Here is a 230,686-nt window from a genome sequence, read left to right as displayed (position 1 = left end):
TGAGCGGATTGATGGGCGACCGGCCCAGAGATTGCGATACCGACGAGGAAGGCGCCAACCGCCGCCGATACGTTCACGCCCTCGGCAAGGCCGGCAACGAGCATCGTGAGCCCCACAACGCCCAACAGGAGAGCTTCTGCGTTCTTGTCTGGCAAGAGGCGCGAGAGGAAGCGACCGTGGCGCAGCGCCACGTAGAGGATCGTCACAACAACGGCCACGGCAATCGCCACTGTGATTGCGCCCTGCATCAGGCCCGCGCCGATCACCAGCGCAGAAAGTACCGGCAGATAAAACGCCATGGCGAGGTCTTCCATCACCAAAATGGAAAGGATCACGGGCGTTTCTCGGTTACCGAGCCGACCGAGGTCTCGGACAACCTTGGCGATAACACCGGAAGATGACACCCACGTCGCTCCCGCGAGAGCCACCACGGCAGCTGGTTCCCAGCCCAGCAAAATGGCGAAAAGCGCGCCGGGCAGCGCATTCATCACCGCATCCAAAATCCCGGAGATTTTCGACGTCTTAAGGTTCGAGACAAGCTCGTCAGCCGAGTACTCCAAACCGAGCATCGCCAACAGAAGAATCACGCCGATCTGTGATCCGACCTCGAAGAACTCTTCGCTGGCCTGCAGCGGGAGCAGCCCACCTTCGCCAACAGCGAGACCTGCAAGCAGATACAGCGGGATCGCCGAAAAACCGAAGCGTGCGGCAACTCTGCCAAGCACACTAAGCACGAGCAGGAGAGCGCCAACCTCGATAAGTAGCTGCGTCGTCTCGTGCATACGCGAGCCTTAGCTTGGACCGTTATTGATGAGCTTGCCGAGCGCGTCAAGACCCTTGCGGGTGCCGACAGCAACGATTACGTCACCAGCCTCATAGACAACCTCAGGGCCAGGAGAAGCAACAACATCGTTTCCCCGAACAATAGCGACGATCGAAGCACTCGTGAGAGTGCGCGCCTTCATGTCGCCCATAGGGTGACCGACAAAACCAGAGCCGCGGGGGAGGGAGATTTCTTCAGTGAAGAGGCCCTCCGCCTTTTCGCCGAGAACAGACAAACGACTGAGCGTGAGCGACGAACCGAGAACCTCAGCAATTGCTGCAGCCTCGTCATCACTCAACGAGATCGATGCCGCATTCGAGTCAGGGTCATCCGCGTTGAAGAACGCAAGATCGCGTTCTCCTGATCGCAGCGAAACCACGCTGACACGGCATCCTGAATTGGTGATTACGTCATTGCGCACACCAAAACCGGGAAGGTCAATTCGTTCGATTCTTACGCCCACGGTTCCAACTTACCAATTCTCTCGTCGCCAATAGTCCAGCGAGCAGCCTACGCCTCTTACGCGGCAACCCCATACTTTTTCATGGAGGTCTCCACAATGGTGAGGCCCTCAAGACCTGGCATGCGAGAAATGTGCTCATCGAGCTTACGAATCTCGCGCAAACCCTCTTCACCAGAGAAGAGATGACCCATCACGTGGGTGACCTCATCCGCCGGCATAATGCTCGAACCCACAGGCCCCCACGCGCCCTTGAGCGCCAGGCGAGCAAGCACCTGGGCCTTCTTGCTTTTAGCCAAACGCTCGCGCGCCTGAGTGGCATAAAAGGCAACGTGGCGCGCTTCCTGCTTCGCGATGCGGCGGAGCAATTCAGAGAGCACCGGATGCTTTTCCAAATCTGCGAGACGGTTGTACGCTGCTACAGCCGACCACTCATTCGCGGCGCCCCAAATCATGTGAACGGCGATGAAGTCCTTGCCGATCACGTTGCCGAGCACTGACTGCTTGATCGGGTCGAGACGGTCCTTCCAACCAAGCTTCAGCCGGGTCGCTTTGAGCTGATCGAAGTCGAGGGTTACCTCGTGGGCACCAAGAACCTTGGCGAGCGCTTCACCGTGCCAGAACTCTTCACGATTCCACATCGTCATGAAGGCGCTCACGTCGACCTCCTTGTGCGAGGGCGTTACGAGCAAATCACGCAGGTAACAGACCGTGTGGTACTCGACGTCGGCCATGTAGCGCAGGCTACGTAAGGTCGCGTCGGGGAGAGGATTGCGCTCAAATTCGGTGAAGTCGAGGTCGCCCCACTGAACCTTCTTCGAGGTAGACGTATAGCGATCAATATCAAATGCCATGAGGTGTGGGAACTAGCTCGACGGCGTCGAGTTCTGTTCCTCTCCTTCCAATGGCGCCGGTGCTAGTGCGGCGGCGCGAGGTCGTGGGATACGGGTGTTGGGAGAACGGCGCTTCCAGTCGAGCACATTCCAGCGCTTCTCCTGAGCATGCTTGTACAGGTTGACGTCGGGGTTCACCGCACTCGGGTTCCCCACTAGCTGCAGCCACACCAGGTCGGCATGACTGTCGCCGTAGCCGTACGACTGGGTGAGGTTGAAACCATTGAGGTCGGCATAGTGACGCAACCATGCGGCCCGAGCCTCATCCACGAGCGGAGGATCAGCCAAGAACCCCGTGAGCACGCCATGGCGCTCATGCATACGACCGGCAACAACCTCATCGAAGTAGGGGAGAAACGGCGTCACCATGAGATCGATCGTGCCCGTCACCAAAATGGTGCGGTGACCGGCGTCACGGTGCTCTTGAACCCGGCGCAGCGCATCCGGCATCACCCGACGCATCATGGCCCGCCCAAAGCTGCCGCGCACCATCCGTTCGATCTCGACGATCTTGAAACCCTCATACCGACGCATGAAGGTGCGGATGAACTCGCCACGGTCTCGACGCTCAGCACGCAAATATTTGCGCAGCGAGAACGTGAAATTAGCCAAATCGTGCACGACTTTAGCCCGGGGAACGGTGCCGCCCCAGAGCAGCAAATACTGCTTCACCAGGTTGGAATCAACCACGGTGCCCTCAAGGTCGAAGACCGCGACAACATCGCTGCGCACCGGCAACTTCTTGGCGGTGCGAGCGCGAGCAGCCGGCCGATTGGCGAACGCTCGCGTCAGCGTAGTGATCGCGGGAAAATGAACCTGCTGAAAGTAGTTCTCCCAGTTGATCTCAGTGACATCGAAGCGCGCGCTCGGTGATGTTTTTTTCGGTAGCGACGCCAAAAGCTCACGAGTATTGGCATCGTCGAAGATGATCTCCGTCTGCACATAGGCGCGGTAAAGATTAGAGAAAGCGCGCAACACTTCTAGCTGATGTTGGCCGCTCTTGACCTCATCAAGCCACCGACGCGTTCGAGGCGTCGTGGGCATTTTGGCGATCATCCGCTCAGCGCGCTCGGCTTGACGCTCGCGCTTCACGAGTGCCTTTTCTACGCGCTGACCACCAGGGAATTGCCACAGCGGAACACTGATCTCGCCATCTTCTGCCGGCAACGGATTCGCCGTAAAGTACGCATTCACGTTCTCGTACATGCGGTGGAACGGCAGCGGATTGCTCGCGCCAGAACTCACGTGGTAGTACCGGGGTGCTGCCGGGTCAACCGTACTGGCGGCCGCCGCCAACGCCGCATTCACCACGAAGTCGACCGGAATGACATCGAGAATCGAGTCAGGAAGACCCGGAAAATCGGGCAACTGTCCGCGGCCATACGCCAAAATCAGCGGGTCAGCGACCTTGAAACCATCAATCCAGCCAGGGAACGGGTGGTGCAGTGCGCTCTCAATAATCGACGGACGAACTACCGAAAGCCGATTCCCCGCCTGAGCCCACAACTCTTCAGCCACCCGCTCAGCGAATGCCTTCGTGAGGGTATAGACGTCGGTCCAGCCGAGGCTTTCTGCGCGCATCCGCCCATAGTCAACAAGGCGATCGTGTACCCACTCAGCCCGAGCAGCCTCAGCAAATTGAGCGACCGCCTGCGGACCAGCCTTTCCGTGACGCGCCTTGGCAGCATCTAGCAGGGCACGGAGCGCTTCCGGTTGACGAGACTCGAATTCAACGCGTGTGCGCGCCGTGCGCGCAGCTTCGTACTCCGCACGCCAGTCGACCTCATGAGTGAGCGAAGCCTCGGGAACAATACCCTTGCGAATACCGCCGACATAGGCGGTCGAGATGTGCACAACGTGCGGTCGAGACTCGCTCTCTAAGAGTGCGGTATAGATTCCGGTTGCGCCGCCAACATTGGTGTCGAAGGCTTCATCGATCGGCGGATCAAACGAGACCGTCGACGCGCCATGGATGACGACATCAATGTCATCCGGCAGCGTGCCGACATCCGTCAGACTGCCTTCAATTACGGTGACTCGACGCGCAACCTCAGCTAGCGCCTCATCTTTGCCCAACGATTCCATCCACTGAGCGAATACGGGCTTGCGCAGGAGATTGGTGAGGCGGCCTTCACCGCTGGTCGCCCCTTTGCCGCGCACCAGAATGGATACGCGAGTATCTGGATAGCTCGACAACAAACGCTCGAGGATTGCCTGACCGACGAAACCCGTTGCTCCCGTGAGGAAAACGTGCTCGTTGGTGAGGGCATTAATGGTCGTCATAAGGCGGCGGCCCTTTTCATGAGGTTGAGGTTGTTTTGGCCATCGAGCGTGTCGATGAGTTCATCAATTTCAGTGATTGCTGACGGCTGGCTACCAAACAGGTAGCGGAAAAAGAACTCCGTGTTCTGGCTGGGTTCGGCGCGCGCGCCAATCGGCCACGGAGTTTTTGCGAGCCGACGGCGAGTGACTTTTTGCGCCCGAGACGACTCCCCGAGACGGTGTCGAGCTTGAGCCTCGAAGAATTGCAGCTGACGAGATTTTGTCGCGAGCAAACGCGTCACGATGTCAGCCAGCTGCGGGTGTGGCTCGAGCTCAATGAGCCGGCGGTAGGCGGCCTGCATCAGCCACTCATCAACAGTGCCGAGGGCAGTATGAACAGCAACCATCGGAAGCCCCACAATGTTGGCGACAATCGATTCGCGAATGGTGCGCTCAACAGGGGTACGAAATGGCGTGCGGTCAACGGTGCCACCCTCATTGGCACGAATGATCTGGTCGAGGGCATCCGCAATCCAATACTTCTCAAATGCCCACGTAATAAGGAACGCCGTAACCCGGGCATCTTTGTGGGTCGCTGTAACGAGCACACTGCGCAAGTGCGTCATCGTGCCGCGCTCGACCACCTGCAAGTAGCGCAAAGCACGCACGGTATCTGAGCTCAACGGTTGCGAAGCGTATGCCTCAAGATCCAGAAGATCTCGGTAGCTAGCGTGGGCATCATTGGCATAGGCACGAACGTCAAAATCTGGTGCCGGAATCGACATGTCATCGAGGGCGACCTCAATACTTCTTGGCATCGTTCTCCTCCGCTCAACGCTGGATGGCGTCATCGACTCGCTCCAATTCTAGAGGCGACTCGGCCGGAGAAACATAATCGTTGAGGAAGGCTTGCCGTAGTCTTGACGACATGGCAACAGCGCTAATCACCGGTGGAACTTCAGGCATTGGTGCGGAATTTGCGCGACAACTTGCCCAGAGCGGCCTCGACCTCGTGTTGGTTGCCCGCAATGAAAGCCGTCTCGCCGAAACCGCAGAAGCATTGCATGCACAATTTGGCATCGCCGTAGAAACCATCAGTGCTGACCTAGCCCTCCGCGACGACGTAATGCGAGTTGCGACACGACTCACCAACGCTGACCGTCCCATTGACCTGTTCATCAATAACGCTGGCTTTGGAGTGCACGCCCGGTTGACCGGCGCAGATGTTGCGAGCGTCCACGAACATGCCTTCGACGTTATGTGTCGGGCAGTGCTCATTCTCGCGGGAACCGCCGGCCGAGCCATGCGAGAACGAGGCAGCGGCGCGATCATCAACGTGTCGAGCATTGCCGGCCTCGTAACGATGGGCTCATACTCAGCGATCAAAGCGTGGGTTGCGTCATACAGCCAAGGGCTTGCGGTAGAACTTCGGGGTACAGGCGTTACCGTCACGGCGCTGATGCCGGGCTGGGTCGTCACCGAATTCCACGAACGGGCGGGCATCCGCACCGGTTCCATTCCGTCCTTTATGTGGATTGACGCAGCGACCCTCGTGAAGGGTGCGCTGCGGGATGCGGCGCGAGGCAAAGTCGTTTCCATACCTACTGTTCGGTACCGAGTCGTCGGATGGTTTGCTCGACATTTGCCATTGCGCACTAATCGTTGGATTTCCGCCAAAATTTCTTCAAGCCGAAGTGACGAGGGCTCCGAACCTCATGGTGTGAAAGACGCGACCACCACATGACCCGGAACTTTGACCGATTCACCTCGCCGACCATGGCCGGGGCGAGATTCGTAGCGCAACGCGGCCTGCTCAAACCACTGGTGTGGTCGCTCGTGCGCGTCGAGATTAGAGGGCTCAAGCACCTCGAAGATCACGACGGTCCGTTCATCGCTGTTGCCAACCACTCAAGCCATCTGGATGCACCGCTCATTATTGGGGCGCTACCTCGACAGCGATCTCGCTACCTCGCCGCCGGGGCAGCCGCCGACTACTTCTTTGAAGTGTGGTGGCGCAAATGGTTGACCACTCTCTTTTTCAATGCCTTCGCGATCGAACGCAACGCTGAAGGAAAAAGGGCAGGTGCCTCGCGGGCGCTACTTGAGCGCGGCGTGCCATTGCTGATTTTTCCCGAGGGCGGTCGCACTCGAGAGGGAGTGCTCACGCGGTTCAAGCCCGGCGCCGCAGCACTGTCGATTAACACGTCAGTGCCCTGCTTGCCCATCGCCCTCGTCGGCGCCACCACAGCAATGCCGCGCGGCGTCAACTGGCCCAAACCGGGCCGCTTGCCCGTCACGATAGTCTTTGGCGAGCTACAGCACCGCCGTGAGTCAGAAACCTCCGAAGCTTTCTCGGCCCGACTTGCTGAGATCGTGCGTCAACTGCATGAAACCGTTCAACCTATGCCCAGCGCTACCCCGAAGGGAACGAAATGACCTCTGTCAAACACATGAAGTGGTGGGGTTGGGGCAACGAAGGGGTGGGTTTTCACCACGAAGATAAGCCCGGTTTTGCGCCGTTCGTGGAGTACGCTGTTGGTCTCGATCTCGGCTCAGCGACTCGCGCAGGAGAGCCATCGTTCGACGAGCTCAACGTTCCTCGGAGCAAAGCAACTGCTGCGTTTATCAAGCAATTGGCGGCCATTGTTGGCGACAGCAACGTCACTATCGATGACATGGTGCGCGTCATCCACACGTACGGCAAGAGCCTTCGCGACCTCGTGCGAATTCGCAGCAACGCCATCAAGCGCAGCCCTGACGTCGTTATCTACCCTGCCGACGAAGCTGAAGTGCAAGCGATTGTGGATGCCGCAGTCGCAGCTAATGCAGTCATTATCCCTTTCGGTGGCGGCAGCAACATTGCGGGCAGCCTCGAGCCGATGCCCGAAGAAAAGCGCGTCGTAATTTCGCTCGACCTCGGACGGCTACGCAAAGTCGTGGCAGTCGATGCTGATTCTGGTCTCGCCCGAATTCAGGCGGGCGCTCAAGGCCCTGACCTCGAAGAACAACTCAATGCTCGAGGCTGGACCATCGGGCACTTCCCCGACAGCTTCACGCACTCCACCGTTGGTGGTTGGGTAGCGACACGGTCCTCCGGCATGCAATCAGACAAGTACGGCGACATCGCTGACATCACTCGAGGGCTTCGCGTAGTTCGCCCCGGCGGCATGCTCGTTCTGCGACCATTGCCAAGCACATCGAGCGGACCAAGCGTGCGCGAAATGATCCTGGGCAGCGAAGGACGACTTGGTGTCATCACCGAAGTCACCGTCCAGGTGCACCGCATTCCCGCTAAGCGCGACGTGTTTGCTTACTTCTTCCCTAACTGGAAATCAGGAATTGCCGCGATGCAGGCAATCTCAGAATCGGATGCCGCACCATCCATCACCCGAATTTCTGATGCAAAAGAGACCGGCTTCTCGCTCGCGACCAGCAAATCGCGCAGCGGATTCAGCAAATTCACCGCAGACACCGCACTGCCCAAATTAATGACCGCGAAGGGCTGGAACCTCGACGACATTTGTCTCTCGTTTATCGGCTTTGAAGGAAGCGTCTCTCACGCCAAAGGTCAGAAGAAGCTTGTCGACAAGATTGTGAGCAAGCACGGCGGAATGGGGGTGGGCAAGGGCCCAGGCATCCTCTACGACCAGAAAAAGTTCGACACCCCCTACCTGCGCGACTTCCTGCTCGACATGGGTGCTGCCGGAGACGTATCGGAGACCGCGACGCCGTGGTCATCAGTAGTGAAGCTGCACTCGGCAGCCCACAAGGCAGCCCAAGACGCCTACGATTCGCTCGGCACCAAAGGGTGGATCATGTCGCACATGTCCCACTCCTACCATTCGGGCGCGTGTCTCTACTTCACGTTCGCGTTCACTTTTGGCGACAACCCCTTGGGAGAGTACGACACCGTGAAGCGTGCCATTCAGCAGTCATTCGTTGACAACGACGGCACCATCTCGCATCACCACGGCGTCGGCCTTGAACACTCACCGTGGCTCGAACAGGACATCTCCACCGAAGGCGTCAAAGTCATGCAGGGGTTGTTCGATTCGGCAGATCCCGCGCACAACTTCAACCCCGGAAAAGTTACGCCCGCCGGTGGTGTCACGGTCGCAGCGAAAGCAGCGCCTGCGAAGAGCGGTGTAGCGGCGAAGAAGGCCCCAGCGAAGAAGGCTACTCCGAAGAAGTAGCGCGAGGCCGAGGCGCGGGTGGTGGCGGAATCTCTTTTGCCGCAATCACCTTCGCCAGCTCGATCGTTTCGAGTCCACGCTTGGTTGCGACGACGCAGTGCGTGTCGTCCGCGAGGTGAAAGTAGCCGAGAGAGTCGGTCGCGCGCCCGTCGTCAATGAGGTGACGTACAACGACACGAGTTCCACTCGTGGTGCTCTTCAGAAACTCTGCCGGGGTCACCATGAGCTCTTGTCGTAGTCCTTGAGGAAGATGCCGTACAGGTCTTCGCCGTCTTCGCCACGCACAATGGGGTCGTAGACGCGGGCCGCACCATCGACAAGGTCGAGCGGCGCATGAAATCCTTCTTCGGCCAACCGCACCTTGGTGGGGTGGGGGCGTTCATCCGTGATCCAGCCGGTGTCGACGCTCGTCATCAGGATGCCGTCGCTCTCAAACATTTCTCGTGAACTGGTGCGGGTGAGCATGTTTACGGCGGCTTTGGCCATATTGGTGTGCGGATGCCCGGGGCCCTTGTAACCGCGGCCGAACACGCCTTCCATCGCTGACACATTCACAATGTATTTGCGGCGCCCCGAAGCTGCGGCCATTGAGGGGCGCAGCATCGAGATCAATACGAACGGGGCGGTCGTGTTGGCCAGCTGCACTTCGAGCATCTCAAGCGGGTCAACCTGATCGACGTGTTGGGTCCACGAATTGATCGAATCTAGATCGGGCACAAGCCCACCAGCGTCGATCGCGGTTCCCGCAGCGAGCCGTTCGAGCGAGCTCGAGCCTGCCGTCATCGCCTGCTCGGTGAGTTCTTCTGCTCGAGTCGCTGCAGCAGCCAGGATCGGATGCGCCGAAACCGACTGTGCCAATGCTTGAGGGTGCGGATCATTGGTGTGCCCGAAGGTGACGAGCTCGGGCCGAGGGCCATCAGGCAGCGGTGCAAGCTCGCCGTCGACGAGGGGCTGGTAAGCACCGGGGGAGCGGCGCACCGTCTGGGTGGCGTTGTTGATGAGGATGTCGAGTGGGCCCTGCGCGGCGACCGATTCTGCGAGCCCGATGACCTGAGCGGGATCGCGGAGGTCGATTCCCACAACGCGAAGGCGGTGCAGCCAGTCTGACGAATCGGGAAGACTCGAGAAGCGACGAACGGCATCGCGCGGAAAGCGGGTCGTGATTGTGGTGTGAGCGCCATCCCGCAATAGACGCAGCGCAATGTACATGCCGATCTTTGCGCGGCCACCGGTGAGGAGGGCGCGTTTGCCGGTGAGGTCAGTGCGAGCATCGCGTTTGGCATGGTTGAAGGCCGCGCAGCGTGGACAGAGCTGGTGGTAGAACGAGTCAACGGTTGTATACGACTGCTTGCAGATGTAGCAGGGGCGTGCCTTGATGAGTTCGCCGGCAGACGGCGCCGTTGTTGTCGTCGAAATCGGGATGCCCCGAGTCTCGTCGTCGATTCGATCTGCCGCCCCCGTTGCGGTTGCGGCGATCACTTGACGGTCGGCATCCGCAATCGTGGCGCGCTTTTCAAGACGGCGCTCTTTCTTGACTGCTTTGAACATTGCGGCCGTAGCGCGGCGCACGGTAACGAAGTCGGGGTGCTCGTCATCGATCTCGGCCATCTGGCGCAAAACTTTGAGGGTCGTTTCAAGTTCCAACGGATCGAGGCCGCTCGGGCCGAGTTCGGGGGAGTCGCTTGAATTGAGCACACCAGATTCTACCCGCGAGCACGGCGCGCGTTGCTCCGACCGCATCAGAGCCCTTGGGGGTGGCGAGGCGCTCTAAGCTGGCGGAATGATCGTCAGTGTCGTCCTCGCGCTTGCTGGCTCGCTCTTTTACGGAGTCTCTGATTTTTTCGGCGGGTTGAGCACTCGGCGACTGCGTGTTGTCCCCGCGACCACAATCATCCACGTTTTCGCCACGCTCGCGCTTCTGGCGGTTATGCCATTCGTTGTTGTTCGTTGGGAGACCGGCGCCCTTATTTGGGGTGCAGCAGCAGGAGTTAGCGCCATCCTTGGCCTGCTCGCTTTTTATGCGGCGCTTGCTGACGGACCGATGAGCCTAGTGGCGCCCCTCATCGCTGTGGTCGGGGCTGTGGTGCCTGTTGCGTTTGCCGTGGTCACAGGGGAACAGCTTCCCGTTCAGGCCTGGGTCGCAATTGCGCTTGCTCTCGTGAGCGCCCTGCTGGTTTCGGTGACGAGATCGGATGCGGCTGTGCGAGTGCGCCCTCGCACCGTTGTTGTTGGTGTGATTTCGGGGATTAGTTTAGGAACGGCCCTGATTTCGCTCGATCGTTCCCCAGCATCTGCGGGGTTGGCCACGGCGATCGTAGAGATTGCGGTTGGGCTGACGGTGATGCTCATTGTGCTCGCCGCCACTAGGACGAGTGCGTCAGTTCGACGCTTCTTTGCGCAATTCGATCATCAGCCCGAGGGCGGGCCAGTGGTGAGTGTCGGTCGTGCTCGCGTGCTTGCAGCGACGGGCGGCGTGCTGGTCGGCGCGTCAAACGCCTTCATTCTTTTTGCGCTCCAGAGCGGAAGTTTGGCTGTCGTCTCCGTTCTCGTCAGTCTCTACCCCCTGGCAACAATCGTTCTTGCTCGGTTTACGCTTCACGAACGCGTCACACCGTTTCAACTTGTGGGGATGGGGCTCGCCCTAGTGGCCTCGGTAATGTTGGCCCTGAGCTAGTTGGCCGCAGCCACCCCTGTCACCCAGCTACGGTTGAACAATGCCCTCACTCTTGGATGCGCTTCCGACGCCCTTTGACGCAGACGCAACCTATGACGCTTTCGTGGGGTGGGCATCCGATCGCGGTCTCAGCCTGTATCCCGCTCAGGATGAAGCGGTTATCGAGCTGGTTTCGGGGGCAAATGTCATCTTGTCGACGCCGACGGGAACAGGCAAGTCACTCGTTGCTATTGCTGCACACGCGATCGCTTTGGCGCAGGGGCAGCGCACGTTTTACACGGCACCGATCAAAGCGCTGGTGAGCGAAAAGTTCTTTGCTCTTGTCGAAATCTTCGGCGCCCAGAACGTCGGAATGGTGACGGGGGATTCTTCGGTGAACGCCGACGCTCCGATCATTTGTTGCACGGCCGAGATCCTCGCGAATCTGGCTTTGCGTGAGGGGGCAGAGGCGAGAGTCGATCAAGTAGTGATGGATGAGTTCCACTTCTATGCTGACCCGGACCGCGGGTGGGCCTGGCAGGTGCCGCTGCTGATTCTGCCGAACGTACAGTTTTTGTTGATGTCGGCGACGCTCGGTGACATGCAACCCTTGGCGGATGATCTCAGCCGTCGTACGGGTCGTGAAACCAGCCTGATCACTGGCGTCGAGCGCCCTGTTCCCTTGCACTATTCGTGGGCGATCACGCCGATCCACGAGACCGTCGAAGATTTGCTTTCGACAGGTCAAGCCCCGATCTACATTGTGCATTTCTCGCAAGCTGCCGCTCTCGAAAGGGCTCAAGCGATGACCAGCATCAAGGTCGTCACTCGCGAGCAGCGCGACAAGATCGCGGAAGCGATTGGCGACTTTAGGTTTACGACAGTGTTCGGAAAAACTCTGTCACGCCTCATCCGGTCGGGCATCGGGGTTCACCACGCCGGCATGCTGCCCAAATACCGACGACTCGTTGAGCAGCTCGCGCAACAGGGTTTGCTGCGCGTTATCTGCGGCACCGATACTCTCGGGGTTGGCATCAATGTGCCCATCCGAACGGTATTGCTGACCCAGCTCACTAAGTACGACGGAACCCGGATGCGTCAACTCACCGCACGCGAGTTTCACCAGATCGCCGGTCGTGCCGGTCGCGCCGGGTTCGACACCGCCGGAACGGTCGTCGCTCAAGCGCCTGAGCATGAGTCTGAGAACGCCAAAATGGTGGCGAAAGCGGGCGACGACCCGAAGAAGCTGCGCAAACTCGTGCGCAAAAAAGCGCCCGATGGGTTTGTCACCTGGAACGAAGCAAGTTTCGAACGAATGATTGCCGCCGAGCCTGAACTGCTCACGAGCAATATGCAATGAATCACGCCATGATCCTCAACGTGATCGCTCGCGGTGGAGATGTCTTCTCGAACGTGCGCCACTTAGTCGAAGACAACCATGAGCCGCGCCAGAGCCAACGCGAGCTCGCCCGTCAGGCACTCGCGATCTACCGAACCCTGCGCACCGCAGAAATTGTCGAAGAACACCGCGTTTCAGACACTCTGATAGTGGATGGCGAAGAGGTAGAAAGCTTCGACGAACGCGTCGAGATTCGGCTCACCGTTGATCTTCAAGCTAACTTTGCGCTCAATCAGCCGCTGTCACCTTTTGCTGTCGCGTCCTTCGACTTGCTCGACAAAGAGTCACCGACGTACGCCCTTGACATGATCTCGGTGTTGGAAGCGACGCTCGATAATCCTCGACCGATCCTCTCGCAACAGCAGTTCATGGCGCGGGGCGAAGCCGTGGCCGCGATGAAGGCGGAGGGCATCGAGTACGACCAACGTATGGAACTGCTCGAGGAGGTCACCTGGCCGAAGCCGCTCGAAGAATTGCTCGGTGCCGCATTCGAAATGTACAGCGCCAGTCAGCCCTGGATCGGGGACTTCGAGCTCAACCCCAAAACTGTCGTTCGCGATCTGTATGAGCGGGCCATGACGTTTGCCGACTTCGTGGGGTTCTACGGGCTGGCGCGCAGCGAAGGGCTGGTGCTGCGCTACTTGTCTGACGCGTATCGGGCAACCCGTCAAACGATCCCGGACGACGCTAAAACCGACGAACTCCTTGACCTCATTGAATGGCTGGGCGAACTTGTTCGCCAGGTCGACTCCAGTCTCATCGATGAGTGGGAGGCCATGACAAACGGGGCAGACAGCGCAACCAGTGGTGAGCCCGTATTGCCGCCGACCCCGGCATCCGTGGTCACTAATGCTCGGGCGTTCCGGGTGTTGGTGCGCAATGAGATGTTCCGCCGGGTTCAGCTTGCCGCTCGCGATGATGCGGTGGCGCTGGGGGAGTTGGATGCTGCAGCTGGCTTTGATGAGGAGGCGTGGGGCGAGGCGCTCGATCGCTACTTTGCAGAGCACGACAGTATGTCGACGGCGGGGGATGCTCGCGGTCCGTCGATGATTGCGATTACCGAACTGCCGGGTTCATGGCAGGTGCGGCAGATCATTGCTGACCCGGCAGAAAACCATGATTGGGCGATTACGGCGTCGGTCGATCTCGTGGAATCTGCCGCTGAAGGCATCGCTGTTGTGCGGGTGTCGGGGTTTGACCGCCTCGATTAATGGTCTTTCTGGACATAAAACGTCGCTACTGGGGTGTTGTATAGGAACGTGACTAGAGACCAACGACTCATTCTGACCATCGCGATTTTGGCGTCTTTCGTGGCCTTTCTTGATGGCTCAGTTATCAATGTTGCTTTGCCCGCGATTCGCGACGAACTCGGCGGTGGACTGAGTACCCAGCAGTGGGTCGTCGACGCCTACCTCATCACTTTGGGCTCCCTCATCTTGCTTGCCGGATCGTTGTCTGACGTTTTCGGTCGCATCGTTATCCTCAGAACCGGCCTGATCGCATTTGGGGTGGTGTCGCTGCTGATTGCGGTAGCGCCAACAGCGGAGCTCGTGATTGTGTTGCGCGGATTTCAGGGCGTCGCTGGTGCGCTGTTGGTGCCGAGCTCTCTTGCTCTCATCATGTCGACGTTTCGAGGGTCGGCTCAAGCTCGCGCCATCGGCCAGTGGACGGCGTGGACGAGCGCCGCGTTCATCATCGGTCCACTCTTGGGTGGCATTTTTGTTGACTTGATCAGCTGGCGGCTCGTCTTTGCCATCAACGTGTTGCCCATTGCGGTAACCATGTGGTTGTTGGTTGTGCTCGGACACAAAGACGAACGCAAGAAAAATACTCGCATTGACTATCTCGGAGCGGTTCTCGGAATTGTTGGTCTCGGTGGCCCCGTTTTCGCTCTCATTGAGCAGGGAAATTATGGCTGGGACAGCCCGGCCGTATTTGTGCCGTTGGTCGTTGGCGTTCTGAGCTTGGCGGCGTTCATTTGGTGGCAGAAGCGTGCTCCCCACCCGATGTTGCCGCTTGAACTATTCCGCCAACGAAACTTCAGCATGGGCAATATTGCCACTCTGTTTATCTATGGTGGGTTGGCGCTCGGTGGCTTCATCGTGGTCGTCTATCTGCAGGAGGTTGCTGGTTTTGGCGCGACTCAGGCAGCGTTGGCCTTCCTGCCTTCGTCGATCGCCATCATTGTGCTGTCGTCCTATTTCGGCGGCTTGAGCGGCAAGTTCGGTCCACGCATTTTCATGACGCTTGGTCCGGTGTTGGCGAGTATCGGCTATGTGACCTTCCTCTCGATGCAGGAGAGCGTTAATTACTTCACGCAGGTCTTGCCGGGGGTGCTGCTGTTTTCGCTCGGGATGTCGATGACGGTCGCTCCGCTGACCTCAGCAATTTTGGGCGCAATTTCGGCGCCGCAGGCCGGGATCGGGTCCGCTGTCAACAACGCTGTATCTCGAATTGCCGGTTTGATCTCGGTCGCGCTTATCGGCGTAATCGTCGTTGGCACGTTAACCGTCGATAACTTTCACCGGGTGATAATTCTCACGGCAGCGCTGCTTTTCACTGGAGGCGTTGTGTCGTTCCTAGGCATTCGCAATCCAACACCTGCGTCCGACGACTCGGCAGTGAGCACTCCGCCCTTGGCGTAGTGCTCACGCGGATAACCGTGGAGCAGAGATCAGCAGTAGGGCCACGTTGATCAATGCCGCGGCGATGGTTATCCGAAACAGGATCCGTTTCATTGTGTTGCGAATGACCAGCACCACACTGGTGAGTGCTAATACAATCCCGAGCGTGAGCCCAATGAGCCCGACGATAGTGACATCGGCTTGTGGCCCAAATACGATGGCCGTGGATGCCGCGACCAGACTGACCGCGATAATAATCCCCGACGTGAGCGCACCCAGCCGGTGGGGGAGCCCGCGCACCCCGGTAGCGCTGTCATCGTCAAGGTCAGGAAGCACATTGCTGAAGTGTGCGGCGATTCCCAGTAGAGCACCGGCAGCGAGGGCCCAGCCGTGCGCCAATCGTGGAGGATCGGCGGCCAGCGTGACGATGGCGGGAAGGGCACCAAAACCCACGATGTACGGAACTACCGAGATGACGGTGGATTTGAGGCCCAGATTGTAAAGCCAACCGCTGGCCAGAAATAGTGCCTGAGCGATCGCCGCGAGCGGCCCCAGGGTGAGCGACAGGGCGATGGCGCTGACGGCCGCGACAATTGCCACGGTAGCTACGGTCGCGGGGCTAATCTCTTCGCCGGCAATCGGCTTATCGCGGCGACCATTGCGTCGATCACGTTCGGCATCGAGCCAATCATTCGAGAGCCCAACCGACAGTTGATTGCAGAGAATCATCACCGTGACGATGGCCACTTTCAGCGGGCCGAGACCGACCCCGACTGCCAGCGCCGCAGAAATAATGGTCACCGCAATGCTCGGCCCAGGATGGGATGACCGCAGAAGGGCGTGAAGCATGCGGTAAGAATAACGCGCCACGACCCTCAAATCGCGGACTCTCAGGCGCAGTGTCCTATGTTGATCACGTGAGTGAAGTTTTTGATGCCGCGGTGCTTGCCGCCAGGCTGCCCGGCACGTGGAGTGTTGCGGCGACCAATTTTCCGATGTGGCTTGATGGTCGACGCCACAATCCGGAATTTGCCTACGAGACTATCGATGGCGACGAGTTGATGTTCGCTGACACGGTGAGTTATACGACTGCCGACGGTGAACCGAAAACGATTCTGGGAACGGACCGTTTGCGCGGGGACGAATTCGTGTGGCGGGGTCAGGGGTTGCTCAAGCTTGTCAAGAGTCGGTGGCAAGTGGTCGGTGCAGACGATGCGTTCGATATCGCCGTCATCCGCTTCTCGCGTTCTCGTTTGTCGCCAGCAGGAATTGACGTGATCGTGCGTAAAAACGCTGACGTTCCCGCCGTTCGCTCGACAGTCGCTCATGCTACCGATCAGTTCGGAATCAGTGCCGAAGATTTCGCTTCTCTCACCTGGCTTTTCTGAGCCCTCGTTCTTCAGCCCGGTACGATCGCAAGATGGCAATTTTGCGACGGGCCCTTGCCGCTGCGGTCGTCGTTGCGCTTTCGCCAGCATTGCTTGGCTGCAGCGGTGGCTCCCCGCCCCCGGTTGTTCCGGCGCCAACCTTTGTGCCGCGGTCTGAGCCGCGAACTATCGACCCGGCTGTTGATTATGCCCACGATCGCCTCGCCACCATGACGATTGCGCAAAAAGTGATGAGCATGCTCATGGTGCACGTTCCCGGTACTCAACCCGCGGCGACCGTACCGGCGTCGTATGACGGCGTCGGTGGCTTTATCTTGATGAGCGACAATATTCCCGGTTCTCTAGCGGAATTGAGCGCTCAGACTGCGGCGCTGAGCGGCGAAACAGGTTTACCGGCGCTCATCGCCACCGATCAAGAGGGTGGGATCGTAAGGCGCGTCCCTGGCGATGACTGGCCGTCTGCTTCCCAACTACGGTTGGAAACTCCGCAAGCAAGCTTCGATGCGTTTGCTCAACGCGGCGCCTTGCTCGAGTCGGTGGGGGTGTCGGTGAACTTTGGCATCGTCGCCGATATCGCCAGTGATCGCTCAAGCTTCATCTATGAACGGTCGCTCGGTGCAACGGGGGAGGATGCCGCAGCGCGTGTTACCGAGGCTGTTGCCGGAGAGTTTCCGATCCTCTCCACTCTGAAACACTTCCCGGGGCATGGAGTTGCTCCCGGCGATTCGCACTCAAGCATCCCGACGTCATCGATCTCGTTGGCGGACTGGAACGCTACCCATGCTCTGCCGTTTGAAGCAGGAATCGATGCTGGCGCGCCTTTCGTGATGTTTGGGCATCTCGCTTTAACCGCAGTCGATCCTGAGCCGGCAACATTTTCACCGCGGTGGCACGAGATTCTGCGTGACGATCTTGGTTTTGACGGCATTGCCATTACCGATGACATGGGAATGCTGGAGCGTTCCGGGGTGCCAGAGTATGCAGATCAGGTGAAGAATGCGGTGCGTGCTATTGAGGCAGGCAACACGATGCTGCTCTACGTTGGCGAGGTCGATGCGCCCGGAGTCGTAGCCGCGGTAACCCAGGCCATCACCGACGGTGAAATCGATGAGACTGCGATCGACGAGGCAACGCTCAGACTGCTGACCCTTCGCCGCACTTTGTCGGGGGAGACGGGGCGGTTTGTGCACTGTTCAGAGGAGTGTGCCGCGATCTCGCAGTAGTCGCCCCACTCTGGTGGATCATAGCGGTGTCTGCTAGCCGTTATCCGAGTCCCCGACGATCACTTCGTGCACTCGGCGCGCGTCTTCGAGTAGTGATCCGATGAGAATCCAGTGTTGCGGATGCGGCGTCAGCACGGTCAACGGAGCAGTCAGCGTGAGCAGTTCCCGCGTCGGTCGCTCAGACTCGCGTTCGTCGGGCGCGCGGCCACGCAATCGCAAATCGTGCGCGGCACGCTCAAGTTCGCGTGCAATCGAGATCACCACGGGATCATCCATGAGATTGGTGTCGTAGCGGTCGTGAATGGCGCGCGCCATACCGAGAGTGCGGGTGACGAGCACTGTCAAGATATCGAACAGTTCTGTCTCGCGGCGCAGCATCCGATGATGTTTGCTTCGTCGAGGGTTGAGAGTGAGACTGTTGGCACCTTGGCGAAGCGCTGTCGATGCGGCATCGCGCAAATCACGCAGCAGCCGAGCGTCGTCGAGCAGTTTTCGCAGTTCCGCGTCTGACTGCGGCGTTGTGAGCGCCCGGGCGAGGGACTCCAACACGGTGGCCGTTTTCTTGGTGAGGGAGGCTACCGCGACGCGTGCCGGGCTCACGAAAACGGGGGCCACAATTGCGAGGTTGACGATCAATCCGATCAGCGCACCAATGATGGTTTCGACGATTCGTTCGACCGCATAGCCGGCGTTCTGCCCGCCCAAGGCCAGGACAAGCATCGCGCTGATGGGGATTTGGTTTGCCGAACCTGCGCTCAATCGCAAAGCCCACGCCACGAGCACCGAGATGATGATGACGCTCAGGATGACCCAGCTCTGATCGCCAAAAAGCTGTCCGGCTCCGAGGGCGATGACGACTCCGGCGACGACGCCAATACTGCGTTCTATGCCCTTCTCAATCGACTGAGTGACGCTGGGCTGAACCACCAACAGCGCAGCAATCGCGGCAAAGATAGGCAACGGCTGCTGAAGTGCAAGGCTGGCGACAACCCACGCAATGACAGCGGCGACCGAAGTCTTAACTACCTGCAGTAATGGCGAACGACGCGCAATAATGAGCGTCGTTACTAGCTTCACTTACCGCTCTTTACTTTCGATATCGCATCGGCCGCGCGCACGAGAGCAAGGTGGCTGAGCGCTTGCGGTGTGTTACCCGCTTGGCGTTCATTGACGGTGTCGTATTCCTCGCTAATGAGCCCAACATCGTTGGCGAATCCAACGAGTCGGTCCATCAGCACGATTGCATCAGCTACCCGACCGGAGCCCGCGTACTGCTCGACAAGCCAGAAGGAGCAGGCGAGAAACGGGTTTTCGCCTTCGGGCAGACCATCCACGCCAGACTCCGTGCGGTATCGCAACACAAGTCCGTCGGCAAGAAGCTCTTCTTCGATGGCGGCAACGGTTCCCAACATGCGGGGGTCGTCTGCGGCAAGGTAGCCAACTTGGGGAAGCTGCAGCAGTGAGGCGTCAACGCCGGTCCCGCCGTAGTACTGCGTGTACGTTCCGCGTTCAGCATCCCAGCCGTCGCGTTCAATTTCCGCGTGAATCTCTGCCCGAATCTTGATCCAGTTTTCGACCGGACCTTCGAGGCCGAACTCTTCCACAGCGGTGATTGCGCAGTCCATGGCCGCCCACAGCATTACGCGTGAGTGGGTGAAGTGGCGTTCGGGGCCACGGATCTCCCAGATGCCATTATCTGGGCGATTCCAGTTGTCTTCCACGAAAGTCATGAGGGCGCGCTGAAGCGGCCACGAGAAGTCGTTTTCGTGCACACCGGAGCGGCGAGCGGCCTGCAGCGCGACCATGACTTCGCCGAATACGTCGCCCTGAAACTGGTTAAATGCTCCATTGCCGATTCGAACCGGACCGGCCCCTTCGTAACCGGGAAGCGAATCAAGTTCGCGCTCTTCTAGCCAACGTTCCCCCGAGAGGCCGTACATGATTTGAACGTCGGCCGGGTCGCCAGCAATAGCGCGCAAAAGCCACCGGCGCCATGCTTCGGCTTCGGCGATGTAGCCGTGATCGAGCAGCACGTGAAGCGTGAGCGCAGCGTCGCGAAGCCAGACGTAACGGTAATCCCAGTTGCGGCTGCCGCCGAACCATTCCGGCAGGCTTGTTGTTGCTGCGGCAACGATGCCGCCAGTGTCTTCGTGGGTCAGCGCGCGAAGCACCAAGAGAGAGCGCTTCACGATTTCTGGATACTGCTCCGTAGGTTCGCAATGCGAGGCCCAGTTGTTCCACCATTCGCTGGTGTGAGCGAGCACATCGTCGACGTTCACTGCGGCAGGAGGGTTGCGATGCGCCGGGTACCAGGTCATCGTCAGGTCGCGGGTCTCACCGGCGCTGATCATGAAGTTTGCGGTGTGCTTGTGGTCTGCGGAGTGGAGCTCGATGCCGCGTGCCACGATCGCGTCCGGTCCGGCTACGCCGATAACAGCGTGACCGCCGGCCTCGGGTGCTTGGCGCAACCATGGCAAGGCTGTGGCATAGCCGAAGCGAATGAGAAGCTCAGTGTGCATCGCTACGGTTCCGCGTACTCCACGGATACGGCGCACGACATCCGCGCGACGGTTTCCGTAGGGCATGAAGTCGATTACTTCGACTTCGCCTTCGTCGGTGACCCACGTTGTGACGAGAATGAACGTGTTTTCGCGATACTTGCGAGTGACAGTGACATTTGCTGAGTCATACAGGCTCGCAATCGGGGCTACAAGCCAGCGACCGTGGTCTTCATTGCCGAGCAACGCTCCGAACATCGATGCGGAGTCGAATCGCGGAAAACACAGCCAGTCGATGCTTCCATCGCGGCCAACAAGGGCTGCTGTCTGGCAGTCGCCGATAAGTGCATAGTCTTCGATTGGTAGCGCCATGACTCAATCATTGCAGCGTCGACGCTCGGCTTCCTGCACATCCGGTCGATCGTGCGTGAAATTTAACAAACGACACGCGATGTCGCGATTAATCGTTGATCAGCCCAAGTTCGCGAAGCTCGATGGCCAAGCGTGCGCCGTCGGGGGCAAAGCGCCACGGAACTGGTGACTCACGTTCGTGATACTCCATCTTGCTGCGACCACCGGCAAGAACTGCTTCTCCGGTTGATAGCTGTCGAATGGCTACCGCGGCAACATTCTTGGGGTGACTGGCAACAAATTCGCCGTAAATTTCTTCATCGTGTTGCCCGTCATCGCCAACGAGCAACCACTTGATGTTGGGGAATTCCGACGCAAGTCTCGCGAGGCTTTCCCGCTTGTGTTCGGCACCGCTGCGAAACCAGCGGTCGTGAGTTGGTCCCCAGTCGGTGAGCAGCATCGCGCCGCGCGGATACAGGTTGCGCCGCAAAAACCGTGTCAGGGTCGGGGCGACATTCCACGCGCCAGTAGAGAGGTAGATAACAGGGGCGATGGGGTTTGCCCGCGCCAATCGGTCATACAGCACAGCCATCCCGGCGACCGGGCGTCTGGCATGTTCGTCGAGAACAAAAGTGTTCCATGCTGCCAGTAGCGGGCGGGGGAGCGCGGTGACCATGACCGTGTCATCAACGTCAGACACAATCCCGAAGTGGGCCTTCGGATCGACAACGAAAATGTAGGCCAGAGTGGCCTCAGCGCCGGAAGAGTCGAGAGTGGCGGTTTGCCAGCCAGGGGCGAGAGAAACCTTGACATGCTCGTCAATAACGCCGCCACGACCGGGGGATAGTTGCACTTCGGTGCCGCCAATAGTGACGGTGACCACTTCGTCGTTCACCGGGATACTGAAGAAACTGCGCCAGCCGCGAACCTTCTCGGCTCGCTTCTTCGACGCCTCAGTTCCTCTGGTGAGAACGACGCGACACAGCACTCGAGCCCAGTCGGTTGATCCGTAGCTGCTGTACGGGATGATCGTCGTGGTGAGTCCGCGTTTGCGGCCGCGACGTTCCCTCCAGCGGTGAAAGGTGTCTTCGATGCGGGCCGCACGGTGCAGAATTTCTCCCGCAGTCTGTGCGGGGGTGTGGGCTTTGCCGAGTCGAGCCATTTGTCCAGCCTAGGGTCACACCGCGTTGCTGACAGAACCGAGTCGTTCGACGTTACCGCCGAGGCTGCGGTTCAGCGTGCAATTGTTCACTCAAAATTGCGGATGCAGCAACCGTCGCGCGCACGAAATTTTCGTCTCCCAGCGTGCGCGGGTCGAGCCAGTCGTCGATCGCATCGCTTGCGACAATGACGGGCATCCGGTCGTGGATGTCGGCGAGAGTTCCAGTGGCGGCCTGAGTGAGCATCGTGGTGGTGAGGTGCCACCGCGTTGGATCGTCCTGGGACAGCGACGGGTCCTGCCACCACGAGTACAAACCTGCGAAAAAAAGTAGACCACTTGGAGAATTTATGTAGTGAGGTACCGGAGTCGTGCTCGTCTTCTTCGTCTCGAAATAGCCGATTGCCGGAAGCACGGCGCGTTGATGCTTTACCGCCCCGCGAAAAGTTGGTTTCTGGGTGACAGTCTCACTTCGAGCGTTGAAAGTGGCGTGCTTGCCACGCAACGTTGGCGAGAATGGCGGAGTGAGCCACCACTGGGCTAAAGCCGCGCGTGGCAGCAGGGGAGAGGACGGATCAGCGCGATCCTCGAGAGTTTTCAGCATGATCGGCACTTGATCGGTTGGGCGAACGATGGGTGTCGCCAACCAGTCTGCCTGCCACTCTTCTGGTGCTCTTCCCGTGGCTGTGACGAACTCAGTAATCATCTGATTGACCGTGTCATCCATCGCAAATCGACCGCACATATAGCAACTTTACGGCTTTTGCAGAGAAAAAATTGGGTTCTACCCCGCGTAGAACAGGCGTTCTAAAGGTTAGGATTGATCAGACACCAAGAAGGGGGCCATAATGTCCGCAACAACGACAACAATTGAATTCGCGGCTGAACCAGCAGTCTCGCTTCGCAACGAGCCCGTACAAGCACGGAGCACCGCTCGCCTTACCGCTCTGCTCGATGCAGCAGCGTCGATCGTCGACGAGGTCGGCATCGAGCGGCTAACCACCGCCATGGTCGCAGAGCGCGCCGGAGCATCCATCGGCACCGTTTACCGATACTTTCCTGACCGCATCGTTTTGCTTCAGGCTCTAGGCTCGCGCAACTTCGAGCGCGTGATGGCTGGCATCACCGAAGCCATTAACGACCCAGCCCACACTGAGTGGCGAGCCGCATTGTCGACCGCCTTCGGAACGGTCATTGACACGTACCGCACTGAGCCCGGTTTCCGTGGACTTCGGGTTGGCGACCAGCTTGATCTTCGTCCGCTGCCCAATGGCCGCACCCATAAGTCGCTCGTAGCTGAACGCATCGTCGAGGCGCTTTCGACTCGCTTCGGTGTTGAAAATTCAGCTGCTTCACGCTTCACGCTCGAGGCGGGTCTCGAAATGAGCGATGCCCTCGTTGCGCGTGCGTTCCTCACAAATCCACAGGGTGACGAAGAATTCATCAAGGTGAGTACCTCGGCTGTTCGCGGATTTATCGCGGAGAACATCGGCTGGTAACAATTTCGGCTCAAAGCAATTCTGATTAGTTTTCCCCCATCGGGAATGACAGCGGCTTCGAATACTGTTTAGCTATTAATGCTGGCAAGTGTCGATCCGCGCAGAGGCGCGAGGAATGAGCCGAAATCATGATTGAATTTCGCGCAGTAACCAAACGTTTTGGCGACGGTACCGTTGCCGTTGACAATTTCGATCTCGTGATTCCCTCACGTCAGATCACCGTGTTCGTTGGATCTTCTGGCAGTGGCAAGACAACTCTGCTCAGAATGATTAATCGCATGGTCGATCTCACCGAGGGCGATATCGAAATCGACGGCGACAGCATCATGCGCAAGGAGCCGGTCGCGCTACGGCGCAGCATCGGTTACGTGATGCAGAATTCGGGGCTGCTCCCGCACTTCAAGGTCATTGACAATGTGATGACAGTGCCGACGCTCAACGGCGTCCCCAAAAAGCAGGCTCGCGATCAGGCTCTCGAGCTTCTCGACACCGTTGGTCTCAGTCGCAGCCTTGCTGACCGCTATCCGAGCCAGCTCTCGGGCGGCCAGCAACAGCGCGTGGGCGTTGCCCGGGGTTTAGCAGCTAATCCCAACATTTTGTTGATGGATGAGCCCTTTGGTGCTGTCGACCCCATCGTGAGGGCCGAGCTCCAGCAAGAGATCATTCGTTTGCAACGCGAACTCGATAAGACCATCGTGTTTGTCACTCACGACATTGACGAAGCGTTTCTTTTGGGCGACCAAGTCGTCATTCTCGAAAAGAGTGCCAAGATCGCGCAAGTGGGCAGCCCCAACGAGATCATGGCGAATCCGGCCAGTGACTTTGTCGCAAATTTCATCGGCACAGATCGCGGCAAGCGCGCGCTTTCGCTCAAGAAGACTGAGTCGGGAACCATTCTGGTCGACAGCGAGGGCCGCGGCGCTGGCGTTCTCGTAGGTGGACCGGAGTAGCAGTGAATTGGATCATCAATAATCTTGATCTGATCTGGGGCCTCACGGTTGAACATCTTCGACTGAGCATTCTCCCGATCGTTCTTGGCTTTCTCATCTCGATTCCGTTGGGGTGGTTCGCCTACCGCTTCAAGCTCACACGCGGAATCCTGCTCACCGTTGCTGGTTTGCTGTACACGATTCCTTCTTTGGCGCTCTTTGTGATCTTGCCGCCGCTGTTGGGTATCAGCTTTCTTAGTGAGCTCAACATCACCATCGCGCTCACGCTGTATGCCGTGGCGATCATGGCTAGGTCAGTGTCGGATGCTCTCGCCTCCGTCGATCCTGCGATCCGTCAATCGGCAACGGCGGTCGGGTTTGGCGGCTGGCGTCGGTTTTGGACCGTCGACTTTCCTCTTGCAGGCCCGGTCGTTCTCGCCGGGTTGAGGGTCGCGGCGGTCTCGACCGTGAGCCTGGTCACGGTCGGCATCCTGATTGGTGTCTCTAGCTTGGGCTACTTGTTCACCGACGGATTCGAGCGTCGCATCATCGAGGAGATCTTTGCCGGCGTCGTGATGACTGTCATCGTCGCTTTGTTGATCGACCGGGCCCTTGTGCTTATGGGGCGATTTCTTATGCCGTGGACAACGGTCAAGAAACCTAAGACCAGCCAACGTGATGCTATTGCTGAAGGGGCGATCGCATGAATCTCCTTCTCGAAGCAATCCAATGGCTGTTTTCGCCGGAGAGGCTTGAGGGCTCAAACCCGATCCCGCTGCGACTGGAAGAGCATCTCTTTTACACCTTCGTGTCGGTTGCGGCAGCAGCGCTCGTGGCGATCCCTCTCGGTTTCTATATTGGGCACACCGGCAAAGGTCGTGATCTTGCTGTCGGCCTTTCAGGCGCGGCTCGAGCGCTGCCATCATTCGGTCTCATCCTGTTTTTAGTTCTCCTGATCGGTGTCGTCGATGTGCAGCTCCAATTGGCGGCGATCACCGCGTTTGTACTGTTGGCGATTCCGTCGATTCTCGCCGGCGCTTATGCGGGAATCGAGGCGGTTGATCGCCGCGTCATCGATGCTGCGCGCGCCGTCGGAATGACCGAGTGGCAAATTTTGTGGAAAGTCGAGATGCCAATTGGCTTGCCTTTGCTGATTGGTGGGCTTCGGGCAGCAACGCTTCAAGTTGTGGCAACGGCGACCCTTGCCGCGTACGTGGGCCTTGGCGGTCTCGGAATATATATATTCCGTGGGCTACCGCTTCAACGCTATGACGAGATGTTAGGTAGTGCGCTCCTCATAGCCGCGCTGGCGCTAGTTCTCGATGGAATATTTGCGCTCATCCAACAATTCGCGATTCCCCGCGGAGTTTCGGCTGGGCGTGCTAAAGATGTCCGAACGTCGTCACCTCGACGACGTCCGGAGACAGCAAAAGCTGTCCAAGAAAGAAGAGGATAAAAATGTTCACAGCTAAATACAAAGGCCGGCTCGCGCTTGGCGCAGCCGCGGTCGGGGTGGCCATCGCCCTGTCAGGGTGTGCAACTAGTGATCCCCTGGACGCTGGATCGAGTAATGACGACACCAACAGCGACACCATCGTTGTTGGATCACAGGCGTATTACTCCAACGAAATCATCGCGGAGATCTATGCTCAGGCGCTCGAAAACGCCGGGTTCGATGTGGAGCGCAAGTTCCAAATCGGTCAGCGCGACGCCTACCTTACCGCGCTAGAGAGCGGCGAAGTAGATCTCTTCCCTGAATACACCGGAAATCTTCTTCAGTTCTACAAGTCCGACACCACGGCGACCGCATCAGAAGATGTCTACGCCGAGCTCGCCGATGCACTGCCTGAGGGCCTCACCGTCCTAGACCAAGCAGACGCTAGCGATCAGGACTCGTACAACGTCACTGCCGACTTCGCCTCCGCTAACTCGCTTACGAGCCTTGCAGATCTTGCCGGCGTCAGCGACCTCAAGCTCGGGGGAAACGCGGAGCTCGAAGAGCGCCCCTACGGCCCTGCCGGACTTCAGGATGTTTACGGCGCGACCGTCGGCTTCACCGCAACCGGTGACACTACCGTCGACGCTCTCGTTGCTGGCACCATCAACATCGCCAACGTTTACAGCGCTGACCCGCGCATCCAAACAGAGAACCTGGTCACGCTAGACGACCCCGAGGGACTCTTCTTGGCGTCGAACGTTGTTCCGCTCGTGAACGCCGATGTTGCAGACTCCATCGCCGACGTCATCAACGCTGTCAGCGCCAAGCTCACCGCTGAGGGCCTTGTTGGTCTCAACGTGCAGAGCACAGTCGACAAGATGTCCTCAGACGACATTGCCAGCGCATGGTTGAGTGAAAACGGCCTGAGCTAGCAAATATCACTGGCTAGTCCAGTAAAGAAGAGGGGCGGATGCGCGTGCATCCGCCCCTCTTCTCGTTAAGTTACTTCGGCCCAGCACGATGGCATTCGAGAGTTGGCGACTATTCGTCTTCGCGGTGCTCCATATGGCGCAGTTGTGAGCGATGAAGAAGTTTCTTAGCAATGAGGGCGATTACCGCAATAACCGCAATGACGGCAACGAAAACGTAGCCGGCGTAGTGGAGCTGATCCAAAAGTTCACGAAAACTGCCCGCCGTCAGAGCACCAACCGAGACATAGGCAATCGACCAAATGCTCGTGGCGGGAACGGTCCACGCCATAAACGTGCGGTAACGCATCGTGCTCATGCCGACGGTCACGGGGATAAGCGAGTGCAGCACTGGCAGGAAGCGGGAAATGAAAACCGCGATGCCACCGCGGCGCCCGAGATAGCGCTCCGCTTGAACCCAGTGCTGCTCACCAATACGTTTGCCGAGACGGGAATGGCGAATCTTCGGACCAAAATAGCGGCCCAACGCGAATCCGACGCTTTCACCTATCAGGGCGCCAACCACCACTACTGCGATCAAGATTGCTGCTTCGAAAAAACTACCGACGGCGCTACTGGCAACCAACACCACCGTGTCACCGGGAACAAGGAGCCCGACCAAGATCGACGTTTCCAACATGATGGCGATGCCAGCCAAAAGTGTTCGCAGCACCGGATCAACCGACTGCACGGTGTCGAGGACGTAGCTCAGAGAGTCATTGACCCACTGGCCGAAGTCGACACTCGCAGCGCTCGATTGAGCACTCAGCACAAAGTCGACGGGATTCACACAACGAGCCTAGCGAGGCTAACCGAAAACAGACTGGCTAAATGGTGCGAGCCAGAGCACCGAGGCGCGTGCGCCACTGCTCGAGACGGCCGGGCTTTTCTGCGACCGCAGGTCCATCGACCCACTCCGAGACAATCCGGATACCGTGCAGCGCATTTACGACCCACACCTCGGTTTCTGCCAACTCGGCTGGCGTCACCGCTTCCTCGTGAGTGTCGAGCCCCAACGCGCGGGCCACAGCGAGCACACTGCGCGCCGTAACGCTGTCAACGCGATCAAACTCTGCTGGTGGGCCGCACAGGATCTCACCGCGCCACCAGAGAATCGCACTGTATGCACCCTCGATGATGTAACCCTCGTCGGTGAGCAGAATCGCCTCATCAGCACCATGAGTGCGGGCACCCGCGTTCAGCAGGCCCAGGGCATCAATATCTGGGCCCTTCACTGTCGGCTGAGTGCGAGGATCATCGCCCGTGAAACTGATCACCTTCGCCGAACGGCGCAATTCAGGGTTGGCGCGCAGGCGCAGAAGAAAGATGTCTCCGCGAAGCTCAACCCGCGGAAACCACGAGCCAGCGCGGGGGAGCGCTGCGACGGCAGCAGTGAAAAATTTTTCGGCATCTTCGTGCAGGGCGGCGGGCACGGCATCCAGAAAGCGTTGGCGGTGCAGATTGAGTGCGAGCACGTTGCCGGAGTCAACGAGCCAAGAATCGGCAACGGTTAGCGGCGTTTTGGGGACCTCTTCGGTAGACACTTCGATTAGTTGATCGTTCTGCCACCGGTAAATCGCGTCCGCACTCATAGTCTTAGGGTATGCGCTCTCGCGTTCTTACTGCTGCCCTGCCGCGCTGGGTCGACCCCGCGGCGGTGTTCGGTGAACTCCTGAGGATTCGCGGTGGTAATGACGCTGGCGCGGTCTGGCTCGATAGTGGGGTGACAGCCTCAAGCGGGCGCAGTTATCTCGCCGTGTCCGAGCGTGCCGTGCTCAGCACCGAGCTCACCGAGCCGGTATTCGATTGGATGCGCCGCGAATTCCAAAAATTCGACGTAGACGTTTCCGACGCTCCTTCGGGTTTTCGGTTGGGCTGGGTCGGTTGGCTGGGCTACGAACTTCGGGGCGAATCGCTCGGTGTCGACATCACGACCCCGGCGTCGACTCCGGATGCGGCCTGGCTATGGGTAGACCGCGTGCTGATGTTCGATCATGATCTGCAATCGCTGAGCCTTCTGGCGCTCGGCGAGAGCTGGACGGGGGAGCTCGCCCAGTGGCGCGACGAGATGCACGCCCTCGTAACGGCCGCGGAGGCGACCGCGGCCGCACGGCGTATGCCGGTCTCAAGCTCGAGAACCACAGCCGGTGACATCGCCGCTGCGGCCGACACCCCGACGGCGGTCTGGCGTGATTCTGACGCCGACTACCTTGCGATGATTGCCGCGTGCCAGGCCGCGATTGTTGAAGGAGATGCCTATCAACTGTGTCTCACAACGAGCGTTCACGTCGATCGGGTGGTCGATCCCGTAGCGGCGTATCTCGCGTTGCGCGCAGCGAATCCGAGTCACCATGGTGGATTCCTGCGTATTGGTGAGACCTCGCTCCTGAGCTCGACTCCCGAGCAATTTCTCTCAATCGACCCCAGTGGGGTGGTTGAAACGAAGCCTATTAAGGGAACTCGTCGCCGCGATCCTGATCCGCTCGAAGATGCGCGACTGCGAGACGAGCTTCTCGCCAGTGACAAAGAGCGCGCCGAAAATCTGATGATCGTCGACCTCATGCGCAATGACCTCGGGCGGGTGTGCGAGGTGGGATCGGTCACAGTGCCGAAACTATTTGATGTCGAAAGCTATGCGACGGTGCACCAGCTTGTCAGCACCATCCGCGGTCAGTTGCGGCCCGAGGTTAGCGCTGTGGATGCCATAGCGGCGTCGTTCCCGGCCGGATCGATGACGGGGGCGCCAAAACACTCTGCGACCCTCATTCTTGACGCTCTCGAGACTGGGCCGCGCGGAATCTACTCTGGCGTGTTTGGGTACGTGGGGCTCGATGGGGCTGTTGACTTGGCCATGGTCATCCGCTCCATTGTGTTGGATGCTCAGGGCTCGACGATTGGTGCCGGCGGAGGAATCACGGCTCTTTCGGTGCCCACCGAAGAGCTTGCTGAGGTCAAGTTGAAAGCGGCAGCACTGCTGCGAGTGCTTGGTGTTCAGTCTGACTAAGCGGTCGCGCATCCGTTCCCGGCTGTAGCGAACGACCGGTCTATCGTGCGGCTGTGTACTGTGAGAGACGTCGACTCATAGACAATGGAATAACCCGACACCTTGTGGCCCCCGCGAGCGCGGCCGTGAGTTGGGTAATCTTGGATCTTCCCTGTAACGAATTGAGAGTGTTTACGTGACCGAGCAGCCCAACTTTGCTGATGCACACGATGATCGCGATGCAACCCCCGGCTATGACGTCGCGGCCATCCACGCGAAGTGGCAAGCCAAGTGGGACGAACTAAAGCCGTTCGCGACGAGTGACCCGGACGACAAGCGCCCGCGCAAATACATTCTCGATATGTTCCCGTATCCCTCGGGCGACCTGCACATGGGGCACGCTGAGGCTTATGCCTTTGGCGACATCGCAGCGCGCTACTGGCGTCAGCGTGGCTTCAACGTGCTGCACCCCATTGGATGGGACTCCTTCGGTCTTCCCGCCGAGAACGCGGCCATCGAGCGCGGAATTGACCCTCGCGGCTGGACTTACGACAACATCGAGCAGCAGAAGAAGAGCATGAAGCTCTACGGTGTCTCGTTCGACTGGGATCGTGTACTTCACACGAGCGACCCCGAGTATTACAAGTGGAACCAGTGGTTGTTCCTCAAGATGTACGAAAAGGGCCTCGCCTATCGTAAAGACTCGTGGGTCAACTGGGACCCGGTAGACCAGACTGTTCTTGCCAACGAGCAGGTTCTGGCCGATGGCACCTCGGAGCGTTCGGGCGCCGTCGTCGTCAAGAAGAAGCTCACGCAGTGGTACCTCAAGATCACCGACTATGCCGATCGCCTGCTTGATGACCTCAACCAGCTCGAAGGCGCATGGCCATCGAAAGTTCTCTCGATGCAGCGCAACTGGATCGGTCGTTCGATCGGTGCCGACGTTGACTTCGAAATCGAAGGTCGCGACGAGAAAGTCACGGTCTTCACGACTCGCCCCGACACGCTCTACGGCGTCACATTCATGGTTGTCGCTCCCGATGGCGACCTCGCTGCTGAGCTCGTCGAAAATGCAAGCGACGACGTGAAGGCATCGTTCACGAGCTACCTTGAGCAGACTCAGAAGCAGACCGAAATTGAACGAAAGGATGCTGGTCGCCCCAAGACGGGAATCCCTCTCGATCGTTTCGCCGTCAACCCGGTAACGGGGGAGCGCATCCCCATCTGGGCTGCCGACTATGTGCTGGCCGATTATGGCCACGGTGCCGTTATGGCTGTGCCCGCCCACGACCAGCGAGACCTCGAATTTGCTATCAAGTTCGACCTTCCGGTGCGTGTTGTGCTCGACACGAATGCGCCGATTACGGGAACGATCCCGATTCTTGAACTCGACGAAAACGGCATGGCCATCCTTCCGGATGATCTGCCGCCGCTGAATCCCCGCGACACCGGCAAGTCGTTGCAGGGCGACGGCCGCATGATCAACTCAGGGCCGCTCGATGGATTCAGTAAGAGCAACGCCATCAAGAAGATTGTTGAGCAGCTTGAGGCAGCCGGTACTGGCCGCGCTGCGAAGACGTACCGTTTGCGTGACTGGCTGATCAGCCGTCAGCGTTTCTGGGGAACGCCGATCCCGATCATCCACGGTTCTGATGGTGAACTGATTCCCGTTCCCTTTGACCAGCTGCCCGTAGAACTACCATCCACGGATGGCCTCGATCTGAAACCTAAGGGCAAGTCACCGCTCGCCGCAGCCGAAGACTGGATTAATGTCGCCGACCCGCGCGACGGCAGCCCAGCTCTGCGCGACGCTGACACGATGGACACCTTTGTTGACAGCTCTTGGTACTTCTTGCGGTTCCTGTCGCCTAACGACCCCGATAAGGCCTTCGACCCGGCAGAGGCTGAGAAGTGGGCTCCCGTCGACCAGTACGTGGGTGGTGTTGAGCACGCGATCCTGCACCTGCTCTACTCGCGCTTCATCACGAAGGTTCTTTTCGACCTCGGCTATGTGAGCTTCACCGAGCCGTTTAGTGCACTGCTCAACCAGGGCATGGTGCTGTCCGAGGGCAAGAAGATGTCCAAGCGCAGCCGCAAGGCCGTCACCTTCTCCGGCGAGATTGCCGAGCATGGTGCCGATGCCCTGCGTCTGACGCTCGCGTTCGCTGGTCCACCCGAGGAGAACATCAACTGGGAAGATGTTTCACCTCCCGCTTCGCACAAGTTCTTGGCCCGTGCGTTCCGTCTCGTCGGTGACGTCACGAGCGCGCCGGAGATTGAATGGAAGACGGGCGACATCGCGTTGCGTCGTGCCACTCACCGATTCTTGGCCGATGGCCCGGGCCTCGCAGAATCACTGAAGTTCAATGTGCTTGTTGCTCGCATCATGGACCTGGTGAACACGACACGCAAGGTTATCGACAGTGGTGCTGGTGGCGGAGATGCGGCCGTTCGTGAAGCCGCAGAGGTCATCACGATCGCGCTGAGCCTATTTGCTCCGCACACCGCTGAAGAGATGTGGGAGAAGCTCGGCTACGAGCCAACGGTTGCTCTCGCTGGGTGGCGCAAGGCAGAACCGACGCTTCTCGTTGAAGAATCGGTGACGGCGGTCATTCAGGTAGATGGCAAGGTTCGTGACCGTCTCGAAGTCTCGCCGAAAATTGATGCTGCAGCTCTCGAAGCGCTTGCGCTTGCCTCCGAGGTCGTCATGCGTAGCGTTGGCGACCGCGAGATCGTTAAGGTCATCGTGCGTGCACCGAAGCTCGTCAATATCGCGACTCGTCAACAGCCCGCCGAAGGCTAACGAACTCCACACTTCGAAACTACGTGCGCTGTCGGCTCGAGGGCGCGCGTAGTTTCTGTGCGTGGAAGAGTTTGAGCAGGCTAGGCGTGCCCGATTACGGTTGCGCGTTGGCGCCGTCGTTGTGCTTGTTTTGGTCGCGCTCGGCTGTGCCGTGCTGGCCGCAGCGCTCACGGCGCGACCGGAGTCGGCGCAGATCGCCCGAGATAGCCAGTCCACGTCCGCGGGGACCGCTGATGGGTTCTCGATCAGCTCACCCTCGGTTTTTGTGCACGTTACCGGGGCCGTTGCCAGACCTGGCCTATTCGAACTGGCCGATGGTTCTCGCGTCATAGACGTGATTGCTGCGGCTGGCGGCTTCACTGAATCCGCAAATCGCGACGAACTCAACCTCGCGCGGCTGCTGACCGATGGCGAACAGTTCTCGGTGCCCGAAGTGGGCGAGTTGGCGGCGGATGCTGCGGCATCCGATCCGCGCGTGAATCTGAACACGGCAGACGCCGCTGAGCTCGACACTCTGCCTCGCGTCGGCCCGGCGATGGCGGCTCGAATTCTGGCATGGCGTGAGGCCAATGGTCGGTTCGCCAGCATCGATGACCTGCGCGGTGTTTCCGGCATCGGCGACAAAACCTTCGAGGGGCTCCGCGAGTTGATCACCGTATGAATCTTGATCTGAGACTTAGCCTGCCAGTGGCGATGGCGTGGTTAGTCGCGGTCTTCCTGATCGGTGTTCCCTCGCTGGCCATCGGAGCGACCATTGTGCTGTGGCTTGCTGCTGGTGCTGCGTCCGCCACCGCGGTGCTTTCGCGCCGCCCACTGATGGCCAGCGTGGCCCTCGCCTGCGCTCTCGCGGCGCTTTGTTCAACCTCGGTCGCTGTTCAGACGGAGTCCCGCCAGCCTGCGGCGTTGAGCGAGTTGGCTGCTCGTCACGCTCCCGTGGAGGTCTGGGGCACAACTACGTCAGCGGTGACGGGCGATGCTGACTACTTTCAGGCTCAGCTGTCGTCGCTAATCGTTGACGGACAGTCAGTGGCGCTGAGTTCGCCCGCGCTGATATTTCGCGACAGCGACCGCTTCGGGGGCAATGCGTCTGGCGACTCGACGGCCAGTGATGCTACAGCCAGCGAGCAGACCGCTCACGAACCCACCACCAACGAATCTGCCGCTAGCGTGCAGTGGGGAATCGGGGTCGAGTTCTCGGTGGCGGCAACGCTCACGGCCACAGGGCCGGGAGATGGGCGAGCGGTGCTGGTTTTTGCGTCGGAGGATCCGGTCTGGCGTGCCGATCCCTCCGCGTCAATTGAGTGGGCCAATCAGTTACGGCACACCTTTGCTTCGGCCGTCCGGGTGCTCCCCGGCGGTGGTGGCGAGCTTCTTGGCGGGCTCGCGATCGGCGACACTTCGGCTGTTAGCGAGGAGTTGGATGCTGCGATGAAGACCAGCTCATTGAGCCACCTGACTGCCGTGTCTGGCGCAAACTGCGCGATCGTCGTTGGCCTCATTATGGCTCTCGGCGGCAGGCTTGGCGCTCATCGAGTGCTGAGAATCGGGCTCTCGGTGCTGGTGCTTCTCGCGTTCGTGGTTGTGGTGACTCCCGATCCCAGCGTGCTGCGCGCGGCCCTGATGGCGACGCTGGTGCTCATCGCGTTGGCAAGCGGGCGCCCGATGCGCGGAATGGCCGTGCTCTCACTGGCGGCGATTAGCTTGCTGGTATTTGATCCATGGCTATCGCGAAATTTTGCTTTTGCGTTGTCTGTCTCGCAACGGCGGGGCTGCTGCTCTTCGCCGAGCCGCTGGCTCAGCTACTCGGGCGGTGGGTGCCGCGCTGGCTGGCGCTTGTTATCGCCGTGCCGCTGGCGGCACAACTTGCCTGCCAGCCGATCTTGTTGCTGCTGCAGCCCACCCTGCCCACCTACGGGGTAGTCGCGAACGTACTCGCTGCTCCGGCAGCTCCGGTGGCCACAGTGGTCGGTTTGGCGGCCTGTGTAGCGCTCACTGTGCTTCCTTGGCTAGGCATTGGGCTGATGTGGATCGCATGGTTGCCATCCGCGTGGGTGGCTGCCGTGGCAACCTTCTTTGCTGAGGCTCCGGGAACGCGTATTCCGTGGTGGGAGGGTTGGCTCGGGGTTGCCGCCCTCAGTATCCTTACCGTGCTGTTGCTGGCGGCTCTGGTGATGAAACAGCCGTGGCGTGGTCGCGCTCTCGGCACGCTTCTGGTCGTCACCACAGTCGTGGCCTCGGCATCGGCGGGCCTGGGCCTGAGCGCGGCACTTTCGTGGCCTAAGGATTGGCAATTTGCTCAATGTGATGTGGGCCAAGGAGACGCGGTGGTGGTGCGCAGCGGGGATCGAATCGCACTGATCGACACGGGGCCAGATCCGCAACTCCTCGCGTCGTGTCTCAGCCGTTTAGGCATCGTTCGCATCGATCTTCTGGTGCTTACACACTTTGACCATGATCATGTGGGTGGGGCGGAAGCAGTAATCGGGCGGGCGGAGACTGTGCTGGTTGGGCCAACGGGCTCAGCTTCCGATATCGAGCTGCTCAGGTCGTTTGAGGTTGCCGACGCTGAGGTTCTTCCGGTGAGCACGGGAGATCGGGGCGAGCTCGGTGAGCTGCAGTGGCGAGTGCTGTGGCCGGGGGAGCGCCTTGCCGGCATTGACCCCGGCAACGACGCGAGCGTTGTTGTGGAGTTTCTGCCCCGCCCCGATTGTGAGCGGCAATGCTTAAGCTCGGTATTTCTGGGTGACCTTGGCGAGAGTGCACAAAGCAGACTTCTTGGCGAACACCGGCTGCCAGAAGTCGATGTCGTCAAAGTCAGCCACCACGGTTCTGCCGATCAGTTTCCGCCCCTCTACGTCGCGCTCAACGCGACTGTGGGTTTGGTGGGCGTTGGTGCCGAAAACGGCTACGGTCATCCCACCACCGATGCGTTGAGCATGCTCGACGATGCCGGAATCATGGCAGTGCGAAGCGATACCGATGGACTTGTATTGGTGTCGCCGGCAAGCGAGCCTGGTGCGGTTCGCGTGTGGTCGGAACGGCACGTCAGCGGGCAGGGATAGGCTGGGGTGGCAGTTCTAATTGAGGAGTCTCGTGGCCGGTAAGCCCCCAGCACGATCGTCGGCAAAGTCGAAAGTCGCTATTCCCCAGTTGACGTGGAACAACGTGCGCCCGGCGCCCATTGTGTTGGTTAGCGGCACAGAAGGCTTTCTTGCCGACCGGGCAATCCGGTTGCTTCGCGACACCCTCAAAGTAGAAGATCCCAGTCTCGAAGTGAGCGATCTCGAGGCAGATCAGTATGCGCCGGGAGAGCTCATCAGTTTGGCGAGCCCGTCGCTCTTCAGCGAGCCGCGAATGATCCGCATCACCAACGTCGAAAAGTGCACTGACGCTTTCATCACCGAGACGGTGAAGTATTTGGATGCTCCTGCTGAGGACACCTATGTGGTGTTGCGTCACGCCGGGGGAGTCCGTGGCAAAAAGCTGCTCGACGCCATCCGGGCGGGCAACGGCGGCGGTATCGAAGTGATATGTGTCGATCTCAAAAAAGATACAGAAAAGTACGAATTTGCGGCTGCAGAATTCGCCTCCAAGCGTCGACGAGTGACACCGGGCGCGCTCCGCACGCTCGTGTCTGCCTTTTCTGCCGATCTGGCGGAACTTGCTGCCGCTTGCCAGCAGCTCATTGCCGACGATGCGGATGAGATTAATGAAGCAACAGTCGCCCGGTATTACTCGGGGCGCGTCGAAACGAGCGCATTCAAGGTTGCGGACTCAGCAATCGCCGGTCGTTCTGGCGAAGCGCTTGTCTTGCTTCGTCACGCTCTGGCCTCCGGCGCAGATCCGGTTCCGATCGTTGCTGCCTTTGCGTCAAAGTTGCGCACCATGGCAAAACTTTCCGGTGGCTCGATGTCTTCTGGCCAGGCTGCGAAAACCTTTGGGATGGCGCCCTGGCAGGCAGATCGGGCAATGAAAGATCTCAGGGGCTGGAACGACGCGGGTCTTGGCACTGCCATTGAGGCGATTGCCGACACCGATGCCCAAATCAAAGGTTTGGGGCGCGACCCCGTCTTTGCTCTAGAACGAATGATCTCTATCGTTGCGGCTCGCGGTAACCACTAGTCGGCCGTTTCGTCCGACTCGGCTGACTTGGCACTTCGCGTGACCTGAACGGCTTAACGACAAACGCCCCCAGCCGCGAACGGTGGGGGCGTTTGTTGTGTTCGGCGGTGTGCCGATCAGAAATGTTTAGAGTGCTGCGACCTGCTTGGCGATGGACGACTTGCGGTTCGCTGCCTGGTTCTTGTGCAGGATGCCCTTGCCGGCTGCCTTGTCGAGCGACTTCGCGGCGACCTTCAGGTTCGCGAGTGCGGTGTCTTTGTCGCCAGCCTTGATTGCTGCGCGCGTTGCGCGGATAGCAGTCTTGACCTGGCTCTTGACCTGGCGGTTGCGGTCTTGAGCCTTCTTGTTGGTACCAATGCGCTTGATCTGCGACTTAATATTTGCCACGTGTATGTGCTTTCTTGTTTGTGGATCAGAGATAGTGGGCGGCCGTGGAAGAGAATCGATGTTCTGATTCCCGGCCGCGAAGCGCATATCGTTCGACGAAGAACCATATGCATAAGCCAACAGGCAACATTACCAGCGCGGTGGAGCTATAGCAATTGCGCAGCAATTGTGCGACCCCAGCGCCGAGCAAACTGCGTTTGTTCGGTTCCGGTGGAGCTATAGCAATTGCGCAGCAATTGTGCGACCCCAGCGCCGAGCAAACTACGTTTGTTCGGTTCCGGTGGAGCTATAGCAATTGCCGAGCATCCCCAGATTGCGGTTGTCCTGCTCCTGCAGTTTAGGGCAGCGGGGCTTTTCTGATTTCGTGCCACGCCATGCAGCGCCGCATGTCGGCGAGATCTAGTGGCACTGACGGGCCGGGCGCTAGTTTTCCGCTACTGGGTTCGGGGGTTATCCCGATTCCTCGCGTTGGTACCTTTTCCTACGCTCTAGGTATGACTTCTTCAACTGTTTCTGATTCGCTGGCCGCTTCCTCCACTGTGGTGCTCGCTCCGAGCGATGAGACCGACTCAAGCGCGGAACCAGCCCCGACCGCCGGGGCAACTCCATCCGCTGAGCCTGCTGGCTCCGCTACTCCGACTGTGGCGCCTCGCTCGTCGCGCACAATGAGCATTCTTGCGTTGAGCTTGGGGATTGCTTCGTTGGTATTTGCTCAGACCGTCGTCGTTCCCCTCGCGGCCGTTATTTTGGGTGTGTTCGGGCTGCGCGATGAACCGGCGGGGCGCAATTTTTCCATCTGGGGCATTGTTTTGGCGTGTATCGCCGCTTTCGGCTGGGTCGCGATTGTCGCTGTTGGCGCACTCATTTCGTTGCCGTTTCTTTTTCTTGGAGCGTTTTAGTAGCGCGCGAGCGCCCGCGAGCCCTGCTTTGGCCTGTCGTTTAGCTCGGGTGCGCGCAGGATCGTCGGTCTCGTGGGAGAATCGGGAGGATGTCTCCTCGCGCCTCTTACACACTTGAGCCTGCTTCGACCGATCCTGCGTTTATCCGCAACTTTTGCATCATTGCGCATATCGATCATGGCAAGTCCACCCTCGCTGACCGCATGCTGTCGGTCACGGGGGTTGTCGCGACCGCGATATGCGGGCCCAGTACCTCGACCGTATGGATATCGAGCGTGAGCGCGGCATCACTATCAAGAGCCAGGCTGTTCGAATGCCGTGGGCTCTCACTGATGAGAACGGCAAAGAGCAGTCGTATGCGCTGAACATGATTGATACGCCTGGTCACGTTGACTTCACCTATGAGGTCTCGCGATCGTTGGCTGCCTGCGAGGGCGCAATTCTTTTGGTTGATGCGGCACAGGGCATCGAGGCGCAGACTCTGGCCAACCTCTATTTGGCGATGGAAAACGATCTCACGATCATTCCGGTGCTGAACAAGATCGATTTGCCCGCTGCTGATCCTGAGAAGTATGCCGATGAAATTGCTGGCCTGATTGGCTGCGATCCGTCGACAGTTCTTCGGGTCTCTGGCAAAACGGGTGTTGGTGTTTCTGAGTTGCTTGACGAGGCGACGCGGCTAATTCCTGCTCCCGTCGGCGATCCGAATGCTCCGGCCCGCGCAATGATTTTCGACTCGGTGTATGACGCTTACCGTGGCGTTATTACGTACGTTCGCATGATTGACGGCAAGATGACGCCGCGCGAAAAGGTCATGATGATGTCGACGAAGTCGGCTCACGAATTGCTCGAGATTGGCGTGAGCGCACCGGAACCGACACCGACAAAGGGTCTCGGCGTTGGTGAGGTTGGTTATCTCATTACCGGTGTGAAGGATGTGCGCCTCAGCAAGGTTGGCGACACCGTCACCAACTTTGCCAAGCCGTCTACGGTTGCGCTCAAGGGCTATTCCGAGCCGAAGCCGATGGTCTTCTCGGGTCTGTACCCGATTGATGGTTCCGACTACCCGGTGCTGCGCGAGGCTCTCGACAAGTTGAAACTCTCGGATGCTGCGCTGGTTTACGAGCCTGAGACGTCTGTTGCTCTTGGCTTCGGTTTCCGTTGCGGATTCTTGGGGCTGCTGCACTTGGAGATTGTGCGCGAACGGCTCGAACGCGAGTTCAATCTCGACATGATCGCTACGGCGCCGTCGGTTATTTACGAAGTGATGGGCGACGACAAGAAGTTCACCACCGTGACGAACCCGAGCGAGTTCCCCGGCGGCAAGATCGCTAGTGTGAGCGAGCCGATGGTGAAAGCATCCGTTCTTACACCGAAGGATTTCGTCGGCACGGTTATGGAACTCTGCCAGTCGCGCCGCGGCACCATGCAGGGCATGGAATATGTGGGTACTGACCGTGTGGAGCTTCACTACACGATGCCGCTCGGTGAGATCGTCTTCGACTTCTTTGACCACCTGAAGAGCCGAACGCAGGGCTATGCGAGCCTCGATTATGAGCCAAGTGGACATCAGGAAGCCGACCTCGTGAAGGTCGACATTCTTCTCCAGGGTGAAGCTGTTGATGCTTTCAGCGCGATCGTGCACCGCGATAATTCGTATGCCTACGGCGTGCTGATGACCGAACGCTTGAAGAAACTGATTCCGCGTCAGCAGTTTGAGGTTCCCATTCAGGCAGCGATCGGCTCGAAGATCATCGCTCGTGAATCGATTCGGGCGATGCGCAAAGACGTGTTGGCTAAGTGTTACGGCGGCGATATCAGTCGCAAGCGCAAGCTCCTCGAGAAGCAAAAAGAGGGCAAGAAGCGCATGAAAATGGTGGGGCGCGTCGAGGTTCCGCAGGCTGCTTTCATTGCAGCGTTGTCTGGTGAAGTCGAAGCCGGCAAAGAGAAGAAGTAGACGAAAGTGGATGCTCGCACCTACCCCAATGCGCCTGTTACGTACGGCGCGGTAGGTGCCACGCGCGGCAGCACTTTTACGGTTCTTCCTCCGGTGGGCTTTCGTCGCGTTGAGCGAAGCGCTCGCATCGGTCATGGTGATGAGCGTTGGAACTTTGCGCATCAGCAAATTCTGACGTGGGGTGTGAAACGTCGTAGCGGTTTTGGGGTGACGCTTTTGCCCCGTGATCCGCTTGGCAATTTGCTCGACTTGTCACACGATGACGATGCTCATCCGGAGGTTCGGCCCGGTGACACGATCGTTCTTTCGGTGGGGCGTGGGCGCTTTACCGCTCACGAACCCGTGCGTGTGGTCTATGTCGTGACCAGCCCAAGGTTGCGGGCTTTGCCTACGGAACGCTTGAGGGGCATCCATTACGCGGCGAAGAATCGTTCATGATCGAACGCCGTGATGACAATTCGGTGTGGATTACGGTTCGCTCGTTTTCGCGACCATCGTCAACGAAGTGGATGCTGTTGTCACCGGCACTGCGGTTGATGCAGTACATCGTGGTTGGCCGTTACTTGCGTGCCCTCTCTGGCAGTATTCCTGCGGCCTAGAGCTGCAGTTTTCTAGCCGCGCGTACTGAGCTCGGCAATTGTGCCGAGCACGTCGTCGAGTCCGTTTACGAGGTCATCAACGACGAGTAGTGCATTTGTGTCGCGGAGGTCTGCCACTGTGAAGGCTCCCGTCGCCACTGCGATGAAGGGAAGCGCTGCGGAGTCAGCGGCGAGACCGTCGTTCGGGGTGTCGCCGACGATGACGTGAATCCCTTCGCCAAGGGCGGGAGCAACGAGCGCGGTGAGGTGGTGCCGGTCGGGGGACCGGTCTCCAAAGAAGGAACTTTGCCAGTCGAAATCCTGCTCGGAGTACCCAGCGGCCAGCAGTTTGATGCGGGAGTGCAACGGACCGTTGCCCGTCAGGAGGGCATTGCTCCAGCCTCGGCGCGCAACTTCGTGAAGTGCATTCGGCCCTCCGGCTACGGCTTCTCGCACGAATCCGGTGTCGTGCAGAGCCTGCGTTCGTCGATCAAGCTCGGTTAGTACGTCATCGAGCATCGTGGTCGGATGACCGTTGAGCTCGAGCATCTCGGCGAGCAGCTGCCCTTCTGTCTTTCCGTGCGGAGTCGCAATGAGTCGGTGGGGTGGCGCGCCGGTGACTCGGGTAAATGCGTCGAGGTAGACGGCCGCACCATCGCGGGAGTTTCGGATAAGGGTGCCGTCGATGTCCCACAGAATGTGCGTTTTCACCGTCACATTCTCTCACGCGTGAGGTGCGACAATTGAGGGGCGCGTGCACGCACCAGCTGCCGCGCACTTGTGTCGACAGCTGTTTAGGGGATCCGTTCGTGCCAGGTGCTTTGCCCATTGCCGATCCTGCCCCCCTCGATGGAGCGCTACCCGAGAGTGTCGCTGTAGGGTCCGAAGACCGGCCGTGGAGCGTGTATATCCATGTTCCGTTCTGCCGGGTGCGCTGCGGATACTGCGACTTCAATACCTATACGAGCGAAGAGCTGCGCGGAGCTAAGCGTTCTGACTACGCCACCGAGGCTGTTGCAGAGATGGAACTCGCATCCACCGTTCTCTCGCAGGCGGGGGTTGCACCGCGCCAAGCTTCGACGGTGTTCTTTGGCGGCGGCACCCCCACTCTTTTGCCCGTTACTGATCTGACCCGCATGCTTGCGGCTGCTCGCGACACGTGGGGATTCACTTCGGATGTCGAGGTCACGACCGAGGCGAATCCTGATTCTGTTGACCGGGATTATTTGCACGCGCTCAAAGACGCTGGCTTCACCCGGGTGTCGTTCGGGATGCAGTCGGCGGTGCCACACGTGCTGGCAACGCTGGAGCGCACGCATGATCCCGACCGCGTGCCCCACGTCGTGCGGTGGGCGCGGGAGGTTGGGTTGGATGTGAGCCTCGATCTGATCTACGGCACGCCGGGCGAAAGTCTGGCCGATTGGGAACGTTCACTCGATCACGCCATTGCGCAAAACCCTGATCATATTTCTGCGTACGCGCTCATTATCGAGACCGGCACTAAGCTGGCGGCTCAGATTCGTCGCGGCGTTGTTGCTGCGGTCGATGATGATCTTCAAGCCGATATGTATGAGTTGGCCGAACAAAAACTCAGCTCTGCGGGGTATGAATGGTACGAGGTGAGCAACTGGGGCAAAGCCAGTGACGATCCTGAGGTCAGCAATACCAGTCGGCATAACCTGGGCTACTGGTTGGGTAATGATTGGTGGGGTGTTGGCCCTGGCGCTCACAGCCATGTTGGCGGTGTGCGCTGGTGGAATGTGAAGCACCCGGCGGCGTACGCCGACCGTATTGCCGCGGGACACTCGCCGGGGGCTGGTCGGGAGACGCTTGCCGATTCGAGCAAGTATTTGGAGCACGTTTTGTTGCGCACACGGGTGCGTAACGGACTGCTTATCAATACTTTGGATGCGGATGGCCGCCAGGCCGTCGCTGGGCTGATCGCTGAAGAACTCGTGGATGCCCGCTCTGCCCTGAGTGGAACTATTGAACTCACGGTAAAAGGGCGCCTGCTCGCAGATGCCGTAGTGCGGCGATTGCTAGCGGACGCCCCTATTTAGCGCATTCGTTGTGTTGCGATTCGTTCGAGTTATTTGACGAACGAGAACGTGAGCGGGTAGTTGTAGACCTGCCCACGGTTTGCGGCGATTGCGGCGATGATGCTGAACGTAATGATGATGATGGCGATTGCGGGAATGATCAGGAATCCGATTGCGGCCGCGGTGAGAAGTGCGCCAAGGAGATAACCGATGTGCATGGTGATCTGAAAGTTCAGCGCGGTGCGCGCATGAGCGCGGACGAATGGTCCGCGATCCTTGAAGACTAGGTAGCCGATCAGAGCGGGAAGAAAGCCGAGGGCGATAAATCCGGCCACGATTCCGCCGATATGAATCAACGTCGACCAGAGCTTCTCGTCGCTCGGGCTCATGGGTTGGATCTGCGCGTACGGCGAGGTGGGTGGTGTGGAATCTGACATGCCCCCATTAAAGCCTGCATTCCTTAAAAGGAAAGCCCCGAGAGCCAAAGCTCCCGGGGCAACGCACTATCGGCCTAGCCGAAGGGCTGTGTTACTTGATGAGGCGGATTGCGAAGGGGTAACGGTAGTGGTTGCCGTCCTTGGCCTTCGTGAAGCCGATGATCGAGAAGATTAGGCCGACTGCCCAAATCGCGAAGCTCAGGAACGTTTGGACAAACGCGAAGAGACCGAGTGTCAGCGGGGTGAGGACAAGACCGACGATGAAGAGTGCAACCTGAGCAATGGTCAGAGTGATCTGAAAATTCAGGGCTTCTTTTGCTTCGGTGTTCGTGAATGCGCCGCGGTCTTTGAACACCAGCCAGATGATGAGAGAGGGAAGGATCCAGAGGATTCCGCCCAGGTGAGCGAAGGATGCCCACTGGTTGTCCTCAACCGTGGTCAATTGAGCTCCCGGCTGCGGTGCGTTGGGCTGCGGATTTGCGTCAGTCATGAGTTCGTGCCTTTCAGGTGAACGAGGGAACTTCCCGGGTTTCATCAAAGTGCTCGGTGTCACACCTGAGCATTTCCACAAAAAGGTAGCGCTCAAGTACAAAGACACGCTAGCGCGAATGAGTTGCGCGGTGCAACGGTTGTGTCACAGAGTGTCGAGTAAGATTGGCAGTCGAACGGATTGAGTGCCAATCAAGAGAGGTGGGTGGTGGAATGGTTTCCGCCCGCGGACTTGACGTGCTTCGAGTCATTGTGCAGGACTACGTTGCTACGCGCGAGCCTGTCGGATCGAAGTCGATTGTGGAACGCCACTCCTTCGGGGTGTCTGCGGCCACAATTCGTAACGACATGGTTTTGCTTGAGGATGAAGAGCTGATTGCCGCTCCTCATACCTCCTCTGGGCGTGTGCCGACCGATAAGGGCTACCGGGTGTTCGTGGATCACCTTGCTGACCTGCGCCCTCTCACGAGCGCACAGCGCCAAGCAATTGAGTCATTCCTGGGCCAGGCCGACGATCTAGATGACGTTCTTGCCCGAACCGTTCGGATGCTGTCGCAGTTGACCAACAGCGTTGCGCTGGTTCAATATCCCTCGCTCGCGACTGCTCGCGTGCGGCATATCGAGCTAGTGCCGCTAAACGCTTCCCGGGTGATGACGGTGTTTATTACTGACTCCGGCCTCGTTGAGCAGCGGCAGATCGAAATTTCAGAGGTACTAGATGACACATTCCTCGGGGAGATGCGCGCGAAGCTAAACTCAGCGCTCAACGGGCAATCCCTTCCCGAAGCAGCCGAGAGACTCGCAACTTTTGCTGATTTGTTTACTGTTGAGCGCCAGGCGGTCGTCAGTCAGGTGGCATCCAGTCTCATGGAGCAAGTTTTGGCAAACCGCCATGACAAACTTGTTTTAGCGGGCACAGCAAACCTTGCACGAACTGAGCAAGACTTCTCAGGCAGCATTTTTCCGGTGCTGGAGGCAATAGAAGAGCAAGTAACGTTGTTACGCCTCTTTGGGGAGATGCAAGTAACCAGTGGGTCTGTTTCGACTCGCATTGGGCGTGAAAACGCAGAATTTGGACTTGAAGAGACGTCCGTCGTTACGGGTGGGTATTCCTCGTCGGGCGGCGGGGTCGCGCGACTGGGTGTGCTGGGCCCGACTCGCATGGATTACTCGAACAATATGGCAGCGGTTCGCGCGGTAGCGCGTTACCTGTCACGACTTTTAGAAGAAAACTGAGCTCGTAAGGAGCAATCGGAACTTTGGCAGATCACTATGAAGCACTCGGCGTTGCCCGCGAGGCCACGCCTGAAGAAATCAAGAAGGCGTACCGCAAGCTCGCTCGCGAGTTGCACCCCGACGTAAACCCGAGTGCCGACGCGTCAGAGCGTTTCAAGTCGGTTACACACGCCTATGACGTCTTGAGCGATCCCCAGCAGCGCCAGCAGTACGACATGGGCGGCAGCGGCGGCAGTTTTGGCGGTGGTTTCGGCGGGTTCGGCGACATCTTCGAAACGTTCTTCGGCGGTGGTGGCGGCGGTCAATCTGTTGGTCCCCGCTCGCGTCGTGAGCGCGGCCAAGACGCTCTATTGCGTGTTGAGGTTAGTTTAAAAGACACCATTTTCGGCGTTTCGCGCGACCTCGAGGTCAACACCGCGGTCTTGTGTGAGACCTGCGAGGGCAACTGTTCCGCGCCAGGTAGCTCGCCGGTTCGCTGTGACATTTGTCAGGGCAGCGGCCAGATTCAGCGCCAGGTGCGCAGCCTTCTCGGCAACGTCATGACGTCGAGCCCGTGTGGCACCTGCCGCGGTTATGGCAACATCATCGTCAACCCGTGCGCCACGTGCGCCGGTCAGGGTCGCGTTCGTGCGCAGCGCACTATTTCGGTCGACATCCCCGCTGGCGTCGAAACTGGATTGCGTCTGCAAATGCCTGGCCAAGGCGAAGTTGGGCCGGCCGGTGGGCCGAATGGCGACCTCTTCCTGGAGATGAAGGTGCGTCATCACGACGTCTTTAGCCGCTCAGACGATGACTTGCTTGCCACCGTTGAGGTTCAGATGATCGACGCGATCTTGGGTACCACGGTCACTCTTGATGGGTTGGACGACAAGGTTGAGGTCAGTATCAAACCGGGTACACAAGCCGGCGAGGTGCTGACGGTCAAGGAGCGGGGCATCACGAGCCTGCGCGGTGGCGGTCGAGGCGATTTGCGCTTGGGCATTCAGGTCGTCACCCCCACCAAGTTGAGCGGTGCCGAACAGACTTTGATCAAGCAGCTCGCCGCAATTCGCAAGTCCAAGGCGCCAGAGTTTGCCGAGTTCCATCAAGGACTGTTCGCGAAGCTTCGCGACCGGTTCCTGTAGGAAAACGCTGTGGCTCATCTTTATATCGATGAAGAACTCGACGACGCTAAGGTCGGCGATACCGTCTCGCTGACCAAAGCTGAGGCGCGCCATGCGGTCACGGTGTCGCGGCTCGCGGTTGGCGAAACTATCGCGATCAGCAACGGTGCCGGGCTCACAGTTTCTGGGCCAATCACGGTTGCGGAGCATACCGAGCTCAGCATCGTTGTCGCCGAACTTAGCCGCACGGAGCGACGCACTCCGGCAGTGTTTCTTGCCCAAGCGCTCGCTAAGGCAGATCGGGATGAGTTGGCAGTGCAAGTAGCCACTGAACTCGGCATCGATGGCGTAATTCCGTGGTCAGCGTCGCGCAGCATTTCGCGTTGGCAAGGGACAAAAGTTGTTAAGGGTCGTGACCGCTGGGCCGCAATTGTGCGTGAGGCGAGCAAACAATCCCTGCGCACTTGGCTACCCGATGTGCTGGATCTCGTGACGACAAAGCAGCTTGCTGCCTTTGCTTCGAGCACCCGGATGCTCGTCCTTGAGCCCACGGCAACAGAAACTCTGGCTGACCTCGTCGTTGATGATCGCGACATTGTGCTCGTTGTCGGGCCAGAGGGCGGCGTGGCTGACCATGAGTTGGAGCTCTTGACGGCGGCAGGAGCATCCACCGTTCGCTTGGGCAGTGAAGTTCTGCGCACGTCAACTGCCGGCCCCGCCGCACTTGCGGTGTTGAATGTAAAACTTGGCCGTTGGAGCTAGAGGTTTAGGCTAGAGCCATGTCTGATTCCCCCTCGATCTTCACGAAGATCATCGCTCGCGAGATTCCCGCGGATATTGTCTTCGAGTCAGATTCCGTCATCGCCTTTCGCGACATCGCGCCCCAAGCGCCAGTACACCTGCTCGTAGTTCCTAAAACAGAGCAGTTTGCGAATGTTGCGCAACTGGCCGCTGGCAACCCTGAGCTGCTCGCCGAGCTTGTCTCGGTGGCGCAACAACTCGCTGATGAACACACGAATAGCGAGTTTCGTTTGATTTTCAATACCGGTGAAAGCGCCGGTCAAACAGTGTTCCACGTTCATGCTCATGTGCTCGGTGGACACCTCGAGGAAGGCACCCTTGGTCACTAGTGACTCTGAGTCCGCACGCACTGAAAAAGCACTATCCGACGAGCGCGAAAGCGTTGCGATTGAAGTGGATGGCGTCGCGATGGTGCGGCTGCTTGGCCCTCATGATCGATTGCTTCGCGTCGTGGAGAGCAAGTTTCCCGACGTCGAAATACATGTTCGCGGAAACGAGATCACTCTGACTGGTGACCGCGACTCGGTTGCGGCAGCGGAAGAGCTCGTCGATGAACTAATCGCGATGGTTCGCGACGGTCATGACCTCGGTACCCAGGATGTCGAGTCGTCGGCCAGCATTCTGCGCCAGAATCAGGGCAGCCCGAAGACTCTGCTCGGCCAAACAATTCTTACCGCTCGAGGCAAAGCAATTCGGCCTAAAACCTTGGGCCAGTCGCAGTACGTCGAAGCGATGGACAACAACACCATTGTGTTCGGAATCGGTCCGGCCGGAACGGGTAAAACCTATCTAGCAATGGCCAAAGCTGTTCAGGCTTTGCAGCGCAAAGAAGTTGACCGCATTATCCTCAGTCGTCCGGCAATTGAAGCGGGGGAGCGACTGGGGTTCTTGCCTGGCTCGCTGACCGACAAGATCGATCCGTACCTTCGACCGCTCTACGACGCGCTCAACGACATGATGGATCCCGAACTGGTTCCCAAACTGTTAGCGGCAGGCACCGTTGAAGTCGCGCCTCTCGCCTACATGCGTGGCCGCACTCTCAACAAGTCCTTTGTCGTTCTCGATGAAGCCCAAAACACCACGCCAGAGCAGATGAAGATGTTTCTGACCCGCTTGGGGTTCGACTCCAAGATGGTCATCACTGGCGACGTTACGCAGGTCGACCTGCCCGAAGGAGCGAGTGGGCTCAAGCTCGTCTCGAACGTGCTGCGAGATATCGACGACATCCACTTTGCCGAACTCACGAGCGCAGACGTCGTGCGTCACACGCTCGTCGGCAAGATTGTCGACGCCTACACGACCTATGACGCGGAAAAACAGCGCGATGAGTACAACAGCAAGAACCGACCGCGAGCTCGCAGCCGCAATCACGAGGGACGATAGCGTGTCAATTGAAATCAACAACGAGTCAGAGATTGACGTAGACGAGCACGCGTTCCAGCGTTTGTGCACCTTCGCTCTTGACCAGCTTCACGTTCACCCGGATGCCGAACTTGGCATAGTTTTCGTCGACGAAGCCGCCATGGAACAACTCCACGTTCAATGGATGGACGAACCGGGCCCCACCGACGTGCTGAGTTTCCCCATGGATGAACTGCGCCCCGGCACCGAAGCTCACCAGACGCCAGCCGGGCTGCTCGGCGACATCGTGGTGTGCCCTCAGGTTGCGATTGCGCAGGCCGAGACGGCCGGACATCCGCCACTGGAAGAAATGTTATTGCTGACGACCCACGGGTTGCTGCACCTACTCGGATTCGATCATGCTGAGCCAGAAGAGGAAAAAGAGATGTTCGGCCTGCAGCGCGAAATTCTGTCGGGCTTCGCCCTTGCTGAACGAAGCAGGTAGCCGCTCATGGTGAATGGCATCTTCATCACCGTGGCGATTTTGCTGGTTTCGCTCGGTGGTTTGCTCGCTGCTGCCGACTCTGCGCTCACAGTACTCAGTAGAAGCGACCTCGTTGAGCTTGCCGGTCGTAGTCGTGCCAAAAAACAAATTTTGGCGATCTCGCATGATTTGGGCGCTCACTTCAATGCGCTGAACTTCATGCGAATTGTGCTCGAAACCACCTCCGCCGTGCTCGTGACACTCGTGTTCGCTTCACTCTTCGAGCAATGGTGGCTGGCGCTACTGGTCAGCGCGCTGATCATGACCGGAGCGTCCTTCGTTCTCGTTGGATCGAGCCCCCGCAGCGTTGGGCGCGCACACTCGCGCAAGGTCGTTCAAATTGCGGCGCCACTGGTGCGAGGCATCCGAGTAATTTTGGGCCCGATCGCTGATGCGCTTGTCGCTCTCGGCAACCGTGTGACTCCGGGGCGACCGCGAACAGCAACGTTTTCCAGCGAAGAACAATTGCTGAGCATGGTGGATGAAGCGACCGAACATGAAGTTCTGGATCAAGACGATCGCGACCTCATCCACTCGATTTTCGAATTCAACAACACTGTTGTGCGTGAAGTAATGATTCCGCGCACGGACATGGTGACCGTGGATGCTGATGTGACGGCCAGCGCTGCGATGGGGTTGTTTCTCAGTCGTGGCGTTTCACGAGTGCCGGTAATCGGTGAAGATATTGACCAGGTCATGGGGGTGCTTTACCTTCGCGACGTCGCTCGTGTCGTGTATGAACAACCCATTGAGGCCGACAAGCTGACGACCCAAGAACTGGCGCGGCCCGCCCTATTCGTGCCGGAATCTCAGCGAGCCGACAGTTTGTTGCGCCAAATGCAGCTCGAATCGAACCACCTCGCGATGGTGGTGGATGAGTACGGCGGCATCGCAGGGCTAGTCTCATTGGAAGACCTCATTGAAGAACTCGTCGGAGATATCTCTGACGAGTACGATCGCGAAGTCGCCGAATTCGAAGAACTTGCCGATGGCAAGTTCCGAGTAAGTGCTCGATTGCCGATCGACGAACTGGGAGACCTGTTCGGGCTCGAGCTTGATGATGACGAGGTCGACTCTGTTGGCGGTCTGATCATGAAGACCCTAGGCCGGCTGCCCGAGAGCGGTGCGGTAGCGCACTATTCCGGCCTTGTTCTCACCGCAGAACGCACCGAAGGGCGGCGTAAACGCATCAGCACGGTGCTCGTTGCCAAAGACCCTTCCCTAGACAATCAGCACGAATCAATCTCGAATGAACGAGAGAACGGTGAATCACAGTGACCGACGCCAGTGAGTTCAGATCAGGATTTGTGACCTTTGTAGGTCGGCCCAACGTGGGAAAATCGACCCTCACCAACGCGCTGGTGGGTGAAAAGGTTGCGATCACTTCGTCGAAGCCCCAAACAACGCGGCGCGCAATTCGCGGAATTGTGCACCGCAGCGATGGCCAACTAATCATCGTCGACACCCCCGGAATGCACCGGCCGCGGACCCTTCTCGGCGAACGACTCAACTCGATCGTGCAAGACACCCTCGGTGAAGTTGACGTGATTGGCCTCTGCATTCCCGCGAACGAAAAAATTGGTCCAGGAGACCGTTACATCAACGAACAGCTTGACTCGTTTCCGCGGGCCAAGAAGGTGGCCATCGTCACCAAGATCGACGCGTCGTCGCGCCCCGGCGTTGCTGAGCAGCTGCGGGCGGTGAGTGAACTGCGCGATTGGGATGAGATCATCCCGATCTCGTCATTTGACAGCATTCAGCTCGATATTTTGTCTACTGAACTTGTGAAGCTGATGCCGGTTTCGCAGGCGCTCTATCCGGATGACGCCGTCACCGACGAGTCGACCGAATCGCGCGTGGCAGAGCTTATTCGCGAAGCCGCGCTCGAGGGAGTTATGGATGAATTGCCGCACTCCATTGCCGTCACTATCGACGACATGATCGAGCGCGAAGACAAAGATCTCCTCGAAGTATTTGCGAATATCTTTGTTGAGCGTGACAGCCAAAAGGGCATCATCATCGGCAAGGGCGGCGAACGACTGCAGGATGTCGGCGCGCGTGCGCGCAAGGAGATCGAGAAGCTTGTCGGTAAGCAGATTTTCTTGTCGTTGAGGGTGAAGGTCGCCAAAGAGTGGCAGCGAGACTCGAAGCAGTTGGGTCGTCTCGGCTTTTAACATCCGGCAGCACCTGTCATACCTCTGAAGGATGATTTCTTAGGCCGACAGGCTCACGTTGTGTCTCAGACAGTGTGGCCAGCGTAGCGTTGTGATCATGATTCGACAGCTCTCGCGTGGCGCCCTCATCGGTGATGTGAGCATCGCGCTTGTCGTGGTGGTATTGCGTTTTCTCCTTGGTGTCGAGCATGCGTCATCGTGGGTGATCGTTCTCCTCTTCGGTGTTGCTCTTGCCCTTCGTCGGTTGAGTCCAGGTTTGGCGTTGACTGTTGCGTGGGTGAGCGCTCTCCTTCAAATCGCCTGGCTGTTACCCGTCGACCCGATCAACTTTTTGATTGTGGCAGTGCTTTTTGCGGCCGCTAGGTATGGCAGTTCGCGAGTGCGACGACTGGCGCTTGCCTCAGTCTTTGCCGGAGCAGCAATCGGCGCTGTGTACCTCACGGGCACTACGGGCAGCGCACTCGGCACTGTCGATGTGCAGCCATTTGTATGGCCGCTGAGCTCAGTGATGATCTTCGACTTTGTGGTCTTTGTTATCGCCATGCTCGCGCTTCTTGGCCTTGGCTGGACGGCGGGGTTGCTGGCGCGAACCCAGGCAGTGGCGCGTGAGAATAAGCAGGCGCGCGCGGTCGCCGAGCAGGTCGCCACGGTGGAACTTGAACGCAACCAGATCGCACGCGACATGCACGACGTGGTTGCCCATTCGCTCGCGGTCGTGATTGCGCAGGCCGATGGAGCTCGTTACGCCGCCGCAGCCGACCCTGGTTCCGTCGACAACGCGCTCTCCACGATTTCTGGTACTGCACGAGAGGCATTGGCCGATGTGCGGCTCCTGTTGGGGCAGTTGCGGCACCGTCAGAGCGCTGGGCCGCAGCCCGGCCTCGCCGACATCCCCCTATTGGTCGAACAAATGCGGTCGGCTGGATTGCTTCTGGAGGTAGACCAGCAGGGAGAATCTTTGGTCATTTCGTCAGGGCAACAGATTGCGCTCTACCGAATTGCTCAAGAAGCTTTGACCAATGCGTTGCGGCACGGTGAGCACGCGGTGCCAACGGAGCTCAGCATCCAGTGGGCTCAGAACGCGGTAGTCATGTCAGTAGCGAACGACTGCACCACGAACGACACCGACGCTGGGGTCCACGTTGGCCACGGTTTGGTGGGAATGAGAGAGCGAGCTCATTTAGCTGGCGCCGAGTTCAGCGCTGGCAGTCACGGCGATCAGTTCGTTGTGCGCGTCAGAATGGCGGCGACGGCGTGAACCGTATTCGGGTGGCGCTGGTCGATGACCAGTCACTATTCAGAGCGGGCATCCGGATGCTTGTCTCCTCGCAGCCGGACCTCGAATGTGTGGGGGAGGCGAGTAATGGCGCTGAAGCGATCGGCATGGTCGAAGCCGCACAACCCGATGTTGTCTTGATGGACATTCGCATGCCGGTGATGGATGGAATCGAATCGACGAAGTCGATCCTTTCTGCCGCCATCGACAATCGGCCGCGAATAATTGTGCTCACGACGTTCGACCTCGATGAAGCCGCCGCCAGAGCGATCCGCGCCGGAGCAAGCGGTTTTGTGCTTAAAGATGCCGACCCTGAGTTCTTGCTGGCGGCCATCCGCACCGTGCACTCCGGCACTAGCGTGATCGCCGCCGCAGCCACGAGAGAGCTGTTTGAACACTTTGGTTCAGCACCACAGAAACGTCCGGCGTCGTTTGAATCACTCACCGCTAGAGAGCATGAAATCTTTCTTCTTGCCGTACGCGGTCTGAGCAACGCCGAAATTGCGCGGACCGAGTTCCTGAGTGAAGCAACAGTCAAAACGCATGTCAGCCGAATTCTTACCAAGCTGTCGCTACGTGATCGCGTTCAGCTCGTCGTCTTTGCGTATGAAAATGGACTTACGTGAGTCATCCTTGAGGATGATGTGAAGCACCCGCCCGGCCGATTCGTCATCTGGGCGCTGGCGACAGAGTTGAAGCATGAACATTTCACCAGACAACTCGGGTCTTGTCGCTCGGGTCGAGAACCTCTCTAAGTCCTACGGCTCGGCCTCCACCAGCGTTATCGCACTCAGCGAAATCTCGGTCGGCATTCGTGCCGGTGAATTTACCGCGATCATGGGGCCAAGTGGGTCGGGCAAGTCGACCCTCATGCACATAATGGCCGGTCTCGACACCGCAACCTCGGGTCGGGTGTGGCTGCGTGAGGCCGAGATCACCCATCTGGATGACACCGCACTGACGATGATTCGCCGCCGCCGCGTGGGATTCGTATTTCAATCATTCAATCTCGTGCCCACCCTCGATATCGAGCAGAACATCCTGCTTCCGTTCCAACTCGACGGGCGTGCACCTTCGACCACAGAACGGGGGTGGATCGACGAACTCATCGGATCGCTGGGACTCACTGAACGACTTCGTCATCGCCCCCACGAACTTTCTGGCGGCCAACAACAGCGCGTCGCGATAGCCCGAGCATTGGGCTCCCGGCCTGAGCTTGTATTTGCTGACGAGCCAACGGGAAACCTCGACTCACGAACCGGGCGAGAAGTTCTCTCGCTGCTGGCTGCAGCGAGCACCACGTACGGGCAGAGCATCGCCATGGTGACCCACGACCCTATTGCCGCCAGTTACGCAGACCGCATCATCTTCCTGGCTGATGGTCAAATTGTGGATGACCGTGGGCGATCAAGCGCTGCAGAGATCAGTCAGCTCATGCTCGAGATGGAGAGCGCATCATGAGGTTATTGAGTCTGCGTGAACACACGTCGAGCATTGTTGTTGCCGCCCTCAGTAGCGCATTCGGCGTCGCACTGCTCCAATTGACGAACAATATGGCGGTTGCCCTCACTCGTGATGACGAATTCGGGCAAGCCGCACTACTCGCCCTCATGCTGAACATGCTCGCGGTCGTGTTCATTGCCATTTCCGTCTACGTCGGCGCAATTGTGACAGCGAACGCATTTTCGACCATTATCGCTGGGCGAACACGCACGATTGCGCTGGTGCGTCTCATTGGTGGAAGCGCGCGTAGTCAACGCAGACAAATTGCCGGCGAAGGGCTAATGGTCGGTGTGATCGGCTCTCTTGTGGGCGCGGGAGCGGGAATAGTCGCCGCCGCGGGAATCTTCCAGTTTGCTCAAGGCGCGGATGCCTTGCCGGCCATAAACTACAGCTACTTCGATCTGATTGCTTTGGCGCCCATCGTCGGAGTGATCGTCACCACCTGGGCGGCGGCGTGGGCGGGCTCCCGCCGAGTGCTCAGCGTGACGCCAATGCAGGCGCTTGGCGCCTCCGTCGACTCAATCGATGACTCACCGACGCACAGCATCCGCCGGCTTGCACTCTCAACCGTGATGGTGGGGATCGGTCTGGGGCTCACCGTCGTGGGGATGCTCGTGGGCCTGACGTTTGCGCCCGGAGTATTGATCTCACTCGTCGGCGGCATAATTTCGTTCACTGGCTTCGTCCTCGGAGCACAATTCGTGATGCCTCAGGTGCTTCGATTCATCGGAGCACGAATCGGGCGCGGCTCAGCGGCACGCTCGCTGCAGAAAATTCGGTGCGGTACCCAGAGCGCAGCACGCGGATCACCACGGGGCTAGTCATCGGAATCACTCTGGTTACCATGCTCGCCGTGGCCACAGAAACTTTCAAGCACATGCTAATGCTGTCCCCGAGCTTTGACAGTGCAGATTCGGCGGCACTTGACGACTCGCTAGCCGCTGTCGTCGCAACCTTCTCGATCCTCATCGGTTTCAGCGCCGTGATCGCCGCGGTGGGGCTTGTCAACAGCCTGTCTTTGAGTATCGTCCAGCGCACTCGCGAGTTGGGACTCTTGCGCGCACTGGGCTTTACCGCAGCACAGGTACGGTCGATGATCCGCCTCGAGAGTGCTCAACTCACGATCGCGGCGAGCGTGGTCGGGCTAGCACTCGGTACGTTCTACGGTTGGGCGGGAGCGCAGTCGCTGCTCGGTTCACTGTCTGGTCAGCCTGGATTTGTGCTACCGATGGTTCCGTGGTGGATTCTCGTGGTGGTCGCCGCACTCGCTGCGGTCTTGGCTTTCGTCGCGTCAATTTCGCCCATCCGTCGCGTCATCAGGATCACTCCGGTAGAAGCACTCGCAATCGACTAAGGATTCCGGCTGGCGGTAACGGTTCGGGAACCACTGGTTCGCCCCGGCTCGTGCAGTGCTATTCTGAAATGGTGTTGTTCGGTCTGCTCCTCCTTAGCTGCCGCGACGAGTCCTAATTCAGGCCTCACTCGTCGCGGAGTTTGTCATTGGCTGACCAGATTCGTAACGAGTGGCTCACAAGGCCTTGAGAACAGCAGGAGCACCAAATGAAGAACAATCAGTCCGCATCCTCGATGCCGATCCACAAGTACCGTCCGTTTCACGAGATCATTTCTATCGATCTGCCGGACCGCACGTGGCCGTCGAAGCGCATCACCGAGGCACCCCGTTGGTGTGCAGTCGATTTGCGCGATGGTAACCAAGCGCTGATCGACCCCATGAGCCCTGAGCGCAAGCGGATCATGTTCGATCTGCTCGTCAAGATGGGCTACAAAGAGATCGAGGTTGGCTTCCCGTCGGCGAGTCAGACCGACTTCGATTTCGTCCGCTCGCTCATCGAGACGAATGCGATCCCGGATGACGTCACTATTCAGGTGCTCACCCAGGCTCGCGAAGAACTGATCGTGCGCACCTACGAATCGATCAAGGGCGCGAAGCAAGCGATCGTGCACCTCTACAACTCCACAAGTGTTCTGCAGCGCGATGTCGTGTTCCGCAAAGACAAGCAGGGCATCATCGATATCGCCCTCAACGGGGCTCGAATCTGCAAGGCATCCGAAGCGATGGTGCCCGAGACCGACGTCTACTACGAGTACTCGCCCGAGAGCTACACCGGAACCGAGCTCGAATTCGCGGTGGATATCTGTAATCAGGTGCTCGAAGTCTTCCAGCCCACACCAGAGCGCAAGGTCATCCTGAACCTGCCCGCTACTGTGGAAATGGCCACCCCCAACGTATATGCCGACTCCATTGAGTGGATGTCGCGCAACGTCAACCACCGCGAGAACGTCATCATCTCACTTCACCCGCACAACGACCGCGGAACGGGCATCGCTGCGGCGGAGCTCGGGTATATGGCCGGCGCCGACCGTATCGAAGGCTGCCTGTTCGGAAACGGTGAGCGCACCGGAAACGTCGACCTCATTGCTCTGGGCCTCAACCTGTTCACGCAGGGGATCGACCCGCAGATCGACTTCAGCGATCTCGACCAAATTCGCCGCACCGCCGAACACTGCAACCAGCTGAAGGTGCACGAGCGCAGCCCCTGGGCTGGTGACCTCGTCTACACCGCCTTCAGCGGATCGCACCAAGACGCCATCAAGAAAGGTTTCGAGTCGATGGCTGCTCAGGCCGAGCTCGAGGGCAAAGATGTCAACGACCTCGTATGGGCTGTTCCCTATCTGCCGATTGACCCGAAAGATGTCGGCCGCGGTTACGAAGCTGTTGTCCGCGTGAATTCTCAGTCGGGCAAAGGCGGCGTCGCCTACCTGCTCAAGGCCGATCACAGCCTCGACCTGCCGCGCAAACTGCAGATCGAATTCAGCGGTGTCGTGCAGTCCAAAACTGACTCCGAAGGTGGCGAAGTTTCGAGCGAGCAGATCTGGAGTTCATTCCAGGATGAGTACCTGCCAGCATCCGCCGATCACGCCGATCAAAAGTGGGGCCGCTACGAGCTGCTTTCTACTCGCACGACAAGCGCCAACGACGGTGAAGTCAGCCTCGAAGCGCGACTGCGAGTCGACGATACCGAGCTGGAGGCCGAGCACGTCGGAAACGGTCCGATCGACGCGTTCTTGGGCATGCTGTCCGCACAGGGTCAGGGCATCGGAGTGAAGCTCTACGACTACGTCGAGCACACCATGAGCGAGGGTAGCAATGCGCAGGCCGCGGCTTACGTCGAGCTCGACATCAACGGCCAACGCCTCTGGGGTGTTGGCATCGATGGAGACATCTCGCGGGCATCGCTCAAGGCAATCGTCTCAGCGGTGAACCGCTGGGTTCGCGCAAATCGCACCGCTGTTGAACCAGAATTGGTCGCCAGTAACTAACTTTGTAACTCAGGATCAGCCCCGCAACCCTGTGTTGCGGGGTTGACTGCGTTAACGACGCTCACGCAGTGACGTCAGACAGACCGTGCGGGTGGGACTGATTTTTCTGGCAGCACTACGGCCGCCGGAATTTAGGCATGCCGCTGATTGTGCGCTGTTCTGGCAGAGTCCAGTTGAAGAGCACAGCCAAGACGCGCACGCCTACCGTGAGTCCGACACAAATAGTGGCTGCGAGAAATACTGGGACGTCGAAACTTCGCATGATCACGAGACTGGTGGCGCCAGCGGTTGCAGCGACGGCGTAGAGCGAACCGACGTGCATGAGCGCGATCGGCATCGACAGGAGCATGTCGCGCAGGATCGATCCGCCGATCGCCGAGATTACTCCCACAAAGATTGCGGGAACCTCTGGCAGCCCCAGCGAGAGCGCTTTTGTGGTTCCGATAGCGCCGAAGAGTCCGATTGTGAGCGCATCGAGCACCGTGATAAGTGGCCCCAAGCGCGAAATGAGACGCTCAAGCAGCATCCCGAAGAGTGCAGCACCCGTTGCCACGATCAGATACCAGTTGGTGGTCAACACAGCGGGTACTTCGGAGAGCACGATGTCGCGGACCATGCCGCCGCCGAATCCCGTAGAGATGCCGATAATGGCGACTCCGAGCAGGTCTAGCCGGCGATCACGAAATTGGGACGCAAACATCGCACCCTGCATTGCGCCGACGCCGACGGCCAACAGTCCAGCCCACAGCGGGATCTCGAAAGTCTCATTCACGCACTATTCGTACCACGGCCGCCCCGCTGAACTCGGTTGTGTTGCAGGCAAGCCTGTAATGGCTGCGCTGCACAGCGCTGCACAGCGCTGCACAGCGCTGCACAGCGCTGCACAGCGCTGCACAGCGCTGCACAGCGGCGCACAGCGGCGCACAACGCTGCGCAGCTGGGCCAACAAACGTTCCCGGATCCCCCCTGCAGTGGCACGACACTGGGAAATTCAGGAGATTCGGCATTGCCAGGGCGCCGCTGCTCCTGAGTGCGGCTCGCTCCTCTCCCCACGCGCTCCGATTTCCTGAATTTCCGAGGAGGGGCGACGAGCAGCCTTCGTTTGGTGCATTGCGGTGACGGTGAATGGGGGTGCGGGACGGAGGCGCAGAACGGAGCTGCGGAACGGAGGTGCATCGCGAATAGTGGCAACTGATGAGATATCTCTATGGATTCGTCACTAAGCGTTCGTGAATTTGCCGATGCCGATGCCGAAAGTGGCACCGGCGTGCTCCACGCGGCCTATGCCGAGGTTGGCGCTCGGGGTTTGAACTACACCGCCGTCGATCAGGATTCGCACACAACACTCGTTCGAGCGCGTGGCGGTCAGTGCTGGGTTGTCGAGCGTGACGCGCGCATTGCCACGATCCAGTGGCCAGGTAAAACCTACGACAGCGTGGTGATGATCCGCCCGTTGGAGGCGCTCGCTGCCGACTAACTCGTGCCAGAACCGCGAAGCGAACCGGCAGCACCGGCAGCACCCGCAGCGCGGGCGTGGGCTTCGGCGTAGGCCGAAAACGGTATATTGCCGCCGCCGGGCAGTGACGCGAGGTGGACTCCGTGAGCAAAAGATCGGCCGACAGCGCCAAGAATGGGCAATGACCACACCGGTTTACGAAGCGAGTGGGCGGCGTTCCACTGCTGGGCGAGTTGGCGAAAGCTGAGCTGTCCGGGGCCGCCGAAGTCGTCTACCCGGCCGCTCGGCCCTGCATCCACTAGTTCGACAAGCCGGGCGGCGACTTCATCGACCGCCACCGGCTGCATCCGAAACGAGGGAACGACGGTGATGGGCAATCGGCGCTGAGCCGTAAAAAGGCGCGCTACGAAACTGTGGAACTGGGTGGCGCGAAGAATTGTGTACGGGGCTCCCGAGGCCGCTATGAATTGCTCGCTCAAGTGCTTGTCGCGATAGAAACCAAGGGAGTGTTTGTCGACTCCGACGATCGACATAAAGACCAGGTGTTCGATCGGATGTCCGGCGATTGCCCGCAGCAACTGTCGAGTCTGCTGCGAATCGTGAGTATTCGCTCCGGTCGCTAAGTGCACCACCGTCGTCACACCGGTGAGTGCAGCCGCGAGGCCGGCTCCGGTGCTGAGGTCGGCAACAACGCGGGCAGGGTCAGGGGCGGGTTGTCGGCTCAGCGCGCGCACATCATGCCCGGCCGCGGTGAGAAGCGAAACGGTCGGCCGACCGAGCGCGCCCGTTGCCCCGGTAACAAGAATCATCGTGTTCTCCCAGAAGCCGAAGACAAGTCCAGCGTAGGTACCCAGTTCTGCCTAAAACCTACTCCGACGCTGACTCATTTGCTGGAGAGGATTCCAATACGAGGGGCGTGCGGGCCGTCGCTCAGCAAACCGCAACATGCCGGGGGATACTTGAGGGGTGCCTACCTATCGTGATGAAGCCGTCGTGCTGCGCACCCACAAACTGGGTGAAGCTGACCGAATTGTCACGATGCTGTCGCGCGAGCATGGCAAGATTCGCGCGGTAGCCAAAGGAGTGCGCCGCACAGCCTCCAAGTTCGGAGCACGGCTGGAGCCTTTTATGGTTGCCGACATCCAGTGCTATATCGGGCGCAGCCTCGACATCATCCAGCAGGCAGAAACGTTGGGTTCGTACGGCTCGGAGATCACCGCTGACTATGCGAGCTATACGGCCGCTAGCGTGATGGTCGAGACGGCAGACAAAGTCACGGATGACGACGGCTCGCTTCAGCAGTACCTGCTGCTGGTGGGTGCGTTGCGGTCTCTCGCGCGGCGCGAGCACAATCCGAGTCTCACGCTTGATTCGTACCTATTACGGAGCCTGTCGATTGCGGGTTGGGCGCCGAGCTTCGTTGATTGTGCCGTCACCGGTGCTCCCGGACCGCATTCGGTCTTTGTGGCTCAGCTGGGTGGTGTGGTTGCTGATGAGGTTGCCCCGCCTGGTTCGCCCCGTCTGAGTTCTGAGACGTTAGAGCTTTTGGGTGCTTTGCTTGCGGGTTCGTGGGATGTGGCTGAAGCTTCTGATGAGCGCACGCGTTCTCAGGCCAGCGGTGTCGTTGCCGCGTATGCCCAATTTCATTTGGAGCGTAGTCTTCGTTCCATTCAGCATGTAGATCGGAGCGCATGAGCCGCGTAGCAAAAACTCATAAAGATGCTGTGGAGTTTCGTCCGTTGGATTGGACGGGTCTTCAGCCGCCAACGCTGCCTAAGGGCGCGGTTCCTGAGCACATCGCGATTGTCATGGACGGCAATGGTCGCTGGGCTAATGCTCGCGGGCTGACTCGGGTCGAAGGTCACAAGGCGGGGGAGGCGAGCCTGCTTGATGTTGTGGCTGGCGCGATCCAAATCGGTGTGAAGCATGTCAGCGTCTATGCGTTCTCGACGGAGAACTGGAGCCGTTCACCCGAAGAGGTGCGCTTTCTTATGGGCTTCAACCGTGACGTTTTGCACCGTCGCCGCGATCAACTCAACGAGTGGGGTGTGCGTGTGCGGTGGGCTGGGCGGCGCCCGCGGCTGTGGACGTCGGTTATCAAGGAGTTGCAATTCGCTGAGAAGCTCACGGAGAAGAACAGCACTTTGACGCTCACGATGTGTGTGAACTATGGCGGTCGTACCGAGATTGCGGATGCCGTGCGGTCGATTGCTGATGATGTTGCGGCGGGCAAGCTGAAGCCGTCTGCTGTCTCTGAGAAGCTCATCCAGAAACGTCTTTATCAGCCGCAGCTTCCGGATGTTGACCTGTTTGTGCGGTCGTCGGGCGAGCAGCGGATGAGCAACTTCATGCCCTGGCAGAGCGCTTATGCCGAGATGGTGTTTTTGGATACGCTGTGGCCTGATTTCACGCGTGAGCAGTTGTGGCAGGCGATCGAGATTTATGCTCGTCGCACGCGTCGTTTTGGTGGAGCTGTTGATGCTCCGGACACCCCTTCCCTCTAGCCTCGCACCGTTTTGGTCAGGCTGACTTTAAGGTGTATTCTGTGTTCGGGTCAGTATGACTCTTACTGAAGGGAGGGGTGATGCAGAAGAATGAGCAGCGAATATCGCTCGCGGTTTCGACCGTAATTTTTGCACTTCGCCCCATTCCCGAGTCGGGTCACAGCGCACTCTGGATTCCCTTGGTTCGTCGCAACCGCGAACCGTTCGCTGGCCAGTGGGCACTGCCTGGTGGGTGGGTAGGCAACGACGAAAGCCTTGCGGATGCTGCGGCTCGTAATTTGCTCGAAACTACCGCGCTAGAGCCGGCCTACCTCGAACAGCTCTACGCCTTCGGTGATGTAGAACGTTCGGTGAGCAGCAGAGTTGTCTCGATCGTCTACTGGGCACTGGTGCGGCAAGAAGAAGCTGACCGTGCCGCGGAAAGCGAGAACGTGCGCTGGTTTGCGGCCGACGACCTGCCTGAACTCGCGTTCGATCACAACGTCATCGTCGACTACGCGCTCTGGCGCTTGCGAACCAAGATGGAGTACTCCCGGATAGCGCGTGCGTTCCTCGGGGGAACCTTCACATTGAGCGAGTTGCGACTCGTGCACGAAGCGGTGTTGCAGCGACAACTCGACCCGGCTAACTTTCGCCGCCAGATCGAAAATTCGGGCTCACTGGTGCCGACAGATCATGTGGTCGTGGGCGGGCGTCACCGGCCGCCGAGGCTATACCGCTATGACGAGGGCGTTGAGCTCGTCGACAACGGCCCACTGGGTCACAACAAGACAGGGAGCACTCGTGTCATCAATTGATTCGACTATTCAGCGCATCACCAAGACCGGAGACGGCGAAACTTGTGCTCCCGAGCTGGCCGATGGGCCGTGGACTTTCGACCTCGGTGTGCCGAGCTACGGCCCCGGCGCCTCAATGGGCGACGTTATTCCGACCGGTGCCCCGAGACAGGGGCAGCTGCCTGTCGAGTATCAAAAGGCCTCCAACGAAGATTTGCACGCCCGCATCATTGCCGCCAAGGCAACTCTGGGCGATCGCGCCGTAATTCTCGGCCACTTTTACCAGCGCGATGAGGTTGTGCGGCACGCAGACTTCCTTGGCGACTCTTTTCAATTGGCAAACGCCGCTCAGACGGTGCCGAATGCGGAAGCAATCATCTTCTGTGGTGTGCACTTCATGGCAGAGACTGCCGATATCCTCGCTCAACCGAATCAGGCCGTGATTTTGCCGAACCTGGCCGCCGGATGCTCGATGGCCGACATGGCTGACATCGACTCCGTGGAAGAGTGCTGGGAGCAACTCACTGAGGTGTACGGAACCGAACCGGATGCCGATGGCCGCGTGCCGATCATACCGGTGACGTACATGAACTCGTCTGCCGCACTCAAGGGCTTCTGCGGCCGTAATGGCGGAATCGTCTGCACAAGTTCTAACGCCACCACCGTGCTGGAGTGGGCTTACGAGCGTGGCCAGCGCGTGCTGTTCTTTCCCGACCAGCACTTGGGTCGCAACACGGCAAAGAAGATGGGCATTTCGACCGATCTCATGCCGATGTGGAACCCGAATAAGCCTCTCGGCGGCAACGACGCTGAAACGCTCAATGAGGCGAAGGTCGTGCTCTGGCACGGCTTCTGCAGCGTGCACAAGCGCTTCAATGTCGGCCAGATCGAGCAGGCCCGTGCCGAGCACCCCGGTGTTCGCGTGATCGTGCACCCCGAGTGCCCGATGCCTGTTGTGGATGCCGCCGACGAAGCTGGGTCGACCGACTACATCCAGAAGGCTGTCGCTGCCGCCACCGAGCCAACAACGTTCGCCATCGGCACCGAAATCAACATGGTCAACCGTTTGGCTGCTGAGTACCCGCAGCACACGATTTTCTGCCTCGACCCGGTGGTGTGCCCGTGTTCGACGATGTACCGCATCCACCCCGGCTACTTGGCGTGGGTGCTTGAGGGGCTCGTTCGCGGTGAAGTGCTCAACCAGATCACCGTGTCTGATGATGTCGCCGAACCGGCCCGCATCGCCCTCGAGCGGATGCTCGCCGCGAAGCCGCCGGTAGCGACGAAAGAAGCGTAATTGTGGCACGGGTCATCGTTGTCGGCACGGGAATTGCCGGGCTCATCACTGCGTACCGCGCGAGCGCCCACCACGATGTGGTTCTCGTGACAAAGGCAGAGATGGCGGAGAGCAACACCAAGTACGCGCAGGGTGGTATCGCTGCGGTGTTGTTCCCGGATGACTCGGTGGCTAGTCACGTTGCTGACACAATGCGTGCCGGTGCCGGACTGTGCGAACGCGATGCCGTTGAGGTGCTCTGTAGCGAGGGTCCGTTGCGCGTGCAGGAGCTCATCTCCTTGGGAGTTGAATTCGACCGCATCAACAATGGAGAGTTGGCTCGTGGTCACGAAGCCGCACACTCTTCGCGCCGCGTAATTCATGCCGGTGGGGATGCCACTGGCCTCGCCATCGAGGTGGCATTGCTTCGCGCCGTTCGTGCGCTCGCCGTGGAGACGTACGCATACACGTTTATGCGCGATCTCATTACGGAGACGGATGCCGACGGAAAGCCGCGCGTCACCGGCATTGATGTGATTGCTCCCGATGGAAACTCTCGCGTGATCGATGGCGACATTGTGATCATCGCTAGCGGTGGTGCTGGCCAGCTGTACAAGCACACCACTAACCCGTTCGTCACGACCGGGGATGGTGTTGCTGCCGCTTACCGTGCTGGAGCGGCTCTGGCCGATGTTGAATTCTTCCAGTTTCATCCCACATCGCTCGCCGTTCCCGGCAACCCGCTCGTCTCTGAAGCGGTGCGCGGAGAAGGGGCGACCCTGCTGGATGAGCATGGCGAACGTTTCATGTTCGAAGTGCACCCGGATGGCGAACTAGCCCCGCGCGATATTGTTGCTCGCGGCATTGCTCGTGCCATGGAAAAGCAGGGCGGTCGGCCGATCATGCTCGACGCTACGGCTCTCGGGTCTGAGTTTCTCGCGAAGCGATTCCCGGGCATTACCGAAGTGTGCGAGCAGCATGGCTTCGACTGGGGCAATGAACCGATTCCGGTCACGCCGGCAGCCCACTATTGGATGGGCGGCATCCGCACCGACATCGATGGCCGCACGAGCGTGCGGGGACTCTATGCCGTCGGCGAAGCATCCTGCACCGGTGTGCACGGAGCAAACCGTCTCGCCTCAAACTCCCTGCTCGAATCGTTGGTGTTTGCCTGGAGGGCCGCGGATGCCCTCAACGAGCCCCAGCGAGCGATTGAGGTTGATGCTCTCGAGCCCCAATTCGAGATCACCGGCAAGGCGCCGTTCACTCGGGATCAGCTGCGTGAACTCATGTGGAGCCATGTTGGCCTTGAACGGGATGCGACACGCCTCAACGAAGCAGCGGCTATCTTGGCCAGCTGGCACTCCGAGGCAAACACTGTCGAGGGTGCCGAGAACGTGAACCTGCTCGACCTCGCCCGCCTCGTTGTCGTCGCGGCCCTTCGCCGCCAAGAATCCCGCGGAGCACACGAACGCACCGATTACCCGGAGACGCGCGAAGAACTAGCCTTCTCCACACGGTGGGCGGCCGTCAACGTTGCGGGAGACTTCATCCCAGCCGAAGACCGCATCCCCGCTGAAGACCAAGCAGAAACGGTGCCCCGATGAACCAGCAGCTCGTTGACAACGTCATCCTGATGGCGCTCGCGGAAGACGCACCCTGGGGAGACGTCACGAGCGAGGCTTTTGTGCCCGACGATGCTGTGGCCACGGCCGTCCTCAATGCGCGCGAGCCCGGGGTCGCGAGCGGCCTCGACGTGTTCGCCCGCACCTTCATGCTGGTGGATGCTCAGGCCGAGGTCACGCTTCAGGCTAGCGACGGCGACACCTTCACCGCCGGACAGCAACTCGCTTCCGTCTCCGGCAACGCCCGTGCCGTGCTCAGAGCGGAACGCATTGCCTTGAACCTCAGCCAACGGATGTCGGGAATCGCCACCCAGACGGCAGCGTACGTTGCGCAAGTGGCGGGCACACACGCGCGGGTAGTTGACACACGCAAGACGACCCCCGGCCTGCGCGCATTGGAACGTCATGCAGTTCGATCAGGGGGTGGCCACAATCACCGCTTCAGTCTCTCGGATGCGGTGATGGCGAAAGACAACCACCTTGCGGTGCTTGCGGCATCCGGTATCGACCTGGGGAAGGCGATCCGCCGGGCACGAGAACGCATTGGACACACAACCCACCTCGAGGTGGAGGTCGATCGTCTCGATCAAGTAGAGACAGTGGTTTCGGCTGGGGTCGACACCATCATGCTCGATAACTTCTCACTCGAAGACCTTCGGGCCGGTGTTGCACTCGTAGCCGGGCGCGCCATTGTCGAAGCCAGCGGGGGTGTGAACCTCGACACGATTGCCGCCATCGCTGCAACAGGGGTTGATGTGATCTCCGTAGGGGCACTCACTCACAGCGTGCGCTCGCTTGATCTCGGTCTCGACATTGCCGTGAGGGCCACCGCCCGATGATTTTTCTCGACTCAGCAGGAACCACCCCCGTGCGCCGTGAGGTGCTTGAGGCGATGTGGCCGTTGCTGACAGGAGACTTTGGCAACCCCTCAAGTCATCACGAGCTGGGGGAGTCCGCGAAGCGCGCCCTTAATGGTGCGCGCAAGAGTGTAGCGGCGTCGATCGGGTGTCGCGCATCCGATGTCATCTTCACCTCGGGTGGCACAGAGTCAGACAACTTAGCGATCAAAGGATTTGCGCTCGCCGAACCTCGGGGGCGCCACATCGTCACGAGTGCCGTAGAGCATGAAGCTGTGCTCGAATCAGTCGACTACCTGGCACGGATCCATGGCTTTGAAGTCACAGTGTTGCCGGTAGACAGTCGAGGCCTCGTCGATCTCGACAACGTGCGTGACGCGCTGCGCCCCAACACGACACTTTGCACGATCATGTACGCCAATAACGAGGTCGGTGTTGTACAGCCCATCGCGGCGATAGCCGAGCTGTGCCAGGTACACGGGGTGCCGCTGCACACGGATGCGGTGCAGGCAGCAGGCTGGCTTCCTCTCGACCCTGCGGTGTTGGGCGTCGACGCGCTCAGCCTCTCGGGTCACAAACTCGGGGCACCGAAAGGTATTGGTGTGCTTATTGCCAAGGGACGCCGAAGCCTCGAGCCCGTGCTGCACGGGGGAGGCCAAGAACGTGGCAAACGCTCCGGAACGGAGAACGTTGCCGGTGCGGTGGGCTTCGCTCATGCCCTCGCGCTCGCAGAAAACGACCGTGCTGAGCGCGCAGAGCGCATCAGGCGGTTGCGAGATGACTTCGTGGCCGACGTGCAGGCTCGCGTGCCGGCCGCGATCCTCACCGGACCCGAGCTCGGCGAGACAGCAAACCGCCTCCCCAACAATGCGTCGTTCTGTTTCCCCGGCACCAGTGGCGAGTCACTGCTGCTCGAACTCGGTCGCGCCGGCATCATCTGCTCAGCAGGCTCAGCCTGCGCCGTAGGCAGCGACGACGCCTCCCACGTGCTCACCGCCATGGGAATTGACGAAGAAATCGCACAAACCGCGGTGCGGTTCAGCCTCAGTGGGGAAACCACAGCCGAAGAGCTCGCCACCGTCGCCGCCGAGATCGAGACCGCCTATCGCGCGGTGCGCTCACTCTCGGGGTAGTCCCGCAAACCCCACGACGCGCCATCCAGAGCAGTCAACGTAGCAATCGTTGTCGCCACACTCGGGATCCGCGTAGCCCCCGGCTGAATGACGTACTGAATCGTGCGCTCGCTCGATGGCTGCGGGGCGTGGATGCTCACGCCCTCCGGCAACGTCAGCGACGACAGCGCCAGCTGGGGAAGCAACGCAACCCCAAGCCCTCGCGACACAAAGTTCAGTACCGCCAGTGCGTTATCCGTTTCGAGGCCGATCGCGGGAGCGAAACCCTCGAGATTGCAGAGGGCGAGCAAGTGGCCGCGGCACAGAGTGCAGCCCGCAATCCAGGGATCGTTGGCGAGCTCGGCCAAGCGCACATCATCCGCTTTCGCGAGAGAGTGGCTATCGGGCAAGACCAACACGACGGGCTCCGTAAACAGGGGAACCGTCATATGACCGCCATCACGCGCCAGGTGCGGGTCAGCCCGGTCCTCTGGGTAAGAAAACGTGATCGCTACATCGGCCGCGCCATCCCGCAACAGCTGCAGCGCCTGGGGAGGCTCGGCCTCCACATAGTTCACCGTCAAATTCGGATGCTGCTGCCGCAATTGACGGATCAGCCGCGGCACGAGCGTCGACGACGCGGTCGGGAATGCCGCGATACGAACCGTTCCGCTCGAGAGGCCCGCCAGTTCTGCGAGTTCGGCGCTCGCCGCATCCACCGCATTGAGCACGGTGACGGCGTGACTGGCGAGCGCTCGCCCGGCTTCGGTGAGGCGAACCCCGCGGCCGGCCCGAACAATGAGCGCAAGCCCCAGGCGGGTTTGGGCACGGGTGAGGTGTTGACTCAGGGCGGGTTGGCTATAACCGAGGATGCTGGCTGCTTCGCTGATGGTGCCGTGTTCGGAGATTGCGCGAACGATGCGCAGCGTGAGGAGGTCTGGCGTGGTGTCCATACACAAATCATAACAAAACGTGATTGTTCCTATCCCAATCATGCTCTTGTCGCATGAATGCGACGGGAGCACTATAGAGGCATGACATCACCGGCCCTGACCCACGCGATGGGGAGCTTCGCCAACACGCACGGCTACCTCTCCGCCGCCACCATGGGCCTGCCGACCTGCGCTGCCGTGGCCGAGATGACCGAGAAACTTCAACAGTGGGCCACGGCAACCTGCAACCCCATGAACTACGGCGACATTGTCGAGCGCACGCGCGGGCACTACGCGCGCCTCGTCGGCATCGACTCCACTCGCGTTGCCATTGGCTCGCAGACCTCGGTGATGGCCTCGCTCGTTGCGTGCTCGCTGCCCGCTGGCTCCCACGTGCTCGTCGTCGAATCGGACTTCACATCAATCGTGTTCCCCTTTCTTCAACACCGCGACCTCGTCGTGCAGGCGGTTCCGCTGGCGCAACTCGCCGCCTCGATCACTGACAGCACCGCGCTCGTCGTGTTCTCGCTCATCCAATCCTGCAACGGCAAAGTCGCCGACACCGAGGCGATTGTCGCGGCGGCTGCCCAGCACGGAGCGCGAACGCTGTGCGACGTGACCCAAGCCGCTGGCGTGTACCCGGTGGATGCCACTCAGTTCGATGCAACCGTCTGCCACGCCTACAAATGGTTGTGTTCGCCCCGCGGTGTCGCGTTCTCACAATCTCTGAAGACTTCGGCCGGCACATCACTCCCGTTCAGGCTGGCTGGTACGCCGGTGATGATGTGTGGGGCAGCGTCTACGGCACCGAAATGAACCTTGCCAAGGATGCGCGCCAATTCGATGTTTCGCCCGCCTGGCAAGCGTGGGTAGGTGCCGAGCATCCCATCGCCATGTTCGCCGACCTCGACATCTCCGAGGTGTGGGAACACTGCATCGGCCTTGGCAACGCGCTGTGCGACGAGCTCGGAATCGAGCGACAGAATCAAGCGATCGTCACCTGGCCAGACGAAACAGGAACCGATCTCGCCAAACTCACCGCCGCAGGAATCACCGCCTCCGGTCGAGCCGGCCGACTGCGCGCCGCCTTTCACCTCTGGAACACCGAAGAAGACGTTGCGGCGGTTATCGCTGCGCTGCGCGTCTAGCTAAACTGGATGTCCGCCGACCGTGCATCCAGCTCGGCAGACTATTGGAGTTTTAAGTGGCTACGCCTAACCCCCTCGACGCCGTAATCAACCTCGCCAAGCGCCGAGGTTTCGTCTTCCAATCGGGAGAGATTTACGGCGGTTCACGCTCAGCTTGGGACTATGGCCCACTGGGAACCGCCCTCAAAGAGAACATCAAAAAGCAGTGGTGGCAAACCATTGTTCAGGGTCGCGAAGATGTTGTTGGCATCGATTCCGCCGTCATCCTTCCCCGCAAAGTCTGGGAAGCATCCGGTCACGTCGACGTCTTCTCTGACCCGCTCGTCGAATCGCTGCACACCCACAAGCGTTACCGCGCCGACCACCTTCTTGAAGCCTATGAAGAGAAGCACGGTCACCCTCCCGTGAACGGGCTTGCCGACATCCGCGACCCTGACACCGGACAGCCCGGATCATGGACCGAACCGCAGAACTTCTCCGGCTTGCTCAAGACTTACCTTGGCCCCGTCGACAACGAAGAGGGCATGCACTACCTGCGCCCCGAAACCGCTCAGGGTATCTTCACCAACTTCGCCAACGTCATGGGTGCTGCTCGCATGAAGCCGCCCTTCGGTATCGGCCAGGTGGGAAAGTCATTCCGTAACGAAATCACGCCAGGAAACTTCATTTTCCGCACGCGTGAATTCGAGCAGATGGAGATGGAATTCTTCGTCGAACCCGGCACGGATGAAGAATGGCACCAGTACTGGATCGACGAATCCATGAAGTGGTACACCGACCTCGGTATCAAGCCTGAAAACCTGCGCTTCTACGAGCACGCTCAAGAGAAGCTCTCGCACTATTCCAAGCGCACCGTGGATGTTGAGTACCGTTTCCGGTTCGCTGGCGGCGAGTGGGGCGAGCTCATGGGTATCGCCAACCGCACCGACTTCGACCTTCGCACGCACTCCGAAGCGTCTGGCTCAGACCTGTCGTACTTCGACCAGGCCAAGGATGAGCGCTGGACGCCCTACGTCATCGAGCCTGCGTTCGGGCTCACCCGTGCACTCATGGCGTTCCTCATCGACGCCTACGCCGAGGACGAGGCTCCCAACGCTAAGGGTGGTGTCGACAAGCGCACCGTTCTGCGCCTTGACCGTCGCCTTTCGCCCGTAAAGGTTGCCGTACTGCCGCTGTCGCGCAACGAACGCCTGTCGCCGATGGCACGTGGAATCGCTGCTGACCTCCGCAAGTACTGGAACGTTGACTTCGATGACGCCGGAGCCATCGGTCGTCGCTACCGTCGTCAAGACGAAATCGGCACACCGTTCTGTGTCACGATCGACTTCGACTCGCTCGACGACAACGCGGTGACGATCCGCGAACGCGACTCGATGGAACAGAAGCGCATGCCGATCGAAGAGCTGCGGGGCTACCTCGCACAGGAGCTCATCGGCTGCTAGCGCAACGCGCCAAGAAACACCTAACCCGTCCACGGGCTGCCGAAAGGTGGTCACGTGGCGGTGCAAGCGGACCCGGACATGTTCCGGGTCCGTTTCTGTTTCCGCGGCAGGGCGCCCCTGCGGCCCTCCTGTCCTGTTGCCCTGCGCCCCTGCACCCCGTAGCTCCGCACCCTGCAGCTCCGCACCCTGCAGCTCCGCACCCTGCAGCTCCGCACCCTGCAGCTCCGCACCCCGGAGCTCCGCGCCATCCCGCGGAAATTCAGGAAAAACGAGCGCTCCTCCTGCCTGACCTATGTAAATGCTGGCAAGCGTGTAAGCGTTCTGGCAGTTTTCCTGAAATTCCGAGGACGTCACATACTCCACATCCCTAAACCGCGGCCAAACCCCACTGATCCTTACGGCGTCCTTTCGAATACGGAACGTCACCTCAGGGTTGTCGTTGTGGCGGATATTCAGGAACTAGTCAGTGAGTTGGGCGGTCTCGCGCAAAAACGTCAGCTTGTCGCGAGAGGTGCACGGGACGAGGACTTAACTCGGGCAGTGAGAGACGGGCTGGTCGCGAGAGCGCGCCAAGGTTGGTACACAACGGAGAACGTTACAACGCCGCGCGTCAGGGCGGTTCGCGTCGGCGGGCGTCTAACTGGGATATCCGCGATCAGTGACTTGGGCGGCTGGGTTTTAGGGGAGCATCCGCTTCACGTTTCGGTATCGCAGAACGCGGCACGGCTCCGCAGCCAGTGGAACCGAAGAGAGCCAATTGGGCAACGCCTTGGTGTGCGCCTGCACTGGGATCCATTGCCGAGAAACGAGAGCGGATCTGGTTGGCACGTCGGCCTGGCGGAAGCGCTTCGGAGAGTTGTCATCGACGAATCTCTCGAAACGGCAGTTGCCGCCATTGACTGGGCCTTGTACACGGGACAGATTGACCAATTCGACTTCGAGCTGTTAATACTCAGCCTGCCTCGGCGCAAGCGGTGGATCAGGTCGTGGGTGGACGGTACTTGCGAAAGCCTTCCGGAAAGCCTTACCCGCACGCGATTGAGGAGTGCCGGCCACCGCGTTGAAATTCAAATCCCCGTTGGAGCGAAGCGGATCGATCTGGTTATTGACAGTGTTATCGGGCTCGAAATCAACGGCAAGCAGTTTCACGCCCACACTTTCGAGGAAGACCACCTGAAGGGCATCGAGATCACGATTGCTGGTTTTCACGCAATGAGCGTGAGCGCAAAAATGATCTTCGCGCAGTGGGACTTGTTTCTGCAAGCACTGGAGATGGCATTGGCATCTCACGCGCCGCCTACATCTGGAAATTCAGGAAATCCGTCGGGATGAGTTGCAACTCGCCCGAATAGTCGGGTGCTGTCCGCGATCCGAACCAGATTTCCTGAATTTCCGAGGAAGGAAGGAAGGAAGGAAGGAAGGAAGGGAGGAAGGGAGGAAGGGAGGAAGGGAGGAAGGGAGGAAGGGAGGAAGGGAGGAGCTAAGAGCGAGAGCGACGAAGGAGGAAAGGAGCAGAGCGGGAATACCTCGTGCTGCAGAGCGTTGACCTTGAGGTGAATAACGCAGCAGCAATTTCCGCGCCCGAGCCCGTAAAAGTCGACATCTGGTCTGATGTTCAGTGCCCCTGGTGCTACATCGGAAAGCGACGTTTTGAGGCCGCGGTGGAGACCTCTGGAATTCCGGTGGAGATCGAGTATCACTCGTTTGAGCTGGCTCCCGATACTCCGGTCGAATACGAGGGCACGCCTATTCAATTTTTGAGCGAGAGTAAGGGCTTGCCGTTGCCGCAGGTCGAAGAGATGCTAACTCGGGTGACGGACATCGCGACGACTCTCGGTCTTGACTACGACTACGAGCACATCCACCAGACGAACACGGTGAAGGCGCACGAATTGTTGCATTTCGCGAAGGCTCACGGTCGTCAGCTTGAGATGAAGGAGCGTCTTCTCGACGCCTATTTCATTAAGACTGAGCATGTTGGTCGCATCGAGGATCTCGCTGATATCGCGGCCTCTATTGGCTTCGACCGCGCCGAAGTGGTGCGCGTTCTTGAGTCGAGTGAGTATCTCCCCGCTGTGAAGGCTGACATGGAACAAGCCATGCAATACGGCATCCAGGGTGTGCCATTCTTCGTGATTGATGGCAAGTATGGGGTTTCGGGCGCGCAGGAAAGCGAAACGTTCGCTAACGTACTCACACAAGTACTTACCGAAAGAGACGTCTAACCCATGGATGCCGCAACGAAGCCCCTCCCGACTTTTGCCCTTCAGCAGCTCGGCGACCCGAACGCAGTAGCGTGTGAAGGCGATGCGTGCATCGTCGACGATCACCGTTCGCAAGCACTAGTTAATCGTCAAATCGACGAGGGACTCGTTTAGCTAAACAAATGCTCGTTAGCCGACGAATCCGCGGTTTGACCATTCGATGATTTCTGTCGCGGTCGCGTAGGGCGGGGCTGCTTTGGCTACTCGCGATGGCACTTGAGTTAGCGCGACCGTTGTTGGTCGTTCGGGCAACGATTCGTGTTGGCCGTCGCGGGCATTGAATCGTTTATTGATCAACGCGCCCAGAATGGCTCCTGCGCCGAATCCGAGGGGAAGCAGCAGGAGGTATCCGGTCGGATCTGCGTCTGCTGCCGTGCCGAGTGCCAGCGTGACGGCGACGCCTGCGATGGCGCCGATGGTGATGGCGACCCACCAGCGCTGGAGTTTTGCATTCGCGGCATCCCAGGCTCGCTGGGCGCGTAGCTGCTCGAGTGCTTCGTCGCGCGGCGATTGACTTACCCAGCTTCGGCCTTCGAAGCGAAACACGTTGGGGTGTTCGTCGAGTGCCATTAGTCGGTTCCTGTTTCGGTGGTGATGTCGGCGACGGTTGCGTCGAGTCCGCGGATGAGGTCGTCGGTGTGAACCCACGCGGTGTAGCCGTGGTCTCCTGAGCCCATCGAGACACGCTTGCCGGCGATGCGTTCGTCGGCAAAGACGGGCCAGGCGGTGCTGCTGCCAAGGGGGGTGATGGTGCCGCGCGCAAAGCCGGTGGCGTCGAGGGCTAGGCCGGCTTCGGGCATCCGCAACTTATTGACGCCGACGACGGCGCGCAGTTTGGGCCACGAGATTTGGCGGTCGCCGGGCACGAGGGCAAAGAGGTAGTTGCCATCGCTGCGCTTGACGACGAGTGATTTCACGATCTCGGCGGGGGTGATGCCGAGCAGTTCGGCGGCGTGTTCGAGCGAGGTCGCTGGTGCGCGTTCGACGATTTCGATCGGGATGCCGCGGCGTTCGGCATCGTCGCGCACACGGTTGGTTCCTGACGTCATTCGCGGCCTTCCGGGGTGTGCGGCACCGGTTCAGGCGCGCCGTGGGACAATTGCTCTGTGACTATTCTTGCCCCTGCCGACCCGCGTGTCGCGCCACAGCTCTCAATCGGCAACCTCGACCTCGATGTTCCGGTTGTTTTGGCGCCGATGGCTGGCATCACGAACACTGCTTTTCGCCGGCTCTGCCGCGAATACGGTGCGGGGCTGTACGTCAGTGAGATGATCACGAGCCGCGCTCTGGTGGAGCGCACGCCCGAGAGCATGCGCCTCATTACGCATCATGAGTCGGAGACGACGCGCAGCATCCAGCTTTATGGCGTTGACCCGAAGACGGTGCGTGAAGCGGTCACGATGTTGGTGGCTGAGGATCGTGCCGACCACATTGACTTGAATTTCGGATGCCCCGTTCCTAAGGTCACTCGCAAGGGTGGGGGAGCGGCGCTCCCGTGGAAGATCGATTTGTTCCGCGACATCGTTGAGGGCGCGGTGAAGGCTGCCGGCGATGTTCCGCTGACGATCAAAATGCGCAAGGGTATCGATTCCGATCATTTGACCTACCTCGAGGCTGCCCGCGTCGGTGCGGGTGCCGGTGTTGCGAGCATCGCGCTGCACGCCCGCACGGCTGCCGAGTTCTACTCGGGGCACGCAGACTGGTCCGCCATCGAAAAGCTTAAGAACACCATCACTGACACCCCGATTCTCGGCAATGGTGATATTTGGAGTGCCGCCGATGCGCTGCGCATGGTCGATGAGACCGGATGCGATGGCGTCGTTGTTGGGCGTGGTTGCCTCGGTCGCCCGTGGCTTTTCGGTGACCTCGCTGCCGCTTTCCGTGGTGAGACACTCAAGGCAGAGCCGACACTCGGCGAAGTCGCGATCGCGTTTAAGCGTCATGCTGAACTCCTGGTGGAATTCTTCGGCGATGAAGATCGTGCGTGCCGAGACATCCGCAAGCATGTTGCCTGGTACTTCAAGGGCTATTCGGTGGGTGGCGAATTGCGTGCGGCGATGGCGACGGTGCACGATCTGGCGCAGCTCGACGAATTGCTGGCGCAGCTTGATTGGGCGCAGCAGTACCCGGGTGCCGATGCTGAGGGCCAGCGCGGTCGCGCGGGTACCCCCAAGAAGCCATCACTTCCGCAGGGCTGGCTCGATAGCCGCGAACTGCACGAGACTCACCGAAGCGAACTCAACCAAGCAGAATTGAGCACCAGTGGCGGTTAAGGGCTATACCGAGGCTGACGCTGAGCGTTGGTTCCCCGAGCAGCACTCGAGTCGCCGTAGCGATTTTGCGCGCGACCGGGCACGGGTGCTTCACTCGAGCGCCCTGCGTCGCCTAGCCGCCAAGACTCAAGTCTTGAGTCCCACGATGGGCACTGATTTTGCCCGCAACCGTCTCACTCATTCGCTCGAGGTCGCTCAGGTGGGCCGCGAGCTCGCTGACAGCCTCGGGCTCGACCCGGATGTTGTCGACACCGCATGTCTTTCGCACGATCTAGGGCATCCGCCTTTTGGGCACAATGGTGAGCGGGCGCTGAATGAGTGGGCGGATGACATTGGCGGCTTCGAGGGCAATGCCCAGACGTTGCGTCTGCTGACTCGAATCGAGCCGAAGGTTTTCGGGCCTGACGGTAAGAGCTACGGTCTCAACCTCACCCGCGCGAGCTTGGACGCCAGTACCAAGTACCCGTGGCCGAGCGCCCAAGGCATTCCGGACCCGAGCGGTCGCAGCAAGTATGGCTTCTTCGACGATGACACGGCAGCTTTTGAGTGGCTTCGCGCTGGTGCTCCTGACCGCCAGCGCTGCATCGAAGCGCAAGTGATGGATCTCTCTGACGACATCGCCTATTCGGTGCACGATTTCGAAGACGCGATCGTCGGTGACTTTATTGATGTCACCGCGCTCGGCGCCCGCGTCAACCACGATGATCTCGTGAAGTCGATGTTTGAGTGGATCGGCGGCGAGTTCACGCACGACGAACTCATTGCGGCCTTTGACCGCCTTGACCTTCTCGACCCGTGGATTGATCAGTGGGATGGCAGTCGTGCCGCCCACGGTCGCCTCAAGAACCTCACCAGCCAACTCATTGGTCGCTTTGCGGGAGCAGCGGTGCAGGCCACGCGCGAAGCTCACCCCACTGATGCTCTCGCGCGCTTTGGCGGAAGCCTCGTAATTCCGGCTGAAATCCAGGCCGAGATCGCCGTGCTCAAAGGCATCGTTGCTGCCTTCGTCATGTCGACGAACGCGCGCCGCCCCATCTACCAGCAGCAGCGCGATGTGCTCACTGAGCTTGCCGATGTGCTGCTGTGGACTGGCCCCAGCAACCTTGATTCTGGGTTCACGGCCGATTGGAATTGCGCTGAGAACGATCACCAACGCAAGCGGGCAGTAGTAGATCAGGTGGCTAGCCTCACCGATCAGTCCGCAATGGCGTGGCATTCACGTCTGGTTGGCTAGAGTCTCACCCCGGTGAGCCTACAATTACGATTGTGGCTGGCCTGATCAAACGAAGCGATATCGACGAGGTGCGTTCGCGCACGAACCTCGCTGACATTGTGGGCGACTACGTCACTCTCAAGAGCGCAGGTTCCGGCTCGATGAAGGGCTTGTGCCCGTTTCATGAAGAGCGCAGTCCCAGCTTTCACGTGCGCCCGCAGGTCGGTTTCTACCACTGCTTCGGATGCGGTGAAGGTGGCGACGTCTTCACGTTCCTGCAGCGAATGGACCACGTCTCGTTTTCCGAAGCCGTTGAGCGCCTCGCGGGCCGCATCAGCTACGAACTGCATTATGAGGACGGCGGTGCGGCAACCGATCACGGCAATCGCGCCCGCATTCTCGCGGCTAATCAGGCTGCAGCCGAGTTTTTTGTTGCGCAACTTTCGACTCCCGAGGCGGCTCCCGGTCGCAGTTTCTTGGGGGAGCGCGGTTTCGATCAGTCGGCGGCCGAGCGCTTTGGCATTGGTTTCGCACCGCGCGGTGGTGTGCTCACGAAGCACCTCAATACTTTAGGTTTCACGTCCGATGAGCTGGTGATTGCTGGCCTCATTGGCAAGGGCGAACGTGGCGACTATTACGATCGCTTCCGTGGGCGTCTGGTGTGGCCGATCCGCGATGTTACGGGTCAAACTTTGGGCTTCGGTGCTCGTCGCCTGCTTGACGACGACAAGGGCCCCAAATACCTGAATACTCCCGAGACGCCGGTTTATCACAAGAGCCAAGTTCTCTATGGCCTTGATCTTGCCAAGAAGGACATTTCGCGCGGCAAGCAGATCGTCGTTGTCGAGGGCTACACGGATGTCATGGCCTGCCACCTTGCCGGCGTCACGACCGCTGTTGCAACGTGTGGCACCGCGTTCGGTGTCGACCACATCAAGATTGTTCGTCGGATGATCGGCGACTACGACAACGCTGACACGACGGCTACTGGCGAAGTGATCTTCACCTTCGATCCGGATGACGCGGGTCAGAAAGCCGCGAACCGTGCGTTCGCCGAGGAGCATCGTTTCGCTGCGCAAACCTTCGTTGCGGTCGCATCTGACGGTCTCGACCCGTGTGACTTGCGTTTGAAGAAGGGTGATGGCGCGGTTCGTCGTCTTGTGAGCACTCGCAAGCCCATGTTTGAGTTCAAGATTCGCCGTGAGTTGGCGGTGCATGATCTAGAAACTGTTGAAGGCCGGGTGGCGGCGCTTCGCGCTGCGGCACCTGTCGTTGCGGGCATCCGGGATCAGGCGTTGGGGATCGGCTATGTGCGCAGTGTCGCCGGGTGGCTCGGGATGGAGCCGAATGAGGTGCAGAGCGCGGTGACCGCGGCAAAGCGCCAAGCTCCCAGTGCTGCACCGGCATCAGGCGCAGCATCTTCAGGCGCAGGCGCAGGCGCTGACTCTGCGCGAGGATTAGCAGGGTCGCGTTCGACTTCTGACGTCGACGGCAACCGTACCCGTGACAACGGCGGGGCGAACGCCGCACCGGATCGCGCGCCCGAGCAGGGTCCGTCGATCATGGACTTGAAGACCGACGCCTCGACGCGCCTAGAGAGAGATGCTCTCATGGCTGTGCTGCAGCATCCGGATGTCGTCGGGGATGAGCTCATCCGCAAGCTCACGCAATTTCCTTTGCCGACAACACTCTCGCTGTAGTGCGGGATGCTGTCGCTTCGCTTGTTGAGCGTGCGCTGTTGCCGGGGTGGGCCTCTGCCGTAGCCGACGAGGTGCCGCAGTCGTTCTCTACTTTCGTGAAGCAGCTGAGCGTCGCGCCGATTCCGGAGCGTGAAGAACGCATCCCGGTCTACTGCGTTCAGGTGACTACTGATTTGGTCGAACGCGATCTTTTGCGCCAAAAAAGAGAGCTCCTTGGAGTGTTGCAACGCATGGATCGCGAGGCTGATCCTGCCCGTTATGTACAAACCCAACGCGACCTCATGCGCATCGAAGGCGAGCGTCGCGCTCTTCGCGAAAGTTAGCAGTTTTCACCACTTGGTTGCGTTCGTGTAAATATCGTTCATTTGGTCGCCAACAACCTAGTGGTTAACTCTCAACTTGTGTTTCCATTGGAGCACTACAGTGCGCGGCGCCTACAAACGCGCCGTCGCATTTCTGCACGCAACAGGAAGAGGTAGACGGATATGACATCCGCATCCAAGAACAGCAAGCGAGTCCTTGCTGTAGTTGCCGGTTCAGCAGCGTTCGCGCTCGCTTTGACTGGCTGCCAAGCTGGGGGAGATTCCTCTAGCGGTGGCGGTTCTGAGTCGCTTATCGTGGGCACGACTGACAAGGTCACGTTCCTCGACCCGGCCGGTTCTTACGACAACGGTTCGTTCGCACTAATGAACCAGGTTTTCCCGTTCTTGCTCAACTCACCTCTCGGCACTTCTGATGTTGAACCTGACATTGCTGAGTCCGCGGAGTACACGAGCGATGACGAGTACACGGTTGTGCTCAAGTCGGGTTTGAAATTTGCCAACGGCAATGATTTGACGTCGTCTGACGTGAAGTTCAGCTTCGATCGCCAGGTTGCTATCAATGACGAAAACGGACCTTCGGTTCTTCTCGGCAACATTGACAGCGTAGAAGCTGTCGATGACACAACTGTCGTCTTCCACCTCATCAATGGCAACGACCAGACGTTCGCACAGATCCTGTCGAGCCCTGCTGCGCCCATCGTTGACGAAGAAGTATTCTCGGCCGACGCCGTCACTCCTGACGCTGACATCGTGGACGGCATGGCCTTTGCTGGTCAGTACGTGATTGACAGCTACGACTTCAACAACATCGTGGCGTTCAAGGCTAACGCTGACTACCAGGGTGTTCTTGGTGCTGCAGCGACTGACAGCATCACGCTCAAGTACTACACCGATGCTTCGAACCTGAAGCTCGACGTTCAAGAGGGCAACATTGATGTCGCGCACCGCAGCCTTTCGGCTACGGACGTTGCGGACCTCGAAGGCAATGACAATGTCAACGTCGTCGTAGGCCCTGGTGGAGAAATCCGCTACATCGTGTTCAACTTCGACACGCAGCCCTTCGGCGCTGCGACTCCTGAGGCCGACGCTGCTAAATCGCTCGCCGTCCGTGGAGCTGTTGCTGACCTCATCAACCGCCAGGAAATCTCAGACCAGGTTTACAAGGGCACCTACCTGCCGTTGTACTCCTACGTTCCTGACGGACTTACCGGCGCAACTGAGGTTCTCAAGGACCTCTATGGCGACGGCGAGGGCGGACCAAGCACCGAGGCTGCAAAGCAGCGTCTTGCTGATGCTGGTGTTGAAATTCCTGTGAGCCTTAACTTGCAGTACAACCCAGACCACTACGGTGAGTCGTCGGGTGACGAGTACGCGCTTGTTGAGAGCCAGCTCGAGGCCGAGGGAATCTTCGACGTCAACCTGCAGTCCACTGAGTGGGTCACGTATGCCAAGGAGCGCACGGCAGATGCTTACCCGGCTTACCAGCTGGGTTGGTTCCCTGACTACTCCGACGCTGACAACTACCTGACCCCGTTCTTCGGTGATGGCAACTTCCTCAGCAACCACTACGCGGATGCTGAAGTCAACGATCTGATCGTGGCTCAGGCAACCGAGCTCGACCCTGACGTACGTGAGGGAATGATTGAGGAAATCCAGGCGAAGGTTGCAGCCCAGCTGTCGACCGTTCCGTTCCTTCAGGGAGCGCAAATCGCAGTAACGGGCAAGGACGTCACCGGAGCTACGCTCGACGGTTCGTTCAAGTTCCGCTACGGCAGCTTGGTAAAAAACTAGGAGCAATTCGCTCCAGTTAGGCATCTGTCTAACGTTGTGACAAATAGGGGGTGGCCCACACACAATGTGGGTCACCTCCTCGTCTTCATTCTCTGCACGATAGGTAGGTATGTCGCAGTCTGCTTCCGCCGTGATTAATCCGGCACCAACTCCAACGCCAACCCGGCGTTTTCGGGGGATCACAAATCCTCTCGCACGTTTTCTCATAGTTCGTTTTCTTCTCATTTTTCCGACCGTGTTCATCCTCGTAACGATGGTGTTCGTTTTGATGCGGTCGATCGGTGATCCCATTACCGCCGCTCTCGGCGACCGTTTGACGGCAGCTCAGCTCGCCGAACGCATCAGTGCCGCCGGCTACGACCGGCCGATCTTGGTGCAGTACTTCGAGTACTTGGGGCAAATCTTTACCGGCAATTTCGGTACGGCGATCAGCGATGGTCGTCCAGTCTCCGAGCTGCTTGTCACGTATGGAAGTGCCACGCTTGAGCTCGCGGCGTACGCGGTTCTTGTGGCTCTCATCGTCGGCATTCCGCTCGGTATGACCGCGGCATACTTCCGTGACAAGTGGCCTGACGCGGTACTTCGGGTGGCCGCCATCCTTGCCTATGCAACTCCAGTGTTCTTCGCCGGTTTGCTGCTCAAGTTGGTCTTCGCGGTGTGGCTCAAGGTGTTGCCTGTCGCGGGTCGAGCATCCACTCGAACAGAGTTGCAGCTCACTTCGCTTGACGACAAGTCGGGCATCTACCTGATTGATGCAATCCGTTTGGGCAGCCCTGCGGCAATTGGCGATGTGCTTTCTCACGCCGTATTGCCCGGTCTTGCTCTCGGGCTGCTCACGGCCGGTATCTTCATGCGGCTCGTTCGCACGAATGTCATCGGCTCCCTATCGATGGACTACGTGGATGCTGCCCGCTCTCGTGGCGTTAGCGAATTCCGTTTGGTGCGCAAGCACGCCTACAAGCCGGCGCTCATCCCGATCATCACGGTCATCGGTTTGCAGATCGCGCTCTTGCTTGGAGGTGCGGTGCTGACCGAAACCACGTTTGAGTGGAAGGGTCTCGGCTTCAAGCTTGTCGAATATTTGGGAGCTCGTGACTTCGTGGCGGTGCAGGGCATTGTGGTGCTGCTCGCGGTCATTGTTGCCTTGACCAACTTCATCGTCGACATTATTGCGGCGATCATCGACCCGAGAGTGAGGTACTAATCATGACTACGACGACCTCTCGATTGGTTCGTATGTGGCGGCGTTTGCCCGTTGTTCACCAAGTCCATCAGGCCGTTGGCCTGCAGCGCGGAATGCTCGTTGCTGGTCTCATCCTGACGGGAATTTTTCTCTTCACGGCGCTATTCGCTCCGATCCTTGCGCCGTATGGCTTTTCGCAGTTGCGTGACGATGACGGCACTTTTGGGGCTCAGGTTCCTCCGGGCGGCGAGCACATCCTCGGCACTACGGTTGGCGGCTATGACGTACTGTCGCGGGTGATCTGGGGTTCGCGCACGGCGGTGCTCGTGATTGTCGTGGCTGTCGCCCTGTCGATCTTTGCCGGTGTATTGCTTGGTCTGGTCTCGGGTTACCTCGGCAGCTGGCTTGACCGCGTTCTCGTTGTCATTTCGGATGCTGTTTATGCGTTCCCGACGCTCTTGCTCGCCATCGTTGCGGCAATTGCGATCAGTGGTGGCCGTTCGAGTTTCTGGGGCGGTGTCTTTGCTGCCGCGATCTCGATCACTGTTGTCTATATCCCGCAGTACTTCCGAGTGATTCGCGCCGAAACGGTGCGCATCAAGTCGGAGGCCTATGTGGAATCGGCAAAGGTGCTCGGTGCTAGCACTCCGCGCATCATGTTCCGTCACGTGTTCCGCAACGCCACTCGTACGTTGCCGTTGATCTTTACGCTCAACAGCTCTGAGGCAATTTTGACGTTGGCTGGTCTCGGCTTCCTCGGTTTCGGCATCGAGCCGTCTGCTGCGGCGGAGTGGGGCTACGACCTCAACAAGTCGATTTCGGATGTCACGAGCGGTATCTGGTGGACATCACTGTTCCCGGGCTTGGCAATCGTGCTCGTTGTGCTCGGAATTACTCTCGTGGGGGAGAGCCTCAATGACCTGGCTGACCCGCGACTTCGTACGCGTCGGCGCGCTGAGCAGTCGGCACCGATTCTCGAGACTTCAGCACTGAGCACTGTTGACCTTGATGACGATGAGTCGCCGATCGATCCTTTGGAGGCTCGCTCATGAGCAACATTGTTGAAATTAAGAACCTCGAAGTAACTTTCGCCACCGATGGCGGAGATGTGAAAGCTGTCGATAATGTTTCGCTGACACTTGCCCCTGGCGAGGTTCTGGCGATCGTTGGGGAGAGCGGCAGTGGCAAAAGTGTCACGGCCAAGTCTGTTCTCGGGCTGCTGCCCGAAACTGCGGTATCGCGCGGCGCAATCCTGCTCAATGGCAAAGACGTTATTGGCATGTCGGGAAAGCGGCTGCGCGAATTGCGCGGTGTCGATGTCGCGATGGTGTTTCAAGAACCGTCGCTAGCGCTCAACCCGGTATTTACCGTCGGCTGGCAGATCGCCGAGGGTTTGCGGGCTCACGGCAAAGTCAGCAAGAAGCAAGCACGAGTGAAGGCGATCGACATTCTGCGCCGGGTGGGTATCCCCGAGCCCGAGCGTCGCGTCGACTATTACCCGCACCAGTTCTCGGGTGGGCAGAAGCAACGCGTGGTTATCGCAATGGCGCTAGTGCTCGAGCCAGAGTTGATTGTCGCTGACGAGCCAACAACCGCGTTGGATGTCACGGTGCAGGCAGAAATTCTTGATCTGCTTCGTCGGTGTCGCGATGAGTTTGGCGCTGCGATCATCCTGATCACGCACAACATGGGAATCGTGGCCGACCTCTCTGACCGTGTTGCCGTGATGTATCAGGGCAAACTTGTTGAAGAGGCTCCCGCTCAGGAGTTGTTCGATTCTGCCAAGCACCCGTATACCCAAAAGTTGCTCGTGCTGTTCCTCGCATCGGCACCGGTGCTGCCAGAGCTGCGGCGCGGGTCGTCGACCGGGCGGAGGCGGGTGGAGACGATCACGTTGAGCCAGTGGTGGTTGCGAACGATCTGAGAATCTCCTTTCCTGGCCGTTTCGGTCAGCCGGCATTTCGCGCCGTCGACGGGGTCAGTTTCAGCATTTCTCCCGGTGAGGTTCTTGGCCTTGTTGGTGAGAGTGGATCGGGTAAAACCACAATCGGCCGAGCTATCGGCGGTCTCAACAAAGTTACGGGTGGTTCGCTGCAGGTGCTTGGTCACGAAATGTTGGGCTTCAAAGAGCGCAACTTCCGGCCTGTTCGCAGCGATATCGGGTTTGTCTTTCAAGACCCAGCCTCGAGCTTTAACCCCCTGCTGACAATTGCAGAGTGCGTTGCAGAACCGCTGATCGTGCACGGTCAGGCTAAGGATCCCAAGGCTGCTCGCGGCCGAGTGAATGAGCTTCTTGAAGCGGTGCAATTGCCGCGCGCTTTTGGGGATCGTTATCCGCATGAGCTCAGTGGTGGTCAACGCCAGCGTGCAAGCTTGGCTCGTTCGCTTGCTTTGCGCCCGAAACTGTTGATCGCCGATGAACCGACAAGCGCGCTTGATGTGTCAGTGCAGGCAAGGGTTCTTGAGTTGTTCGCTGAGCTTCAGCGGGATCTTGGTTTCGCGGCTCTCTTCATCAGCCACGATCTCGCGGTCGTGGACATGCTCTCTGACCGCATCGCCGTGCTGTACAAGGGAAAACTTGTTGAAGAGGGCGTGGGTTCTGACGTGCTCGGAAATCCCCAGCATCCGTACACTCAACGGCTTCTTGCGTCGCTTCCGGTCCCTGATCCTCGGGAACAGACTGAGCGTCGTGAGGCACTCAGGTCGCTTACTGCCGTAGATTATTGAGGTGACTTCCACTCAGCCAACCGTGCGCGCCCGTGACCTGTCACTGCGCTATCCGTCGCGCAACCCTGAAACACGTTCGGTTGCCGTCAATGGGCTGAGTTTCGAGATTGCCGCTGGCGAAGTTCTCACTGTCGTTGGCGAGAGTGGCTCAGGAAAGAGCACTCTCGCCAAGGCTGTGGCGCTGCAGGCCGCTACTGGCGACTATGGCTCGCCGCTATTCAGCGGCGGCGAATTGAGTGTCATGGGCACCCAGCTGAGATCAGTGTCTCGGCGCAAACGTGACCGCCTCAGCCTCAAGGTCGGCTATTTGCCTCAGGATGCCGGTAACCACCTGAATGGCCGGCTCACCGTCGGTGAGAATATTGCCGAACCCATTTTTGTTCGTGATCGTCGCTTCAACCAACGTCACGCCGCTGAGGCCGTGGCGACGCTCATTGATACCGTACGGCTTCCGCTGTCAGTAATGAACCGGTACCCCTACGAACTCAGCAAAGGTCAACGTCAACGCGTGGCGATTGCTCGATCCATGATTCTCGAACCACAGTTGTTGGTCGCCGATGACCCGACCGCGGGTATCGATGTGAATGTGCGAGCCGCCATTCTTGATCTCATTGTTGATCTTCAACGAGACCGTGCGTTCTCGGCGCTGCTCGTTACCGCTGACCTCGCCGCCGTGAGCCGCATCTCGACCAATATCGCGGTGATGCATCGCGGAATTTTGGTGGGTATCGGTGAGCTCGACGAGGTTTTGTCTGACCCGTGGCATCCCTATGTGCGGGGTCTTGCCCATTCACTCGTGGAGATCAAAAGTGACCAGCATTAGTGCGAAAGAAAATTTTGATGTGACAACCAGCCCCGAATCGGTTTGGCTCGTCGGAGGATTCGGCGCCGATATGGAGTGCGAATCCGAAGGAATTTCGGTCATGCGCAGCCGAGCAGACGGGTCGCTTGAGTTCTCTCACCTGGCAGCTGACGTTGCTTCGGCGTCCTTTCTGGTGGTCGATGGCGACCACGTGTTTGCGACGCTCGAAGGCTCCGGTGAGGTCGCGATGTTTGACCGTGACGGTGAGACTCTCAGCAACCCGAACACGACATCCAGTGGTGGCCAGTATCCGTGCCATTTGACGGTGAATGGCGGGGTTGTCATTGCGGCGAACTATGGAACCGGCACGCTGGGAGTCATTGCGCGCTCAGCTGACTTGACCTCGATCGAGCACCAGAACACCGCTGTAACGGCTGGTGGGGGCCCGAGGCCTCAGCAAGAGGGCCCGCATGCCCACTCGTCACTGTTCGTCGACGATCGCACCGTGTTCACGCTAGATCTTGGCGCTGACCGCATCCGCATCTTTAGTTTCAGCGATGGTTCACTGAGTCAAGTAGATGAGGTTGTGCTGCCCCAAGGATTCGGTCCGCGTGACATTGTGGCTCGCCCCGGCAATCTGTTCTACGTCCTGGGCGAACTGGGGCTCGGTTTTCTCGTGTTCGAGTGGAAAGACCGCCAATTGCAGAAGCTCTGCGCCATTGCACTTCCGGGCGCGGTCGAGGGCGACCAAGCATCCGCGATCGCCATCGCTGCCGATGGTCGCCATGCCTACGTCGGCGTGCGCCGAAGCAACCTTATTGCCGTGTTGACCATTGCCGAAGATGGCCGCAGCGTTGCCCCGCTCACTGCAGTTTCTTGTGAAGGCGATTGGCCGCGTCACATTGTGCTGCATGACGATGTTTTGCACGTCAGCAACCAGTTTTCGCATTCTGTCGCCAGTTTTCGCATTGATCCCAACGGGATTCCTAAGCTCATTGCCCCGCCAACCCGGGTTCTTTCGCCGACATACCTCGCCCGAATCGCCTGATGGTTTTTGAACTACTGAATCGTTTGCTAAAGTAGTTCCGATGCACAGCGATCCTCGATAGCTCAATTGGCAGAGCAATCGGCTGTTAACCGGTAGGTTCTTGGTTCGAGTCCAAGTCGAGGAGCTTATGAGTCCCGGTCACTAACGTGACCGGGACTTTGTGCATTCTGGTGGGGTGTTATTTGCCGCTGCGTTTTCGCGGTTGTGGCCCGGCAGCCAGAGGCCAGACGCGGTGGCTGTCTGCTACTCCCCGGGGAGTAGCGCAGTGTGCGCCACAAAGCCGATGTGTAGGCGGTGAGCGGCAACTAGCATCAAGGCATGCGCGCATCCGACCGTTCCCCTCGCACTCCCAGCGCCATGGTCGACGCGATGATGAAGGGTCACGGCTTCGGTTATCCGCGCACTCGGCGGTCGACACGGCTGCGACTGTGGCTACCGGTAACCATTTCATTGTTCTTGCAGGTGTCGATCACCGGCATTGGTGTCGTGCGCGCCGATAACTTTGGCGCCTCGAGTATTGCCCTCATTCTGCTCTCGATCATCGGACCAATTCTTTTGATTTGGGCGCGGCGCTATCCCGGGCCGATCGTTGCCGTCATTTCGGTGGCCGCCGCAACTGACTTCTTGCTCGGGTACACCGAGATTTCTCCGCCCTATCTGGCCTTGGCTTTTGCGATCGTGATTGCGATCTCTCGTGGTGCGCGAACGTGGACGTGGATTTCGCTCATTGTGGTGTGGGAGGCGACACTGTTGGCGGCGCTCTTGGTCGGCATCGAGCTCGAACCGCCGCGAATCGTGGTGACAACGCTGGGGCTTCTGCTCGTTCTGGGGTTTGCCGAATCGAATCGGCGCCGCGGCGAACATTTCGTGCAGTTTCAGCAAGCGTTCGCCGACCGTCGCGAGGCTGAGTTGCGCGCCGAGCGGGTGCGTATTGCGCGAGAGTTGCACGATGTATTGGCACATTCGCTCAGCCAGATCAATGTGCAGGCTGGCGTTGGGCTGCATCTCATGAACAAGCAGCCAGAGCAGGCGGAGGCCGCGCTGACAAACATCAAGCGATCGAGTAAGGATGCTCTGGATGAGGTGCGGTCGCTACTCGGAATGCTGCGTACCGAGAGCACCGGCGACGACGTTGATGGCGCTGCGGTTCCTCCCATCCCGGAGCCGGACCTTTCGCGACTCAACAGCCTGGTCGAGTCGGTGCGGTCTCAAGGGTTAGACGTGCAGCTCGACTGCGAAGTTTCTTCAGAGACTCCGACGGCAGTGCAATTGGCGCTCTATCGGATCGTTCAAGAGTCTTTGACGAATATCGTGCGCCATGCCAACGCCAGCCGCATCGACGTCAGCGTCGGTTACGACGGGGGCGACTATCTCGTTACTATTGCCGACAACGGTCAAGGAATCGATGACTCTGTTGAGAACGAGGGGCGAGGGTTGCTAGGCATGCGCGAACGCGCCGATCTTTTGGGCGGCACCCTCCTGATTGGTGCATCGATGACGGGCGGCGGGCTCGTGACGGCGCGTATTCCGCGTCGACTGGCATCCGCATGATTCGGGTTGTTGTCGCTGACGATCAGCAGCTGATCCGCGCGGGATTCCGCAGCTTGCTCGATGCTGAAGATGACATTGAGGTGGTCGGTGAGGCGGCTACGGGCACCGATGTGATTGATGTGGTGCGTCGTGAGCGCCCCGATGTGGTGCTGATGGACATTCGGATGCCGGATGGTGATGGCCTGTGGGCGACCGAACAGATTGCGACGTTTCCCGAGCTCGCGGCTACCCGCATTGTGGTGGTGACGACTTTCGAGGTCGATGAGTATGTTGCTCGCGCGATTAGAGCGGGAGCGAGTGGTTTTTTGGTGAAGGACACGGAGCCGGTGGAATTGATTCGCGCGGTACGCGTCGTTGCCGCGGGTGATGCGCTGTTGAGTCCTGGCGTCACTAAGCGGTTGCTGGCCCGGTTTGCTGGCGGTTCAGCCGTGGCGATTGATGACAGCGTTCTCAGCGCCATTACGACGCGCGAGCGCGAAGTTCTCTCTCTTGTCGGCCAGGGTCTAACCAACGCCGAGATCGGCGCGAAGCTGTTTCTGAGTCCGCTCACGGCTAAGACACACGTGTCGCGGATCATGGCGAAGCTGATGGCTCGGGATCGTGTGCAGCTGGTTGTGATTGCGTATGAGACTGGTCTCGTGACTTCTGGGCGATCGGTGTGACGGCAACGAAACGCACTCGATCGCCTGACATCACCGCGGCTATTCGATCGAGCTTCGCCGTCGGCCTCGCGGTTGCCGCGTACGGCATCTCTTTTGGCGCCTTGGCGGTAGCTGCCGGGCTGGATGTGTGGCAAACGTGTGTGCTGAGCCTGCTGATGTTTTCTGGTGGTTCTCAATTTGCTCTGGTCGGAGTATTGGCGACGGGTGGTGCTTCTGCCGGCGGCGCGGCTATTGCCAGCGCAGTGCTCTTGGGTACTCGCAATTCTCTGTATGCGTTGCGGGTCGCGCCGATGATTGGACCTGGCGTGCTGAAACGGCTTCTCGCGGGGCATTGGACGATTGATGAGACCACCGCGGTCTCCACGGCACAGCCGACGCTTGCGAGCCAGCGTGCGGGCTTCTGGTGGACGGGCGTCATCATCTACGTCGGCTGGAACCTGACAACGCTGCTCGGCGCGCTGATTGGCGATCAGTTGGGCGACGTGAGCCAGTACGGGCTTGACGCTGCGGCTGCTGCCGCGTTCCTTGGTCTTTTGTGGCCGCGGCTAAAGCAATTACAACCTGTCGTCGTCGCTGTCGGCGCTGCGGTTGTCGCTGCAGTGCTGATGCCCATCCTTCCCGCCGGGGTTCCCGTTCTTGCGGCTGCCCTCGTTGCCGTGGTTGTTGGCCTCACAAATGTGTTCGGTACGCGCGAGAGCGACATCGCCGAAGCCGAACCTGATCCGATGGGGGAGCGATGACTGTCTGGCACATTGTTCTGCTCGCCTCAATCGCGGTGCTTGCTCTGAAGCTTGTTGGATTCGCAGTGCCTGCCGCGTGGGCAGAAAAACCTACCGCAACGCGACTTGCGAATCTGCTCACAGTTGCGCTGCTCTCTGCCCTCGTTGTTGTGCAGACTTTTGGCTCGTCGCGAGGATTCGAGGTGGATGCTCGACTGCCCGCTGTGGCGGTGGCTGCAGTGCTCTTCGCCCTGCGCGTGCCGTTCATCCTCGTGATCATCGCGGCGGCTCTCGTCGCTGCAACGATCCGCGCGTTCACCTAACGTGAGCGGTTGCTTGGCGACAGGGGCGGCGGCCCACGTGGCTAGGCGTCGAGTTGTTCCTCAGTGGGAAGCCACGAGTTGCCGGGCTGGCCCCAACCCTGCTTGCGGATCGCCTTCGCTGCTGCTTTGGCATCTGGTTTGCGCAGACGGTCGGCGTAGAGCACGCCATCGAGGTGGTCGTATTCGTGCTGAAAAATGCGGGCAAGCCAACCGGATGCTTCGATCTCGAATGGCTGCTGGTCGAGGTCGACGGCGCGCAAGATGACGCGATCGGCGCGCACCAGCCCGAATCGTTCGCCAGGGATCGACAGGCAGCCCTCTTCATCGTCTTCTCCGGGGTCAGCGAGGGGCGTTGGGCTGTGCCAGAGTTCGGGATTGATGGCGACTCCGCGCCAGTGGGTATCGTCTTCGTCGGTCCAGTCGTAGACGAAAATGCGCTGCGAGATACCGACCTGGGGGGCTGCGAGTCCGACCCCTGGTGCTTCTTCCATGGTCTCGAACATGTCGTCGACGAGAGTGGTGAGGGAGCTGTCGAAAGCCGTTACCGGATTCGCAGGAGTGTGGAGCACCGGGTCGCCGGTGATAATGATGGGAAGAACGGCCATGCACCCAGAATATCCCGGTTGAACCGAGTACATTTGACGAGTGCCGCCGGACATTCTTGACCTCACCGATCAGATAAGCCTGACCCCGCTGCAAGCGGTGGGAATTCCGCTAGCGCTCATTGGTGCCGTGTTGTTGTCACTCGGTGCGCAGTTTCAACATCGTGGCGTTGCCCGGATGGAGAAATTTTACGGCGGAGAAGCGAGTTCTGGTCTAGATTTCGGCCAGCTCAAAGCGCTTTTGGCTCGTCCTTCTTGGGTGATCGGCACGTCATTTCTGGGGCTTGCGATTGTTTTTCAGTTGTCGAGCTTGGCAATCGCGCCGATCATGGTCGTTCAACCATTGGGTGCGGTGGCGTTGGTGATGACGGCGATCATGAATTCCCGCCTCACCAAAGTTCGCCTCGATGCCCGGTCGGTCCGTGCAATTGTGATGTGCGTCGGCGGGGTTGGCGTTTTTGTTGCACTGGCGGCAGTGTTCGCGAAATCTACCCGGATCACGCAGCATGAATTGTCGACGGTGCTGATCATTTTGGTCATCGTCTTAGCGCTCTGGATCGTGCTCTTTGCGGTTTTTCGCAAGAACGCCTCGCCCGTGTTCTACATTCTGGGTGCGGGAATGTTGTTTGGTTTTGTCGCGACGCTCGCCAAGGTCGTGATTGATCGAATCAAGACCATCGTGATTTCGGGTTCCGGCTTTGAGAGCACCGACCTGCTCACCGTGCTTTGTATTGTCGGCCTCATTGCGGCATCGCTTCTTGGTTCTTATTTCGTGCAGACGGCGTATGCGTCTGGTCCGCCAGATCTGGTGGTTGCCGGGCTTACGGTTGTCGATCCGCTGGTCGCGGTTTCGGTTGGCATTATCGTGTTGGGGGAAGCCTCGAACGCCCCGCTGTGGGCCGTTATCGCGTTCGTGATCACCGGTGCGGTCGCCATTTTTGGTGTCTTCTCGCTGTCAAAACATCATCCGCAATTGAAGGCGTAGCTTTTCGGATGCTCGGCAGAGCAGCCCGCGTTGTCGAGTGCTGTGGGGTACGTTATTAGGTGCCGTTGACCTGACCGGGTCGTAAACGAGTTTGCTCGTCGCACAAAACTTTTAAGGAACTCTTCGACTGTGAATTCCGCTGGGAAACGTTCGCCCCACGAGGGCAAACCGCGACTTCGCATCCTGATTGGTGCAGACACTTTCTGGCCCCAAATTAATGGTGCCGCCACGTTCATCGCGCGTTTATCGGCCGGCCTGGCCGAGCGTGGACACGATGTGCACATCGCAGCCCCGTCGTACACCAACAAGAAACTCGGTCAAATGATCGAGGTTCATGAGGGTCAGAAGCTGACTCTCCACCGAATCTATTCGTGGCGCTGGCCCGGTCACCCCTGGTTGCGATTCATGCTGCCGTGGCGGATAAAACGCAATTCGGCAACAATTCTTGATCGCGTCAAGCCCGACGTCATCCACTTTCAGTCACACATTGTGATCGGTCGGGGAATGACAATCGAAGGCACCAAGCGAGGAATTCGCCTCGTCGGCACCAACCACTTCATGCCCGAGAACTTGCTAGATCACGCGTTCTTCATTCCGAAATTTCTTCGCCGGAGGGCAATTCGGATGGGGTGGGCTGCGGCGGGACGTTCCTTCGCACGCTCCGCGAGAGTGACAACGCCCACGCGCCGCGCGGCGGAGTATCTAGAAGAGAACACGCAGATCCGCAACGTGATTGCGGTCTCCTGTGGAATCGATGCAGATGGCTACAACGGAAACCTCGACCCCAAACCCGAAAACCTGGTCGTATTTTTGGGGCGACTGGCTGACGAGAAACAGATTGACAAACTCATTCGGGCAGTGGCGATCATGGATCCCGCGCTCAACACACAGCTAGAGATTGTGGGTGGGGGAGAGCTGGAAGGAAAACTGCGGGCCCTCGCTGCATCCTTGGGCCTCGCGGATCGCGTAACGCTCACTGGTTTCGTCGAGCAGGATCAGTTGCGTGACGCCCTGCAGCGTGGTTCCGTGTTCGCGATGCCGTCGACCGCTGAGCTGCAGAGTATTTCTACGATGGAAGCGATGGCCTCGGGCCTGCCGGTGGTCGCGGCTAACGCTATGGCGTTGCCACATCTCGTTCATGATGGCGAAAACGGGTATCTGTTCGACCCCACGAGCATCGAAGACCTTGCCGAAAAGTTGACCCGCGTTTTGACTCTGCCCGCGGCGGAACTTCTCGCGATGAAGAAGGCGAGTCTCGCCATCGTGGCGGCTCACGACATTCAACGCACCCTCGACACGTTCGAGAGCTTGTACCGCGGCGAAGAGGTCACAGACCCCGTAGCGTTCGGAAAAGCAAGCGAGAGCGCCTCCTAGGGAGACGCTCTCGGGGTAGCCACAGTTTTCGTTGAGGCAGACGTGGAACCTACTTCTTGGCGGGGGTACGGTTCTCCGCCGAAACCATCCAGGCATACTGCTCGAGAGTCTCGATGATGGCGTGAAGCAGATCTGCGCTCGTGGGGTCTTCTTCATCGATGGGGTCGTGAACCTCACGAATGGTCGCGACCGTGCCCTCAAGACGTTCAGGAGTAGATCAATCGTGTCTGTGGTGCTGATCTCGCCAGCGGGAAACTCCGGCAGGGTCGTGGTGGCAGCTACTGTGTCGCTGCGGCCGTCTGGGGTCGCATGAAGGGCACGCATCCGTTCGGCGATGGTGTCGCTGAATCCTCGAGCAGCCTCGATGATTTCGTCGAGCACTAGGTGGGTGTCGCGAAAGTTCTTGCCGACAACATTCCAGTGGGCTTGTTTTCCCTGAAGTTGAAGCTCTAGAAGGTCGACGAGCACTAGCTGCATCTTGTCTGCGAGCCCTTTAGAGGCGGTGAACCCCTTTTCGGCGTTCTGACGGCGGGTTTTGCGAGCCCCAGATTTGGCGGGAGTCGTGTTCTGCGCTTTCTGTGAATCAGTCATGCGGCAAACGTACGAGCGCTTTTTGAGAGCTAGCTCAATGTTGTTCGAGAGTCTGCCGAGTGTTAGCTGCCATGCCCGGCTGCACTGTGCGACGCGCATAAGTCGTTGGACGAGGTGGCACCTCAAGCGCCCAGTTTGCCGGTAACGTAGATACGCGTTCGCACTCGTGCGGACACGGGGCGGTAGCTCAGCTGGTTAGAGCAAACGACTCATAATCGTTCGGTCATGGGTTCAAGTCCCATCCGCCCTACTCATTCCCTCACTCCGAGCGGCGCTAGTGCCGCTGAACGAGTTGAGAATCGATCGCGCCGATACTCGTCACCGAGAATGTCGGAGGATGGAAATGCTCGGGGTAGGCAGCCGCTGCTCGGTTCACCCAGATGGTGGACAGCCCCGCCTCAGTAGCACCGTGAATATCCCACGGATGAACGGCCACGAGGTAGGCGATCCCCCCGGTGTTGGTGCGTTCCACGGCGTCTAGGTACGCGGTGCGGCCGGGTTTCCAAGGTGTATGGCCCTCCACTGAAAGCATGCCCGTCAGCAGGCCAGAGAGTTCCGCGGTCGCGAATAGTCGCTCGGCGGTTGTCGTGGGTCCGTTGGAGAGTGTGAACAGGCGGTGCCCTGCCGCATGGAGAGAACGGATGCCGGGGGCCACGTCGTCGTGAAGCGGCATGCTTGAGAAGGCGGCCAGTATCGCATCCACTGACTCGTCGAGTGATGCTGTGAGCGAGCGCCCACGAAGAGTGTCGCGCGCGTTTGTCTGAGCAATGTCGAGGAAGTGCGCTGTGCCATTGGTGGCCGTGAGCGCGAATCCATCGCGCAGCACACTGGCAAACCAGGCCGAAGCCACTTCGCGCCCAGCACCGATTTTATCGAACGCATCAGCGACCGGACTCAGGTCTGACAGTGTCTCGTTGACGTCGAAAAAGATCGTCACAGCAGTGCTACTCATTGCGGCTCAGCTTTCCGCCCTGGCAGATTCCCCGAAGTGGGCCAGGGCCAGTGCTCCTGTTGCTACGGTACGCGCAACACTGAGCGCTTGCTCGAAATCCAAAATACGAGGGAGCCGAACGCGAGCATCACGACGACAATAAGCCCGACGTAGAAGAAGACGCTGCCGTATCCGGTGTCAGGGTGCAAGAACGGGTAGGGAACCCAACCATCGGTTGCGCCGCGTACGAGCACGGCGACAACCCAGACGATGGGGTAGATGAGCACGATCCAGAGGCGATTGAAGCCGATGCGGGCGCGGTCGGAGAACAGAATCCAGTCAGCAAGTGCGTAAATCGGAGTGACGATGTGTAGGGCAGTGTTGGCCCATTCAACCGGAACACCGCCGGCTGCGCCGAGTGGGGCGAGCAGAGTCGCATAAACGACTCCAACGATGATGATGTAGGTCGTTACCGAGCCTCGAGCAATGTTGAGGGCGGCTGACGCGGTTTCGCCTCGAAGCGACACGACGGCGATGACCACGTAGACGATGGCCAGGATGATGTTCGACTGAATCGTGAAGTACCCGAACATGTTGAACGGATTGATCGTCGTGCGCCCAGCGGCCTCGGCCACTGTGGCAACAACAGCTCCGGCAACGATTGCGGCAACCGCTAAACGCAGAATGGCGACGAGTGCCGTGCCGTTGCGGTCGGCGGGTGCTCCGTCGTTTCGGATGGCTGGCTTCGTTGCGTTAGTCATAGTTCCCCTCGAACCAAAAACGTGCGGTCACGCTGACTATATCGACAAGCGCACCCAGACGCGCGAAGAGACCGAGGAGGCCGGATTCTTGACCCCGCGCAAGCGCATCGCTCAGTAGCGAACGCCCTCACAATTGAGCTCGGTTGCCGACATTCATGCGGTAGACGAAGTCAATTTTTTTAGGGGACCAGGGTAAATAAAAAAGCCGGTCAGAGGGGAAGTGCTTTCCGCTGAGGAATGGGCTATGGTCATGGTGAGCACGCCAACTGACACAGGGGAAGCGGAGTAATCATGGCTGGAAAATCGCCTCGCGGCAACACTAAAAAAGAAGCCAAGCTGTCGATCAAAGACAAACGGGCACAGAAGCGGGAAAAACTCGAAGAGACGGGCTTCTTAAAGCCCCGAAAGGGCCACTAGAGGCCGATGAGGCCCACTAGTTCACGCTGTTAGTTGCGCACCTTGCCGCGACCGAGAAGGAACCAGAGAATGGGTCCAACGATCGGCAAGAGCAACGCCACCAAGAACCACAAGAACTTACCAATCGCACCATGATTGGTGCTCTTGATAATGGACACGGCCGCAATGATAAAGATGACGAAGCCAACGAAGCTGAAGCTAATGCTGATGGGATCCATGGTCTAAATCTTAGCGGCGTGGCACTATCAAGTTATGAGCTTGCTGGATACCGCGTGGCAATCCCTTGGGGAAGATGCTGCAGCCCTCGCCTTGGTGCGCGACAACGGCACCCTGGTGCCACTTTCTGGCACGCTGCCGTCGGGGCGGTTCGTTCACGATGCGATTGCGGCAGCCTCATTCTCGGCCTCGTTGCTTGCCGCGCGCCGCGTTGGATGCGCCGTGCCGTCCGTGGAACTCGGCGCGGCAAAAGTTGCGACCGCGGTAACGAGCGACAAACATTTTCGCCTCGATGGGGCACCGATTGCGGCATGGGCAGAGCTCTCGGGTTTCTGGCCCTGCCGCGACGGGTGGGTACGTATTCACGCCAATTACCCGCATCACCGGTCGGCGCTCCTGAGCGCCTTCCAGTTGGCCGATGACACCAGCGCCGACGATTTCATGCTGGCCGTGCATCCGATGCTCGCTGCCGACGTGGAGAGCAAAATGGTCGCGGCCGGGGGAGTCGCAACCGTAGTTCGCACACCAGAACAGTGGGCCGAGCATCCGCAAGCTCAAGCCTTGGCTGATCTGCCGGTCATTACGATGAGTTCGCTGGGAAACACCGAGACCGCACAATTCGATACGACGACCATCGACGCCCCGCTTGCCGGTGTGCGCGTGCTCGATCTCACCCGCGTGATTGCCGGGCCAGTTGCGAGCCGAACGCTTGCCCTTTGGGGAGCAGACGTTGTGCGCATCGATAACCCACGACTGCCCGAAATTGGCTGGCAGCATCTCGATACAGGAGCCGGCAAGCGTTCGGCACTGCTCGACCTCGATGACGCCAACGACCGAGCGACCTTCGAGAAACTGCTCGCGACTGCGGATGTCGTACTCACGGCCTACCGCCCGGGAGCCTTAGATAAGTTCGGTCTTTCGCCCGCAGCTCTCGCCGAGCGACGCCCGGGAATTATCGTTGGCCGCCTCAGCGCGTGGGGAACAGTCGGCCCGTTGGCCGAACGCCGTGGCTTCGACAGTATTGTGCAGGCGGCGACCGGCATTGCGATGGTCGAGGGCGATGGCTCTGGAGCACCAGGGGTACTCCCTGCTCAAGCTCTCGATCATGCGGCCGGCTATCTGCTGGCGGCGGGGATCACGACGGCAGTGCGGCGACGAATCGATGCCGGTCATTCATGGCTGGTTGAGGTGTCGTTGGCGCGCTTGGCGACGGAGTTGTTGCGGGAGCGGCGTCCGCGGCATGCGCCAGCGGCCTCCGCCGGTTTTGCGCCGACCGTCATGACTCGTAACGGTGTGACGAGTGCGGTGGCTGCGGCTCACTACGATGGTGGGCCAAGCAATTTTCTTGCCCCTGCTGTGGAGTGGGGTTCGAGTAAGCCGGAATGGCTTTCCTGAAATAATCCCGTGTCGGCGGTGGTTGGCATGATGGACTTCGACAAGGATGGATTTATGACTGACACTGCTGCTCCCACGCTCACTCCCGAAGCTAAGCTCGCGAACTTTCGCGAACGTCGCGACCTGGCGGTCGTGCAGCAGAATGGCAATCTCGCGCTGACCAATACCCAGTGGGTCGATTCTGAGCAGACCATTTGGGGTGTGCCGGGCACGTGGGCGCCTCACGAGAACGGTCTCACGGTCACGGCGACGGCAGAAGACAACATTGTCGTCGACGGCACAATTGTTGAGGGCAGTGCTGTTGTCCGCAGCAAGAGCGATGAAAACCCGAGCGCGATTGTGTTCGGCGAGACGGTGACCGGGTTCGTCATCAAGGCGCCAGAAGGAAATCATGCACTGCGCGTGTGGGACACCAATTCTCCTGCGATTCAAGAATTCGGCACCATCGATGCTTACGCCTACAACCCTGACTGGGTGATTACGGCCGCGTTTACGCCAAACCCCGAGGGCACAACACTCGGTTTCGAACACCTCAAAGACAATGGCCAAGAGCGTGAGCAGCCCATTCCTGGCGACATCACTTTCACGAAAGACGGCGTTGACTACAGCCTCGCGGCATTCAAATCGGGCCGTGCACTTCAGCTCGTTTTTGCCGACGCTACCAGCGGTGTTGATACCTACAGCGTCGGTCGCTTCCTGTTCGTAGCGCCCAATCCCGATGGCACAATCATTCTCGACTTCAACCTCGCGATCCTGCCACCGTGCGCTTTCAGCTACAACTTCAACTGCCCGATGCCGCCCAAGCAGAACCGCTTCTCGGTCGCGATTGAGGCTGGCGAAAAGAACGTGCTGAAGAAAGATGGTTCACTGCTTCACGAGTAGCAATTAGCTCGAAGCGCACCTTGGCAGAACGCGAGCTAGCGCCGAGCTCTGGCTAGCTCGTGGGCGAGTGCGACTCCAAAAACTCGAACACCTCTGTCGTGTCCACGCCGGGATACATTCCGGTGGGCATTGCGGCGAGCAGAGAACTATTGAGCCGCGCGCTCGGGAGCGAATGTTGCGCCCAGCGCTGCGAAAGATTCTCTGGGGCACTGCGGCAGCATCCGTCATCGGGACAGGTTGAGACTGCCCGGTTGGTGGTGTCGCGGCCGCGGAACCACTTTGCGGAAGCAAAGGGGGTGCCGAGGCTAACGGAGAAGTCGCCGCGACGACCCGACTGGATGCGCGACGTGCACCAGTAGGTTCCGCCCGGCTTATCGGTGTACTGGTGGTACGGGCTGAAGCGGTCCTCGACATCGAAAACCTTGCGGGCACTCCAATTGCGGCAAACAATCTGCCCCTCAATCGCGCCAAGAGCATCGGTGGGAAAGGCTGCGTTGTCATTCTCGTAGGCCTTAGAAATTGTGCCGCCCTCGTGCACCTTGAGAAAGTGCACGGGTACCCCCAAGTGTTCGGTCGCGAGATTCGTGAATCGGTGCGCCGCGGTTTCGTAGGGCACCGCGAAGGCATCCCGCAGGTCTTCGACCGAAAGCTCGCGCTGTGCCTTGGCTGCCGTCAAAAATTCGACCGCGGTTTTCTCCGGAACCATTAGCGCGGCGGCCAAATAGTTGGTCTCGACCCGCTGGTGCAAGAACTCGGCATAGTTCGCCGGCTCGCGAATGCCCAACACATGCCCGGCAAGCGCCTGCAGCAATGTTGATCTCGGGTCGGTGCTCTCGGCCTGCGCTACGGGCAGATAGATGCGGCCATTGCGCAGATCCGTCACGCTGCGAGTGGAGGCGGGCAGGTCGGGCACGTAGTGCAACGAAAACCCGAGATGCGAAGCAAGGTCAGAGGCCACCCGTTGGGAGAGCGGACCACCGGCGTGGCCCACAGCATCCAAGAGATCACGAGCAGTCGTTTCAAGTTCGGCGAAATAGTTGTTGCGTTTGCGCATCATGCGGCGAAGTTCTGTATTGGCACGGCGGGCTTCTTCTGGAGTGGCCGCGCGCTCGGTGTGGAGGCGCTGCAATTCGTTGTGCAGCCCGAGCACCGTCTCAATCGCCTCATCGCTTAGCGATTTACGCACAGGCAATTCTGGCAATGCGAGCGAGTTGTAGAGCGGACCGCGCTGAGCACGCTCGAGAGCAATCTCCAGTGCAGCGCGACGTGATGGCGGTTCGCTGTCGAGGAGATCGTCAACGCTCACGTCGAAGATGCGCGCCAGTTTCTGCAGCTCGCTGAGTTTCAGTTCGCGCTTTCCGTTCTCGATAACGGAGACCTGAGAGGCGGCACGGCCCAGCGACGCTCCAAGGTCATCGAGGGTGAGTCCGCGGTCGGTGCGCAGCTGGCGGATACGGCGGCCAATGGTGAGGGAATCGAGCATGTCCTCATCGTCTGCCTGCCTATGCGTGCGTGGGGTCATCTCGGCGCCCTCCTTGGCTGTCTTCTGCTGAAAAACAGAAGAATTGCAAGAATTCTGCCCTAAAAGTCGGTTAAGAACCAGTGCAACGCGTCCAGAGTCGAAGAAAGGAACCACCGACCGAGGAGCACACCATGACGAACAACCGCCCAGGCGACCAGATGCAAACCGCAACAGAGCTCGAAACCGAGTGGAAGACGGATGCACGCTGGAACGGTATCGACCGCGATTTCAGCGCCGAAGACGTCATCGCTCTCCGCGGAAGTGTTCGGGAAGATCGCACCCTCGCGCGTCGAGGAGCCGAAAACCTCTGGAACCTTATTCAGCGCGACGACACCGAATGGGTCGCCGCCCTCGGAGCGCTCACCGGCAACCAAGCCGTTCAACAGGTTCGCGCCGGGCTCGAAGCGATCTACCTCAGCGGCTGGCAGGTTGCCGCCGACGCCAACCTCTCGGGTCAGACCTACCCCGACCAGAGCCTGTACCCGGCGAACAGCGTTCCTGCCGTCGTGCGCCGGATCAACAACGCGCTGATGCGTGCCGACCAGATTGAAACCGCCGAGTTCGGTGCCCCCGCTACCGACTGGATGGCACCGATTGTTGCGGATGCTGAGGCCGGCTTCGGCGGGCCGCTGAATGCCTACGAGCTCATGTCATCCATGATCGAAGCCGGAGCGGCCGGCGTGCACTGGGAAGACCAGCTCGCCTCAGAAAAGAAGTGCGGCCACATGGGCGGCAAGGTGCTCATCCCAACGGCTCAGCACGTTCGCACGCTCAACGCGGCGCGCCTCGCCGCCGACGTTGCCGGTGTTTCGAGCATCATTATTGCTCGCACAGACTCGCTTGCTGCCGACCTCATCACCAACGATGTGGATGACCGCGACAAGCCTTTTCTTACCGGAGAGCGTACGAGCGACGGTTTCTATCGCACCACCCCCGGCATCGAAACGGTGCTCAGCCGCGGCCACGCTTACGCTCCCTACGCGGACCTGCTCTGGGTGGAAAGTTCGAAGCCTGACCTTGAGCTGGCGCGAACGTTTGCGGAGAGCATCCACAAGGAATTCCCGGGCAAAAAACTTGCGTACAACTGCTCGCCATCGTTCAACTGGAAGCGTCACCTCGATGATGCCCAAATTGCGACGTTCCAGCGTGAGCTTGCCGCCATGGGGTACGCGTTCCAGTTCATCACCCTCGCCGGTTTCCATGCCCTCAACCACTCGATGTACACCCTCGCAAAGGGCTACAGCGAGCGCCACATGAGCGCGTATGTGGAACTGCAGGAGGCAGAGTTCGCGTCAGAAGCAGACGGTTACACGGCAACGCGCCACCAGCGCGAAGTCGGAACGGGGTACTTCGATCGCATTGCGACCGCTCTCAACCCCACGAGCGAAACGCTCGCACTGGTCGGAAGCACTGAAACCGCCCAATTTCACTAAATCAGCGCTGCCAGTGCCTGCAGCGGCACGATGCCGGCACTGGCACCCACACACCTGCACGTCTCAAAATCTTTCTAAGGACTCATCATGACCACGCACAGAATGGAACCCATCGCTGAATCGCACGAACGATTCAACGAAATCCTCACACCAGAAGCCCTGCACTTTTTGACTCGACTGCACGACCAGTTTGCGGGGCGTCGCCACGATCGTCTCGCAGCCCGTATGGAGTCACGTAAGCACATCACTAACGGCCGCAATCTGCGCTTTCTGCCGGAGACGGCAGCAATTCGTGAAGACACCAGCTGGCGCGTTGCTGGGGCCGGCCCCGGCTTGCATGATCGCCGCGTCGAAATCACAGGGCCCACTGACCGCAAGATGACGGTTAATGCCATGAACTCGGGTGCCAAAGTGTGGCTGGCCGATCAAGAAGATGCCACCAGCCCCACTTGGCAGAACGTCATCGGGGGCCAGACCAATCTCTATGACGCGATTCGCCGTCAGATCGACTTCACGAGCCCCGAGGGCAAGACCTACGCGTTGGGTGAGGAGACTCCCACGATCGTGATGCGCCCTCGTGGTTGGCACTTGGTAGAAAAGCACCTGCGATACACGGATCGTGCTGGGCAACGCACGCCGGCATCCGGTTCACTCGTCGACTTTGGGCTATACATATTCCATAATGCGCACGAACTAATTGAGCGTGGCAGCGGTCCTTACTTTTACATCGCCAAAATCGAGAACCACCTCGAAGCGAGACTGTGGGATGACGTTTTCACTTTTGCCGAGAACGCCCTCAGCATTCCCCACGGCACGATTCGCGCCACGGTACTCATCGAGACTATTCCGGCCGCTTTCGAGATGGATGAAATCCTGTACGAACTGCGTGAACATTGCGCTGGCCTGAACGCGGGTCGCTGGGATTACATTTTCTCGATCATCAAGAACTTCCGTGGCCGCGGTGCCAGTTTCGTGCTTCCTGACCGCTCGGCGATCACCATGACGGTGCCCTTCATGAGGGCCTATACCGAGTTGCTGGTCTCGACCTGCCACAAGCGGGGAGCACATGCCATTGGTGGCATGAGTGCGTTCATTCCCAATCGTCGTGACCCCGAAGTGACGGCTCGAGCCCTGGATGCCGTGACTCGCGACAAGCGCCGCGAAGCCACTGACGGCTTCGATGGCACCTGGGTCGCGCATCCTGATCTCATCGAGACCGCCCGTGCGGAGTTCGACGCTGTACTGGGGGAGCGCCCCAACCAGGTCGACCGCTTGCGCGACGATGTCCACGTGACAGCGGAGGACCTGCTCGACTTGCGCATTGATGGCGCGGTAACGGATGCGGGAGTGCGTTCAAACGTGTCCATTGCGTTGCGCTACATCGAGAGTTGGTTGCGCGGGGTCGGAGCCGCCGCCATCGATAACCTCATGGAAGATGCAGCAACCGCCGAGATCAGCCGCAGTCAATTGTGGCAATGGATGCACCAAGGCGTTGTCACTGCAGAGGGCACTGCCATCACCCATCGCAGCATTGAGGAAGAACTCGCTCACGTGTTTGGAACCATCGAACGCACTCCAGGCGATCGCTTCGACGAGGCCGCAGCGGTGTTCCGCGAAGTAACGCTGCAGGAAGAGTTCCCCACCTTCCTTACGCTGAGCGCTTACAGCAGCTACCTCGTAGAACAGCCCCGCGAGAACGCCGCCTGACACGTCCATGGGCTAGCCAACTACTTGAGTGCACTCCGACCAACGTTGATCGGAGTGCCTCTGGCTAGCCCGTGGCCGTCTGCGCCTGAAGTCAGTGCGTGACCGTCGTCGAACAATCTCACATCAGGGCGATAGGGGGATGAAGACCGCCGAACCGTTCAGTTAGGCAGCCGGTGTCGGCGGAGCACGGCAGACTAGTCACGTGTACTTCGTGCTGACGACTAGTGGCCGCACCCTCACCGCCACACGCGTGGATGCGGCGGGCGCGGTTGTTGGCGAAATCCTTGTCGACGATCTGGCTGCCTTTGTTGCGCAGACGCAACGCGCCGAGCCTGACACTCGGTGGGTGTGGCATGACACGGCGGCGTGGTACCCGGCTTTGTTAGAGGCACGGGTGCGCGTTAATCGTTGCTTCGACCTTCGGTTGTGTCATGCGATTCTGAGAAATTCGGTCTTCACTCGCGAATCGTCGCTGGCCAAAGTGCGATCCAGTCGGTGGGATGCCCTCGCTCAAGCGGGCCATGCCGCGCCCGTCGATCACGTCACCCCGCAACACTCGACGCTCTTTGACTTCGAGGAGGACGATCAGGCTTTAGAGGATGGCGAACTCGACGTTCTTGCGGAATTTTTGAGCCAACTCGAGGCCGTTGCCAGCTCCACCGAGACCGGGCGCCTGCAGCGACTGCTCTCGGCGGAGTCGGCTGGTGCGCTGATCGCCGCGGAGATGCGCTTTGCTGGTCTGCCGTGGAGCGCGCAAGCGCATGATGAGATCTTGACCGAGATGCTCGGCCCGCGACCGAGTACCGAGGGTGCACGGCCAGTGAAACTCGAAGCACTGGTTGAGGAGATTCGCACGCTGCTCGACTCCCCGCGATTGGCCCCAGAATCTCCCGCTGAACTCTTGCACGCGTTGAGCGTTGCGGGCATTCAAGCGACGTCAACTCGGTCGTGGGAGCTCAAACAGCTCAAGCATCCGGCGATAGCACCGCTTCTCGAATTCAAGAAGCTCCAGCGCCTCATGACGGCCAATGGATGGTCGTGGCTCGACTCGTGGATTGTCGACGGGCGTTTTCGCCCCGATTATATTCCCGGCGGTGTCGTGACTGGTCGGTGGGCGACGAGCGGCGGAGGCGCGCTGCAGTTGCCGCACCTTATTCGCGGCGCAGTGAGGGCCGATCCGGGATGGAAGTTTGTGGTCGCCGACGCGTCGCAACTCGAGCCACGAATTCTGGCCGCGATGGCCGGAGATCGAGGAATGGTCGCGGCTGGGGCTTCGGGCGATCTGTACGAGGGCATTGTGGCGAGTGGTGCGGTTGATTCTCGTGCCCATGCCAAGCTCGCGATGCTGGGCGCGATGTATGGGGCGACTTCGGGGGAGAGCGGTCGACTGATGCCTCGACTAGCGCGCGCCTACCCTGCGGCGATTGCCCTTGTCGAGCAGGCGGCGCGCTCGGGTGAACGTGGTGAGGTGGTAAGCACTCAGCTGGGTCGCAGTTCCCCTCCCGGCGCCCATTCGGCGGCTTACGACGACTCGCAGTCCCCGGCCCAGCGTGCAGCGTCGCAAGAACAGGGGCGCTCCTGGGGGCGCTTTACGCGCAACTTCATCGTTCAAGGCACCGCTGCAGAGTGGGCTCTGTGCTGGATGGCGAGCATCCGCAATCAGCTCACTCAACTTTCGGATGCCGCGTGGCTCACCGACGCACCACACTTGGTCTTTTTCTTGCACGACGAAGTGGTGGTGCACGCTCCGGCTGAGCTAGCGGACAGTGTCGCCGAGCATGTGACAGCGGCAGCAGCGGATGCCGGTCGTCTCGTGTTCGGGGATATCCCCGCGACGTTCCCGCTCACGACCGCTATCGTCGATCGCTACGACCGCGCCAAATAGCAGTTTCGGCGTCGGCAACTGTTCACAGCTCAATCGTTAGGGGACGCAGCAGCGGTCGTCGCCGGTCTGCCCCGTTTCGGCTTGGTGAGGTTGAGGGCAAACGAGTCGGCAAAGCCGAGCGACTGCGCCGTCGTCAACGCGGCCTCGACGTGATCGAGCCACTGCAATTCTGCTTCCGCGTGGGCGTAGAGCGAATCGGTCACGAATTGCTCGGCGAGTTGGCTGGCGTCGCGGGCATCCTCACGCACTTCCACGGTGAGAGAGAGGGCGCCAACGACGCCGCGCGTGGTCTGTCGCTGACGCTCGATGACGGCGTATGCATCGACACCCGGCAGAGTGACGGCAATTGCGAGCTTGATCGCGAGTTCGTCGCGGCTGACTGAGTAGCTGTCAATGGGGGTATCGAACCACCGATCGACTTCGAGCTTTCCCGCTGGCGTGATTGCGTAATAGGTCTGTTGCGAGGAGTCGGTGTTGGAGTCAACAGGCGCGCTGGTTTTAGCCACCAGGTCGTCGCGCACGAGGCGATCGAGCGTGTTGTAGATCTGACCGACGTTAACGGACCACGTTGACCCGGTGCGCCGGTCGAATTCGGAACGCAACTGATAGCCGTAGCAGGGACCCTGCGCCAAGATCGAGAGCAAGCTGTGGCGGATTGACATGCCAGACCTTCCGGGTAAATCGATACTGAGTATGTAGTAACTGACGATAGTGATGGGGTGGATGCTCGGCCGCTACTGCTCGGTGTGTCGAGTTCTTTGCACCAAAGTCAGGCCACAATTGTTCCTTCGCGTCTAATATTTCGGGGTGGATCAATGGAGACGTTGCTGCCGCGTGTCACGACGGAACGTCCATCTAGGAACGGTGTGTGCTGGATGAACTGGACTCATCGCGGCCGATTTCGCACCAACAAGCTCGTAGCCCCATACTCATCTGCGTGAGTGATTCCCCCGTAGCTGCAGCAGCGGCCCAGCCTGTTCCCGAGTCGATCAACGATCGCGAGTTCATCCTGACCTTCTCGTCGGGGAGCGAAGTTTCCGCAACGTCTCCTACCCGGTTCCGCTACCGCCAAGAAGGCCAAATGGTCTGGGGTGAGTATTACGGAGACACGGTCGCTCTCGGGCGCTTCGTTGGCCGTCGCGATGGCGATGTCGTGTCGATTCGCTTCGCTCACCGTCTGGCAACCAGCGACGAGGTCGTACTCGGGATGGCGTCAAGCACCATCCGTTGGGCGGCGGACGGCAGGCTTGAACTCTACGAAGAGTTTGAAAAAAACGGCAAGACCGAGGTCAGCATCTGTCTCGAGGCGGAACGCCATGGAGCGTGGCCCGACCTTGATCCCGCTCACCGCAGCGCTCCTCAGCTCGACGGGACCACATTCATCCTTGAGGAGTCGACCGCGAGCGCGGTCAGCGCCGAGCCAACCCAATTCGAGTTTGACGAGAATTCGGGCGTTGTGTGGGGTTTCTACTTTGGCGACACCGTTACAGCGGGCCGATGCGTTGGTCGATATCGCAATGGTGTGCTCGACGAATTCTTCGTGCACCACGTCATCGCCAGTGACACCACTCTTCTCGGGGACAGCAGCACAACGCTCGGCTCGCGCGCCGACGGACGCCTTGAGCTCATTGAAGAGTTCGTGCTTGATGGTGTGCCAGGTAAGAGCGTCTGCGTACAGGTCATCTAGCGAGCTAGTTGTTTAATCCGGCTCGATTGGGGTCTGCCCGAGTGAAACGCGTGAGGCCCAGTTGCGCCGGTTCTTGAGGGCGCTCCGGCAAGTCTGACGGCAGCAGGTAGGGCCGCTGAAAGACTTCATCGAGAACCAGAACGGTTTCGAGAGACTTAACTTCGGGAAGCACCGAGAGCACTCCAACGATGAAGTCGTGAATTGCGCCAACTTCGTGCCCGCGAATGAGCAGCATCGCATCGTGCTCGCCCGTTGTGATGCGGCAGGATTCGATCTCCGTCATGTTCGTGATGCGATCGCGAAAACTCGCCCACGTTTGCGGATGCACGGAGAGAAACACGAGCGCACAGATACCGAGTCCCGCTTTCGCTGGGTCGATCTGGGCGCTGAAGCCCGTGATGACACCGTCTGACATCAGTTGTTCGACGCGGGTATAGACGTTGGCGCGAGAGACATTTACCTTCTCTGCGAGAGCCGACATTGATATTCGTCCGTTATAGCGCAGCTCGCTCAATATCTTCAGGTTGATCTCGTCCAATTCGGACGGTGATTGTCCAGTGCCTGCCGAACCGTGGGTGCCTTTTGTGGACATATTGTGTGAAAACTCCCTCATGTTTGACTCATGGTCTGAACGAACGTGCCTTTGATTGGACAGACTAGCGGGAATTGTGCCAATCTCAAGCACAGCCGTCCAGAGGCTGTTCTATAACCACCAAGGAGTTCCCTTTGCGCACTAAGTTCCGCTACGTAGCGGCCGCCTTCGGGCTGACTGCATCACTGGCCCTCGCCGGTTGCGCTGCAGCAGCACCCGAAGCAAGCGACAGCATCGTTATTGACACCGCTTTCACGCTCGAGACCAGCGACCCCGGTCGCAACTACGTGCCGACCGGCTACATGGTGTCGAAGGCCCTCTACGAGACGCTCCTCGACTTCGCCGGCTCTGACGAGTCGACTCCCGTTCCCGGACTCGCTACGTTCGAGTCGAACGATGACGCCACCGTGTTCACCTTCACTCTCGACGAGGGTCGCGTGTTCTCCGACGGTTCAGCGATCACCGCTGACGACGTTGTCTTCTCGCTCAACCGCGTTGCGGGAATGACCGAGAGCAAGGCGAACTTCTTGATGAACGGCATCACCGTCGCCAAGATCGACGACATGACCGTTGAGCTCAGCACGGAGACCCCGTCGCTCAAGCTCCCCGCCCTCATGACAAACCCGTCGCTCGCGATCCTCAACTCCGCCCGCGTTATCGAAAACGGCGGAACGACCGATGACTCGGATGCTGCTGAAGCATTCTTGAACGAGACTTCTGCTGGTTCCGGCCCGTACATCCTCGACTCGGTCAACTTCGAGTCGCAGGTAGTGCTCACTGAGAACGAGAACTACAACGGTGACGAAGACATCGACTTCACTCGCGTCGTTATCCGCAACGTTTCTGAAGCTGCAACGCAGAAGATCAACCTTGAGGGCGATGACTCGCAGGTAGCCGTCGACCTCAGTGGCGACCAGGTTGCCAGCTTGAGCGATGGCATCAACGTGTTCTCGACTCCGTCGGCACAGACCATCTTCTTGCTGATCAACCAGAGCGAAGAAGTGGGTGGAGTTACCTCCAACCCCGACTTCGCGAACGCTGTTCGTTACGCCCTCGACTACCCGGCGCTGCTTGAACTCGCTGGTGCGGGCTCAGAACAAGCAACCGGTGTCATCCCGCCGTCGTTCCTCGGCGCGCTGGAGAACGGTGTTGAGCAGGACCTCGACGTTGCAGAAGCATCGCTAGAAGCATCCGGTTACAAGGGTGAAAGCATCACGCTCGAATACCCGAATGACTACCCGGTTGGTGGCGTGAGCTTCACCCCGCTGGCTGAGCGCATCCAGTCGCAGCTTGCGGATGCGGGAATCACCATCGAGCTCGCTCCGGCGCCGTTCACGACGCAAATCGACAGCTACGTCAACGGAACCGAAGGCTTCAGCATCTGGTTCTGGGGCCCCGACTACGCCGATTCTGCCAACTTCCTGCCGTTCTCGGCTGGACAGAAGGTTGGACTGCGCGCCGGTTGGACCGCTGAGCAGGACACCGACGTCGTGAACCTGGCTTCGGCAGCAGAGAACGCCACGAGCTTCGACGAGCGCGAGACTGCATTCAGCAACTTCGCTGAAGCTCTGCAGCAGCGTGGCCCGTTCGTTCCGCTGATCGTTCCTGGTTCCAACATCGCGACCGCGTCGTACATCGATGGAGTTGCTTACAACTCCACTTGGACGATGGACATCGCTGAACTGCAAGCTAAGTAGAAAGAATCTCTAGCGTGGGAAACACACCCCGCGCGACCCGCAGGTACTCGACCAGTTCACCTCTGGTCGGGTACCTGCTTCGTCGCCTCGGAACCTCAGTCCTGCTCCTCTTCGGAGTCACTATCGTCACGTTCGCTCTCGCGAACCTTGTGCCGGGTGACCCCATTGCGGCGGCGCTCGGTGAAGGGGCGGCGAGTAATCCCGCCACCGTCGAGGCGTATATCCAGGAACGCGGCCTTGATCAGCCGCTTCCCGTTCAGTACGCCAACTACATCGGCGGACTGTTCCAGGGCGACATGGGGATTTCGTTGCGGACGACCCAGCCCGTCGCTGACGACCTCGCCAAGGCAGTGCCCGCCACTGTCGAGATCGCACTGCTCGCGATCATCGTCAGCCTCGGCATCGGTGTCGCTCTCGGCTCGCTTGCGGCCTACCGTCGTGGCAAGATCAGCGACCAGCTCGTTCGCGTTTTCTCGCTGATCGGTCTCAGCATCCCGACGTTCTGGATGGCGCTGGTTAGCTTCAACTTCTTCTTCCTTCAATTGCGCATCGCGCCTGGCTCGGGTCGACTCTCGCCCGCATTAGCGCCGCCGCCGACCGTGACTGGTTTCTACACGGTGGACTCGCTCCTTGACGGCCAATGGGTAACGTTCACGGACGCACTCGCGCACCTTATGCTTCCCGTTTTCGTCCTGTCGCTCTTCACTATCGGCCTCTTGACGCGCTTCGTTCGCACTTCTGTGCTTGAGGTTCTCGACGCCGACTACGTTCGTGCCGGTCGCGCTAAGGGACTCAGTAGCCCGCGCTTGCTCTTCGGTTACGTGCTGCGCGGTGCCTCCCTGCCGATCCTCACGATCGTTGGTCTCGCGTTCGGAACGCTGCTCTCGGGCACCGTGCTCGTGGAGGCGGTATTCGCGTGGCCCGGCCTCGGCAGCTACGCCTACAACTCGGCAACCAGCCTCGACCTTCCCGGCGTCATGGGCGTCGGTCTCGTCGTTGGTGTTGTCTACCTGTCTATCAATTTCGCCGTCGACCTTCTTTACGGTGTACTCGACCCGAGGGTGAGGCTCGCATGAGAACGCGTTGGCTAAAGATTCCTGCCGCGTGGATAACTCCGCTCGGTGTCATTGGTGCTGTTATTGCTCTCGCGTGGGTGGGCATTGCTTTCACGGCGCGTGCGTGGGTTCCTTTTGACCCGCTGTCGCAAGATTTGCCGCGACTGCAGGCTCCCGGTATCGACACCCTCATGGGTACGGATGCTCTCGGTCGCGACATTTTCTCGCGCTTGATGACCGGTGCCAGCGTCACGATTCCGCTGGCGCTCATGCTCGTGCTCATGTCGCTTGCTGTCGGCACCCTCATTGGTGCAATCGCCGGCTACTTCGGCAAGTGGGTCGATGAGTTGCTTATGCGTCTCACAGACCTCGTGATGGCGTTTCCGACGGTCATCCTCGCCATGGTGGTCGCCGCAGCCCTCGGCCCGTCGCTGTTCAATGCGGTGATCGCAGCTTTCGTGGTCTCGTGGCCGCAATATGCGCGAATGACGCGAAGTATTGTGCTGGGGCTTCGAACCCAGAACTACGTCATGGCCGGCCGCCTTATGGGCTTCTCGCCGTTCAAAACCTTGCGCGTCGACATTGCGCCCAATGTGGTTGGTCCGATTCTCGTTCTCGCGAGCCTCGATGTGGGAACGGCAATCCTGTTACTTTCGGGCCTCTCGTTCTTGGGCTCGGTGCTCAACCGCCAACGGCCGAGTGGGGTTCGATGATCTCCGCAGCCATCCAGAACTTCGATAGCTGGTGGATCGGGTTGTTCCCTGGCCTCGCGATTCTCACTGTCGTTATGGCCTTCAACTTTGTTGGTGACTCGCTGCGAGACATCTTCGACCCGACCTCTCAGGTCTCGCGAGCGGGGGCACGGTCATGATCGACGAAACAACACCTCAGCCTGCGGATGCCGCAGCCGCATCAACCACGCCAGTACTCATGGTCGACGGGCTCACGATCGGTATCGGCTCTCGCAAGGACCTGAAGTCCATCGTTAAGGGCATCAGCCTCTCGCTTACCCCTGGACGTATTCAGGGTCTCGCGGGCGAGTCGGGTTCGGGCAAGACGGTCACGTCGCTCGCGATGTTGGGCCTGCTGCCGAGCAATGCGGTCGTTGGCGGCTCTATTCGCCTGACCGAGCCCGAGCGCGGTGACACGGAACTCGTCGGGATGTCGCACCGTCAGCTCAACGAGATTCGTGGCCGCCGCATCGCCATGATCTTTCAGGATCCCTCGTCGAGCTTGCACCCGCAGTTGACTGTCGGTACGCAGCTCACTGATCATGTGAAGCGTCATCTGAGGATGTCGTCGAAGCAAGCGCGGGCGCATGCCATAGAACTGCTTGACCGGGTTCGCGTTCCGAATCCGGCAGAAGCGCTCACTCGCTATCCGCACCAATTTTCGGGCGGGCAACGACAACGTATCGCTATTGCGATCGCGTTGGCGTGCGATCCGATTGTTTTGCTCGCGGACGAACCAACGACGGCGCTTGACGTGACCGTTCAGGCGGGCATCCTGCACTTGCTGCGTGACTTGGCCGATGAGCGCCAACTCGCGGTTCTGTTGGTTACCCACGACTTGGGCGTCATGAGTGCTATCGCCGATGACATCGCGGTGATGCGTCACGGTGAAGTCGTGGAGTCGAATGTGCGCCGCGAGATTTTTGCTAACCCGCAGCACGCGTACACACGTGAGCTGCTCGCGTCGCTTCCGGGCGCCGCCGGCTTCGAGGAGTCAACCAAATGACCGAACTGCTTGAGGTCGAAGACCTCGTCATCGAGTACCACGGCGCTACTGTCGTTCGCGCTGTCGACGAGGTGTCGCTCACGATTGCTCCTGGCGAAGTGCTGGCCCTCGTGGGGGAGAGCGGCTGTGGCAAGTCGAGTTTGGCGCGAGCCGTTGTCGGCATGGAGAAGCCGCGTGCCGGCTCAGTCACTTATCGCGGTTCAGAAGTTCCCCTGCTGGGTGTTCGCCGTCGTCGCGCGCAGTTCACGTCGATCCAGATGGTGTTCCAAGACCCGAACTCATCGCTCAACCCTCGTGTTCGTGTTGGTCAACAAATCGCTGAAGGCATTCGTGCCGCGGTGGAACGTGGCGATGAGGGCTCCCACCCCGAGGAGTGGCTCGAACGCGTCGGGCTTCCCACCGACATGATCTCGCGCTATGCCCATGAGCTGTCGGGTGGTCAACGTCAACGCGTTGCTATCGCGCGTGCTTTGGCCGCGCGCCCTGATCTGTTGGTTGCTGACGAACCGATTTCTGCTTTGGATGCTTCGAGCCAGGCATCTGTTGCTGACATGATGCGCAAGCTCGCGCTCGATGCCGGCGCTGGGTTGCTGTTTATCTCGCACGACCTCGCGATCGTGCGCCTCATCGCCGACCGCACGGTGGTGATGTATCGGGGAAAGATCGTCGAATCGGGCGTCTCCGATCTCATTTGGAACGATCCAGTTCATCCCTACACGCGGGCGCTCATCTCGGCGATTCCCGAGCCGGACGGCAAAGGAAACCTCCCCGCCGCACCGGCGGCGGATGCGCCCGAAGAGTGGCGAAGTGAGCTTCCCGAGGCCCTCGACCGCGTCTAAAAGCTTCCGAATTGCCTCGATCTGGGCTGAAGTCGGTCGAATATGCCGCAACGCTTGTATTTTCCCGGATTCTTCGGCGATAATGGCCCCAAGCGGTTCGCCGCACAATTTAATAGCTTGAGTGCCGTCACAGGCACCGTTCGTGGATCGATGGGGAAGTCGCATCCAAACGGAACGGAGATATCGTGACTGCACAAAACGCTCGCGGAGTGCTCTACGTGCACTCTGCTCCTCGCGCGCTCTGCCCACACATCGAGTGGGCAGCTGGTCGCGCTCTTGAACGTGCCGTGAATTTTTCATGGGATGATCAGCCTGTGCTCAAGGGTTCTCAGCGTGCTGAGTTCTATTGGGAGGGTCCGCAAGGCTCTGGCGCCAAGATCGCGTCGTCTCTTCGCGGCTGGGAGCACCTCCGTTTCGAGGTCACGGAAGATCCCAGCGCTGGTAGTGATGGCGGCCGCTGGATGCACACCCCCGATCTTGGTATTTTCTTCGCGCAAACCGACGCCGTGGGCAACATGGTGATTCCGGAGGATCGCATTCGCTATGCCATGGAAGTTGCAGGATCCGATGCCTTCGAATTGCACCGCGAACTCCGTTTAGCTCTTGGGCAGGCGTGGGATGACGAACTTGAGTCGTTCCGGCACGCTGGTCAAGATTCCGCGGTTGTGTGGCTTCACAAGGTCGGTTGATCATGATCTCCGAACGGACGCACGCCCTAGAGCTCGCGGTTGACACACGGATACCTTTGATCGAGTGGAACGACTGTATCGATGTCATTCTTGATTCCGCAGAGTCGACGTTTGATGGCGAGTGCGCTCAGCACGATGGATGCCGTTCCATCCTTTAGCGCGAGCCCTTTTGGTGATCAGCACGCTGACCGTTGCCTGCGATCATCTTTCTCACCTAGCGTTCAGCAGGCTCCCGGCGTAGCGTTGAACTGTGGCCGGAATTGTTCGGGCACGGTCGCCACAGCGGACCGTTCCCGGGTCCTCAGACTGCGACCTTCCGGCTGAAATAATTTCAGGATTCGGAAGGAACACAATGTCTAGGTTTGACGGAAAAGTAGTTCTCATCAGCGGCGGCGCACGCGGCATGGGGGAGTCCCATAGTCGAGCGATCGTCGCCGAGGGTGGCAAAGTTGTCATCTCTGACGTCTTGGATGCGGAGGGTCAGACTCTGGCAGACGAACTCGGCTCCAATGCGATCTACACGCATTTGGATGTGACTAAGGAAGAAGAGTGGAACGCGGCCGTCAAGCTTGCCGTAGACACTTTTGGTGGGCTGAACGTCTTGATCAATAACGCCGGAATAGTGAACTTCGGCACCCTTGACGGCTACACCGAAAAGGATTGGGCGTTGATCATCGGCATCAACCTCACGGGAGCATTCCTGGGGATCAAGGCATCGGCTCCAGAACTCGTCAAAAACGAGACATCGGCCATCGTTAACATCTCGTCGACGGCCGGAATGCAGGGGTACGCAGCCCTGCACGGCTACACCGCCTCGAAGTTTGGGTTGCGCGGATTGACCAAGTCCGTCGCAATGGAACTGGGCTCGCAGGGTGTTCGGGTGAACTCTGTTCACCCGGGCGGAATACGCACACCGATGACTGACGGTCTTGATGTGGGCGAGCCCGGCACGCCGATCAATCGCATCGGTGAGCCAGAAGAGGTCACCAAGATGGTGCTCTTCCTGGCAAGCGACGACGCGAGCTTCTCCACCGGTTCAGAGTTCATCATCGACGGCGGTACTCTCGCTGGCGAAGGCGCCGTCGGCTAACAAACAAGCAGAATCTCGTGCGTCGAAGTGATCGGGATCGTTAACGGTCAGCACGCTTAACGAACTATCGCCCACCAGATCATTGATCTTGGTGGGCGATAGTTCGTTAACAACTCGACCTGCGCGGTAGGCGGAGGGTGTGGCTAGTTAGACGGAGCGGAATGCCGCTACCGCGTTATGGCCACCGAAACCGAACGAGTTGCTGATCGCTAGTTGCGGTCCTGAGCCGAGGTCGCGTGGCGACGTGACGACATCGAGTGGGATCGCGGGATCCTGCTCGGTGAGGTTGATCGTGGGGGGAGCGGTGCGGTGGTACAGGGCCAACACCGTGAAGATTGCCTCAAGTGCGCCTGTGCCGCCCAAGAGGTGCCCTGTGGCGCCCTTGGTTGCTGAAACCGGAATGTTGGGCAGGTGCTCACCGAAGATGCGCAAGAGCGCCTTGTACTCGGCGATGTCGCCAACGGGAGTGCTCGTGGCATGCGCGTTGATATGTGTTACCTGGTCGACGGTCGCGCCGGCAGCTTCGAGAGCGTCTCGCACGGCGCGTGCCGCGGCGGTGCCTTCAGGGTCAGGTGCAGTGATGTGGAATGAGTCACTGGTCACGGCGCCACCAGCGAGCTCGGCGTAAATGCGTGCGCCGCGAGCGAGAGCGTGTTCTTCGGTCTCGAGTACGAGCGTTGCAGCGCCCTCACCGAGCACAAAGCCGTCTCGAGAAACGTCGTAGGGGCGAGACGCGGTTGTTGGATCGTCGTTTCGCTTCGAGAGTGCTTGCATCGAGGCGAAGGCAGCAATCGGCAACGGGTGAACGACGGCTTCAGTGCCACCGGCGATGACGACATCCGCAAGGCCTGCCTGCAGGTGAGCGTAAGCGTTTGCGAGTGCTTCGGTGCTGGACGCGCACGCAGAGACATCGGTGCGCGCATAGGCGCGTGAGGGGATGGCCATGCTGATAGCGGCCGCAGCAGCGTTCGGCATGAGCATGGGGATCGTCATCGGCAGCACACGACGTGGGCCTTTTTCGCGCAGGGTGTCCCACGCATCGAGCAGTGTCCACAGTCCGCCGATGCCGGTGGAGTAGTCAACGCCAATGCGCTCAGGATCGACGTCGGGCGAACCCGCGTCTGCCCAAGCTTCACGGGCGGAAATCAGAGCGAACTGGCTAGACGGGTCGAGACGCTTGTATTCAACGCGCTCGAGAACCTCTTCGGGGCGAACCTTGGCCTCGGCAGCAAAGGTGACGGGGAGAGAGTGCTCTGCAACCCAGTCGTGCTCGAGCGAACGCGCACCTGATTCACCGGCGAGAAGGGCGTTCCACGACTCTGTCGCGGTTCCGCCGAGAGGCGTGGTGGCACCAATGCCAGTTACAACGATCTTTTTGGTCATTTCACGTTCCTTTTGAGTGCATGGCTCAGAGAATCCGCCAGGGGTCACTTCCTGGGGTGCTGCGCGGAGGCCAACCGCAGCGAATGCGGTTGGCCGTCCACGTCGAGCGGGTGTTACGCCTGAGCGTTGGTGATGAAGCTCACTGCGTCACCGACGGTCTTGAGGTTCTTTACCTCTTCGTCGGGGATCTTAACGTCGAACTTCTCTTCTGCGTTGACAACGATCGTCATCATCGAGATGGAGTCGATATCGAGGTCATCGGTGAACGACTTGCCCATTTCAACAGTGTCGGTCGCGATGCCGGTCTCGTCGTTGATGAGCTCAGCCAGTCCGGCCATAACTTCTTCAGTGGACAGTGCCATGTTTTTCTCCTTGGAATGTAAATTGACCGTTAGCCAGTGTAGGCCAGCAGCGGCGTTTCGCGGGGGTGCTACGGCAGAACGATTACTTGCGCGCCGAATACGAGCCCTGCACCAAAACCGATTTGAAGGGCGAGGCCGCCACTCAATTCGGGGTTCTCTTCGAGCAGACGGTGAGTCGCGAGCGGAATGGATGCCGCCGACGAATTGCCCATGTCGGCAACATCGCGAGCGATCACGACAGACTCGGGCAGCTTCAGCTGCTTCGCAAACTCGTCGATGATGCGCATGTTGGCCTGGTGAGGGATAAACGCAGCGAGGTCGTCTGCGGTGATTCCCGCGACATCCAGTGCTTCCTTCGCTACCTTTGCCATATCCCAAACAGCCCAACGGAAGACGGTCTGGCCCTCCTGGCGCAGTGTCGGCCACGCAGCGTCGCCTTCACGGAAGTCGACAAGTGTCGCGTTCATCTTGATCGCGTCAGCCTTCGAGCCATCCGAGCCCCAGACCGGAGCCGAGATGCCGGGGGTATCGCTCGGACCGATAACAACCGCTCCCGCGCCATCAGCCAGAAGGAACGAGATGCTGCGGTCGGTGGGATCGACAATGTCAGAGAGCTTCTCGGCGCCGATTACGAGGGCGTATTTTGCTGCGCCCGCACGAATCAGGGCGTCAGCCTGGGTGACTGCGTAGCTGAAGCCAGCGCACGCAGCGTTCACGTCATACGCCGCGGCAGGGTTGGCTCCTACGCGGTCGGCGACAACAGCGGACATCGACGGCGTTTGCAGAACGTTGCTGATCGTCGCGATGATCACGAGGTCGATCGCCGACGGGTCGACGCCAGACTTCTCAATCGCTTCGCGAGCGGCATCTGTCGCGAGATCGACAGCGAGGATGCCCGCTGACGCACGACGGCGCGTGATCATGCCGGTGCGCTGCTGAATCCACTCATCGCTCGAGTCGATCGCTTCAACGAGCTGATTGTTGTCAACAATCAGGTCGCCGCGGGCAGCGCCATAACTGTAAATTTTCGTGAACTGTGACCCGGCGGACTGGGTGAGGGTGGGTGCGGTCATGCGTTGGCCTCCATCAGGTCAAATGCTGCGGATAGATCGTCTGGTGTCTTCACAGCGACGGCCGGGATGCCCCGGAGCCCGCGCTTTGCGAGACCAACTAGGGCGCCTGCTGGCGCGAGTTCAATGATTCCGGTGACTCCGGCATCCGCTAGTGAGTTCATGGTGAGGTCCCAGCGCACCGGCGACGACACCTGACCAACGAGGAGATCAACGTAGTGCGACCCGCTCTCGATGAGAGAACCATCGCGATTTGAGTAGATCGGCAGGGTGGGCTCATTTTTCGTGAGGCCAGCCGCGACCGTTTCAAGGTGAGCGACCGCGGGCTGCATGTATCGAGTGTGGAACGCTCCAGCAACCTGCAACGGAATCACGCGAGTTCCTTTGAGAGGCTCGGCGGCCAGGTTGGCAAGCGCGTCAAGCGCACCGGCAACAACAATCTGCCCGCCGCCGTTGAAGTTCGCGGGCTGCAAGCCAAGCTCAGCGAGACGTTCGAGTAATTCGGTTTCATCGCCACCGATAACGGCAGACATCCCCGTCGCCTCGAGGGCTGCGGCTGACGCCATAGACGCGCCGCGCTCGACGACAAAACGGATCGCTTCGTCTTCAGAAAGGATCCCGGCTGCCGCGGCGGCCGTTATCTCGCCAACCGAGTGACCAGCAACCGCCCCAATGTTCTTGCGTCGTCCGTCTGCCGTGAGCGCCGCGAGAGTCAACAGTCCAGCGGCGACGATGAGCGGCTGCGCTACTGCCGTATCGCGGATTGTGTCTGCGTCCGAAACGGTGCCGTGTTTCACGAGATCGATTCCTGCGACGTCAGAGATAGCCCCGAGCTGATCGCGCAGAGATTCGTCTTCGAGCCACGGTGCGAGGAATCCTGGCGTCTGGGAGCCCTGGCCGGGCGCAACTACAACAATCACTTAGCTAGTCTGCCAATCTTTTTTCGGAACCGCTTGGATGACCCCACCAAACCTTTGGGGGATCGTTGTGGTTAATGCACCAAAAACAGAGTCGTCCGTGCTCTAGCGGCTCGACTCGGGGTCAGATATTGAGCCAACGATCAGAGCTGCTTGCAAGATCAATGCTTCGCGCGCACCGGTAGCATCCCAGCCGATAACTTCGCTGACACGCTTTAAGCGATAACGCACAGTATTTGGATGCACGAAAAGTTCGCGAGCGGTCGCTTCAAGCGAGCGACCATTGTCGAGATAGCACCATAGGGTGGTCAACAGGTCCGTGGAGTGAGCCTGGAGCGGCTTATAGATCTTGTTGATGAGGGTCGAACGCGCTAGGGGATCGCCCGCGAAGGCGCGCTCCGGCAGTAAGTCATTGGCGAGAGTCGGTCGCGGTGCGTTTCTCCACGACCGTGCCACAGCGAATCCGGCCAATGCAGCCTTCGCACTCTTAGACGCTTCAACCAAACTCGCGACCTCGGGACCGAGCACTAAGTGTCCGCTACCGAAGCCAGGCTCGAGCTGCTCTGCGATCGTCATGAACGGCAGAGGTTCGGCATCCTCCGTCTTCTCAGAACGAGGGGCTGCGCGACCGATTACTAAGACAAGGCGACTGCCCTGCACGCCGATCAATACGTCGGCATCTAAGTGCCGTGCCGTGCGTCGTAACTGGTCAACATCGAGCATTCGTGGGGCCGTGCCCACCAAAACGCAGACTTCGCCATGACCATTCCAGCCGAGAGCAGCAATGCGACTGGGAAGTTCGTTGTCGTATTCTCCGCTGAGGATGGAATCAACGACCAAAGCCTCAAGACGGGCGTCCCACAATCCACGTGCCTCTGCCGCGCGGGCATAGACATCTGCCGACGCAAAAGCGATCTCGCGGGAATACAACAAGATCGCTTCTCGAAGCACATCGTCGTCAGCTTTAACTCGAGCTTCGACAACTTCAACCGTGATGCGGATCAGTTGCAGTGTTTGCTGGAGTGAGACCGAACGCAGCAATTCGCGCGGCGCGGCACCGAACACATCCGCAGCAATCCACGGTGTAGTGGTCGGGTCTTCGAACCAGCTAATGAAGCTCGTGATGCCGGCCTGAGCCACCAGACCGACGGCGGAACGCCGCCCTGGTGGCATTTCGCCATACCAGGGCAGCGTGTCCTCAAGCTGCTTCAGAGTCGCTGTCGCAAGTTCGCCCGAGATAACACGCAACCAAGCGAGCGTTTGCGCCTTGGTCTTCTGTACCGGGGGAATGGTTGCGACCTAGCTTTCGCCGCCGGCAGAACCGGTGGTGCCCGCATTGACATCATGGAGGCTGTACTTCTCAATTGCGTGAGCAAGAACAGCGGGATCCATTTCGCCGCGCTTAACGAGCGACTGCAAGGTGCGAACGACCATCGAGTGGCTGTCGATCTTGAAGAAGCGTCGTGCAGCCGCGCGAGTGTCAGAGAAACCGAAGTCGTCGGCACCCAATGTCGCAAAGTCGCCGGGAACGAAGGCGCGGATCTGATCAGGCACGGCGTGCATGAAGTCGGTCAGTGCCACAAACGGGCCCTTCGCTTCCGCAAGCTTCGTCGTGACATAAGGCACGCGAGGTTCCTCGTTGGGGTTGAGGAAGTTGAACTCCTCCGCCGCAAGGCCGTCTCGGCGCAGTTCGGTCCATGACGTGACCGACCAAACATCAGCGGCAACGCCCCAGTCGGATGCCAAGAGCTGCTGCGCTTCGAGTGCCCACGGAACCGCAACACCGGAAGCAAGCAACTGAGCCTTCGGCCCCGTGATCGTCGCTGACGAGAGGTGGTAGATACCCTTCAACGCACCCTCGACGTCGAAGTTCTCAGGTTCAGCAGGCTGAACAAGAGGCTCGTTGTACAACGTCAGGTAGTACATAACGTTGGGATCCTCGTGCTTGCCGCCGTACATGCGCTCAATACCGTCGCGCACGATGTGGCCAAGCTCGTAACCATAGGCAGCGTCATAGCTGACAACCGCAGGGTTTGTGGATGCCAAAAGCAGCGAGTGGCCGTCAGCGTGCTGCAGGCCTTCACCCGTCAGCGTCGTGCGACCGGCCGTGGCGCCCATGATGAAACCGCGAGCCATCTGGTCGCCGGCAGCCCACATGGCATCGCCAGTGCGCTGGAACCCAAACATCGAGTAGAAGACATAAACCGGGATTAGCGGCTCGCCGTGAGTTGCATATGAGGTACCAACAGCGGTAAACGCCGCGAAGGCACCCGCTTCGTTGATGCCAACGTGCACGATTTGGCCCTGCGGGCTTTCCTTGTAGGCAAGCAATTGCTCGCGGTCTACTGAGGTGTAGTGCTGCCCGGCGGGGTTGTAGATCTTCGCGGTCGGGAAGTAGGCGTCCATGCCGAACGTGCGTGCCTCATCCGGGATGATCGGAACGATGCGGTTACCAATGGACTTGTCACGCAGAAGATCCTTGAGCAGTCGAGCGAAAGCCATGGTGGTGGCGATCTCCTGCTTGCCGGAGCCCTTCTTGACGACGTCGTAGGTCTTCGCCTCTGGCAACTCGATGTGCGTGTGCTTGGTGCGACGCTCGGGTACATAGCCGCCTAGTTCGCGACGGCGCTCCTGCATGTACTGAATTGCTTCATCGTCTTCACCGGGGTGGTAGAACGGCGGCTGGTACGGATCTGCTTCGAGTGCGGCATCCGTAATGGGGATGTGCATTTCGTCGCGGAACTTCTTGAGGTTATCGAGCGTCATCTTCTTCATCTGATGGGTCGCGTTGCGGCCCTCGAAGCTCGGGCCCAGGCCATAGCCCTTGACCGTCTTCGCGAGAATGACAGTCGGTTGCCCCTTGTGCTCGTTCGCGGCCTTGAATGCCGCGTAAACCTTGCGGTAGTCGTGGCCACCGCGCTTGAGGTTCCACACACGTCGTCCGAGAGGTGTTCGACCATTTTGAGAGTGCGAGGATCGCGACCGAAGAAGTTCTCGCGAACGTAAGCGCCAGACTCTGCCTTGTAGGTCTGGTAGTCACCATCGGGAGTGCGGTTCATGAGGTCGCGAAGCGCGCCCTCATGATCGTTCGCGAGCAGGTCATCCCACTCGCGGCCCCAGACAACCTTGATGACGTTCCAGCCGGCACCGCGGAAGAAACTCTCGAGCTCCTGAATGATCTTGCCGTTACCGCGAACCGGGCCGTCGAGGCGCTGAAGGTTGCAGTTGATGACGAAGTTGAGGTTGTCGAGGTTCTCGTTGGCTGCCCACTGCAGGGCTCCACGGCTTTCGACCTCGTCCATCTCGCCGTCACCAAGGAATGCCCAGACCTGCTTGTCGGACACGTCCTTGATACCGCGGTTGCTGATGTATTTGTTGTTCTGTGCCTGGTAGATCGCGTTGATCGGGCCCAGGCCCATCGAGACGGTCGGGAACTGCCAGAACTCGGGCATGAGGCGCGGGTGCGGGTAGCTCGAGATGCCGTTCGGAGCTTGAGATTTCTCTTGACGGAACCCCTTGAGCTGGTCTTCGCTCATGCGACCTTCGAGGAAGGCGCGAGCGTACATACCGGGGGAGGCGTGACCCTGGTAGAAGATTTGGTCTCCACCAGATTCGTGGTCTGCGCCACGGAAGAAGTGGTTGTGCCCTACTTCATAGAGCGCGGCAGACGACGCATAGGTCGAGATGTGGCCGCCAACCCCGACACCGGGGCGCTGGGCGCGGTGCACGGTGATCGCTGCATTCCAGCGGATCCACGCACGGTAGCGACGCTCGAGTTTTTCGTCACCCGGAAAATCAGGTTCATCTTCTTTAGCGATCGTGTTGATGTAGTCGGTGGTGGGAACCATCGGCACACCAAGGTGCAAATCTTTGGAACGCTTGAGCAGGCTGAGCATAATCTCGCGACCGCGCTCATGGCCTTGTGCTGCAACTAGGGAGTCGAGTGATTCGTTCCACTCGGCGGTCTCTTCTGGGTCCTTATCGGTGTTGGTTACCGAGTATGGGTCCTGGTCGTTTACCGTCACCGTTGACCTCTTTCGTGTAGAGAACAGAGTCGTGCGAGTCGAGTCACAACTGGGTTGCAGATGTGATGGGATCGACTACGCCCAACGATTCTAGTTGTCGGATGCGGCAACATTCGAACTGAGTCATTTTCTGCCGTAAACACTGGGCACTGAAGAGGGCGTTACTAGAGGGGTTTCGCATGACGATCACGATCGGGGCTGTGGCGCCCGACTTTGAGTTGCGCAATCAGCATGGGCAGACCATCCGGTTGCGTGAGCTCCTGTTGCGTCGTGCCGTGCTCGTGGTCTTTGTCCCGCTCGCCTTTTCGGCAGTGTGTACTGATGAAGTTGCGCAGCTCAACGAGTGGCATGATGTGGCGGCGAGCGCCGGAGTGGAGATCGTTGTGATCTCGGTGGACTCGACGGCAACGCTGCGGGCGTGGTCGGATGCCGAGGCAATCCAACTCTCGTTGCTCTCTGATTTTTGGCCGCATGGGCGCACAGCAGAGGCCTTCGGAGTATTGCTGGCAGATAAGGGGTTTGCCCGTCGCGCGAGTTTTCTTGTGGACCAGGACGGAGTGGTGCGGGATGTGATCGAGGCGGCGCTGGGCGAAGCGCGGCAATTCTCCGACTATGAACACTCAATTGTGGCTCTCACTTCTGGGCGGAGCTGACCGATTTGGGGTGGGTGTGAAGCGGGCACGAAAAACCATGTAGCATTATCGAGCGCTGCTTCGCATTGCGACGCTGCGGGCCTTTAGCTCAGCTGGTAGAGCGCCACGTTTACACCGTGGATGTCATCGGTTCGATCCCGGTAGGGCCCACCAAGAGAAAGCCCCCGTCAACAACGGGGGCTTTCTGCATTTCCCGCAAACTCTCCGATCGCTTCCCCAGCGCCGAGTGCCGCAGCAGTCGCCAGCCGCGTAGCGACTACGGTGGCAATCTTCGTGAGTGAGCTGCATGCGCCGGTCTACTCCGCTGGTCTCGTACTCAGATTTGCTGGAATATCTGTGCTGAGCACGGCTCGTCATCCCCGCAAAGTACTGGCTTCGCCCTAAGATTTGTGCATGGCATTCCACGACGACGTTGACGACGCAAACGATGCGAACGAAAAGACGTCTTCAGAGCAAGATTTCGAGCTACGTTTTCCTCGACGCGCGGCGTCAAGTTTTCCGGTAAATAGTTCGGCTGACGATGACGAGAAGACGAAACCTGTCGACTCGAGCGAAGCCTCAAGTGACGGAGTATTCGATCTGGATGCGGCTTTTACTGCGTCGAGCGATTCGCCGTCTGACGAACCCACCAATGTGCCCGCGCCGCCCCCTAGCGCCTCGAGCTTTGCTCCCATCGATTTGAATGAAGAGTTTCAGCGGTCCGATCTTTCTGATGCGCTCGACCAGGGCATGCCTCCCTGGGCGATGGCGCCAGCACCAGATCCCACACAGGCGGTGTCCCAACTCGATGCCCCTGACGGGCTCTCCAGCGACCAGGATGCCCCTGAGGTTCCTGCTCCTGACGCCCCTGAGCCCAAGGATGCTGCCCCCGAGGACGACGATCCTTACCGAATCCCCGCCGACTACACGACGCCCGACTTCTTCGCGTCACGTATTTCTCGACGTCGACCTCCTGTCAGCAATGACGAAGATGAAACCGACGTCGCTCTGAACCTGAGCCCAGCTTCAGAGTCCGCCGTCGATGGCGACGGATCAGGAAACCAGGCAGACAACGTCGCCGAATCGGCAGAGCCCGAAGCATCCAAAGACTTCGATTTCGATGCGTTGTTCGCGACTCAGAACCCGACAGCGAATTCTGTTCAAGCCGAGACCGTAAACGACACATCGTGGGCGGATGTATCGCCCGCTGTAGATCCTTTCGACTCCGTATCGTCAGATCACGCTCCTGAAACCAACAACGTCTGGAAGCTCGGACCGCTCGAACCAAACGTGAGCCCGGCGACCGCGGCTTCAGAGCCAGCCACGGTTGAGCCAGAGCTTGAAGAACCAGAGCTTGAAGAACCAGAGCTTGAAGAACCAGAGCTTGAAGAACTAGTCGTCGCTGAGCCAAACACAATCACCGCTGACGCCACGGCAGCCGACGAAGCGCCGGTTGACAGTGAGCCCACCGCTCTAGGCGAGACCGACCTTCAGGACGAACCCGCCGCTGCCTACGAGAACGATGTTTCGGACGACAACGAAGCGTCGCCTGACGCCGTTCTTGCCCCTGACGAGAATGCCTCCACTGCGGAGATTAATTCGTCCGACGAAGCTGTTTCGATTGGCGACGCGATCGGTTCTGCAGACACGACTGAGTCCCACGACGTGGCTACTCCGCCCGAGGCCAGCGAAGCCGACGATGTTGCCGCCGCCGGACTTCCGCTTCCGGTAGCGGAAGTAATCGAGGGCGCCCCCATGTGGAACCTCGACGGAGTCGGCGCACCCGACCCGCTGCAAAATACTCAACCGAGTCTCGATGTCGAGCGCTCATCGTCGCTAGAGTTTCCCGCCGATGTTTTCGCAACGGCAGCGGCAGAATTCGCGCCCAAGCAAACGGATGATCAACCGTACGATGCGCAAACGTCCGACAACGAGCCGTCTTCTCTCGACAACGATCCCTCTTTCCCCGTGAAGGAAGCGAGCGAGCCGGTTGGTGCCGAGGACTCAAACTTCGGCGAACTACTAGGCTTCGCGCCTGATGTGGCCGATGCTGGTCTGGACCTAGACGCTCACGATCACGGCAACGAGTCAGAAAATGCAACTGCGGCAGAAGCGCCGCCTGAGGTCTTGGACTCGTCGCACGTTCCTGAAGCCACAGTGGTCTCGGCTTCGGCAGAAGCGCCAGAACCATCCGAGTCAGCTGAGTCCTTCGCGCCAGCCGACTTCGTCGTCCCATCGGGTGAGGCTGATAGTGCTCACGACGCTCTCGCTCTTGATTCCGCGGATGAGCCTTCCGGATCTGAAATACCGGCGGCTGTCGACGCTGAAGAAGCTGAAGACAGCGCGGACGCCGCTACCGATGGATCGGTGAATGGTCCGTCAGTGGAAAAGTGGACTCCCTTCGCGCAACATGACTCGTCGAACACGGAAGATGTGCTCGAGCCGGCCGAAGACCCGGAAGTTTTCGCGGCACCGACCGAGCCTGCCCTGTCTGAAGAAGCGACCGCAGTTGAAGAAGCGACGCCTTCTGAAGAAGGGACTGCTCCTGAAGAAGCGACCGCTTCTGAAGAAGGGATTGCTCCTGAAGTAGCGACACCTTCTGAAGAAGCAGTTGCTCTTGCCGAAATTTTCGCTCCTTCGGAATTCGCAGGTCCTGTCGAATCTTTCGCTCCCGCTGAGCCCATCGCGCCAGCTGAGCCCGTCGCGCCTGCTGAAGCCGCAGTGCCGACGGAAAAAGTCGAACCTGTTGACGTGCTCAACTCAGACGAGGTAGATGCGAACGCGAACGCAGAGACTTCTCCTGCTGCCGCAGCAGAGGCGCCGACACCTGAAGAATGGAACCCGTTTGCCGCTTTCGCGTCAACGGATACCGCTGATTCCCTCGACTCGCGAGAGTCTGCGGAAGAGCCAATCTCTCAAGCTGAAGTTCCCGATTCAGACGCTCCTGAGGAGTGGAACCCGTTCCACGCTTTTGAGCCAGTCGACTCCTCCGCAGTAATCGATGAGACACCGGACGCTGAAGAGCCCGAGTCCACTGACGTTCCGGTAATCGAGGAAGCATCAACGCTTGCCGACGAAGAGTCAATCTCGCAGCCACCCTTCGAGGCACCCGACCAGACTCTTGTTGCGCCGAGCGCGGACGTAGCTGACGCGGTCGTCCAGAGCAACCTATTAGCTCCGCCTGCGGCCGGTGAATTTGCTGGTGAGACCAAAGCCTTCAATGGCGAAGATGCAGTGTCCGCTGCTGCTACCGAAATCCCCACTACTGAGCCTGACGTCTCCGCGGCTGAAACAGAGATTCCGACGCCTCCTGTGCGGCGTTCCATGGCCGACGATGAGCTACTGACGTGGGCCGACAGCCCTGAGAACCAATCAACCGGCACGTTGAGCGTAATTGAGGTGCTCGAAGCTCAGCTTCGCCTGCGCGAAGAAGACGCACGTGAATACCGTGAGTGGGAGACGACTCTTCGTTCCCAAGGCCGCGCAGACGCCGGCGACGCTGACGATGCGACCAGCCCATCGGTTGCTGATCCTGCACCGCGCAGTGATGTTTCCACCGATGCAGCTGGGCCTGCTGTGGTCGAAAATTCTGCGTCCCCCGCCGCTGCTCCCGTGACACCTGCCGTTCAGTTGCCAGCGTGGGAGGTGCCACCGCCCAGTGACTCGTGGTCTCCTGGGGCCGACTTCGATGACGAGATTCCGTTCGCCGCGCATGCCGACCCTACTGGCTCGATCACGCTTCCATTCCAAGATGCGGATAGCCCATCAGGGCCGACAACCGAAAGCATGCAGGCACCGGAATCGGTTAGCCCCCGTGCTTCGGAGTCCGACAACGTATCGTTCGGTCAGTCGCGGTTCGCGCCCAGTGCGGATGACTCCGCTCACGCCAGCGTCCCTGATGTCGCTCAGTTCGCCGCACCGACACCAGAGCCTGCGCCAGAAGAAGTTGACGATTCGAAATCGGAATCGGAATCGGAATCGGCACCGGTAATCGCGCCCGGGGTGGGCTTGCTGGCTGACGTTGCCCCGACAGGGCAGGTAACGACTGAAGAAGACGCCGACTCTGATTCTGCGATCGAAGCCGAAGCCGAAGCCCCGTCCGAAGCCGAAGCCGAAACGGCTTCCGCGATCGAGACTGGGCCTGAACAGGTCGTGCCCCATTTCGACGCGGAATCCGGACTCTTGAGCTTGGGCGGCATCGCATCGCCTCAAGAACCCACTGCGCCGCCAATTGATGACAATTTCAGCGCCCCAGAGGCCAGTCGTTTTGCGCCGTCTCCGCAGCTTCCTCTCGATGAGGACGGCGACTACGACGAAATTCCTTTCGCCCCTCCGGCCCTCGTCGAGCCGGTTACCGCACCGTCGACACCTCGCTCAAATCTTGATGAGCATGTCTCTTTCGGCGACTTTGGCTTCACTCCTCCGATCTCTGGAGAGCCAGAGGCATCCGCAAGCGCGGCGGCACCCATCGCAGAGCCCGAAGCCGAGCCACCGTTTGCTTTCGGCCTCGATGTGCCTTCCGAGTCTGCGTCGGCAGCAACGTCCGAACCGCTAGCGACCGACACTGAAGCATTCAGCGACAACGCAGCGGACACAACAGCGGTCGATAGCGACACTGCGGTCGAGGATCTCGAAACTGAGGCAGCATCCGCCACCTTTAGCTTCGCGTCTCAAGAAACTCCGCGATATGTGCCCAGCGCTCCGGTTAGCTTTGACGACCTGCTGAAGACGGATGACGTCGATGTCATCGACGATGAGCCCGAGGACGACGACGTTAATCCGCTTGATCTGTTCATCGCCGAGCCCGAGAGCCCTGTTCAACAGGGTGACCCACTCTCGGACGTGCAGACCGGATCAGTCACGATCACCGACGCAATGCAGGAAGCGGAGACGGATGAGGCTGTAGACGCGAGCGATCGCTCGACCGACTCCTCCGATCTAGCCGCGCCCGACACCTCTCTCGACAGCAATCCGATCCCCTTCGCTGCGGGTGCTGCTGCCGGCATCGCCGGTTCTGCTGCCGCGGCACACATCGCCGCACCGTCTGTCGCTTCACCGTCAGCGCCTGTTTCGAACGCACCGAGCGTCGCTGCACCGCAGGCAACAGATTCTGCAGCGGTCCCGCAACCGATGTTGCTCTCAAACGCACGCGTGAGCCAACAACCTCTTGGTCTCGGAGACGTAGCTCCGACCGCTCAGCCGGTTTTTAGTCTCGAAGAGAGTGGCCTCGAGCCCACTCCCATGGATCGCCGCGTGGGCCAAGCGGCCCGGATGTTCTGGCTGTGGTTTGCGGCGAACTCGTCGATTGTGAGTCTCGGTCTCGGTGCTGCCGTCTTCGCGGTGGGAATGAGTCTTCGCCAATCAATCGTGGCAATTCTGGCTGGCGTGGCGTTATCCTTCATCCCGCTAGGGCTCACGACGCTCGCGGGCAAGCGCAGCGGACAGCCAACAATGGTGATTTCCCGATCCGCGTTTGGCGTGGTCGGAAACGTGGTTCCGTCGGTCATCGCATTGGTCGCACGACTCTTCTGGGGCGCAGTGCTGCTCTGGGTTTTGGCGTCCTCGGTCACTATCGTGCTCATCGGCTCTGATCTCAATGTTGGATTGGGCGATCGTCAGCTTCTCCTCATTGCCTTGGCACTTTCGTTCTTGGTTGCGCTGGTTATCGCGTTTGCTGGCTACCCGCTCTTTGCGCGCATCCAGTTGATTTTGAGCATTATTTCCGGAGTGCTCGTTGTCGGGCTCATCGCTTTTACCGCTCAGTACATTGATGTAGCTCAGGCGCTCACGACTCCCGATGGCTCTTGGCTGCTTACCCTCACCGGCGCTGTGCTCGTGTTTAGCTTCTTGGGCTTGGTCTGGGCGTACAGTGGCGCCGATATCGCGCGCTACCAACGCACGTCGTCGAGTGGAGCAGCTTCGGCACTCTCAGCCTCGTTCGGCGCGACACTGCCCGCATTCGTGCTCATCGCTTACGGCGCACTTCTGGCAGCATCCGATCCGGCAATCGCCCGCGATTTCTTGGGATCACCTCTCGACACCTTGCTGACTCTGCTGCCCGGATGGTATCCGATCCCGCTGCTCCTGGCCGCGGCACTCAGTCTGCTCTCGGGCATCACATTGAGTCTCTACTCGGGCGGATTCGCACTCCAGGCTGTTGGCGTACGCCTTCCGCGGCAGTGGTCAATCGTGATCGTCGGCGTGCTGTTGGGTGCGTTGGCCATCCTGTTCGCTTTCGGTATCGATGGGGGAATTAACGAACTCTTCCGCGACGTGGCTACGACTCTTGCGGTTCCGACAGCAGCGTGGGTCGGAATTTTCGCTGCAGAGACAATGATTCGCAACCGTCGACTAGACAGTGCTTCGTTGACCTCTCGCGGCGGAATTTACGCGGATGTTCGTTGGGTCAACCTCAGCGCGTTCCTCGCGATTTCGGCAATCGGGTTTGCGCTGACAAGCGCAACAATTGGTTGGCTCTCGTGGCAAGGCTATGGGTTCGTCGCGCTAGGCGTCGACCTCAACTCCGAGCTGGCAGCAACCGACCTTGGTGTGCTCGTTGCGCTTGTCCTCGGCATCCTGACCCCGCTCGTTGCCGGTATCCCTGCGATTCGCCATCAAGAGGCAGGTAGTTCGGAGCGCGCTACCCGCCACGCCTAGACTGAAAGCGTGTCTACTACTGTCGCGGATGTCATCGCTGTAACCGAACAACTTTGGCCGTCTTCGGGCGCCGAATCGTGGGATGCGGTTGGGCTCGTTGCGGGCGATCTTGATGCCCCAGTGAACCGTATATCGCTCGCAGTTGATGCCGTGCTCGACACCGTGAACGAAGCGATCGGTGAGGGTGTAGACATGCTCATCACTCACCATCCTTTGCTGTTGCGGGGTGTCACCTCGATCGCTAGCGACCGCTACAAGGGTGCAGTGCTCACAAAGCTCGTGCGAGCAGAGTGTGCCCTGATTGCCGCTCATACCAATGCGGATGTCGTCGAGACCGGAACCTCCGGACGATTCGCGGCGAAATTGGGGCTAACGGATGTCGCCCCCATCGTGGTCGGAGAGACTCCAGATCGCGGGATCGGCCGCACCGGAAAACTGCCGGAGGCTATGACGCTGGGCCGGCTCGCTCGTCTCATTGGCGAAATTCTGCCACCAACGGCGTCCGGAATCCGTGTTGCTGGCGATTTTGACCAGGTTGTTCAGTCTGTGGCGCTGTGTGGGGGAGCGGGTGACGCATACTTGAATGACCCTGCCGTGCTTGCCGCTGATGTGTACATCACGAGCGATTTGCGACATCATCCCGCGTCTGAGGCGCGAGAGAATGCTCGTCTCATGCAGGGCCCCGCGCTTGTCGATGTTTCGCACTGGGCAAGCGAATGGTTGTGGCTAGAAGCCGCAGCTACTGAGTTGCAGGCGCTGCTTCCAGAAGTAACGATCACGGTGAGCGAGTTGCGCACCGACCCTTGGGATTTTGCGGTTGTGCAGTAAGCACACCGGTATACAGAAAGAAGTACCACTATGGCGTTAACTGCTAGCCCGGCCGACCAAGCACGTCTGCTCGAACTGCAGGCGTTCGACACCAAAATTTCGCAGTTGGAGCACCGCGCTAAGAAGCTTCCGCAACACACGAGCCTCACCGAGTTGCAGCAACACCGGGACAAGCTTCAGTTGACCCTTCTTGAAGAGCGCGGTATCAAGGACGATATCGAACTCGAACTCAGCCGGGTCGATTCTGATGTCAAGGTTGTCGACGCTCGGATCGCTCGCGATAGTGCTCGACTCGATGCCACGTCATCCGCCAAGGATGCTGCGGCATTCGAGCAGGAGTTGGCCGCGTTGCGAACTCGTTTGAGTAATTTGGAAGACATTGAGTTGGCAGTGATGGAGCGCCTCGAAGGGCAACAGAAAATTGTTGACAACCTTCTTGAGCAGGCCGCGAATCTCACCGCTGAGACTTCAGGTCTAGAGGCAAGTCGTGATGAAGCACTTCGCGACATTGAGGCAGAACTCGGCACCGTTCGTGCCGGCCGCGCATCGCTTCAGCAGACCCTTCCCGAAGATCTCCTCGCGCTCTACGAACGTCAGCGTTCACGCTACGGAACAGGAGCATCGCTTCTTCGTGGCGGTGTTTCGCTCGCATCCGGCGTCAAGCTTCTTGAGAATGAGATGCAAGAAATCCGTGCGGCAGCCCCTGACTCCATCATCATGTGTGCCAGCAGCGAAGCGATCCTGGTGCGCACTGACGAGTCGGGTCTCTAGCGTTCAACGAGAACTCCATGCGTGCGGCATCGTGCGTGCGGCATCGTGCATTCCTCAGCGTCACTTCGAGGCCCCGCGTACTGTGTCCTGCATCCTCTCTATAGTGGTGCGTCGGGCACTTCGCGGAGGATAAGCTTGACAGCTGAATGGGTCGGCAAGACGGTCGCGTTGTCCGCAAGGGCACCGAGGAACGTCCGGGCTCCGCAGAGCAGGATGGTGGGTAACACCCACCCGGGGTAACCCGCGAGAACAGTGCAACAGAGAGTAGACCGCCACGGATTTCGATCCGGGGTAAGGCTGAAACGGTGGTGTAAGAGACCACCAGCGGTTGGGGTGACTCAGCCGGCTAGGTAAACCTCGTCCGGAGCAAGATCAGACAGAAGACGCTAAGGCTGCTCGCCGAGTCTTCGGGTAGATCGCTAGAGGTGTGCGGCAACGTACATCGTAGATAGATGACCGTCCAGCACGGGGTTTCGGCTTCGTGTGAACAGAACCCGGCGTACTAGCCGGCCCATTCGTAAACTCTCACCACCGCAACGTAGTCGCTATCGCCGTGTTAGACGACTCCCGTGTTGCCCAGTAGTGTTCCGATCAGGAACGTTGTCGCTAGGGCGATGGCCCCTCCAATGACGATTCGAAGCGTCGGGCGTACCCAGCTATTGCCGCCCACTCGGGCCGACAGGGTCCCGGTGATGATGAGAGCCGTCAGTACAGCGGCAAAAGTCGCGAGCACGCGTACCGGCTCAGGCGCAAGCAGAATTGCCGCGAACGGCAGTACACCACCGATAGTGAATGCCAATGCCGAGGCGCCGGCGGCTTGCCACGGACTCACGACTGCATCTTCGGTTATGCCTAATTCGGCTTCGAGATGAGCAGCTAGCGCATCGTGTTCCGTTAGTTCTTCGGCAACCAGTTTGGCGGTAGCTGCGCTGATGCCTTTGGCTTGGTAAATGGCGGTGAGCTCAGCGAGTTCTTCTTCCGGCATCTCGGCGAGTTCGCGGCGTTCCTTCTCGATGAGTGCTCGTTGGCTGTCACTTTGGCTGCTGACGGAAACATACTCGCCTAAGGCCATAGAGATAGCGCCACCGACGAGCCCTGCGATTCCGGCGGTGAGGATTGGCGCAATCGCAGAAGTCGCACCGGCGACACCGACGACGATTGCCGCGACAGAAACGATTCCGTCGTTTGCGCCAAGCACTCCGGCGCGCAACCAATTTAGGCGACCAGCAAAATCACCGGAGTGAGGCTCGTTGGTATGAAAGCTCATCAACTATTCCTTTACCGCTAGCGCTGCGGCTCCGAGAATGCCGGCGTTGTTGCGAAGCTTTGCCGGAATGATCGGCGCGTTGAGCTTCAACAGCGGCAGGAACTTTTCGTGACTCTTAGAGACACCGCCGCCTACCAGAATTAGGTCGGGGGAGAACAGCATCTCAAGATGCGAATAATACCGCTGCAGCCGCTTCGCCCACGCCGCCCAGCTGAGACGGCGACGTTCTTTCGCCGCAAACGAAGCACCTTTCTCGGCGTCACGGCCGCCAATGAGCAGGTGTCCCAGCTCCGAGTTGGGCACTAGGGTTCCGTTGTAGATCAAAGCGCTACCGATTCCTGTTCCGAGCGTCGTGAGCAGAACCAGACCCGGTACACCCTTTGCTGCCCCGTAGCGCACTTCGGCTACGCCAGCGGCATCCGCATCGTTGACGAAGTGGATGTCGCGGCCGAGAGCTTTCTCGAAAAGCTTCTCCGCTTCAAGCCCGATCCATTCGTCAGAAATATTTGCCGCCGACATTGTCTTGCCATTGCGCACGATGGCGGGAAAGCAGACGCCGACCGGCATATCGGGAGCGATGCCGCCGAGTTCGGCAATGATCTCAACGACAACCTTAACGATCGCGTCAGGCTTGCCCGACTTGGGCGTGGCGATTTTTTTGCGTTCGCTCACCAGCTCGCCGGTGATCGTGTCGACCACAGCACCTTTGATTCCGGTGCCACCAATATCGATTCCTAAAGCGTGGGTCATGATGTGCCTCTTTCGCGTGGTTAGGGAAGCGTCAGAATTTCCGTGCCGCGCTCAGTGACCACCATGGTGTGTTCGAACTGAGCAGTCAGGCTTTTGTCTCGGGTCGTGACCGTCCAGTCATCTGCCCACAGGTCCCAGTCGTGAGTGCCGAGAGTGAGCATCGGCTCGATCGTGAAGACCATGCCGACTTCGATTACGTCGTTGAATTGTGGAGCTGAATCGTAATGGGGAATGATGAGCCCGGAATGGAAGGCTTCACCGACGCCGTGACCAGTAAAGTCCCGCACTACGCCATAGCCAAAGCGCTTCGCGTACGACTCAATGGCGCGGCCTATGACGTTGACTTGGCGACCGGGAGCGACAGCTTTAATTCCGCGATTCAGTGCCTCCTGAGTGCGTTCGACCAAATTGCGGGCGTCTTCTGACACGTTGCCAACGAGGAAGGTCTTGTTCAGGTCGCCGTGCATCCCGTTCTTGTATGCCGTGATGTCGATGTTGATGATGTCACCATCTTCGAGCACCGTGTCGTCAGGAATACCGTGACAGATAACTTCATTGATGCTGGTGCAGCACGACTTGGGAAAGCCCCGGTAACCGAGAGTTGACGGGTAGGCACCCCGCGAGATCATGTACTCGTGCGCAACCTCATCCAGGTGGGCTGTCGTCACGCCGGGGGCGATCGCAGCGCCGACAGCCTCGACAGCCCCGGCAGCAATCTTTCCCGACTCGCGGATGCGGTCGACTGCCTCGGTGCTATAGACGTCAGACCCCGTAAACTCCCGCGGGCCCTTCTTGCCGACATATTCCGGTCGAGTAATCGATGAGGGGACCGCAAGTGCGGGTGGGATTACTCCCGGAACGAGGTGACCAATATTATTCCGAGGCATTTGGCCAGTCTACCGGCGTAGCCTTGAGAACAACGAAGGGACGAGACCATGACGCAATGGTGGTACAACAACAAGACCCACGAGGTCGAAGAAGGTCCGCAGTCGCTCGGAGTCGAGCGCGATGGTCCCTACGACACTCGTGAGCTAGCTGAGCGTGCTCCTCAGATCGCCGCTGAGCGTGCACGCAAGTGGGCTGCTGACGAAGCTGACGAGTAGCCTCGGCGCTAGATGACGCCCTGAGCAAGCATCGCATCTGCCACGCGTTTGAAGCCCGCAGCATTTGCGCCAACAACATAATCACCGGGATGACCGTAAAGTTCCGCAGCTTCGAAAGCAGACGCGTGAACACCGTGCATTATGTCGCGAAGTTTGTCTTCGCTCGAGCCGAAGTCCCAGCGCTGGCGTGACGCGTTCTGGCTCATCTCCAGAGCCGAGGTTGCCACGCCGCCCGCGTTGGCGGCTTTGCCGGGTGCGAAAAGTACGTCAGCGTTCTGAAAAGCGTCGACCGCATCAGGGGTGCAGGGCATGTTTGCCCCCTCGGCTACGAGAGTGAGCCCGTTCTTCAACAGAGAATGGGCATCATTGAGGTCGAGCTCGTTTTGAGTTGCACACGGAAGCGCTAATTCAGCGGAGACATCCCACACCGAGCCACCGGCAACGTAGTGCGGCTGGGGCGACGCTCGGCGTATTCCGAAATACGCGCACGCTCTACCTCCTTGATCTGTTTGAGAAGATCGAGGTCAATTCCGGATTCGTCAACGATGTAGCCACCGGAATCAGAAGCGGTGATCGGAACCGCACCGAGCTGTTGCAGCTTTTCAATCGCATAGATGGCGACGTTTCCTGAGCCCGAAACTACAGCTCGTTTTCCTTCGACGCTGTCGCCGCGCACCGCAAGCATTTCTTGCGCAAAGAATACTGTGCCGTAGCCGGTCGCCTCAGTTCGAACTTCGGCGCCTCCCCACTGGATACCTTTCCCGGTAAACATGCCTGACTCGTGTCGATTTGTGAGGCGCCGATACTGGCCAAAAAGGAATCCGATCTCGCGCGCACCAACGCCGATATCACCGGCGGGCACGTCGGTGTGCTCTCCAAGGTGCCGATACAACTCATTCATGAAACTCTGTGAGAACCGCATCACTTCGGCGTCAGATTTTCCGTGCGGGTCGAAATCTGCGCCGCCTTTTGCGCCGCCGATGCCCTGGCCGGTGAGCGCATTCTTAAAAATTTGCTCGAACCCAAGAAACTTGACGATTCCGAGATTCACGTTCGGGTGGAATCGGAGCCCGCCCTTATACGGGCCAAGCGCAGAGTTGAATTGAACCCGGAAACCGCGGTTTACGCGCACTGTGCCCGAATCGTCGTGCCACGGGACACGGAACATGATCTGACGCTCGGGCTCGACGAGGCGATCAACGATTCCGGCATCCATGAACTCTGGGTGTCGTTCGAGCACCGGAACGATTGATTCCAGCACCTCTAGTAAGGCTTGGTGAAACTCTGGCTCACCCGCATTGCGCCGGAGTGCCTCTGTATGAACGCGGTTGAGGGCAGGGGAAAACTGAAGTGGCATTCGGGACTTTCGCAATAGTGGTGGTGGAACTGAGCGACTACCTACTCGTGATAGGAATGCGCTTCTGTCGGGTAGGTTCCCGCTTCAACGTCGGCTCGATAGGCCGTTACTGCTCCAGCGAGTGTGGAGCGAAGATCTGCGTACTGTTTGACGAACTTGGGAATCCGACCCTTAGTGAGTCCAGCCCAATCGGTCCACACGAGCAACTGTCCGTCTACGTGCGGCCCAGCACCAACGCCGATCGTGGGAATTGATAAGGCCGCAGTGACCTGTGCCGCGGCATCCGCGGGAACCATTTCGAGAACAACAGCAAAAGCTCCCGCATCTTCGACCGCATGGGCGTCGGCGAGAAGCTGCTCGAGGTCGCTCCCGCGGCCTTGGATTACGTGGCCACCCAGACCATGCTCGCTCTGTGGGGTGAACCCGATATGAGCCATGAGAGGAATTCCGGCATCCACTATTCGTCGGATCTGTTCCGCGCTTCGAACACCGCCCTCAAGCTTGACCGCGTGGGCGCCGGTCTCTTTCATGAAACGGAATGCAGTGTGGAGAGCTTCGTCTGGACCAGTTTCGTACGAGCCGAAGGGAAGATCCGCAACGACGAAAGCGCGGGTGACGGCACCGGCAACCGCGCGAGTGAGCGGGATGAGGTCATCGATACTAACCGGCAACGTTGTGTCGTAGCCGTAGACGTTGTTTCCGGCGGAGTCGCCAACGAGAAGAAAATCGATTCCCGACTCATCAAAGATGCCAGCGGTTAGCTGGTCATAACTGGTGAGTCCAACGATCTTGATCCCATTTTCCTTGGCGGTCTGAAAATGGCGAGTGCGGACACGTTTGAGGTTTGCTTGCGCGGCAGCTGCGGCAGGGTCAGTCATAGTCGTCAGTCTAACGAAACCGTGGCACAGTCGAATGGTGGCGGGTGACGGCGAGTGCGCTGCATTGGCGCTTCAGAGCAAGTAGCCTAAGAAGGGCACAATCGACGTCGCGCATCCGCGACCCAGCACGGATCGAGGGACTCAATGTCTATGGACAAGCAACGCGACTTCGTTCTTCGTACTATCGAAGAACGTGGGATTAAGTTCGTTCGACTCTGGTTTACCGACGTAGTCGGCACGCTCAAGAGCGTTGCTGTTGCTCCAGCAGAGATCGAGGGTGCTTTCGCCGAGGGCCTTGGATTCGATGGTTCAGCCATCGAGGGATTCACCCGCGCCTATGAAGCTGACATGCTGGCGCACCCCGACCCCACAACTTTCCAGATTTTGCCATGGCGGGGCGAGATTGATCCGACTGCGCGTATGTTCTGCGACATTACGACGCCCGATGGTCAGCCAGCAGCATCCGACCCTCGCAACGTGCTCAAGCGCACACTGGCGAAAGCAGCCGAGCGCGGCTTCACTTTCTACACGCACCCCGAGATCGAGTTCTACCTTCTCAAGTCGAGCAAGCTCAAGAATGGCAGCCCTCAGCCTGTTGATTCTGCTGGTTTCTTTGACAACGTTCCCGGTGGGACTGCCCACGACTTCCGTCGTCGTTCGGTGCGGATGCTCGAAGACTTAGGAATCTCGGTTGAGTTCAGCCACCACGAGTCTGGCCCGGGTCAAAACGAAATTGATCTGCGCTACGCCGATGCCCTGACAACCGCAGACAACATCATGACGTTCCGCACCGTGATCAAAGAGGTCGCGATCGAGCAGGGTGTCTACGCGACATTCATGCCCAAGCCGATGTCTGGGCAGCCGGGCTCGGGAATGCACACTCACATGTCCCTCTTTGAGGGCGACCAGAATGCGTTTTACGACGCTAGTGGGCACTACCAGCTTTCTAAGGTCGGCCGGCAGTTCATGGCGGGGATACTGAAGCATGCTCCGGAAATCACTGCGGTCACCAATCAATTCGTCAACTCCTACAAACGACTTTGGGGCGGCGACGAGGCTCCTAGTTTTGTGACCTGGGGCCACAACAACCGTTCGGCTCTCGTGCGGGTTCCGCTGTATAAGCCTGGCAAGGGCCAGAGCGCGCGCATCGAATATCGTGCGCTCGACTCAGCAGCCAACCCCTACTTGGCCTATTCACTTTTGCTTGCTGCCGGGCTCAAGGGCATCGAGGAGGGCTACGAGCTGCCCCTCGAGGCGGAGGATGCTGTCGGCGATCTTTCGGAGCACGAGCGTCGTGCGCTCGGGTACGAGCAGCTGCCGTCAAACCTCAACCACGCTCTCAGCATCATGGAGAGTTCTGAGCTCGTTGCCGAAACGTTGGGGGAGCAGGTATTCAACTTCGTACTGCTCAATAAGCGTCGTGAGTGGAAGGCGTACCGGGCCCAGGTCACGCCGTACGAGTTGGAGAGCAACCTAGAGATTCTCTAGACCCCGTCATCATGTCGAAGGCTCCGTACACCCTCACCGAACTCGCCAAACTTGGCTTCTTAGAGCTCAGCGAGGCGCGCGAGCGACTTGTTGCGCTCGATCGGCCAGTCGAGGCGCCAGCACGGCTGTTTGCGCGGGCCGCAGACCCCGATCAGGCTCTTCGACTCTTTTTGGAGTTAGCGGAATCGTCACCGCAACATTTGAGCGCGCTGCTGGCAAACGATGAAGCGGCAGTGCGACTCGTGCAGGTATTGGGGGCATCGTCCGGGCTTGGCGATTTCTTTGTTCGTCACCCCCAAGAGCTTGACGCAATGTGTACTCCGATTCTGGCGCCATCCTCGCCCGAGGAATACATTGCGGTGCTCACCGAGGCCACTGACGGTTGTGATGGTGAGGATGCTTGGGTCGCTCTGCGCGTGCGTTACCGCCGAGAACTTGCCAAACTGACCGCGTGGGATCTTGCTCAAGAAGATCCTCTTGCGGCCGTTGACCGCGTCGCGATGGCGTTAGCTGACCTCGCTGGCGCAGCACTCGAGGCGGCGCTCACCGTCGCACGTCGTTCGGTGAACTTTCCCGAGGCGGATATTGCCGCTACTCGCGTTTCCATCATTGGCATGGGCAAGGCCGGCGCTCGTGAACTGAATTATGTGTCGGATGTCGATGTCATTTTTGTGACAGAACCTGACGGAATAAGCGCCGATCGTGCCGTCACCATCGCGACGCCTTTGGCCGTGCAGACGATACGCGCGATCAACGACCTCACTATCGAACCTGCACTGTGGGAGGTTGATACCAATCTTCGTCCTGAGGGCAAAGATGGTGCGCTCGTTCGCACTCTCGAGTCTCACTTGGCCTATTACGACCGTTGGGCAGAGAGCTGGGAATTTCAAGCGCTTCTGAAGGCTCGGCCGATTGCGGGGGATCGTGAACTCGGTGCTCGTTATATTGCCGGTGTCTCGCCGATGGTGTGGTCGAGTGCGTCACGGGAGAACTTTGTTGCTTCTGTGCAGCGGATGCGTGAGCGCGTTACCGAGAACATTCCGCCGCAGGAACGTGACGTGCAACTAAAACTTGGTCCTGGTGGGCTTCGTGACATTGAGTTCACGGTCCAATTGCTTCAACTAGTTCACGGGCAGAGCGACGAAGAAGTTCGTCAAACATCAAGTCTTCAAGCCCTGATCGCTCTCGCAGAGCAGGGCTATATCGGTCGCACAGAAGCCGGTGAGTTCGCGCGAGATTACCGTTTCTTGAGACTGCTCGAGCACCGCATCCAACTCTCTCGGCTACGCCGCACTCACCTTATGCCTCGCGACCCAGACGATCTTCGGGTGCTCGCCCGTGCGACCGGGATCGCCAAGAGTGCCACGGACCTCATGGAGCAGTGGCAGCGCACAAAAATCGCTGTTCGTCGTCTGCACGAGCGACTCTTTTATCGCCCGCTGCTTTCTGCTGTAGCGGCGCTTCCCGATGAGGGCCTCGCGTTGTCGAGTGCCCAAGCGTCTGCTCGGCTTGCCGCGATTGGTTTCCTTGACCCCAAGGGCGCGCTTGCGCACATTGCGGCGTTGACCGGTGGCGTCTCTCGTCGCGCGACCATCCAGAAGGCGTTGCTGCCTGTCATGCTGCAGTGGCTGTCAGACGGAGCCGACCCCGACTACGGACTTCTGGCGTTTCGTCGCCTGAGTGAGGCGCTCGGTGAGGCCTACTGGTTCTTAAGAATGCTGCGGGATTCTTCGGGGGCGGCAGAACGGCTCACGCACGTGTTGTCGGCGTCTAAATATGTGGGTGGGCTTTTCGAACGCATCCCTGAAGCTGCTGCGTGGCTCGAACATGAGAAAGAGCTCCGTCCGCGACCGTTGGCCGTGATGCGTGATGAGGCCCGGGCGATCGTTGCGCGTCACAAGGGTGATGAGGATGCTGCTGGCGTCGCGCTGCGCACAGCTCGTCGCCGTGAGGTTTTGCGTCTCGCTATTGGCTCAATCGTCGGGGTCACCACGATTCAGGAATTGGGCCGCGGGTTGAGCGATGTGACCACGACAATGCTTGAGGGAGCTCTGGCGGTTCTTCGTCCCGAACCCGATGGCATCGAGTTTGGTGTGATCGCAATGGGGCGTTACGGGGGAGCGGAGTCTGGTTTCGGCTCAGACACCGACGTAATGTACGTCTACCGTGCCACTGATGCAGCGAACGAGGATGCGGCGAAGCGCGCCGAGGTGATTGCTAAGGGGCTCACCCGCATCACTGAAGACGTGAAGCTGCCTCTAGAGCTTGATCTTGATCTCCGCCCGGAGGGGAAGAATGGCGCGATCGTGCGCTCTCTGGACTCGTACAAGGCGTATTACGCTCGTTGGTCCCTCACTTGGGAAGCACAGGCGTTGTTGCGTGCACGCGGCGTAGCGGGCGATGTGGCACTGCTGAATGACTTTGAAACGCTGGCAAACAGCATGCGCTACCCGCAATCGATTTCTCCGCAGGATGTGCGCGAAGTGAAGAGAATCAAAGCCCGAGTGGAGTCTGAGCGACTTCCCCAGGCCGCTGACCCCTCCCGCCACCTCAAGTTTGGCCGCGGTTCGCTTAGCGACGTTGAGTGGTTTGTGCAGTTGCTTCAATTGCAGCATGGTGCTCGCGTTGAGGGGCTGCGCACGACGTCAACGTTGGACGCGCTCGATGCTGCGGTGGCGGAGAAGCTGGTCACCGCGTCGGATGCTGCCCGACTGCGCGAAGCGTGGATATTGGCGTCACGCGTTCGATCAGCGATCACTCTATGGGCGTCGAAGGCCGCGGATGTTCTCCCCAATGACCGTCTCCAGCTTGAAGGCATTGCGCGCATGTTGGAGTACCCACCCGGGTCTGCTACCAAGCTCGAAGAGGATTATCTTCGGGCGACTCGTCGCGCGCGACGGGTGTTCGAGCGTCGCTTCTACGGCGTCGCGAACGCCGTGCGCTCGTAGCTTCTAGCGCGCTGCGTGGCGGTCCAGCGCGACGGCCAATGTCTGGGACGCGCGAAAATATGGTCCTTGACGAGACTATTTTTACGAATTTTGGCGCTTTAGCTACGATGTCCCGATCAGCCAACTCGGTTGCAGTCTTGACGGAGTGGAACCCGCTCCGTGCAGGGAACCCCCTTGCCCGACTTTTGGTATCCGCTTAACGCAAATTGGGCCGCATCCCGAAGAATGCGGCCCAATTGTGTGCTGTGTTAGCGCTTAGACGCCGAAGTACAGTTCGTATTCGTACGGGTGCGGGCGCTGTGCGAACGGAAGCAGTTCGTTCGTACGCTTGTAGTCGATCCACGTCTCGATGAGGTCCTTGGTGAAGACGTTGCCTTCCATGAGGAACTCGTGGTCAGCTTCAAGAGCCACCAGGGCATCTCGAGCGAAGCGGGCACCTGAGGAATTAGGCGTGCTTCCTCGGGAGGCAACTCGTAGAGGTCCTTGTCAACGGGCTCGTGCGGCTCAGTCTTGTTCTTGATGCCGTCGAGGCCAGCCATGAGCTGAGCAGCAAACGCGAGGTAGGGGTTACCCGATGCGTCTGGTGCGCGGAACTCGATGCGCTTTGCTTTGGGGTTCGTTCCGGTGATCGGGATACGGATGGAAGCCGAACGGTTTCCTGCCGAATACACGAGGTTCACGGGAGCTTCGAATCCGGGGATCAGGCGACGGTACGAGTTGACGGTCGGGTTGGTGAACGCAAGCACAGCAGGAGCGTGCTTGAGCAATCCACCGATGTACCAGCGAGCAGTGTCGCTGAGCCCGCCATAGCCCTTTTCGTCATAGAACAACGGGACGCCGTCATTCCAGAGCGACTGGTGGGTGTGCATTCCTGAACCGTTGTCGCCGAAGATCGGCTTGGGCATAAACGTTGCCGTCTTGCCCCACTCGCTTGCGGTGTTCTTGACGATGTACTTGAACTTCAAGATGTCGTCACCGGCGTGGACCAGAGTGTCGAACTTGTAGTTGATCTCGCCTTGACCAGCAGTTCCGACCTCGTGGTGGCTGCGCTCAACTTCGAGCCCGACATCAATAAGCTTCATGACGATGTCGTCACGAATGTCGGCGTGCTGGTCGACGGGGGAGACGGGAAAGTATCCACCCTTCATGGGGGTCTTGTTGGCGAGGTTTCCGCCAGGCTCCGTGCGACCGCTGTTCCAGGCGCCTTCGCTGGAGTCAACTTCGTAGAAGCTCTTGTTGGCGCTTACTTCGTAGCGAACATCGTCGAAGATGTAGAACTCGGCTTCAGAGGCGAAGAATGCGGTGTCTGCGATGCCGGTCGACGTGAGGTACTTTTCGGCCTTCTTGGCAACCTGGCGGGGGTCGCGAGGGTAAATCTCGCCGTTACGCGGGTTGTAAATGTCGAAAATGATGATGAGGGTGCGCTCGACACGGAAGGGGTCGACGTAGGCGGTGGTGACGTCGGGGATCAACTGGAGGTCAGACTCATGGATCGACTGGAAGCCACGGATCGATGAACCGTCGAAGAGTTGGCCGACAGTGAAGAAGTCTTCATCGACGGCCGCGGCGGGAATGTTGAAGTGCTGCTGGATACCGGGCAGATCGGTAAATCGGATGTCGACGAACTTCACGTCTGTGTCCTTGATAAATGCAAGGACCTCAGACGAATTAGCAAACTTCGGATGAGACATTGAGTGGAACTCCAAGGGGTTCATTTGATGATCGGTTGTCGTTACAACCATCTCTTAGGGTACAGAAGACGGATTTCGCGTGCATCACCGAATTGTTTCGGGCATGTTACGCAGCTGCGGTTCGTTAGGCTAAAGCGGTGAATCAGCAGCAATCATCTAGCGATCAATGGCCGGGCAAACGAATCGGGCTTCCGGCAGAGGGCCCACGATCGATTGGCCGTCTTGGTCGTCGTCTGGTGGCGATCGCTATCGATTGGGCTTTTGCCGTTGTCGTTTCGATCGCATTTTTCGACTACGACGCCTTCGCAACAATGGGAGTTTTCGTCGCGGCACAAATCGTGCTGTTGCTCACCGCGAACGGCAGTTTCGGCCATCTCATCACCGGGTTGCGGGTCGTTCCCCTCGCTGGGGGCTACCTCGGTGTTTGGCGCCCCATTGTGCGCACCTTGCTTCTGGCGCTCGTGATTCCGGCCGTGATCTGGGACACTGACCAGCGCGGCATGCACGACCGGCTCGCCGGGACACTTCTCGTGCGTCGCTAGCCCTCGTGCGTCGCTAGCTAACGATCGCGACAGCTTCCCGTCTATTTGCGCGGGTTCTTGCCCGGGCCGGCTGGCTTAGCCGCGCTGTGCTCGCGCCTTCATCGGGTCGATCCCCTTGGGGATGGGCAAGCCATTCTTGTCGAGTGACTTGAGACGGTTCGAGATTGCGAGAATCTCGGGCTTGCGAAGAACGTTCTTCAAACGACCAAGGGCTGGCGCTAGCTTGTGCAGGGCCACCGAGTCCGCGTCTGGTCCAACATAAATAAAGTGCACGGGAACGTTGGGAAGAAAGCGCACCATCTTGCGGCGCTCGTCTTCCAGCATCTTCTGAGTGCGACTGCGCGGGCCCTCACCGATGAGAGCAATTCCGCCCTTGCCGACAGCGCGGTAGACGGCGTCTTGAGTTTTGGGGCTGATGGCGACGGGCATCTCACTTGCAGCCCATCCGCGTCGAAGCGAGCTCTTCAGAACAGCACCCACGGCTCCGGGTTGACCTGCGATTTGAGAGTAGGCGGCACGCTCAGCACGACGACCCAACACAATGAGGAAGGCAAGCAGACCGGCCATGACGCCAGCGACGATGTAGAGCACGAAGCCCAGTACGTTGCCAGTGGACAGGATGAATGCTAGAGCTAGCCCGACGAATATCGGCAGAAGGAATGCAAGCAGGAAGAACCAAATTGCGAGGTTGTCATACCGCCTCGTCATTTGGAAGACCTGATACATCTGCTTGATGCGGCCTGGTTCTTTCGGAGCCTTCGTCGTCTTTTCTCTGCGTGCCATGCTTCTAGGATAAGGCCTGAGCGAAGTCAAAAGTGTCGTCGGCGAGATGCGCGAGCGCCTCCGGCAATTTGTGGCCTTTTCTCGCCATCGAACGGGCCCACAATCGACCAGCTCGATAACTCGAACGCACGAGCGGGCCAGCGAGCACGCCGAGAAAGCCGATCTCTTCTGCTGCCTTACTGAATTCGATGAACTCTTCGGGCCGGACCCACCTGGCTACCGGCATGTGCCTCGGGCTGGGCCGGAGATATTGCGTGATGGTAATGATGTCTGTTCCCGCATTATGTAGGTCGGTTAGCGCTGCGATTACCTCTTCTGCCTCCTCGCCCATCCTAAGAATGAGGTTCGATTTAGTGACTAATTGGGCGCTGTGGGCTTGCCGGATGACATCGAGCGAGCGTTCGTAGCGAAAGCCCGGTCGCACTCGCTTGAAGATACGGGGGACAGTCTCGACATTATGGGCGAAGACTTCGGGCCGTGGCTCAAATACCTCAGCCAGAAGGTCTGGGTTTCCAGAGAAATCGGTGGCCAGAATCTCTACGCCGGTTCCCGGATTTTTGAGATGAATTTGTCTAACCGTTTCAGCGTGAAGCCACGCCCCTTCATCGGGCAGGTCGTCGCGCGCGACCCCGGTCACATCGCGTACCGCAGTTTCATCGTCGCTACTGATTCTGCAACCCGCCGTGGCTCGTCGCGGTCGTAATCCGCGGGCTTTCCCGTGTCGATCTGACAAAAGTCACATCGCCTCGTGCACTGGCTGCCACCAATCAGGAAGGTAGCCTCACGGTCTCCCCAACACTCGAAAATATTGGGGCATCCGGCTTGTTGGCACACAGTATCGAGCTAACTATCTTTGACTAATTTGTCGAGGTCGCGATATTCCGGGCCCATCTTTTCCACGGTGCGAATCCACGGCGGCTTTCTCTCGATCGGCACGGCGGAGTTACGCACTTCGAGTCTTAAGAGCTTGCGGCCATCGGAAGGATGACTTTTGCTTACGGAGTCGTTCATAAATTGTCCAGCGCAATCTCTAGGTGTGGCTGAACGGTCGCAACTATCTCTGTTGGGGTAATTTCGCGGCCAGCGATCCGTGTCAGTGTTGTCACACCGGCGTCGCGGATGCCGCAGGCAACGATCTTGTCGTAAGCCGCGAGGCTGTTGTTGCAGTTGAGCGCAAACCCGTGCATCGTGACGCCGTGCGACACAGGCACGCCAATGGCTGCCACCTTTTCTGGAGTCGTCGATTGGAGAGGGGTGAACCAGACGCCAGAACGACCGTCGACTTGATGAGCAGCGATATCCAGTTGGAGCAGAGCGACAATGATCGCGTTCTCTAGCAATCGCACGTAGCCAACGACGTCGACAGGTTCCGGCAGCCGAACGAGGGGATACACGACCAACTGCCCTGGTCCGTGCCAGGTGATCTTTCCCCCGCGATCAACATCGACAACGGGAGTACCGTCAACCGGTCGCTCGTCTACTTCAGTTCGCCTGCCAGCCGTATATACGCTGGGATGCTCGAGAAATAGAACTGTGTTGGGCGATTGCCCGGTGACTACAGACTGATGGAGTGCGCGTTGAAGCGTTAATGCTTCGTTGTATGGCACGGAGTTGGCGCTTAGCCCCGCGACCACAAATTCGATCACAATATGATCCGAAAATGATGCCCGTCCTCGAGCGACCCTCGGGCCACAATCTGTGCACAAGTTTCACCGCCTCGTCTTGGCCAGTGCGACTCCGGCAGCATGCTTGCCCGGTGAACAATCAAACTATCGCCGGCTATCGAGTTGTGCGAACAGTGGCCGAATCAGCGCGCGCATACACCCTGCTGGCGCAACCTGCAGAGCCGGCGGCGGAGGGGGTTGAGCCCATCGTTCTCACGGTGTACCGGTCCGGGGTGTCGTCCGCGAGCGTGCACGCCGAGTGTGACGCTATGACACGGATCGCTAGCGAGCACCTCACAGCGGTAGACGACATTGCGAGCGCAAGCGATGGGGGCGTCGTAGTTGTTTCCGAGTGGATTCCGGGAATTACGCTCGGCAAATTACTGCGCACACGGACGTACCTCACGGCAGGGGAGGCGATAACAATACTCGTGCCCCTAGTCGACACGCTCGCTTCATTGCACCGTCATGGAGTGATTCACGGCAATTTTGGTCCGGAGTGTGTTATTTTTCGTTCTTCCGGAAGCCCTGTGATCACGGGGCTGGGAGGTGCCATTCGCACTCAACCGATGCGCGCCCCCGTAGAAATATCAAACGACGCCGAAGTGCGCTTAGACGTAGACGCTCTTCTTCGGGTGACCGCTGGGGTCCTTGCCGCTATACGTGCCGATCGCTCAGACCCTTCGCGGTTGAGCCAGTGCGAACGGGCGCTGCAGTCGCCCGGGCTCGCGGCTAGCGCGAACTGGTCTACTGAGCTCGAGCGGCAACTTTTCTCCCTAGGGGCGCCGGAACCCGTGCGTCTCGCCGAGAACGTTGCGACCGAGGACAGCCCAGATTCGCCAAGTTCCGAAGTTTTTCGTAGGCCGGAAAATGGGGCGTCAGAGTCGACGGAGCCGACGCGAAATCCCACCAGTATCCTCGGGCTGCCTGCGTGGCTCCAGACAGAATTGGAGAGAGCCATCCGCACGGTGCGTTCGTGCTCGCAGATTCTTCATCGGCGCTTAGCTGCATGGGTGGCCCCGGTGCGCCCGCGAGTATGGGTGCTTGGGGCGTTGGCGATCGTCGCGATTATCGCGGCAACAATGGTGTTGTTGTCCTCGACTAGCGCCTCAGAAAGTTCCTCAAGCGCGGAGACGCGAGCGAGAACTGCCGTGCCGAGCAGCAGCGGCAACCCGACTAGCGCCGCCCCGCGAGGTCATCCCCAAACTAATGTTGACCCGAATCTGGCGGTTCGAGAGCTGTTAGCAACGCGCGAACGGTGTTTTCGCGATCTGTCGATCGAGTGTCTTCGCAGCGTTGAGAACGAGGATTCGCCGGCTTTCGTCGCAGATGCTAATGAGATCAGTCGCGTGCTCGACGGCGGAGAATTAGACGATGGAATGCTCTTCGGCCTTGATCAAGTGATCAGCTCACAATCGCTTGGCGATTCTGTCATGTTTTCGATCAACTCGGTGCTTAACGACCAACCGGCCTCGATCCTTCTGGTGAAGGGTGAGGCCGGTTGGCGAATCAGGAGCTATACGCTTCCGGAGTAGTTGATTCGAGCTAGATCCCTAGCTTGTCTGCGAAGTCGCCGCCTTCGAGGCGGTTCTTCATGTCGACGAGGAATCCAGCCGCGTCAGCACCGTCCACAATGCGGTGGTCGTAGCTCAGAGCTAGATAAACCATCGAACGGATGCCGATCGAATCACCATTCGCATCGCTAATAACAACGGGCTTTTTAGTGACGATTCCTGTGCCCAAAATAGCGGACTGGGGCAGGAACACGATGGGCGTGTCAAACAGCGCGCCGCGCGATCCCGTGTTGGTCAGCGTGAACGTCCCACCCGACAACTCGTCTGGAGTGAGCTTATTGTCGCGAGTTCGCTGTGCAAGATCGGCAATCTCACCGGCGAGGCCAGCAAGATCAAGCGATCCCGCATTGCGGATGACGGGCGTGAGAAGTCCACGCTCGGTGTCAACAGCGATGCTGATGTTCTCCTGGGCCGGGTACACGATCGCGTTGTCCTCGATTGTCGCATTGACAATCGGGTGCGACGTGAGTGCCTCAGCGGCGGCAAGTGCAAAGAACGGCAGGAACGAGAGCTTCGTTCCGGTCTTTTCGAGGAACTTGTCCTTCACCGAGTTGCGGAAGTTCGCAACGGCGGTGACATCAACTTCGACCACCGAAGTGAGCTGTGCTGACGATTGCATCGAGATGACAGCGCGCTCAGCGATGACTTTGCGAAGGCGAGACATCGGAACTGTCGTACCGCGCAGTGGTGAAATTTCGCGAGCCGCGGCGGCTGGTGCCGCAGCGGGCGCATCTTCGGACGATTCGGTGCTTGCCGACTTCTCGCTGGCTTCGAGAACGTCTTGCTTGCGAATTCGGCCGCCAACACCGGTACCGGTGATCGTGGTCAGATCAACGCCGCGCTCATTGGCGAGCTTGCGAACGAGCGGCGTGAGGTAGCCCGCTTGAGAGTCATCAGAATCTGATTCCTCATCGGTGTCGTCGCTAGTTTCGGTAGCAGCCTCTGGTGCAGCAGCGTCTGCAGCAGGTTCGGCGGGAGCAGCTTCAGCCGAGGGGGCTTCGGCGGCGGGCTCTTCTTCGGCTGGTGCAGCGTGTGCCGGTGCTTCGGCGGCCGGGGCTGCCTCTGCGGGTGCCGGCGCCTCGGTCGACGGAACGTCCGCTACTGGTGCGGCTGCGGGAGCTGCGGGAGCCGCAGTTTCCTCTGCGGGCGCCTCAACAGGTGCTTCGGTTGCGGGGGCAGCTGCGGGCTCTGAAGCGGGTGCTTCGGGCTCTGCAGCAGGTGCCGCTGGCTCGGCTTCGGCGGCGGCTGGCTCGCTTTCGGCGGCGGGAGCAGCATCTGAGCCACCCGATCCGTCACCGATGCGGACTAGCGCGGTGCCAACTTCAACAGTTTCGTCTTCGGCAACCAAAATTTCTTCGATGACCCCGGCGATAGGAGAAGGAATCTCCGTGTCTACCTTGTCGGTCGAGACTTCGAGCAGTGGCTCGTCGACCTCAACGCTCTCGCCGACTTGCTTAAGCCAGCGGGTCACCGTGCCCTCGGTGACACTCTCGCCGAGTGCCGGAAGGTTAACGGATTCGCTCATCAGTACTGCTCCTTTGTGATGCTTGTCATCAATAGCTTAGTTCCGTGGTTGAGGCGGAGCCTATACCGCGTGAAGCGGCTTACCTGCCAGAGCGAGGAATGCCTCGCCGAGGGCTTCGTTTTGAGTGGGGTGTGCGTGCAGCAACGGCGTGATGTCTTCTGGATGTGCTTCCCAGTTAACGATGAGCTGTGCTTCACCGATCAGTTCGCCTACTCGCGCACCAATCATGTGTACGCCGATGACGGGGCCATCGACGACGCGGACAACTTTGATCGATCCGGAAGTGCCGATGATCGCGCTCTTGCCGTTTCCGCTCAAGTTGTAGTCGTAAACCTTGACGTTGTCGGCTCCGTGAAGTTCGACTGCCTTGGCTTCGGTGAGACCAATCGAAGCGACCTCCGGGTCGCTGTAGGTGACCTTGGGGATGTTCACGTCGTCAATCACGATCGGATTGAGGCCGGCGATCTCCTCGGCAACAAAGATTCCCTGCTGGAACCCGCGGTGTGCGAGTTGGAGGCCGGGCACGATGTCGCCTACCGCAAAGACGCCCGCAACGTTTGTCGCGAGGCGATCGTTGGTCAAAACGAAGCCACGATCCATCTCGATGCCGACTTCTTCGAATCCGAGTCCTGCAGTAGACGGGCCACGGCCGACGGCGACGAGCAGAAGCTCAGCTTCGACCGTTTCTCCGTTTTCGAGGGTGACGACTACTCCGTCATCATTCTGCTCAACGCTCTTGAAGCGAACACCAGTGTGGAAGTTGATGCCGCGACGGCGGAAGGCCCGCTCGAACTGCTTGCTTACCGATTCGTCTTCGTTCGGCACAAGGTGGGGGAGACCCTCGATGATCGTCACGTCGGCGCCCCAGCTCTTCCAGACACTGGAGAACTCGACGCCGATGACGCCGCCGCCGAGAACGGCGACCTTCTTGGGGACGAAGTCAAGCTCGAGAGCTTGTTCGGAGGTGATTACGCGTCCACCGATTTCAAGACCAGGTAGTGATCGCGAGTATGAACCCGTGGCAAGAATCACATTCTTGCCGATTACGGTGTCTTCGCCTACCTGAACAGTGTTGGGCGCGACAAGCTTGCCTTCGCCCTCGATGACGGAGATTCCGCGCATCTTGATGAGGCCCTGGAGTCCCTTGTACTTGCTAGCAACAATGTCCTCGCGGTACTTCGTGACGCCAGCAATATCAATGCCCTCGAGGGTGGTGTTTACGCCGTATTTAGCGGCTTCCCGGGTCACGTCAGCAACTTCTGCTGAGTGCAGGAGCGCCTTGGTGGGGATGCAACCAACGTGCAAACAGGTGCCGCCAAGCTTGTTCTTTTCGATCAAGCCAACGGTCATACCCAGCTCGGAGGCGCGCAACGCAGCAGCGTAGCCACCGCTTCCTCCACCAAGAACGACAAGGTCAAAATTGTGCTCAGCCAATACAGCAGCTCCTCTGTAAGGAAAATATTCGCCGGCCCGCAGAGTTGATTACGCTGCGACCGGATGGTGAGGGTATTACCCGCATGAAAAAACCTTACTACGGTCGAGAAAATTCCTCGGCCAGTTCGATGAGTGTTCGCACACCGATTCCGGTAGCGCCCTTACCAACGTAACCCCAGCCACCTCCGCGATTATCGGACGGTCCGGCAATATCGATGTGAGCCCACGGGATGGTCTCGCTGCTGTCCGCCCGCTTTCCGACGAAGTCTTTCAGGAAGGCCGCGGCGATAAGCATCCCTCCAGCGGTGTTCCCGGCCTTGATATTGGCAATGTCTGCGATATCGGATGCGAGCATGGGGCGAAGTTCTGGGCTAATGGGCATCGGCCAGAATGGCTCGCCGACCCGATCAGCCACGGCGACTACTTGGTTGACGAGTTCTTTGTCTCCCATCGCCCCGGCGTAACGGTTTCCGAGTGCGACGACGGCAGCGCCCGTGAGGGTTGCGATGTCGACAATTGCGTCGGGGTTTTCCTCGCTGGCTGCGACAAGTCCATCGGCCATGACGAGACGGCCCTCAGCGTCGGTGTTGAGGACTTCAACAGTTTTGCCGCCGCGGATCGTCAGCACATCATTGGGGCGAATCGCCGTGCCAGAAGGCATGTTCTCTGCGAGGCACAACCATGCCGTGAGGCGCACGTTGGTGCCGAGCTTTGCACATGCTTCGATCACTGACATGACTGTTGCCGCACCGCTCATATCGAACTTCATGCCGATCATTCCTAGGCCGGGTTTGAGCGACAGCCCTCCCGAGTCGAAGGTGATTCCTTTGCCGACCAGCGCAAGGTGTTTGCTGGCACCGGTCGGGGTGTAGCTCAGTTTGACCAGACGAGGGCCGCGACTCGAGCCTTGACCGACTCCGAGGATGCCGCCAAAGCCGCCCTCTTCAAGCTCTTTCTCGGCGAGAATTTCAACTTCTACGTTCTCGAGGGCAGCAAGTTCGCTGGCGCGCTCGGCGAACGTGGCGGGGTAGAGCTCACCAGGGGCTTCATTCACGAGATCGCGGGTTGCGTGAGTGGCGTGGGCGATGATGAGGGCGCGCTCTACCAGTGCTGAATCATCGATAGGGCTCGCAATGGTGATTACAGTGGCAAGGCTCTTGGATGCTTCGGGTTTGGTCGAGCGGTAAACGTCATAGGAATAGGCGCCAATCGCTGCGCCCTCGAGTGCCGCAAGAGTGTCCTCAGCTGATTCGAGGCCCAAAGCAAGCGCGATGTGAGCTGCGCCACGAAGTTGACGTGCCGCTGACCCTGCGGTGTAGCGCACGATCTCCGCGGTGACTGTCTTGTCGCCGAGGCCGATAAAGGCGACGGCAGGAGCGGAAATTCCGGATGCCGGAATGCGGTGAAGCTCGTCTTGAGCACCGGTGACGCCTATGACGCTCAATGCTTCGGCGAAGGGCGCGAGAGCGTCGGAGCTGTCTGCCAGCTGCGGACCAGAGTCGGTCTTGATCACCCCGATCACGAGTACATCAGCTTCGATCTGGGGGGCGGGCAGGGTGGACAAGTGCAGCGTAGCAACGGTCATGCCCCCATGATATCCAGCATCCGGCTGCATGTTCGCTAGCAGCATGACGTTGCAGACCGTAATCCTCAAGATGCAGGCGCGGGCGCGATTAGAGTTGAAACATGCGAGATCCAGCAGGCTTATATGACATCGCGACAGATGTTGCGGGGGTACCGCGCGGCCTGCCGCTGGTAGCCGGTCTCACCGGATTCGCCGACGCGGGTGGTGCTGTTAGCCAACTCAGTCAATATCTCCTCGACACGCTTGAACGAAGAGTGGTGGCGTCGTTCGATAATGATGCGCTTCTCGACTATCGCGCCCGTCGCCCCACTATCTATTTCGATCAGGATCACCTGAGCGACTATCGGCCGGCGAAGCTAGAGCTTTATCTGGCAAAGGACGAACTCGGTCAGCCGTTCTTATTGCTCACCGGATACGAACCCGATTTTCAATGGGAGCGCTTCTCTGCTGCGGTTCTTCGACTTGTTGAGAAATTTGATGTGAAGTCAACAACGTGGGTTCACTCGATCCCGATGCCCGTTCCTCACACGAGGAGCATTGGCGTCACCGTCAGCGGAAATCGCAGCGAGCTCATCGATTCGTTGTCAGTGTGGAAACCGCGCACGCAAGTGCCAGCAAACGCGATGCACCTTATTGAGTTCCGACTGCAAGAGCTCGGTCATCCGACCGCAGGTTTTGTTCTGCTCATACCTCATTACCTTGCTGACACTGAGTGGCCGTCTGCCGCAGTCACTGCTCTCGAGAGCGTCAGTGCTGCTACGGGACTAATTTTCCCCACCGACCGCCTTCGTGAAGAGGGTCGTGAGTTCGTGGCCAAGATTGATACCCAAGTCGAGACAAATCAAGAACTCGCCCGCCTTGTCGGCACCCTCGAGGAACGTCACGACAATTACATGGAAGAAAACCCCATGCGGTCGCCCCTGACCGATGAAGCGGGAGAACTTCCTTCCGCCGACGAGATCGCGGCAGAGCTGCAAAAGTTCCTGGCGATCAAACGTGCGGGTGATGACAAAAGCGACCCGGGGCTGCCTCTCTAGCTCTGGTGCGTAACACCAGAAAAGCGTGGCATACTAGAAGTAAGACCCGTTCTTGTTTGAGAACCGTTTTGCCGTGCGCAGAACGTTCAAATACTTGACATGGGTCTTAGTACTGCCCGAAAACCTCGGAAAGGTGTTCACATGGCGACCCGAACTAAGGCTGCGGAGACCACAACCGCAACGACAAAGGCTCCTGCGAAAGCAGCCGCACGCACGAAAGCCGCCGATGCGGCTGACGAGGCGACCACAGTGACAGACGGTGCTGCGAGCACTGCCAAGAAACCAGCAGCCAAGAAGGCGACGACGAAGTCGACAACTGAAGCAGCTACAGAGACAAAGGCCGCGGCCGTGAAGAAGCCCGCCGCCGCTAAGGCGCCGGCTAAGGCCAAAGCGCCAGCGAAGTCCAGAAAAGCAGCGGCCGCCGCGGCAGAGGTCGTCGAGTCTGACTCTGAAGAAGAGTCGAAAGACGACGATCAAGAAGAGAAGTCGACGCGCAAAGACGAGGCACTGCCGACTGGCGCGCTCGTTCTTTCGCTCGTAGACGACGAAGATGACGTCCCTGTTTACTCTGCGGCGATTACGGGTGCTACGGCCGACCCTGTAAAGGACTACCTAAAGCAGATCGGTAAGGTCGCACTGCTCAACGCAGCTCAAGAAGTTGAGCTCGCGATGCGTATCGAGGCGGGGCTGTTCGCCGAAGATAAGCTTGCAGAAATGACTCCAGCCGAAGTTCGTTCGACTCTTGGTCGAGAACTTCAGTGGGTGGCTAAAGATGGCCAGCGCGCCAAGAGCCACTTGCTCGGCGCAAACCTTCGCCTCGTCGTTTCCCTGGCAAAGCGCTACACCGGTCGGGGAATGCAGTTCCTCGACCTCATCCAAGAGGGAAACTTGGGACTCATTCGTGCCGTCGAGAAGTTCGACTACACCAAGGGCTTCAAGTTCTCCACCTACGCCACCTGGTGGATCCGTCAGGCCATTACTCGCGCCATGGCCGACCAAGCGCGCACCATTCGTATCCCCGTGCACATGGTCGAGGTCATCAACAAGCTCGCTCGTGTCCAGCGCCAGATGCTTCAGGACTTGGGCCGCGAGCCCACTCCAGAGGAACTTTCCCGTGAACTCGATATGACGCCTGAGAAGGTCGTCGAAGTCCAGAAATACGGCCGTGAGCCCATCTCGCTCCACACGCCGCTGGGTGAAGATGGCGACAGCGAATTCGGTGACCTCATCGAGGACACTGAGGCTGTTGTCCCCGCGGATGCCGTGGGATTCACGATGCTGCAGAAGCAGCTTGAGAGCTTGCTCGATTCTCTTTCGGAGCGCGAAGCCGGCGTTATTCGCATGCCTTCGGTCTCGGTGACGGAATGCCGAAGACGCTTGACCAGATCGGTGACACGTTCGGCGTAACGCGCGAACGCATCCGCCAGATTGAGTCCAAGACGATGGCCAAGTTGCGCCACCCGTCACGCTCGCAGTCACTACGCGACTACCTCGAATAGGCCAATAATGGGTGCTGAAGCGAACGCTGGCAAGAGTCTCACCGTCGAGGTCGATGGAGTTGTTTACGAGCGACTGCCCATCAAGACTCGGCTGGTGGTTCGTGATGATGACATCGTTCAGGTGGTGTCGGAATATGCAACGGACGTTGTACGGGACGGCGACATCCTATTTGTGACGGAAAAGATCGTCGGCATTACTCAAGGCCGGGCCTATCCGATCTCTGAGGTTGTGCCGCGCAAACTCGCCACGATCCTCTCGAAGTACGTCACGAAGACTTCTCACGGTATTGGCCTCGGTATGCCTGAGACAATGGAGATGGCGCTCCGCGAGTGCGGCACCCCCCGTATCCTGTTTGCGGCCGCAGTAGCCGCTCTCACTAAGGCCGTGGGCCGTCGTGGCGATTTCTATCGAATCGCTGGGCCTAAAGCCCGCGCGATCGATGGGCCGACCAAGAACACGATTCCGCCGTACGATTCTCACGTTGTGCTCGGCCCGGCCCGGCCCAATGGTGTTGCGAGCGATATCGCTCAGGCTCTTGGCGGTTCGATAACGGTCTCTGTGGTCGACATCAACGATTTCGGCGGCAACGTTCTCGGATCGACCGACAAATCCACAAGCGCGTTGGTGCTAAAAGTATTGAGTGATAACCCCTTGGGGCAGGATCACCAGAGCACACCGCTCGGTGTCATTCGTCGCGTTTCTTAGGCGTCGTTCGCAGGTTCTGACTGCCGCAACCGTCTAGTCGACGGATGCTAGAAGTCGATGACTTCGCGAAACTTTGGCAGCAGTCCGGTCTTGATCCCGGTGAGACTCGGTTTCATCTGAAAGACACCGGTGTTGTAATTGCCCTCGATTATGGCAGGCCCGGTCGTCGAGATCGCTACATCCCAACCAACGTAGGGGATCTCTGGGATTATTCGCGAGACTGTATCGAGAGTGCTCAGCACCTCGGCATAGAGCGGCACTTGGAAGCCGACTATTGGCGTTCCCGTTTGTGGGTGATCGGTGAAGGTATTGGCGAATTTGTCGAATGCGCCATACGGCGCGATTCCGGTCTTCTCATCGAGCACGGTGTACATTCCTCCGCGACCGTAGTTGTCGACATCCGCGCCGTTGCCCATGCGTAATACGGCCTCAAGAACGTGGACATTTGTGCCGTCGAAGAAGGTGATCATTCGCAGCGAGTTGACGCTGGTTGGGCACAGCGCTGACATGCCAGGGTGCTGCTTGATGAATGCTTCGACAAGAAATTGACGGTTATCCATGAGCTGGCGGTAGAGAGCATGCGCGTCTAAGAGCTCGTCGCCGGAGTGTTTTTCGATGCCAGCACCGCTCATGCTGTCCACAACTTTGACCATAATCGGATCGTGAGAACCGACGAACTCAACGAACTCCGCTTCGCCAGCGGTTCTCAAGTCGAGCCAGTCGCGGCCTAACCACTTGTCGAAGGTCCTATTGAACGTCGGCTTGTCGTAGAACCGTTCTCGGAAATCGCGTTGGTTGTACTTCACGACTATCGAGTTGGCGTTACCACTCGTAATCCACGTGGCTCGTTCGGCGCGACTGAGTACGTTGAACTCGAACTCTTCATAGTCGAGGTACCCCGCCTGATAGACCAAGGAGCACCAGACCATATCCAGCAAGATAAACAGCACGGGGGTACGGCTACGTGAACTTATTGCACGAGCGACCACCAGCATGTTCGAAACATCTAGCGACACTAGGCGCGACACGTAGTGTCGGATGCGCTTCACAGTTCTCCTACGAAGGTCACACCGACACACGTGCCGGCAGACAGCTAACTATCTGACAGAGCTATACGGTGCGTCCGGATGACAGTCGGCTCGACTCGTCAAGCCAGTTCAGTGCTGTGGGGAAAAGCTTTTCTTTGAACTTGGCGCCATGGTGAGCGCAGAAAAGAAGATCGCCACTGGCGAGTGTCGCGCGAACGTATGCTTGCGCGCCACAACTGTCACAGCGATCGAGCGCCGTGAGGGTGTAGTCCATCTCATCGACTGTGGTGTCTTCTGTTGCTATGTTCGACATGGCCTACTCCTTCTTGCTTGCGGTTGTTATTCCGTACGCCTATACAAGCATGAGGACCTGCGGATTGTTCCTATATCGGGGGCATTTCGCTCAGCGCGTATCGGATTCGTTACTTCCGCGCATCAAGCGGCTGATGAGTGTCGATGAGCCGCAATGTCGCACGGAGAACGTAGTCTTAACGCTGGTTTTCCGTCGTCAAACTCATAGGAGCACATCATGGCGAGCTCTGACTATTCAGCCCGTCACCTCTCGGTACTTGAGGGTCTCGAAGCTGTTCGCAAGCGCCCAGGAATGTATATCGGGTCCACCGACTCTCGTGGGCTCATGCACTGCCTCTGGGAGATCATCGACAACTCCGTAGATGAAGCGCTCGATGGGCACGGCTCCGAGATCAGCGTGATTTTGCACGCCGACGAGAGCGTTGAGGTTCGCGACCAAGCTCGAGGCATCCCGGTTGATATCGAACCGAAGACCGGCCTCACTGGCGTCGAAGTAGTTTTCACGAAGCTCCACGCAGGTGGAAAGTTCGGCTCTGGCTCGTACGCGGCCTCCGGTGGGCTCCACGGTGTTGGCGCTTCGGTGGTCAATGCGCTTTCTGAACGGCTCGACGTTGAGGTCGACCGTGACGGCAAGACGTGGGCGATGTCGTTTCACCGCGGCGAACCAGGCACGTTTGCCGATTCCGGTGCCCCGACGCCGGACGCTCCGTTTACGCCGTTTGTTTCTGGCAGCGAACTTCGAATTATCGGCAAAGTCGCCAAAGCACGAACCGGAACGCGCGTTCGCTACTGGGCCGATCGCCAGATCTTCACGAAGGGCGCCGCTTTTCAGTCTGACGGGCTTATCGATCGGTTACGCCAAACGGCCTTTCTTGTACCGAACCTGACGCTGAATGTCACCGATGACCGGGGCGATGAGCCACGTCAGGAGAGTTTTGCGTTCGAGGGAGGAATCTCTGAATTTGTCGAACATCTCGCCGTAGACCCGCCGATAACCGACGTTTGGCGGCTGACGGGCTCGGGCGGCTTTACCGAGAGCGTGCCTGTTCTGCAGGAAAACGGCCACATGGTTTCGACCGAGGTCTCGCGGGATTGCGTTGTGGATGTCGCGCTGCGCTGGGGCACCGGCTACGACACCGTCGTCAAGAGCTTCGTCAACATCATCGCCACGCCGAAGGGCGGAACACACCTCGCTGGCTTCGAGCAAAGCCTTCTCAAGTTTTTGCGTTCCGAAACAGAAAAGAACTCTCGTCGCCTCAAACTCGGCAACGACAAGCTTGATAAAGACGACGTACTCGCCGGGCTCACTGTTGTACTGACCGTGCGACTACCAGAACCGCAGTTCGAGGGTCAGACCAAAGAGATCTTAGGAACACCCGCAGTTCGCGCAATCGTCGCGAAGGTTGTGGCGGCCGCTCTCGCCGAGAAATTCTCGTCGACCAAACGTGACGACAAAGCGCAATCCTCGCTCGTGCTCGACAAGGTTGTTGCGGAGATGAAATCGCGCATTTCTGCGCGCGCGCATAAAGAGACACAGCGACGCAAAAATGCGCTCGAGAGCTCCAGCCTGCCGGCAAAGCTCGTTGATTGCCGCTCGAGTGATGTGGCGAACAGCGAACTTTTCATCGTTGAGGGTGACTCTGCACTGGGCACAGCCAAACTGGGCCGAGATAGCGAATACCAGGCATTGTTGCCTATTCGCGGCAAGATCCTCAACGTTCAAAAGGCATCCATTAGTGACATGCTGTCGAACGCTGAATGCGCGTCGATTATTCAGGTAATCGGTGCTGGCTCGGGTCGCAGTTTCGATTTATCGACTGCACGTTATGGCAAGGTCATCATCATGGCTGACGCTGACGTCGACGGTGCCCACATTCGCACCCTGCTGCTGACACTATTCTTCCGCTACATGCCCGACATGATTCGGGATGGGCGCGTCTACGCGGCGGTTCCGCCTTTGCACCGGGTTGTCGTCATCAACCCGGGATCGAAGCCGAATGAAACGATCTACACATACTCCGAGAAAGAGCTCAACGGGGTCTTGGCGGGGCTGAAGAAGTCGGGCAAGCGCTACCAAGATCCGATCCAGCGTTACAAGGGTCTGGGGGAGATGGACGCCGATCAGTTGGCAACCACCACGATGGATCGTAACAACCGCGTTCTGCGTCGAGTGAATATTTCGGATGCCGAACAGGCCGGATCAGTCTTCGAACTTCTGATGGGCAACGAGGTCGCCCCGCGCAAGGAGTTCATCATCCAAGGTCAGGGCCTCGACCGCGACCGGATCGACATCTAGCGCGACGGCTCGATTGAAGCGATGGGGTAGCGCGCGACTAATGCCGCGCTGCCGTGTTCGACTAATGCTGCGTCGCCATGCATAGCGAATCCCATTGCGAAGCCTTAGCCGTGGGGCACGGCTAAGGCTTCGCAAAGAACGGCAATTACGGCGCTGTGCCGATGGAACCGATCACGCCGTCTAGCGCGGCTCCTGAGGCGTCACGTTTACTGAGGTCGGTCGGAAGTTGGCGGACGACGCCGTCGGGCGCTACCGCGGTAGCGGGAGCCGCTCCGACCCATCCCAGCGTTAGCACGTCTTCGCCCTTGAGCAACGAATGGGCCCGTACGCCACCGGTGCCACGACCCTTTGCCGGGAACTGGTCGAATTCGCTCACCTTTGCTCGTCCGGGGTCGGTTCCGGCAATTGTCGCGCTTGAGCCAGAAACGGTGACCGCAACCGGATCTGAGGTTGCGTCGATCGAATCGAAGAAGATGACGCTGGCTCCGGCATCCACTCGAATGCCCGCCATGCCGCCGGCAGTGAGTCCTTGAGGGCGCACGGTCGAGGCCACGAAGTGCAGCAACTGAGCGTTCGACGTGATGAAGGTGAGTTCGTCACTGTCGCTACTCTGCGCGGCGCCGACAAGCTCGTCGCCGTCTTTGAGCGCGATGATCTCGAAGTCTGGCTTCGACGGCCACACGCCGGGAGCAACTCGCTTCACGGTACCTTGTCGCGTACCGAGGGCGACCGGTTGATCGCTCTCGAGGGAGACAAGCGCCAAAACCTTCTCCTTCGCATCAATCGCTAGGTACTCGTTGATTTTGGCTCCGGCACCCAGCTGAACCGAGCTGGACGGCACATTGGGCAGATCCATCGCGGTGAAGCGGATGAGGCGACCGCGGTTGGTCACAGCCCCAATTTCGGTGCGGCTCGTGGTGGTCACGCGCGATCGGATCGCGTCGTGCTTAGAACGGCGTTGGGCTGCGGTGACGGTTCCGTCGTCAGTGATTCCGACGCGGATGACTCGTCCGGTGGTCGAGAGCAGAACGACACAAGGGTCATCGGCAATCTCTAATACCGGCAAGTTCTTACGAGCCGCCGCCCGCGACACTATGGCGATGGATGCGGGTGCTTCCGTCAGCAAAGTGCGACGCGGGGTGCCGAACTTTGCGGCAACATCTTCGAGCTCGTCAGAGACGAGAGCGCGGATCAGGTTGTCGTCAGACAGCAACGCTTCGAGTCGCGCGATTTCTGCTCGTAACTTTTCTGCTTCTGCTTCGAGTTCGATTCGACTGAACTTCGTGAGACGACGCAGCCGAAGTTCGAGAATGTACTCGGCCTGCAACTCGCTCAGTTCAAAGACATTACGCAATCGCGTGCGTGCCTGGTCACTGTCGTCGCTCTGACGAATGACCTGAATAACTTCATCGATATCGACAATGGCGATGAGGAGACCCTCAACCAAGTGCAAACGTTCGCGGTGCTTAGTGAGGCGGAAATTGCTGCGCCGGGTTACGACTTGGAGGCGGTGCTTAAGGAAGACCTCGAGCAGCGGCTTGAGGCCGAGCGTCTGGGGGCGTCCGTCAACGAGGGTGACGGCGTTGATACTGAAGTTGTCCTCGAGGGGAGTAAGCCGATAGAGCTGTTCGAGTACAGCATCCGGGCTGAAACCCGTCTTGATGCCGATAACTAGGCGAAGACCATGGTTGCGGTCGGTGAGGTCGGTCACATCTGAGATGCCGACGATCTTCTTCGCGTTGACACCGTCTTTGATCTTCTCGATGACTCGCTCGGGGCCGACCAGGTACGGAAGCTCGGTAACAACGAGCCCCATCTTTCGTGCCGTGATGGACTCAACGGAGACCTTTGCGCGCGTTTTGAACGCACCGCGACCGTTCGTGTAGGCATCTTTCACTCCGGCAAGGCCGACGATTTTGCCGCCAGTGGGAAGGTCAGGGCCGGGAACAAATCGCATGAGATCGTCTACCGAGGCGTCGGGGTTTGCCAGGAGGTGACGTGCTGCTCCCACTACCTCGATGAGGTTGTGCGGAGCCATGTTCGTAGCCATGCCTACGGCGATTCCGCTCGCACCATTAACCAGAAGGTTCGGAAACGCAGCCGGAAGAACTTCGGGCTGGGTTGTTGAGTTGTCGTAGTTGGGCACGAAGTCGACGACATCTTCATCGAGATTGTCGGTCATCGCGATGGCTGACGCTTGAAGTCGTGCCTCGGTGTAGCGCGGAGCAGCAGGGCCGTCATCCAACGATCCGAAGTTTCCGTGACCATCAATGAGCGGTACGCGGAGAATGAAGCTCTGCGTCAGGCGGACCATCGCATCATAAATCGACGCGTCGCCGTGGGGGTGTAGTTTTCCCATCACATCGCCGACAACGCGCGAAGACTTGACGTGTCCCTTTTCGGGGCGCAGGCCCATTTCACTCATCTGGTACAGGATGCGACGCTGAACCGGCTTCAGTCCGTCGCGCGCATCGGGGAGTGCGCGCGAATAAATAACGGAGTACGCATACTCCAAAAATGATCCCTGCATCTCAGTCGTTACATCGATGTCTTCAATGCGTTCGCCGGCAGGGGAGTCTGGGGTGGGTTTCGTGGGAGTAGCCATAGGATTGTCCTAATGTTACCGGCGCTCAACCCAGACTCAGCGAACCTAACCGATGTGTTGTCAAGTTCATTTCAGGCAATCCAAGGCGAGGCTAATCGCTTGAGCCTGCCGCCGGTCAAGCACGCCGTGGTCTTGCTCGTTGACGGCCTCGGCGCACACAGTCTTAAAGCTCGCTCTGGGCATGCTCGAACGCTCAGTTCGGCGTTCTCGAAACAGTCGACAATTCAATCGGGATTTCCCACGACCACTGCTTCTGCGATTGCCAGCCTGACTACGGGCACTCGAGCGGGGCAACATGGTTTGGTCGGCTACAGCGCTCTCGATACGGTCAACGATCGGGTTCTCAATCAGTTGTCTGGATGGGACTCGCAACTCGACCCGGCGACGTGGCAACGAGTTCCCACGATCTTTGAGCGCGCTACAGAACTCGGGTTTACCGCGGTCACGGTGGGAGCCGCGCGCTACCGTGGATCCGGGTTTACAAAAGCGGTCCTTCGTGGCGCGCAGTATCTAGCGGCGGGTTCGCTCGCCGAACGACTACGCACGGCGATGGCGGTTTCGCGAACGAGCGACGTGGCATCCATCACCTATGTCTATGTGCCCGAACTCGACATGGCCGGCCACGCGCACGGCTGGCAATCGCCACAGTGGACGCATGCGCTTGAGGCGCTCGACTCCGCATTGGCCGGTGTGGTCGATCAGATCGAGCCCGACCAGGGGCTGCTAGTAACCGCCGATCACGGAATGGTTGATGTGCCGGCACATGCACACGTGCTCTTTGATACTTCACCAGAGCTATTGCGTGGAATCCGGCATATCGCCGGTGAACCTCGATGCCTTCAACTCCATTTTGAGGCGAACTTGCCGAAGGAGGAACGAGACCAAGTGCTCGAACGTTGGCTGGAAGCCGAAGGTCATCGCTCGTGGGTCGCCAGCCGGGCCGACGCCATCGCCGCTGGCTGGTTCGGCGAGGTCGATTCAGCAGTCGCACCGCGCATCGGGGACATCGTCGTGGCCGCGCGCAAGGCGATTGCCTACTACGACTCGCGCATCGCCAACGATCACGGACGACTTATGGTCGGTCAACACGGTTCTTGGTCAGACGACGAGCTTCGTGTTCCGCTATTGCGATTCGGAGCCTTCGCTCAATAGTCGCGCTGTTGCGCGCGATGCAAGTCGCGCCGTCCAGCCCTCACATCGCTAAGTGCTCGTTCTGCTTAGGCGGGATCGTCGTCCGGTTTAGTGCCAAAGACGATGTCGTCCCAGCTCGGCATCGCAACGCGGCGTTTACGTGACTTTGCTGTCGGTTGCGGTGCCGTGACTTGGGGCGGCGCCGGAGCATCGTGACGTTGCTCGGCGGCAGGCGGGTTCAACAAACGCATCGATGGTTCATGGCTCGTCGACGATGCTTCCTCGTCGTCTGCGGCATCAAAGTTTGCTGGCTCTCGTTCGCCGCGACGGCGACGGAGAGCGTCGAGAAGATCAGCGGTTTGGTTGCCTACGCCAGCTTCTGCGGTGCGGTCGCGCATGACGGGAAGTTCCGCGGGCCGAATTGATGCAGGTTCATCGTGCAGATCGTCGATATCAAAAGCGCCACTGTCGAAGCGAGCAGCTTCCGCGGTGTTGTCGACGGAAGCGACCGCACGCAATCGCGGAATAAGCGCACCGACGACTTCCCCTTGTTGCGACAATGTTTTCGCTTCGTTGTTCAAGGGTGCCAAGGACTGGCGTTTCGGATCAAACTGCCAGCGTGCGTCGTGGCCGATGTCGCTTGCGGTGAACGCGAGCTTGACGACCCAACCAGTTTCGGGGTCCTTCCAACTCGCCCAGTGTTCGTCGACAGCCCCGAGCTCTGCGAGACGATCGTGGATCGCTGATCCGAATGTGCGTGACGAGGTGAGCGAATCGGTTTCGCCAGCAACATGCACCGCCACGCCTTGCGCCGACTTGATCACAAATTCGCGCTCGGCCATCACCGGCCCCTCGAAACGAAGAATGTACTCCAGGTCTGCACCGGTGACGTTCGCGACATCTTGCGCAGACATTCCCGCGCGAATATGGGCTTGAACTTCCCTGGGGGCAAGTTTGGGGCCAGCACCAGTTTGACCGCGGCTCTGCCGGAGGCGTGACTGCAGCACGCTGTCGACGGCGAGGCGATATTGCGTTCCGTCGGTGCCTGAAACAATCAGCGCACCGTCTTGTACTTCGAGTACTCGAAGGTCTTCCATAGTGAACTTCTCCAGCCCTGACGATTCCGCTTTAGGATCGCACGGAGTTGCTATAAAACGTGGGAATAACACGCCTCGATTCGTAGTTGTCACAGGCGCTGCACAGCGATGCAGATTCGGCGGTTTGCAATTCGGCTCGCTTTCATGGAGACTGTGCCCGCCGATTCCGGTGATTCAACGCAAAACAGAAGTGGATGGGCATGGCCACCGACTACGACGCACCTCGTAAGACCGACGACGACTCCGAGTCGATCGAAGCTCTTAAAGAGCGTGTTCCTGACAAGATGTCGGGCTCGGTTGATGTCGACGATTCAGATAACCCGGCGAACTTTGAGCTCGCAGGGGCAGACCTTTCTGATCTAGACCTCGATGTGGTTGTTCTGCCTCCTCAGGCCGACGAATTCACTTGCGTGAGCTGCTTCCTTGTGAAGCACCGCTCGCAGGTAGACCACAACACCAAGCTCGGCGCTATTTGCCTGGAGTGCGCAGCTTAGACTGCGCATTGCTTCAGCAAGCAACTCGGGAGTGCGACTCGACAACAACCAATATGGTGTCGGGTCGCTCTCATCGTTGATTTCTAATTTCGCGACGGGGGCAACCCAACCGCGGATCATTAGCCAGGCACGCGCATCGAGTCGCTGCCCGCGCTCGAGAGTTGCGCTTGCGCCGTTGAAAGTTGTTACGGCACCGATGATCGCAATCGGTAATCGAGCTTTCCCGGCGCGAAGTTCGGTTTCATCGACTTCGATTGTTGGCGCTGTCGACAGCAGAAACAGCACAATACTGCCGTACAGCACCGCAGCGGTGATGTAACCCGCAATGATGTTGATTGGCATGAAAACAAGGATGCTCGCAGGAATGACGAGCGCGGTGCTGATGTAGAGCCAGGCTGTTGGCCAGAGGCGTTCACGGTAAATAGTCACTCAACCATTAGACACTGCTTTTCGCTCCGACGTTTCGAGCTGCTGCCTGTTCTGCACTAGCCTCGACTAGTGATCGACAATGTAGAGGTGCTCATTTCTGGAGGGCTGTTGCCCGCCTACGCGCATCCCGGTGATGCGGGAGCAGACTTGTGCTCGACAGGCCGCTATTCACTGGCGCCCGGTGCTCGAGACACTATTGACACTGGGGTGTCGATAGCTCTTCCCCAGGGGTACGTTGCGTTTGTCGTGCCGCGCAGCGGTTTGGCTGCTCGACACGGCATCACTGTTGTGAACAGTCCGGGCACGGTAGATGCTGGCTATCGCGGAGAAATTCGTGTGACCTTGCTCAATACTGACGAGGCATCCACTTTCGAGATCGAGCCGGGGGATAGAATCGCGCAATTGATCGTTATGCCGGTGTCCCGTGCTCGCTTTATCCCGGTTACGACACTTCCCGGTAGTCATCGCGGTGAGTCGGGCTTTGGCTCGACTGGATACCGCGCAGACTCAACCCAACAAGGAGCTACTTCGTGAGCGACAACACAGAATCTCTTGAACCTCAAGATCAGCCCAAATCTGCGCCAGAAAATCGTGCAAGCGACGGGCCTCTCGACGAGAGCGAAGCGAACGCAGTTCGTCCGTATGTCGACCTTGGTGGAGTGAAGATCCTGCCCCGCCAAGAACTGCATTTGCGTCTCGAAGTTGAAGAGGCGAGCAAACGCGTTGTGGCAGTCGGGCTCGATTACGCGGGGTCAACTCTTCAAATTCAGCCGTTTGCGGCGCCTCGCTCGAGCGGTTTGTGGCATGAAATTCGCCAACAGATCATCGACCAGGTTCACACTCAGGGGGGAACGACCAAAGTTTCTGAGGGTCCATTCGGGCCAGAGGTTTTTGCTGAGATTCCTGTCGCTGGTGGAAAGCCTGATGAAAAGCGTATTGCTCGTTTCGTCGGGGTTGACGGTCCACGCTGGTTCCTGCGCGGAGTTATTGCTGGTGAGGCACTCACCAGTGCGGATGCTGCGACCAAGATCGAAGATCTCTTCCGATCAATCGTGGTTGTGCGGGGTAACACGCCGATGCCCCCTCGCGATTTGATTCCGCTTCACATGCCGGCAACGGGCGAGAAGGACTCTTAGGCGTGAGCCCAGCCGACGATCATTCGATTTCCCCTCAGGAGAATGAGTCTCCTGTCGCTCCGTTGCCGTCCGATGCATCCGCGGTTGATCCGACGGTCAGGGAAGCGCTAGCGGCTGCGGCCCGGCGTTCTGCGGTTGGCCATGTAGCCCCAGGTGAGGCTCCAACCTCGGGCGCCCTGCTGGCGGCAATGGGTGGCGTACGTGGTTTAGTGGAGTCGATTCTCCCGGGGCTCGCATTTTTGGTGATCTTCACGATCACTCAAGAACTCGTAGCTTCGGTCGTGGCGCCTGTGATCGTGGCGTTGGGGTTTGTCATTGTTCGTCTCGTTACTCGCACTCCGGTTTCGTCGGCGCTTGTTGGCGTGGTCGGTGTTGCTCTCTCGGCCGGCCTTGCGCTTATTACGGGGCGAGCTGAAGATAATTTTTTGCTTGGTTTCGTCATCAATGCCGTCTTCTTGGTCGCGATCGTAGTGAGCGTGATTGTGCGACGGCCTCTTGTTGGCCTTATCGCAACGTTGCTAGTGCCGACTGCTGCTGATTGGCGCGAAGATAAGGCAAAATTTCGTGTCGCGCTGATTGCAACGGTGCTCTGGGCTGGCCTATTCTCCGTACGGCTAGGTATCGAGCTTCCGCTCTACTTCGCTGAAGAAACTCAGGCGTTGGCCACGATGAAGCTTTTGCTTGGCGTTCCGCTCTACGCCGGAGTGCTTTGGGTTACCTGGTTGCTTATGCGCACCGCCTACGGCCGCCCTACAGCCAAGTAGTTGCGGGTTTTCGCCGTGGCGGCGAGGTGCGCGGATGACGATGGTGTATATTTATCTCGACGTCAAGATACTTTTGGCCGCGATCGAAGCGCATATTCTGCGATTCAGCCTTAGGCTTGCCTTGCTGGATGCAGCGCACGCTCCGCGCAAGGATTGATGAACCGTAGCAAGGGAGATGACAGTGTCGACAGTCAATAGTTTTGGGTCGAAAGACACCCTCACGGTCGGGTCAACCGACTACGAAGTGTTTCGCATAGACAAGGTAGCGGGATACGAAAAGCTTCCCTTTAGCTTGAAAGTTTTGCTCGAGAACCTGCTGCGCACGGAAGACGGAAAGAACGTCACCGAAGCGCACATCACGTCGTTGAGCTCCTGGGTCCCCAGTGCAGAGCCCGACACCGAGATTCAATTCACACCGGCACGCGTCGTCATGCAGGACTTCACCGGAGTTCCGTGCATCGTCGACCTCGCCACAATGCGCGAGGCCGTCGCCGAGCTCGGTGGAGACCCCACCAAGATCAACCCTCTCGCTCCGGCGGAGCTGGTCATCGACCACTCCGTCATCGCCGACCTTTTCGGCTCCGAGAACGCTCTCGAGCGCAATGTTGAGCTCGAGTACGAGCGCAACGGTGAGCGGTACCAGTTCCTTCGGTGGGGCCAGACCGCATTCGACGACTTCAAAGTAGTTCCTCCGGGAACGGGAATCGTTCACCAGGTGAACATCGAGCACCTTGCTCGAGTTACCTATACCCGTGAAGTTAACGGCAAGACCCGTGCCTTCCCCGACACTCTTGTCGGCACCGATTCGCACACCACAATGGTCAACGGCCTTGGTGTTCTTGGTTGGGGCGTCGGCGGAATCGAAGCCGAAGCCGCGATGCTCGGTCAGCCGGTATCGATGCTCATTCCCAAGGTTGTTGGCTTCAAGCTGAGCGGATCTATCCCCGCCGGCGTAACCGCAACTGACGTCGTTCTCACGATCACTCAGATGCTGCGTCATCACGGCGTTGTCGGAAAGTTTGTCGAATTCTACGGTGAGGGAGTTGGCGCAGTCCCTCTCGCCAACCGGGCAACCATCGGAAACATGAGCCCCGAGTTCGGCTCCACCGCTGCGATGTTCCCCATCGACGACGTGACTCTCGATTACCTGCGACTTACCGGCCGCAGCGAAGAACAGGTCGACCTCGTCGAGGCGTACTCCAAGCTTCAGTCGCTGTGGCACGATCCCAGCGTTGAGCCCAACTACAGCGAGTACCTCGAACTTGACCTCGCCACCGTTGTTCCTTCGATCGCTGGACCCAAGCGTCCTCAGGACCGCGTCGAGCTGACAAACGCCAAGAACCAGTTCGAAATCGATCTCAACAACTATGCGTCGAGCGACCACTCCAAGGTTGATGCCGCGGTTGAGGGTACGTTCCCCGCATCCGACCCCATTGGTCTCACGCCTGAGGACGAGGATTCGGCTCACGAGCGCTCGCACACCCACGCTAGCCATGCGCCGTACACTGCGTCGTCGCCCACTTCGGTGAGCGTTGATGGGGGAGACCCGTTCACCCTCGACCACGGAGCCGTTGCAATCGCGGCGATCACGTCGTGCACAAACACGTCAAACCCCTCTGTCATGCTCGCTGCCGGGCTATTGGCCCGTAACGCTGCAGCCAAGGGGCTGAAGTCGAAGCCGTGGGTGAAGACCACACTGGCTCCGGGGTCGAAGGTTGTCACCGACTACTACGCAAAATCGGGCCTCGATGTGTCGCTTGAGGCTCTCGGTTTCTACACCGTCGGTTACGGCTGCACGACGTGTATCGGCAACTCGGGACCGCTCGAAGATGAAATCTCTGCCGCGATCAACGAGAACGATCTGGCTGTCACTGCGGTGCTCTCCGGTAACCGCAACTTCGAGGGACGCATTAACCCCGACGTGAAGATGAACTACCTTGCGAGCCCGCCTCTGGTCATTGCGTATGCGCTTGCGGGATCGATGAACTTCGACTTCGACAGCGATGCGCTCGGTCAGGATCAGGATGGCAACGATGTCTTCTTGAAGGACATCTGGCCCGACGCCGCCGAAGTTCAGGCTACGATCGATTCGTCGATCGACCGGGACATGTTCATCCACGAATACGCGGGTGTCTTCGACGGCGACGAGCGCTGGCAGAACCTGCCAACGCCGACCGGCTCCACTTTCGAGTGGGACGACGAGTCGACCTACGTTCGCAAACCCCCGTACTTCGAAGGCATGACAATGGAGATCACTCCGGTCAGCTCGATCACGGGTGCGCGCGTCCTCGCCAAATTGGGCGACTCGGTAACGACCGACCACATCAGCCCCGCTGGTTCGATCAAGGGCGATAGCCCCGCTGGCCAGTATCTGGCCGAGCACGGCATCGATCGTAAGAACTTCAACTCCTACGGTTCACGTCGCGGTAACCACGAAGTGATGATTCGCGGAACTTTCGCCAACATCCGTCTTCGTAACCAGCTTCTCGATGGCGTTGAGGGCGGCTACACCCGCGACTTCACCACCCCGGACGCCGACCAGTCGTTTATCTATGACGCAGCTCAGAACTACGCAGCGCAAGAAACGCCGCTCGTTGTTCTTGGTGGTAAAGAGTACGGCTCTGGTTCCTCACGTGACTGGGCTGCCAAGGGAACGAGTTTGCTCGGCGTCAAGGCAGTTATCTGTGAGAGCTTTGAGCGTATTCACCGCTCAAACCTCATCGGAATGGGCGTATTGCCGCTTCAGTTCCCGGAAGGTCAGAGCTGGGAATCGCTCGGACTCGATGGCACCGAGAGCATTAGCATCACCGGTGTTGAAGAACTCAACGATGACCGCATTCCGAGCACACTGCACGTCGTGGCTGTGCCCACTGCACACTCGCCAGAGGGCAAGTCGACAGTGGAGTTCGACGCGAAGCTGCGCATCGACACCCCTGGCGAAGCGGACTACTACCGCAACGGCGGAATCCTGCAGTACGTTCTGCGTTCGCTGGTCTAACCAACACTGATTACTGAAGGCGCGTGGCAAAAGGATTCACTTATGCCACGCGCCTTCTGTGTTGTGCCCGCGACGAGCAGCAGTACCTCAGAACCTCGTGGGCAAACCCTCACAGGGTGGCGAAGGAGCTTAGACTGGGGGAATGAATTTACTCGAGGGAATTAACGGTCCCCGAGATCTTGACGGTCTCTCCACTGCCCAGCTTGTCGAGTTAGCTCAAGAAATTCGCGAATTCCTCATCGAGAATGTGTCTCGCACTGGCGGACACTTGGGCCCCAATCTGGGAGTCGTAGAGCTGACGACCGCGATTCACCGTGTTTTTGATTCACCGCGGGATGCTGTGGTTTTTGACACCGGGCACCAAAGCTACGTTCACAAAATTCTTACCGGGCGCAAAGACTTCACGAAGTTGCGTACCGAAGATGGGCTAGCCGGCTACCCGCAGCGCTCGGAGTCAGAACACGACATTGTTGAAAGCTCTCATGCGTCGAGTTCGCTCTCGTGGGCCGATGGAATTTCCCGAGCATTCGAGATGACAGGTCAGAGTGACCGTCACGTCGTCGCAGTTGTGGGCGATGGCGCTCTCACGGGCGGAATGACGTGGGAGGCGCTGAACAACATCAGCGATGACAATAGTCGCAATCTCGTCATCGTAGTAAACGACAATGGTCGTTCGTATGCGCCGACAATCGGGGGAATGGCGCACTTTTTGAACAGCGTGCGCACGCGTCGTTCCTACCGCTCGTTACATGGTTCCAGCCAGCGATTCTTCGGAGTCTTCGGCGGACCAGGACGCGCGCTCTACCGCGGCATCCGCGGAGGCACACATGGCTTCCTTTCTCGTTTCAGCAACAACGAAGCGCTGTACTCAAACCTCGACATCAAGTACTTGGGCCCAGTGCACGGTCATGACATCGCCGCGCTTACCGAAGTTCTTGAACAAGCTAAGTCCTATGGCGCTCCGGTAATCGTGCATGCAATCACGGAGAAGGGTCGCGGTTATGAGCCCGCCCTGGCCGATGTCGCCGACCAGTTTCACGCTGTTGGCCAGATCGATCCGGCAACGGGGGAGTCTGTGCAATCGGGAGGTGCCGCTTCGTGGACTTCTGTATTCTCTGAAGAGATTGTGGCGTTAGCGGATAAGAACCCTCGGTTGGTGGGAATCACTGCTGCGATGTTGCGCCCCACCGGGCTCCACCTCTTCGCAGAGAAGTACCCGAAGCGCGTCCACGACGTCGGCATTGCTGAACAGCACGCTGTTACCTCCGCAGCGGGGTTGGCTTTTGGCGGTCTGCACCCGGTCGTCGCGCTCTACGCAACGTTTATGAACCGTGCATTCGACCAGGTTCTTATGGATGTCGCTTTGCATCGTGCTGGCGTCACGTTCGTTCTTGATCGCGCCGGGGTCACCGGACCAGACGGTGCTAGCCACCACGGTATGTGGGATCTCGCCCTGCTTCAAGTCGTTCCGCACATTCGTATTGCCGCGCCACGCGACGCTGAGCGCCTACGTGAGGAGCTAGGGGAAGCTGTCGCGGTGGACGATGCTCCTACAGTGGTTCGCTTCGCCAAGGGCACCGTGGGAACCTCCTACGATGCTGTTCGGCGCACCGACGACGGCGTCGACGTTCTGCGAGAAGACGAACAGCATGACGTCCTCATCGTCACGGTGGGATCGATGGCGAAGACTGGTCTTCAGGTTGCCGAACTTCTGGCAGCCCAAGGGATTGGCGCGACAGTTATTGACCCCCGCTGGGTGGTTCCCGTAGCGCAAAGCGTTATCGATTTTTCGGCGCAGTACCGGATCGTGATCACGATCGAAGACGGTATCCGGGTCGGCGGAATCGGCACTCGAATTCGTCAAGAAATGCGCGCTCAGGGAGTGGATACCGCTGTAAACGAATTGGGGCTTCCCGCAGAGTTCCTCGATCACGGCAGCCGTGACTACATTCTCGAGCAGGTCGGTCTCACGCCTCAACACATCGCTCGCGACGTCGTGGCTCAAGTGCTCGGCAGCAAGATTCCGATCGCTCGGCCATTGCGCGATACCGACTCATCGGCAGTTTCGCTTCCCGTCGAACGCAGCTAGCAAGCGACTCCGTCGCGTCATTCCAGCACGAAAGGAGGGCCGATCCAGACACTGTCTGGATCGGCCCTCCTTTTGGCTAATCAGCGATGGTGCTTACTGCACGCCGCGAATCAGCGGGTCGTGGAAAGTTCCACCAAACGCGCGCTCTGAAGCGCCAGCGCGGTCGAGGTACGGCGTGACACCACCCATCTGGAAGGGGTAGCCCGCACCGAGAATGAGGCACAGGTCGATGTCTTCCGCCGCGGCTACGACGTTGTCTTCCAGCATCCGATGGATCTCGTCGGCTAGGCCGTCTTCGATACGAATTTGCAGCTCTTCGGCCGTCATCGGTGAAGTCCCACCCTTGACGATCTCGACTGCCTTCTTCGAAACGCCCTTCGACTTGCCCTTGCTGTCGCGATCGAAAATGAATCCGAGCTCAGCGAGCTTGTGCAGGTTTTTGCTCTCAAAGAAACGCTCAGGGAAGGCAGCGTGGTGGGTGTCGAGCACGTGAGCGCCGACCTTAAGCCCGACAAGTTCGAGCAGTTCGAATGGAGTCATTGGCAGGCCAAAGGGGCGCGTCGATTCTTCAACAACTTCGAACGGCGTGCCGGTGTCTACAGCGTGCATGGCCTCGCCGAGCACCTTGGCGAGAATGCGGTTCACGACAAAACCAGGAGTATCTGTCGTGATGACCGCGTTCTTGCGCAGGTTCTTTGCCGTGACCATGGCTGTTGCTAGTGATTCGTCGTTCGTGTGCGGAGTCTTGACTACCTCAATCAGCGGCATGACGGCCACAGGATTGAAGAAGTGGAACCCGACAACACGCTCGGGGTGCTTGAGCTTGGCACCGATCTGCTCGACAGACAGCGATGACGTGTTTGTCGCCAGGATCGCTTCGTCAGAGATGTACTGCTCGACCTCAGCGAAGACCGCTTGCTTGGCGCCCAGCTCTTCATAGATAGCTTCGATGACCCAGTCGCAGTCAGCGAAGTCAGCTTTGTCGGTTGTGCCGGTAACGAGAGCCTTGAGACGGTTAGTGTCGTCAGAGGAGAGACGACCCTTCTCGTGCAGCTTGTCAATTTCTGAGTGGATCGCGGCAACCCCGGCATCGGTCGCGGTCTGATCGAGGTCAGTAATGACGACAGGGACCTGCAGGCGTCGAACGAAGAGCAATGCAAACTGACGAGCCATAAGCCCGGCGCCGATGACGCCGACCTTGGTCACCTTGCGGGCAAGTTCCTTATCAGGAGCACCGGCGGGCCGCTTAGCGCGTTTCTGCACGAGGTTGAAAGCGTAGATGCTTGCCTGAAACTGGTCACCCGAAATCATGTCGGCGAGAGCGTTATCTTCCGCTTCGAAGCCGGTCCTCTTGTCGGTGTTTTTGGCCGCTTTGAGCAAAGCGAGCGCAGCGTACGGTGACTTCGCAACGCGACCGATGCGGCTCGCCAACATCTTCTCGGCGATGCCGATAGCAACATCCCACTTCACGGTGCGTTCGATTTTGCCCGGCTCGTTCTTGCGCTTGACCTTAGTGGTGCCAGCGATGACACCGTCAGCCCAACGAATTGAGTCCTCGAGGAAGTTTGCCGGACCAAACATGGCATCAGCAATGCCAAGCTCGAACGCCTCCGGACCCTTGAGCATCCGGTTGTTTTTGAGGGGGTTCTCGATGACGACCTTGAGGGCGTTCTCGATGCCGATCAAGTTCGGGAGCAGCCACGCGCCGCCCCAGCCCGGAATCAGACCAAGGAAGACCTCGGGAAGCGCTAGAGCCGGAACCGAACTGTCGATGGTGCGGTAGTCGGCGTTGAGGGGAACTTCGACTCCACCACCCAGTGCAAGACCATTGATGAATACGAACGATGGCACGCCAAGGTCGCTCAGTTTGCCGAGGGCCCAGTGGCCAAGCTGAGCCATCTGTTTTCCGGTCTCGCGGTCAGGGATTTCGCTGACCTTCGAGAGGTCAGCGCCTGCGGCGAAAATGAAGGGCTTACCGGTAACGGCCAGACCATGGATCTCACCGGCGGTCGCCCGCTCTTTTTGCTCATCAAGCACGCGCGCGAATTCTAAGAGCGTTGCTGGGCCGAGCGTGTTGGGGCGGGTGTGATCTTTACCGTTATCGAGCGTGATCAGTGCGAGAGTGCGGCCGGAGGAGAGGGGCACATCGCGAACGAACGAGTGAGTGATTACCTCGTCTTTGGCGAGATCAGAAAGTCGTGCGAACTGCTCGGTCATTGTTACTTTGCTCCCTTGTAGTTCGGGTTTTCCCAAATGACAGATCCGCCTTGGCCGAGGCCAACACACATTGCCGTGAGGCCGTAGCGCACCTCAGGGTGCTGTTCAAACTGTGCGGCGAGCTGAATCATGAGTCGAACACCTGATGATGCGAGCGGGTGGCCCATCGCGATGGCGCCGCCCCACTGGTTGACGCGAGGATCTTCGTCGTCGATACCAAAGTGGTCGAGCAGCGAGAGAACCTGCACAGCGAAAGCTTCATTGAGTTCGAAGAGCCCAATGTCATCGATCGAGAGCCCTGCCTTGCGCAGTGCTTTCTCCGTCGACGGAATTGGCCCAATGCCCATAATCTCTGGCTCAACGCCAGCGTAGGCAAAGCTCACCATGCGCATCTTCGGAGTGAGGCCGAATTCACGGGCAGCGTCTCCACTAGCAATGATGCTGGCGGTGGCTCCGTCGTTCAGGCCGGAAGCGTTCCCGGCGGTAATGCGGCCGTGAGAGCGGAACGGAGTCTTGAGCGCTGCGAGTCCCTCGAGCGTCGTCTCCGGGCGAAGTCCCTCGTCGCGAGTAGCCAATCCCCAGCCGGATTCGCTCCGTGTGGCAATCGGGATGAGGTCGGGCTGAATGTTGTTGGCCTCATAGGCGGCAGTAGCTCGCTGCTGACTGCGCAGTGCGAAGGCATCGGAGCGAGCCTTGGTGAGGTGTGGGAATCGATCGTGAAGTTTCTCAGCCGTATTGCCCATGTTGAGCGCCTCGGGATCGACGAGCTTTTCAGACATAAACCGCGGGTTTGGGTCAACGCCAGAGCCCATCGGGTGGTGACCCATGTGTTCGACACCACCGGCAATAGCCAGGTCGTAGGCGCCAAAGGCGATTCCACCAGCGATGTTGGTGACGGCCGTCATGGCACCGGCACACATGCGGTCGATGGCGTAGCCAGGAACCGTGGTGGGCAAACCAGCAAGAAGTGCTGCGCTTCGCCCGATCGTGAGGCCCTGGTCACCAGTCTGAGTTGTCGCGGCAATTGCGACTTCGTCAAAGCGCTCTTTGGGGATCTGGGGGTTTCGTTCGAGCAGTCCAATCATCGCCTTGACGACGAGGTCATCTGCTCTGGTATTCCAGAACATGCCCTTCTCGCCAGCACGTCCAAATGGAGTACGGACTCCATCTACGAATACAATCTCAGTTTCCTTGGCCACAATGCCTCCACTAAATCCTTGGATGTAGAACTGATCCTAGGTGGCCAAGATTAGGGTAAGGAATCCTTTGATTGTTCCTACGACTCGGTGTCGTCGGACTCCTCGGGCGTTTGGTGAGCTTCAACAAAGGCTTGGGCAATTGACTGTGCGGAAACGTCAATTTGCCATTGCCTAGCGCCGAGAGCCTGCAGCGCTTCAGAAACACTCTCAGCGCTGATGTCAGCAGGAGGAGTCCACGCGACCCGGCGCAGATAGTCGGGAGTGAGGAGGTTCTCGATCGGGATCGACAATTCTTCTGAACGCTCGCTCATCGTGGCACGCGCAGCCTTGAGCCGAAGGTCGGCTTCAGGGTTCTTATCTGACCACACGCGGGGAGGAGGAAGGGCATCGTTGGAAACGCGAGACGCCGGAATATCCGTCGAGGCGAGACCGGCTTGGATCGCATCCCACCACCGATCGATCTGGGTACGGCTGGCTCGCCCGCTGAACTCTTTCATTGCAGACAGCTGACGCTTGGACTCCGGCAGAAAACGGGCTGCAGCCAGAAGCGCGGAATCGGGAACCAAACGACCAGGAGCAGTGTCGACCTCTTGGGCGTAGGCATCCCGAGCAAGCCAAAGTTCGCGAGCAATCGCGAGATTCTTGCCACCGCGAAGCGAGTGCACTCCGCTGAGTCGGCGCCAAGGTTCGGCGCGGACGTTGCTGAGGTCCCGTGAAAGCACCGAATCGAACTCCTGTTGCGCGATGTCGTGCTTATCCGCCGAGTCGAGCAATTCGCCAAGAGCCTCGCGAAGATCGACAAGCAACTCGACGTCGAGTGCGGCGTAAACCAGCCAAGCTTGGGGTAGCGGACGAGTGGACCAGTCGGCAGACGAATGCTCTTTAGCTAGATGGATGCCCAACAGGTGCTCGACAACGGTTCCGAGTCCCACACGAGGGAGGCCGGCAAGGCGCGCCCCCAATTCGGTGTCGAAAAGTCGGGACGGGTGTAAACCAACTTCTCGCAGACAAGTGAGGTCCTGCGTGGCGGCGTGCAAGATCCATTCTTCGTCAGCGATCAGATCATTGAGCTCTACGAAATCGCCGATTGCGGGGGGATCGAACAAGAACGTTCCCGCCCCACGGCGGAAGATTTGAATCAGGTACGCGCGTTGCGAATAGCGATAACCGCTTGCACGCTCGGCGTCAATCCCGATTGGCCCATGACCTTCGGCGATGGCCGCGACAGCGGCAAGATATTCGTCCCGATCGTCAATGACGTTTACGGGAGCATGAGGGGCTTGGGTGGCGTGCGACTCGCCCTCAGGGGCTGCACTTTCGGGTGCGCTATTCACGTCCAACTTTACGGGCCGACAACAGGGTGACTCCTTCAATCGTTGGTGGTAGGCCGGCAAGCATGCAGACCAACTCACTCCAGCCTTCCACATGTGCGGACATACTGAGATCTTTCGGGCTCCACGAGGCGCGCAATTCAATTTGTGCACCGTCGGGTTGTGACTCGAGTTCGCCGAACCCTGTCGAGAGAATTCGCGTCGCTGTGCCGGAAACTTGGTCGTACGTGGCGCCGCGGCTGTCGAGAGCGTCAACGAGCCAGGACCATGTCACTTCGCTCAAGAAAGGATCGACACCAATTTCTGGTTCAAGGGGAGCTTGGGCGAAGCAAATGATGCGGAACTCGCTGTCCCACGCATCCGGAACTTCGGGGTCATAGAGGAGCACAAAGCGACCGGTGCCGAGATCAGAGTCTTCACCATGACGTGCAGGAGTGACATCCGCAGCAAGGGCAAATGACCACGGCGCAATCTGTGAAGGTGCCGTGATTTCTGTTACCGCTAGTTCGGTGCGCAAGGCTGCAGCACGAAGTGACTCAACCGCGGCAACGAAAACTGCGGGCGGTGTTGGTCCAGCTGGCGAATCAGGCACGACTGAAGATTAGGCTTTAGGGGAGCGATCGCTAGTGAGGCACGCCGCGTCTGTGCGGCTGCGAGACGGAGGTTTTCGGATGCGGGAAGCAGGACGAGTGCGCGTCGTCACGGGAATCATTAGTGGTATCGCGATCGGCGCCGCAACGATCGGAATCGTCGCAGCGGCGTCGAGCGCGGTTCTTTCGGTGCTGTTCGCGCGGCGGTTGGTGACACCGCCTGGGCGCGCGGAGAGTGAATTACGGATTCTCGCGCTGGGGGAGTCGACTGTAGTGCTCTCAGCTTCGCCGGAGAGTCGTGCACACGGTCGCTTTAGTTTGTGGTTCGCCGATAGCACCGGCCACGCCCGCATTGGCGCGGTAATTTCTGAGAGCCCGCGGTGGGTCGCCCGCGAATTGCTTTCCGTGCAATTCGGTCAGCCTAAAGCCGGCGACAACGCGCGAACCAGCGGATGGTTCTACCTAAATCCCGCTGAGCTCGGGCTCGCGTATTCTGGCGTGCTCGTTGAGACTGAGTTGGGCCAGGCGCCGGCCTGGCTCGTTCCTGCAGCACGAGAAAGTTCGACGTGGGCGATTCACATCCACGGCCGCGGTGTCCAGCGACCAGAGACGGTGCGCGCACTCAAGGAGTTCTACGACGCTGGTGTGACCTCTTTGTCGATTTCGTACCGAAACGATACGGAAGCGCCCAACTCTGCAGACCACCGTTACGGCCTCGGCTCTACCGAATATCGAGATGTTGACGCTGCAATTAGCTACGCGCGGTCTGCGGGAGCTACGCGCATCATTCTGATGGGATGGTCAATGGGTGGCGCAACAGCGCTGCAAACGCTGATGCGTTCGCCGAACCGCGACATGATTATCGGTCTCGTGCTCGATTCCCCGGTCGTGGCTTGGGGGCCCATTCTTGAGTTACACGGAACGATTAATCGGATTCCGACACCCATTCAGCGCGCGGCCCAGGCGGTACTTTCCGGCGAACAAGCGCAACTGCTTGTCGGAACCGCAAATCCGCTGGACTTTCCGTCAATGAATTTCGTTGAGCGCGCAGCAGAACTAGATCGTCCGATTCTGCTGATGCACAGTGCTGGCGACGCCTACGTACCGGTGGGCCCCTCGCGCGCCCTCGCCGAGCTTCGACCAGACATCGTCACCTACGAAGAGTTCGACGTTGCCGGACACACGAGACTGTGGAACTACGACAGTGAACGTTGGCTTACCGCGATTCGCTCTTGGCTGAGCATTCAACTCGGCGAGCGCACCGCCGACGCCCACGCGACGGATTCGGCTAACTGAGAGTCTTGAGGCGAATTTGACGCTTTGCCCGGGCGAGCATTCCCGTCATCCCTCGCAAGCGCAGAGGGCTTACGGCTTTTGACAGGCCGAGCGACTGCGGAAAATCGTCCGAAAGCTCTAAGACCTCTGTCGTGCTGAGGCCAGAGAGACCTTGCGCCAAGATCGACGCAAAGCCTCGAGTCGTCGGCGCCTCGGGCGGTGCGGTTGCGAACATCCGAACGGTGTCGTTCTCGACTTCAATGAATATAAAGACGGGGGACTGGCACTCCTCAACTCGCTCAAACAAGTCCGGGTGATCCCGATACCGATCAGGCAGTTCTGGAAGCTCGTTAGAAAATTCGAGGAGAAGCTGCAGCCGATCCCGAAGCTCAAGGCTCAAGAAATCGTCGCGGATTTCAGCCAACTGGGTCGGGATCTGCTGCTCACTCATCGATTAAGTCTAACGCGAAGGAACCTCGCCAGGATCTGTGCCGATGACGATGGGAACAGCAACCAAAGAACCCCATTCGGTCCACGATCCGTCGTAGTTGCGAACGTTCTCGAAGCCCATGAGGTAGTTCAGCACAAACCAGGTGTGGCTTGAACGCTCACCGATGCGGCAATAAGCGACGATGTCATCGCCATCCTTCAGGCCTGCGCCATCACGGTAGATCTCGTTGAGTTCGCTCAGCGGCCGGAAGGTTCCGTCATCTGCTACGGCCTTCGACCACGGCACACTTTGTGCGCTCGGGATATGACCTGCGCGCAGAGCGCCCTCTTCGGGATACGCGGGAGCTGTTGTGCGCTCTCCGCTGTACTCCTCTGGAGACCGCACATCGATCAGGGGATTGCCGAGATGGGTCAAAACATCATCGCGGAAGGCGCGAATCGTCGAGTCGTTGCGTTCGACAATCGGATATTCCGTTGGCTTCGGGGTGGGGGCTTCTAGCGTGTACTCGCGGCCATCTGCCTCCCATTTTGCGCGACCGCCGTCAAGCAAGCGAACGTCGTCGTGTCCAAAGAGGGTGAAGACCCAGAGGGCGTAGGCGGCCCACCAGTTTGTTTTATCCCCGTAGATAACAACCGTGGTGTCGCGCGAGATTCCGCTGCGAGACATGAGTTCGGCAAATCCTTCGCCGTCGATGTAATCCCGAGTGACCGGATCGTTCAAATCTGTGTGCCAGTCGATCTTGACTGCACCACGGATGTGCCCGGTTTCGTAGAGCAATACGTCTTCGTCAGACTCGACAACGACCAAACCGGGGGTCTCGAGACGTTCTTCAAGCCAGTCAGCAGAGACCAATCGTTCAGGGCTGGAGAACTCAACGAATTGGGGGGCCGGGTCGCGTTCGATAGTCATAACTACCTCCGATAGTGATTGGAAAAACTGGCGCGGGCTTCAAACTAAGCTTGATTAGTCCCTTGCCCAAGAAAATTACGCATTCGCCGCTGATTACACCGCGTTGCCGTAAGACTGCGAAACATAACCGAGGCTGAGAATGAGCGCTACTGCGCCGACGACTCCTGAGCGTCTAGTCGATCGTATCCCGTCGTTGACCGGAGCGCAGATGCTCGCCGAACTCGTGCCACCGCGCCAGTTCACCGGCGCGACCTTAGATTCCTATCGACCAGACAGGGACTACCAGTCTCAAGGCGCTGCCGTCGCGGCGATGCGCAACTTTTCAACGGCTAGTAAGCAGTCTGGTGGGTTGTTCTCCCGCAAGAAAGCTCCGGTCGCCAAACCGGGAATCTACCTAGATGGTGGGTTCGGGGTGGGCAAGACTCACCTGCTGGCGGCTTTATGGCATCAGATGTCTGGCCGAAAGTACTTTGGAACATTCATCGAATACACAGCTTTGGTGGGCGCGGTGGGCTACGCGCCGGCGGTCGAGCTGCTCAAGGGTGCTTCCTTGGTGTGCATCGATGAATTTGAACTGGATGACCCGGGAGACACTCGCTTGATCTCCCGCCTTCTCTCCGAACTTGTTGCTTCGGGAACCAAGATTGCGGCCACATCGAACACTCCACCCAACGCTCTCGGCGAAGGCCGTTTCGCTGCTCAAGATTTCTTGCGAGAGATTGATTCGCTCTCGGCAAAATTCGAAACGATCCGGATCGACGGCCTCGACTACCGGCGCCGCGACACCGGTGCTCACGCCATTGCGGTTGATGACGCCGCTGCCGCCGTGGCGAAATTAACCGGAACCGTCACTCTCGATTCCTTCGATGAGGTGCTGAAGCACCTTGGGGGAGTCCACCCTTCGCGATATGTGAAGCTGATTGACGGGATCGAGGCGATTGGGCTGACGGGCGTGCATCCGTTCACCAACCAGACTGATGCCCTTCGCTTTGTCGCGTTCGTGGACCGCCTCTACGATGCCCAAGTGCGCATCTATGCTGAGGGGACGGCTCTCGATGGAGTGTTCCCTGACGACATGCTGGCGGGCGGTTATAGCAAAAAATACTTGCGTGCTGTCTCCCGACTCATCGCTCTTACGTCGAACACCGAGTAGAGCCGGGCGCGGTTCTCTCGCAGTGGAGGTGAGATTTTCGCGCGTTATTCTGGGTTAGCCATTGTGCAGGTGCACGGTTACACATGAGACTGGGCGCCAGGAGGTTCACAGTGCCGGAAGAGTTCGCAGCGGCGACCATCGGAGTGGTTGCTCTCACTCTGTTGTTGGTTGCGCTAATGGTGTTGTACGCCCGTATTTTGCCGGCGGCGCCGTGGACGCGACTGATGGCGGAGTCGCTAGCCAGCGCGGCGCCTGGTGTTCTTGGATGGTTAGTCTTGGCGCCTGTCATGGCATCCAATTTGCGAGGGATCATGATGCCGTCGCTTGCGTTGCTTGGCGGAATATGTTGCTTCCTCGTGACTTTGGTGGCTCGAAGTGCGGGGGCTACTTTCGCGCGAGGCGTCATTTACGGATCCGTGTGGACCGTCGGCGTGTTCATCCCCACGGCAATCCGAACCTTTGAACCCTTTGGCGCCTCAATCCCGCTGGGCGTGGCTCCCATCGATCACGGGGGTGCGTTGGTGATGAGCGTCGCAGTCGGTGCGGGAATGCTGGCGGTGCTGGTTGTAGAAAGAAAATCCCTGATTCGCGGAGCTCGCAAAGAAGTCCCCGTGGCTCTAGGGATTCTTGCTCTGGCCTTGGTCGTCGTCTCGTGGATTGGGTGGCTCGTAGGGGCCGAATTTGCCATAGACGACACAGCCGGTCTCATCATGGTCAACGGGCTCGTCAGTGCCGTCGCCGGAGCAGTGGGATGGATCGTCGTGCAACTGATTAGCCACGGAGTAGTGAATCTGAAATCACTCGCCGGCGGAATTGTTAGCGGACTTATCGCCGTCACCGCCGGTGCGCCGCTCTTCACGCCTGTCTCCGCGGCCGTTGCCGGACTCATAACCGGCGCCGTGGCAAGTGTCTTCACCGTGCGTCGGGGCTCGCCCTTGGGGAATCAGCTACGTTTTCTCGTCAACACCCACCTCATTGGCGGGAGCCTCGGAGTTCTCTCGCTCGGAATATTGGCGACCGGCTCAGGATTTCTCTTCACCGGTCAGACAGCCATATTTCAGGAGCAGCTTCTCAGCGTCATCGCGACGGCAACGTGGTCATTCATCGTGTCGTCAGGATGCTGGTGGTTGCTCAGCAGGCTCGGCAAGCGCATCCGTGTTCCCGACAAGCGTATCCTCGCCGAGTAGTGAACGAGTGAGAAGCGTCGCTCCGGCTAGGGCGGCGGGCATGGCAATCACTGCGCCGAAGGGGATGAGGAACACCAGGTAGGTCGCAGCACCGAACCCGAGTGATTTCGCACGCGAGAGCCGCAGTACACGGCGTCGCGCAGTGAGGTGCATGCCGCGCGACTCGAACGGAATGTTCGCGAGTTCAACTACCAAAAGCCAGCCGCCTACTAAAGCTCCGATTGTGGCCGCGACAACGGTGCCCACGATCGGAATAAAGCCGAGCGCGAAAACAAACAGTGCAAGGCCGACAGTGGGAAACAGGAGTCGAAGCCCCTCGGCTAATCCTCGTCGAGCATCTTTCCAGAAACCCTGCGGGGCTGGTGTCGCCGGAGATCCATGCCGCGAATCGACGTGGCCCGCAATCTTGCGATAAAAGGCATCGCCGACCATCAAAGTCACCGTCGCAAACGCGTTCACGATGATGAGGATGCTCGAAACGATGACCGCTAACCCCGCAGCGAACTGAACTGCTGCCCGAGGCAACTCATCCCAATCGTCGGCAAACGGAGTGAGAAACTCGGCAATTGGTTCGATCGCCACAATCAGCGCGACGAACAGCCCGATGGAAAGAGTGCCGACGATGGCCGCCGGAATCATTCCGAGAAACATCAAACGAGGTGCAGATACCCAAATGCGAAAACCTTTGAACAGAAAACTGACACCACGGAAGAACTCGCGAAGTGGCGTCGAGCTGCCGGAGGAAGTTGCATTCATGCCTCAAGGCTAGCGGCTGAAGCACGCAGACTAGGGGCCCGAATGGCATGTTCACAGCCCTGTCGGGCACCGCAACCGAGAAGTCTGGGTGTCACTATCGAGTGGGCGATACCGGACTCGAACCGATGACCTCTTCCGTGTGAAGGAAGCGCGCTACCAACTGCGCCAATCGCCCTGCAGGGCAATCTTCGCATATCTGAACGACACGCTCACCCTCGAATTGGAACTTCGCGCACTCTTCGTATACAGTCATCTAGCACGCGAAAACGGGTAACCGAATAGCTTGCAAATGCGGATGTGGCGCAGTGGTAGCGCATAACCTTGCCAAGGTTAGGGTCGCGAGTTCGAATCTCGTCATCCGCTCGATTGAGAAGTGTCAGCCTCGCTGACACTTCTCATGTGCGGTGGAGTGGCCGAGAGGCGAGGCAGCGGCCTGCAAAGCCGTATACGCGGGTTCAAATCCCGTCTCCACCTCGTAACGAGTGTTTATAGCTAGTTTCGACAACTAAATAGCATGAGCGATTGGCGCAGCGGTAGCGCGCTTCCCTGACACGGAAGAGGTCGCTGGTTCGATCCCAGTATCGCTCACTCTAAAACCCCCGGGAAACCGGGGGTTTTTTCGTTCCCGGAGTCAGTTTTAGGTGTTTGTGCAATACCTAGGCAATACCGGTTCGCACGATACTCGGCACGGGGCCCGCTAACTTCCCTCGCGGTACGCCATCGTTTCCCCAATGTCTTCAAGGGAACTGACGATAATTCTGATCAGTCAGGGTCTAACAGGCTTCGCCTTCATCGATCCGGCTGACAGTTCGGAGACTGACAAGTGGATGCGCGAGCTTGCAGAGCACGGTGACGGTACCGCATTGTCGTTCCCGCCCTTGGCGAAGTCGAGCCCGGACGGCGGGGGATAGAAGGCTCACCACACGACTCCGCCATCAGAAGAGTAAGACGATGCGCCAGATCGTCCATGACAACCCAAGCATCCCCGTGCTGCGGGTCGACGACCAACTTGACTGCGGTCTGCTGCGACAGATCACCTGCCTGACTTCTCCTCACGAGCTCCCTCAGCATCTCGGGGGCTCGCGGCGGAGAAGGTGAAACGGATCGCGCAATGGTGCGCCGACGGACAGTCGTTCATGCGGTTCGGAGGCAAAGCTGAACGCAGCCTGCCGCTGCCGTACTGAGGACGATCGCGACATCCGCAATACCCCCAAACTAGGTGAGGTTGCCTAGTTTTACCCATCCAGAGCCTAATCTGAGCTCGGCAACGAACTATCTGAAAGGCCCAACAGTTGGTTATCACGCAGTCACGCACATCGGTCGCGAGCCGGCTCCGCAAAGCCATCGCCGCCTCCGCACTCACTTTCGCAGTGCTGGCTGCAGCCGGCTGTGCCGCCGCCGCGCCGGCAGAGTCTGAGCCGCAGGATGCACCTGAAACCGAGGCGTGCGCCAAACTCGCTGACGAACAGCTTCAGTGGCTTAGCGATGCGATCCCCGGAGAGATGATGTCCGACAGCTTCGGCAACTACTGCAAACTCCGCATTGACCCCGACTCCGACGCTCTCGTGTACGACGCATCGACAACCGACCTCGTATCGCTGAAAGAGTTTGGGTTCACTGAGGAGGATGCCGCCACAGCGCAGATTGCCGCGATCACCTACCTTGTCGAGCAGACGCTTGACTCCGAAGCGCTAGACAACCCCGAGGTCAACGCGGTCGATTGGAAATCAGGGCATTCGGAGTTGTTCGACGAAGACGGCCCTGTATTTGATGCAGAGGCTTTCAACAATCTCTCAGTGGTCAGCGAAAAGATGGCCGCCCCGCTGAACCGCGACGGCCGGCCACGCGCTCGATCAATCGATGTGCAGGTCAACAAGATCTGGGCAGCCCTCAATGACGGAGTCCCCTACCTGATCGTTCAGACCGCCCCGACGGCAACATACGAAGCCGATGACGCCCTGCTGATCGCGACAATGCTCGCCAACGACCCCGACCGCACCGAAGCCAGCGTCGAAGCAGAAGCACCATACCTTTTCGACGGCGAAGACACCTCTGGGGTCAGCATCACCGGTGTTTTCAACTTCGGATTCACCTCCGCAAATCCCTCGCTGATCTCCGGAATCGGCGCGACCTGGAACATTTTTACGCTCCAGGGCACCGACCTCGAATAACCGCTGGCGCTGTGACTGTGCGGATGCCGCGCACAGTCAGGGAGAGCAACTAGACCGCACCTCTGAAACTCCCCGAGACAGACCGTTTGCTCCGTGGGCACCAGTTCTTCGCCAACATCAAGAAATGGCCTGCCCTGTACAACACCGAGAATGTGCCAGCTGCGAGTCGGCTGTTGTGGCCCCTTGACTGGGGCGCGGGAAACCGAACTCTGAGCCGCGTGGTGCCACCACTGCTCGGTGATATAGACAACTATGTCTACATGGGGCTTTCGAAAGTACCGTCTAAGCAGAGCGAAGCATTTGTCCAGTTGTTGCTAGACGAAGGACTCGCGACGCCGAGCCAAATCGCGGAAGCTCGTGGCGTGAAAGCTCGCTCCGGTGTCCACATCGATCAGACGCTCGCGAGCCGCGGACACCTCGACGACGTCACATTGGTAGACGTCATCTCACGGCTCTGGAACATTGAGCGAGCCGCTATGACGGAAGTTGACGGTGAATTCGCCCGCCAATGGAGTGGTCAGCTTTATATTGCCGAAAACTGGATGCCCGTTCGTGAGCTACCCGATGGTCGCGCACTTGTTGCGACTGCTCGAGTTCCCGACGACGAGCGAAGCCAGCGAATTTCTGACGCGCTCGGCCGAGATGTTGTTTTTGTTGCGGCGACATCCGCGCAGATCTGGCACTCAATTCTCGATGTTTTCGGGCCTCAGATCGCCGATCAAGCAGCAAACGAGCTCTGGAATCGGAATCCAGTGCTTTCGGCGCGTACCGTCGCGTCGCGAGGCCAAAAAATTGGCCTGATCGTTTTGCTCATCGTGTTTGTTATTGCGCTGGTGCTGTGGCCGGCAGCGACCGTAATCGCGCTCATAGCGATCACGAGCCTGGTGTTCCTCGCCGGCACAGCGTTCAAGTTCTTTATCTCCTTGAGGGGAGCGCGGTTCGACCTTGTCGAGCGCGTCTCCGATAGCGAAGTCGAAGCGCTGAATGACGACGAGCTTCCTCGCTACACTGTGCTCGTTCCTGTTTTCAAGGAAGCGAACATTGTCGCCCAGCTGGTCCGAAACCTTGGCGATATCGATTGGCCAACTAACCGCCTCGAAGTATTCGTATTGATCGAGGAATCCGACGACGAAACGAGGTCGGCGTTCGAGGCGAGCTCGCCGCCCGATCATTTTCACGTCATTACTATCCCCGCTGGGCATCCGCAGACGAAACCTCGGGCCTGCAACGTCGGATTGTTCTTTGCGACGGGGGATTACCTAGTTATCTTCGATGCGGAAGACACGCCGGAACCAGACCAGCTTAAGAAGGCATACATTTCGTTCCAGCGCGGTGGCGAGAAGACGGTATGCGTTCAGGCGGCGTTGAACTACTTCAATGCTCGTGAAAACGTGCTCACCCGGATGTTCTCCCTCGAGTACGGCTACTGGTTCGACTACATGCTGTCTGGTCTCGATTCGCTCGACCTCCCTATTCCGCTCGGGGGCACCTCAAACCATTTCCGCACCGAAGCGCTGAAAAGCCTCGGAGGCTGGGACCCCTACAACGTCACCGAAGACGCCGACCTGGGCATCCGCGCGAGCGCGCTCGGGTACCGGGTCGGCGTGGTGAACTCAGCCACGATGGAAGAGGCGAACAAGTCGATTCCGAACTTCATCCGCCAACGCAGCCGCTGGATCAAGGGCTACATGCAGACCACCCTGGTGCACGCCCGCCGGCCGGTCGCGTTGTTCCGAGAGATCGGTTTTTGGCGATTCTGTAGTTTTGTGCTGCTTATTGCCGGTACTCCAGCAACTTTCTTAGGTGTGCTGCCTTTTTACGTGCTAACCGTGTTGTCGCTTGCACTGCCGTCGGAGTTCGTCGGGCAGTTCTTCCCCGTCTGGCTGCTCTGGGTGTGCTTCCTGAATTTCATCATTGGCAGTTCGATCATGGTTTATTTGTCGATGATGGGACCGTATAAACGCGGCACGTTCGCCCTCGTTCCCTGGGCGCTTCTGAACCCGCTGTACTGGATTTTGCACTCGATTGCTTCATACAAGGCGCTCTGGCAACTAATCACGAAGCCGCATTACTGGGAGAAGACGGAGCATGGCCTCACAACCCAGACCAACCATGAGTGAGCCACTGACGAACACACGTGCGCTGCGCATAGCCACACGTCCGCCTCGGACCCGGCTCGATAGTTGGCCGCGGCGTGCGCCACGTCGGTGGTTGCTGCGCGGACTATTCTCACTGCCCTACATAATTTTTGCCATCGTCGTCGCTGCACTTGGCGCTGACGACTCCCCGAATGCGACCCTCGTAGCGCGAGCGACCCAGATCGATTGGGATCGAGCGGACGGACAGTGGCTCGGAGAAATCTTCCCGCCCGCGAGCACCCTGCTAGCGGCGTTCGTGCCCGGGGGTGCTCTATCGCTCTCGATCATCGGTGCCATAAGCGCAGGCATTTTCTTGCAAAAGCTCGTGGAAATCATGGTTCAGCGCCGCTTTCCGCGATCAACCATCGTTATTTTGATGCTCGCCCTTGCTGGCAATCCGCTGTTCTTTTACAACGCGACTCAAAACTTCTCCGCATTCCTGGGACTGCTGCTCTTCGGATTGGGCCTTTCGCACATCGTTCGATTCGTTACCTGGGGCAATACCGAATCGGGCTTCCGGGTTGGGCTCTATTTCATGGTCGCCGTTCTTACCGATGTCACCGCTCTGGTTTACGTGACGGCAGCTGCTATTTCGGCGCCGTTCTTGCGGCATCGTCGCGACGGCGAGGTAGGCGCGCGGCGCGCAAATGCCCTCGTCATCCTCTATCCCGCCGCATCCGCACTTATTTCACTCTCCGTCTTGAACACGCTGTTTCTGGGGCGCCCGTTCGCTGGCGCGACGCGAGAGGCCTTTACCGGTTTTGGGGATCGGATGATCGTGGTTCTGGAGTTCTTCACCTCTTTCGAAGGGTTATGGGTCATTGCGCCAGTGATCAGTTCGTGGCTGATTGCGGTGATAGTCCGACGCCCGGGTGCGATCTTCATTTCGACCCTCGTTTTCGCCGCATTCATTCTTGGATTCACGCTCGGACTTCTTCCAGATGGCTCCACCGGAAATATTTTCATCACGATGACTCTGCTGGCGATTGCGCTAATTCCGACTGCGCGCAGTACCCGCGGCACCCTGATGATTGATGTTGTCGGGATGTTTCAACTCGCGATTGGATGGGCAGCAGCGCTCACCAGCACGACGCTCGCGGTATGGGCGACTCAGATCTTGGGCGCCTAGAGCGGTTAGTGACACGGCGTTCTTGTGATCGCCGCTAAAGTTATTGCGTGAGTAAGACTGGATTCGACCTATTTACCGACCGCAACGTCGTCGCTATGCGCGTCAACGGTGAGCTGAAAGACCTCGCTGCCACGGTGGCTGAGGGCGAGGAAGTCGAGGCGGTCACTATTGATTCGCCCGACGGCCTCAACATCCTGCGTCATTCGGCGGCTCACGTCGCAGCTCAAGCGATCCAAACGATCAATCCTGAGGCGAAGCTCGGTATCGGTCCGCCGGTGACCGATGGTTTCTACTACGACTTCGATGTCGAAGAGCCGTTTACGCCCGAAGACCTCAAGGCGATCACTAAGGCGATGGATCGCATCATCCGCCAGGGGCAGCGCTTTCAGCGTCGAGTCGTCACCGAGGCTGAAGCCCGTGAAGAGCTCGCCGATGAGCCGTACAAGCTTGAACTCATCGGGCTCAAAGGGGCAGTTGCCGATGGTGATGCTGACGCAGACAACGAGTCGGTCGAGGTCGGCGGTGCCGAACTCACCATTTACGACAACGTCGATGGCAAGACCGGTGAGGTCTACTGGAAAGACCTGTGCCGCGGACCCCACCTGCCGAATACCCGCATGATCGGTAATGGTTGGTCGCTCACGCGTACCGCTGCCGCGTACTGGCGTGGTTCGGAGAAGAACAAGCAGCTCCAGCGCGTCTACGGCACGGCGTGGCCGACCAAAGACGAGCTTCGCGAGTACCAAGCACGTCAAGAAGAAGCTCTCAAGCGCGACCACCGCAAGCTCGGTGCTGAACTTGATCTGTTCTCCTTCCCCGACGAAATCGGTTCTGGCCTCGCCGTCTTCCACCCCAAGGGTGGAATCATCCGTCACGAGATGGAGAACTATTCCCGCACTCGTCACTTGCAAGAGGGCTACTCCTTCGTCAACACGCCTCACATCACTAAAGAGGCGCTGTTCGAAACTTCCGGTCACTTGGGCTGGTACAAAGATGGCATGTTCCCGCCGATGCACCTCGATGAGGCACGCAACGAGGAAGGCGAAATAACTCGTCAGGGTGCCGACTACTATCTCAAGCCCATGAACTGCCCGATGCACATCCTGATTTACAAGTCGAGTGGCCGCTCATACCGCGAGCTTCCCATGCGTCTTTTCGAGTTCGGCACCGTGTACCGCAATGAGAAGTCTGGCGTTATTCACGGCCTTACTCGGGTGCGTGGTTTGACGATGGATGATGCCCATATCTTCACGACGAAGGAGGGGATGAAGGCTGAACTCACCAACACCCTCAACTTCGTGTTGTCGCTGCTGCGCGATTACGGCCTCACTGACTTTTATCTTGAACTGTCAACGAAGGACCCGGAGAAGTACGTCGGCGACGACGACATTTGGGATGAAGCCACTCAGACCCTTGCTGAGGTTGCGGCAGAGTCAGGCCTTGAACTCGTGCCCGACCCAGGCGGAGCTGCGTTCTACGGCCCCAAGATTTCGGTCCAGGCTCGCGACGCCATCGGCCGGACGTGGCAGATGTCTACCGTGCAGCTCGACTTCAACCTTCCCGAGCGTTTCGATCTCGAGTACACGGCCGCTGATGGTTCACGTCAACGCCCCGTCATGATTCACCGTGCGCTCTTTGGTTCCATCGAGCGCTTCTTCGGTGTGCTCACTGAGCACTATGCGGGTGCGTTCCCCGTCTGGCTTTCGCCGGTACAGGTTGTCGGCATCCCCGTTGCTGAAGCGTATGAGGAGTACTTGGGCGGCGTTATCGATCAGCTCAAGGCCCTCGGCGTTCGCGCCGAGTTGGATGCGTCGAGCGAACGGATGCAGAAGAAGATCCGTACGCACACCAAATCTAAGGTTCCGTTCCAGCTCATTGCTGGTGAGCAGGATCAGGCGGCGGGTTCAGTGAGCTTCCGTTTCCGTGATGGAACTCAAGAGAACGGCATCCCGATTGCGGATGCTGTGGCACGCATTACCGAAGCGATCGCAACTCGAGCGCAGGTCTAGTTCGTGCGCGATTACGACGGTTCAGAGTTGCCGGAGGGGGAGTCGAGTAACGACTTCGCCGCAGTGCCGGATGCCTTTCAACGGCTCTGGACGCCGCATCGCATTGCTTACATTTTGGATCAGACTCAGCCTGAGAAGGATGATTGCCCGTTCTGTGTCGCGCCGACGCTGGATGATGAAAAGGCGCTGATCGTTGCGCGCGGCACTCATGCCTATGTACTGCTCAATCTTTTCCCGTACAACAGTGGTCACCTTTTAGTGTGCCCGTATCGTCACGTTGCCCTCTATGACGAGGCGACTGTTGACGAGACCGCAGAGATTGCGTCGCTCACTCAGACCGCTATGCGAGTGCTTCGCGAAACGTCGAAGTCACACGGCTTCAATATCGGGATGAATCAGGGCGCGTTGGCTGGCGCGGGTATTGCGAATCACTTGCATCAGCATGTGGTGCCTCGTTGGGCGACGGATTCTAATTTCTTTCCGATTGTTGCCGGCACGAAGGCGATTCCGCGCTTGCTCGGCGAAGTACGGGACGAGCTCGCGAAGGCGTGGCCGACGAACCACTGAGTGTAAATTGGCTGCTTTCTTTGCAGCCATCGCGACGTAGGTTGGGTAACTATGAGCGAGAAAACTTCTTCGAACGAATCGGGCACGAACCGCGTTAAGCGCGGGCTGGCAGAAATGCTCAAGGGCGGCGTCATTATGGATGTCGTCAATGCTGAGCAGGCAAAGATTGCAGAGGATGCCGGTGCAGTAGCTGTCATGGCCCTCGAGCGCGTCCCCGCCGACATTCGTTCGCAGGGCGGTGTAGCCCGAATGAGCGACCCCGATCTGATCGACGGCATTATCGAAGCGGTGTCGATTCCGGTGATGGCCAAGGCTCGTATTGGTCACTTTGTCGAGGCCCAGGTTCTTCAGGCTCTCAAGGTCGATTACATCGATGAATCCGAAGTGCTGAGTCCGGCTGACTACGTCAACCACATCGACAAGTGGAACTTTGACGTTCCCTTCGTTTGTGGCGCGACAAACCTGGGCGAAGCGCTGCGTCGCATCGCTGAGGGTGCTGCCATGATTCGCTCGAAGGGTGAAGCTGGCACCGGTGACGTTTCTGAAGCGACCAAGCACATCCGCACCATCAAGGGTCAGATCAACGAACTTCGTTCGAAGAGCGTTGACGAACTCTACGTTGCGGCAAAGGAACTTCAGGCGCCTTACGAGCTTGTTCGTGAGATTGCTGAAACAGGCAAGCTTCCCGTTGTCTTGTTCACTGCGGGTGGAGTTGCGACTCCCGCCGACGCTGCGCTCATGATGCAGCTCGGCGCCGATGGTGTCTTCGTCGGGTCCGGAATCTTCAAGTCTGGCAACCCAGCACAACGCGCGGCGGCAATCGTCAAGGCGACAACTTTCTTTGATGACCCCAGCGTTATCGCAGCAGCTTCGCGTGGGCTTGGTGAGGCCATGGTGGGCATCAATGTCTCCGACCTCGCTGCGCCGCACCGTCTCTCAGAGCGTGGCTGGTAGGTCACCGGTCGGTCAGCTTCCCATCGGGGTCCTCGCTCTTCAGGGGGATTTTCGAGAGCACCTTAATGTGCTCCAGCAGTTAGGCGAGGCTGCAGTCGCGGTCAAGACGCCTGGGCAGTTGGAGCACATTGCGGGCCTTATTATCCCGGGTGGCGAATCCAGCGTGATCGACAAGCTTTCGCGTCTTTACGGGCTCGCTGAGCCGATTAAGGCCGCTATTGCCGCGGGTCTTCCCGTGTACGGAACGTGCGCCGGGCTCATTATGCTCGCCGACACTGTGCTCGATGCAATCGAAGGTCAACAGTCTTTTGGTGGTTTGGATGTCGCGGTCAGGCGCAACGCTTTTGGCTCACAAACGGAATCCTTCGAGACAGAACTTCTCGTTCCGGAGTTGGGCGATGTCGCCGTGAGCGCTGTGTTCATTAGAGCTCCGGTTGTGGAAGCCATGGGCCCTAGTGTGCGGGCTTTGGCGACTCTGGATGACGGGCGTGTCGTCGCGGTCGAGCAGGGCTCGTTGATGGGCACTTCGTTTCATCCTGAGATGACCGGCGATACGCGTTTTCATGAGTATTTCGTCGAGCGAGTGCGTAGCCGCCGGTAGTTCCTGCATCATGGGGGAATGCAACTGTATGCAGATCATGCTCCGCGCCGGGCACGCCAACTGGCCAGTGACATCATCGCCTTGGTATTCATCGTCGCGTGGATCGCGCTTGGCGTCTGGGTCTATCAGCTGATCGCTGCCTTCCGCCAACTTGGCGTTCAGATGCAGCAGGCGGGAGCCGGATTCCGATCTACGATGGTCGAGCTGGGGGACACCCTGGGGTCTGTTCCTCTCATCGGATCGGGCATCCGCGTTCCTTTTGATGGGGCGAGTGATGCCGGAGCGACGCTCGAGAATGCAGGGCAAAGTCAGCAAGATGCCATACTTGCTACCGCTACGACCGTTGGTCTTTTCATCGCGGTCGTGCCGGTGCTTCTAATCCTGCTGGTGTGGTTGCTTCCCCGGCTTCGATTTGCCCGCCGCGCGACTGAAGCGAAACGACTTCTGAGCATGCCGGGCGGGGCGGAACTTCTTGCTCTGCGTGCGCTCTCGACTTACAAATTAGCGGACCTTGCCGAGATTTCCCCCGAGGTGGCCTCGCTGTGGAGAGCGGGAGATCCCGCCATAGTTGCGAAGCTAGCGCAACTCCAATTGCGCTCACTTGGCATTCGAAGTGCGCTTGTGGAGCAATAACGCGGGGATTCGCGCAGGCGAGGGCTGACTTGCCCGGTAGAATGGTGTTCATGTCAGGGCATTCCAAATGGGCAACTACCAAGCACAAGAAGGCGATTACTGATTCTCGCCGCGCGAAGTCATTCGCGAAACTGATCAAGAATATTGAGGTCGCCGCCAAAATCGGTGGAGCAGACCTCTCGGGCAACCCGACTCTTGTCGACGCTATTCAAAAGGCGAAGAAGACGTCGGTACCCAACGACAACATCGATCGCGCAGTCAAGCGAGGCTCCGGTCAACTGGGCGACGCGATCGAGTACCTCAACATCATGTACGAGGGTTATGGACCCAATGGCGTTGCGCTTCTTGTCGAGTGTCTCACCGACAACAAAAACCGTGCAGCAGCCGATGTTCGCACCATCATGAGCCGCAATGGAGGCTCGCTGGCAGATCCTGGCAGCGTGGCCTACAACTTTGAACGCAAGGGTGTCATCTCGATCACCAAGACCGAGGGCGTCACTGAAGACGACATCCTCCTCGCTGTGCTTGATGCGGGTGCAGAAGAGGTCAAGGACCATGGCGAAGGTTTCGAAGTAATCACCGATACCGCTCACCTGGTTGAGTCTCGCGATGCGCTCCAAGCTGCGGGAATTGACTACGACGCGTCAGAAGCCGAGTTCGTGCCTAATCTCACCATCGAAGTTGACGCAGATACGGCTCGAAAAGTTTTGCGATTGATTGAAGCACTCGAAGAGTCAGATGACGTTCAGAACATCTATTCGAACTTTGACATCACGCCTGAGGTGCAGGCCGAACTCGACGAGGACTAGTCGGTGACGCTGCGCGTCATCGGAATTGATCCCGGTCTCACGCGATGCGGCATCGGAGTAGTGGATGTCGCACCCAATCGCAGCGCAACACTCGTGCATGTCGGGGTAGTGCGTACTCCACCCGATATGGCTCTGGAAGAACGATTGCGGATTATCGGTGACGGCATCGATGCCGTCATCGCTGAGTTTGCTCCCCAACAGCTTGCTCTCGAGAGAGTGTTCGCCCAGAACAACCTCAGCACTGTCATGGGGACCGCTCAAGCGAGCGGCGTTGCGATGTACATTGCTGCACGTCGCGGGCTCACGGTAACGCTTCACACCCCAACGGAAGTGAAGCTTGCGATCACCGGATACGGCGGCGCCGAAAAGAAGCAGGTTGGCACTATGGTGGCGCGCGTACTGGGGCTCGCTGAAGCACCTAAGCCCGCTGATGCTGCGGATGCCTGCGCCTTGGCGATTTGCGGCGCCTGGAAAAGTGGGGCGGGTTTTGCGGCAGCACCGATTGCCGCCACCCCGAATCGTGAAACGACATCCGGTTCTTCGAGGCTCACGCCGGCTCAGGAGGCGTGGCGGTCAGCGGAGAAGTCGGCGGGTACTCGTAGGCTGAAGTCATGATTTCTTCCCTTCGTGGCACCGTTCTCGCCGCGGTCGGAACCTCCGTCGTTATTGAGGTTGGGGGAGTGGGTCTTTCGGTCAGTGTGACCGCTGAACACGCGCTCTCGCTTCGCGTCGGTGCAGAGACCCAGCTCAACACCGCTCTCATCGTGCGCGAAGACGATCTCTCGCTCTTTGGCTTTCGTACTTCCGATGAGCTCAACGCGTTCACTCTGTTGCGTGGAGTGACCGGGGTAGGACCTAAGAGTGCGATGGGGGTTCTTGCCGCCCTTGCTCCCGACGAAATAGCGCGAGCAGTCGCCGAAGAAAATGACTCCGCATTTCGTAAGGTCTCTGGCATCGGTCCGAAGACTGCGAAGCTCATCGTGCTAAATCTGGCCGGCAAGCTTTTTGTTACGGCTTCAGAGCGCGGTGCTCACCCTGTCGTCTCGACGCCGGTTTCCGAAAACGTGTCAATGGCGCTGCAGGGACTTGGCTGGTCAGAAAAGCTCGCCCGCCCCGCCGCTGAGGCCGCATTCCGTGAGGCCACCGACAACGAAAAGGGCGACACTCAAGCAATCCTGAGGCGCGCGCTGTTGCTGGTGGGCTCACAAACGGGCAAGGCTAGTTCCTGATGATCGATAACGACGAAGCAGCAGCCAACCCCGATGTCGAGTCAGAGGCAGAGCTCGCATTTGAAGGTGCGCTGCGGCCTAAGTCACTTGATGAGTTTGTGGGTCAGCAAAAGGTTCGAGGCCAGCTTCAGTTGCTTCTGCGTGCCGCCGCAATGCAGAACCGCACAGCGGACCATATTTTACTTGCAGGCCCTCCCGGGCTTGGAAAAACAACGCTAGCCATGATCGTTGCGCACGAGAGCAACCGCCCTCTGCGCATGTCGAGTGGGCCAGCCATTCAGCATGCCGGCGATTTGGCCGCAGTGCTGTCGTCACTACTTCCCGGCGAAGTGCTCTTCATCGATGAAATTCACCGTATGGCACGCTCCGCGGAAGAGATGCTCTACCTTGCGATGGAAGATTTTCGGATCGATATCATGGTGGGCAAGGGGGCCGGGGCAACATCCATCCCTCTCGATATCGCCCCATTCACGCTCGTTGGTGCGACAACTCGATCTGGTTTACTCCCCAACCCCTTGAGAGATCGCTTCGGATTTACGGCACATCTTGAGTTCTACGACGAACCTGAACTAGAACAAGTGCTCGTTCGAGCCGCAGCATTGCTCGATCTCGACATCAATCGCGAGGCTCTTGCGGAAATTGCAGGTCGTTGTCGTGGCACGCCACGAATCGCCAACCGACTATTACGTCGCGTGCGCGACTTTGCTCTCGTCAATGCTGTTCCGGCGTCTCGAGACGCGGTGCGTGCAGCCCTTGAGCTCTATGACGTCGACGAGCGCGGGCTTGATCGCCTCGATCGTGCGGTCATGCACACGGTTCTGAGTCGTTTTGACGGCGGTCCCGTCGGTCTCAGTACCCTTGCGGTCTCGGTCGGTGAAGAAGCGGAGACAGTCGAGTCAGTGGTTGAGCCCTTTCTCGTGCGAATTGGGCTCTTGACGCGCACACCTCGTGGCAGGGTCGCCACTCGCGCTGCCTGGGAACACTTCGGAATGGCTGACCGCAATTCGACTCTATTCAGCGATGAACTATAGTTTTACTGGCCCATAACGCGTTTCAGCTTGAGCGCCTGGCCCACAGACCCACCGAAAGGTACCTCATGGATCCTCTTTCTATTGCGATGCTCGCCATTCTTGGCGTGCTCATCTTCTTCATGTTCCGCAACAGCCGCAAGCGCAAAGCGCAAATGGCAGAGCTGCGCGATCAGATGGTTCCCGGCGTCGAAGTGATGACGAACTTCGGACTCTTCGGAACGCTCATCTCGAACGACACTGTCTCTAATTCTGCAGAGATCGAGATCAGCTCTGGCGTCATCATCAAGGTTCACAGCCAGACCCTCGCTAAGGTCGTCGTTGAGGAAGAAGCCGTCGAAGGCGCTCCTCGTTCGGTTGAGGAAGCTATGGAAATAGCTAATCGTGAAGCTGCCGAGCGCGACTCTGCGAGCGATTCTTCTGAGCCCGCGACGCAGCCTGAGTTCGGTGAGGTCACCGACACGAAGGCCACTGAGCCGACCGAGGCAAAAAAGGCGTCCGAGTAACCCACTAGTGTTGAGAGTCGTCCCTCCCGAGGGCGATTGTCCAACGGCGTGCTCTTCTGCACTGCTCTGTTAAGAAAGCTGAGTCAAATAGGTGGCTAGAACTACCCCTGTGAAAAACGCGTGGCGCGCCATTGTTTGGCTCACTGCACTCACGGTGGGGCTCTCCGTATTGATCGGTGCTGGCTCCATATTCGGAGAAGACTCCACTACCGGAGCGGCCTCTTGGACACCGAAGCTGGCTCTTGACCTCGAGGGCGGAACGCAAATCGTTCTCGCGCCTCAACTCGAGAGTGGACAGACGGTCACTGGCGAGCAGCTGTCTCAGGCCGTGTCGATCATTAGAGATCGCATCGATGCCAGCGGTGTTTCTGAAGCCGAAGTGACGACCCAGGGCGCGAGCAACGTTGTTGTGTCGATCCCGGGTCAACCGGATGAAGAGACGCTTAACCGCATCAAGTCGTCAGCAAAGCTCGAGTTCCGTCCCGTGTTGTACACCGAGGTCGCCTCTGCCGCTACTGCTGAAGAGACGCCGGAGCCCGCTGACGGGGCCGAAACGCCCGAAGGTGATGCCGCGACAGCGACTCCCGAACCAACACTAGCGACGACTCCCACTGCGACTCCGACCGATGCCAGTGACCTTAATTGGATCACTGAGGCGCTCTTCGATGACTACAGCAATTTTGACTGTGCATCCTTAGACAGCTTTAGCGTGGCCCCCACAGACGAGCCGCTCATCACGTGTGAGGCAGATGATTCGTTCAAGTACATTCTTGGTCCGGTAGAGGTCGAAGGCAGCACCATTACCGACGCCAGTAGCGGGCTGATCTCTAGTTCGCAGGGCGTCAGCACCAATCAGTGGGGTGTCTTCCCAACGTTCAACGACGAGGGAACGAAAGACGTCGCAGCGATGACGACTCGGCTATTCGGCTTCGACCAGACCGATCCGCGAAACAGATTCGCAATCGTGCTCGATGGTCGAGTGATCTCTGCTCCAACGACGCAGGGGATTATCACGGGTGGAAACCCGCAAATCTCCGGTTCCTTCACTCAGGAGACAGCAACAGTTCTTGCTGACCAACTGAAGTTCGGCGCATTGCCGATTGGCTTCGAAGTGCAGAGCGATCAGAAGATCTCCGCGACTTTGGGATCAGCTCAACTTAGTTCAGGTCTGATCGCTGGGTTGATCGGACTTCTCCTAGTCGTTATCTATTCGCTCTTCCAGTACCGCCTCCTGGGGTTGGTAACCGTCGCATCGCTCGTAGTCGCCGGGGTACTTACCTATTTGGTCATCGCTTACCTGTCCTGGCGTCATGGTTATCGTCTCTCGCTGGCAGGTGTTGCCGGTTTGATCGTGGCTATTGGTTTCACGGCCGACTCGTTCATCGTGTACTTCGAACGCATTAGGGACGAATTGCGCGATGGTCGCTCGTTGACCGGAGCCGTCGAAGCAGGCTGGAAGCGTGCGTTGCGCACGATCTTCGCGGCGAAGGCTGTCAACCTACTCTCTGCCGTTGTACTCTTCGTTCTTGCCGTTGGCAACGTTCGAGGGTTCGCGCTCACCTTGGGTTTGACCACAGTGATCGACGTGCTTGTCGTCGTGCTCTTCACGCACCCGATGCTGCAGCTGTTGGCTACTACGAAGTTCTTCGCGAGTGGACACCCCATTAGCGGCCTTGATCCGAAAGCGTTGGGCGCGGTCTACCGCGGTCGTGCACAATTCCGTACTCCGACCGCAACAAAGACCACCGCCGGGGCTAGCCGTGAAGCTGCCCGTCGCCAAACAATTGCTGAACGAAAAGCTGCTGAGATGGCGGGAACCGCCAAAGATTCCAGCTCAGATGGAAAGGAATCCTGATGGCTAGCTTCTCGAAGTTCGGCAACGACCTCTACACCGGTGAACTATCGGTCAACTTCATCGGGCGTCGCAAGGTGTGGTACCTGCTCGCGGCAATCCTCATCATTGTCTCGATTCTCGGTCCCACTCTTCGTGGTGGGTACGTATTCGGTATCGAATTCACTGGTGGCTCGCAGTTCCAAATCGACTCCGTCGAGGCGCTCAAGAGTCCTGACACCAACGCAGAAGCGCAGAAGCTTGCCACTGACACCGTCACCGGTGTCGTTGCTGACGCCGACCCAAAGATCACTATCGTTGGCACAGATTCCTTGCGAATTCAGACAGAGCAGCTTGAACCCGATGAATCGACTGCAGTCGGCGACGCTCTCGCGGGAGCGTTTTCCGTCGAGAGCGACGAAGTAGCCGCGTCGTTCGTCGGCCCATCGTGGGGTGCAGACATTACCAGTTCAGCGCTTCGAGCCCTGTTGGTGTTCATCGCCCTAGCCGCGATTATGATGGCGATCTACTTCCGCACCTGGAAGATGTCGATCGCGGCAATGATCGCGCTTCTTCACGACATCGTGATTACCGCTGGCGTTTATGGAATTTTCGGATTCGAGATCACCCCATCGGCCGTCATCGGTTTCTTGACGATCCTGGGCTTCTCGTTGTACGACACTGTTGTAGTGTTCGACAAGATTCGTGAGAACACCTCTGAAGATGGTTCTGAATCTCGGCGCACGTTCGCAGAATCGGTGAACCTCGCGGTCAATCAGACTCTCGTGCGCTCCATCAACACCGGAGTCGTAGCGGCACTTCCTGTCGCCGCGATTCTGTTCATTGGTGCGTACGTTCTAGGCGCAGGCACTTTGCGTGACATTGCGCTGGCGCTCTTTATCGGCATCGTCGTTGGTACGTACTCAACAATTTTCATTGCAGCCCCGCTCTACGCACAGTTCCGCCAGAACGAACCCGACATTCGCAACCGCACCAAACGGTTGATTGCGTCGCGTGCCGACGCGCTGGACAGCAAGTAAACAGCATGCGCGAACGGGCTTTGACACGTTCGCAGGTGACCGCGCGGCCCAGCAGCGCTGACGTCGTCACGGTGCCTTCTGCCGCCCTACAATTGTTCTAGGGGGTAGCGCATGAGTGAATCACCACAGTCGAGTGCATCGTTCCGCGCGCTACTGCCAAGAATCTTTTCACGAGCTCAGCCTGCGGGAGCGGTGGAGAACCTCCTCCGCACGGTGAAAACACATCATCCTAAAGCGAACCTCGCTCTTATCGAGCGAGCGTATGCGGCGGCTTTTCGTGCGCACGACGGTCAGAAGCGTAAGAGCGGTGAGCCCTACATCACCCACCCCGTGGCTGTTGCTCAGATTCTTGCAGAGCTGGGCATCGGTGAAAAAACAATCGCCGCTGCCCTGTTGCATGACACCGTCGAAGACACCGCGTACTCCCTGGATGAACTCAGGGTCGAGTTCGGAGACGAAATCGCCATGCTCGTTGATGGCGTCACCAAGCTAGATAAGGTGAAGTACGGCGACAGCGCACAGGCGGAAACTGTGCGCAAGATGATCGTTGCGATGTCGAAAGACATTCGTGTTCTGGTGATCAAACTTGCTGACCGTCTACACAACGCCCGCACCTGGGGGTTCGTTCCCCGTGACTCCGCTTCTCGTAAGGCGCAAGAGACGCTCGAGATATATGCGCCGCTCGCGCACCGTCTTGGTATCCAGGCGATCAAGATAGAGCTTGAAGACTTATCGTTTGCTGTGCTGCATCCCAAGATCTACGTGGAGATCGAAAGCCTAGTCACCAAACGCACTCCGATGCGGGATGAGTTCGTCAAAGAAGTAATCGCATCGGTGAGTGACGATCTCAAGAGTTCCCGCATCAAGGGCACTGTCGCCGGTAGGCCGAAGCAGTATTACTCGATCTATCAAAAAATGATCGTTCGTGGTCGTGAATTTGATGAGATTTATGATCTCGTGGGGATTCGGGTGCTGGTGAATTCAGTACGCGATTGCTATGCGGTTCTCGGTTCTATCCACGCCCGTTGGAACCCGATCCCCGGGCGCTTCAAAGACTACATCGCGACTCCTAAGTTCAACCTTTACCAGTCGCTTCACACCACCGTTATTGGCCCTCAAGGCCGTGCCGTTGAAATTCAAATTCGCACCAATGAGATGCATCATCGTGCCGAATTTGGTGTTGCGGCGCATTGGAAGTACAAGGATCGTGCTGCAGGAAAGGTTGCAGAAGCCGGCCCGGTAGACAACGACATGGCGTGGTTGGCTCACATCACCGATTGGCAGGCGGAGACATCAGACCCTGGCGAGTTTCTCGAATCATTGAGATTCGAGATCGGTGCCAAAGAGGTTTACGTGTTTACCCCACAGGGGAAGGTTATCGGTCTTCCGGCCGGCGCTACTCCGGTCGATTTTGCTTATGCCGTACACACGGAAATCGGTCATCGAACGATGGGCGCCAAGGTTAATGGCCGTCTAGTTCCCCTCGAGACCGAGCTCACGAGCGGTGAGTCGGTCGAGGTCTTTACGTCGAAGAGCCCGGACGCTGCTCCGAGTCAAGATTGGCTGAATTTTGTTAAGAGCACTCGTGCTCGCAACAAGATCCGCGCCTGGTTCACGAAAGAACGTCGCGACGAAGCCATCGAGCAGGGCAAGGATGCCATCGCGCGAGCGATGCGCAAGCAGAACATGCCTCTGCAGAAGCTGATGAGCCAAGAGTCATTCGCGGGCCTAGCGGCCACCATGCGCTATGAAGACGTGTCAGCGCTGTATGCGGCCGTCGGCGAAGGGCATGTGTCGACGCAATCGGTGATCGAAAAACTGGTGGCGTCATTAAGCTCTGGCAGCGATGAAGATGAAGGGGAGCTCACCTTCCCCGCTCAGGGAAAACTCCGACCGTATAAGCACTCGGACTCCGGAATCCTTGTTCGCGGCGCCCCCGATATTTTGGTCAAATTGGCCCGCTGTTGCACGCCGGTTCCGGGCGATGAAGTGGTCGGCTTCGTTACTCGTGGCGCTGGCGTTTCTGTGCACCGTGCGGACTGTAAGAATGTTCAGTCGCTTCTTGATGAGCCCGAACGCATGATCGAGGTTGAGTGGGCGCCGACGTCGAAGAGTCTCTTCCTCGTGCAAATTCAGGTCGAAGCATTGGACCGGGCCGGCCTCCTGTCTGACATTACGAAGGTGCTCAGCGAAACGCACGTCAACATCCTGTCAGCTACGGTCAACACCTCGACGGACCGTCTCGCCATCAGCAAGTTCGTTTTTGAAATGGGAGACACGACTCACCTCGATCGCGTACTTAACGCTGTGCGGCGCGTTGACGCTGTGTATGACGTGTATCGCGTCAACAGCGGTTAACTCGCCGTCGCGTGGGGCTGACGGCCGCAGATTGCCGCCAAGCGCTCGAGAGCGATCCGTTTCTGCGGTAAATTTCGTCGCGCGGATAACGCACTCGAGCAGGTTTCGAAATCGAGATTGCCATCTTTGAGGAGTATGGCGACGGCTGCTGACTCGCGGTCGCCAAACACCTCGCTGAATCTCGCCAAATCTATTACGGTGCGTAGCCGTGACGTCACGCTGACTCCCGAGACGGTGTCGACCTCTTCAGGGGAGATGACCACCTCGCGGAGGGCAGCATTCAAGCTGGGATGAGGGCGCGTGCGTGCCCCAATCGCGACACACAGTTGGTGGCGACGCGGGGGAGTAACTATCGCGCCCCACACCCACGCTGCGCTCATTTGCTCCGCGATGATGCGAGCATCGAGCACAACACCGAGCGCGCGTGCGCGCAAGTGAATAGTTTCGAATTCATCAATCGAACAAAAGCACTGATCGAGCGCGTAAAGCTCTCCGTCGAGGGCAGCACACTGGAGCTCTGCGAGCGGTAAATCAAGCGCGCTAAGCACGGGAGGTAAGCGTGGGGTCATAACGTCTATCGTGCAGGTGAACCCGCACGAATAGTCGGCTCAAGGGAGTTCGGTGGAGAAACTACATCCCTGTGGAGAACCCGCTACTTCAATGCGCCAAGCCATGCTTTACGGGCGTCGAGAGCATCTTGAGCAGCGGCGATCTTCTTCGCATCGCCCGTAGCCTGCGCTTTAGCGAGTTCGGCTTCAAGCTTCGCGATTGCTTCATTGAGCTGGCCCAAGAAACCGTCGGAGCGTTCTTGTCGTTCCGGGTTGCTCTTGTTCCAGTGATCCTCATCGAGCTTGCGCACAGCAGTTTCAATTTTGCGCAGTCGTTCTTCGGCAACTTTGATCTTGTCTCGCGGAACTTTGCCGATCTCGTCCCAACGCTGTTGAATCGAGAGGAGCGACTTCTTTGCCTGAGACCTGTCGGTCGCCGTGAGCAGTGGTTCGGCTTCCTCAAGGAGCGCCTTCTTGAGCTCCCAGTTCGCGGTGAACTCCACATTGTCTTGAGCATCGATTTCAGATTTTGCAGCGTAGAGAGCATCTCCGGCTTGCTTGAACTTCGCCCACAACGCATCGTCGAACTTCTTTCCGGCGCGACCAGCAGCCTTCCACCGGTCGAGCAGACGACGGTACGTCGGGATGCCATCGACACCTTGTGAGATAAGGGCTTCGGCCTCATCGACTAGGGATTGCTTCTCAGCGCGTGCCTGCTTGTGGGCAGAGTCAAGTTCGGCAAAGAATGCACGACGGTGAGTGTCGATCGTGCTTCTGGCGGCACGGAATCTCTTCCACAGTTCGTTGGCTTCAGCTTTCGGAAGTCGAGGGCCGTCTGCCTGATGGGCCTTCCAGCGCGCGAAAATATCGTCGACCTGAGCGGTGACCTGTTTCCACTGCGCTTTTGCAGGGTCGGCGGCGGCTAGCGTTTCAGCCTCAACGACCAACGCCGTGCGGATGGCGACTGCCTCGCCGAGCGCAATCTTCGCTTCTTCGCTCTGTTTCTCGGTGAGTTTGGAAACTGAACCGCCAAGGGCTTCGACGCGCGTACTGAGCGCTGCAAGGTCGCCAACAGCATTAGCGGTCGCAATGGACTCGTTGAGCGTGCTGATCGCCTTAGCGACGTCGGCTGCTGGTGCACCGTTCTTGACGCGCTGCTCCAGAAGCGTCACCTGGCCTGCTAGCTCGTGAAATTTGCGGGTGAAGTAGGCCAAAGCTTCTTCGGGCGTTCCGTCGGGGTATTGACCGACGGCACGTTCGCCTGCTGCTTCGCGTACAAAGACGGTACCCGTCTCGTCGACGCGTCCCCACTCGTTTTGATCCTGTGTAGCCAATTACTTCACCTTGCTGCTCATGCCGGAAGCCGCTGCCCGGGTGAACCCAAGCTTAGGACAACCACGCTTACGGTCGTTGACGCTGTTACTGGATCGTGAACCCCGTGATGCTTGTGGCAATCACCGGGGCCCCATCTTCGGCATCATCCACGACGCCACCAGAGATGATCTCGGATTCCAAAGCATCGAGACCAGAAACGACCGTGCCGACAATGCTGTAGCCGCCGGCGGTGTCGTCAGGAATAATCGCATCCTCAAACACGATGAAAAACTGTCGTCCGTTAGAAAAGGCGTTGTTGCCGGTGCGAGCCATCGCGATAGTTCCCGCGGGGTAGAACCCACCGGTGCCGGCGTTCTCTACGGGCCCGTAGGCGTAGTCGGGGTCGCTGGCGCCTGTGCCGTCGAGCGAGCCACATTGGATCAGGCCAGCGTTGTCGGTTTTGACGACGCGGTGGCAAGTCGTTCCGCTGTAGTAGTCAGACGCAATGGAGTCGACAATCGACGCGACGGCTTGAGGGGCAGCGGCGCCATCGAGTTCAATTCCCAGAGCGACGTCGTTGAGCGTCAGCTCGCCAGTCCAGCTGCGGTTCTCAGAGGTCGAGGCATCCGGCACATCACCGATGTTCTCCTGGGCCGGAGCGGATGCTGAGGGATCCGGCGTAAACGATGGTGCTGGTTCCGGTGTTCCCGGACCAGCGGAGAAGTAAAAGACTTGAGCCGTCGCAACCAGCGCGATGATGACGATGCCGACGCTGACCGCAAGAATGTTGTCGCGCCTACGTCGCACGAGCGTGTTCTCGTGAACCGTGTTGCGAGCAGAGTAGTGGCGCAGGCGTTCCCGAGCGTCTCGTTGCTCACGTGAATGCTTCTTGCTGGATGCCACCATTACTCCTTGAAGAATTGCGAATTTCGCCGCTGTCGTAGGAACGCCACACTGAACCTTACGGTCTCGTGCGAATCTCGACCAAACGCCACGGCGTTGGAGCGCTCAACGACCGCCGTGCGCTTTCGAACACTTCGGGCGATTACGATTGACTTATGGACGCTTCCGCACCTCTTCATAGCGGGGCTACGCCACTGGCAGTGCGCATGCGTCCGCTGGAACTCGACGAGATTGTCGGGCAAAAGCATTTGCTGCAGCGCGGGTCGCCGTTGATGACCCTCGCCTCGGACGCCGGCGGCAGCCACGGTTCGGCATCCATTATTTTGTGGGGCCCTCCCGGAACCGGTAAGACGACGATAGCCAAGGCGATCGCGCGCGGTTCGCAAAGAAAGTTTGTTGAGCTCTCTGCGGTGACCGCCGGCGTAAGAGACGTACGTCAAACCATTGAGGAGGCGCTCACCGCGCGGGATCTCTACGGGGTTTCGACGGTGCTCTTTCTTGACGAAATCCACCGGTTTAGCAAGGCCCAACAGGATGCGCTGTTACCTGGTGTCGAAAACGGCTGGATCATCTTGATCGCGGCCACGACCGAAAACCCCTCGTTCTCGGTAATCTCTCCGCTACTTTCCCGCTCACTTCTCTTGACGCTCAATCAACTCGACGACGATGATCTGGGGGAGTTGGTCGACCGCGCGGTCACTGACCCGCGTGGGTTGAAGGGCGCTGTCGTACTCGAGCCAGAAGCGCGATCACTACTCGTTCGGTTGTCATCAGGTGACGCGCGGCGTGCGTTGACAGCTCTCGAAGCATCGGCGGTTTCTGCCTCAAACGATGACGATGCACCATCGCCAGCCGTGGTCACTGCCGAACACGTTGCGAATGCGGTCGATCGAGCGCTTTTGAGATACGACCGGCAAGGCGATGAGCACTACGACGTCATCAGCGCGTTTATCAAATCTGTTCGGGGCTCTGACGTCGACGCCGCGATTCACTATCTTGCGAGGATGATCGAGGCTGGCGAAGATCCGCGATTCATAGCGCGGCGAATCATTATTAGTGCGGCGGAGGACGTCGGCGTGGCCGATCCACAAGCTCTCGTCATTGCCGTGGCGGCAGCGGATGCAGTGCAAATGATCGGAATGCCTGAAGGGCGTATCCCGTTGGCAGAGGCCGTGGTCTATCTGGCAACGGCACCGAAGTCGAATGCGGCCTATGTGGCATTGGACGCGGCGATTGCGGATGTACGTGCAGGCAAGATCGGCCGAGTGCCGAAACCCCTTCGTGATGCACATTACCCCGGAGCAAAGCGTCTTGGTCACGGCAAGGGCTACCGTTACTCGCACGATTCGGAGTTTGGTGTCGTTGAGCAGCAGTACCTACCCGACGTGCTGAAAGGCACCGAGTACTACACCCCAACTAACAACGGAAACGAGCGTGAGGTGTCCGCGCGTTTAGCCAAACTGCGCGAAATTATCCACGGAGACTAATGGCGTTACTGGCGAGAGTTGATTAGGTGTGGCGGTTCGTGCGGCGACAAGGTTCTGCGTGTTAGAGTTATGCGTCCCATCGATACGGTTTCTGCGCGCGGCTGCAATGAAACCGGGTATCGCGGAGCAAGGTCTGTAGCCGACCAGTCTCCATTGGGCCATCCCTCTACTTTCTTCTGGTGTGTTGTGTACGCGCGTTCGCGTGCGAGTAATCACCGGAGTGTTCTTACTTGAATCAATCGAAAAGGATCTTGTGTCTACTAAGTCACGTACCCGCAGCAAGACACGCCTGTCGCGCGCTCTGGGCATTGCCCTTACGCCGAAGGCGGCAAAGTACCTCGAAAAGCGTCCCTATGCTCCGGGTGAGCACGGCCGCACCAAGCGCAAGCAGGACAGTGACTATGCTGTTCGTCTTCGCGAGAAGCAGCGTCTACGGGCCCAGTACGGAATCCGTGAAGCTCAGCTGAAGATTCAGTTCGAAGAGGCTCGCAAGACCGCCGGTCTGACCGGTGAGAACTTGGTTGAGCAGCTCGAAATGCGTCTCGACGCTCTGCTCGTTCGTTCGGCAATCGCTCGCACGACCGCTCAGGCTCGTCAGATGATTGTCCACCGCCACATCTTGGTTGATGGCCAGCTCGTCGACCGTCCGTCGTTCCGCGTCAAGCCGGGACAGCTCATGCACGTCAAGGCTCGCAGCGAGGGCATGGAAATCTTCCAGGTCGCCGCCGCTGGTGGACACGTGGATGTTCTTCCTAAGACTCCTGGTTACCTCGAAGTTGAAATCGACAAGCTGCAGGCACGTCTCGTACGTCGTCCGAAGCGCGCCGAGGTCCCCGTGACCTGTGAAGTTCAGCTCGTTGTTGAGTACTACGCAGCACGCTAACTTACGTTGAGAGGGCCGGGGCTTATGCCTCGGCCCTTTTTCGCGTTCGGAGGCAGCACGTCTGTTTGTCGAATAACGTGTAACCATCCCTTTTTTGAGACTGATCGGAGTTGCCATGACTGGCGGAGATATCGCAGGGCTCATTGCCGCAGGAGTATTCGCAGTTCTCGTCGGATTGCTGGCAATCCCCTTGCTCAAGCTGGGGCGAGTGTTTGACGAAACTAGTACGGCTATCCGTGGCGTGAGCGACAATCTTGACCCCATGCTCACGGAGGCAACGGTCACCATCTCTGAGACCAACCGCCAACTGGCGCGGGTCGATGCGATCACGCGCAATGTTGAAGAAACAACAGGCAACGTCTCGGCCTTAGTCGCGCTTGCCGCAGCGACGGTCGGTGGACCATTGATCAAGATTGCCGGCCTTAGTGCCGGAGTGCGCGCAGCGCTACTGAGCATCCGCCCGAAGCGCCGTCGCTGAGGCACTCGCACCGCCTAAGCTAGTACGGTTCCTAATATCGCCATCGCATCCCAATCTGAAGGAGAAATTATGAAAGGCGCAGTTCTTTTCGTTGTAGGCATTGCTGTCGGTTTCGTGGCAGCACATCAGGTCGCCAAGACCCCAGAAGGCCAGCAGTTCTTCTCAGACATTGACACTAAAGCTCGCGAGTTTACGGGTGCCGTCGTCGATGGATATCGTGAACGTGAAGCAGAGCTTCGCGCAGCAGTTGGCGACGCCGAAGACGCGCTCTCTGACTTTTCGCAGCGTAACAAGTAAAACAATCAGGGCCCTCGGGCCGCATTATTGAGTTCCCGGGGATCCCATGCAGACCGCAGACATTCAGAACCGTTGGTTGACCTATTTTGGTGAGCGTGGTCACACCATCGTTCCTTCGGCATCGCTCGTCAGCGATGACCCGACATTGTTGTTTACCGTCGCCGGTATGGTTCCCTTCGTGCCGTATCTCACGGGTTTGGTCCCGGCACCGTTCGATCGTGCCACCAGCGTGCAGAAGTGCATCCGAACCCTTGATATTGAAGAAGTAGGCAAGACTCCTCGTCACGGAACGTTTTTCCAGATGAACGGAAACTTCTCGTTCGGTGACTACTTCAAGAAAGAAGCAATTCAATTTGCTTGGGAGTTCTTGACTCTGCCTGAAGCCGACGGTGGCCTCGGGTTCCGACCAGAAGACCTCTGGGTCACCGTCTACGAAGACGATGATGATGCGGTCGCATATTGGAAAGAAACCGCAGGACTACCCGACGAGCGGATTCAGCGACTGGGCATGGACAGCAACTACTGGTCCACCGGACAGCCAGGTCCCGCAGGTCCATGCTCCGAAATTTTCTTCGATCGTGGACCGGCCTACGGCGCCGATGGTGGGCCGGCAACAGACGACGACCGCTATGTCGAAATCTGGAACCTCGTATTTATGCAGTACCTCCGCGGCGAGGGCAAGGGAAAAGATTTCTCAATCCTCGGCGAACTCCCGAAGCAGAACATCGACACCGGCATGGGGCTAGAGCGCGTTGCGTTCCTCAAGCAGGGCGTCGAAAACATGTACGAGATTGATCAGGTTCGTCCCGTTCTCGACAAAGCGGCCGAACTTTCTGGTCGCACGTACGGTGCTGATCATGAAGCGGATGTGCGACTTCGCGTCGTGGCCGACCACGTCCGCTCCAGCCTCATGCTTATTGCTGACGGTGTGACGCCAAGCAACGAAGGGCGTGGCTATGTTCTGCGCCGTCTCCTCCGTCGTGCAGTGCGGGCAATGCGTCTGCTCGGCGTCGAAGGTGCAACCTTTGCCGCCTTGTTCCCAGAGTCACGGGATGCGATGAAAGCCGCCTACCCCGAAGTAGAAAAAGACTACGACCGCATCTCTCGTATTGTGCTTGCCGAAGAAGACGTCTTCATGCGCACACTCGCCAGCGGCACTACGATCCTCGATACAGCAGTCGAAAACACCAAGAAGTCTGGCGCATCAGAACTGCCAAGCGACACAGCGTTCCTGCTGCACGACACCTTCGGATTCCCGATTGACCTCACGCTGGAAATGGCGGCAGAGGCCGGACTTTCCGTAGACCGCGAAGCATTCGACACGCTGATGAAACAGCAGCGAGATCGAGCCAAAGCAGACGCCGGATCGAAGAAGCAATTCTTAGCCGATCTGTCCGTCTACGGTGCCTTCCGCGCTCTTGGCGAAACGACCTTCACCGGATACGAGAACCTCGAAACCGACTCGAGCGTGATCGGAATCATCGTTGATGGTATTTCAGTGCCGCGTGCGATATCCGGTCAGATCGCTGAGATCATTCTTGCTGAAACCTCGCTCTACGCAGAATCTGGCGGTCAAGAAGCCGACGCTGGTGCAATCGTTGGTGCGAGCTACCACCTCGAAGTTCTCGACGTACAGCGCCCCGTAAAGGGACTCATCAGCCACAAAGTCCAAGTCACTGCTGGCGAAGTAGGAGTCGGAGATGCGGCGACTGCGCTTGTCGATGCTCAATGGCGTCGAGGGGCAACTCAAGCGCACTCGGCGACCCACGTCATCCATGCTGCGTTGCGCCAGATTCTGGGCCAAGATGCCCACCAGTCGGGCTCGTACAACAAAGCTGGCTACATGCGATTGGACTTCTCGTGGTCGCAAGCACTTTCTCTTGAGACTAAGTCTGAGATTGAAGAAGTTGCCAACACTGCAGTGCGCGACAACCTCGAAGTAACTACCCGGATCATGGCGCTCGATGACGCCAAAGACTTGGGCGCAATGGCCCTCTTCGGCGAAAAGTATGGCGACACTGTTCGCGTTGTCGACATTGGTGGGCCCTGGTCGCTCGAGCTCTGTGCAGGCACGCACGTTGGTCGTTCCTCGGAGATCGGTTTAATTTCGTTGGTCGGGGAGTCATCAGTCGGCTCATCGAACCGCCGAATTGAGTCGTTGGTTGGCATGAACGCCTTCCGCAGCTTTGCTGCAGAACGAGCCATCGTTTCTGAGCTGACCACGAATTTGAAGACACCGCGCGAGCAACTGCCAGACAGAATCGCCGAGTTAATGGCGAACCTCAAGGCAGCCGAGCGCAAGATTGCTCAGCTCGAAGCTGGCCAGCTGTCGCAACGTGTACCTGCTCTGGTCGAAACGGCCACAGTGTTTGGTCCCGTGAAAGCAGTGATCGAGAATGTTGGCGAATTGCCGTCTACCGATGACTTGCGTGGGCTTGTGCAGGCAGTGCGTGAACGACTCGGCTCAGAAGCAGCTGTCGTGGCCCTCGCTGCAACGATCGGTGAAAAACCGGCCGTGATCGTTGCGACGAATGATGCTTCTCGCGCTCACGGTTTCGCGGCAGGGGCATTAGCTAAGGCTGCTGCTGGGGTGCTTGGCGGTGGCGGTGGCGGTAAGCCGGACATCGCTCAGGGCGGTGGCGCCAACCCCGCCGCTATTCCCGATGCGCTAGCGCTTATTTCGTCGACCCTGTCAGCGTAACGAATGCGCACGGGCACGCGACTCGGCGTGGATGTCGGCAAGGTTCGGGTTGGGGTCGCGCGCAGCGACCCTCACGGGATGCTTGCCACCCCCGTCGCGACGGTACAGCGCGCGAGTCGAAGCGTTCAAAAAGTGATCGCCCTCGCTGTGGAGTGCGACGCTGTGGAATTTGTGGTTGGGCTCCCGATCGCACTTTCAGGGAGGGATACTGCCTCGACTGCTGATGCGCGTGAGTTCGCCCAACAACTAGCGGACAAATCAGCAGTGCCCGTACGTCTGGTCGACGAGCGAATGACAACGATGAGCGCGAACACAGCGTTGCGGGCATCCGGTCGAACTGCAAAGAACTCTCGCTCGGTGGTCGATCAGGTTGCCGCCGTTATAATTCTGCAACACGCCCTCGACTTTGAGCGCTCGGCAGCTAGGCCGCCGGGAGAGCTAGTCGAACCGACGCTAGGATCCTGACTATGGCAGATGAACCGAACTGGGAAGACATCTTCAATGATGACTCCAGCGAAAGTGCACCAAAGTCTGCCCGCGCTGCAGCGGCCCACGGAACCGAGCGCGCTGAGAGCGCTGACGTCGAAAGAGCTGACACGGTGAGTGCCGACGCTCAGACCGCGGACACTGCGGTATCAGGCGCAGCAGTCGCCCCGACCGGTGAGCAACCGATGACGCGCCGCGAAGCACGTGCGGCTCACGGCTCTCCCGCTGCGCGATCGAGCCAGAGCTCGACCGCAGTCGACGCGGACTCAACGGAACCGCGCCCGCCCCGCCGCAAACGACGGTGGTGGCTCATCATCGGGCTGCCCATCTTACTTATCGCCCTCGCCGGCGCAGCGGTAGCTACCTATGCCTGGGTGAATTACGAAGAGAAGATCCGCGAAGTGTTGGGGTGGGAGCTGCCCAATGACTTCGAGGGCGCGGGAAACGGCGAAGAAGTGATCGTCACCGTGAATTCGGGTGACATCGGTTCTGACATCGCGCGAACCCTGAACGTTGCCGGCGTCACACTGACATTCGATGCGTTCTACGATCTTCTGCTTGTCCAAGAAACTGACCCCGCATTCTTCCCAGGCAACTACTCGCTCCAGAAAGAAATGAGTGCCCAGTCAGCTCTCGATGCGCTTCTCGATCCCGAGAACAAAGTGACCGACAGGCTCCTCATCACTGAGGGAACCACCTTGCCCGACGCCTTGGAGATCATCTCCCAGACAACGGGAATCGCCCTAGCCGAGCTGCAAACAGCATCCGCCGATCTCGCGCACTTCGGGCTTCCCGCCGAAGCGATCAGTCTTGAGGGCTACCTGTTTCCGGCAACCTACGAAATCGACGGTAGTCAAGACCCCTATGTCGTGCTCGATCTCATGGTCAACACGATGTACGAAAAGTTGGATGCCGCTGGTGTAGCGGTGGAGGACCGCTATCGAATACTGACGATGGCCGCCCTCGTGCAACGTGAAGCTGGCCCCAACACCGATGATTTTTACAAGATCGCGCGCGTGTTCTACAACAGGCTCGACCAAGGAATACTCCTTCAGTCTGACGCTACCGTTGCGTACGGCACGGGAAATCTGCACACGGTATGGACAACCGATAGCGAACGCGCCGATGCAAGCAATCCCTACAACACGTACGCGAATCCCGGTTTACCAGTTGGCCCAATTGGGCTTCCTGGCGAACTGGCCATCGACGCCGCGATTAACCCTGTCGCGGGGGACTGGCTTTTCTTCGTGCCGATCAACCTGGCAACGGGGGAAACAGTTTTTACCACCAATGTTGACGACCACGAAGCAGCAGCTCAACAACTGCGTGATTGGTGCGCCGAAAGTGAAGAGAATGGCAGCTATTGCTAGAGAGTTCCGGCTTGCCCGCCGTGCCGCCTGAGCGCTCGAAGCTCGCTGTTCTTGGTTCCCCGATCTCTCACTCGCTGAGCCCCAGGATTCACCGAGCGGCCTATGCAACGCTGGGTTATGACTGGGAGTACGACGCGATTGAACTCACGGGGGAGTCTCTGCCAGCATTCCTCAGCGCTCTTGACGGGCGCTGGCGAGGTCTTTCCTTGACCATGCCGCTTAAACGAGATGTTGTACCCCTGCTCGACTGGGTCGATCCTCTCGTCGAACTCGTGGGTGGCGCGAACACCGTCGTGATTTCCGATCACGGCTTTCGCGGTTACAACACTGATGTCGAAGGGGCAATGCGCAGCTTTCTCGATGCGGGGTTGTCGAGTTTGGAGTCGGTGTGGATTCTTGGAGCTGGTGCCACAGCGGCATCCTTGCTGGTGGCATCGGTTCGATTAGGCGCATCGAAGATTGAGATATTTGCCCGTACGCCGGCAAAAGCAGAGCCGTTGAAAGCGCTCGGTGAGTCGCTCGGTGCGCAGGTTGTGCTGCGGCAGTGGAAAGAAGCACCGTCGTCGGATGAGATTCCGTCGGCGGTCATCACAACTGTTCCGGGCGGAGCACTGAATGTGGAATTTGACGAGAGCGTACGAACCGCAGCGGTACTCTTCGATGTCGCGTATGACCCGTGGCCCAGCGAAATTGCTAAGAGTTGGCTGGCCGTCAGCGGCACCGTGATTTCTGGTCATGACTTGCTCATCAATCAAGCCATTGCTCAAGTGCGAATCTTCGCCGCCGGCACTCCAGATCTGCCGCTCAGTCGGGAGGCTGACGCAATTGATGCCATGCGGGAAGCAATCGAGTCGTCGCTCGAGCACGAAGACTTCTAAAGGGATTGTTCCGGCGCGCGCGAGTGGTGACCGGGCCTTGCTCGGGTAAAAACAGGCACCCGCGTGTGTGGGAGGATTGACGCATGCTTCGATGGTTAACGGCCGGTGAATCTCACGGCCCCGAATTGGTCGCAATTCTTGAGGGGATGCCTTCGGGCGTGCCCATTTCCCCTGAACAGATTCAGGCCGATCTAGTGCGTCGTACGCTCGGTTATGGCCGTGGTGCCCGCATGAAGTTCGAGCAGGATGAGCTGACGCTGAGCGCGGGAATTCGTTTCGGTGCCACCATGGGCAGCCCCATTGCGTTGCGCATCGGAAACACCGAATGGCCTCGTTGGGTAGACGTGATGAGTCCCGTGCCGGTCGACCCGGAGACCCTTCCCAAGGGCCGCGGTGCCGCTTTGACACGGCCACGCCCCGGCCACGCCGACCTCACGGGAATGCAAAAGTATGACTTCTTAGAATCCCGCAACGTGCTTGAACGCGCCAGCGCCCGTGAGACTGCGGCGCGTGTTGCTCTCGGTGCTGTCGCTCGTGCATTCCTGGATGGTCTCGGCATTCACCTTGTTAGCCACACCCTGTCGATCGGGACCGTGCGCGTTCCAGACGGCAGCGCAGTGCCAACCCCTGGTGATGTGGCAACACTCGACGCGGACCTGCTTCGCTGTTTCGACCCCGAAACGTCAGAGCGCATGGTGGCGGAAGTCGACCTGGCCCATGAAGATGGCGACACTCTTGGAGGCGTGGTTGAGGTTCTTGCCTACGGGCAACCTCCCGGGCTCGGTTCGTATACCCACTGGGATCGTCGACTTGACTCGCAGCTCTCAGCTGCGCTTATGGGCATTCAGGCGATCAAGGGTGTGGAAGTTGGAGACGGCTTCGAAACTGCGGTCCGCCGCGGTTCGGTAGCACACGACGAACTCGTGCATTCTCCTGACGGCATCTCGCGCGAGAGCGATCGTGCAGGCGGCATTGAGGGCGGAATGACGACCGGCACAGTGCTTCGTGTGCGTGCCGCGATGAAACCGATTTCGACCGTTCCTCGAGCGCTGCGCACGGTCGATATCGCGACTGGTGAAGCGGCGGTTGCGCATCACCAGCGTTCCGATGTGTGTGCTGTCCCCGCTGCCGGTGTTGTGGCGGAAGCGATGGTTGCGCTTACCCTCGCAAACTCAGTTCTTGAAAAATTCGGGGGTGATTCGCTTGGCGAAACCAAACGAAACCTCGAGTCGTATGTGGCGGCCATCCCGGACGCACTGCAGACAACGCGGGCTACCTATGCTCAATGATGGCGGAGCGATCGTTGTCATTATTGGGGCGCCTGGTTCGGGAAAAACCAAAGTCGGTAAGCGACTAGCCAAGATTCTCGATGTGCCGCTGATCGACACGGACAAGGTCGTGGTCGCCTCGCACGGTCCCATCCCTGAGCTCTTTACCGAGTTCGGCGAAGAATACTTTCGGGAGAGAGAACGCGAGGCTGTAGCCAACGCTCTCCTCGAACCCGCGGTCGTCACGCTCGGCGGGGGAGCAGTGCTTGACCTCAACACGCGTGCAGACCTTGCGTCGCACCGGGTTGTGCAATTGACCATGTCGAAAACAGCTGCTCGACTCCGCATTGCGGGTACTAAACGGCCCCTCGCCAAGAACGCCGATGAATGGGCGAAGCTGGTGGAGGCGCGTCAGCCGATCTATGACGAGCTCTCGTTGCTCACTATTGATACCTCACTAAAGCCTATGGAAAAAGTCGCGCGTGAGATCGCCGACTGGTTGGGAACCCAACAACAATGACGGAAACTACGATTATCCCGGTCGACGGCACGAACCCCTACGATGTTCTGATCGGGCGAGGGCTGCTGCCACAACTGGCCGAACAGCTTGGTCCGCGAGTAGCAAAGGTCTTGATTATTCACGCCCCCACGCTGGGAGCGCGAGCGAATGCACTGAGGGAATCTCTGTCGGAGAAGTACGAAGTGCTCTTGGCCGAAATTCCGGATGCCGAAGATGCCAAACGCATCGAGGTGGCGGCATTCTGTTGGCAAATCATGGGCCAGACCGACTTCACGCGCACGGATGCCGTGATTGGCTTCGGTGGCGGCGCGGCGACCGACCTCGCGGGATTCGTCGCCGCGACGTGGTTGCGCGGCGTTAAGCTCATTCAGTGCCCCACGAGCGTGGCCGGAATGGTCGACGCCGCGGTGGGAGGTAAGACGGGCATCAATACGGCTGAGGGTAAAAACCTTGTCGGCGCGTTTTATGCCCCTAGTGCCGTTGTGGCCGACTTCGATGTGTTGGAGGACCTTCCGCGCAACGAAATCCTGGCGGGGTTCGCAGAGATCGTGAAGTGTGGTTTCATCGGTGAACCTGAAATCCTCGACATCATCGAAGCAGATGTCGACAAGGTAATCGACCCGCACTCCGACGAGTTTCGGCGAGTTGTTGAACTGTCGATCGCCCTTAAGGCCCGCGTAGTTGGAGTCGACCTCACTGATCAGGGACCGCGTGAAGCCCTGAACTATGGTCATACGCTGGGGCATGCAATTGAGCATGCTGAGCGTTACCGCTGGCGCCACGGCGCCGCAGTGTCCGTCGGCATGGTGTTCGCCGCGGAGCTAGCCCACCTTGCAGGCTCGTTGAGCTCAGAAGTGGTCGATCGACACCGCAGTATCTTGCAGTCGCTGAGTTTGCCTATTGATTACCCCCTCGGCCGCTGGAATACTCTGCTGGCGACGATGCAGCGTGACAAGAAGGCTCGTGCGGGCATGATTCGTTTTGTCGTTCTCGATTCGATTGGTCACACGTCAATGCTGAACGGACCAGACGAAGCGATGCTGTACTCGGCTTATCAAGAAGTCGGGGTCTAGCGGGCACGCGCCTCGCTAGAGTGGAGCGGTGACTACAGTATTTGTCCTCAACGGACCCAACCTCGGCCGGCTGGGAAGCAGAGAGCCTGATGTTTATGGCGGAGGTACGCTCGTCGATCTTCAGGCTACTCTCGAAGCCCACGCCGCTGAGGTGCACGACATTGCCGCTCTGACCGTCGATTTTCGGCAGACCGACAACGAAGCGGAACTGATTTCGTGGCTACACGAAGCTGTTGACTCCGCATCGCCGGTGATTATGAATCCTGCTGCCTTTACGCACTACTCCTACGCGTTGCGGGATGCGGCGGCTCAGGTCAGCGGAGCAGGAATCCCGCTTATTGAGGTGCACATTACGAATCCGCACGCTCGCGAGGAATTTCGGCACACGAGCGTGATTTCGGGAGTTGCCACCGGCGTGATCGCCGGATTCGGCTTCGATTCGTACATTCTCGCTCTCGACGCGATTGCTCGTCGACTCAGTTAGACTCGAACGTCGCATTTGTCGCTTCCGCGATTTTATTGCGCTTTTGCTCGTTAACAGAAACGGATTGTACGCATGGCCTCTACCGCTGACATCAGGAACGGCGTCGTTCTCAACATGGACGGTGGATTGTGGACCGTTATCGAGTTCCAACACGTCAAACCCGGCAAGGGTGGTGCGTTTGTTCGCACCAAAGTAAAGAACGTTCGCTCGGGTAAGACTGTCGACCGCACCTTCAACGCTGGCGCGAAGATCGAAACCGAAACCGTCGACCGCTCAGAATTTCAGTACCTATACAAGGATCTTGAAAACTTCGTGTTTATGAACACGAGTGACTACGACCAAATCACGTTGAGCGCTGAAGCGGTTGGCGATGCTGTCAACTTCATGCTTGAGAACCAAAACGTTGTAATTGCACTCCACAACGGTGAGCCTCTTTATGTAGAGCTTCCGGCTTCCGTTGTTTTGGAGATCACCTACACCGAGCCAGGACTGCAGGGAGACCGTTCGACCGGTGGTAGCAAGCCTGCGACCGTAGAAACTGGCTACGAGATCCAGGTTCCGTTGTTCCTTGAACAGGGCACGAAGGTCAAAGTTGATACCCGCGATGGCGGCTACCTCGGTCGCGTGAACGACTAAATGGGGGCACGCAGCAAGGCGCGCAAGCGCGCGCTTGACCTTATGTATGGTGCCGACGTTCGTGGCGAAAGCATTAACGTCGCACTGGCCGCTGAGTCGTCGCGAGCAATGAATGATCCCGCCCGGGCGACCTCATGGGCCTACGCTCAGCAAGTTGTTCTTGGTATTACGGAACATGGCGACGAGATCGATGAACTCATCGAAACGTATTCGCAGGGCTGGCCACTCAACCGGATGCCAGCGGTAGACCGAGCTCTACTGCGCATTGGTTTGTGGGAGATTTTGTATAACGACGAGATCCCCACCGGTGTCGCGATTTCTGAAGCGGTTGAATCCGCCAAGATTCATTCCACCGAAGATTCGGCGGGGTTTATCAACGGGTTGCTCGGCCGGATTGCCGCCAGCAACGAATAGTTTTTCTTATGTGACGTAGCGTTACGCGGTTGCGTGACGCTACGTTACGTTCTCAATAGCCATCGCGTTGGTGAAGTTCTAGCGTTCAGGGATGAGTTCTTCATCCCTGCGCCGCACCACGGCCGCTGACGCGCTGTCGGTGTCTATCCGTGATCTTTCACGGAGTTTTGGCGACCGCCATGTTCTGCGTGCGGTTGATCTCGAGATCACTGCCGGGGAAATTGTTGCGCTCATTGGCCCTTCGGGTTGTGGCAAGTCGACACTGTTGCGGCACATTGGCGGGCTGGATTCCCCTTCCGGCGGTGCGATCGACATCGGGGGAGAACCCGTAGTTGGTCTCGATGCGCGGTCGGCGGTCGCTTTTCAGGAGCCACGACTTCTGCCGTGGCGTTCCATAACGCGCAATGTCGAAGTCGGGCTGCCGCGGGGCAAACGTAAGGGCGATGATCGTGGTCGAGTCGCCGGCCTCCTCGAGCTGGTGAAGCTCACTGAGTCAGCTCATTTGCGCCCCCGAGAGATTTCGGGCGGCATGGCTCAGCGAGTGTCGCTCGCCCGGGCGCTGGCGCGACGACCGGGAGTGCTCCTGCTCGACGAACCGTTCGGGGCTCTGGATGCGCTGACACGGCTGGCAATGCAAGATCTCTTGCTTGAGCTCCATGCTGCAGAGCCAGCGACGATCGTCATCGTCACTCATGACGTCGACGAAGCGCTCTACCTTGCCGATCGGGTGATTCTTCTTGGGTCGCCTAAGGGACAGCCAGCCGCTGAACCGGCGAGCATTCTCTCCACGGTTTCCGTGCCTGGCGTTCGCCCCCGTGACAGGGGCAGCAGCGATCTCGCAGAACTGCGTGTCGAGCTGCTTGACGGCCTCGGCGTTCCTACCCACCACCTCTCAACTCACTGACGGAAGACACTATGACTACCAAATCTCTTATTGCTGCCGCCGCCGGCGTAGTTGCGCTCGCTCTTGGCCTCTCCGGATGCGTTGCGGGAGAAGGGTCATCTCTCGCCCCTGATACCGCGGTAGATTCGGGCAGCTGGAGCAGTGACCAGCTCACCGTCGACTTCGCGACGTACAACCCGCTCAGCCTCATTATCAAGAACGAAGGTTGGTTAGAAGACACTCTTGGCGACGATGTTGCTGTGACGTGGATTCAGTCCTCTGGGTCGGCAGCAGCGAATGATGCGCTTCGTTCGGGGTCGATCGATGTCGGTTCCACTGCCGGCTCTGCCGCACTGCTGGTGCGCGCTAACGGGTCGCCCATTAAGACGATTGATATCTACTCCCAGCCGAACTGGTCGGCGATTGTTGTTGCGGCAGATTCGCCAATCCAGTCGGCGGCAGATCTTCGCGGCAAGAATATCGCTGCAAATGCGGGCACTGATCCGTACTTCTTTTTGCTTCAAACACTTGCCGAGGCAGGCATCGGTCTCGACGAAGTCACGATCACACAGCTTCAGCATGCCGACGGAAAGACGGCGCTGGAGGCGGGCACCGTGGATGCGTGGGCGGGGCTAGATCCGCTCATGAGTGCGTCCGTAGTGAACGCGGGTTCTCGAATCGTTTACGACAATCCCGACTTCAATAGCTATGGATTCTTGAACGCGACCGAAAGTTTCCTGGAGAAATCGCCTGATCTGGCGCAACTCGTCGTGGACGCATACGAGAAGGCCCGTCAGTGGGCGGCGGACAACCCCGACGATGCTGCAGCGATCTTCGCGGATGTTGCCGGTATCGATCTTCCGATCGCTAACTCTGTTCTCCTTGAGCGCACTAACTTGGCGATTGACCCGGCCCCGGGGGATGCACAGCGTGCTGTCTTGAATGTGATCGGCCCGGTTTTCGTAGAGTCTGGGGCGGTAGCTTCCCAGCAGCAGATTGATGACGCACTTGATTCGCTCTTCGATACGTCGTTCATTGACAGTGCGGATCCCAGCCGTGTCGACGAGTAATGGGGTTCTTGAGCGACCTGTTGTAATCGCGGCGGCGACTCCGCCGCCAGCGGTGACGCCTGATCGTACGCGCCGACGGTCAGTGCGAAGAGCACTTCTAGGCGCTGTGATTCCTGTGGCGATTCTCGTTATTTGGCAGGTGCTTGCCTCCTCGAACCTTATTCCGAGTTATCGCTTGCCGTCGCCCGCGGGCGTGTGGCTCGCCGGCGTCGACCTTTACGAGCGTGGCGTGCTCTACCAGCACATTGCGATCTCGACCCAGCGTGTGTTGTTGGGGTTCACGATCGGGGCGATTGTGGGGCTGGCCCTCGCCGCCGTCGTAGGGCTCTCGGCGCGAGCATCCGACCTGTTCGCGCCGACGCTGGCCGCCATTAGGGCGGTGCCATCGTTGGCGTGGGTTCCGCTCCTCGGCCTCTATATCGGCCTCAACGAAGATTCGAAGGTCGCTCTGGTGGCGATCGGTGCCTTTTTCCCGGTGTACACGACAGTCGCATCGGCACTGAGACACGTGGATGCTCACCTCGTTGAATTGGGCAGAAGTTACGGTTACTCCGGCACCGCGTTGTTGAGTCTCGTGCAGCTGCCGGCCGTGGTTCCCGCGGTGATCTCGTCATTGCGGCTCGCGCTCGCACAGGCCTGGCTGTTTCTGGTGGCGGGCGAGTTGCTTGGCGCTTCGCTTGGGCTCGGGTTCCTGTTGGTCGATTCTCAACAGAATGGTCGCATCGACCGACTATTCCTGACGATCATTCTGCTCGGAGTGCTGGGAAAGCTCACCGACACGGCGGTGGGATTGCTCGAACGCTTCTTGCTTAAGCGTTGGGGCTCGTAGTGCCTAAAGTGTACGTACGAACGGGGTGGCCAAGCGCGCTATAGTCGATGAAACAGATTTCCTTTAAATTCCGTCCAGAGAGGCGGGGAAGGAGGTCAGAATGTCTGTACGCACAGTGCTGCAGCATGCTGATATCACTCGAGCGTTGACTCGAATTTCCCACGAAATTCTTGAGTCCAATCGCGGTTCAGACGATCTCGTCATTCTCGGTATTCCCACGCGGGGCGTGACGCTCGCGAACCGCATCTCGGCGATAATCGAGTCGGTCGATTCAGCGGTCATCCCCGCTGGCGCCCTCGATGTCACGATGTACCGCGATGATCTAGCCCAGAACCCAACGCGGCCGACGCGACCGACCGATATTCCGCACGGCGGCATCGACGGCAAGACTGTCGTGCTCGTTGACGATGTGCTCTACTCCGGCCGCACCATTCGTGCCGCCCTCGATGCGCTCGGCGATCTCGGACGACCGCGAGCCGTGCGACTGGCAGTACTCGTTGACCGCGGCCACCGAGAGTTCCCGATTCGCGCTGACTTCGTCGGCAAGAATCTTCCCAGTTCCATGGAGGAACGGATCAACGTTCGTCTCGAAGAGATCGATGGAGTCGACGAGGTGACGATCGGATGAGGCACCTACTCACCACTCAAGGTTTGCCCCGCGATGAAGCGATTGCCATTCTCGATGTTGCCGAAGATATGGCAGCAGTCGGCGAGCGCGAGGTAAAGAAGCTCCCGACGCTGCGCGGTAAGACAGTCATCAACCTGTTTTTCGAAGATTCCACTCGTACTCGAATTTCGTTCGAGGCTGCAGCGAAGCGCCTAAGCGCAGACGTGATCAATTTCGCCGCCAAAGGCTCGAGCGTGTCAAAGGGGGAGAACCTCAAAGACACGGCGCAGACCCTCGCGGCGATGGGCGCCGATGCGGTGGTTGTGCGGCACTGGGCTTCTGGCGCGCCGAAAACACTTGCCGACAGCGGATGGATCGATGCTGGCATCGTCAACGCCGGTGACGGCACACACGAGCATCCGACCCAGGCGCTGTTAGACGCCTTCACGATTCGTCGCCGTCTTCACGGCTCCGCGTCGCGCGGGCGCGATCTTGACGGCGTGAGCGTGACAATAGTCGGTGACATCGTTCACTCTCGAGTTGCTCGCTCGAATGTGTGGTTGCTAACGACTTTGGGCGCCAAAGTCACGCTTGTCGCTCCGGCAACGTTGCTTCCGGTGAACCTCAGCGGTTGGCCAGTCGACGTCTCTTTCGATCTCGATCACGCGATCGCGCAAGGCCCTGATGTGATCATGATGCTGCGCGTTCAGGGCGAACGAATGGCGGCCGCGTTTTTCCCGAATGCTCGAGAGTATTCCAAGCAGTGGGGTCTCAATGACGAACGGATGCGGGCCCTTCCAGCAAGTAGCATGGTTATGCACCCTGGGCCGATGAACCGTGGGCTAGAGATTTCGGCTGCCGCCGCAGATTCGCCGCAGTCGACAGTGCTCGACCAGGTAAGAAATGGCGTCTCAGTGAGGATGTCGGTGCTGTATCACCTGCTGTCCGGAGCTGTGGAGCGGTGAGCGGTGAGCTAACACTTGCGGCCGCCCCACGCACATCACCCCAGAGAAGAGGACTCTCGTGAGTATCAGAATTGTCAACGCAACCTTGCCAAGCGGCGAGAGTGCCGACTTCACGATTGATCATGGCGTCTTCACCGACGACACGTCCGCAGATCGCACGATCGATGCCTCAGGATTGCAGGCGCTGCCGGGACTTGTCGATCTTCATACCCATTTGCGCGAGCCAGGCTTTGAGCAGAGCGAAACAGTGCTCTCTGGCACCCGTGCCGCGGCGATGGGCGGATTCACGGCGGTCTTCGCGATGGCAAACACCATGCCGGTGCAAGACACCGCCGGAGTGGTCGAGCAGGTTCAGTCGTTGGGTAACGATCATGGCTATGCGACCGTGCGACCGATTGGCGCGGTGACCGAGGGCCTCGGCGGAACCACGCTCTCGGAGATCGGAGCGATGGCGAATTCGCGCGCTGGGGTTCGAGTGTTCTCGGATGATGGCAAGTGTGTCCACAATGCGCTGCTTATGCGTCGAGCGCTCGAGTACGTCAAGACTTTTGACGGCGTCGTTGCTCAGCATGCGCAGGAGCCAACGCTCACGGTAGATGCCCAAATGAACGAAGGCGCGGTTTCGAGCGAACTCGGCCTTGCTGGTTGGCCTGCTGTTGCCGAAGAGTCGATCATCGCCCGCGACGTCCTACTTGCCGAGCATGTTGGTGCCCGACTTCATATTTGTCATTTGTCGACGGCTGGATCTGTCGATGTGATCCGCTGGGCGAAAGCGCGCGGCATTGCGGTGACTGCTGAAGTGACGCCCCACCACCTCCTGCTCACCGACGAGCTAGTGCGCGGCTACGATGCGCGGTTCAAAGTGAATCCACCATTGCGCCGGGATGAAGACGTTCTGGCGCTGCGCGCGGCCCTCGCAGACGGAACGATTGATATCGTCGCGACCGACCACGCACCGCATCCGCCCGAAGCGAAAGAGTGTTCGTGGGCTGAAGCGGCCTTTGGCATGGTCGGCCTCGAGTCGGCCCTCAACGTTGTACAGGAAGCAGTCGTCGATTCCGGACAGCTCAGTTGGGCCGACGTGGCACGCGTTCTTTCGCAGAAGCCTGCGGAGATCGGCCGCCTCGATGGCTATGCAACGCCGTTCGCCCTCGGCTCGGCAGCGAACCTCGTCCTGATCGATCCCAGCGCGCGATCTACCTTCTCCACGGCATCCCTCCGTGGCAAAGGCACGAACTCTCCCTACCTAGGGCGCGAGCTTCCCGGTCGAGTCATGACGACCATCCACAACGGTTATGAAACTGTTCGGGATGGCGAAGTCGTTGACGCTGCCGAGGTCGCAGACAACGCTCGATGTGCGGCGACGGAGGCAAACAATGTCTAAAGATGTTTCGACACTGATCGTGATCGCCTTTGTGGTGCTCCTGCTCGGTCTGATGGTTGCTGGTTGGTACGCGCGTAAGCGTCGTCAGTCGCACATCGGTGCGCCACAACAGCCCCCAGCCGATCTTCCGGGCGGTCACCCCAGTTTCACCGGAAAATATGTCTCAACAACGCTCGGGGGAGACCAGCTCAATCGTGTCGCGGTTCACAGCTTGGGATATCGCGGTAATTGCAGCATAGAAGCTCACCCGACGGGCATCGCAATATTCCGCACCGGCGAACGCGATCTATGGGTACCGCTCCACGATTTGCGGGGTATTTCCCGCGCATCCATGACCATCGACCGTGTGGTCGAGAACAACGGATTGCAGGTGATCGAGTGGAATCTTGATGGCACTGCAGTCGATAGCTATTTCCGAATGGATGACCCCGAGGCGTGTGAGAAAGCCCTCGCCGGTGTCATGAGTAATGAAAGGCAGTCCCATGACCTTTGAAGCAGCAGTGCTCGTACTCGAAGATGGCTCGCGCTATCTCGGTCAGGCATACGGCGCCCGCGGCCAGCGCCTCGGTGAAGTTGTCTTTGCGACCGGAATGACCGGCTATCAAGAAACGATTACCGACCCAAGCTATGCCGGGCAGATCGTTGTCATGACAGCCCCCCACATTGGCAACACTGGTGTCAATGACGAAGACCCCGAGTCTTCGCGCATCTGGGTTTCTGGGTTTGTGGTGCGTGACGCTAGCCGTGTTGTCTCGAACTACCGCGCCAATGGCTCGTTGGATGACCAACTCACCGAGCAATCAATTGTGGGCATCAGTGGTGTCGATACCCGCGCGATCACTCGTCGCCTTCGCGATTCTGGGTCGATGCGTGGCGGTATCTTCTCCGGTGCTGACGCCGAGTTGACTGCTGATGAACAACTCGCGGCGGTGAAAGAGGCCGCGCAGATGACCGGTCGGAGCCTGTCATCCGAGGTTTCGACAGTTGAGGCTTACGTGGTCGACGCCATTGGCGCGAGTATCGGGCGACTCGCCGTGCTCGACCTCGGTGTGAAGACATCCACGCTGAACTACTTGGCCGAGCGGGGCTTCGACGTGCACGTGTTGCCGCAGACGGTCACGTTCGACGAGATGCTGGCCATTGACCCTGTTGCGGTCTTTTACTCCAATGGTCCTGGCGATCCGTCGGCTTCCGACGGCCACGTTGAACTGCTGACACAGGTACTCAAGAAGGGATTGCCTTTCTTCGGGATTTGCTTCGGCAACCAGCTCCTCGGTCGTGCGCTCGGTTACGGCACCTACAAGTTGCCGTTTGGGCACCGCGGAATCAACCAACCCGTCATTGACGTCAACACCCTCCGCACAGAAATCACGTCGCACAACCACGGATTCGCGGTTGATGCGCCCGTCGGCGAGATCAGTCAGTCACCAGCCGGCTTCGGTCGCGTCGAGGTTAGCCACGTGAACCTCAACGACAACGTCGTTGAGGGCCTCCGCGCCCTCGACATCCCCGCCTTCTCTGTTCAGTACCACCCCGAGGCGGCCTCTGGTCCGCACGATGCCAATTATCTTTTCGACAGGTTCCGCGACCTTGTTCTCGAGAACGCAAAGGACAACAAGTAATGCCCAAGAGACAAGACATTTCCTCGGTACTCGTTATCGGATCCGGCCCGATCGTCATTGGTCAGGCCGCTGAGTTCGATTACTCGGGAACCCAAGCGTGCCGAGTGCTGCGTGAGGAGGGCATCCGCGTCATCCTGGTGAACTCGAATCCCGCCACGATCATGACGGACCCCGACTTCGCCGATGCGACCTACATTGAACCCATCACCTGGCAAGTTATCGAATCGATCATCGCCAAGGAGCGTCCGGATGCTCTCCTTCCGACGCTTGGCGGCCAGACCGCGCTCAACGCCGCCATTGAGCTCGACGCCCACGGCATCCTCGAGAAGTACAACGTTGAGCTGATTGGCGCCAATCTTGACGCGATCAACCGTGGTGAAGACCGCCAGATTTTCAAGCAACTCGTCATCGATTGTGGTGCTGAAGTTGCCAAATCGTACATAGCGCACACGGTCACCGAGGCCGTTGAATTCGCTGAAGACCTCGGGTATCCGCTCGTGATTCGCCCGTCTTTCACGATGGGTGGTCTGGGCTCAGGCTTCGCTTACTCTCGTGAAGAACTCGTGCGAATGGTGACCGACGGCTTGCACCAGAGCCCCACCACCGAGGTGCTGCTCGAAGAGAGCATCCTGGGTTGGAAAGAGTATGAGCTTGAACTCATGCGCGACACCTCAGATAACACTGTCGTCGTGTGTTCGATCGAGAACGTTGACCCGGTCGGTGTTCACACCGGCGACTCGATCACCGTCGCACCGGCGCTGACGCTCACTGACCGCGAATACCAGAACCTCCGAAACATCGGAATCGACATCATCCGTGCCGTCGGGGTAGACACCGGGGGCTGCAACGTTCAGTTCGCCATTGACCCCGCGACTGGCCGTGTGATTGTTATCGAGATGAACCCGCGAGTCTCACGGTCGAGCGCTCTGGCCTCGAAAGCGACAGGCTTCCCGATTGCCAAGATTGCCGCCAAACTTGCGATCGGCTACCGCCTCGACGAAATCCCCAACGACATCACCAAAGTCACGCCGGCAAGCTTCGAGCCGACACTCGACTATGTCGTCGTCAAGGTTCCGCGTTTCGCCTTTGAGAAATTCCCAGCGGCTGACACGCGATTGACAACGACGATGAAATCTGTCGGCGAAGCAATGGCGATTGGTCGCAACTATTCAACCGCGTTGCAGAAAGCACTCCGCTCTCTCGAAAAGCGTGATTCGAGCTTCCATTGGAACGGCGAAGTCGGCAACAAAGCGGAACTGTTGGCGCTGTCGGGAATCGCAACTGACGGTCGCATCATCACGGTGCAGCAGGCGATGCGGGCTGGCGCCACCACAGAAGAAGTCTTCGACGCAACCAAAATCGACCCCTGGTTTATCGATCAAATCGCTCTCATCAATGAGGTCGCGGCGGATATTGTGGATGCCGACAACCTGACGGCAGCGCTGCTCACTCACGCGAAGAACCACGGTTTCAGCGATGTACAGATTGCGGATCTCCGCGGCGTCACCGAAGCAGAAATTCGTGACCTGCGCTGGGGCCTCGATGTGCGCCCCGTCTTCAAGACCGTCGACACGTGCGCTGGCGAGTTCCCTGCGCTTACGCCGTACCACTACTCCAGCTACGACTCCGAGACCGAAGTCGCGCCGAGTGATAAGACGAAGGTCATCATTCTCGGATCGGGCCCCAACCGCATCGGTCAGGGCATCGAGTTCGACTACTCGTGTGTTCATGCCTCGTTCGCACTCTCGGACGCGGGCTACGAGACCATCATGATCAACTGCAACCCCGAAACCGTCTCGACTGACTACGACACAAGCGACCGGCTCTACTTTGAGCCCCTCACGCTCGAAGATGTGCTCGAGATTGTTCATGCGGAAAGCAAAAGTGGCGAACTACTCGGAGTGATCGTGCAACTCGGAGGGCAGACTGCTCTCGGCCTCGCTCAGGGACTCAAGGATGCCGGCATCCCGATCCTCGGAACAACGCCAGAAGCGATCGACCTCGCAGAAGAGCGCGGCTTGTTCTCCGCCATTCTCGACAACGCTGGCCTGCTAGCGCCGAAGAACGGCACGGCAACCAACCAGTCTGAGGCGATCACGATTGCTGAGGACATCGGGTATCCGGTGCTTGTGCGCCCCTCCCACGTTCTTGGTGGCCGCGGCATGGAAATTATTTACGACACCGAAGCTCTGGCTGACTACTTCGAGCGTGTTCGCGATGTCGTCGTCATTTCGGAAACATCGCCGCTGCTCGTCGATCGTTTCTTGGATGACGCCATCGAGATCGATATCGATGCCATCTACGACGGCACTGAGCTATACGTCGGTGGAATCATGGAGCACATCGAAGAAGCAGGTATTCACTCCGGCGACTCGGCGTGCACCCTCCCGTCGGTAACGCTGGGCAGGGACGTGCTCAAGCGTGTTCGAGAGGCAACGCTCGCCATCGCTGAAGGGATTGGCGTTCGCGGGCTCCTCAACGTGCAGTTCGCTATCGGTCAAGGCATCCTTTATGTGCTCGAAGCGAACCCGCGAGCTAGCCGTACCGTTCCCTTCGTGTCGAAGGCGCTCGGCATTCCGCTGGCAAAAGCTGCAGCTCTCGTGATGGCCGGTTCGAGCATCCGCTCTCTCGTTGACAGTGGATTGCTGCCTATCCTCGACGGTTCGCAAGTGCCAGCTACCTCTCCAGTTTCTGTCAAAGAAGCAGTGTTGCCGTTCCGGCGGTTCCGCACGGTTGAGGGTCAGGTTGTCGATTCGGTTCTCGGCCCAGAGATGCGCTCGACCGGTGAAGTTATGGGTATCGACTCCAACTTCCCCAAGGCGTTCGCCAAGAGCCAAGAGGCTGCCTACGGTGGGTTGCCCGACAGCGGTTCGGTCTTCGTGTCTGTCGCAGACCGCGACAAGCGAGCCGTCATCCTGCCGGTCTTGCGTCTCAGCCAGCTGGGCTTCACGGTTCTCGCCACAGAGGGTACCGCTGAAATCCTGGCTCGCAACGGCATTGAAGCTCAGGTTGTCCGTAAATACTTCATGGGTCAAGAAGTGAACGCTGCAGAGCCATCCATCGTCGAGTTGATCAACGACGGCAAGGTAGATGTCGTGATCAACACGCCGAGCGGCCGCAGTGCGCGCGCCGATGGGTACGAAATTCGCACTGCGACTGTCGCGGCTGACAAGCCGATCTTCACGACGATGGCCCAATTGGCCGCAGCGGTAGCGTCATTCGAGGCAATCCGTGACGGCTTCGATGTTCGTTCGCTTCAGGATTACGCGCTCGACCGCGCTGCAGAGCTCGAGAAGGTGGCAAACAATGCCTAGTTTCGCATCACGCCTAGCGCACACCTTTGAAGAATTCGGGGGAGTCTGCATGGGGATAGATCCTCATCCGTTCCTTCTCGAAAGTTGGGGGCTCTCCAACGACGCGCACGGCGTTCGTGAGTTTGCGCTTCGTGCCGTGGATGCCGCGGCCGGCAACGTCGGAATGATCAAACCGCAGGTCGCATTTTTCGAGCGCTTCGGATCTGCCGGCTATGCCGTTCTCGAGGAGTCTTTCGCCCTCGCCCGTTCGGCCGGACTGTTAGTCATTGCCGACGTCAAACGTGGCGACCTGTCATCGTCAGTAGACGCCTACGGTGAGGCGTGGCTAACGCCGGGCTCACCGTTGGAGGCAGACGCAATGACCGTGGTCGCGTATCAGGGGGTTGCCGAGCTTTCTGGTCCCTTCGAATTGGCGCGAGAGGCAGGCAAAGGCATTTTCGTGCTCGCCGCAACGTCGAATGCTTCGGCCTACAGCATCCAATCAGCTCGCATTGTTGACGGCGAGCACGAGGGCGCAACCGTCGCGGCGAGCGTCGTTCGTGATGTTCGTGCGTTGAACACTGAAAGCGGGCTCGGGTCGTTTGGGGTCGTGGTTGGCGCCACGGTAAACGTCGCCGATTTCGGGATGCGCGTTGAAGAACTCATCGATTTGCCCGTGCTGGCTCCCGGTTTTGGTGCCCAGGGCGCGCAAGTTGAACAGGCGCGTGAACTCTACGGCGCCGCGGTCGGCAACACGATTGTTACGGTGTCACGAAGCGTTCTGCAAGAGGGCTCGAGCCAGATCCCCTCGGAGTTACGCTCACTACGATCACAACTCCGAGAGCAGGTGCGCTGATGGGCCCACGTCCAGAACCGCCGGCGGTTGACCGCGCTGCGGCCTCGCGGGCTGCGATTGCCGCTCGCCGAGCTCGTGCTTCCGTCAAGCGCGAAGTAGCCGAACGTGCGCGGACTGCTCTCAATGTTGCCCGAACGGCGTGGTCGTCACCCGAGAGCCCTGAAGCTCGGCTGCTCGTGAGAGAGCTGTTGCTCAGCGTGCCCTCGCTCGGTCCAACCCGCGTCGAGGCCGTTATGGACGAACTTGCCATTGCCGAACGTAAACGCGTTGGCGGCCTCGGCCCAAAACAACGCGATCGGCTTGCCGCCTATCTTTCGGAGCGCCAAGGCCCTGAGCCAACACGGCTTGTTGTGCTTGCCGGTCCGACTGCGGTCGGTAAAGGCACGGTGTCGAGCTACATTCGGGACAATCATCCCGATGTTCTACTCAGCGTCTCAGCGACAACGCGAAAGCCTCGGCCGGGGGAGATCGACGGTGTTCACTACTACTTTGTGAGCGACGACCAATTCGACGTCATGATTGCCGAGAACGATCTTCTTGAATGGGCGGTCGTTCACAACTCCTATCGCTATGGCACCCCACGCCCTCCGATTGATGTGGCTCTCGCCGAAGGAAAGCGTGTGCTCCTAGAAATCGATCTTCAGGGTGCCAGATCCGTTCGCGCCGTCATGCCCGAAGCGTTGTTGGTGTTTCTCTTGCCGCCAACCTGGGAAGAGTTGGTGCGTCGCTTAATCGGTCGCGGAACCGAAGATGCCGCCGAACAGGCGCGTCGTTTGGAGACCGCAAAGGTCGAATTAGCGGCTCAAGAAGAGTTCGATGTCAAAGTCGTGAACACAGAAGTAAGCCAAGCGGCTCAAGAAGTCGTAGAATTGATGGATGCGCCCGCTGGCGCGACCACTTCCGACTCCAAGGAGCACTCCAATGGCTGACAAGAACTCGGGCATCATTGATCCCCCCATCGACGAACTGCTGTCGAAAGTTGATTCAAAGTACCAGCTCGTAATCTTCGCTTCCAAGCGTGCACGTCAGATCAACGACTACTACGCCGACCTCCACGAAGGAAGCCTGTTCGACAACGTCGGACCGCTCGTTGACTCGACGATCGAAGACAAGCCACTCTCGGTTGCTCTTCACGAGATCAACGAAAACAAGCTTGAACTCAAGCGCCTCAGCGGCGAATAGAACCTCATTCGATGACCGCGCTCAACGTAGTCGTCGGAATTTCTGGCGGAATAGCTGCCTATAAGGCGGTTTCCGTTATTCGCGAGCTTGTGCTCGCTGGCCACGATGTTCACGTCGTGGCCACGAGCAACGCTTTGCGCTTCATCGGGTTGCCGACACTCGAGGCGATTAGCCGCAACCCCGTCAGCACCGACCTCTATGAGGGTGTTGATGAGGTTCGCCATGTTGCTGTAGGAAAAGCAGCTGACCTCATTATTGTCGCTCCCGCCACGGCCAACACGATCGCCAAAATTGCCACGGGGCAAGCGAGCGATTTTCTGGGTAACACAATCCTGGCCAGTACCGCTCCGATTCTTATCGCTCCGGCAATGCACACCGAAATGTGGCTCAATGCGGCGACTGTGGCCAACGTTGAAACACTGCGGTCACGCGGTATCAATATTGTTGGTCCAGAATCAGGCCAATTAACAGGCACTGATAGCGGGCCCGGCCGTATGGCTGAGCCCGGCGACATCGTTGCTGCGGCTCTCGACGTGGTGGCTGCTTCTCGCGACCTCGCCGGCCGCACGGTGCTTGTCACCGCTGGTGGCACTCGCGAGCCTCTCGATCCAGTTCGGTTCATCGGTAACCGATCCAGTGGAAAGCAAGGTGTTGCCCTCGCTGCTGCCGCTGCCGCACGCGGAGCGACTGTTGTACTCATCGGTGCCAATCTCGAAGTCGCGGCTCCTGCTGGCGTTCGCGTTGTCGAAGTCGGCACAACTCTCGAGCTGCAGAATGCGGCCGAAGCCGAAGCGGCGACGGCAGACCTCATCGTCATGGCTGCCGCGGTGGCGGACTACCGTCCGGCAGAGACCGCCCAAAGCAAAATCAAGAAGCGCAGTGATTCGAGCACTCTTGAATTGCGGTTAGAAGAGAACCCAGACATTTTGCGTGGGCTTTCACTTAATCGGTCTCGCGATCAAGTAATTGTCGGGTTCGCGGCAGAAACTGAAGCCGACGATGATGCGCTTCTCCAGCTGGGTCGCGCCAAAGTGGCGCGAAAGGGCTGCGATTTTCTTGTTCTCAACCGTGTGGGATGGACCGAAGGTTTTGCCTCGGACCGTAACACTGTCGTCGTGATCGACAAGGCCGGAGCTAGAGTGGGTGAGGCAAGCGGAACCAAGTTGTCGGTGGCCCACCGCATTCTAGATCTTGTGTTCGCGGCCCGCTGACATCCATTCATCACTACCGGAGACGGCTTATGACTTCGCCCCTGCGCACCTTCACCTCGGAGTCTGTTACCGAGGGACACCCCGACAAGATCTGTGATCAGATCAGTGACAGCATTTTGGATGCGTTACTTGACGAAGATCCCCATGCCCGTGTTGCGGTCGAGACCTTAGTTACCACTGGTCTTGTTCATGTTGCTGGCGAAGTACCACCTCCGGTTACGCCGACATTCCCGCTATCGTCCGTGATCGTATTTCGGAGATCGGATACAACTCCTCCGCCGTGGGCTTTGATGGTCGTTCGTGCGGTGTCTCCATTTCAATCGGTGCACAGTCGCCCGACATTGCGCAGGGAGTCGACGTTGCTTTGGAGACCCGCGAGGGCCACTCGAGCGACAAGCTTGATGTTCTCGGCGCTGGTGACCAGGGCGTCATGTTCGGCTATGCCACGAACGAAACGCCTCAGCTCATGCCCGCTCCGGTCTGGTTCGCGCACCGCATGGCAGAACGACTGGCCGAGGTGCGCAAACTTGGCCTTGTCGACTACCTGCGCCCCGATGGCAAGACGCAGGTGACGGTGGGTTACGAGGGAGACATCCCGCGCAGTATCGAAACCGTCGTGCTCTCGACGCAACATTCTCCTCACATTTCTACGGCACAGCTGCGCTCAGAGATCGAAGAACTCGTCGTTCGGCCGATCGCCGAGAGTTCAGGGCTCGACCTTTCGAACCTGCAGGCAATTGTCAATCCCAGCGGTCGTTTCGAGATCGGCGGTCCGCAGGGGGATGCTGGTGTGACCGGCCGCAAAGTGATCGTTGATACTTACGGTGGCGCGTCGCGACACGGTGGTGGAGCGTTCAGCGGCAAGGACCCGTCGAAGGTTGACCGTTCGGCGACGTACGCGATGCGCTGGGTTGCCAAGAACGCAGTAGCCGCAGGTCTCGCCGATCGTCTAGAGATTCAGATTGCTTATGCGATCGGTCGCGCTGCCCCTGTCAGCCTCTACGTAGAGACTTTCGGCACCGGACACGTTTCTGACGAGGCAATTTTGGGCGCGATCCATGAAGTATTTGACCTCCGCCCTGGAGCCATCATCCGCGACCTCGATCTTTTGCGTCCTATCTACGCGAAGACGGCAACGTACGGCCACTTCGGTCGTGAGTTGCCTGAGTTCACGTGGGAACGACTTGACCGCGTTGAGGCTCTTCGCAGGGCCGCCGGGCTTTAGAAATGGCTGAAGCATCCATCGCTCGGGTGCTCATTGACTCACCGCTGCCTCAACTCGACAGACTCTTCGATTACACAATTCCGGAGAAGCTACGTGACGATGCCCGCGTTGGCGTTCGAGTCAAAGCGCCGCTGAAGACTCTTGGCCGCTTGGTCGAGGGTTGGATTGTTGAGCTCACCGACACGGTCGGGTACGCCGGCAAGCTCAGCGAGCTGGATTCGGTTATTTCACCGTTTCCGGTTCTGGCCCCAGAGGTGTGGACTCTTGCTCGGACGGCTGCCGATCGGGCAGCGGGAAATGCCTCTGACGTGCTGCGTCTCGGAAT

General features: G+C 59.0%; 201 protein-coding genes, 7 tRNA genes, 1 other RNA gene and 15 pseudogenes (2 of these 224 only partly in view). 158 read left to right on the top strand and 66 right to left on the bottom strand.

Annotation, left to right across the window (positions count from 1 at the left end):
• The 5 genes in view from ON14_RS02735 to ON14_RS02715 are tightly spaced (at most 56 nt apart) and all read right to left on the bottom strand, a layout consistent with a single transcriptional unit that may run on beyond the window.
• On the bottom strand, positions 1–782 hold the 5' portion of the coding sequence (locus ON14_RS02735) for a cation:proton antiporter (RefSeq protein WP_010202977.1). Its footprint begins 418 nt before the window's first position; the window shows 782 of its 1,200 coding nt (coding positions 1–782); its start codon is at positions 780–782; its stop codon lies beyond the left edge, outside the window.
• 9 nt (positions 783–791) lie between these two features.
• Positions 792–1,286, bottom strand: coding sequence for a cation:proton antiporter regulatory subunit (locus tag ON14_RS02730; protein WP_010202969.1), 495 nt, complete (start codon positions 1,284–1,286; stop codon positions 792–794).
• Between the two features lie 56 nt (positions 1,287–1,342).
• The gene (locus ON14_RS02725; protein ID WP_010202967.1) at positions 1,343–2,137 is read right to left on the bottom strand and encodes a hypothetical protein; all 795 of its coding nucleotides are present in this window, start codon (positions 2,135–2,137) and stop codon (positions 1,343–1,345) included.
• 12 nt (positions 2,138–2,149) lie between these two features.
• A complete protein-coding gene (locus ON14_RS02720; protein WP_010202965.1) occupies positions 2,150–4,459 on the bottom strand; it encodes an SDR family oxidoreductase in 2,310 nt (769 codons plus the stop codon).
• Complete coding sequence (locus ON14_RS02715; protein ID WP_010202964.1) at positions 4,456–5,256, bottom strand: hypothetical protein; 801 nt, start codon at positions 5,254–5,256, stop codon at positions 4,456–4,458. The genes ON14_RS02720 and ON14_RS02715 overlap by 4 nt, the downstream gene beginning before the upstream one ends.
• A gap of 110 nt (positions 5,257–5,366) precedes the next feature.
• Between ON14_RS02715 and ON14_RS02710 the strand changes: the two genes are divergently transcribed.
• Genes ON14_RS02710 through ON14_RS02700 form a run of 3 tightly spaced genes read left to right on the top strand, consistent with a single transcriptional unit; the run spans position 5,367 to position 8,631 of the window.
• Positions 5,367–6,182 carry an SDR family NAD(P)-dependent oxidoreductase gene (locus ON14_RS02710; protein WP_010202962.1) on the top strand — a complete coding sequence of 272 codons (816 nt, stop codon included), beginning with the start codon at positions 5,367–5,369 and terminating at the stop codon, positions 6,180–6,182.
• Positions 6,179–6,874: a lysophospholipid acyltransferase family protein gene (locus ON14_RS02705; RefSeq protein ID WP_010202961.1), complete on the top strand. Its 696-nt coding sequence runs from the start codon at positions 6,179–6,181 to the stop codon at positions 6,872–6,874. Before ON14_RS02710 ends, ON14_RS02705 begins: the two co-directional genes overlap by 4 nt.
• Complete coding sequence (locus ON14_RS02700; RefSeq protein WP_010202959.1) at positions 6,871–8,631, top strand: FAD-binding oxidoreductase; 1,761 nt, start codon at positions 6,871–6,873, stop codon at positions 8,629–8,631. Before ON14_RS02705 ends, ON14_RS02700 begins: the two co-directional genes overlap by 4 nt.
• Here the strand turns inward: ON14_RS02700 and ON14_RS02695 are convergent.
• Both ON14_RS02695 and ON14_RS02690 read right to left on the bottom strand, forming a co-directional pair.
• Positions 8,615–8,854 carry a hypothetical protein gene (locus tag ON14_RS02695; RefSeq protein ID WP_010202958.1) on the bottom strand — a complete coding sequence of 80 codons (240 nt, stop codon included), beginning with the start codon at positions 8,852–8,854 and terminating at the stop codon, positions 8,615–8,617. The genes ON14_RS02700 and ON14_RS02695 overlap by 17 nt on opposite strands.
• Positions 8,848–10,326: an SDR family oxidoreductase gene (locus ON14_RS02690; protein ID WP_010202956.1), complete on the bottom strand. Its 1,479-nt coding sequence runs from the start codon at positions 10,324–10,326 to the stop codon at positions 8,848–8,850. The genes ON14_RS02695 and ON14_RS02690 overlap by 7 nt, the downstream gene beginning before the upstream one ends.
• Before the next feature lie 85 nt (positions 10,327–10,411).
• Here ON14_RS02690 and ON14_RS02685 point away from each other — a divergent pair, with 85 nt between their 5' ends.
• From ON14_RS02685 to ON14_RS02675, 3 genes and pseudogenes are all read left to right on the top strand, one after another.
• Positions 10,412–11,305, top strand: coding sequence for an EamA family transporter (locus tag ON14_RS02685; protein WP_010202954.1), 894 nt, complete (start codon positions 10,412–10,414; stop codon positions 11,303–11,305).
• Between the two features lie 40 nt (positions 11,306–11,345).
• Positions 11,346–13,894 (top strand): annotated as a pseudogene (locus ON14_RS02680) (DEAD/DEAH box helicase).
• A 48-nt stretch (positions 13,895–13,942) separates the two neighbouring features.
• Positions 13,943–15,328 (top strand): MFS transporter, encoded by a 1,386-nt coding sequence (locus ON14_RS02675; RefSeq protein WP_010202952.1) that lies wholly within the window; start codon positions 13,943–13,945, stop codon positions 15,326–15,328.
• Between the two features lie 3 nt (positions 15,329–15,331).
• On the opposite strand, the gene ON14_RS02670 is transcribed toward ON14_RS02675, so the two are convergent.
• The gene (locus ON14_RS02670; protein ID WP_026037490.1) at positions 15,332–16,156 is read right to left on the bottom strand and encodes a UbiA family prenyltransferase; all 825 of its coding nucleotides are present in this window, start codon (positions 16,154–16,156) and stop codon (positions 15,332–15,334) included.
• Between the two features lie 68 nt (positions 16,157–16,224).
• Here ON14_RS02670 and ON14_RS02665 point away from each other — a divergent pair, with 68 nt between their 5' ends.
• Together ON14_RS02665 and ON14_RS02660 are read left to right on the top strand one after the other, a co-directional pair.
• The gene (locus tag ON14_RS02665; RefSeq protein WP_202800888.1) at positions 16,225–16,695 is read left to right on the top strand and encodes a hypothetical protein; all 471 of its coding nucleotides are present in this window, start codon (positions 16,225–16,227) and stop codon (positions 16,693–16,695) included.
• A 32-nt stretch (positions 16,696–16,727) separates the two neighbouring features.
• On the top strand, positions 16,728–17,918 hold the full coding sequence (locus tag ON14_RS02660) for a glycoside hydrolase family 3 N-terminal domain-containing protein (RefSeq protein WP_010202945.1): 1,191 nt from the start codon (positions 16,728–16,730) through the stop codon (positions 17,916–17,918).
• Between the two features lie 33 nt (positions 17,919–17,951).
• Here ON14_RS02660 and ON14_RS02655 read toward each other — a convergent pair whose 3' ends face one another.
• From ON14_RS02655 to ON14_RS02640, 4 genes are all read right to left on the bottom strand, one after another.
• Positions 17,952–18,995, bottom strand: coding sequence for an FUSC family protein (locus ON14_RS02655; protein WP_010202944.1), 1,044 nt, complete (start codon positions 18,993–18,995; stop codon positions 17,952–17,954).
• Positions 18,992–20,788 carry a glycoside hydrolase family 15 protein gene (locus tag ON14_RS02650; protein ID WP_010202943.1) on the bottom strand — a complete coding sequence of 599 codons (1,797 nt, stop codon included), beginning with the start codon at positions 20,786–20,788 and terminating at the stop codon, positions 18,992–18,994. Before ON14_RS02650 ends, ON14_RS02655 begins: the two co-directional genes overlap by 4 nt.
• Positions 20,789–20,876: 88 nt before the next feature.
• On the bottom strand, positions 20,877–21,929 hold the full coding sequence (locus ON14_RS02645) for an App1 family protein (protein WP_010202942.1): 1,053 nt from the start codon (positions 21,927–21,929) through the stop codon (positions 20,877–20,879).
• A gap of 52 nt (positions 21,930–21,981) precedes the next feature.
• A complete protein-coding gene (locus ON14_RS02640; protein WP_081503497.1) occupies positions 21,982–22,671 on the bottom strand; it encodes an SOS response-associated peptidase in 690 nt (229 codons plus the stop codon).
• 103 nt (positions 22,672–22,774) lie between these two features.
• On the opposite strand from ON14_RS02640, the gene ON14_RS02635 reads away from it, so the two are divergent.
• The 5 genes from ON14_RS02635 (at position 22,775) to ON14_RS02615 (ending at position 26,724) form a co-directional block, all read left to right on the top strand.
• Positions 22,775–23,425, top strand: a complete 651-nt coding sequence (locus tag ON14_RS02635) for a TetR/AcrR family transcriptional regulator (RefSeq protein WP_010202940.1) — start codon at positions 22,775–22,777, stop codon at positions 23,423–23,425.
• A 128-nt stretch (positions 23,426–23,553) separates the two neighbouring features.
• Positions 23,554–24,375, top strand: a complete 822-nt coding sequence (locus tag ON14_RS02630) for an ABC transporter ATP-binding protein (RefSeq protein WP_010202939.1) — start codon at positions 23,554–23,556, stop codon at positions 24,373–24,375.
• 2 nt (positions 24,376–24,377) lie between these two features.
• On the top strand, positions 24,378–25,061 hold the full coding sequence (locus tag ON14_RS02625) for an ABC transporter permease (protein WP_010202937.1): 684 nt from the start codon (positions 24,378–24,380) through the stop codon (positions 25,059–25,061).
• A complete protein-coding gene (locus ON14_RS02620) occupies positions 25,058–25,810 on the top strand; it encodes an ABC transporter permease (RefSeq protein WP_010202935.1) in 753 nt (250 codons plus the stop codon). Before ON14_RS02625 ends, ON14_RS02620 begins: the two co-directional genes overlap by 4 nt.
• A 2-nt stretch (positions 25,811–25,812) precedes the next feature.
• Positions 25,813–26,724, top strand: a complete 912-nt coding sequence (locus tag ON14_RS02615; RefSeq protein ID WP_010202933.1) for an ABC transporter substrate-binding protein — start codon at positions 25,813–25,815, stop codon at positions 26,722–26,724.
• Between the two features lie 109 nt (positions 26,725–26,833).
• On the opposite strand, the gene ON14_RS02610 is transcribed toward ON14_RS02615, so the two are convergent.
• Together ON14_RS02610 and ON14_RS02605 are read right to left on the bottom strand one after the other, a co-directional pair.
• Positions 26,834–27,529: a DedA family protein gene (locus ON14_RS02610; RefSeq protein WP_050992994.1), complete on the bottom strand. Its 696-nt coding sequence runs from the start codon at positions 27,527–27,529 to the stop codon at positions 26,834–26,836.
• Between the two features lie 58 nt (positions 27,530–27,587).
• A complete protein-coding gene (locus ON14_RS02605; RefSeq protein ID WP_010202929.1) occupies positions 27,588–28,352 on the bottom strand; it encodes an aminotransferase class IV in 765 nt (254 codons plus the stop codon).
• Positions 28,353–28,363: 11 nt separating this feature from the next.
• Here ON14_RS02605 and ON14_RS02600 point away from each other — a divergent pair, with 11 nt between their 5' ends.
• The 6 genes and pseudogenes from ON14_RS02600 (at position 28,364) to holA (ending at position 36,668) form a co-directional block, all read left to right on the top strand.
• Positions 28,364–29,764: an anthranilate synthase component I family protein gene (locus ON14_RS02600; RefSeq protein ID WP_010202928.1), complete on the top strand. Its 1,401-nt coding sequence runs from the start codon at positions 28,364–28,366 to the stop codon at positions 29,762–29,764.
• A 175-nt stretch (positions 29,765–29,939) separates the two neighbouring features.
• Positions 29,940–32,546 carry a leucine--tRNA ligase gene (gene leuS / locus ON14_RS02595; protein WP_010202927.1) on the top strand — a complete coding sequence of 869 codons (2,607 nt, stop codon included), beginning with the start codon at positions 29,940–29,942 and terminating at the stop codon, positions 32,544–32,546.
• Positions 32,547–32,607: 61 nt separating this feature from the next.
• A complete protein-coding gene (locus ON14_RS02590) occupies positions 32,608–33,207 on the top strand; it encodes a ComEA family DNA-binding protein (RefSeq protein ID WP_026037487.1) in 600 nt (199 codons plus the stop codon).
• Positions 33,204–34,654 (top strand): annotated as a pseudogene (locus tag ON14_RS16365) (ComEC/Rec2 family competence protein); the annotation flags it as partial. The gene ON14_RS02590 and the pseudogene ON14_RS16365, both read left to right, overlap by 4 nt.
• Positions 34,655–34,717: 63 nt before the next feature.
• A complete protein-coding gene (locus tag ON14_RS15075; RefSeq protein WP_443208534.1) occupies positions 34,718–35,608 on the top strand; it encodes a ComEC/Rec2 family competence protein in 891 nt (296 codons plus the stop codon).
• 31 nt (positions 35,609–35,639) lie between these two features.
• The gene (gene holA / locus ON14_RS02580) at positions 35,640–36,668 is read left to right on the top strand and encodes a DNA polymerase III subunit delta (RefSeq protein ID WP_010202923.1); all 1,029 of its coding nucleotides are present in this window, start codon (positions 35,640–35,642) and stop codon (positions 36,666–36,668) included.
• A 126-nt stretch (positions 36,669–36,794) separates the two neighbouring features.
• Here the strand turns inward: holA and rpsT are convergent, their stop codons facing one another.
• The gene (gene rpsT / locus ON14_RS02575; RefSeq protein WP_010202922.1) at positions 36,795–37,055 is read right to left on the bottom strand and encodes a 30S ribosomal protein S20; all 261 of its coding nucleotides are present in this window, start codon (positions 37,053–37,055) and stop codon (positions 36,795–36,797) included.
• A 494-nt stretch (positions 37,056–37,549) separates the two neighbouring features.
• On the opposite strand from rpsT, the gene ON14_RS02570 reads away from it, so the two are divergent.
• The 3 genes and pseudogenes from ON14_RS02570 (at position 37,550) to ON14_RS02560 (ending at position 40,510) form a co-directional block, all read left to right on the top strand.
• On the top strand, positions 37,550–37,954 hold the full coding sequence (locus ON14_RS02570) for a hypothetical protein (RefSeq protein ID WP_010202920.1): 405 nt from the start codon (positions 37,550–37,552) through the stop codon (positions 37,952–37,954).
• Positions 37,955–38,043: 89 nt separating this feature from the next.
• A pseudogene (gene lepA, locus ON14_RS02565) lies at positions 38,044–39,911 on the top strand (translation elongation factor 4).
• 6 nt (positions 39,912–39,917) lie between these two features.
• A pseudogene (locus ON14_RS02560) lies at positions 39,918–40,510 on the top strand (DUF1990 family protein).
• A gap of 12 nt (positions 40,511–40,522) precedes the next feature.
• Here ON14_RS02560 and ON14_RS02555 read toward each other — a convergent pair.
• Positions 40,523–41,200 (bottom strand): HAD family hydrolase, encoded by a 678-nt coding sequence (locus tag ON14_RS02555; RefSeq protein ID WP_010202916.1) that lies wholly within the window; start codon positions 41,198–41,200, stop codon positions 40,523–40,525.
• A gap of 98 nt (positions 41,201–41,298) precedes the next feature.
• Between ON14_RS02555 and hemW the strand changes: the two genes are divergently transcribed.
• Positions 41,299–42,549 (top strand): radical SAM family heme chaperone HemW, encoded by a 1,251-nt coding sequence (gene hemW / locus ON14_RS02550; RefSeq protein ID WP_010202911.1) that lies wholly within the window; start codon positions 41,299–41,301, stop codon positions 42,547–42,549.
• A 29-nt stretch (positions 42,550–42,578) separates the two neighbouring features.
• On the opposite strand, the gene ON14_RS02545 is transcribed toward hemW, so the two are convergent.
• Positions 42,579–42,965, bottom strand: a complete 387-nt coding sequence (locus ON14_RS02545; protein WP_010202910.1) for a DUF4870 domain-containing protein — start codon at positions 42,963–42,965, stop codon at positions 42,579–42,581.
• Positions 42,966–43,056: 91 nt separating this feature from the next.
• Positions 43,057–43,455 carry a DUF4870 domain-containing protein gene (locus ON14_RS02540; protein WP_010202908.1) on the bottom strand — a complete coding sequence of 133 codons (399 nt, stop codon included), beginning with the start codon at positions 43,453–43,455 and terminating at the stop codon, positions 43,057–43,059.
• A gap of 212 nt (positions 43,456–43,667) precedes the next feature.
• Here ON14_RS02540 and hrcA point away from each other — a divergent pair, with 212 nt between their 5' ends.
• The 14 genes from hrcA to leuA all read left to right on the top strand — a co-directional run bounded on the left by hrcA (position 43,668) and on the right by leuA (position 56,774).
• Positions 43,668–44,690, top strand: a complete 1,023-nt coding sequence (hrcA, locus tag ON14_RS02535) for a heat-inducible transcriptional repressor HrcA (RefSeq protein ID WP_010202906.1) — start codon at positions 43,668–43,670, stop codon at positions 44,688–44,690.
• Between the two features lie 23 nt (positions 44,691–44,713).
• Entirely contained in the window at positions 44,714–45,814 is a 1,101-nt protein-coding gene (gene dnaJ / locus ON14_RS02530) for a molecular chaperone DnaJ (RefSeq protein WP_010202904.1), read from the top strand.
• Between the two features lie 9 nt (positions 45,815–45,823).
• On the top strand, positions 45,824–46,555 hold the full coding sequence (locus ON14_RS02525) for a 16S rRNA (uracil(1498)-N(3))-methyltransferase (protein ID WP_010202903.1): 732 nt from the start codon (positions 45,824–45,826) through the stop codon (positions 46,553–46,555).
• 17 nt (positions 46,556–46,572) lie between these two features.
• The gene (locus tag ON14_RS02520) at positions 46,573–46,923 is read left to right on the top strand and encodes a histidine triad nucleotide-binding protein (RefSeq protein WP_010202901.1); all 351 of its coding nucleotides are present in this window, start codon (positions 46,573–46,575) and stop codon (positions 46,921–46,923) included.
• Positions 46,913–47,977, top strand: a complete 1,065-nt coding sequence (locus ON14_RS02515) for a PhoH family protein (RefSeq protein ID WP_010202900.1) — start codon at positions 46,913–46,915, stop codon at positions 47,975–47,977. Before ON14_RS02520 ends, ON14_RS02515 begins: the two co-directional genes overlap by 11 nt.
• A 1-nt stretch (position 47,978) precedes the next feature.
• On the top strand, positions 47,979–48,440 hold the full coding sequence (gene ybeY / locus ON14_RS02510) for an rRNA maturation RNase YbeY (protein WP_010202896.1): 462 nt from the start codon (positions 47,979–47,981) through the stop codon (positions 48,438–48,440).
• A gap of 6 nt (positions 48,441–48,446) precedes the next feature.
• The gene (locus ON14_RS02505) at positions 48,447–49,757 is read left to right on the top strand and encodes a hemolysin family protein (RefSeq protein WP_010202895.1); all 1,311 of its coding nucleotides are present in this window, start codon (positions 48,447–48,449) and stop codon (positions 49,755–49,757) included.
• Positions 49,754–50,653, top strand: coding sequence for a GTPase Era (era, locus tag ON14_RS02500; RefSeq protein WP_010202893.1), 900 nt, complete (start codon positions 49,754–49,756; stop codon positions 50,651–50,653). Before ON14_RS02505 ends, era begins: the two co-directional genes overlap by 4 nt.
• 97 nt (positions 50,654–50,750) lie before the next feature.
• Positions 50,751–51,911: a sensor histidine kinase gene (locus tag ON14_RS02495; protein ID WP_026037486.1), complete on the top strand. Its 1,161-nt coding sequence runs from the start codon at positions 50,751–50,753 to the stop codon at positions 51,909–51,911.
• Positions 51,908–52,555, top strand: coding sequence for a response regulator (locus ON14_RS02490; RefSeq protein ID WP_010202889.1), 648 nt, complete (start codon positions 51,908–51,910; stop codon positions 52,553–52,555). Before ON14_RS02495 ends, ON14_RS02490 begins: the two co-directional genes overlap by 4 nt.
• A 73-nt stretch (positions 52,556–52,628) precedes the next feature.
• Positions 52,629–53,390 (top strand): ABC transporter ATP-binding protein, encoded by a 762-nt coding sequence (locus ON14_RS02485; protein WP_010202888.1) that lies wholly within the window; start codon positions 52,629–52,631, stop codon positions 53,388–53,390.
• Complete coding sequence (locus ON14_RS16070) at positions 53,387–54,253, top strand: FtsX-like permease family protein (protein ID WP_050992980.1); 867 nt, start codon at positions 53,387–53,389, stop codon at positions 54,251–54,253. Before ON14_RS02485 ends, ON14_RS16070 begins: the two co-directional genes overlap by 4 nt.
• 32 nt (positions 54,254–54,285) lie before the next feature.
• Positions 54,286–54,786 carry an ABC transporter permease gene (locus ON14_RS16065; RefSeq protein WP_237719657.1) on the top strand — a complete coding sequence of 167 codons (501 nt, stop codon included), beginning with the start codon at positions 54,286–54,288 and terminating at the stop codon, positions 54,784–54,786.
• Positions 54,787–54,992: 206 nt separating this feature from the next.
• Entirely contained in the window at positions 54,993–56,774 is a 1,782-nt protein-coding gene (gene leuA, locus ON14_RS02475) for a 2-isopropylmalate synthase (protein ID WP_010202887.1), read from the top strand.
• Between the two features lie 115 nt (positions 56,775–56,889).
• Here leuA and ON14_RS02470 read toward each other — a convergent pair whose 3' ends face one another.
• Complete coding sequence (locus tag ON14_RS02470; RefSeq protein WP_010202885.1) at positions 56,890–57,546, bottom strand: trimeric intracellular cation channel family protein; 657 nt, start codon at positions 57,544–57,546, stop codon at positions 56,890–56,892.
• A 435-nt stretch (positions 57,547–57,981) separates the two neighbouring features.
• Between ON14_RS02470 and ON14_RS02465 the strand changes: the two genes are divergently transcribed.
• The gene (locus ON14_RS02465) at positions 57,982–58,251 is read left to right on the top strand and encodes a hypothetical protein (protein WP_010202883.1); all 270 of its coding nucleotides are present in this window, start codon (positions 57,982–57,984) and stop codon (positions 58,249–58,251) included.
• On the opposite strand, the gene ON14_RS02460 is transcribed toward ON14_RS02465, so the two are convergent.
• Positions 58,248–59,039, bottom strand: coding sequence for an SDR family oxidoreductase (locus tag ON14_RS02460; protein ID WP_010202880.1), 792 nt, complete (start codon positions 59,037–59,039; stop codon positions 58,248–58,250). The genes ON14_RS02465 and ON14_RS02460 overlap by 4 nt on opposite strands.
• Positions 59,040–59,196: 157 nt before the next feature.
• On the opposite strand from ON14_RS02460, the gene recO reads away from it, so the two are divergent.
• The 7 genes from recO (at position 59,197) to ON14_RS02425 (ending at position 66,401) form a co-directional block, all read left to right on the top strand.
• The gene (gene recO / locus ON14_RS02455) at positions 59,197–59,925 is read left to right on the top strand and encodes a DNA repair protein RecO (protein WP_010202877.1); all 729 of its coding nucleotides are present in this window, start codon (positions 59,197–59,199) and stop codon (positions 59,923–59,925) included.
• Entirely contained in the window at positions 59,922–60,734 is an 813-nt protein-coding gene (locus ON14_RS02450; RefSeq protein WP_010202876.1) for an isoprenyl transferase, read from the top strand. The genes recO and ON14_RS02450 overlap by 4 nt, the downstream gene beginning before the upstream one ends.
• Positions 60,735–60,814: 80 nt before the next feature.
• Complete coding sequence (locus ON14_RS02445) at positions 60,815–61,531, top strand: NUDIX hydrolase (RefSeq protein WP_010202874.1); 717 nt, start codon at positions 60,815–60,817, stop codon at positions 61,529–61,531.
• A complete protein-coding gene (gene nadA, locus ON14_RS02440) occupies positions 61,518–62,807 on the top strand; it encodes a quinolinate synthase NadA (RefSeq protein WP_010202873.1) in 1,290 nt (429 codons plus the stop codon). Before ON14_RS02445 ends, nadA begins: the two co-directional genes overlap by 14 nt.
• Positions 62,808–62,809: 2 nt before the next feature.
• Positions 62,810–64,393 carry an L-aspartate oxidase gene (gene nadB, locus ON14_RS02435; RefSeq protein WP_010202872.1) on the top strand — a complete coding sequence of 528 codons (1,584 nt, stop codon included), beginning with the start codon at positions 62,810–62,812 and terminating at the stop codon, positions 64,391–64,393.
• Entirely contained in the window at positions 64,390–65,250 is an 861-nt protein-coding gene (gene nadC / locus ON14_RS02430) for a carboxylating nicotinate-nucleotide diphosphorylase (protein ID WP_010202871.1), read from the top strand. The genes nadB and nadC overlap by 4 nt, the downstream gene beginning before the upstream one ends.
• On the top strand, positions 65,247–66,401 hold the full coding sequence (locus tag ON14_RS02425) for a cysteine desulfurase family protein (protein WP_010202870.1): 1,155 nt from the start codon (positions 65,247–65,249) through the stop codon (positions 66,399–66,401). The genes nadC and ON14_RS02425 overlap by 4 nt, the downstream gene beginning before the upstream one ends.
• Here the strand turns inward: ON14_RS02425 and ON14_RS02420 are convergent.
• Positions 66,371–67,333, bottom strand: coding sequence for a LysR family transcriptional regulator (locus tag ON14_RS02420; protein ID WP_010202868.1), 963 nt, complete (start codon positions 67,331–67,333; stop codon positions 66,371–66,373). The two genes, ON14_RS02425 and ON14_RS02420, sit on opposite strands and share 31 nt — an antisense overlap.
• Before the next feature lie 81 nt (positions 67,334–67,414).
• Here ON14_RS02420 and ON14_RS16060 point away from each other — a divergent pair, with 81 nt between their 5' ends.
• From ON14_RS16060 to ON14_RS02410, 3 genes are read left to right on the top strand one after another with little or no spacing between them, the layout of a single operon-like run.
• Complete coding sequence (locus tag ON14_RS16060; protein WP_237719651.1) at positions 67,415–68,128, top strand: aminotransferase class V-fold PLP-dependent enzyme; 714 nt, start codon at positions 67,415–67,417, stop codon at positions 68,126–68,128.
• Entirely contained in the window at positions 68,125–68,460 is a 336-nt protein-coding gene (locus ON14_RS16055; RefSeq protein ID WP_237719649.1) for a hypothetical protein, read from the top strand. The genes ON14_RS16060 and ON14_RS16055 overlap by 4 nt, the downstream gene beginning before the upstream one ends.
• A gap of 56 nt (positions 68,461–68,516) precedes the next feature.
• Positions 68,517–69,902 (top strand): glycine--tRNA ligase, encoded by a 1,386-nt coding sequence (locus tag ON14_RS02410; RefSeq protein WP_010202867.1) that lies wholly within the window; start codon positions 68,517–68,519, stop codon positions 69,900–69,902.
• Positions 69,903–70,064: 162 nt separating this feature from the next.
• Here the strand turns inward: ON14_RS02410 and ON14_RS16485 are convergent.
• Positions 70,065–70,256 (bottom strand): annotated as a pseudogene (locus ON14_RS16485) (pentapeptide repeat-containing protein); the annotation flags it as partial.
• Between the two features lie 87 nt (positions 70,257–70,343).
• Between ON14_RS16485 and ON14_RS02405 the strand changes: the two are divergent.
• From ON14_RS02405 to ON14_RS15765, 3 genes are all read left to right on the top strand, one after another.
• The gene (locus ON14_RS02405) at positions 70,344–71,234 is read left to right on the top strand and encodes a glycyl-tRNA synthetase (RefSeq protein WP_010202865.1); all 891 of its coding nucleotides are present in this window, start codon (positions 70,344–70,346) and stop codon (positions 71,232–71,234) included.
• A gap of 197 nt (positions 71,235–71,431) precedes the next feature.
• Positions 71,432–72,127 carry a DsbA family oxidoreductase gene (locus tag ON14_RS02400; RefSeq protein WP_010202862.1) on the top strand — a complete coding sequence of 232 codons (696 nt, stop codon included), beginning with the start codon at positions 71,432–71,434 and terminating at the stop codon, positions 72,125–72,127.
• A 3-nt stretch (positions 72,128–72,130) separates the two neighbouring features.
• Positions 72,131–72,280: a hypothetical protein gene (locus ON14_RS15765; RefSeq protein WP_158000063.1), complete on the top strand. Its 150-nt coding sequence runs from the start codon at positions 72,131–72,133 to the stop codon at positions 72,278–72,280.
• A gap of 15 nt (positions 72,281–72,295) precedes the next feature.
• Here the strand turns inward: ON14_RS15765 and ON14_RS02395 are convergent, their stop codons facing one another.
• Both ON14_RS02395 and ON14_RS02390 read right to left on the bottom strand, forming a co-directional pair.
• Entirely contained in the window at positions 72,296–72,736 is a 441-nt protein-coding gene (locus ON14_RS02395) for a hypothetical protein (protein WP_010202861.1), read from the bottom strand.
• The gene (locus ON14_RS02390) at positions 72,736–73,215 is read right to left on the bottom strand and encodes an aminoacyl-tRNA deacylase (protein WP_010202859.1); all 480 of its coding nucleotides are present in this window, start codon (positions 73,213–73,215) and stop codon (positions 72,736–72,738) included. Before ON14_RS02390 ends, ON14_RS02395 begins: the two co-directional genes overlap by 1 nt.
• 57 nt (positions 73,216–73,272) lie before the next feature.
• Between ON14_RS02390 and dusB the strand changes: the two genes are divergently transcribed.
• From dusB to ON14_RS02315, 14 genes and pseudogenes are all read left to right on the top strand, one after another.
• On the top strand, positions 73,273–74,439 hold the full coding sequence (gene dusB, locus ON14_RS02385) for a tRNA dihydrouridine synthase DusB (protein ID WP_010202858.1): 1,167 nt from the start codon (positions 73,273–73,275) through the stop codon (positions 74,437–74,439).
• Positions 74,429–75,673 carry a deoxyguanosinetriphosphate triphosphohydrolase gene (locus ON14_RS02380; RefSeq protein ID WP_010202856.1) on the top strand — a complete coding sequence of 415 codons (1,245 nt, stop codon included), beginning with the start codon at positions 74,429–74,431 and terminating at the stop codon, positions 75,671–75,673. The genes dusB and ON14_RS02380 overlap by 11 nt, the downstream gene beginning before the upstream one ends.
• Before the next feature lie 32 nt (positions 75,674–75,705).
• Positions 75,706–77,675 (top strand): annotated as a pseudogene (gene dnaG / locus ON14_RS02375) (DNA primase).
• A gap of 162 nt (positions 77,676–77,837) precedes the next feature.
• Positions 77,838–79,466, top strand: coding sequence for an ABC transporter substrate-binding protein (locus tag ON14_RS02365; RefSeq protein ID WP_010202855.1), 1,629 nt, complete (start codon positions 77,838–77,840; stop codon positions 79,464–79,466).
• Between the two features lie 109 nt (positions 79,467–79,575).
• Complete coding sequence (locus ON14_RS02360; RefSeq protein ID WP_010202852.1) at positions 79,576–80,670, top strand: ABC transporter permease; 1,095 nt, start codon at positions 79,576–79,578, stop codon at positions 80,668–80,670.
• 2 nt (positions 80,671–80,672) lie between these two features.
• Positions 80,673–81,701, top strand: coding sequence for an ABC transporter permease (locus ON14_RS02355; RefSeq protein WP_010202850.1), 1,029 nt, complete (start codon positions 80,673–80,675; stop codon positions 81,699–81,701).
• Positions 81,698–83,376 (top strand): annotated as a pseudogene (locus ON14_RS02350) (ABC transporter ATP-binding protein). The gene ON14_RS02355 and the pseudogene ON14_RS02350 overlap by 4 nt, the downstream one beginning before the upstream one ends.
• 1 nt (position 83,377) lies before the next feature.
• A complete protein-coding gene (locus ON14_RS02345; protein ID WP_202800886.1) occupies positions 83,378–84,199 on the top strand; it encodes an ABC transporter ATP-binding protein in 822 nt (273 codons plus the stop codon).
• 19 nt (positions 84,200–84,218) lie between these two features.
• A complete protein-coding gene (locus ON14_RS02340; RefSeq protein WP_202800885.1) occupies positions 84,219–85,226 on the top strand; it encodes a lactonase family protein in 1,008 nt (335 codons plus the stop codon).
• Positions 85,227–85,277: 51 nt separating this feature from the next.
• Positions 85,278–85,350: transfer RNA gene (locus ON14_RS02335), tRNA-Asn, on the top strand.
• Positions 85,351–85,544: 194 nt separating this feature from the next.
• Positions 85,545–86,777 (top strand): sensor histidine kinase, encoded by a 1,233-nt coding sequence (locus ON14_RS02330; RefSeq protein ID WP_010202845.1) that lies wholly within the window; start codon positions 85,545–85,547, stop codon positions 86,775–86,777.
• Positions 86,774–87,439, top strand: a complete 666-nt coding sequence (locus ON14_RS02325; RefSeq protein ID WP_010202842.1) for a response regulator transcription factor — start codon at positions 86,774–86,776, stop codon at positions 87,437–87,439. Before ON14_RS02330 ends, ON14_RS02325 begins: the two co-directional genes overlap by 4 nt.
• Positions 87,436–88,179: an AzlC family ABC transporter permease gene (locus ON14_RS02320; protein ID WP_010202840.1), complete on the top strand. Its 744-nt coding sequence runs from the start codon at positions 87,436–87,438 to the stop codon at positions 88,177–88,179. Before ON14_RS02325 ends, ON14_RS02320 begins: the two co-directional genes overlap by 4 nt.
• Positions 88,176–88,481, top strand: a complete 306-nt coding sequence (locus tag ON14_RS02315) for an AzlD domain-containing protein (RefSeq protein WP_010202838.1) — start codon at positions 88,176–88,178, stop codon at positions 88,479–88,481. Before ON14_RS02320 ends, ON14_RS02315 begins: the two co-directional genes overlap by 4 nt.
• Positions 88,482–88,522: 41 nt before the next feature.
• Here ON14_RS02315 and def read toward each other — a convergent pair whose 3' ends face one another.
• On the bottom strand, positions 88,523–89,086 hold the full coding sequence (def, locus tag ON14_RS02310) for a peptide deformylase (RefSeq protein ID WP_026037482.1): 564 nt from the start codon (positions 89,084–89,086) through the stop codon (positions 88,523–88,525).
• 40 nt (positions 89,087–89,126) lie between these two features.
• On the opposite strand from def, the gene ON14_RS02305 reads away from it, so the two are divergent.
• Together ON14_RS02305 and ON14_RS02300 are read left to right on the top strand one after the other, a co-directional pair.
• A complete protein-coding gene (locus ON14_RS02305; protein WP_010202833.1) occupies positions 89,127–90,068 on the top strand; it encodes a DMT family transporter in 942 nt (313 codons plus the stop codon).
• A 129-nt stretch (positions 90,069–90,197) separates the two neighbouring features.
• Positions 90,198–91,442 carry a glycosyltransferase gene (locus tag ON14_RS02300; RefSeq protein WP_010202830.1) on the top strand — a complete coding sequence of 415 codons (1,245 nt, stop codon included), beginning with the start codon at positions 90,198–90,200 and terminating at the stop codon, positions 91,440–91,442.
• 49 nt (positions 91,443–91,491) lie between these two features.
• On the opposite strand, the pseudogene ON14_RS15355 reads toward ON14_RS02300, so the two are convergent.
• Positions 91,492–92,033, bottom strand: a pseudogene (locus tag ON14_RS15355) (Dps family protein).
• A gap of 176 nt (positions 92,034–92,209) precedes the next feature.
• On the opposite strand from ON14_RS15355, the gene ON14_RS02295 reads away from it, so the two are divergent.
• Positions 92,210–92,283 (top strand) — tRNA-Ile (locus tag ON14_RS02295).
• Positions 92,284–92,307: 24 nt separating this feature from the next.
• Here ON14_RS02295 and ON14_RS02290 read toward each other — a convergent pair.
• The 3 genes from ON14_RS02290 to ON14_RS02280 all read right to left on the bottom strand — a co-directional run bounded on the left by ON14_RS02290 (position 92,308) and on the right by ON14_RS02280 (position 94,360).
• A complete protein-coding gene (locus tag ON14_RS02290; protein WP_050992978.1) occupies positions 92,308–92,985 on the bottom strand; it encodes a haloacid dehalogenase type II in 678 nt (225 codons plus the stop codon).
• A 62-nt stretch (positions 92,986–93,047) separates the two neighbouring features.
• The gene (locus ON14_RS02285) at positions 93,048–93,725 is read right to left on the bottom strand and encodes a Pr6Pr family membrane protein (protein ID WP_010202824.1); all 678 of its coding nucleotides are present in this window, start codon (positions 93,723–93,725) and stop codon (positions 93,048–93,050) included.
• A 446-nt stretch (positions 93,726–94,171) separates the two neighbouring features.
• The gene (locus ON14_RS02280; protein WP_010202822.1) at positions 94,172–94,360 is read right to left on the bottom strand and encodes a PLDc N-terminal domain-containing protein; all 189 of its coding nucleotides are present in this window, start codon (positions 94,358–94,360) and stop codon (positions 94,172–94,174) included.
• Positions 94,361–94,394: 34 nt separating this feature from the next.
• Here ON14_RS02280 and ON14_RS02275 point away from each other — a divergent pair, with 34 nt between their 5' ends.
• Positions 94,395–95,753 carry a CoA transferase gene (locus ON14_RS02275; protein ID WP_010202820.1) on the top strand — a complete coding sequence of 453 codons (1,359 nt, stop codon included), beginning with the start codon at positions 94,395–94,397 and terminating at the stop codon, positions 95,751–95,753.
• Between the two features lie 54 nt (positions 95,754–95,807).
• Positions 95,808–96,635: a DUF1684 domain-containing protein gene (locus ON14_RS02270; RefSeq protein ID WP_010202818.1), complete on the top strand. Its 828-nt coding sequence runs from the start codon at positions 95,808–95,810 to the stop codon at positions 96,633–96,635.
• A 52-nt stretch (positions 96,636–96,687) separates the two neighbouring features.
• Here ON14_RS02270 and ON14_RS02265 read toward each other — a convergent pair whose 3' ends face one another.
• On the bottom strand, positions 96,688–98,157 hold the full coding sequence (locus ON14_RS02265) for a helix-turn-helix domain-containing protein (protein WP_010202816.1): 1,470 nt from the start codon (positions 98,155–98,157) through the stop codon (positions 96,688–96,690).
• Positions 98,158–98,288: 131 nt separating this feature from the next.
• On the opposite strand from ON14_RS02265, the gene aceA reads away from it, so the two are divergent.
• From aceA to ON14_RS02250, 3 genes are all read left to right on the top strand, one after another.
• Positions 98,289–99,590, top strand: a complete 1,302-nt coding sequence (aceA, locus tag ON14_RS02260) for an isocitrate lyase (RefSeq protein WP_026037479.1) — start codon at positions 98,289–98,291, stop codon at positions 99,588–99,590.
• Positions 99,591–99,677: 87 nt separating this feature from the next.
• Positions 99,678–101,297 (top strand): malate synthase A, encoded by a 1,620-nt coding sequence (gene aceB / locus ON14_RS02255; RefSeq protein WP_050992977.1) that lies wholly within the window; start codon positions 99,678–99,680, stop codon positions 101,295–101,297.
• A gap of 202 nt (positions 101,298–101,499) precedes the next feature.
• Entirely contained in the window at positions 101,500–103,182 is a 1,683-nt protein-coding gene (locus tag ON14_RS02250) for a bifunctional 3'-5' exonuclease/DNA polymerase (RefSeq protein ID WP_010202812.1), read from the top strand.
• 29 nt (positions 103,183–103,211) lie between these two features.
• Here the strand turns inward: ON14_RS02250 and ON14_RS02245 are convergent, their stop codons facing one another.
• On the bottom strand, positions 103,212–103,844 hold the full coding sequence (locus ON14_RS02245) for a PadR family transcriptional regulator (RefSeq protein ID WP_010202810.1): 633 nt from the start codon (positions 103,842–103,844) through the stop codon (positions 103,212–103,214).
• Positions 103,845–104,119: 275 nt separating this feature from the next.
• Between ON14_RS02245 and ON14_RS02240 the strand changes: the two genes are divergently transcribed.
• Positions 104,120–104,869: a hypothetical protein gene (locus ON14_RS02240; protein WP_141629906.1), complete on the top strand. Its 750-nt coding sequence runs from the start codon at positions 104,120–104,122 to the stop codon at positions 104,867–104,869.
• Positions 104,870–104,873: 4 nt separating this feature from the next.
• Here the strand turns inward: ON14_RS02240 and ON14_RS02235 are convergent, their stop codons facing one another.
• Positions 104,874–105,350 (bottom strand): Lrp/AsnC family transcriptional regulator, encoded by a 477-nt coding sequence (locus ON14_RS02235; RefSeq protein ID WP_229820251.1) that lies wholly within the window; start codon positions 105,348–105,350, stop codon positions 104,874–104,876.
• Between the two features lie 245 nt (positions 105,351–105,595).
• Here ON14_RS02235 and ON14_RS02230 point away from each other — a divergent pair, with 245 nt between their 5' ends.
• The 8 genes from ON14_RS02230 to ON14_RS02200 all read left to right on the top strand — a co-directional run bounded on the left by ON14_RS02230 (position 105,596) and on the right by ON14_RS02200 (position 112,568).
• Positions 105,596–107,158, top strand: a complete 1,563-nt coding sequence (locus ON14_RS02230) for an ABC transporter substrate-binding protein (protein ID WP_010202805.1) — start codon at positions 105,596–105,598, stop codon at positions 107,156–107,158.
• 14 nt (positions 107,159–107,172) lie between these two features.
• Complete coding sequence (locus tag ON14_RS02225) at positions 107,173–108,234, top strand: ABC transporter permease (protein WP_010202804.1); 1,062 nt, start codon at positions 107,173–107,175, stop codon at positions 108,232–108,234.
• Positions 108,231–108,926 carry an ABC transporter permease gene (locus ON14_RS02220; RefSeq protein WP_010202802.1) on the top strand — a complete coding sequence of 232 codons (696 nt, stop codon included), beginning with the start codon at positions 108,231–108,233 and terminating at the stop codon, positions 108,924–108,926. Before ON14_RS02225 ends, ON14_RS02220 begins: the two co-directional genes overlap by 4 nt.
• The gene (locus ON14_RS16050) at positions 108,923–109,084 is read left to right on the top strand and encodes a hypothetical protein (protein ID WP_010202800.1); all 162 of its coding nucleotides are present in this window, start codon (positions 108,923–108,925) and stop codon (positions 109,082–109,084) included. Before ON14_RS02220 ends, ON14_RS16050 begins: the two co-directional genes overlap by 4 nt.
• Complete coding sequence (locus ON14_RS02215; RefSeq protein WP_010202799.1) at positions 109,081–109,950, top strand: ABC transporter ATP-binding protein; 870 nt, start codon at positions 109,081–109,083, stop codon at positions 109,948–109,950. Before ON14_RS16050 ends, ON14_RS02215 begins: the two co-directional genes overlap by 4 nt.
• Positions 109,947–110,789: an ABC transporter ATP-binding protein gene (locus ON14_RS02210; RefSeq protein WP_010202797.1), complete on the top strand. Its 843-nt coding sequence runs from the start codon at positions 109,947–109,949 to the stop codon at positions 110,787–110,789. The genes ON14_RS02215 and ON14_RS02210 overlap by 4 nt, the downstream gene beginning before the upstream one ends.
• A 185-nt stretch (positions 110,790–110,974) precedes the next feature.
• A complete protein-coding gene (locus ON14_RS02205) occupies positions 110,975–111,478 on the top strand; it encodes a DUF3145 domain-containing protein (RefSeq protein WP_010202795.1) in 504 nt (167 codons plus the stop codon).
• A 352-nt stretch (positions 111,479–111,830) separates the two neighbouring features.
• Positions 111,831–112,568, top strand: coding sequence for an SDR family oxidoreductase (locus tag ON14_RS02200; RefSeq protein ID WP_010202793.1), 738 nt, complete (start codon positions 111,831–111,833; stop codon positions 112,566–112,568).
• A gap of 147 nt (positions 112,569–112,715) precedes the next feature.
• Here ON14_RS02200 and ON14_RS02195 read toward each other — a convergent pair whose 3' ends face one another.
• From ON14_RS02195 to aceE, 6 genes and pseudogenes are all read right to left on the bottom strand, one after another.
• Positions 112,716–113,951: a beta-ketoacyl-[acyl-carrier-protein] synthase family protein gene (locus ON14_RS02195; protein ID WP_010202792.1), complete on the bottom strand. Its 1,236-nt coding sequence runs from the start codon at positions 113,949–113,951 to the stop codon at positions 112,716–112,718.
• A gap of 113 nt (positions 113,952–114,064) precedes the next feature.
• Positions 114,065–114,313 carry an acyl carrier protein gene (locus ON14_RS02190; protein WP_010202791.1) on the bottom strand — a complete coding sequence of 83 codons (249 nt, stop codon included), beginning with the start codon at positions 114,311–114,313 and terminating at the stop codon, positions 114,065–114,067.
• A 68-nt stretch (positions 114,314–114,381) separates the two neighbouring features.
• Complete coding sequence (locus ON14_RS02185) at positions 114,382–115,386, bottom strand: beta-ketoacyl-ACP synthase III (RefSeq protein ID WP_010202790.1); 1,005 nt, start codon at positions 115,384–115,386, stop codon at positions 114,382–114,384.
• Positions 115,383–116,303, bottom strand: coding sequence for an ACP S-malonyltransferase (locus ON14_RS02180; protein ID WP_010202788.1), 921 nt, complete (start codon positions 116,301–116,303; stop codon positions 115,383–115,385). The genes ON14_RS02185 and ON14_RS02180 overlap by 4 nt, the downstream gene beginning before the upstream one ends.
• Positions 116,304–116,405: 102 nt before the next feature.
• A complete protein-coding gene (locus tag ON14_RS02175; RefSeq protein WP_010202786.1) occupies positions 116,406–117,548 on the bottom strand; it encodes a helix-turn-helix domain-containing protein in 1,143 nt (380 codons plus the stop codon).
• A 51-nt stretch (positions 117,549–117,599) separates the two neighbouring features.
• Positions 117,600–120,325: pseudogene (aceE, locus tag ON14_RS02170) on the bottom strand (pyruvate dehydrogenase (acetyl-transferring), homodimeric type).
• Positions 120,326–120,504: 179 nt separating this feature from the next.
• On the opposite strand from aceE, the gene ON14_RS02165 reads away from it, so the two are divergent.
• From ON14_RS02165 to rnpB, 6 genes are all read left to right on the top strand, one after another.
• Positions 120,505–120,978 (top strand): redoxin domain-containing protein, encoded by a 474-nt coding sequence (locus ON14_RS02165; RefSeq protein WP_010202785.1) that lies wholly within the window; start codon positions 120,505–120,507, stop codon positions 120,976–120,978.
• Positions 120,979–121,055: 77 nt separating this feature from the next.
• A tRNA-Val gene (locus ON14_RS02160) sits at positions 121,056–121,131 on the top strand.
• Between the two features lie 240 nt (positions 121,132–121,371).
• Entirely contained in the window at positions 121,372–127,614 is a 6,243-nt protein-coding gene (locus ON14_RS02155) for a cytosine permease (RefSeq protein ID WP_010202783.1), read from the top strand.
• A gap of 9 nt (positions 127,615–127,623) precedes the next feature.
• Positions 127,624–128,442, top strand: a complete 819-nt coding sequence (locus ON14_RS02150) for a Nif3-like dinuclear metal center hexameric protein (RefSeq protein ID WP_010202781.1) — start codon at positions 127,624–127,626, stop codon at positions 128,440–128,442.
• A gap of 30 nt (positions 128,443–128,472) precedes the next feature.
• On the top strand, positions 128,473–129,213 hold the full coding sequence (locus tag ON14_RS02145) for a zinc ribbon domain-containing protein (RefSeq protein WP_010202780.1): 741 nt from the start codon (positions 128,473–128,475) through the stop codon (positions 129,211–129,213).
• A 147-nt stretch (positions 129,214–129,360) separates the two neighbouring features.
• Positions 129,361–129,731: RNase P RNA component class A (gene rnpB / locus ON14_RS15100), an RNA gene on the top strand.
• A gap of 38 nt (positions 129,732–129,769) precedes the next feature.
• On the opposite strand, the gene ON14_RS02140 is transcribed toward rnpB, so the two are convergent.
• Genes ON14_RS02140 through map form a run of 3 tightly spaced genes read right to left on the bottom strand, consistent with a single transcriptional unit; the run spans position 129,770 to position 132,117 of the window.
• Positions 129,770–130,480 (bottom strand): VIT1/CCC1 transporter family protein, encoded by a 711-nt coding sequence (locus ON14_RS02140; protein ID WP_010202779.1) that lies wholly within the window; start codon positions 130,478–130,480, stop codon positions 129,770–129,772.
• A gap of 3 nt (positions 130,481–130,483) precedes the next feature.
• Positions 130,484–131,230: a polyphosphate--glucose phosphotransferase gene (gene ppgK, locus ON14_RS02135; protein WP_010202777.1), complete on the bottom strand. Its 747-nt coding sequence runs from the start codon at positions 131,228–131,230 to the stop codon at positions 130,484–130,486.
• 20 nt (positions 131,231–131,250) lie between these two features.
• The gene (gene map / locus ON14_RS02130) at positions 131,251–132,117 is read right to left on the bottom strand and encodes a type I methionyl aminopeptidase (protein ID WP_010202775.1); all 867 of its coding nucleotides are present in this window, start codon (positions 132,115–132,117) and stop codon (positions 131,251–131,253) included.
• 48 nt (positions 132,118–132,165) lie between these two features.
• On the opposite strand from map, the gene ON14_RS02125 reads away from it, so the two are divergent.
• Positions 132,166–132,333 carry a hypothetical protein gene (locus ON14_RS02125; protein WP_010202774.1) on the top strand — a complete coding sequence of 56 codons (168 nt, stop codon included), beginning with the start codon at positions 132,166–132,168 and terminating at the stop codon, positions 132,331–132,333.
• Positions 132,334–132,341: 8 nt separating this feature from the next.
• Here ON14_RS02125 and gdhA read toward each other — a convergent pair.
• Both gdhA and panB read right to left on the bottom strand, forming a co-directional pair.
• A pseudogene (gdhA, locus tag ON14_RS02120) lies at positions 132,342–133,690 on the bottom strand (NADP-specific glutamate dehydrogenase).
• 41 nt (positions 133,691–133,731) lie between these two features.
• Positions 133,732–134,568 carry a 3-methyl-2-oxobutanoate hydroxymethyltransferase gene (gene panB, locus ON14_RS02115; RefSeq protein ID WP_010202772.1) on the bottom strand — a complete coding sequence of 279 codons (837 nt, stop codon included), beginning with the start codon at positions 134,566–134,568 and terminating at the stop codon, positions 133,732–133,734.
• Between the two features lie 150 nt (positions 134,569–134,718).
• Between panB and ON14_RS02110 the strand changes: the two genes are divergently transcribed.
• The gene (locus tag ON14_RS02110; RefSeq protein ID WP_010202771.1) at positions 134,719–136,056 is read left to right on the top strand and encodes a glutamine synthetase family protein; all 1,338 of its coding nucleotides are present in this window, start codon (positions 134,719–134,721) and stop codon (positions 136,054–136,056) included.
• Positions 136,057–136,067: 11 nt separating this feature from the next.
• Positions 136,068–139,004: a bifunctional [glutamine synthetase] adenylyltransferase/[glutamine synthetase]-adenylyl-L-tyrosine phosphorylase gene (locus tag ON14_RS02105; protein ID WP_010202770.1), complete on the top strand. Its 2,937-nt coding sequence runs from the start codon at positions 136,068–136,070 to the stop codon at positions 139,002–139,004.
• Between the two features lie 255 nt (positions 139,005–139,259).
• Here the strand turns inward: ON14_RS02105 and glnA are convergent.
• Positions 139,260–140,695: pseudogene (gene glnA / locus ON14_RS02100) on the bottom strand (type I glutamate--ammonia ligase).
• Between the two features lie 137 nt (positions 140,696–140,832).
• Here glnA and ON14_RS02095 point away from each other — a divergent pair.
• A complete protein-coding gene (locus ON14_RS02095; RefSeq protein ID WP_010202767.1) occupies positions 140,833–141,237 on the top strand; it encodes an RDD family protein in 405 nt (134 codons plus the stop codon).
• A gap of 75 nt (positions 141,238–141,312) precedes the next feature.
• Here the strand turns inward: ON14_RS02095 and ON14_RS02090 are convergent, their stop codons facing one another.
• From ON14_RS02090 to lipB, 3 genes and pseudogenes are all read right to left on the bottom strand, one after another.
• The gene (locus ON14_RS02090) at positions 141,313–142,020 is read right to left on the bottom strand and encodes a DUF4191 domain-containing protein (RefSeq protein WP_010202766.1); all 708 of its coding nucleotides are present in this window, start codon (positions 142,018–142,020) and stop codon (positions 141,313–141,315) included.
• A gap of 4 nt (positions 142,021–142,024) precedes the next feature.
• Positions 142,025–143,031, bottom strand: a pseudogene (gene lipA / locus ON14_RS02085) (lipoyl synthase).
• Positions 143,028–143,666, bottom strand: a complete 639-nt coding sequence (gene lipB, locus ON14_RS02080; protein ID WP_010202761.1) for a lipoyl(octanoyl) transferase LipB — start codon at positions 143,664–143,666, stop codon at positions 143,028–143,030. Before lipB ends, lipA begins: the two are co-directional and overlap by 4 nt.
• Before the next feature lie 110 nt (positions 143,667–143,776).
• On the opposite strand from lipB, the gene ON14_RS02075 reads away from it, so the two are divergent.
• The gene (locus tag ON14_RS02075) at positions 143,777–145,219 is read left to right on the top strand and encodes a serine/threonine protein kinase (protein ID WP_010202760.1); all 1,443 of its coding nucleotides are present in this window, start codon (positions 143,777–143,779) and stop codon (positions 145,217–145,219) included.
• Positions 145,220–145,229: 10 nt separating this feature from the next.
• On the opposite strand, the gene sucB is transcribed toward ON14_RS02075, so the two are convergent.
• From sucB to ON14_RS02060, 3 genes are all read right to left on the bottom strand, one after another.
• A complete protein-coding gene (gene sucB / locus ON14_RS02070) occupies positions 145,230–146,783 on the bottom strand; it encodes a 2-oxoglutarate dehydrogenase, E2 component, dihydrolipoamide succinyltransferase (RefSeq protein ID WP_010202758.1) in 1,554 nt (517 codons plus the stop codon).
• A 60-nt stretch (positions 146,784–146,843) separates the two neighbouring features.
• Positions 146,844–148,217 carry a dihydrolipoyl dehydrogenase gene (gene lpdA / locus ON14_RS02065; RefSeq protein WP_010202757.1) on the bottom strand — a complete coding sequence of 458 codons (1,374 nt, stop codon included), beginning with the start codon at positions 148,215–148,217 and terminating at the stop codon, positions 146,844–146,846.
• Between the two features lie 97 nt (positions 148,218–148,314).
• Positions 148,315–149,802: a leucyl aminopeptidase gene (locus ON14_RS02060; RefSeq protein WP_026037473.1), complete on the bottom strand. Its 1,488-nt coding sequence runs from the start codon at positions 149,800–149,802 to the stop codon at positions 148,315–148,317.
• 101 nt (positions 149,803–149,903) lie between these two features.
• Between ON14_RS02060 and ON14_RS02055 the strand changes: the two genes are divergently transcribed.
• From ON14_RS02055 to ON14_RS02045, 3 genes and pseudogenes are all read left to right on the top strand, one after another.
• On the top strand, positions 149,904–150,839 hold the full coding sequence (locus ON14_RS02055) for a proteasome assembly chaperone family protein (RefSeq protein WP_010202754.1): 936 nt from the start codon (positions 149,904–149,906) through the stop codon (positions 150,837–150,839).
• A 141-nt stretch (positions 150,840–150,980) separates the two neighbouring features.
• Positions 150,981–152,338 (top strand): annotated as a pseudogene (locus ON14_RS02050) (RNA polymerase sigma factor).
• A 7-nt stretch (positions 152,339–152,345) separates the two neighbouring features.
• Entirely contained in the window at positions 152,346–153,044 is a 699-nt protein-coding gene (locus ON14_RS02045) for a coenzyme F420-0:L-glutamate ligase (RefSeq protein WP_010202753.1), read from the top strand.
• Between the two features lie 47 nt (positions 153,045–153,091).
• Here the strand turns inward: ON14_RS02045 and ON14_RS02040 are convergent, their stop codons facing one another.
• Positions 153,092–154,093 carry a sugar-transfer associated ATP-grasp domain-containing protein gene (locus ON14_RS02040; protein ID WP_010202751.1) on the bottom strand — a complete coding sequence of 334 codons (1,002 nt, stop codon included), beginning with the start codon at positions 154,091–154,093 and terminating at the stop codon, positions 153,092–153,094.
• 61 nt (positions 154,094–154,154) lie between these two features.
• A complete protein-coding gene (locus ON14_RS02035) occupies positions 154,155–154,385 on the bottom strand; it encodes a DUF7455 domain-containing protein (RefSeq protein WP_010202749.1) in 231 nt (76 codons plus the stop codon).
• A 216-nt stretch (positions 154,386–154,601) separates the two neighbouring features.
• Here ON14_RS02035 and ON14_RS02030 point away from each other — a divergent pair, with 216 nt between their 5' ends.
• A complete protein-coding gene (locus ON14_RS02030) occupies positions 154,602–156,680 on the top strand; it encodes a DNA gyrase/topoisomerase IV subunit B (RefSeq protein WP_010202745.1) in 2,079 nt (692 codons plus the stop codon).
• A gap of 145 nt (positions 156,681–156,825) precedes the next feature.
• Here ON14_RS02030 and ON14_RS02025 read toward each other — a convergent pair whose 3' ends face one another.
• Positions 156,826–159,285: a DNA gyrase/topoisomerase IV subunit A gene (locus ON14_RS02025; RefSeq protein WP_010202743.1), complete on the bottom strand. Its 2,460-nt coding sequence runs from the start codon at positions 159,283–159,285 to the stop codon at positions 156,826–156,828.
• 99 nt (positions 159,286–159,384) lie between these two features.
• On the opposite strand from ON14_RS02025, the gene ON14_RS02020 reads away from it, so the two are divergent.
• A complete protein-coding gene (locus ON14_RS02020) occupies positions 159,385–160,437 on the top strand; it encodes an alkaline phosphatase family protein (protein WP_237719648.1) in 1,053 nt (350 codons plus the stop codon).
• Between the two features lie 65 nt (positions 160,438–160,502).
• Here ON14_RS02020 and sepH read toward each other — a convergent pair whose 3' ends face one another.
• Positions 160,503–161,513, bottom strand: coding sequence for a septation protein SepH (gene sepH / locus ON14_RS02015; protein ID WP_010202741.1), 1,011 nt, complete (start codon positions 161,511–161,513; stop codon positions 160,503–160,505).
• 200 nt (positions 161,514–161,713) lie between these two features.
• On the opposite strand from sepH, the gene ON14_RS15350 reads away from it, so the two are divergent.
• Entirely contained in the window at positions 161,714–162,007 is a 294-nt protein-coding gene (locus ON14_RS15350) for a DUF4193 domain-containing protein (protein ID WP_081503495.1), read from the top strand.
• An 18-nt stretch (positions 162,008–162,025) separates the two neighbouring features.
• Here the strand turns inward: ON14_RS15350 and ON14_RS02010 are convergent.
• A pseudogene (locus ON14_RS02010) lies at positions 162,026–162,436 on the bottom strand (DUF3093 domain-containing protein); the annotation flags it as partial.
• A 69-nt stretch (positions 162,437–162,505) separates the two neighbouring features.
• Here ON14_RS02010 and dut point away from each other — a divergent pair.
• The 6 genes from dut to dxs all read left to right on the top strand — a co-directional run bounded on the left by dut (position 162,506) and on the right by dxs (position 169,423).
• Positions 162,506–162,970 (top strand): dUTP diphosphatase, encoded by a 465-nt coding sequence (gene dut, locus ON14_RS02005; protein ID WP_010202737.1) that lies wholly within the window; start codon positions 162,506–162,508, stop codon positions 162,968–162,970.
• On the top strand, positions 162,967–163,572 hold the full coding sequence (locus ON14_RS02000; protein ID WP_010202736.1) for a DUF3710 domain-containing protein: 606 nt from the start codon (positions 162,967–162,969) through the stop codon (positions 163,570–163,572). The genes dut and ON14_RS02000 overlap by 4 nt, the downstream gene beginning before the upstream one ends.
• A 2-nt stretch (positions 163,573–163,574) precedes the next feature.
• Entirely contained in the window at positions 163,575–164,336 is a 762-nt protein-coding gene (locus ON14_RS01995; protein WP_010202735.1) for a DUF3159 domain-containing protein, read from the top strand.
• A 34-nt stretch (positions 164,337–164,370) separates the two neighbouring features.
• On the top strand, positions 164,371–164,493 hold the full coding sequence (locus ON14_RS16280) for a hypothetical protein (RefSeq protein WP_272943375.1): 123 nt from the start codon (positions 164,371–164,373) through the stop codon (positions 164,491–164,493).
• A 24-nt stretch (positions 164,494–164,517) separates the two neighbouring features.
• Complete coding sequence (gene acnA / locus ON14_RS01990; RefSeq protein WP_010202732.1) at positions 164,518–167,334, top strand: aconitate hydratase AcnA; 2,817 nt, start codon at positions 164,518–164,520, stop codon at positions 167,332–167,334.
• A gap of 142 nt (positions 167,335–167,476) precedes the next feature.
• On the top strand, positions 167,477–169,423 hold the full coding sequence (dxs, locus tag ON14_RS01985) for a 1-deoxy-D-xylulose-5-phosphate synthase (protein WP_010202731.1): 1,947 nt from the start codon (positions 167,477–167,479) through the stop codon (positions 169,421–169,423).
• 93 nt (positions 169,424–169,516) lie between these two features.
• Here the strand turns inward: dxs and ON14_RS01980 are convergent, their stop codons facing one another.
• The 4 genes from ON14_RS01980 to ON14_RS01965 all read right to left on the bottom strand — a co-directional run bounded on the left by ON14_RS01980 (position 169,517) and on the right by ON14_RS01965 (position 174,762).
• Entirely contained in the window at positions 169,517–171,640 is a 2,124-nt protein-coding gene (locus ON14_RS01980; RefSeq protein ID WP_010202729.1) for a 3-hydroxyacyl-CoA dehydrogenase NAD-binding domain-containing protein, read from the bottom strand.
• A gap of 2 nt (positions 171,641–171,642) precedes the next feature.
• On the bottom strand, positions 171,643–172,839 hold the full coding sequence (locus tag ON14_RS01975; protein ID WP_010202727.1) for a thiolase family protein: 1,197 nt from the start codon (positions 172,837–172,839) through the stop codon (positions 171,643–171,645).
• 77 nt (positions 172,840–172,916) lie between these two features.
• A complete protein-coding gene (locus tag ON14_RS01970) occupies positions 172,917–174,173 on the bottom strand; it encodes an HRDC domain-containing protein (RefSeq protein ID WP_010202726.1) in 1,257 nt (418 codons plus the stop codon).
• Positions 174,166–174,762 (bottom strand): DUF3000 domain-containing protein, encoded by a 597-nt coding sequence (locus ON14_RS01965; protein ID WP_010202724.1) that lies wholly within the window; start codon positions 174,760–174,762, stop codon positions 174,166–174,168. Before ON14_RS01965 ends, ON14_RS01970 begins: the two co-directional genes overlap by 8 nt.
• Before the next feature lie 79 nt (positions 174,763–174,841).
• On the opposite strand from ON14_RS01965, the gene ON14_RS01960 reads away from it, so the two are divergent.
• Positions 174,842–176,056 carry an alpha/beta hydrolase family protein gene (locus tag ON14_RS01960; RefSeq protein WP_010202722.1) on the top strand — a complete coding sequence of 405 codons (1,215 nt, stop codon included), beginning with the start codon at positions 174,842–174,844 and terminating at the stop codon, positions 176,054–176,056.
• Here ON14_RS01960 and ON14_RS01955 read toward each other — a convergent pair.
• Both ON14_RS01955 and ON14_RS01950 read right to left on the bottom strand, forming a co-directional pair.
• Positions 176,049–176,486 (bottom strand): SufE family protein, encoded by a 438-nt coding sequence (locus tag ON14_RS01955; protein ID WP_010202719.1) that lies wholly within the window; start codon positions 176,484–176,486, stop codon positions 176,049–176,051. The genes ON14_RS01960 and ON14_RS01955 overlap by 8 nt on opposite strands.
• A 9-nt stretch (positions 176,487–176,495) precedes the next feature.
• Positions 176,496–177,395, bottom strand: a complete 900-nt coding sequence (locus ON14_RS01950; protein WP_010202717.1) for a sulfurtransferase — start codon at positions 177,393–177,395, stop codon at positions 176,496–176,498.
• A gap of 139 nt (positions 177,396–177,534) precedes the next feature.
• Between ON14_RS01950 and zapE the strand changes: the two genes are divergently transcribed.
• Positions 177,535–178,548: a cell division protein ZapE gene (zapE, locus tag ON14_RS01945; RefSeq protein ID WP_010202716.1), complete on the top strand. Its 1,014-nt coding sequence runs from the start codon at positions 177,535–177,537 to the stop codon at positions 178,546–178,548.
• A gap of 110 nt (positions 178,549–178,658) precedes the next feature.
• The gene (locus ON14_RS01940; protein ID WP_010202714.1) at positions 178,659–179,735 is read left to right on the top strand and encodes an ammonium transporter; all 1,077 of its coding nucleotides are present in this window, start codon (positions 178,659–178,661) and stop codon (positions 179,733–179,735) included.
• Here ON14_RS01940 and ON14_RS01935 read toward each other — a convergent pair.
• Positions 179,661–180,491, bottom strand: a complete 831-nt coding sequence (locus ON14_RS01935) for an EI24 domain-containing protein (protein ID WP_010202713.1) — start codon at positions 180,489–180,491, stop codon at positions 179,661–179,663. The genes ON14_RS01940 and ON14_RS01935 overlap by 75 nt on opposite strands.
• A 102-nt stretch (positions 180,492–180,593) precedes the next feature.
• Positions 180,594–180,666, bottom strand: a tRNA-Val gene (locus ON14_RS01930).
• A gap of 116 nt (positions 180,667–180,782) precedes the next feature.
• On the opposite strand from ON14_RS01930, the gene ON14_RS01925 reads away from it, so the two are divergent.
• The 20 genes from ON14_RS01925 (at position 180,783) to ON14_RS01830 (ending at position 199,494) form a co-directional block, all read left to right on the top strand.
• Positions 180,783–180,854 (top strand) — tRNA-Gly (locus ON14_RS01925).
• Positions 180,855–180,894: 40 nt separating this feature from the next.
• A tRNA-Cys gene (locus ON14_RS01920) sits at positions 180,895–180,965 on the top strand.
• Positions 180,966–181,007: 42 nt separating this feature from the next.
• Positions 181,008–181,079, top strand: a tRNA-Val gene (locus ON14_RS01915).
• 143 nt (positions 181,080–181,222) lie between these two features.
• Entirely contained in the window at positions 181,223–181,402 is a 180-nt protein-coding gene (locus ON14_RS01910; RefSeq protein ID WP_026037471.1) for a hypothetical protein, read from the top strand.
• A gap of 381 nt (positions 181,403–181,783) precedes the next feature.
• Positions 181,784–182,662 carry a hypothetical protein gene (locus ON14_RS01905; RefSeq protein ID WP_010202712.1) on the top strand — a complete coding sequence of 293 codons (879 nt, stop codon included), beginning with the start codon at positions 181,784–181,786 and terminating at the stop codon, positions 182,660–182,662.
• An 86-nt stretch (positions 182,663–182,748) separates the two neighbouring features.
• Positions 182,749–184,782, top strand: a complete 2,034-nt coding sequence (locus ON14_RS01900) for a glycosyltransferase (RefSeq protein WP_010202711.1) — start codon at positions 182,749–182,751, stop codon at positions 184,780–184,782.
• 91 nt (positions 184,783–184,873) lie between these two features.
• A complete protein-coding gene (locus ON14_RS01895) occupies positions 184,874–185,929 on the top strand; it encodes a hypothetical protein (protein WP_010202709.1) in 1,056 nt (351 codons plus the stop codon).
• 95 nt (positions 185,930–186,024) lie between these two features.
• Complete coding sequence (thrS, locus tag ON14_RS01890) at positions 186,025–187,938, top strand: threonine--tRNA ligase (RefSeq protein ID WP_237719675.1); 1,914 nt, start codon at positions 186,025–186,027, stop codon at positions 187,936–187,938.
• A 3-nt stretch (positions 187,939–187,941) separates the two neighbouring features.
• A complete protein-coding gene (locus ON14_RS01885; protein WP_010202706.1) occupies positions 187,942–188,505 on the top strand; it encodes an HIT family protein in 564 nt (187 codons plus the stop codon).
• Positions 188,506–188,556: 51 nt separating this feature from the next.
• The gene (pdxS, locus tag ON14_RS01880; RefSeq protein WP_010202705.1) at positions 188,557–189,459 is read left to right on the top strand and encodes a pyridoxal 5'-phosphate synthase lyase subunit PdxS; all 903 of its coding nucleotides are present in this window, start codon (positions 188,557–188,559) and stop codon (positions 189,457–189,459) included.
• Positions 189,410–190,060, top strand: coding sequence for a pyridoxal 5'-phosphate synthase glutaminase subunit PdxT (gene pdxT / locus ON14_RS01875; protein ID WP_010202704.1), 651 nt, complete (start codon positions 189,410–189,412; stop codon positions 190,058–190,060). Before pdxS ends, pdxT begins: the two co-directional genes overlap by 50 nt.
• 18 nt (positions 190,061–190,078) lie before the next feature.
• On the top strand, positions 190,079–190,693 hold the full coding sequence (locus tag ON14_RS01870; RefSeq protein WP_010202703.1) for a hypothetical protein: 615 nt from the start codon (positions 190,079–190,081) through the stop codon (positions 190,691–190,693).
• A 50-nt stretch (positions 190,694–190,743) separates the two neighbouring features.
• Positions 190,744–191,502 (top strand): YebC/PmpR family DNA-binding transcriptional regulator, encoded by a 759-nt coding sequence (locus ON14_RS01865; RefSeq protein WP_010202701.1) that lies wholly within the window; start codon positions 190,744–190,746, stop codon positions 191,500–191,502.
• A gap of 9 nt (positions 191,503–191,511) precedes the next feature.
• Complete coding sequence (ruvC, locus tag ON14_RS01860) at positions 191,512–192,117, top strand: crossover junction endodeoxyribonuclease RuvC (protein WP_192812259.1); 606 nt, start codon at positions 191,512–191,514, stop codon at positions 192,115–192,117.
• Positions 192,114–192,731, top strand: coding sequence for a Holliday junction branch migration protein RuvA (gene ruvA / locus ON14_RS01855; RefSeq protein WP_010202697.1), 618 nt, complete (start codon positions 192,114–192,116; stop codon positions 192,729–192,731). The genes ruvC and ruvA overlap by 4 nt, the downstream gene beginning before the upstream one ends.
• On the top strand, positions 192,731–193,762 hold the full coding sequence (gene ruvB, locus ON14_RS01850) for a Holliday junction branch migration DNA helicase RuvB (protein ID WP_010202694.1): 1,032 nt from the start codon (positions 192,731–192,733) through the stop codon (positions 193,760–193,762). The genes ruvA and ruvB overlap by 1 nt, the downstream gene beginning before the upstream one ends.
• Positions 193,763–193,827: 65 nt before the next feature.
• Positions 193,828–194,265: a preprotein translocase subunit YajC gene (locus tag ON14_RS01845; protein ID WP_010202693.1), complete on the top strand. Its 438-nt coding sequence runs from the start codon at positions 193,828–193,830 to the stop codon at positions 194,263–194,265.
• A 109-nt stretch (positions 194,266–194,374) separates the two neighbouring features.
• Positions 194,375–196,120: a protein translocase subunit SecD gene (gene secD / locus ON14_RS01840; RefSeq protein WP_010202692.1), complete on the top strand. Its 1,746-nt coding sequence runs from the start codon at positions 194,375–194,377 to the stop codon at positions 196,118–196,120.
• Positions 196,120–197,136 carry a protein translocase subunit SecF gene (gene secF, locus ON14_RS01835; RefSeq protein ID WP_010202690.1) on the top strand — a complete coding sequence of 339 codons (1,017 nt, stop codon included), beginning with the start codon at positions 196,120–196,122 and terminating at the stop codon, positions 197,134–197,136. Before secD ends, secF begins: the two co-directional genes overlap by 1 nt.
• Before the next feature lie 111 nt (positions 197,137–197,247).
• Complete coding sequence (locus tag ON14_RS01830; protein WP_026037467.1) at positions 197,248–199,494, top strand: RelA/SpoT family protein; 2,247 nt, start codon at positions 197,248–197,250, stop codon at positions 199,492–199,494.
• On the opposite strand, the gene ON14_RS01825 is transcribed toward ON14_RS01830, so the two are convergent.
• The 3 genes from ON14_RS01825 to ON14_RS01815 all read right to left on the bottom strand — a co-directional run bounded on the left by ON14_RS01825 (position 199,491) and on the right by ON14_RS01815 (position 202,262).
• Positions 199,491–200,063, bottom strand: a complete 573-nt coding sequence (locus tag ON14_RS01825; protein WP_010202686.1) for a hypothetical protein — start codon at positions 200,061–200,063, stop codon at positions 199,491–199,493. The two genes, ON14_RS01830 and ON14_RS01825, sit on opposite strands and share 4 nt — an antisense overlap.
• A gap of 83 nt (positions 200,064–200,146) precedes the next feature.
• Positions 200,147–201,376, bottom strand: a complete 1,230-nt coding sequence (locus tag ON14_RS01820) for a DUF349 domain-containing protein (RefSeq protein WP_010202684.1) — start codon at positions 201,374–201,376, stop codon at positions 200,147–200,149.
• Between the two features lie 85 nt (positions 201,377–201,461).
• Positions 201,462–202,262 carry a peptidylprolyl isomerase gene (locus tag ON14_RS01815; RefSeq protein ID WP_010202682.1) on the bottom strand — a complete coding sequence of 267 codons (801 nt, stop codon included), beginning with the start codon at positions 202,260–202,262 and terminating at the stop codon, positions 201,462–201,464.
• A 152-nt stretch (positions 202,263–202,414) separates the two neighbouring features.
• Here ON14_RS01815 and ON14_RS01810 point away from each other — a divergent pair, with 152 nt between their 5' ends.
• From ON14_RS01810 to ON14_RS01670, 30 genes and pseudogenes are all read left to right on the top strand, one after another.
• On the top strand, positions 202,415–203,746 hold the full coding sequence (locus ON14_RS01810) for a replication-associated recombination protein A (RefSeq protein WP_010202680.1): 1,332 nt from the start codon (positions 202,415–202,417) through the stop codon (positions 203,744–203,746).
• 253 nt (positions 203,747–203,999) lie between these two features.
• Positions 204,000–204,629, top strand: a complete 630-nt coding sequence (gene rpsD, locus ON14_RS01805; protein ID WP_010202678.1) for a 30S ribosomal protein S4 — start codon at positions 204,000–204,002, stop codon at positions 204,627–204,629.
• 115 nt (positions 204,630–204,744) lie between these two features.
• Complete coding sequence (locus tag ON14_RS01800) at positions 204,745–205,107, top strand: DUF948 domain-containing protein (protein ID WP_010202676.1); 363 nt, start codon at positions 204,745–204,747, stop codon at positions 205,105–205,107.
• A gap of 69 nt (positions 205,108–205,176) precedes the next feature.
• Complete coding sequence (locus ON14_RS01795; RefSeq protein WP_010202674.1) at positions 205,177–205,404, top strand: hypothetical protein; 228 nt, start codon at positions 205,177–205,179, stop codon at positions 205,402–205,404.
• A 46-nt stretch (positions 205,405–205,450) separates the two neighbouring features.
• Positions 205,451–208,105 carry an alanine--tRNA ligase gene (gene alaS, locus ON14_RS01790; protein WP_010202671.1) on the top strand — a complete coding sequence of 885 codons (2,655 nt, stop codon included), beginning with the start codon at positions 205,451–205,453 and terminating at the stop codon, positions 208,103–208,105.
• A 3-nt stretch (positions 208,106–208,108) separates the two neighbouring features.
• The gene (ruvX, locus tag ON14_RS01785; RefSeq protein WP_010202669.1) at positions 208,109–208,570 is read left to right on the top strand and encodes a Holliday junction resolvase RuvX; all 462 of its coding nucleotides are present in this window, start codon (positions 208,109–208,111) and stop codon (positions 208,568–208,570) included.
• A 2-nt stretch (positions 208,571–208,572) separates the two neighbouring features.
• Positions 208,573–209,961 (top strand): endolytic transglycosylase MltG, encoded by a 1,389-nt coding sequence (mltG, locus tag ON14_RS01780; RefSeq protein WP_010202666.1) that lies wholly within the window; start codon positions 208,573–208,575, stop codon positions 209,959–209,961.
• A gap of 20 nt (positions 209,962–209,981) precedes the next feature.
• Entirely contained in the window at positions 209,982–210,839 is an 858-nt protein-coding gene (locus ON14_RS01775) for a shikimate dehydrogenase (protein WP_237719674.1), read from the top strand.
• 83 nt (positions 210,840–210,922) lie between these two features.
• On the top strand, positions 210,923–212,128 hold the full coding sequence (gene aroC, locus ON14_RS01770; RefSeq protein ID WP_010202660.1) for a chorismate synthase: 1,206 nt from the start codon (positions 210,923–210,925) through the stop codon (positions 212,126–212,128).
• Positions 212,118–212,627 carry a shikimate kinase gene (locus tag ON14_RS01765; RefSeq protein ID WP_010202658.1) on the top strand — a complete coding sequence of 170 codons (510 nt, stop codon included), beginning with the start codon at positions 212,118–212,120 and terminating at the stop codon, positions 212,625–212,627. The genes aroC and ON14_RS01765 overlap by 11 nt, the downstream gene beginning before the upstream one ends.
• Complete coding sequence (aroB, locus tag ON14_RS01760; RefSeq protein ID WP_010202657.1) at positions 212,624–213,700, top strand: 3-dehydroquinate synthase; 1,077 nt, start codon at positions 212,624–212,626, stop codon at positions 213,698–213,700. Before ON14_RS01765 ends, aroB begins: the two co-directional genes overlap by 4 nt.
• Positions 213,701–213,728: 28 nt before the next feature.
• Positions 213,729–214,184, top strand: coding sequence for a type II 3-dehydroquinate dehydratase (gene aroQ, locus ON14_RS01755; RefSeq protein ID WP_010202656.1), 456 nt, complete (start codon positions 213,729–213,731; stop codon positions 214,182–214,184).
• Positions 214,185–214,256: 72 nt separating this feature from the next.
• On the top strand, positions 214,257–214,820 hold the full coding sequence (gene efp, locus ON14_RS01750; protein WP_010202652.1) for an elongation factor P: 564 nt from the start codon (positions 214,257–214,259) through the stop codon (positions 214,818–214,820).
• Positions 214,821–215,234 (top strand): transcription antitermination factor NusB, encoded by a 414-nt coding sequence (nusB, locus tag ON14_RS01745; protein WP_010202650.1) that lies wholly within the window; start codon positions 214,821–214,823, stop codon positions 215,232–215,234.
• Between the two features lie 91 nt (positions 215,235–215,325).
• Positions 215,326–216,138, top strand: a complete 813-nt coding sequence (locus ON14_RS01740) for an ABC transporter ATP-binding protein (protein WP_010202648.1) — start codon at positions 215,326–215,328, stop codon at positions 216,136–216,138.
• An 11-nt stretch (positions 216,139–216,149) separates the two neighbouring features.
• Positions 216,150–217,187, top strand: coding sequence for an aliphatic sulfonate ABC transporter substrate-binding protein (locus ON14_RS01735; RefSeq protein ID WP_010202647.1), 1,038 nt, complete (start codon positions 216,150–216,152; stop codon positions 217,185–217,187).
• Between the two features lie 106 nt (positions 217,188–217,293).
• Positions 217,294–218,016 (top strand): ABC transporter permease, encoded by a 723-nt coding sequence (locus tag ON14_RS01730; RefSeq protein WP_010202645.1) that lies wholly within the window; start codon positions 217,294–217,296, stop codon positions 218,014–218,016.
• 100 nt (positions 218,017–218,116) lie between these two features.
• Positions 218,117–218,644 (top strand): bifunctional pyr operon transcriptional regulator/uracil phosphoribosyltransferase PyrR, encoded by a 528-nt coding sequence (pyrR, locus tag ON14_RS01725; RefSeq protein ID WP_010202643.1) that lies wholly within the window; start codon positions 218,117–218,119, stop codon positions 218,642–218,644.
• Positions 218,641–219,588 carry an aspartate carbamoyltransferase catalytic subunit gene (locus ON14_RS01720; protein WP_010202642.1) on the top strand — a complete coding sequence of 316 codons (948 nt, stop codon included), beginning with the start codon at positions 218,641–218,643 and terminating at the stop codon, positions 219,586–219,588. The genes pyrR and ON14_RS01720 overlap by 4 nt, the downstream gene beginning before the upstream one ends.
• A gap of 58 nt (positions 219,589–219,646) precedes the next feature.
• Positions 219,647–220,972: a dihydroorotase gene (locus ON14_RS01715; protein ID WP_010202641.1), complete on the top strand. Its 1,326-nt coding sequence runs from the start codon at positions 219,647–219,649 to the stop codon at positions 220,970–220,972.
• Positions 220,965–221,465 carry a PH-like domain-containing protein gene (locus ON14_RS01710; RefSeq protein WP_010202640.1) on the top strand — a complete coding sequence of 167 codons (501 nt, stop codon included), beginning with the start codon at positions 220,965–220,967 and terminating at the stop codon, positions 221,463–221,465. Before ON14_RS01715 ends, ON14_RS01710 begins: the two co-directional genes overlap by 8 nt.
• On the top strand, positions 221,455–222,594 hold the full coding sequence (gene carA / locus ON14_RS01705) for a glutamine-hydrolyzing carbamoyl-phosphate synthase small subunit (protein ID WP_010202638.1): 1,140 nt from the start codon (positions 221,455–221,457) through the stop codon (positions 222,592–222,594). Before ON14_RS01710 ends, carA begins: the two co-directional genes overlap by 11 nt.
• A complete protein-coding gene (gene carB, locus ON14_RS01700; RefSeq protein WP_010202636.1) occupies positions 222,594–225,908 on the top strand; it encodes a carbamoyl-phosphate synthase large subunit in 3,315 nt (1,104 codons plus the stop codon). The genes carA and carB overlap by 1 nt, the downstream gene beginning before the upstream one ends.
• The gene (gene pyrF, locus ON14_RS01695; protein ID WP_010202634.1) at positions 225,901–226,743 is read left to right on the top strand and encodes an orotidine-5'-phosphate decarboxylase; all 843 of its coding nucleotides are present in this window, start codon (positions 225,901–225,903) and stop codon (positions 226,741–226,743) included. Before carB ends, pyrF begins: the two co-directional genes overlap by 8 nt.
• Entirely contained in the window at positions 226,743–227,672 is a 930-nt protein-coding gene (gene gmk, locus ON14_RS01690; protein ID WP_010202632.1) for a guanylate kinase, read from the top strand. The genes pyrF and gmk overlap by 1 nt, the downstream gene beginning before the upstream one ends.
• Positions 227,665–227,925, top strand: coding sequence for a DNA-directed RNA polymerase subunit omega (gene rpoZ / locus ON14_RS01685; protein WP_010202629.1), 261 nt, complete (start codon positions 227,665–227,667; stop codon positions 227,923–227,925). The genes gmk and rpoZ overlap by 8 nt, the downstream gene beginning before the upstream one ends.
• Positions 227,926–227,936: 11 nt before the next feature.
• The gene (gene coaBC / locus ON14_RS01680) at positions 227,937–229,136 is read left to right on the top strand and encodes a bifunctional phosphopantothenoylcysteine decarboxylase/phosphopantothenate--cysteine ligase CoaBC (protein WP_010202628.1); all 1,200 of its coding nucleotides are present in this window, start codon (positions 227,937–227,939) and stop codon (positions 229,134–229,136) included.
• Between the two features lie 29 nt (positions 229,137–229,165).
• A pseudogene (locus ON14_RS16480) lies at positions 229,166–229,285 on the top strand (S-adenosylmethionine synthetase N-terminal domain-containing protein); the annotation flags it as partial.
• 110 nt (positions 229,286–229,395) lie between these two features.
• On the top strand, positions 229,396–230,361 hold the full coding sequence (gene metK, locus ON14_RS01675) for a methionine adenosyltransferase (protein WP_443208533.1): 966 nt from the start codon (positions 229,396–229,398) through the stop codon (positions 230,359–230,361).
• Between the two features lie 2 nt (positions 230,362–230,363).
• Positions 230,364–230,686, top strand: partial view of a hypothetical protein gene (locus ON14_RS01670; RefSeq protein WP_010202626.1) — the beginning only. The gene runs 1,654 nt beyond the window's last position; the window shows 323 of its 1,977 coding nt (coding positions 1–323); the start codon lies at positions 230,364–230,366; the stop codon falls past the right edge of the window.

It is taken from the genome of Salinibacterium sp. PAMC 21357, assembly GCF_000247645.1.
Lineage (GTDB): Bacteria > Actinomycetota > Actinomycetes > Actinomycetales > Microbacteriaceae > Rhodoglobus.
The sequence above is the reverse complement of the archived record's forward strand: the minus strand, read 5'-3'. Positions and strand labels throughout refer to the sequence as shown.

Coding starts and splice junctions, on each gene's coding strand:
- ON14_RS02725 (WP_010202967.1), bottom strand. CDS start 2,137: ATGGCATTTGATATTGATCGCTATACGTCTACCTCGAAGAAGGTTCAG.
- ON14_RS02720 (WP_010202965.1), bottom strand. CDS start 4,459: ATGACGACCATTAATGCCCTCACCAACGAGCACGTTTTCCTCACGGGA.
- ON14_RS02715 (WP_010202964.1), bottom strand. CDS start 5,256: ATGCCAAGAAGTATTGAGGTCGCCCTCGATGACATGTCGATTCCGGCA.
- ON14_RS02710 (WP_010202962.1), top strand. CDS start 5,367: ATGGCAACAGCGCTAATCACCGGTGGAACTTCAGGCATTGGTGCGGAA.
- ON14_RS02705 (WP_010202961.1), top strand. CDS start 6,179: ATGACCCGGAACTTTGACCGATTCACCTCGCCGACCATGGCCGGGGCG.
- ON14_RS02700 (WP_010202959.1), top strand. CDS start 6,871: ATGACCTCTGTCAAACACATGAAGTGGTGGGGTTGGGGCAACGAAGGG.
- ON14_RS02695 (WP_010202958.1), bottom strand. CDS start 8,854: ATGGTGACCCCGGCAGAGTTTCTGAAGAGCACCACGAGTGGAACTCGT.
- ON14_RS02685 (WP_010202954.1), top strand. CDS start 10,412: ATGATCGTCAGTGTCGTCCTCGCGCTTGCTGGCTCGCTCTTTTACGGA.
- ON14_RS02670 (WP_026037490.1), bottom strand. CDS start 16,156: ATGCTTCACGCCCTTCTGCGGTCATCCCATCCTGGGCCGAGCATTGCG.
- ON14_RS02660 (WP_010202945.1), top strand. CDS start 16,728: ATGGCAATTTTGCGACGGGCCCTTGCCGCTGCGGTCGTCGTTGCGCTT.
- ON14_RS02650 (WP_010202943.1), bottom strand. CDS start 20,788: ATGGCGCTACCAATCGAAGACTATGCACTTATCGGCGACTGCCAGACA.
- ON14_RS02645 (WP_010202942.1), bottom strand. CDS start 21,929: ATGGCTCGACTCGGCAAAGCCCACACCCCCGCACAGACTGCGGGAGAA.
- ON14_RS02640 (WP_081503497.1), bottom strand. CDS start 22,671: ATGTGCGGTCGATTTGCGATGGATGACACGGTCAATCAGATGATTACT.
- ON14_RS02635 (WP_010202940.1), top strand. CDS start 22,775: ATGTCCGCAACAACGACAACAATTGAATTCGCGGCTGAACCAGCAGTC.
- ON14_RS02630 (WP_010202939.1), top strand. CDS start 23,554: ATGATTGAATTTCGCGCAGTAACCAAACGTTTTGGCGACGGTACCGTT.
- ON14_RS02620 (WP_010202935.1), top strand. CDS start 25,058: ATGAATCTCCTTCTCGAAGCAATCCAATGGCTGTTTTCGCCGGAGAGG.
- ON14_RS02615 (WP_010202933.1), top strand. CDS start 25,813: ATGTTCACAGCTAAATACAAAGGCCGGCTCGCGCTTGGCGCAGCCGCG.
- ON14_RS02605 (WP_010202929.1), bottom strand. CDS start 28,352: ATGAGTGCGGACGCGATTTACCGGTGGCAGAACGATCAACTAATCGAA.
- ON14_RS02600 (WP_010202928.1), top strand. CDS start 28,364: ATGCGCTCTCGCGTTCTTACTGCTGCCCTGCCGCGCTGGGTCGACCCC.
- ON14_RS15075 (WP_443208534.1), top strand. CDS start 34,718: ATGAAACAGCCGTGGCGTGGTCGCGCTCTCGGCACGCTTCTGGTCGTC.
- ON14_RS02570 (WP_010202920.1), top strand. CDS start 37,550: ATGACTTCTTCAACTGTTTCTGATTCGCTGGCCGCTTCCTCCACTGTG.
- ON14_RS02545 (WP_010202910.1), bottom strand. CDS start 42,965: ATGTCAGATTCCACACCACCCACCTCGCCGTACGCGCAGATCCAACCC.
- ON14_RS02540 (WP_010202908.1), bottom strand. CDS start 43,455: ATGACTGACGCAAATCCGCAGCCCAACGCACCGCAGCCGGGAGCTCAA.
- hrcA (WP_010202906.1), top strand. CDS start 43,668: ATGGTTTCCGCCCGCGGACTTGACGTGCTTCGAGTCATTGTGCAGGAC.
- ON14_RS02520 (WP_010202901.1), top strand. CDS start 46,573: ATGTCTGATTCCCCCTCGATCTTCACGAAGATCATCGCTCGCGAGATT.
- ON14_RS02505 (WP_010202895.1), top strand. CDS start 48,447: ATGGTGAATGGCATCTTCATCACCGTGGCGATTTTGCTGGTTTCGCTC.
- ON14_RS02495 (WP_026037486.1), top strand. CDS start 50,751: ATGATTCGACAGCTCTCGCGTGGCGCCCTCATCGGTGATGTGAGCATC.
- ON14_RS02485 (WP_010202888.1), top strand. CDS start 52,629: ATGAACATTTCACCAGACAACTCGGGTCTTGTCGCTCGGGTCGAGAAC.
- ON14_RS16070 (WP_050992980.1), top strand. CDS start 53,387: ATGAGGTTATTGAGTCTGCGTGAACACACGTCGAGCATTGTTGTTGCC.
- leuA (WP_010202887.1), top strand. CDS start 54,993: ATGAAGAACAATCAGTCCGCATCCTCGATGCCGATCCACAAGTACCGT.
- ON14_RS02465 (WP_010202883.1), top strand. CDS start 57,982: ATGGATTCGTCACTAAGCGTTCGTGAATTTGCCGATGCCGATGCCGAA.
- ON14_RS02460 (WP_010202880.1), bottom strand. CDS start 59,039: ATGATTCTTGTTACCGGGGCAACGGGCGCGCTCGGTCGGCCGACCGTT.
- ON14_RS02450 (WP_010202876.1), top strand. CDS start 59,922: ATGAGCCGCGTAGCAAAAACTCATAAAGATGCTGTGGAGTTTCGTCCG.
- ON14_RS02445 (WP_010202874.1), top strand. CDS start 60,815: ATGCAGAAGAATGAGCAGCGAATATCGCTCGCGGTTTCGACCGTAATT.
- nadC (WP_010202871.1), top strand. CDS start 64,390: ATGAACCAGCAGCTCGTTGACAACGTCATCCTGATGGCGCTCGCGGAA.
- ON14_RS02425 (WP_010202870.1), top strand. CDS start 65,247: ATGATTTTTCTCGACTCAGCAGGAACCACCCCCGTGCGCCGTGAGGTG.
- ON14_RS02420 (WP_010202868.1), bottom strand. CDS start 67,333: ATGGACACCACGCCAGACCTCCTCACGCTGCGCATCGTTCGCGCAATC.
- ON14_RS16060 (WP_237719651.1), top strand. CDS start 67,415: ATGACATCACCGGCCCTGACCCACGCGATGGGGAGCTTCGCCAACACG.
- ON14_RS16055 (WP_237719649.1), top strand. CDS start 68,125: ATGAACCTTGCCAAGGATGCGCGCCAATTCGATGTTTCGCCCGCCTGG.
- ON14_RS15765 (WP_158000063.1), top strand. CDS start 72,131: ATGGATGCCGCAACGAAGCCCCTCCCGACTTTTGCCCTTCAGCAGCTC.
- ON14_RS02395 (WP_010202861.1), bottom strand. CDS start 72,736: ATGGCACTCGACGAACACCCCAACGTGTTTCGCTTCGAAGGCCGAAGC.
- ON14_RS02390 (WP_010202859.1), bottom strand. CDS start 73,215: ATGACGTCAGGAACCAACCGTGTGCGCGACGATGCCGAACGCCGCGGC.
- ON14_RS02365 (WP_010202855.1), top strand. CDS start 77,838: ATGACATCCGCATCCAAGAACAGCAAGCGAGTCCTTGCTGTAGTTGCC.
- ON14_RS02360 (WP_010202852.1), top strand. CDS start 79,576: ATGTCGCAGTCTGCTTCCGCCGTGATTAATCCGGCACCAACTCCAACG.
- ON14_RS02355 (WP_010202850.1), top strand. CDS start 80,673: ATGACTACGACGACCTCTCGATTGGTTCGTATGTGGCGGCGTTTGCCC.
- ON14_RS02330 (WP_010202845.1), top strand. CDS start 85,545: ATGCGCGCATCCGACCGTTCCCCTCGCACTCCCAGCGCCATGGTCGAC.
- ON14_RS02325 (WP_010202842.1), top strand. CDS start 86,774: ATGATTCGGGTTGTTGTCGCTGACGATCAGCAGCTGATCCGCGCGGGA.
- ON14_RS02315 (WP_010202838.1), top strand. CDS start 88,176: ATGACTGTCTGGCACATTGTTCTGCTCGCCTCAATCGCGGTGCTTGCT.
- def (WP_026037482.1), bottom strand. CDS start 89,086: ATGGCCGTTCTTCCCATCATTATCACCGGCGACCCGGTGCTCCACACT.
- ON14_RS02290 (WP_050992978.1), bottom strand. CDS start 92,985: ATGAGTAGCACTGCTGTGACGATCTTTTTCGACGTCAACGAGACACTG.
- ON14_RS02285 (WP_010202824.1), bottom strand. CDS start 93,725: ATGACTAACGCAACGAAGCCAGCCATCCGAAACGACGGAGCACCCGCC.
- ON14_RS02280 (WP_010202822.1), bottom strand. CDS start 94,360: ATGGATCCCATCAGCATTAGCTTCAGCTTCGTTGGCTTCGTCATCTTT.
- ON14_RS02275 (WP_010202820.1), top strand. CDS start 94,395: ATGAGCTTGCTGGATACCGCGTGGCAATCCCTTGGGGAAGATGCTGCA.
- ON14_RS02270 (WP_010202818.1), top strand. CDS start 95,808: ATGACTGACACTGCTGCTCCCACGCTCACTCCCGAAGCTAAGCTCGCG.
- ON14_RS02265 (WP_010202816.1), bottom strand. CDS start 98,157: ATGACCCCACGCACGCATAGGCAGGCAGACGATGAGGACATGCTCGAT.
- aceA (WP_026037479.1), top strand. CDS start 98,289: ATGACGAACAACCGCCCAGGCGACCAGATGCAAACCGCAACAGAGCTC.
- aceB (WP_050992977.1), top strand. CDS start 99,678: ATGACCACGCACAGAATGGAACCCATCGCTGAATCGCACGAACGATTC.
- ON14_RS02245 (WP_010202810.1), bottom strand. CDS start 103,844: ATGTCAATCCGCCACAGCTTGCTCTCGATCTTGGCGCAGGGTCCCTGC.
- ON14_RS02235 (WP_229820251.1), bottom strand. CDS start 105,350: ATGTCGGCTCTCGCAGAGAAGGTAAATGTCTCTCGCGCCAACGTCTAT.
- ON14_RS02220 (WP_010202802.1), top strand. CDS start 108,231: ATGAGAACGCGTTGGCTAAAGATTCCTGCCGCGTGGATAACTCCGCTC.
- ON14_RS16050 (WP_010202800.1), top strand. CDS start 108,923: ATGATCTCCGCAGCCATCCAGAACTTCGATAGCTGGTGGATCGGGTTG.
- ON14_RS02215 (WP_010202799.1), top strand. CDS start 109,081: ATGATCGACGAAACAACACCTCAGCCTGCGGATGCCGCAGCCGCATCA.
- ON14_RS02210 (WP_010202797.1), top strand. CDS start 109,947: ATGACCGAACTGCTTGAGGTCGAAGACCTCGTCATCGAGTACCACGGC.
- ON14_RS02200 (WP_010202793.1), top strand. CDS start 111,831: ATGTCTAGGTTTGACGGAAAAGTAGTTCTCATCAGCGGCGGCGCACGC.
- ON14_RS02195 (WP_010202792.1), bottom strand. CDS start 113,951: ATGACCAAAAAGATCGTTGTAACTGGCATTGGTGCCACCACGCCTCTC.
- ON14_RS02190 (WP_010202791.1), bottom strand. CDS start 114,313: ATGGCACTGTCCACTGAAGAAGTTATGGCCGGACTGGCTGAGCTCATC.
- ON14_RS02185 (WP_010202790.1), bottom strand. CDS start 115,386: ATGACCGCACCCACCCTCACCCAGTCCGCCGGGTCACAGTTCACGAAA.
- ON14_RS02165 (WP_010202785.1), top strand. CDS start 120,505: ATGACGATCACGATCGGGGCTGTGGCGCCCGACTTTGAGTTGCGCAAT.
- ON14_RS02155 (WP_010202783.1), top strand. CDS start 121,372: ATGGCATTCCACGACGACGTTGACGACGCAAACGATGCGAACGAAAAG.
- ON14_RS02145 (WP_010202780.1), top strand. CDS start 128,473: ATGGCGTTAACTGCTAGCCCGGCCGACCAAGCACGTCTGCTCGAACTG.
- ON14_RS02140 (WP_010202779.1), bottom strand. CDS start 130,480: ATGAGCTTTCATACCAACGAGCCTCACTCCGGTGATTTTGCTGGTCGC.
- ppgK (WP_010202777.1), bottom strand. CDS start 131,230: ATGACCCACGCTTTAGGAATCGATATTGGTGGCACCGGAATCAAAGGT.
- map (WP_010202775.1), bottom strand. CDS start 132,117: ATGCCTCGGAATAATATTGGTCACCTCGTTCCGGGAGTAATCCCACCC.
- ON14_RS02125 (WP_010202774.1), top strand. CDS start 132,166: ATGACGCAATGGTGGTACAACAACAAGACCCACGAGGTCGAAGAAGGT.
- panB (WP_010202772.1), bottom strand. CDS start 134,568: ATGACTGACCCTGCCGCAGCTGCCGCGCAAGCAAACCTCAAACGTGTC.
- ON14_RS02110 (WP_010202771.1), top strand. CDS start 134,719: ATGGACAAGCAACGCGACTTCGTTCTTCGTACTATCGAAGAACGTGGG.
- ON14_RS02105 (WP_010202770.1), top strand. CDS start 136,068: ATGTCGAAGGCTCCGTACACCCTCACCGAACTCGCCAAACTTGGCTTC.
- ON14_RS02090 (WP_010202766.1), bottom strand. CDS start 142,020: ATGGCACGCAGAGAAAAGACGACGAAGGCTCCGAAAGAACCAGGCCGC.
- sucB (WP_010202758.1), bottom strand. CDS start 146,783: ATGAGCGAATCCGTTAACCTTCCGGCACTCGGCGAGAGTGTCACCGAG.
- ON14_RS02060 (WP_026037473.1), bottom strand. CDS start 149,802: ATGACCGTTGCTACGCTGCACTTGTCCACCCTGCCCGCCCCCCAGATC.
- ON14_RS02055 (WP_010202754.1), top strand. CDS start 149,904: ATGCGAGATCCAGCAGGCTTATATGACATCGCGACAGATGTTGCGGGG.
- ON14_RS02045 (WP_010202753.1), top strand. CDS start 152,346: ATGGGTGCTGAAGCGAACGCTGGCAAGAGTCTCACCGTCGAGGTCGAT.
- ON14_RS02035 (WP_010202749.1), bottom strand. CDS start 154,385: ATGTCGAACATAGCAACAGAAGACACCACAGTCGATGAGATGGACTAC.
- ON14_RS02030 (WP_010202745.1), top strand. CDS start 154,602: ATGGCGAGCTCTGACTATTCAGCCCGTCACCTCTCGGTACTTGAGGGT.
- ON14_RS02025 (WP_010202743.1), bottom strand. CDS start 159,285: ATGGCTACTCCCACGAAACCCACCCCAGACTCCCCTGCCGGCGAACGC.
- sepH (WP_010202741.1), bottom strand. CDS start 161,513: ATGGAAGACCTTCGAGTACTCGAAGTACAAGACGGTGCGCTGATTGTT.
- ON14_RS15350 (WP_081503495.1), top strand. CDS start 161,714: ATGGCCACCGACTACGACGCACCTCGTAAGACCGACGACGACTCCGAG.
- ON14_RS16280 (WP_272943375.1), top strand. CDS start 164,371: ATGACGATGGTGTATATTTATCTCGACGTCAAGATACTTTTGGCCGCG.
- dxs (WP_010202731.1), top strand. CDS start 167,477: ATGAATTTACTCGAGGGAATTAACGGTCCCCGAGATCTTGACGGTCTC.
- ON14_RS01980 (WP_010202729.1), bottom strand. CDS start 171,640: ATGACCGAGCAGTTCGCACGACTTTCTGATCTCGCCAAAGACGAGGTA.
- ON14_RS01960 (WP_010202722.1), top strand. CDS start 174,842: ATGCGGGAAGCAGGACGAGTGCGCGTCGTCACGGGAATCATTAGTGGT.
- ON14_RS01955 (WP_010202719.1), bottom strand. CDS start 176,486: ATGAGTGAGCAGCAGATCCCGACCCAGTTGGCTGAAATCCGCGACGAT.
- ON14_RS01950 (WP_010202717.1), bottom strand. CDS start 177,395: ATGACTATCGAACGCGACCCGGCCCCCCAATTCGTTGAGTTCTCCAGC.
- zapE (WP_010202716.1), top strand. CDS start 177,535: ATGAGCGCTACTGCGCCGACGACTCCTGAGCGTCTAGTCGATCGTATC.
- ON14_RS01935 (WP_010202713.1), bottom strand. CDS start 180,491: ATGAATGCAACTTCCTCCGGCAGCTCGACGCCACTTCGCGAGTTCTTC.
- ON14_RS01910 (WP_026037471.1), top strand. CDS start 181,223: ATGTCTTCAAGGGAACTGACGATAATTCTGATCAGTCAGGGTCTAACA.
- thrS (WP_237719675.1), top strand. CDS start 186,025: ATGCGCGTCAACGGTGAGCTGAAAGACCTCGCTGCCACGGTGGCTGAG.
- pdxS (WP_010202705.1), top strand. CDS start 188,557: ATGAGCGAGAAAACTTCTTCGAACGAATCGGGCACGAACCGCGTTAAG.
- pdxT (WP_010202704.1), top strand. CDS start 189,410: ATGTCTCCGACCTCGCTGCGCCGCACCGTCTCTCAGAGCGTGGCTGGT.
- ON14_RS01870 (WP_010202703.1), top strand. CDS start 190,079: ATGCAACTGTATGCAGATCATGCTCCGCGCCGGGCACGCCAACTGGCC.
- ON14_RS01865 (WP_010202701.1), top strand. CDS start 190,744: ATGTCAGGGCATTCCAAATGGGCAACTACCAAGCACAAGAAGGCGATT.
- ruvA (WP_010202697.1), top strand. CDS start 192,114: ATGATTTCTTCCCTTCGTGGCACCGTTCTCGCCGCGGTCGGAACCTCC.
- ruvB (WP_010202694.1), top strand. CDS start 192,731: ATGATCGATAACGACGAAGCAGCAGCCAACCCCGATGTCGAGTCAGAG.
- ON14_RS01845 (WP_010202693.1), top strand. CDS start 193,828: ATGGATCCTCTTTCTATTGCGATGCTCGCCATTCTTGGCGTGCTCATC.
- secF (WP_010202690.1), top strand. CDS start 196,120: ATGGCTAGCTTCTCGAAGTTCGGCAACGACCTCTACACCGGTGAACTA.
- ON14_RS01830 (WP_026037467.1), top strand. CDS start 197,248: ATGAGTGAATCACCACAGTCGAGTGCATCGTTCCGCGCGCTACTGCCA.
- ON14_RS01825 (WP_010202686.1), bottom strand. CDS start 200,063: ATGACCCCACGCTTACCTCCCGTGCTTAGCGCGCTTGATTTACCGCTC.
- ON14_RS01815 (WP_010202682.1), bottom strand. CDS start 202,262: ATGGTGGCATCCAGCAAGAAGCATTCACGTGAGCAACGAGACGCTCGG.
- ON14_RS01810 (WP_010202680.1), top strand. CDS start 202,415: ATGGACGCTTCCGCACCTCTTCATAGCGGGGCTACGCCACTGGCAGTG.
- ON14_RS01800 (WP_010202676.1), top strand. CDS start 204,745: ATGACTGGCGGAGATATCGCAGGGCTCATTGCCGCAGGAGTATTCGCA.
- ON14_RS01795 (WP_010202674.1), top strand. CDS start 205,177: ATGAAAGGCGCAGTTCTTTTCGTTGTAGGCATTGCTGTCGGTTTCGTG.
- alaS (WP_010202671.1), top strand. CDS start 205,451: ATGCAGACCGCAGACATTCAGAACCGTTGGTTGACCTATTTTGGTGAG.
- ruvX (WP_010202669.1), top strand. CDS start 208,109: ATGCGCACGGGCACGCGACTCGGCGTGGATGTCGGCAAGGTTCGGGTT.
- mltG (WP_010202666.1), top strand. CDS start 208,573: ATGGCAGATGAACCGAACTGGGAAGACATCTTCAATGATGACTCCAGC.
- aroC (WP_010202660.1), top strand. CDS start 210,923: ATGCTTCGATGGTTAACGGCCGGTGAATCTCACGGCCCCGAATTGGTC.
- ON14_RS01765 (WP_010202658.1), top strand. CDS start 212,118: ATGCTCAATGATGGCGGAGCGATCGTTGTCATTATTGGGGCGCCTGGT.
- aroB (WP_010202657.1), top strand. CDS start 212,624: ATGACGGAAACTACGATTATCCCGGTCGACGGCACGAACCCCTACGAT.
- efp (WP_010202652.1), top strand. CDS start 214,257: ATGGCCTCTACCGCTGACATCAGGAACGGCGTCGTTCTCAACATGGAC.
- nusB (WP_010202650.1), top strand. CDS start 214,821: ATGGGGGCACGCAGCAAGGCGCGCAAGCGCGCGCTTGACCTTATGTAT.
- ON14_RS01740 (WP_010202648.1), top strand. CDS start 215,326: ATGAGTTCTTCATCCCTGCGCCGCACCACGGCCGCTGACGCGCTGTCG.
- ON14_RS01735 (WP_010202647.1), top strand. CDS start 216,150: ATGACTACCAAATCTCTTATTGCTGCCGCCGCCGGCGTAGTTGCGCTC.
- pyrR (WP_010202643.1), top strand. CDS start 218,117: ATGTCTGTACGCACAGTGCTGCAGCATGCTGATATCACTCGAGCGTTG.
- ON14_RS01720 (WP_010202642.1), top strand. CDS start 218,641: ATGAGGCACCTACTCACCACTCAAGGTTTGCCCCGCGATGAAGCGATT.
- ON14_RS01710 (WP_010202640.1), top strand. CDS start 220,965: ATGTCTAAAGATGTTTCGACACTGATCGTGATCGCCTTTGTGGTGCTC.
- carA (WP_010202638.1), top strand. CDS start 221,455: ATGACCTTTGAAGCAGCAGTGCTCGTACTCGAAGATGGCTCGCGCTAT.
- carB (WP_010202636.1), top strand. CDS start 222,594: ATGCCCAAGAGACAAGACATTTCCTCGGTACTCGTTATCGGATCCGGC.
- pyrF (WP_010202634.1), top strand. CDS start 225,901: ATGCCTAGTTTCGCATCACGCCTAGCGCACACCTTTGAAGAATTCGGG.
- gmk (WP_010202632.1), top strand. CDS start 226,743: ATGGGCCCACGTCCAGAACCGCCGGCGGTTGACCGCGCTGCGGCCTCG.
- rpoZ (WP_010202629.1), top strand. CDS start 227,665: ATGGCTGACAAGAACTCGGGCATCATTGATCCCCCCATCGACGAACTG.
- coaBC (WP_010202628.1), top strand. CDS start 227,937: ATGACCGCGCTCAACGTAGTCGTCGGAATTTCTGGCGGAATAGCTGCC.